The organism is Priestia sp. FSL W8-0524 (genome assembly GCF_038005965.1).
In the GTDB taxonomy this organism is placed as follows: domain Bacteria; phylum Bacillota; class Bacilli; order Bacillales; family Bacillaceae_H; genus Priestia; species Priestia zanthoxyli.
Genome location: NZ_JBBOUG010000001.1, coordinates 4,189,864 through 4,420,549 on the forward strand (window position 1 = coordinate 4,189,864; position 230,686 = coordinate 4,420,549).

General features: G+C 38.9%; 232 protein-coding genes, 1 tRNA gene, 1 other RNA gene, 1 riboswitch and 7 other annotated features (2 of these 242 running past the window's edge). Of the genes, 25 read left to right on the plus strand and 209 right to left on the minus strand.

Annotated features, from left to right (window positions below):
- On the minus strand, positions 1–459 hold the 5' end (the start) of the coding sequence (locus NST66_RS21930; protein WP_013059212.1) for a DEAD/DEAH box helicase. Its footprint begins 861 nt before the window's first position; the window shows 459 of its 1,320 coding nt (coding positions 1–459); it begins with the start codon at positions 457–459; its stop codon lies off the left edge, out of view.
- A 176-nt stretch (positions 460–635) separates the two neighbouring features.
- On the opposite strand from NST66_RS21930, the gene NST66_RS21935 reads away from it, so the two are divergent.
- A complete protein-coding gene (locus tag NST66_RS21935; protein WP_223546251.1) occupies positions 636–1,349 on the plus strand; it encodes a YqfQ family protein in 714 nt (237 codons plus the stop codon).
- A 128-nt stretch (positions 1,350–1,477) separates the two neighbouring features.
- Positions 1,478–2,428, plus strand: coding sequence for a 4-hydroxy-3-methylbut-2-enyl diphosphate reductase (locus NST66_RS21940; RefSeq protein ID WP_028411638.1), 951 nt, complete (start codon positions 1,478–1,480; stop codon positions 2,426–2,428).
- A gap of 43 nt (positions 2,429–2,471) precedes the next feature.
- Here the strand turns inward: NST66_RS21940 and NST66_RS21945 are convergent, their stop codons facing one another.
- The 35 genes from NST66_RS21945 to gpr all read right to left on the minus strand — a co-directional run bounded on the left by NST66_RS21945 (position 2,472) and on the right by gpr (position 36,881).
- Positions 2,472–3,593 (minus strand): Nif3-like dinuclear metal center hexameric protein, encoded by a 1,122-nt coding sequence (locus NST66_RS21945; protein ID WP_048019743.1) that lies wholly within the window; start codon positions 3,591–3,593, stop codon positions 2,472–2,474.
- The gene (locus NST66_RS21950) at positions 3,590–4,294 is read right to left on the minus strand and encodes a tRNA (adenine(22)-N(1))-methyltransferase (RefSeq protein WP_154991833.1); all 705 of its coding nucleotides are present in this window, start codon (positions 4,292–4,294) and stop codon (positions 3,590–3,592) included. Before NST66_RS21950 ends, NST66_RS21945 begins: the two co-directional genes overlap by 4 nt.
- A gap of 169 nt (positions 4,295–4,463) precedes the next feature.
- Entirely contained in the window at positions 4,464–4,823 is a 360-nt protein-coding gene (gene cccA / locus NST66_RS21955) for a cytochrome c550 (protein WP_013059217.1), read from the minus strand.
- 131 nt (positions 4,824–4,954) lie between these two features.
- Positions 4,955–6,094: an acyl-CoA dehydrogenase family protein gene (locus NST66_RS21960; protein WP_340843693.1), complete on the minus strand. Its 1,140-nt coding sequence runs from the start codon at positions 6,092–6,094 to the stop codon at positions 4,955–4,957.
- A gap of 384 nt (positions 6,095–6,478) precedes the next feature.
- Positions 6,479–7,612, minus strand: coding sequence for an RNA polymerase sigma factor RpoD (gene rpoD, locus NST66_RS21965; RefSeq protein ID WP_013059219.1), 1,134 nt, complete (start codon positions 7,610–7,612; stop codon positions 6,479–6,481).
- Between the two features lie 65 nt (positions 7,613–7,677).
- Positions 7,678–9,486, minus strand: coding sequence for a DNA primase (gene dnaG, locus NST66_RS21970; protein WP_016765586.1), 1,809 nt, complete (start codon positions 9,484–9,486; stop codon positions 7,678–7,680).
- Positions 9,487–9,527: 41 nt separating this feature from the next.
- Positions 9,528–9,998: a YaiI/YqxD family protein gene (locus tag NST66_RS21975; protein ID WP_028411643.1), complete on the minus strand. Its 471-nt coding sequence runs from the start codon at positions 9,996–9,998 to the stop codon at positions 9,528–9,530.
- Between the two features lie 311 nt (positions 9,999–10,309).
- Positions 10,310–11,113 (minus strand): pyruvate, water dikinase regulatory protein, encoded by an 804-nt coding sequence (locus NST66_RS21980; protein ID WP_014458195.1) that lies wholly within the window; start codon positions 11,111–11,113, stop codon positions 10,310–10,312.
- A gap of 33 nt (positions 11,114–11,146) precedes the next feature.
- A complete protein-coding gene (locus NST66_RS21985; RefSeq protein WP_025750542.1) occupies positions 11,147–11,785 on the minus strand; it encodes a helix-turn-helix transcriptional regulator in 639 nt (212 codons plus the stop codon).
- Between the two features lie 258 nt (positions 11,786–12,043).
- Positions 12,044–12,808: a DNA repair protein RecO gene (gene recO / locus NST66_RS21990; protein WP_033579683.1), complete on the minus strand. Its 765-nt coding sequence runs from the start codon at positions 12,806–12,808 to the stop codon at positions 12,044–12,046.
- Positions 12,809–12,835: 27 nt separating this feature from the next.
- A complete protein-coding gene (locus NST66_RS21995) occupies positions 12,836–12,979 on the minus strand; it encodes a YqzL family protein (protein WP_014458193.1) in 144 nt (47 codons plus the stop codon).
- A gap of 155 nt (positions 12,980–13,134) precedes the next feature.
- The gene (gene era, locus NST66_RS22000) at positions 13,135–14,040 is read right to left on the minus strand and encodes a GTPase Era (RefSeq protein ID WP_013059225.1); all 906 of its coding nucleotides are present in this window, start codon (positions 14,038–14,040) and stop codon (positions 13,135–13,137) included.
- Positions 14,033–14,431, minus strand: coding sequence for a cytidine deaminase (locus tag NST66_RS22005; protein ID WP_033579682.1), 399 nt, complete (start codon positions 14,429–14,431; stop codon positions 14,033–14,035). Before NST66_RS22005 ends, era begins: the two co-directional genes overlap by 8 nt.
- A gap of 91 nt (positions 14,432–14,522) precedes the next feature.
- Positions 14,523–14,894 (minus strand): diacylglycerol kinase family protein, encoded by a 372-nt coding sequence (locus NST66_RS22010; RefSeq protein WP_016765589.1) that lies wholly within the window; start codon positions 14,892–14,894, stop codon positions 14,523–14,525.
- On the minus strand, positions 14,878–15,348 hold the full coding sequence (gene ybeY / locus NST66_RS22015) for an rRNA maturation RNase YbeY (protein WP_033579681.1): 471 nt from the start codon (positions 15,346–15,348) through the stop codon (positions 14,878–14,880). Before ybeY ends, NST66_RS22010 begins: the two co-directional genes overlap by 17 nt.
- Entirely contained in the window at positions 15,345–17,453 is a 2,109-nt protein-coding gene (locus NST66_RS22020; protein ID WP_340843779.1) for an HD family phosphohydrolase, read from the minus strand. The genes ybeY and NST66_RS22020 overlap by 4 nt, the downstream gene beginning before the upstream one ends.
- 62 nt (positions 17,454–17,515) lie before the next feature.
- Positions 17,516–18,490 (minus strand): PhoH family protein, encoded by a 975-nt coding sequence (locus NST66_RS22025; RefSeq protein WP_033579680.1) that lies wholly within the window; start codon positions 18,488–18,490, stop codon positions 17,516–17,518.
- Positions 18,491–18,493: 3 nt separating this feature from the next.
- Complete coding sequence (gene yqfD, locus NST66_RS22030; protein ID WP_028411649.1) at positions 18,494–19,681, minus strand: sporulation protein YqfD; 1,188 nt, start codon at positions 19,679–19,681, stop codon at positions 18,494–18,496.
- Positions 19,682–19,697: 16 nt separating this feature from the next.
- Positions 19,698–19,982 (minus strand): sporulation protein YqfC, encoded by a 285-nt coding sequence (gene yqfC / locus NST66_RS22035; protein WP_013059232.1) that lies wholly within the window; start codon positions 19,980–19,982, stop codon positions 19,698–19,700.
- A gap of 59 nt (positions 19,983–20,041) precedes the next feature.
- Complete coding sequence (locus tag NST66_RS22040; protein ID WP_033579678.1) at positions 20,042–20,503, minus strand: hypothetical protein; 462 nt, start codon at positions 20,501–20,503, stop codon at positions 20,042–20,044.
- A gap of 31 nt (positions 20,504–20,534) precedes the next feature.
- Positions 20,535–21,518: a flotillin-like protein FloA gene (gene floA, locus NST66_RS22045; protein WP_028411651.1), complete on the minus strand. Its 984-nt coding sequence runs from the start codon at positions 21,516–21,518 to the stop codon at positions 20,535–20,537.
- Positions 21,518–22,849, minus strand: a complete 1,332-nt coding sequence (locus tag NST66_RS22050; RefSeq protein WP_033579677.1) for an NfeD family protein — start codon at positions 22,847–22,849, stop codon at positions 21,518–21,520. The genes floA and NST66_RS22050 overlap by 1 nt, the downstream gene beginning before the upstream one ends.
- A 178-nt stretch (positions 22,850–23,027) precedes the next feature.
- Positions 23,028–23,471, minus strand: coding sequence for a GatB/YqeY domain-containing protein (locus NST66_RS22055; RefSeq protein WP_013059236.1), 444 nt, complete (start codon positions 23,469–23,471; stop codon positions 23,028–23,030).
- 15 nt (positions 23,472–23,486) lie between these two features.
- Complete coding sequence (rpsU, locus tag NST66_RS22060; protein ID WP_013059237.1) at positions 23,487–23,660, minus strand: 30S ribosomal protein S21; 174 nt, start codon at positions 23,658–23,660, stop codon at positions 23,487–23,489.
- Between the two features lie 226 nt (positions 23,661–23,886).
- Positions 23,887–25,245, minus strand: a complete 1,359-nt coding sequence (mtaB, locus tag NST66_RS22065; protein WP_025750549.1) for a tRNA (N(6)-L-threonylcarbamoyladenosine(37)-C(2))-methylthiotransferase MtaB — start codon at positions 25,243–25,245, stop codon at positions 23,887–23,889.
- Between the two features lie 5 nt (positions 25,246–25,250).
- Complete coding sequence (locus NST66_RS22070; protein ID WP_340843694.1) at positions 25,251–26,003, minus strand: 16S rRNA (uracil(1498)-N(3))-methyltransferase; 753 nt, start codon at positions 26,001–26,003, stop codon at positions 25,251–25,253.
- A gap of 19 nt (positions 26,004–26,022) precedes the next feature.
- Positions 26,023–26,964 (minus strand): 50S ribosomal protein L11 methyltransferase, encoded by a 942-nt coding sequence (prmA, locus tag NST66_RS22075; protein ID WP_028411654.1) that lies wholly within the window; start codon positions 26,962–26,964, stop codon positions 26,023–26,025.
- 117 nt (positions 26,965–27,081) lie between these two features.
- Positions 27,082–28,212: a molecular chaperone DnaJ gene (gene dnaJ / locus NST66_RS22080; RefSeq protein WP_013059241.1), complete on the minus strand. Its 1,131-nt coding sequence runs from the start codon at positions 28,210–28,212 to the stop codon at positions 27,082–27,084.
- 235 nt (positions 28,213–28,447) lie between these two features.
- Complete coding sequence (gene dnaK, locus NST66_RS22085; protein ID WP_014458181.1) at positions 28,448–30,265, minus strand: molecular chaperone DnaK; 1,818 nt, start codon at positions 30,263–30,265, stop codon at positions 28,448–28,450.
- A gap of 30 nt (positions 30,266–30,295) precedes the next feature.
- Entirely contained in the window at positions 30,296–30,856 is a 561-nt protein-coding gene (gene grpE, locus NST66_RS22090) for a nucleotide exchange factor GrpE (RefSeq protein ID WP_028411655.1), read from the minus strand.
- 105 nt (positions 30,857–30,961) lie between these two features.
- Positions 30,962–31,990 carry a heat-inducible transcriptional repressor HrcA gene (gene hrcA / locus NST66_RS22095; RefSeq protein WP_013059244.1) on the minus strand — a complete coding sequence of 343 codons (1,029 nt, stop codon included), beginning with the start codon at positions 31,988–31,990 and terminating at the stop codon, positions 30,962–30,964.
- A 91-nt stretch (positions 31,991–32,081) separates the two neighbouring features.
- On the minus strand, positions 32,082–33,221 hold the full coding sequence (gene hemW, locus NST66_RS22100; RefSeq protein WP_047749825.1) for a radical SAM family heme chaperone HemW: 1,140 nt from the start codon (positions 33,219–33,221) through the stop codon (positions 32,082–32,084).
- A 175-nt stretch (positions 33,222–33,396) separates the two neighbouring features.
- The gene (gene lepA, locus NST66_RS22105) at positions 33,397–35,220 is read right to left on the minus strand and encodes a translation elongation factor 4 (protein ID WP_013059246.1); all 1,824 of its coding nucleotides are present in this window, start codon (positions 35,218–35,220) and stop codon (positions 33,397–33,399) included.
- A gap of 128 nt (positions 35,221–35,348) precedes the next feature.
- Positions 35,349–35,684, minus strand: coding sequence for a YqxA family protein (locus NST66_RS22110; RefSeq protein ID WP_028411657.1), 336 nt, complete (start codon positions 35,682–35,684; stop codon positions 35,349–35,351).
- 84 nt (positions 35,685–35,768) lie between these two features.
- Positions 35,769–36,881 carry a GPR endopeptidase gene (gene gpr, locus NST66_RS22115; protein WP_028411658.1) on the minus strand — a complete coding sequence of 371 codons (1,113 nt, stop codon included), beginning with the start codon at positions 36,879–36,881 and terminating at the stop codon, positions 35,769–35,771.
- Positions 36,882–37,137: 256 nt separating this feature from the next.
- Here gpr and rpsT point away from each other — a divergent pair, with 256 nt between their 5' ends.
- A complete protein-coding gene (rpsT, locus tag NST66_RS22120; RefSeq protein ID WP_013085065.1) occupies positions 37,138–37,404 on the plus strand; it encodes a 30S ribosomal protein S20 in 267 nt (88 codons plus the stop codon).
- A gap of 34 nt (positions 37,405–37,438) precedes the next feature.
- Here rpsT and holA read toward each other — a convergent pair whose 3' ends face one another.
- On the minus strand, positions 37,439–38,455 hold the full coding sequence (gene holA / locus NST66_RS22125) for a DNA polymerase III subunit delta (protein ID WP_049166214.1): 1,017 nt from the start codon (positions 38,453–38,455) through the stop codon (positions 37,439–37,441).
- A 327-nt stretch (positions 38,456–38,782) separates the two neighbouring features.
- Here holA and NST66_RS22130 point away from each other — a divergent pair, with 327 nt between their 5' ends.
- Entirely contained in the window at positions 38,783–38,917 is a 135-nt protein-coding gene (locus tag NST66_RS22130) for a YqzM family protein (RefSeq protein WP_013059251.1), read from the plus strand.
- A 57-nt stretch (positions 38,918–38,974) separates the two neighbouring features.
- Here the strand turns inward: NST66_RS22130 and NST66_RS22135 are convergent, their stop codons facing one another.
- The 3 genes from NST66_RS22135 to NST66_RS22145 form a co-directional block, all read right to left on the minus strand.
- A complete protein-coding gene (locus NST66_RS22135) occupies positions 38,975–41,266 on the minus strand; it encodes a DNA internalization-related competence protein ComEC/Rec2 (RefSeq protein ID WP_033579672.1) in 2,292 nt (763 codons plus the stop codon).
- A gap of 69 nt (positions 41,267–41,335) precedes the next feature.
- On the minus strand, positions 41,336–41,902 hold the full coding sequence (locus NST66_RS22140; RefSeq protein ID WP_028411661.1) for a ComE operon protein 2: 567 nt from the start codon (positions 41,900–41,902) through the stop codon (positions 41,336–41,338).
- Positions 41,903–41,992: 90 nt separating this feature from the next.
- Positions 41,993–42,628: a helix-hairpin-helix domain-containing protein gene (locus NST66_RS22145; RefSeq protein ID WP_028411662.1), complete on the minus strand. Its 636-nt coding sequence runs from the start codon at positions 42,626–42,628 to the stop codon at positions 41,993–41,995.
- A gap of 96 nt (positions 42,629–42,724) precedes the next feature.
- On the opposite strand from NST66_RS22145, the gene comER reads away from it, so the two are divergent.
- Positions 42,725–43,555 carry a late competence protein ComER gene (gene comER / locus NST66_RS22150; protein ID WP_025750559.1) on the plus strand — a complete coding sequence of 277 codons (831 nt, stop codon included), beginning with the start codon at positions 42,725–42,727 and terminating at the stop codon, positions 43,553–43,555.
- 39 nt (positions 43,556–43,594) lie between these two features.
- On the opposite strand, the gene NST66_RS22155 is transcribed toward comER, so the two are convergent.
- Genes NST66_RS22155 through NST66_RS22190 form a run of 8 tightly spaced genes read right to left on the minus strand, consistent with a single transcriptional unit; the run spans position 43,595 to position 48,687 of the window.
- Positions 43,595–44,353: a class I SAM-dependent DNA methyltransferase gene (locus NST66_RS22155; RefSeq protein WP_340843695.1), complete on the minus strand. Its 759-nt coding sequence runs from the start codon at positions 44,351–44,353 to the stop codon at positions 43,595–43,597.
- Positions 44,350–44,703, minus strand: coding sequence for a ribosome silencing factor (rsfS, locus tag NST66_RS22160; protein ID WP_013085071.1), 354 nt, complete (start codon positions 44,701–44,703; stop codon positions 44,350–44,352). Before rsfS ends, NST66_RS22155 begins: the two co-directional genes overlap by 4 nt.
- On the minus strand, positions 44,696–45,268 hold the full coding sequence (gene yqeK / locus NST66_RS22165) for a bis(5'-nucleosyl)-tetraphosphatase (symmetrical) YqeK (protein WP_028411664.1): 573 nt from the start codon (positions 45,266–45,268) through the stop codon (positions 44,696–44,698). Before yqeK ends, rsfS begins: the two co-directional genes overlap by 8 nt.
- Positions 45,255–45,827 (minus strand): nicotinate-nucleotide adenylyltransferase, encoded by a 573-nt coding sequence (locus tag NST66_RS22170; protein ID WP_025750563.1) that lies wholly within the window; start codon positions 45,825–45,827, stop codon positions 45,255–45,257. Before NST66_RS22170 ends, yqeK begins: the two co-directional genes overlap by 14 nt.
- 60 nt (positions 45,828–45,887) lie before the next feature.
- Positions 45,888–46,187, minus strand: a complete 300-nt coding sequence (gene yhbY / locus NST66_RS22175; RefSeq protein WP_013059260.1) for a ribosome assembly RNA-binding protein YhbY — start codon at positions 46,185–46,187, stop codon at positions 45,888–45,890.
- Positions 46,188–46,205: 18 nt separating this feature from the next.
- Positions 46,206–47,045 carry a shikimate dehydrogenase gene (aroE, locus tag NST66_RS22180; RefSeq protein WP_028411665.1) on the minus strand — a complete coding sequence of 280 codons (840 nt, stop codon included), beginning with the start codon at positions 47,043–47,045 and terminating at the stop codon, positions 46,206–46,208.
- A gap of 19 nt (positions 47,046–47,064) precedes the next feature.
- Positions 47,065–48,171: a ribosome biogenesis GTPase YqeH gene (gene yqeH / locus NST66_RS22185; RefSeq protein ID WP_028411666.1), complete on the minus strand. Its 1,107-nt coding sequence runs from the start codon at positions 48,169–48,171 to the stop codon at positions 47,065–47,067.
- Between the two features lie 3 nt (positions 48,172–48,174).
- A complete protein-coding gene (locus tag NST66_RS22190) occupies positions 48,175–48,687 on the minus strand; it encodes a YqeG family HAD IIIA-type phosphatase (protein WP_013059263.1) in 513 nt (170 codons plus the stop codon).
- A gap of 549 nt (positions 48,688–49,236) precedes the next feature.
- On the opposite strand from NST66_RS22190, the gene NST66_RS22195 reads away from it, so the two are divergent.
- Positions 49,237–49,377 (plus strand): sporulation histidine kinase inhibitor Sda, encoded by a 141-nt coding sequence (locus tag NST66_RS22195; RefSeq protein ID WP_013059264.1) that lies wholly within the window; start codon positions 49,237–49,239, stop codon positions 49,375–49,377.
- Positions 49,378–49,450: 73 nt separating this feature from the next.
- Here the strand turns inward: NST66_RS22195 and NST66_RS22200 are convergent, their stop codons facing one another.
- Complete coding sequence (locus NST66_RS22200) at positions 49,451–50,233, minus strand: phosphatidylserine decarboxylase (protein ID WP_028411667.1); 783 nt, start codon at positions 50,231–50,233, stop codon at positions 49,451–49,453.
- Between the two features lie 114 nt (positions 50,234–50,347).
- Between NST66_RS22200 and pssA the strand changes: the two genes are divergently transcribed.
- Complete coding sequence (pssA, locus tag NST66_RS22205; RefSeq protein WP_013059266.1) at positions 50,348–50,887, plus strand: CDP-diacylglycerol--serine O-phosphatidyltransferase; 540 nt, start codon at positions 50,348–50,350, stop codon at positions 50,885–50,887.
- A 175-nt stretch (positions 50,888–51,062) separates the two neighbouring features.
- Here the strand turns inward: pssA and NST66_RS22210 are convergent, their stop codons facing one another.
- Positions 51,063–51,212 carry a hypothetical protein gene (locus NST66_RS22210; RefSeq protein WP_014458166.1) on the minus strand — a complete coding sequence of 50 codons (150 nt, stop codon included), beginning with the start codon at positions 51,210–51,212 and terminating at the stop codon, positions 51,063–51,065.
- A 216-nt stretch (positions 51,213–51,428) separates the two neighbouring features.
- Between NST66_RS22210 and sigK the strand changes: the two genes are divergently transcribed.
- The gene (gene sigK, locus NST66_RS22215; protein ID WP_013059268.1) at positions 51,429–52,157 is read left to right on the plus strand and encodes an RNA polymerase sporulation sigma factor SigK; all 729 of its coding nucleotides are present in this window, start codon (positions 51,429–51,431) and stop codon (positions 52,155–52,157) included.
- 170 nt (positions 52,158–52,327) lie between these two features.
- Here sigK and NST66_RS22220 read toward each other — a convergent pair whose 3' ends face one another.
- The 6 genes from NST66_RS22220 to NST66_RS22245 all read right to left on the minus strand — a co-directional run bounded on the left by NST66_RS22220 (position 52,328) and on the right by NST66_RS22245 (position 56,726).
- Positions 52,328–52,468 (minus strand): YrzI family small protein, encoded by a 141-nt coding sequence (locus tag NST66_RS22220; RefSeq protein WP_014458165.1) that lies wholly within the window; start codon positions 52,466–52,468, stop codon positions 52,328–52,330.
- A gap of 389 nt (positions 52,469–52,857) precedes the next feature.
- Complete coding sequence (locus NST66_RS22225; protein WP_028411668.1) at positions 52,858–53,088, minus strand: YrhC family protein; 231 nt, start codon at positions 53,086–53,088, stop codon at positions 52,858–52,860.
- 81 nt (positions 53,089–53,169) lie between these two features.
- Positions 53,170–54,303: a bifunctional cystathionine gamma-lyase/homocysteine desulfhydrase gene (locus NST66_RS22230; RefSeq protein ID WP_028411669.1), complete on the minus strand. Its 1,134-nt coding sequence runs from the start codon at positions 54,301–54,303 to the stop codon at positions 53,170–53,172.
- A 1-nt stretch (position 54,304) separates the two neighbouring features.
- On the minus strand, positions 54,305–55,228 hold the full coding sequence (locus NST66_RS22235; protein ID WP_311264996.1) for a PLP-dependent cysteine synthase family protein: 924 nt from the start codon (positions 55,226–55,228) through the stop codon (positions 54,305–54,307).
- Between the two features lie 143 nt (positions 55,229–55,371).
- The gene (gene mtnN, locus NST66_RS22240) at positions 55,372–56,067 is read right to left on the minus strand and encodes a 5'-methylthioadenosine/S-adenosylhomocysteine nucleosidase (RefSeq protein ID WP_028411671.1); all 696 of its coding nucleotides are present in this window, start codon (positions 56,065–56,067) and stop codon (positions 55,372–55,374) included.
- A 17-nt stretch (positions 56,068–56,084) separates the two neighbouring features.
- The gene (locus NST66_RS22245; protein ID WP_013059274.1) at positions 56,085–56,726 is read right to left on the minus strand and encodes a class I SAM-dependent methyltransferase; all 642 of its coding nucleotides are present in this window, start codon (positions 56,724–56,726) and stop codon (positions 56,085–56,087) included.
- Positions 56,727–56,864: 138 nt separating this feature from the next.
- Between NST66_RS22245 and NST66_RS22250 the strand changes: the two genes are divergently transcribed.
- Complete coding sequence (locus NST66_RS22250) at positions 56,865–57,080, plus strand: YrzA family protein (protein ID WP_033579671.1); 216 nt, start codon at positions 56,865–56,867, stop codon at positions 57,078–57,080.
- A gap of 14 nt (positions 57,081–57,094) precedes the next feature.
- Here the strand turns inward: NST66_RS22250 and NST66_RS22255 are convergent, their stop codons facing one another.
- The 21 genes from NST66_RS22255 to cymR all read right to left on the minus strand — a co-directional run bounded on the left by NST66_RS22255 (position 57,095) and on the right by cymR (position 78,249).
- On the minus strand, positions 57,095–57,745 hold the full coding sequence (locus NST66_RS22255; protein WP_013085083.1) for a YrrS family protein: 651 nt from the start codon (positions 57,743–57,745) through the stop codon (positions 57,095–57,097).
- A 117-nt stretch (positions 57,746–57,862) separates the two neighbouring features.
- Positions 57,863–59,629, minus strand: a complete 1,767-nt coding sequence (locus NST66_RS22260; RefSeq protein WP_049166219.1) for a peptidoglycan D,D-transpeptidase FtsI family protein — start codon at positions 59,627–59,629, stop codon at positions 57,863–57,865.
- Positions 59,630–59,748: 119 nt separating this feature from the next.
- Positions 59,749–60,309, minus strand: coding sequence for an isochorismatase family protein (locus tag NST66_RS22265; RefSeq protein ID WP_445326390.1), 561 nt, complete (start codon positions 60,307–60,309; stop codon positions 59,749–59,751).
- A 119-nt stretch (positions 60,310–60,428) separates the two neighbouring features.
- Positions 60,429–60,905 carry a transcription elongation factor GreA gene (greA, locus tag NST66_RS22270; RefSeq protein WP_013059279.1) on the minus strand — a complete coding sequence of 159 codons (477 nt, stop codon included), beginning with the start codon at positions 60,903–60,905 and terminating at the stop codon, positions 60,429–60,431.
- Positions 60,906–61,123: 218 nt separating this feature from the next.
- Complete coding sequence (gene udk, locus NST66_RS22275; protein WP_028411675.1) at positions 61,124–61,759, minus strand: uridine kinase; 636 nt, start codon at positions 61,757–61,759, stop codon at positions 61,124–61,126.
- Positions 61,760–61,766: 7 nt separating this feature from the next.
- Complete coding sequence (locus tag NST66_RS22280) at positions 61,767–63,029, minus strand: peptidase U32 family protein (RefSeq protein ID WP_028411676.1); 1,263 nt, start codon at positions 63,027–63,029, stop codon at positions 61,767–61,769.
- Between the two features lie 39 nt (positions 63,030–63,068).
- Positions 63,069–63,998: a peptidase U32 family protein gene (locus NST66_RS22285; protein WP_340843696.1), complete on the minus strand. Its 930-nt coding sequence runs from the start codon at positions 63,996–63,998 to the stop codon at positions 63,069–63,071.
- Positions 63,995–64,651 carry an O-methyltransferase gene (locus NST66_RS22290; protein WP_340843697.1) on the minus strand — a complete coding sequence of 219 codons (657 nt, stop codon included), beginning with the start codon at positions 64,649–64,651 and terminating at the stop codon, positions 63,995–63,997. Before NST66_RS22290 ends, NST66_RS22285 begins: the two co-directional genes overlap by 4 nt.
- Positions 64,652–64,832: 181 nt before the next feature.
- Positions 64,833–65,936 (minus strand): endolytic transglycosylase MltG, encoded by a 1,104-nt coding sequence (gene mltG, locus NST66_RS22295; protein ID WP_028411679.1) that lies wholly within the window; start codon positions 65,934–65,936, stop codon positions 64,833–64,835.
- A 412-nt stretch (positions 65,937–66,348) separates the two neighbouring features.
- Entirely contained in the window at positions 66,349–66,633 is a 285-nt protein-coding gene (locus NST66_RS22300) for a DUF1292 domain-containing protein (RefSeq protein ID WP_013059285.1), read from the minus strand.
- A 154-nt stretch (positions 66,634–66,787) separates the two neighbouring features.
- Entirely contained in the window at positions 66,788–67,204 is a 417-nt protein-coding gene (gene ruvX / locus NST66_RS22305) for a Holliday junction resolvase RuvX (RefSeq protein ID WP_013059286.1), read from the minus strand.
- Entirely contained in the window at positions 67,205–67,474 is a 270-nt protein-coding gene (locus NST66_RS22310) for an IreB family regulatory phosphoprotein (protein WP_013059287.1), read from the minus strand.
- 84 nt (positions 67,475–67,558) lie between these two features.
- Entirely contained in the window at positions 67,559–70,192 is a 2,634-nt protein-coding gene (gene alaS, locus NST66_RS22315; RefSeq protein ID WP_033579667.1) for an alanine--tRNA ligase, read from the minus strand.
- A 388-nt stretch (positions 70,193–70,580) separates the two neighbouring features.
- A complete protein-coding gene (locus tag NST66_RS22320; RefSeq protein ID WP_028411681.1) occupies positions 70,581–71,642 on the minus strand; it encodes an AI-2E family transporter in 1,062 nt (353 codons plus the stop codon).
- A 113-nt stretch (positions 71,643–71,755) separates the two neighbouring features.
- Positions 71,756–71,890, minus strand: coding sequence for a YrzQ family protein (locus NST66_RS22325; RefSeq protein ID WP_013059291.1), 135 nt, complete (start codon positions 71,888–71,890; stop codon positions 71,756–71,758).
- A gap of 25 nt (positions 71,891–71,915) precedes the next feature.
- Complete coding sequence (locus NST66_RS22330; protein ID WP_013059292.1) at positions 71,916–72,107, minus strand: hypothetical protein; 192 nt, start codon at positions 72,105–72,107, stop codon at positions 71,916–71,918.
- Positions 72,108–72,248: 141 nt separating this feature from the next.
- Positions 72,249–74,606, minus strand: coding sequence for an SF1B family DNA helicase RecD2 (recD2, locus tag NST66_RS22335; protein WP_033579666.1), 2,358 nt, complete (start codon positions 74,604–74,606; stop codon positions 72,249–72,251).
- A gap of 24 nt (positions 74,607–74,630) precedes the next feature.
- Complete coding sequence (locus tag NST66_RS22340; protein WP_013085089.1) at positions 74,631–75,290, minus strand: tetratricopeptide repeat protein; 660 nt, start codon at positions 75,288–75,290, stop codon at positions 74,631–74,633.
- Between the two features lie 157 nt (positions 75,291–75,447).
- Positions 75,448–76,560, minus strand: coding sequence for a tRNA 2-thiouridine(34) synthase MnmA (mnmA, locus tag NST66_RS22345; protein WP_028411683.1), 1,113 nt, complete (start codon positions 76,558–76,560; stop codon positions 75,448–75,450).
- 106 nt (positions 76,561–76,666) lie between these two features.
- Positions 76,667–77,809: a cysteine desulfurase family protein gene (locus NST66_RS22350; RefSeq protein WP_028411684.1), complete on the minus strand. Its 1,143-nt coding sequence runs from the start codon at positions 77,807–77,809 to the stop codon at positions 76,667–76,669.
- 23 nt (positions 77,810–77,832) lie between these two features.
- The gene (gene cymR, locus NST66_RS22355; protein WP_013059297.1) at positions 77,833–78,249 is read right to left on the minus strand and encodes a cysteine metabolism transcriptional regulator CymR; all 417 of its coding nucleotides are present in this window, start codon (positions 78,247–78,249) and stop codon (positions 77,833–77,835) included.
- Between the two features lie 226 nt (positions 78,250–78,475).
- Between cymR and NST66_RS22360 the strand changes: the two genes are divergently transcribed.
- Positions 78,476–79,753, plus strand: a complete 1,278-nt coding sequence (locus tag NST66_RS22360; RefSeq protein WP_033579665.1) for a replication-associated recombination protein A — start codon at positions 78,476–78,478, stop codon at positions 79,751–79,753.
- Between the two features lie 46 nt (positions 79,754–79,799).
- On the opposite strand, the gene pstA is transcribed toward NST66_RS22360, so the two are convergent.
- The 8 genes from pstA to NST66_RS22400 form a co-directional block, all read right to left on the minus strand.
- Complete coding sequence (gene pstA / locus NST66_RS22365; protein WP_340843698.1) at positions 79,800–80,729, minus strand: phosphate ABC transporter permease PstA; 930 nt, start codon at positions 80,727–80,729, stop codon at positions 79,800–79,802.
- On the minus strand, positions 80,726–81,613 hold the full coding sequence (gene pstC / locus NST66_RS22370; RefSeq protein WP_013059300.1) for a phosphate ABC transporter permease subunit PstC: 888 nt from the start codon (positions 81,611–81,613) through the stop codon (positions 80,726–80,728). Before pstC ends, pstA begins: the two co-directional genes overlap by 4 nt.
- Positions 81,614–81,737: 124 nt before the next feature.
- Positions 81,738–82,622 (minus strand): phosphate ABC transporter substrate-binding protein PstS family protein, encoded by an 885-nt coding sequence (locus NST66_RS22375; protein WP_033579664.1) that lies wholly within the window; start codon positions 82,620–82,622, stop codon positions 81,738–81,740.
- A 422-nt stretch (positions 82,623–83,044) separates the two neighbouring features.
- Positions 83,045–83,809, minus strand: a complete 765-nt coding sequence (locus NST66_RS22380) for a tRNA threonylcarbamoyladenosine dehydratase (protein WP_028411687.1) — start codon at positions 83,807–83,809, stop codon at positions 83,045–83,047.
- 162 nt (positions 83,810–83,971) lie between these two features.
- Positions 83,972–84,153, minus strand: a non-coding RNA gene (gene ssrS / locus NST66_RS22385) — 6S RNA.
- A gap of 119 nt (positions 84,154–84,272) precedes the next feature.
- Positions 84,273–86,051, minus strand: coding sequence for an aspartate--tRNA ligase (gene aspS / locus NST66_RS22390; RefSeq protein ID WP_013059303.1), 1,779 nt, complete (start codon positions 86,049–86,051; stop codon positions 84,273–84,275).
- A 12-nt stretch (positions 86,052–86,063) separates the two neighbouring features.
- Positions 86,064–87,332, minus strand: a complete 1,269-nt coding sequence (gene hisS / locus NST66_RS22395) for a histidine--tRNA ligase (RefSeq protein ID WP_028410586.1) — start codon at positions 87,330–87,332, stop codon at positions 86,064–86,066.
- Positions 87,333–87,400: 68 nt separating this feature from the next.
- Positions 87,401–87,633: a binding site (T-box leader), on the minus strand.
- Between the two features lie 87 nt (positions 87,634–87,720).
- The gene (locus NST66_RS22400; RefSeq protein ID WP_013059305.1) at positions 87,721–87,897 is read right to left on the minus strand and encodes a hypothetical protein; all 177 of its coding nucleotides are present in this window, start codon (positions 87,895–87,897) and stop codon (positions 87,721–87,723) included.
- A 166-nt stretch (positions 87,898–88,063) separates the two neighbouring features.
- Between NST66_RS22400 and NST66_RS22405 the strand changes: the two genes are divergently transcribed.
- Positions 88,064–88,948: an N-acetylmuramoyl-L-alanine amidase gene (locus tag NST66_RS22405; protein WP_223546263.1), complete on the plus strand. Its 885-nt coding sequence runs from the start codon at positions 88,064–88,066 to the stop codon at positions 88,946–88,948.
- Here NST66_RS22405 and dtd read toward each other — a convergent pair.
- From dtd to NST66_RS22435, 6 genes are all read right to left on the minus strand, one after another.
- Positions 88,939–89,400, minus strand: a complete 462-nt coding sequence (gene dtd / locus NST66_RS22410; protein WP_047749812.1) for a D-aminoacyl-tRNA deacylase — start codon at positions 89,398–89,400, stop codon at positions 88,939–88,941. The genes NST66_RS22405 and dtd overlap by 10 nt on opposite strands.
- Positions 89,401–89,415: 15 nt before the next feature.
- Positions 89,416–91,614, minus strand: a complete 2,199-nt coding sequence (locus NST66_RS22415; RefSeq protein ID WP_013059308.1) for a RelA/SpoT family protein — start codon at positions 91,612–91,614, stop codon at positions 89,416–89,418.
- Positions 91,615–91,799: 185 nt separating this feature from the next.
- A complete protein-coding gene (locus NST66_RS22420; protein WP_013059309.1) occupies positions 91,800–92,312 on the minus strand; it encodes an adenine phosphoribosyltransferase in 513 nt (170 codons plus the stop codon).
- A 15-nt stretch (positions 92,313–92,327) separates the two neighbouring features.
- Complete coding sequence (gene recJ, locus NST66_RS22425; RefSeq protein WP_340843699.1) at positions 92,328–94,670, minus strand: single-stranded-DNA-specific exonuclease RecJ; 2,343 nt, start codon at positions 94,668–94,670, stop codon at positions 92,328–92,330.
- Between the two features lie 141 nt (positions 94,671–94,811).
- Positions 94,812–97,049 carry a protein translocase subunit SecDF gene (secDF, locus tag NST66_RS22430; RefSeq protein WP_033579659.1) on the minus strand — a complete coding sequence of 746 codons (2,238 nt, stop codon included), beginning with the start codon at positions 97,047–97,049 and terminating at the stop codon, positions 94,812–94,814.
- 137 nt (positions 97,050–97,186) lie between these two features.
- A complete protein-coding gene (locus tag NST66_RS22435) occupies positions 97,187–97,480 on the minus strand; it encodes a post-transcriptional regulator (protein ID WP_028411692.1) in 294 nt (97 codons plus the stop codon).
- A 64-nt stretch (positions 97,481–97,544) separates the two neighbouring features.
- Between NST66_RS22435 and spoVB the strand changes: the two genes are divergently transcribed.
- Positions 97,545–99,155 (plus strand): stage V sporulation protein B, encoded by a 1,611-nt coding sequence (gene spoVB / locus NST66_RS22440; RefSeq protein WP_028411693.1) that lies wholly within the window; start codon positions 97,545–97,547, stop codon positions 99,153–99,155.
- A gap of 20 nt (positions 99,156–99,175) precedes the next feature.
- Here spoVB and NST66_RS22445 read toward each other — a convergent pair whose 3' ends face one another.
- Entirely contained in the window at positions 99,176–99,829 is a 654-nt protein-coding gene (locus tag NST66_RS22445; RefSeq protein ID WP_028411694.1) for a DUF421 domain-containing protein, read from the minus strand.
- Positions 99,830–99,975: 146 nt separating this feature from the next.
- Between NST66_RS22445 and NST66_RS22450 the strand changes: the two genes are divergently transcribed.
- Positions 99,976–100,359 carry a TIGR04086 family membrane protein gene (locus NST66_RS22450; protein WP_340843700.1) on the plus strand — a complete coding sequence of 128 codons (384 nt, stop codon included), beginning with the start codon at positions 99,976–99,978 and terminating at the stop codon, positions 100,357–100,359.
- Between the two features lie 35 nt (positions 100,360–100,394).
- Here NST66_RS22450 and yajC read toward each other — a convergent pair whose 3' ends face one another.
- The 7 genes from yajC to NST66_RS22485 form a co-directional block, all read right to left on the minus strand.
- Complete coding sequence (gene yajC / locus NST66_RS22455; RefSeq protein ID WP_028411695.1) at positions 100,395–100,658, minus strand: preprotein translocase subunit YajC; 264 nt, start codon at positions 100,656–100,658, stop codon at positions 100,395–100,397.
- A gap of 72 nt (positions 100,659–100,730) precedes the next feature.
- Positions 100,731–101,870 (minus strand): tRNA guanosine(34) transglycosylase Tgt, encoded by a 1,140-nt coding sequence (tgt, locus tag NST66_RS22460; protein ID WP_013059317.1) that lies wholly within the window; start codon positions 101,868–101,870, stop codon positions 100,731–100,733.
- Between the two features lie 23 nt (positions 101,871–101,893).
- Positions 101,894–102,922, minus strand: coding sequence for a tRNA preQ1(34) S-adenosylmethionine ribosyltransferase-isomerase QueA (queA, locus tag NST66_RS22465; protein ID WP_028411696.1), 1,029 nt, complete (start codon positions 102,920–102,922; stop codon positions 101,894–101,896).
- A gap of 23 nt (positions 102,923–102,945) precedes the next feature.
- On the minus strand, positions 102,946–103,128 hold the full coding sequence (locus NST66_RS22470) for a DUF2905 domain-containing protein (RefSeq protein ID WP_445326394.1): 183 nt from the start codon (positions 103,126–103,128) through the stop codon (positions 102,946–102,948).
- 14 nt (positions 103,129–103,142) lie between these two features.
- A complete protein-coding gene (gene ruvB, locus NST66_RS22475) occupies positions 103,143–104,144 on the minus strand; it encodes a Holliday junction branch migration DNA helicase RuvB (protein ID WP_028411698.1) in 1,002 nt (333 codons plus the stop codon).
- 16 nt (positions 104,145–104,160) lie between these two features.
- Complete coding sequence (gene ruvA / locus NST66_RS22480) at positions 104,161–104,772, minus strand: Holliday junction branch migration protein RuvA (RefSeq protein ID WP_028411699.1); 612 nt, start codon at positions 104,770–104,772, stop codon at positions 104,161–104,163.
- A 296-nt stretch (positions 104,773–105,068) separates the two neighbouring features.
- A complete protein-coding gene (locus tag NST66_RS22485) occupies positions 105,069–105,605 on the minus strand; it encodes a BofC C-terminal domain-containing protein (protein ID WP_028411700.1) in 537 nt (178 codons plus the stop codon).
- A 291-nt stretch (positions 105,606–105,896) separates the two neighbouring features.
- Here NST66_RS22485 and NST66_RS22490 point away from each other — a divergent pair, with 291 nt between their 5' ends.
- Positions 105,897–106,976, plus strand: coding sequence for a YsnF/AvaK domain-containing protein (locus NST66_RS22490; RefSeq protein WP_340843702.1), 1,080 nt, complete (start codon positions 105,897–105,899; stop codon positions 106,974–106,976).
- Between the two features lie 103 nt (positions 106,977–107,079).
- Here NST66_RS22490 and NST66_RS22495 read toward each other — a convergent pair whose 3' ends face one another.
- The 6 genes from NST66_RS22495 to nadB all read right to left on the minus strand — a co-directional run bounded on the left by NST66_RS22495 (position 107,080) and on the right by nadB (position 113,814).
- Positions 107,080–107,739 carry a YhcN/YlaJ family sporulation lipoprotein gene (locus NST66_RS22495; RefSeq protein ID WP_033579658.1) on the minus strand — a complete coding sequence of 220 codons (660 nt, stop codon included), beginning with the start codon at positions 107,737–107,739 and terminating at the stop codon, positions 107,080–107,082.
- Positions 107,740–107,833: 94 nt separating this feature from the next.
- Positions 107,834–108,799, minus strand: a complete 966-nt coding sequence (locus tag NST66_RS22500) for a phosphotransferase (protein WP_240962124.1) — start codon at positions 108,797–108,799, stop codon at positions 107,834–107,836.
- Positions 108,789–110,069, minus strand: coding sequence for a SafA/ExsA family spore coat assembly protein (safA, locus tag NST66_RS22505; protein WP_340843703.1), 1,281 nt, complete (start codon positions 110,067–110,069; stop codon positions 108,789–108,791). The genes NST66_RS22500 and safA overlap by 11 nt, the downstream gene beginning before the upstream one ends.
- Before the next feature lie 214 nt (positions 110,070–110,283).
- The gene (gene nadA / locus NST66_RS22510) at positions 110,284–111,384 is read right to left on the minus strand and encodes a quinolinate synthase NadA (protein WP_182028501.1); all 1,101 of its coding nucleotides are present in this window, start codon (positions 111,382–111,384) and stop codon (positions 110,284–110,286) included.
- Positions 111,341–112,234 carry a carboxylating nicotinate-nucleotide diphosphorylase gene (gene nadC, locus NST66_RS22515; RefSeq protein ID WP_034265512.1) on the minus strand — a complete coding sequence of 298 codons (894 nt, stop codon included), beginning with the start codon at positions 112,232–112,234 and terminating at the stop codon, positions 111,341–111,343. The genes nadA and nadC overlap by 44 nt, the downstream gene beginning before the upstream one ends.
- 35 nt (positions 112,235–112,269) lie before the next feature.
- On the minus strand, positions 112,270–113,814 hold the full coding sequence (gene nadB / locus NST66_RS22520; protein WP_340843704.1) for an L-aspartate oxidase: 1,545 nt from the start codon (positions 113,812–113,814) through the stop codon (positions 112,270–112,272).
- A gap of 89 nt (positions 113,815–113,903) precedes the next feature.
- Between nadB and NST66_RS22525 the strand changes: the two genes are divergently transcribed.
- Positions 113,904–115,040: an IscS subfamily cysteine desulfurase gene (locus NST66_RS22525; RefSeq protein ID WP_028411708.1), complete on the plus strand. Its 1,137-nt coding sequence runs from the start codon at positions 113,904–113,906 to the stop codon at positions 115,038–115,040.
- A 15-nt stretch (positions 115,041–115,055) separates the two neighbouring features.
- Positions 115,056–115,601 carry a transcription repressor NadR gene (locus NST66_RS22530; protein WP_028411709.1) on the plus strand — a complete coding sequence of 182 codons (546 nt, stop codon included), beginning with the start codon at positions 115,056–115,058 and terminating at the stop codon, positions 115,599–115,601.
- 29 nt (positions 115,602–115,630) lie between these two features.
- Here NST66_RS22530 and pheA read toward each other — a convergent pair whose 3' ends face one another.
- The 23 genes from pheA to NST66_RS22645 all read right to left on the minus strand — a co-directional run bounded on the left by pheA (position 115,631) and on the right by NST66_RS22645 (position 136,248).
- Positions 115,631–116,503 carry a prephenate dehydratase gene (pheA, locus tag NST66_RS22535; RefSeq protein WP_028411710.1) on the minus strand — a complete coding sequence of 291 codons (873 nt, stop codon included), beginning with the start codon at positions 116,501–116,503 and terminating at the stop codon, positions 115,631–115,633.
- A 28-nt stretch (positions 116,504–116,531) separates the two neighbouring features.
- Positions 116,532–116,981 carry an ACT domain-containing protein gene (locus NST66_RS22540; RefSeq protein ID WP_028411711.1) on the minus strand — a complete coding sequence of 150 codons (450 nt, stop codon included), beginning with the start codon at positions 116,979–116,981 and terminating at the stop codon, positions 116,532–116,534.
- Between the two features lie 33 nt (positions 116,982–117,014).
- The gene (gene obgE, locus NST66_RS22545) at positions 117,015–118,301 is read right to left on the minus strand and encodes a GTPase ObgE (protein WP_028411712.1); all 1,287 of its coding nucleotides are present in this window, start codon (positions 118,299–118,301) and stop codon (positions 117,015–117,017) included.
- A 51-nt stretch (positions 118,302–118,352) separates the two neighbouring features.
- Positions 118,353–118,889, minus strand: a complete 537-nt coding sequence (locus NST66_RS22550; protein WP_013085118.1) for a Spo0B C-terminal domain-containing protein — start codon at positions 118,887–118,889, stop codon at positions 118,353–118,355.
- Between the two features lie 171 nt (positions 118,890–119,060).
- On the minus strand, positions 119,061–119,354 hold the full coding sequence (rpmA, locus tag NST66_RS22555) for a 50S ribosomal protein L27 (RefSeq protein WP_013059335.1): 294 nt from the start codon (positions 119,352–119,354) through the stop codon (positions 119,061–119,063).
- A 16-nt stretch (positions 119,355–119,370) separates the two neighbouring features.
- Positions 119,371–119,703 (minus strand): ribosomal-processing cysteine protease Prp, encoded by a 333-nt coding sequence (locus NST66_RS22560; RefSeq protein ID WP_013059336.1) that lies wholly within the window; start codon positions 119,701–119,703, stop codon positions 119,371–119,373.
- A gap of 9 nt (positions 119,704–119,712) precedes the next feature.
- Positions 119,713–120,021, minus strand: a complete 309-nt coding sequence (gene rplU, locus NST66_RS22565; protein ID WP_013059337.1) for a 50S ribosomal protein L21 — start codon at positions 120,019–120,021, stop codon at positions 119,713–119,715.
- Between the two features lie 14 nt (positions 120,022–120,035).
- Positions 120,036–120,107 (minus strand) — a sequence feature (ribosomal protein L21 leader region).
- Positions 120,108–120,185: 78 nt separating this feature from the next.
- On the minus strand, positions 120,186–121,655 hold the full coding sequence (locus NST66_RS22570) for an Rne/Rng family ribonuclease (RefSeq protein ID WP_340843705.1): 1,470 nt from the start codon (positions 121,653–121,655) through the stop codon (positions 120,186–120,188).
- Positions 121,656–121,738: 83 nt separating this feature from the next.
- Complete coding sequence (locus NST66_RS22575) at positions 121,739–122,605, minus strand: M50 family metallopeptidase (RefSeq protein WP_033579652.1); 867 nt, start codon at positions 122,603–122,605, stop codon at positions 121,739–121,741.
- Complete coding sequence (locus NST66_RS22580; protein WP_028411716.1) at positions 122,598–123,380, minus strand: M23 family metallopeptidase; 783 nt, start codon at positions 123,378–123,380, stop codon at positions 122,598–122,600. Before NST66_RS22580 ends, NST66_RS22575 begins: the two co-directional genes overlap by 8 nt.
- A 120-nt stretch (positions 123,381–123,500) precedes the next feature.
- A complete protein-coding gene (gene minD / locus NST66_RS22585; RefSeq protein WP_013059341.1) occupies positions 123,501–124,301 on the minus strand; it encodes a septum site-determining protein MinD in 801 nt (266 codons plus the stop codon).
- A 2-nt stretch (positions 124,302–124,303) separates the two neighbouring features.
- On the minus strand, positions 124,304–124,987 hold the full coding sequence (minC, locus tag NST66_RS22590; protein ID WP_028411717.1) for a septum site-determining protein MinC: 684 nt from the start codon (positions 124,985–124,987) through the stop codon (positions 124,304–124,306).
- A 116-nt stretch (positions 124,988–125,103) separates the two neighbouring features.
- Positions 125,104–125,622, minus strand: a complete 519-nt coding sequence (mreD, locus tag NST66_RS22595; RefSeq protein WP_340843706.1) for a rod shape-determining protein MreD — start codon at positions 125,620–125,622, stop codon at positions 125,104–125,106.
- Entirely contained in the window at positions 125,622–126,503 is an 882-nt protein-coding gene (gene mreC, locus NST66_RS22600) for a rod shape-determining protein MreC (protein ID WP_013059344.1), read from the minus strand. The genes mreD and mreC overlap by 1 nt, the downstream gene beginning before the upstream one ends.
- Before the next feature lie 19 nt (positions 126,504–126,522).
- Entirely contained in the window at positions 126,523–127,548 is a 1,026-nt protein-coding gene (locus tag NST66_RS22605) for a rod shape-determining protein (protein ID WP_013059345.1), read from the minus strand.
- Positions 127,549–127,777: 229 nt separating this feature from the next.
- Complete coding sequence (gene radC, locus NST66_RS22610) at positions 127,778–128,464, minus strand: RadC family protein (RefSeq protein ID WP_028411718.1); 687 nt, start codon at positions 128,462–128,464, stop codon at positions 127,778–127,780.
- Positions 128,465–128,479: 15 nt separating this feature from the next.
- Complete coding sequence (locus tag NST66_RS22615) at positions 128,480–129,049, minus strand: Maf family protein (RefSeq protein ID WP_033579650.1); 570 nt, start codon at positions 129,047–129,049, stop codon at positions 128,480–128,482.
- Between the two features lie 111 nt (positions 129,050–129,160).
- Positions 129,161–130,243, minus strand: coding sequence for an SPOR domain-containing protein (locus NST66_RS22620; protein ID WP_340843707.1), 1,083 nt, complete (start codon positions 130,241–130,243; stop codon positions 129,161–129,163).
- Positions 130,244–130,361: 118 nt separating this feature from the next.
- Entirely contained in the window at positions 130,362–131,117 is a 756-nt protein-coding gene (locus NST66_RS22625) for a prepilin peptidase (RefSeq protein WP_034265545.1), read from the minus strand.
- Positions 131,114–131,308: a hypothetical protein gene (locus NST66_RS22630; RefSeq protein WP_033579647.1), complete on the minus strand. Its 195-nt coding sequence runs from the start codon at positions 131,306–131,308 to the stop codon at positions 131,114–131,116. The genes NST66_RS22625 and NST66_RS22630 overlap by 4 nt, the downstream gene beginning before the upstream one ends.
- A gap of 185 nt (positions 131,309–131,493) precedes the next feature.
- Positions 131,494–132,051 carry a DUF420 domain-containing protein gene (locus NST66_RS22635; RefSeq protein ID WP_028411723.1) on the minus strand — a complete coding sequence of 186 codons (558 nt, stop codon included), beginning with the start codon at positions 132,049–132,051 and terminating at the stop codon, positions 131,494–131,496.
- Positions 132,052–132,210: 159 nt separating this feature from the next.
- Positions 132,211–133,509 (minus strand): bifunctional folylpolyglutamate synthase/dihydrofolate synthase, encoded by a 1,299-nt coding sequence (locus NST66_RS22640; protein WP_028411724.1) that lies wholly within the window; start codon positions 133,507–133,509, stop codon positions 132,211–132,213.
- Positions 133,510–133,605: 96 nt separating this feature from the next.
- Positions 133,606–136,248 (minus strand): valine--tRNA ligase, encoded by a 2,643-nt coding sequence (locus NST66_RS22645; RefSeq protein WP_340843708.1) that lies wholly within the window; start codon positions 136,246–136,248, stop codon positions 133,606–133,608.
- Between the two features lie 82 nt (positions 136,249–136,330).
- Positions 136,331–136,575, minus strand: a binding site (T-box leader).
- A 230-nt stretch (positions 136,576–136,805) separates the two neighbouring features.
- On the opposite strand from NST66_RS22645, the gene NST66_RS22650 reads away from it, so the two are divergent.
- Entirely contained in the window at positions 136,806–137,003 is a 198-nt protein-coding gene (locus NST66_RS22650) for a hypothetical protein (protein WP_013059354.1), read from the plus strand.
- Between the two features lie 11 nt (positions 137,004–137,014).
- Here the strand turns inward: NST66_RS22650 and ysxE are convergent, their stop codons facing one another.
- From ysxE to hemA, 8 genes are all read right to left on the minus strand, one after another.
- Positions 137,015–138,064 (minus strand): spore coat protein YsxE, encoded by a 1,050-nt coding sequence (ysxE, locus tag NST66_RS22655; protein ID WP_013085128.1) that lies wholly within the window; start codon positions 138,062–138,064, stop codon positions 137,015–137,017.
- A 77-nt stretch (positions 138,065–138,141) separates the two neighbouring features.
- Positions 138,142–139,281 carry a stage VI sporulation protein D gene (gene spoVID, locus NST66_RS22660; protein WP_028411727.1) on the minus strand — a complete coding sequence of 380 codons (1,140 nt, stop codon included), beginning with the start codon at positions 139,279–139,281 and terminating at the stop codon, positions 138,142–138,144.
- Between the two features lie 147 nt (positions 139,282–139,428).
- A complete protein-coding gene (hemL, locus tag NST66_RS22665; protein ID WP_013059357.1) occupies positions 139,429–140,718 on the minus strand; it encodes a glutamate-1-semialdehyde 2,1-aminomutase in 1,290 nt (429 codons plus the stop codon).
- Between the two features lie 16 nt (positions 140,719–140,734).
- Positions 140,735–141,715, minus strand: coding sequence for a porphobilinogen synthase (hemB, locus tag NST66_RS22670; RefSeq protein ID WP_014458109.1), 981 nt, complete (start codon positions 141,713–141,715; stop codon positions 140,735–140,737).
- Positions 141,716–141,732: 17 nt separating this feature from the next.
- Positions 141,733–142,506, minus strand: a complete 774-nt coding sequence (locus NST66_RS22675; protein ID WP_033579645.1) for a uroporphyrinogen-III synthase — start codon at positions 142,504–142,506, stop codon at positions 141,733–141,735.
- Complete coding sequence (hemC, locus tag NST66_RS22680) at positions 142,506–143,438, minus strand: hydroxymethylbilane synthase (protein WP_028411729.1); 933 nt, start codon at positions 143,436–143,438, stop codon at positions 142,506–142,508. The genes NST66_RS22675 and hemC overlap by 1 nt, the downstream gene beginning before the upstream one ends.
- Before the next feature lie 13 nt (positions 143,439–143,451).
- Positions 143,452–144,285: a cytochrome C assembly family protein gene (locus NST66_RS22685; RefSeq protein ID WP_013059361.1), complete on the minus strand. Its 834-nt coding sequence runs from the start codon at positions 144,283–144,285 to the stop codon at positions 143,452–143,454.
- Positions 144,286–144,299: 14 nt separating this feature from the next.
- Complete coding sequence (hemA, locus tag NST66_RS22690) at positions 144,300–145,640, minus strand: glutamyl-tRNA reductase (RefSeq protein ID WP_033579644.1); 1,341 nt, start codon at positions 145,638–145,640, stop codon at positions 144,300–144,302.
- A 329-nt stretch (positions 145,641–145,969) separates the two neighbouring features.
- Between hemA and NST66_RS22695 the strand changes: the two genes are divergently transcribed.
- Positions 145,970–146,455, plus strand: coding sequence for a LiaF transmembrane domain-containing protein (locus NST66_RS22695; RefSeq protein WP_013059363.1), 486 nt, complete (start codon positions 145,970–145,972; stop codon positions 146,453–146,455).
- Between the two features lie 93 nt (positions 146,456–146,548).
- Here the strand turns inward: NST66_RS22695 and yihA are convergent, their stop codons facing one another.
- The 24 genes from yihA to NST66_RS22815 form a co-directional block, all read right to left on the minus strand.
- A complete protein-coding gene (yihA, locus tag NST66_RS22700) occupies positions 146,549–147,136 on the minus strand; it encodes a ribosome biogenesis GTP-binding protein YihA/YsxC (RefSeq protein ID WP_013059364.1) in 588 nt (195 codons plus the stop codon).
- Positions 147,133–149,457, minus strand: coding sequence for an endopeptidase La (lon, locus tag NST66_RS22705; protein WP_033579643.1), 2,325 nt, complete (start codon positions 149,455–149,457; stop codon positions 147,133–147,135). The genes yihA and lon overlap by 4 nt, the downstream gene beginning before the upstream one ends.
- Positions 149,458–149,717: 260 nt before the next feature.
- Positions 149,718–151,385, minus strand: a complete 1,668-nt coding sequence (gene lonB / locus NST66_RS22710) for an ATP-dependent protease LonB (RefSeq protein ID WP_028411731.1) — start codon at positions 151,383–151,385, stop codon at positions 149,718–149,720.
- Positions 151,386–151,537: 152 nt separating this feature from the next.
- Entirely contained in the window at positions 151,538–152,803 is a 1,266-nt protein-coding gene (gene clpX, locus NST66_RS22715; protein WP_013059367.1) for an ATP-dependent protease ATP-binding subunit ClpX, read from the minus strand.
- A gap of 384 nt (positions 152,804–153,187) precedes the next feature.
- Positions 153,188–154,474, minus strand: coding sequence for a trigger factor (gene tig, locus NST66_RS22720; RefSeq protein WP_340843709.1), 1,287 nt, complete (start codon positions 154,472–154,474; stop codon positions 153,188–153,190).
- Positions 154,475–154,695: 221 nt separating this feature from the next.
- Positions 154,696–155,697: a tetratricopeptide repeat protein gene (locus NST66_RS22725; RefSeq protein WP_033579642.1), complete on the minus strand. Its 1,002-nt coding sequence runs from the start codon at positions 155,695–155,697 to the stop codon at positions 154,696–154,698.
- A 101-nt stretch (positions 155,698–155,798) separates the two neighbouring features.
- A complete protein-coding gene (gene leuD, locus NST66_RS22730) occupies positions 155,799–156,389 on the minus strand; it encodes a 3-isopropylmalate dehydratase small subunit (protein ID WP_028411734.1) in 591 nt (196 codons plus the stop codon).
- Between the two features lie 14 nt (positions 156,390–156,403).
- Positions 156,404–157,819 carry a 3-isopropylmalate dehydratase large subunit gene (gene leuC, locus NST66_RS22735; RefSeq protein ID WP_028411735.1) on the minus strand — a complete coding sequence of 472 codons (1,416 nt, stop codon included), beginning with the start codon at positions 157,817–157,819 and terminating at the stop codon, positions 156,404–156,406.
- Positions 157,820–157,877: 58 nt separating this feature from the next.
- Positions 157,878–158,987, minus strand: a complete 1,110-nt coding sequence (leuB, locus tag NST66_RS22740) for a 3-isopropylmalate dehydrogenase (RefSeq protein WP_028411736.1) — start codon at positions 158,985–158,987, stop codon at positions 157,878–157,880.
- A gap of 19 nt (positions 158,988–159,006) precedes the next feature.
- On the minus strand, positions 159,007–160,542 hold the full coding sequence (locus tag NST66_RS22745; RefSeq protein ID WP_025750618.1) for a 2-isopropylmalate synthase: 1,536 nt from the start codon (positions 160,540–160,542) through the stop codon (positions 159,007–159,009).
- Positions 160,529–161,554 carry a ketol-acid reductoisomerase gene (gene ilvC / locus NST66_RS22750; RefSeq protein ID WP_028411737.1) on the minus strand — a complete coding sequence of 342 codons (1,026 nt, stop codon included), beginning with the start codon at positions 161,552–161,554 and terminating at the stop codon, positions 160,529–160,531. The genes NST66_RS22745 and ilvC overlap by 14 nt, the downstream gene beginning before the upstream one ends.
- A 64-nt stretch (positions 161,555–161,618) precedes the next feature.
- Entirely contained in the window at positions 161,619–162,131 is a 513-nt protein-coding gene (gene ilvN, locus NST66_RS22755) for an acetolactate synthase small subunit (protein ID WP_013059375.1), read from the minus strand.
- Positions 162,128–163,855, minus strand: a complete 1,728-nt coding sequence (ilvB, locus tag NST66_RS22760) for an acetolactate synthase large subunit (protein ID WP_205689536.1) — start codon at positions 163,853–163,855, stop codon at positions 162,128–162,130. Before ilvB ends, ilvN begins: the two co-directional genes overlap by 4 nt.
- A 68-nt stretch (positions 163,856–163,923) precedes the next feature.
- Positions 163,924–164,177 (minus strand) — a binding site (T-box leader).
- Positions 164,178–164,506: 329 nt separating this feature from the next.
- Positions 164,507–164,580, minus strand: a tRNA-Arg gene (locus NST66_RS22765).
- Between the two features lie 125 nt (positions 164,581–164,705).
- Positions 164,706–165,218: a metallophosphoesterase gene (locus NST66_RS22770; protein ID WP_028411739.1), complete on the minus strand. Its 513-nt coding sequence runs from the start codon at positions 165,216–165,218 to the stop codon at positions 164,706–164,708.
- 15 nt (positions 165,219–165,233) lie between these two features.
- Entirely contained in the window at positions 165,234–165,827 is a 594-nt protein-coding gene (locus NST66_RS22775; protein WP_028411740.1) for an XTP/dITP diphosphatase, read from the minus strand.
- A gap of 9 nt (positions 165,828–165,836) precedes the next feature.
- On the minus strand, positions 165,837–166,583 hold the full coding sequence (gene rph, locus NST66_RS22780; protein ID WP_033579641.1) for a ribonuclease PH: 747 nt from the start codon (positions 166,581–166,583) through the stop codon (positions 165,837–165,839).
- A 134-nt stretch (positions 166,584–166,717) separates the two neighbouring features.
- Complete coding sequence (locus tag NST66_RS22785) at positions 166,718–167,803, minus strand: GerMN domain-containing protein (protein WP_033579640.1); 1,086 nt, start codon at positions 167,801–167,803, stop codon at positions 166,718–166,720.
- A 113-nt stretch (positions 167,804–167,916) separates the two neighbouring features.
- Complete coding sequence (gene racE / locus NST66_RS22790) at positions 167,917–168,711, minus strand: glutamate racemase (RefSeq protein WP_028411743.1); 795 nt, start codon at positions 168,709–168,711, stop codon at positions 167,917–167,919.
- Positions 168,712–168,721: 10 nt separating this feature from the next.
- The gene (locus NST66_RS22795) at positions 168,722–169,165 is read right to left on the minus strand and encodes a MarR family winged helix-turn-helix transcriptional regulator (protein ID WP_013059382.1); all 444 of its coding nucleotides are present in this window, start codon (positions 169,163–169,165) and stop codon (positions 168,722–168,724) included.
- Positions 169,166–169,351: 186 nt separating this feature from the next.
- Positions 169,352–169,966, minus strand: coding sequence for a PH domain-containing protein (locus tag NST66_RS22800; protein ID WP_013059383.1), 615 nt, complete (start codon positions 169,964–169,966; stop codon positions 169,352–169,354).
- Positions 169,967–170,079: 113 nt separating this feature from the next.
- Entirely contained in the window at positions 170,080–171,078 is a 999-nt protein-coding gene (locus tag NST66_RS22805) for an inorganic phosphate transporter (RefSeq protein WP_028411744.1), read from the minus strand.
- Positions 171,079–171,093: 15 nt separating this feature from the next.
- On the minus strand, positions 171,094–171,726 hold the full coding sequence (locus NST66_RS22810; protein WP_029711160.1) for a DUF47 domain-containing protein: 633 nt from the start codon (positions 171,724–171,726) through the stop codon (positions 171,094–171,096).
- Between the two features lie 442 nt (positions 171,727–172,168).
- A complete protein-coding gene (locus tag NST66_RS22815) occupies positions 172,169–174,187 on the minus strand; it encodes a penicillin-binding transpeptidase domain-containing protein (RefSeq protein WP_049166240.1) in 2,019 nt (672 codons plus the stop codon).
- A 238-nt stretch (positions 174,188–174,425) separates the two neighbouring features.
- Between NST66_RS22815 and NST66_RS22820 the strand changes: the two genes are divergently transcribed.
- Positions 174,426–174,632, plus strand: coding sequence for a hypothetical protein (locus NST66_RS22820; RefSeq protein ID WP_013059387.1), 207 nt, complete (start codon positions 174,426–174,428; stop codon positions 174,630–174,632).
- 66 nt (positions 174,633–174,698) lie between these two features.
- Here NST66_RS22820 and ssuD read toward each other — a convergent pair whose 3' ends face one another.
- The 13 genes from ssuD to NST66_RS22885 form a co-directional block, all read right to left on the minus strand.
- On the minus strand, positions 174,699–175,823 hold the full coding sequence (ssuD, locus tag NST66_RS22825) for an FMNH2-dependent alkanesulfonate monooxygenase (RefSeq protein ID WP_033579638.1): 1,125 nt from the start codon (positions 175,821–175,823) through the stop codon (positions 174,699–174,701).
- Positions 175,820–176,374, minus strand: a complete 555-nt coding sequence (ssuE, locus tag NST66_RS22830) for an NADPH-dependent FMN reductase (RefSeq protein ID WP_028411747.1) — start codon at positions 176,372–176,374, stop codon at positions 175,820–175,822. Before ssuE ends, ssuD begins: the two co-directional genes overlap by 4 nt.
- Before the next feature lie 69 nt (positions 176,375–176,443).
- Positions 176,444–177,298 carry an ABC transporter permease gene (locus NST66_RS22835; RefSeq protein ID WP_033579636.1) on the minus strand — a complete coding sequence of 285 codons (855 nt, stop codon included), beginning with the start codon at positions 177,296–177,298 and terminating at the stop codon, positions 176,444–176,446.
- 10 nt (positions 177,299–177,308) lie between these two features.
- Positions 177,309–178,295 (minus strand): aliphatic sulfonate ABC transporter substrate-binding protein, encoded by a 987-nt coding sequence (locus NST66_RS22840; RefSeq protein ID WP_028411749.1) that lies wholly within the window; start codon positions 178,293–178,295, stop codon positions 177,309–177,311.
- 33 nt (positions 178,296–178,328) lie between these two features.
- Entirely contained in the window at positions 178,329–179,126 is a 798-nt protein-coding gene (locus NST66_RS22845; protein WP_080754460.1) for an ABC transporter ATP-binding protein, read from the minus strand.
- Positions 179,127–179,259: 133 nt separating this feature from the next.
- Positions 179,260–180,474: a cation:proton antiporter gene (locus tag NST66_RS22850; protein WP_340843710.1), complete on the minus strand. Its 1,215-nt coding sequence runs from the start codon at positions 180,472–180,474 to the stop codon at positions 179,260–179,262.
- Positions 180,475–180,975, minus strand: a complete 501-nt coding sequence (locus NST66_RS22855; RefSeq protein WP_013085158.1) for a cation:proton antiporter regulatory subunit — start codon at positions 180,973–180,975, stop codon at positions 180,475–180,477.
- 148 nt (positions 180,976–181,123) lie between these two features.
- On the minus strand, positions 181,124–181,450 hold the full coding sequence (locus tag NST66_RS22860; protein WP_028411752.1) for a hypothetical protein: 327 nt from the start codon (positions 181,448–181,450) through the stop codon (positions 181,124–181,126).
- Between the two features lie 203 nt (positions 181,451–181,653).
- Positions 181,654–181,878, minus strand: coding sequence for a spore germination transcription factor GerE (gene gerE / locus NST66_RS22865; protein ID WP_013059396.1), 225 nt, complete (start codon positions 181,876–181,878; stop codon positions 181,654–181,656).
- Between the two features lie 174 nt (positions 181,879–182,052).
- A complete protein-coding gene (locus tag NST66_RS22870; protein ID WP_028411753.1) occupies positions 182,053–182,502 on the minus strand; it encodes an acyl-CoA thioesterase in 450 nt (149 codons plus the stop codon).
- A gap of 63 nt (positions 182,503–182,565) precedes the next feature.
- Positions 182,566–183,339 (minus strand): succinate dehydrogenase iron-sulfur subunit, encoded by a 774-nt coding sequence (gene sdhB / locus NST66_RS22875; protein ID WP_013059398.1) that lies wholly within the window; start codon positions 183,337–183,339, stop codon positions 182,566–182,568.
- 3 nt (positions 183,340–183,342) lie between these two features.
- Complete coding sequence (gene sdhA / locus NST66_RS22880) at positions 183,343–185,130, minus strand: succinate dehydrogenase flavoprotein subunit (protein ID WP_013059399.1); 1,788 nt, start codon at positions 185,128–185,130, stop codon at positions 183,343–183,345.
- A 29-nt stretch (positions 185,131–185,159) separates the two neighbouring features.
- Entirely contained in the window at positions 185,160–185,768 is a 609-nt protein-coding gene (locus NST66_RS22885) for a succinate dehydrogenase cytochrome b558 subunit (protein ID WP_028411754.1), read from the minus strand.
- Positions 185,769–186,067: 299 nt separating this feature from the next.
- On the opposite strand from NST66_RS22885, the gene NST66_RS22890 reads away from it, so the two are divergent.
- Positions 186,068–187,201 carry an IS4 family transposase gene (locus NST66_RS22890; RefSeq protein ID WP_263046296.1) on the plus strand — a complete coding sequence of 378 codons (1,134 nt, stop codon included), beginning with the start codon at positions 186,068–186,070 and terminating at the stop codon, positions 187,199–187,201.
- Between the two features lie 329 nt (positions 187,202–187,530).
- The gene (locus NST66_RS22895; RefSeq protein WP_028411755.1) at positions 187,531–188,058 is read left to right on the plus strand and encodes a YslB family protein; all 528 of its coding nucleotides are present in this window, start codon (positions 187,531–187,533) and stop codon (positions 188,056–188,058) included.
- 51 nt (positions 188,059–188,109) lie between these two features.
- Here the strand turns inward: NST66_RS22895 and NST66_RS22900 are convergent, their stop codons facing one another.
- From NST66_RS22900 to NST66_RS22935, 8 genes are all read right to left on the minus strand, one after another.
- Positions 188,110–189,342 (minus strand): aspartate kinase, encoded by a 1,233-nt coding sequence (locus tag NST66_RS22900; protein WP_048019702.1) that lies wholly within the window; start codon positions 189,340–189,342, stop codon positions 188,110–188,112.
- Between the two features lie 141 nt (positions 189,343–189,483).
- A riboswitch (Lysine riboswitch) is annotated at positions 189,484–189,661 on the minus strand.
- Between the two features lie 65 nt (positions 189,662–189,726).
- Positions 189,727–191,493: an excinuclease ABC subunit UvrC gene (uvrC, locus tag NST66_RS22905; RefSeq protein WP_028411757.1), complete on the minus strand. Its 1,767-nt coding sequence runs from the start codon at positions 191,491–191,493 to the stop codon at positions 189,727–189,729.
- Positions 191,494–191,716: 223 nt separating this feature from the next.
- Positions 191,717–192,031, minus strand: a complete 315-nt coding sequence (gene trxA / locus NST66_RS22910; protein WP_013059404.1) for a thioredoxin — start codon at positions 192,029–192,031, stop codon at positions 191,717–191,719.
- A gap of 409 nt (positions 192,032–192,440) precedes the next feature.
- Positions 192,441–193,421: an electron transfer flavoprotein subunit alpha/FixB family protein gene (locus NST66_RS22915; RefSeq protein WP_033579632.1), complete on the minus strand. Its 981-nt coding sequence runs from the start codon at positions 193,419–193,421 to the stop codon at positions 192,441–192,443.
- A 33-nt stretch (positions 193,422–193,454) separates the two neighbouring features.
- Positions 193,455–194,228 (minus strand): electron transfer flavoprotein subunit beta/FixA family protein, encoded by a 774-nt coding sequence (locus NST66_RS22920; RefSeq protein ID WP_016765685.1) that lies wholly within the window; start codon positions 194,226–194,228, stop codon positions 193,455–193,457.
- An 18-nt stretch (positions 194,229–194,246) separates the two neighbouring features.
- Positions 194,247–195,020: an enoyl-CoA hydratase gene (locus NST66_RS22925; RefSeq protein WP_028411759.1), complete on the minus strand. Its 774-nt coding sequence runs from the start codon at positions 195,018–195,020 to the stop codon at positions 194,247–194,249.
- Between the two features lie 79 nt (positions 195,021–195,099).
- A complete protein-coding gene (locus NST66_RS22930; protein ID WP_013059408.1) occupies positions 195,100–195,684 on the minus strand; it encodes a TetR/AcrR family transcriptional regulator in 585 nt (194 codons plus the stop codon).
- Between the two features lie 112 nt (positions 195,685–195,796).
- Positions 195,797–197,488 (minus strand): AMP-binding protein, encoded by a 1,692-nt coding sequence (locus NST66_RS22935; RefSeq protein WP_340843711.1) that lies wholly within the window; start codon positions 197,486–197,488, stop codon positions 195,797–195,799.
- Positions 197,489–197,706: 218 nt separating this feature from the next.
- On the opposite strand from NST66_RS22935, the gene NST66_RS22940 reads away from it, so the two are divergent.
- Complete coding sequence (locus NST66_RS22940) at positions 197,707–198,813, plus strand: 5-methyltetrahydropteroyltriglutamate--homocysteine S-methyltransferase (RefSeq protein ID WP_028411761.1); 1,107 nt, start codon at positions 197,707–197,709, stop codon at positions 198,811–198,813.
- A gap of 151 nt (positions 198,814–198,964) precedes the next feature.
- On the opposite strand, the gene NST66_RS22945 is transcribed toward NST66_RS22940, so the two are convergent.
- The 5 genes from NST66_RS22945 to zapA all read right to left on the minus strand — a co-directional run bounded on the left by NST66_RS22945 (position 198,965) and on the right by zapA (position 204,661).
- Positions 198,965–199,372: a DUF350 domain-containing protein gene (locus NST66_RS22945; protein ID WP_013059411.1), complete on the minus strand. Its 408-nt coding sequence runs from the start codon at positions 199,370–199,372 to the stop codon at positions 198,965–198,967.
- A 181-nt stretch (positions 199,373–199,553) separates the two neighbouring features.
- A complete protein-coding gene (locus NST66_RS22950; RefSeq protein ID WP_033579629.1) occupies positions 199,554–201,917 on the minus strand; it encodes an endonuclease MutS2 in 2,364 nt (787 codons plus the stop codon).
- A 19-nt stretch (positions 201,918–201,936) separates the two neighbouring features.
- Positions 201,937–203,649, minus strand: coding sequence for a DNA polymerase/3'-5' exonuclease PolX (polX, locus tag NST66_RS22955; RefSeq protein ID WP_033579628.1), 1,713 nt, complete (start codon positions 203,647–203,649; stop codon positions 201,937–201,939).
- A 197-nt stretch (positions 203,650–203,846) separates the two neighbouring features.
- A complete protein-coding gene (locus NST66_RS22960; RefSeq protein ID WP_014458067.1) occupies positions 203,847–204,404 on the minus strand; it encodes a CvpA family protein in 558 nt (185 codons plus the stop codon).
- Positions 204,401–204,661: a cell division protein ZapA gene (gene zapA / locus NST66_RS22965; protein WP_013059415.1), complete on the minus strand. Its 261-nt coding sequence runs from the start codon at positions 204,659–204,661 to the stop codon at positions 204,401–204,403. Before zapA ends, NST66_RS22960 begins: the two co-directional genes overlap by 4 nt.
- Positions 204,662–204,804: 143 nt before the next feature.
- Between zapA and rnhC the strand changes: the two genes are divergently transcribed.
- On the plus strand, positions 204,805–205,719 hold the full coding sequence (rnhC, locus tag NST66_RS22970) for a ribonuclease HIII (RefSeq protein ID WP_033579627.1): 915 nt from the start codon (positions 204,805–204,807) through the stop codon (positions 205,717–205,719).
- A gap of 33 nt (positions 205,720–205,752) precedes the next feature.
- Here rnhC and pheT read toward each other — a convergent pair whose 3' ends face one another.
- From pheT to NST66_RS22985, 3 genes are all read right to left on the minus strand, one after another.
- On the minus strand, positions 205,753–208,167 hold the full coding sequence (gene pheT, locus NST66_RS22975) for a phenylalanine--tRNA ligase subunit beta (RefSeq protein ID WP_028411765.1): 2,415 nt from the start codon (positions 208,165–208,167) through the stop codon (positions 205,753–205,755).
- A gap of 13 nt (positions 208,168–208,180) precedes the next feature.
- Complete coding sequence (pheS, locus tag NST66_RS22980) at positions 208,181–209,215, minus strand: phenylalanine--tRNA ligase subunit alpha (RefSeq protein ID WP_014458064.1); 1,035 nt, start codon at positions 209,213–209,215, stop codon at positions 208,181–208,183.
- Between the two features lie 54 nt (positions 209,216–209,269).
- Positions 209,270–209,505: a binding site (T-box leader), on the minus strand.
- A gap of 48 nt (positions 209,506–209,553) precedes the next feature.
- A complete protein-coding gene (locus tag NST66_RS22985) occupies positions 209,554–210,318 on the minus strand; it encodes a TrmH family RNA methyltransferase (protein ID WP_176343388.1) in 765 nt (254 codons plus the stop codon).
- Between the two features lie 140 nt (positions 210,319–210,458).
- Between NST66_RS22985 and sspI the strand changes: the two genes are divergently transcribed.
- Positions 210,459–210,665: a small acid-soluble spore protein SspI gene (sspI, locus tag NST66_RS22990; RefSeq protein ID WP_013059420.1), complete on the plus strand. Its 207-nt coding sequence runs from the start codon at positions 210,459–210,461 to the stop codon at positions 210,663–210,665.
- Between the two features lie 56 nt (positions 210,666–210,721).
- On the opposite strand, the gene NST66_RS22995 is transcribed toward sspI, so the two are convergent.
- Together NST66_RS22995 and NST66_RS23000 are read right to left on the minus strand one after the other, a co-directional pair.
- Entirely contained in the window at positions 210,722–211,807 is a 1,086-nt protein-coding gene (locus tag NST66_RS22995) for a M42 family metallopeptidase (RefSeq protein WP_028411767.1), read from the minus strand.
- Between the two features lie 77 nt (positions 211,808–211,884).
- Positions 211,885–212,373: a dUTP diphosphatase gene (locus NST66_RS23000; protein WP_033579626.1), complete on the minus strand. Its 489-nt coding sequence runs from the start codon at positions 212,371–212,373 to the stop codon at positions 211,885–211,887.
- Positions 212,374–212,505: 132 nt separating this feature from the next.
- Between NST66_RS23000 and NST66_RS23005 the strand changes: the two genes are divergently transcribed.
- Entirely contained in the window at positions 212,506–212,883 is a 378-nt protein-coding gene (locus tag NST66_RS23005; RefSeq protein WP_028411769.1) for a hypothetical protein, read from the plus strand.
- A gap of 18 nt (positions 212,884–212,901) precedes the next feature.
- Here the strand turns inward: NST66_RS23005 and NST66_RS23010 are convergent, their stop codons facing one another.
- The 18 genes from NST66_RS23010 to NST66_RS23095 form a co-directional block, all read right to left on the minus strand.
- On the minus strand, positions 212,902–213,162 hold the full coding sequence (locus tag NST66_RS23010; RefSeq protein ID WP_028411770.1) for a DUF1294 domain-containing protein: 261 nt from the start codon (positions 213,160–213,162) through the stop codon (positions 212,902–212,904).
- A gap of 60 nt (positions 213,163–213,222) precedes the next feature.
- Positions 213,223–213,582 carry a 50S ribosomal protein L20 gene (gene rplT, locus NST66_RS23015; protein ID WP_013059425.1) on the minus strand — a complete coding sequence of 120 codons (360 nt, stop codon included), beginning with the start codon at positions 213,580–213,582 and terminating at the stop codon, positions 213,223–213,225.
- 39 nt (positions 213,583–213,621) lie between these two features.
- The gene (rpmI, locus tag NST66_RS23020; protein ID WP_013059426.1) at positions 213,622–213,822 is read right to left on the minus strand and encodes a 50S ribosomal protein L35; all 201 of its coding nucleotides are present in this window, start codon (positions 213,820–213,822) and stop codon (positions 213,622–213,624) included.
- Between the two features lie 21 nt (positions 213,823–213,843).
- The gene (infC, locus tag NST66_RS23025; protein WP_013059427.1) at positions 213,844–214,347 is read right to left on the minus strand and encodes a translation initiation factor IF-3; all 504 of its coding nucleotides are present in this window, start codon (positions 214,345–214,347) and stop codon (positions 213,844–213,846) included.
- Positions 214,348–214,416: 69 nt separating this feature from the next.
- Positions 214,417–214,539: a sequence feature (ribosomal protein L20 leader region), on the minus strand.
- A 171-nt stretch (positions 214,540–214,710) separates the two neighbouring features.
- Positions 214,711–216,669 carry a threonine--tRNA ligase gene (gene thrS, locus NST66_RS23030; protein ID WP_217915987.1) on the minus strand — a complete coding sequence of 653 codons (1,959 nt, stop codon included), beginning with the start codon at positions 216,667–216,669 and terminating at the stop codon, positions 214,711–214,713.
- Positions 216,670–216,712: 43 nt separating this feature from the next.
- Positions 216,713–216,961, minus strand: a binding site (T-box leader).
- A gap of 60 nt (positions 216,962–217,021) precedes the next feature.
- Complete coding sequence (gene ytxC, locus NST66_RS23035; protein ID WP_028411772.1) at positions 217,022–217,882, minus strand: sporulation protein YtxC; 861 nt, start codon at positions 217,880–217,882, stop codon at positions 217,022–217,024.
- A gap of 96 nt (positions 217,883–217,978) precedes the next feature.
- On the minus strand, positions 217,979–218,911 hold the full coding sequence (gene dnaI, locus NST66_RS23040; protein WP_013059430.1) for a primosomal protein DnaI: 933 nt from the start codon (positions 218,909–218,911) through the stop codon (positions 217,979–217,981).
- A gap of 32 nt (positions 218,912–218,943) precedes the next feature.
- Positions 218,944–220,371, minus strand: coding sequence for a replication initiation and membrane attachment family protein (locus NST66_RS23045; RefSeq protein ID WP_033579625.1), 1,428 nt, complete (start codon positions 220,369–220,371; stop codon positions 218,944–218,946).
- A gap of 72 nt (positions 220,372–220,443) precedes the next feature.
- Positions 220,444–220,905: a transcriptional regulator NrdR gene (gene nrdR, locus NST66_RS23050; RefSeq protein WP_013059432.1), complete on the minus strand. Its 462-nt coding sequence runs from the start codon at positions 220,903–220,905 to the stop codon at positions 220,444–220,446.
- Positions 220,906–221,148: 243 nt separating this feature from the next.
- The gene (locus NST66_RS23055; protein WP_028411774.1) at positions 221,149–221,535 is read right to left on the minus strand and encodes a hypothetical protein; all 387 of its coding nucleotides are present in this window, start codon (positions 221,533–221,535) and stop codon (positions 221,149–221,151) included.
- Positions 221,536–221,628: 93 nt separating this feature from the next.
- On the minus strand, positions 221,629–222,009 hold the full coding sequence (speD, locus tag NST66_RS23060) for an adenosylmethionine decarboxylase (RefSeq protein ID WP_013059434.1): 381 nt from the start codon (positions 222,007–222,009) through the stop codon (positions 221,629–221,631).
- Between the two features lie 425 nt (positions 222,010–222,434).
- Positions 222,435–223,466, minus strand: a complete 1,032-nt coding sequence (locus tag NST66_RS23065) for a glyceraldehyde-3-phosphate dehydrogenase (RefSeq protein WP_013059435.1) — start codon at positions 223,464–223,466, stop codon at positions 222,435–222,437.
- Between the two features lie 275 nt (positions 223,467–223,741).
- Entirely contained in the window at positions 223,742–224,338 is a 597-nt protein-coding gene (gene coaE, locus NST66_RS23070) for a dephospho-CoA kinase (protein WP_033579624.1), read from the minus strand.
- 23 nt (positions 224,339–224,361) lie between these two features.
- Positions 224,362–224,991, minus strand: coding sequence for a sporulation membrane protein YtaF (gene ytaF, locus NST66_RS23075; protein ID WP_033579623.1), 630 nt, complete (start codon positions 224,989–224,991; stop codon positions 224,362–224,364).
- Between the two features lie 60 nt (positions 224,992–225,051).
- Positions 225,052–225,885 carry a DNA-formamidopyrimidine glycosylase gene (gene mutM, locus NST66_RS23080; RefSeq protein WP_028411775.1) on the minus strand — a complete coding sequence of 278 codons (834 nt, stop codon included), beginning with the start codon at positions 225,883–225,885 and terminating at the stop codon, positions 225,052–225,054.
- 21 nt (positions 225,886–225,906) lie between these two features.
- Positions 225,907–228,534, minus strand: a complete 2,628-nt coding sequence (polA, locus tag NST66_RS23085; protein ID WP_155007625.1) for a DNA polymerase I — start codon at positions 228,532–228,534, stop codon at positions 225,907–225,909.
- 329 nt (positions 228,535–228,863) lie between these two features.
- Positions 228,864–230,636 (minus strand): two-component system histidine kinase PnpS, encoded by a 1,773-nt coding sequence (pnpS, locus tag NST66_RS23090; protein ID WP_028411777.1) that lies wholly within the window; start codon positions 230,634–230,636, stop codon positions 228,864–228,866.
- Positions 230,629–230,686: the 3' portion of a response regulator transcription factor gene (locus tag NST66_RS23095; RefSeq protein WP_013085192.1), read on the minus strand. Its footprint extends 659 nt past the window's final position; the window shows 58 of its 717 coding nt (coding positions 660–717); its start codon lies beyond the right edge, outside the window — the gene reads right to left on this strand; the stop codon is at positions 230,629–230,631. The genes pnpS and NST66_RS23095 overlap by 8 nt, the downstream gene beginning before the upstream one ends.

The following is a 230,686-nucleotide window of genomic DNA, read 5'->3' on the forward strand; positions in this document are numbered from 1 at the left end:
CGCCTTAGTTGTATACACAACTAACGCTTTTTCATTTACTAAATCAAACAAACGAGCCGGTGTTCCTACAACCACTTGAGGCTGTTTCTTTAATTTGTCGATTGTACGCTGCTTATCTGTACCGCCGATAAAACATTTTGCTGAAATTTCTTCTCCTTCAGCACTGTGTTTTGTTAGCTTTAAGACTTCTTGATAAATTTGAGAAGCAAGCTCACGAGTTGGAGCGGTAATTACAACTTGTACTTCTTCTTTTTTAGGATCTACCTTTTCAAGTAAAGGCAACAAATAAGCGTGTGTTTTGCCCGTCCCTGTTTGTGACTGACCAATTACACTTTCCCCTTTTAAAACGGAAGGAATTAAGCGCTCTTGAATCTCTGTAGGCTGATAAAAACCTAATTGTTTAATTGCTTCTATTAAAAATGGTTGAAACTCAAAACGTTCAAAGTTTGTTTTTTCCATAATAGTCTCCTTTTTTACATTCACGTTCATCTTTTAAGGCACAATATATGATTATAATCGATTTTTCCTTCTGTGACTACTTCTCATTCATATTACTAAAACTTATTACCTGTTTCAAAAACATTTTATCGCGAGTTGCATACGATAGTAAAAGAAAATCTACTTTACTAAAGGAGGTGCGTCCTTTGCTACAGCGAAGACCACCATTTCCACCCGGTATGCAAAGAAGAATGATGCCAGGAATGCCACCGCAAAACGGTTTTGGGCAACAACCTGGTAACTTTGGCCAATTTAATCCATTACAGCAGTTTCGTAACTTTGCCCAGCAAACAAATGCTCAACAATCATTTTACCCGAATCAGCAAGGCCTGAACCGTGGAGGAGGTAACTTCTTAACTCGCCTATTCCGAAGAGGCGGGAATAGAAACATCCCCTTTCAACAAGCAGCAGCTGCTGCTCCTCGAGGTTCTTTGTTTTCAGGCCTTTCAGGAGCCCAAGGTGCTGCAGGAGCGACCAACTCTTCTTCCCTGCTTGGAGGTTTGCAAGGTTTAACGAACCCTGCTAACTTAAGCTCCATGATGGGAAATGTTCAGCGAGTATTAAAAGCTGCGGAAACGATGGGACCTATGATTCAACAATACGGACCTCTTGTCAAAAATGCTCCTTCTCTATGGAAAATCTATCAAGCCCTGCGCTCAAGTGACGATACAGATGAAGTACTCGAAGCAGAAGGAACAGAGGTTGCTGAAACTGATGAAAGCAAAGACAGTAAGGTTTTGTCAACAGGCGCAGAAAGCACGGATTCATCTGATGATGAGCTGGATTTCTTCGAAGAAGAAATTGAACTTTCCTCTAGAGATCGAGTGTCTAAACCAAAACTTTATATTTGATAAATCTGCTAGTTCCGTAAGTAGAGACAGTAAGTAAAAAAAGAATATCTTTGTATTCTTCCTTCCTCTTTTATATAATAGAAGCGAGTTGAATTGCTCGTCAGGATTATGATGAGGAGGAAATTGAAATGAAAGTTATTAAAATCGCACCGCGCGGCTATTGTTATGGTGTAGTAGACGCAATGGTCATTGCACGAAACGCCGCTTTAGATAAATCATTGCCTCGACCAATCTATATCTTAGGAATGATTGTTCATAATAAACACGTTACAGATGCGTTTGAAGAGGACGGCATTATCACACTGGACGGTGCTAATCGCCTAGAAATCTTAGACCAAATAAATGAAGGAACCGTTATTTTTACGGCGCACGGAGTATCTCCAGAAGTAAAAGAACGAGCAAAAGAAAAAGGTTTAACAACAATCGATGCTACATGTCCGGATGTTACAAAAACCCACGACCTTATTCGCCAAAAAGAAAAAGAAGGTTATGACGTTATTTATATCGGAAAAAGAAATCATCCTGAGCCAGAAGGTGCACTTGGCATCGCACCAGATATCGTTCATTTAATTGAAAAAGCAGAAGACGTAGCCCATTTAAATATTCAACGTGAAAAAGTCATTGTAACCAATCAGACAACAATGAGTCAGTGGGACGTTGCAGATGTCATGGAAAAAGTAAAAGAAAAATATCCGCACGCTGAAGTTCACAAGGAAATTTGTTTAGCTACACAAGTTCGCCAAGAAGCTGTAGCTGAGCAAGCAGGTGAAGCAGATGTTACAATCGTAGTAGGAGATCCTAAAAGTAACAATTCAAACCGTCTAGCTCAAGTATCAATGGAGATTGCCGGCACTGAGGCATATCGCATCGGTGACATCTCAGAGCTTCAGATCGAATGGTTGATGAACGCGAAAACCGTAGCTGTTACGGCAGGCGCATCTACCCCTACTCCAATCACAAAAGAGGTCATCAATTTTCTAGATCAGTTCGATCCGGAAGATGAAACAACATGGACACGTGAAAAAAGTGTGCCTCTTTCGAAAATTTTACCAAAAGTTCGAACAAAAAAATCGTCTTAATAGACGCAAAAGAAGGTGTTGACATTCGTCAACACCTTCTTTGTTACATAAACGTAAATGGGTTTGTGTCTACTTTTGAATCAAATACTTCACACTCAAAGTTTTTCGCTTCAAAAAGACTGTTTAATACGCGTGTTACACCTTGTCTCATGACTTTTTCAACATGATGACCAGGATCTACAACGTTTAATCCCATTGCCATTGCATCATGCGCAACGTGGAAATACAAATCACCTGTTACATAGGCATCTGCTCCGCTAAATTTTGCGTTTGTAATATATTTGTTTCCGTCTCCGCCAAGAACAGCTACTTTTTTCACAGTGGCATCCATAGACCCTACTACTCTGACACCATCTACATCCAATGCTTGTTTAACGTGATCGGCAAACTGTTTTAACGTCATCTCTTCTTTTAACTTACCAATTCGTCCAAGTCCAAGCGTTTCGCCCGTTTGTTCCACTGGATAAATGTCATAGGCTACTTCTTCGTAAGGATGAGCACTGAGCATGGCACGAATAATTTTATTTTGTTGACCCGCTTCAAAAATAGTTTCAACTTTTGTTTCATTGACACGTTCTAGCTCTCCTTTTGAGCCAATGTATGGATTGGCTTCTGAAGAAGGTTTAAATGTGCCTTCGCCTTCTGTTGAAAACGTACAGTCGCTGTAAAGGCCAACATGTCCAGCTCCCGCATCACAAATAGCTGTGCGCACTGCTTCAGCGTCATTTGAAGGAACAAATACAGCTAGCTTTTTCAATTGAATCGACGTTGTCGGAACCAGCACTTTTGTCTCTTGTAGCCCCAACGCTTCGGCTAACAAGTCATTTACTCCGCCTTTGGCTATATCTAAGTTTGTATGAGCAGCATATACGGCAATATCATGCTTAATGCATTTCTCTAAAATACGTCCTTCAGGACGATCTGTAACCACTTGTTTTAGAGGTCTAAAAATAGGAGGATGATGAGCAATAATTAAATCCACTTGTTTTTCAATTGCTTCGTCTACGACCGTTTCAAGAACATCTAACGTTACCATTACTTTTTTTACAGGCTTGTTTAACGTTCCAATCTGTAAACCAATTTTATCTCCTTCAACCGCTAAATGCTTGGGAGAAAATGATTCAAATGCCTCAATTACTTGAAATCCGTTAGGGATTTTACTCATTTTAACGCCTCCTCAATTAATGAGATGTCTTGGGTAAGTTTTTGAAGTTTTGCTTTGCTTTCCTCTGACTGAGCCTGTTCCATTTGACTGACAATTTGTTTAAGATGATTTAGTTCATGCGTCCACTTTGTCATAAAAGCAGAAGAGCGCTTTTCTTTTAAAATAGGGCCCATTAACACACCGGCTTCCACTTCCCCGTTATACGGAGCTAAAGGGTTTCCAGGTTCAGCGACGATGACTTCATACATACGACCGTCTTCTTCGATGATTTTTTCATCAATGATTTCCCAGTTGTGTTGAATCAGCCAGCTGCGAATATGATGTGAACCAATATTTGGCTGAAGCACAAGTCTTTTTACTCCTTCTAATTTTGCCTTTCCTTCTTCTAAAATCATCGTAATAAGCGTTCCGCCCATTCCGCAGATTGTAATACAGTCTACTTCATTCGGCGATATTACTTCTAGGCCGTTTCCTTTTCGAACATCAATAACATCCGTTAAGCTTGTTTTTTTCACCTGCTGAATAGCCGATTGCAGGGGACCTTCTGTAATTTCACCTGCTACAGCGCCGCTAATATATCCATTTAAATAAGCAAAACATGGCAAATACGCATGATCTGAGCCAATGTCTGCTATCTTTGCTCCCAAAGGAATCGACTTTACTACTTCTTCAAGTCTTGCTGATAAGTTTAATTCATTCATTTTGTCACCTATTCTCTATGTGATTACTGTTCATTATTTTAACATAGATAGCTGCATGATTCCTATTTCTCTTCATGTTTTCCTTCTAGCTGAATGCGTATAAAAACATCATAAAAAAAAAGCCTGCTTTATAAATGAGCGGCTTTCCAGAAAATCATGTTTCTGAACTCTATTTAATTTCGGATACCCATTTAGCCATTTCCTTCGCTTTTTCCGGAGGAACCAGCCCCGGCGGCATGTTTCCTTTACCGTTTACAACAATATCTGCAATTTCGTCTTGAGAAACTTTTTTCCCAATTCCTTTTAACGAAGGACCTACTCCACCTTGATACTGATCGCCGTGACAACCAATACAAGTTTTTTGATAAATTTCTTCTGGTTTAGCTGAAGCCTGCTGTTCCGCGCCACCGCCTTCTTTTTCAGCCGCGATTTCTTTTGCATTGTTCAATCCGTTGAACGAAAGCGTTAACATTAAAGCAATCCCGATTACCGCAATTAATAAAAATGGTATTAGCGGATTTCGCTTCACTCACTATACCCCCTTTATGTATTCCCATCCCTAGAAATAACAAAATAGTATAAGCACTTTTATTTTACTTGAAAATGCTCATAAGTGAAAGGGTTTTATTTACATAATTAACTAATTTCTTATTGCTTATCTTAACAGCCAATTTGCCTTGCAATAACAGAGCGCTGAATTTCCGAAGTTCCTTCTCCAATTTCTAAAAGCTTGGCATCCCGTAAATACCGCTCCACGTGATACTCTTTCATGTAGCCGTATCCTCCATGAATCTGCACAGCTTGACTGGCTACTTCCATACAAATTTCAGAAGCATACAGTTTACACATAGCTGCTTCTTTCGTAAATGGCTTTCCTTGGTCTTTTAACCACGCTGCTTTATACACCATATTTCTTGCTAACTCAATTTTCATGGCCATATCAGCTAATTTAAACTGAATCGCTTGAAACGATGAAATAGCTTTCCCAAACTGCTTTCTTTCCTGCGCATATGACAGTGCTTTTTCATAAGCCGCTTGAGCGATTCCAACGGCCATTGCCCCAATTCCAATTCTTCCCCCGTCAAGCGTCATTAGAAATTGTTTGAATCCTTCTCCTCTTACACCGAGTAAATTCTCTTCAGGCACTTCAACATCCTCTAAAACGAGTTCAGTTGTATTTGAAGCATGTAGACCCATTTTCTCGTAATTGTCTATTACAGTAAAACCTCGAGCTTCTGTAGGCACGATAATAGCTGAAATTTCTTTTTTACCTTCTGTACGGTTTGTAACAGCTGTTAAAGCTAAAAACTTTGCATAGCTGGCATTCGTAATATAGCATTTACTTCCATTAATCCTAAATGTTCCATCCTTCAACACTGCTTCGGTCTCCGTTCCCCCCGCGTCACTTCCTGCGTTCGGTTCGGTTAAACCAAACGCTCCAAAAGATTCCCCGGAGCATAAAGCAGGTAGGTACTGTTCTTTTTGCTCCTTTGTTCCGAATAAATAAATAGGTGCCCCCCCGAGCGAAACATGAGCTGAGTATGTAATTCCTGTAGAGCCACAAGCTTTACTTAACTCCTCTACGACAATAGCAAAACTAACCGTATCTGCGCCTCCTCCACCATACTCTTCAGGAAAAGGAAGGCCCATTACACCAAGCTCACTTAACTTTTTAAAAACATCAAGCGGAAATTGCTTACTTCGATCGCGCTCTAGTGCATTTGGTGCTACTTCAGCTTCTGAAAATTCTCTCAGCATCCGTTGAATCATCTTTTGTTCATTGGTTAATTCATAATTCATTTTTATTCCCCCTAAAAATGTATACGCTTACATTATCTAATTATAATTCATTTTTGTAAATTTTCTCAACTTTTAAAACGTTTTAATTTTTTCATGTTATAATAGAGGAGTATTCATCAAGGCAAGAATAAAATGAGAGCGATTCCATTTTTTTCGGATGTTTAAATGAAATTTGAACATCTTACGCTTCTATAACAAAAGAATATAAAGGAGCATTTGCAAAACGAAGGACAATTCAGTAAAATATATGAAAGAAGAAAAGTTGGTAAAAAAATCAATATACTTCTTTAAAATGCGTTTTCATGAAATTTATTCCATAAAAAAACAGACAGCCTCTTTCCGCAGGGAAAGAAGCTATCTCATAAGCGCTATTTACGCTTTTATCTATTCTAAGAAATCTTTTAAACGTTTGCTTCGACTAGGGTGACGAAGCTTGCGAAGCGCTTTAGCTTCAATTTGACGAATACGCTCACGCGTTACGCCAAATACTTTTCCTACTTCTTCAAGCGTACGCGTACGCCCATCGTCCAGACCAAAGCGGAGTCTAAGAACATTTTCTTCGCGATCTGTTAACGTATCAAGGACGTCTTCTAACTGCTCTTTTAATAATTCATATGCAGCATGTTCAGAAGGTGATGTTGCATCCTGGTCTTCAATGAAGTCACCTAAATGAGAATCATCTTCCTCACCAATTGGCGTTTCAAGAGAAACCGGCTCTTGGGCAATTTTTAAGATTTCACGAACTTTTTCTGGTGTTAAGTCCATATCTTCTGCAATTTCTTCAGGAGATGGTTCGCGACCTAAATCTTGTAGAAGCTGACGTTGAACACGAATTAGTTTGTTAATCGTTTCAACCATATGAACAGGGATACGAATCGTTCTTGCTTGGTCAGCAATCGCACGAGTAATAGCTTGACGAATCCACCATGTCGCATACGTACTGAATTTATAACCTTTGCGATAATCAAATTTTTCTACCGCTTTAATAAGACCCATGTTTCCTTCTTGAATTAAATCAAGAAACAGCATACCGCGTCCAACATAGCGTTTAGCGATACTTACCACAAGACGTAAGTTTGCTTCAGCAAGACGACGTTTCGCTTCTTCATCGCCTTCTTCAATACGTTTTGCTAAATTGATTTCTTCCTCTGCCGACAATAAGTCAACGCGTCCGATTTCTTTTAAGTACATACGAACTGGATCATTAATTTTCACACCAGGAGGTACACTTAAATCATTTAAATCAAACTCTTCTTCTTTTGACAGTTCTTGAATATCGGGATCGGCATCGTCATCATTTGCTTCAGATTCACTCATTACTTCAACACCTTGTTCTCCAAGGTATTCATAATATTCATCCATTTGATCGGATTCAATTTCGAAGTTCGCCATACGCTCTGCAATTTCTTCGTATGTTAGCACACCACGTTTTTTTCCGATTTCGGTCAATTGATCTTTTACTTGTTCAATTGTTAAATCTGAATCAAGTTGTTTTGATTGAGCTGATTTTTCAGCCATCAGATCCCCTCCTTCCAAAATTTTAAGGAAAACCTTCTAAAAGTGGGACTAATACGCAACATCGTTTATTTTAACGTTTTTTTCAACTGTAAAATTTCCATTGCTATTGTCGCAGCTTTTAAATAATCTTTTTGACGCTCTGCTTCTTGCTTTTCTGCTTCTTTTTTTTCTATCGCTACCCTTTGTGGATAAATCAATATCGTTTGGATATAATCATTCAAAGCTTGCTCCGACAATTCATCATTGATTGACATCATCGCCAATTCTGAAGCTAGACTAGACAACGAAGATTCGGGCAACCGCTCAATAAATCCGCTCGGATTAGGCTCGTGTCCTTCCTCGTAATAGGCATACAAATATAGAACAAGCGCACGATGTTCTTCGACATTGAACTGACCTTGAAGTCGGTCTTGAATTCTAAATGCTACATCCTTATCTTTCAACATATGAGCGATCAAAAAACGTTCTGCATTTTGATAAGCCGGTAATAAGCTTCTCTTTACGACTGGTTGTCTATTTATATTATTTCGATTTGGAGAATCATTATCCTTTTTCTTTTTTTCCGTTCGATACACTTGATACTGCTGTTCTTTAAGCGCATCTAATGAAATGGAAAACTCTTGTGCCAATTGGCGTAAATAATGATCTCGCTCTACAGCTTTTGTAAGGAGGCTTATTTCTTTCAAAACGTCTTCAATGTATTGCATACGTTCAGATTCATTTTGTAGATTTCGCTTTCGGCGGAGATACCTCATTTGAAATGCCATAAAGGTCAAGCTGCTATTAATAACATCATTTTGAAACTTCTCTGCCCCGTATTCTTTAATATAATCATCCGGGTCATAACCATCCGGCATCACAGCAATCTTAACGGTACAACCCACATTTGTTAAGATAGCAGTTGCTTTGTGCGCTGCTTCAATTCCAGCAGAATCTGCATCATAGCAAATGATAACGGACTCTACATTTCGGCGAATAATTTTGGCTTGTTCTTCTGTTAAGGCAGTTCCCATTGTTGCAATTGCGTTTGGGCACCCCGCTTTAACAGCTGAAATAACATCTGCAAATCCTTCAAATAAAATAACCTGCTGATTTTTGCGTATATGTTTTTTAGCGCGGTGAAAGTTGTAGAGTGTGCGACTTTTGTTAAAAATAGAAGTTTCGGGACTGTTTAAATATTTAGGCTGCCCTTTTATCTCTTTTAGCAGGCGCCCTGAAAATGCAATTGTTTTGCCTTGCAAGTCAGCAATAGGAAACATAATTCGATCGCGAAAACGATCAAAGTACGTTTCATCTTGGTTGCGTTTAATGATTAAACCTGCATGTTCCATCTCTTGCGGATTAAACCCACGTTTTGTTAAGAACTTACTTACAAATTCCCACGAATCTAAAGCAAAACCTATCTCAAATTCATCGATAATTTCTCGTGAAAACCCTCGATTTATTAAATAATCATAAGCATCTTGGCCTTCTTTTGTATTTACCAATAAATGATGGTAAAATTTCTTTAAAAGCTCGTGTGCTTCAATCATTTTATTGCTAGGCTTTTGATTATCTTCTTCATGAGGATGTATCTCATGTTCAAAAGGAATGTCTCCTTTTTCAGCAAGCTGCTGAGCTGCTTCCGTGAAGGACAGTCCTTCTAATTCCATTATGAATGAAAATGAATTCCCTCCTGCACCGCATCCAAAGCAATGATAAATTTGTTTATCAGGCGATACTGAAAAAGATGGTGTGCTTTCCCCATGAAACGGACAGAGTCCAAAATAATTGCGCCCTTGTTTTTTTAGTTGTACATAATCGCTTATGACGTCGACAATATCTACTGAATGCCGAATACGGTCGATTACTTCATCAGGAATTCGATTTGCCATAGTAACAGCTCCGTATTTCATATAATATTCTTCACTAAGTGCTAAATTCCTGCAAGTTTCGACAACATTTTTTCAAAAGCTTGAATGAAATGCTGGCGATCTTCTTCACTAAATGCCTTTGGGCCTTTAGTATGACGCCCTGACCGTCGCTCTTTTGCAGAAACATAGCGAAAGAAAAGCACCGTATTCATTTCGTCGTCATTATAGTACTTTCCACGAGGAGACAGTGCGTAAACCCCTCGACTTACTAACATGCTTGCTAAGCCAGTATCTTGAGTTACGACAATATCCTGCTTGGCTGCGTGATTTAAAATATATAAATCTGCGGCTTCCTTTTCTGCATCTACATAGACCCATTTTCCTGGTGTAGGATTTGTTTGCATGTGAGCATAGGAAGCAACAAACACAAGCTCGATGTCATATGTATGTGTAAGTTCAACGATTTCTGCTTTAACAGGGCATGCATCAGCATCGACAAAAACTTTACTTTTTCTTTTGCTATAACTCTGTATTCTACATCCCTCCAGAGATTCCTTCTAACAATTTGTTATTTCCTGTAGATGGCATTTGTCGAATACTTTTTTGGATTTTGACTTGACTTTTATATAAATAGTTTATTCGTTCTTAACAAAGTCTAAACCTAAAACTATTCTTTTTTATCACAATTTTTTATTATAATATAAACAACCTATATTTTCTATACCAAAGTCACTTGTTTTTAAAAGTTCTGTCATATTCATCTTTGGTATATTTTCTTAGGCTTACAGCATACAAACATAAGAAAGCAATCTCCTTTCTGTCACGCACAGAGGAGATTCATCGTTTATTTCTTTTTGATGGTATTGAGAATGATACCAGCTGTTTCTTCTACGGCTCTGTTGGATACATCAACCACTTCACAGCCAATCTTATCTACAATTCCTTGGAAGAATTCAAGTTCTTCTTTAATACGGCCAATATTAGCATAAATTGCTTTATCGTTTAGCCCAAGAGACTTTAAACGCTCTTTACGAATATCGTTTAATTTTTCAGGACTGATAGTAAGCCCTATACACTTCTCAGGTGATACGTGAAACAGCTCTTCTGGCGGATCTACCTCAGGTACAATCGGAACGTTGGCTACTTTCAAACGCTTGTGTGCTAAAAACTGAGAAAGAGGTGTTTTAGATGTTCTTGATACACCGATTAATACGATATCCGCTCTAAGAATGCCTCTTGGATCACGCCCATCATCATATTTCACTGCAAATTCAATCGCTTCTACTTTCTTAAAATAATCTTCGTCTAACTTTCTAGCCATTCCAGGCTCATAGCGAGGAGAAAGTTGATAAGAAGATTGAATTTTATCAATTAAAGGTCCAATAATATCAAATACCTCTACCCCGTTTTTGGACGCTTCTTGAATTAAAAATTCTCTCATTTCGGGCTTTACTAGCGTAAAGCCAATAATAGCGTTGTTCAACTTCGCTACTGAAACCACTTCTGAAAGTGTTGCGATGTCCTCTACGTAAGGTACTCTTTTAATTACAAAGTCCGTCATATTGAACTGACTTGATGCAGCCTTTACAACTAGTTCAGCTGTCTCACCTACAGAATCCGAAATGACATAAAGACATGGGTTGTTCATATTTTGTGCATCCCCTTTTTAATCCTTTTTCACTTATAATACTTCATCATTTGCTAGTGCTACTAGTAATTTTGTAATATTTGTTTTGGTAATGCGTCCCACCACTTCAAAATTGCCGTCTCCCTCTTTAATAACGGGCATAGCATCAATCTGTTTTTCAATTAAGATCTTAGCAATATCAATTAACAAATCTTCGCGATAACAATATGTAATGTTGGGCATTCTTGTCATGATAATATGAACAGGAATAGATGTGAGCTCTTGCTTTCCGATACTGGCGCGCAATAAATCTTTACGCGACAGTACTCCCACTAGCTGTGATTTCTCATCCACTACAAAAAGGGTCCCCACGTCTTCTAGAAACATTGTACAAATAGCATCATATACCGACACATTTTCGTTCACGACTACAGGGATAGACTGATATTCTTGCACCTGTATTTTTTTTATTTTATCTGTAAGAAGCTGTGCTCCTGTTTTACCTGTGTAAAAGTAACCTACGCGCGGTCGCGCTTCTAGATAACCAGCCATTGTTAAAATAGCCAAGTCCGGTCTTAGCGTGGCCCGCGTAAGGCTAAGCTGATCTGCAATATGCTCGCCTGTAATAGGGCCTTCGTCTTTGACAATTTGTAAAATTTGTTCTTGTCGTTTGTTCAGTTCGATTGTACTCACCACCTAATCATTAAATGTGACATACTATTTATAAAACATTATATACTTTTTAAGCAAAAGTAAAAGCTATAACTTATTAATTTTAGCATTTTATCTTTTTAGAATGCCGTTTATTTTACCATGGCTTCTCAAAAAAAGCAGACATTACGCTTACAATAAGCGAAACTATCCCTTCGCTCCACAGTAAAAAGGGTGTCCTCTACACACTACGAGGCACCCTAGCGACAGCAATTCCTTGCATATCACTGATTATCTTTTCTATTTCTTATCAGAGAGCGATTGTTTTAAAGACTCCATCTGATTCAAAAACCGCTTTGTTTTTAAAAACAATCCTGAATATTCTTCATAATATTGATCAATTACAAACTTTAATTGTTTTTTTGTTTCGGGTTTAACAGAAATAGAACCTAACCGCTTTAAATCAATGTAATAAAATAGCCTTAATAGTTTAACCGTCATCGGACTAATTTTCAAATGATAAGGATCTTTTTCTAAGCATCGATGACAAATAAACCCGCCTTCTCGAATGGAAAAATGAAATGTTCCTTCACCTTGATGGCAGACTGCACATTCATTTAATGTAGGATGAAGACCTAGAACGTTTAACATTTTCATTTCATAAATAAATGTTAAGATCTCTGCATCATACTCTTCGTTCATATAATGAATGGTTTGGTGCAGCAGTTCAAATAGAAATGGATTTGGTTTATTGTTCTCAGTAGCTTTATCTGTTAATTCAAGAATATAAGAAGCATACGCTGTTGTGAAGATATCTTCGCGTATGCTTCTCATAGATGAGATAACTTCTCCTTGATGGAGAGTACCCATTCCTGAACCTGCTTGTATAAAAAAGTATCCATACGTAAATAATTGTGTGACGGAAGCTAAGCGACTACTGGGCTTTTTTGCCCCTCTTGCCATAAGACCCACTTTTCCGAGTTCACGTGAATAAATGGTGACAATTTTATTTGATTCACCGTAATCATTCGTTCGAATGACAATTCCTTCGCACTTTTTAAACAATCATCATCACCGCCATCTTACAGAAGGCTAAGACAAGGGAGAATTGAGACTTTCGCTGTTGTCCTCATATGTTTCGGGTCTTTCTTTCACTTCATTTTCAAGTTCCTTAAAAATGAGATAAGTATCAATGCTACCTGTTTGTGAAAAAATGTTCCAAGTAAAATTCAACATAGAACTCCCACCTTTCTAACCATAAAGATCAGATACATATTTCAATTCCTTATGTTTAGAATAGCCTTCCGACGTAAAATCATGTAACACAATTTTTTACAAATTACCTTCTTTTATGAAGGGGTATAAATCGACGCCAACAAGAACTCAAATGATTAATATTCGTCTTCTCTAAATCCAAAGTCACGGAGATGCGACGCTCGGTTTCGCCAATCTTTTTGCACTTTTACCCATAGTTCTAAAAATACTTTTGAACCTAAAAGAGCTTCAATGTCTGCTCTTGCTTTTCTTCCTACCTCTTTTAACATCTTTCCTTGCTTTCCAATTACGATGCCTTTTTGTGAATCTCTTTCGACGATAATTGTAGCGCCGACGTAAACAGCGCCATTATCTCGTCTTTGCATAGAATCCATTACAACGGCAATAGAATGAGGTATTTCTTCCCTCGTTGCATGCAGTACTTTTTCACGAATTAATTCCGTAATAATAAAGCGCTCTGGGTGATCTGTTACCTGATCTGCCGGGTAATACTGCGGACCTTCCGGCAATCGCTGCTTGATTTGATCAAGCAAGCGCTCCACGTTATTTCCTTGTAAAGCTGAAATTGGCACAATTTCAGCGAAAGGATATAAGTCTTTATAATTCGTGATAATTGAAAACAATTCGTCTGGATGAATTTCATCAATTTTATTAATCACAAGGAAAACAGGCGTTTTTGTATCTTTTAAACGCTCGATAATAAATTCATCGCCTCGACCTAAACCCTCTGTTGCGTTAATCATAAATAAAATTAAATCTACTTCTTTAAGCGTATTTTGCGCTACCTTCATCATAAAGTCGCCTAATTTATGCTTTGGTTTGTGAATTCCTGGTGTATCAATAAACACAATTTGCGCCTGATCTTCCGTGTACACACCCTGAATTTTATTTCTAGTTGTTTGCGGTTTGTCACTCATAATCGCAATCTTTTGACCGATTACTCGGTTCAAAAAAGTTGATTTCCCTACGTTTGGTCTTCCAATAATTGAAACAAAACCTGACTTAAATTCATTATTACTCATGTAAATCCTCCGATGAAAATGCTCCTGGAAGTAATTCTTCCACAGTTAGTTCTTGTATGTTATTTTTTAAATTGGTTAATATAACTTTCATTTCTTTTGGACAAAGCTCAGAGATTACTTGTCTGCATGCTCCACACGGAGAAACAGGACGATCAGTATCAGCTACTACAGCAAGTGCTGCATACTCTTTATCTCCTTCTGAATAGGCTTTAAATAAAGCCGTACGCTCAGCACAATTGCACATGCTATAAGCCGCATTTTCAATATTGCAGCCGCGATAAACCTTTCCATCTTTCGTCAATAAAGCTGCACCAACTTTAAATTTTGAATACGGTACATAAGCCATTTCACGAGCTTTTTTCGCCTCATCAATCAGTCCGGTCTTATCCATTTATTCGCTCTCCTTTTGCGCTTCTACATGTCTTTTAACTTGTCCTTTTTTATTATACCACGGGGGTGTAAAGAACCAAAAAGAATCCTTTTTAAAACAAATACTTTAAGAAAATAATTCCTCCTATAAGGACAGCAAAACACGCATAGACCAACACCGCTGCTGCGGCTGCATCTTTTGCGTGTTTTGCTAGTATGTGATATTCAGGAGAAACTAAATCGACAACTTTTTCCACCGCTGTATTCATTAACTCTAAGCTGAACATGCCTGCAATGAGAAGCAGCACAACCGTCCATTCACCAGCTGTAATTGACAGCACGGCTCCTAAGAGAAGGACGATGAAAGAAGCTGCTACGTGAATTTGCATATTTCTCTGTGTTTTACAAACATAGAGAAACCCCTCTATTGCATAACCAAAGCTACTGACAACTTTAGCTATCCCTTTTTTATCGCGAGAGTCCATATTGTTCTAAAATATCTTTTTGACGTGTAAACATCTCTTTTTCATCTTCTGATGTTTCATGGTCATACCCAAGCAAGTGCAAGAAACCGTGAACCGTTAAGAATCCTAGCTCCCTCATAAACGAGTGATTGTATTCTTCTGCTTGCTCATGAGCTTTTGGAATCGAAATGACAATATCCCCCAGGACTCTTGGCATCTCATCTCCGATAATTTGCATTTCATCTTCGCCCATTTCTTCTAGCGCAAACGATATTACATCCGTTGGCTGATTTTTATGGCGGTATTGATGATTGATTTCTTGAATTCGATCATTATCCACAAATGTAACGGATACTTCTGCATCCTCTTGAAGATTTTCATATATAGCAGCGGCTTCAAGCAGCTTCTCAAGCTCTTTTTGCTGCTGTTCACTCACTTCGTTTGTTTCATCAATAAAATCAATAACTAAACTCATACCTTCACCTTCTCTTTTTTTATCTCTGGATATTCGATTCGGGAATGAAAAATCCCATTTAGCGTTTCACATAGTGCTTGGCGAATTAACTCTAATTCTTTGAGCGTTACGTTACACTCGCTAAGCTGCTCATCCTGCAGGCGATCTTTAATAATATTTCGCACCAAGTTTTCAATCTTTTCCGGAGTCGGATTGGACATTGACCTTACGGCTGCTTCTACACTATCAGCTATGCAAATAACCGCTGCTTCTTTCGACTGAGGCTTTGGTCCAGGATAGCGATATTCTTTTTCATCAAGTTTTTCTTCTGTTTGTTCAAGTGCCTTATGATAGAAAAACTTAAGCAGGGTCGTTCCGTGATGCTGCTCTGCAATATCTACAATCTCTTTTGGAAACTTGTGATTTCGCAAAATGGTCGCTCCATCTGTAGCATGTGCGATTATAATATTTTTACTAGTCTTCGGACTTAGTTTATCATGCGGATTGGTAATATTCATTTGATTTTCAATAAAATACTGCGGTCGCTTCGTTTTACCAATATCGTGGTAATAAGCCCCCACTCTCGCTAATAAACCGTTAGCTCCTATCGTTTCGCACGCCGCTTCAGATAAGTTTGCCACCATTACACTGTGATGATACGTTCCCGGTGTTTCGGTTAAGATTTTACGTAATAGCGGATGATTAGGACTCGATAATTCAATCAGCTTCATCGTAGATAAAATGCCAAATCCACTTTCAAAAAACGGAAGCAAACCTATAGTTAAAACGGAAGCAATAACACCAGATGCAATTGACATCATACTGTAATAGCCAAGCTCTACAGTGCCAATTTGGCCATTTTTAATAAAAATAATAGCAAAGCTGATAATTACGTTTACCATAGCCACAAATAGACCTGCCTGCAAAATCCGTGAACGCCTGTGCTGCCTGCTTAAAAATAAAATAGCAGCAATATTGCTAATTAAAAAGTAGATCCCGATGTTCATATTAAACGAGGTTGTCAATTCACCATTAAAAATAATGCTTCCACAAATAGCAAATACAATGCTTGATAAAATAGCAATGCGTTCATCCATTAAAATTCGAATCAGCAAACCTCCCACTGCAACAGGAGCTAAGAAACCTATTTCCGATAAATCAATTTGCTGAAACACGCTTAAGATTTTCATGAGGCCAATCGTAATGGTTGCTACCAATACATACAACAACAAGGGCTGATATGTCTTGGTGTGAAATTCACGCAAATAGTAAATGAGGCCCGCTATCATCATCACAATCAGCAAAGCTAATCCCGCAAAAGGCTGAATAGATCCTTTATTATTCAACAATCCCGCGAGCTGGAGCTGACGATATATATCAGGATTAATAAGCTGATTTTCTTCTACAATAATCTGACCTTGTTTAATTCGAACAGGCTCCACTTTTTCCACAGCTGCTTGACGGTTTTCAGCTGTTTTTTGGGGATCATAAATCACATTTGGAATGATAGCGAATTTAGCAATTGCATTCATTGAATTCTTTAGAGAGTTGCTGACATTGGTGTAAACAAGCTGACCTTCTACCTGGTCTTTTTTCTCTTCTACATCGCTAATCTTCACTTGATCTTTCATCACATGATGAACGGCTGTAACTACAGCGTCTTTCGCAATCGATAAATCACTGTTAGAAGACTGAAGCAGCTGCTTGATGGTATCCTTTGGCAAGTTTTTTTGAATGTCTTCAGGAAGCTTGTCCTCTAACATTTTTTGTTTGGTTTTTAATACGGCATCGATACTGTCATCTTCATGATCTTCTTTTTCATATTCTGTATTAACTTCCATCATCGCATCAAAAATAGATGCAACAAGATCGACTTGGTTCTGTGCGTATTCTGTTTTTTGTGTATACACATCTTCAACGGCTTGTTCTGCCTCTGCCCGTTTTTTCTCTGTGCTCTCTTTATCTTCAATGGTAACGGGTGAGTAAATGGTTTGCGGGGAAATAGACAATAGTCTGAGATCTAATTCCTGCGGCTTTACATTGCTATACATAGACGCAAACATCATTATACCTAACAAGGCATATAACCCAATTTGAATTAACCGTAATCGCTCGATCTGTGCCATTGTTTGCTTGATTATCCGAAACGTTGACACAAACGTACCCCCTTTACAAAAAATAGACCCTATTAAGAAAGGGTCTTTTGGTCAGCTTGTTCGTACGCTTGAATGATGCGTCCCACAAGTGGATGGCGCACAACATCTGACTGTTCTAGATGAACAAACGAAATACCTTTAACATTGGTCAGGATTTTCGAGACAGCCGCTAGACCAGACTGAGCTCCTTTTGGTAAATCAATTTGTGAAATATCTCCTGTAATCACCATTTTAGACCCAAATCCTAGTCGTGTTAAAAACATCTTCATTTGCGCCATCGTGGTGTTTTGTGCTTCGTCTAAGATAACAAACGCATCATCTAGTGTACGACCTCGCATGTAAGCAAGGGGTGCTATTTCAATAACTCCGCGTTCGATTAGGCGTTGCGTATGTTCTGTTCCTAATACATCATGTAATGCATCGTACAGAGGCCGCAAGTACGGATCTACTTTTTCTTTCAAATCTCCTGGCAAGAAGCCAAGACTTTCACCTGCTTCAACAGCAGGACGTGTTAAAATAATACGCTGTACGTGACCATTTTTAAGAGCATTAACGGCCATGACAACGGCTAAATACGTTTTACCGGTACCAGCAGGCCCAATTCCAAATACCAAATCATTTTTCTTAATAGCAGAAATGTAGTGACTTTGTCCTAATGTCTTAACACGAATAGTCTTACCTTTTACGTTTTTACCAATCTCTTCTTCATATACATCTTCAAAAAACTCGAGAGAATTTTTCTTAGCTAATTGAATCGCATACACAACATCTCGTTCAGATATGGAAATATTTTTGCGGATAATGTTCAGTAACTTTTTAAGCATTTCTTCCACTAGCTGAACATTTTCTGTACTTCCGGAGACTACAACAGTCTCACCTCTTGAAATGATCGAGACCTGCATTTCTTCTTCAATTCGCTTTAAATTCGCATCTTGTACGCCAAATAATGAAATGGCTTCGTTTGAATCATCAAGTTGTACGTTAATTGTTACTAGCTGTTCTGACATTCATCAATCTCCTTGAATAATTGGTTGAGTGTTCGCAATATTTTCTATAACTTGGTAATGTATTGATAATCTAACTTTACCATTGTCCTGTTCTTGGTGCAAAACTTTTTCACCTTTTATTTTAGCATCCTCACCTAAAGTTGATAGTAATTTTTTTCGACCGATTTCCAAAGCTTTTTCCACCGCCTCTTGTTTAGAATAGACACGCTGCGAATTCTGTTCTTCTCGTACAGCAACTTTCTCATACGACAGAGGTAATTTCCATTTAAAAAAATAGAGTGGATGCTCCACTTTTTCTGTCACCTTTGAGCCGTATTTCTCTTTGTTAAAAGCCCAAAGAGGCATTTTAAAAGCTTGAAAATCTAAATAGTGCTTCGTATATCCATTACCCGTTAATACTTGAAAATCAGTTTTTAAAGGCACTTCCACCTCAGACTTATACCATGTTTCACCGTAGACTTTTCCTTTAGCAGCTACTACTTTTTTATTTTTTTCGTTTCCAATAATACCGGAAACTAAGACCTCGCCTTCGTTGACAAAATCATTAACCTTGACTAAAGGTTGTCCTTTTTCGACAAACAAATTCGTAATAATAGCTTTCTTTTTAGCAATTAAATGTTGGTAAGGTGTTTTTTGCTGAGGCTTGGGCTCATTTTTTTCAACCACTTGGAAGTGATAAGAAGTGCCGCGCACTTCTACTCCCACCCAGGTAATATTGTTCATATTATCCGTTAAATAGCGCTGAATTTTTTCAGGACTCTCTAACAGAAATTGAAACTCTCCTCTTTTTACACCTATTTTGGCCAGCTGCTTCGTCATTTGATGTTCTGTTTGTGGTTCTGCACCGCTAATTTCCACTTTCCACACCATGTTGGAAAGCAAACCAAGAATAATAAAAAAAGAAAGAAAACCTAAAGCAAATCCACTATTTTTAATCACTCGTTTTGTTAAAAAAGGAAAACCTCGGCCTCTTATAAAATAAATTTTACAGTCTGCGTTGCGAATTAGTATACGAATTTTCTTTACATCTTTCAATAATATCGTTGCTGTCGCTAGCTGACCGTCAACTTTATGGACATTCGAAATCATAATCTGTTGTCTCACACAATTATTTAAAAAACGTTCAATTCCTTTTCCAACAATTCGAATACGTACGGTACCAATAACAAAGTTTGTCCATCCATTCTTCATTTTTTTCCTCCTTGTGTTATTGTTCTAAATAAAGAACTTGATTGATTTTACCTTCTAAAACCAGTTCTTCTGGCAGTATTACTTTAATGACCAGTCCTTCACCTCGAATTAACATTTGTCCCTGTTTTAGTAACACGCGTATTTCAGTATCAGAAAAGGCTAATAAACCTTTATGATTTTCAATATAAATGTGTATTTGTCCAACTAACGTAATACGGGGAAGATCCATTAATACATCAGCGGGTAGTTCCATTGTTTTTGTCATCCATCTTTTCATTTGGTGTCTCCACTTTTTGCTCATAAAAAGAACCCCCTTTCATCTCATGTTTATGAGAAAGGGGGTTAATGTATCACATCTATTTATCGTTTATATTTACGTTGTTTCGATTTTGGCGGCCCTAGAATTTCGGACCATATCACTCCTTGAACAGCTTCTTTACGAGAAATGGGCTTAAAAACGTTTTTCTCATCAGTTATTTTTGGTTTTTCAACTGCGATTTTCTTTTGAATAGAAGGTTCATGATACGAACGGTTTTTTAGCTCTTCCAGTTTTTCTTGCAAAGGATTTGTTTCCGCTGAAGGAACAGTTTCTGGCTCCATACGAGCTGTTTTTGGCTCTTCTTTGACAGGGCGATATCTAGGTCTTTCCCGCCTTGAAGGATTGTTTACAGGAGGCATAGGAGCTCTTTTAGAACGCTGCTGTTCTTCCTCTTTTGACTGAGCCATAAAACGCTGCACAACGTTAAAAATAATCCCTCCAATGATGACAAAAATGAAAGCATTATTAATAATTAGTTTAATAAGCGTTTCAACGATATTCATTAGGAGAAAACCTCCTTGTTAAACTGATTCATTATTTCTCATCGTCTTCTTTAGACATTTTTCCAATTGAATCACGCATATCCGTATCAGCAGTCAAGTTTTGAATATTCATATAATCCATGACGCCAATATTGCCAGAGCGCAGTGCTTCTGCCATCGCTAATGGTACTTCTGCTTCTGCTTCTACTACTTTTGCACGCATTTCTTCTACTTTTGCACGCATTTCTTGTTCTTGAGCAACGGCCATAGCACGACGTTCTTCGGCTTTTGCTTGGGCAATATTTTTATCTGCTTCTGCTTGATCTGTTTGAAGAACTGCCCCAATATTTTTACCAATGTCGATATCAGCAATATCAATGGATAAGATTTCAAACGCTGTTCCGGAATCCAACCCTTTTCCTAAAACCGTTTGAGAGATCATATCAGGGTTTTCCAATACTTTTTTGTGATCTTTTTGTGAACCGATTGTAGAAACAATCCCCTCGCCAACACGGGCAATAATCGTTTCTTCTCCAGCTCCCCCTACTAGTCGATCAATGTTTGCACGAACGGTAATTCGGGCTTTTGCTTTGACTTCGATTCCATCCATAGCCACCCCTGCAATAAAAGGTGTTTCAATAACTTTTGGATTAACGCTCATTTGTACAGCTTCTAGCACATCACGGCCCGCTAAGTCGATAGCTGCTCCGCGCTCAAATGTTAACTCAATATTTGCTCGGTGCGCTGCAATCAACGCATTTACCACGCGGTCCACGTTACCGCCTGCTAAATAGTGGCTTTCTAATTGATTAATGGTAATACCTAAACCGGCTTTACTTGCTTTAATTAACGGGTTCACAACGCGAGATGGTATCACTCGACGAAGTCTCATTCCGACCAGTGTGAAAATACTAATACGAACGCCTGCTGCTAATGCTGAGATCCATAACATAATCGGTACAAAAGTGAAAAAAACAGCTAAAGCAATAATTGCTAGGCCAATAACTACAAAAAACAATACGCTACCTGCTTCCATTAATTAAGGTCCTCCTTTTTCAAAGGTTCTGTGAGCTTCCGCACCACAACCCTTGATCCCTCTACTTTTATAATATTTACTAACACATCTTTGTCTAAATATCCGCCTTCAGTGACTACATCCACATACTCTTCATCGATGAGCACGGTGCCTGAAGGACGCAGCGGTGTTGTTGTTTTACCTTGTTTTCCTATTAATTCATACCGATTTTGATTCGATACATAACCAGATTCGGTATTAAGTGAATCATTAAGCACCATTTTTTTGAAAGGTGTAAGCTTTCTTTTAAAAAATTTCATCATCACAAACGCACCTCCCAGTGCCACCACTATTGCAATTACAAGAGAAATTCCCATTTCGACATTATTATCTGTTGACATAAAAAAACTTAAAATGATAGCTCCAAGCCCTAGCAGCCCTAAAACGCCGCCTGGCACTACAATCTCTAATAGAAGCAGTATAATTCCTGCTATAAATAAAACGAGGGCTTCCATTCCTGCTAATCCTGCTACCATATGACCATAGAAAAATAAAAGAAGTGAAGCTACTCCAATGGAGCCCGCAATACCAAATGAAGGCGTAAACAATTCAATTACAATTCCTAAAGCACCAATAGATAATAAAATGGGAACAACAAGCGGATGGGTAAGAAAACGAGCAATTTGTTCACTTACACTCATTTTTGCATACGTCAGTTTAGCATCTTCATAGCCAAGCACGCTCAGGAGATTATCTAAATTTTTTACAGTTCCTTCTGAATAACCAACTTGCTCGGCTTGCTTCGGAGTTAGCGTCAACAATTCGTTCCCTTTTAAGTTGAGCTCAGGTATGACCATCTTTGTGTTTGCCATCGCTTCTGCATATTTAGGGTTTCGGTTATTTTGTTCTGCTGCGCTCTTCATAGCCGATAACCAGTAGGACTGAGCTTTTTTTCCTGCTGCATTTCCCTGTTGGTCAATCACAGCTGCCGATCCCATTGTAGAACCGGGTGTCATATAAATTTGATCGGCGTTAAGTGCAATATACGCTCCGGCCGATAATGCTTTTTTGTCGACAAAAGCAGCGGTAGGAATAGGTGTTGAGGTTAAGCTTTTAGCTATTTCAGAAGCTGCATCTACAGCTCCTCCAGGAGTATCTATGTCCAATATAATCAAATCTGCACCGTCATTTTCCGCATCTTCAATGGATCTGTTTAAAAAAGAAAGCAGTCCATTTTCTACCGTTTTATTGACAGGAATAATGTGTACACGCTTCACATCAGCGGTGCTAATAGTGGGGAATAACCCAGTGGCTAAAATAAGAAAGCACACGAAAGAAAATAAGGTTTTCACCGAATACACTTCCCTCCTTCCATAGATAGTATGAGTATGTATCTGTATATACGAATAACTTTAACAATAGTTTCAAATTTTTTAAAATTTATCTATTTTATTCTTTGCACTAGAGAAACAAAACATACGTTCGGATATTATCTATATAAAAAACACCTTACACAAGGTAAGGTGTTTTTTATGATAAGTGTTGAAGGACAAGCTTATTAACAAGAGAGCCATCCGCTTTGCCTTTTACTTTCGGCATAAGCGCTCCCATAACTTTCCCCATATCAGCTTTAGAGGAAGACTGCGTTTCTTCAATCGTCGTTTTAATAATTTCAGATAACTCTTCTTCAGTTAGCTGTTTAGGAGCGTAAACTTCTAAAACCGCTAATTCAGAATGAATTTTATCAACAAGATCTTGACGACCTGCTTTCTCAAATTCATGGAGGGAGTCTTTACGTTGTTTGAATTCGCGAGAAATAACCGTCAACTCGTCTGCTTCAGTTAGGTCAGTGCCTAACTTAATGGCTTCGTTTTGAAGAGATGCTTTGACCATACGAATGACCCCAAGCTTCTCTTTCTCTTTGTTTTTCATCGCTTGTTTCATATCACTATTTAAACGCTCGAGAAGACTCATAAATCCACCCTCTTATTAGAACTTGCGTTTTCTAGCAGCTTCAGATTTCTTCTTACGCTTTACGCTAGGCTTTTCATAGAATTCGCGCTTTCTTGCTTCTTGTAACGTACCAGTTTTTGAAACTGAACGTTTGAAGCGACGAAGAGCATCTTCAAGCGATTCGTTTTTACGAACAACTGTTCTTGACATTCTAATTCCCTCCCTCCGAACAAAACCACTAACATCATAATGAAATGACATGTTAGACATGTCTTTTGCAATTATAATATAATGATTCCTTAAGGTCAACCGCTTTACATAAAGTAATGCAGTTATTCCTCCTTTATTTTATGAACTTTCTTGATAAAACATTACTCGCTCAGCTGTTTTATACGTATGAAAAAAGCTGCGCAAACACGCAGCTTTCCAATAAGTGTTATGAGCTCATTTTCACCTGATCTTGAAGATGAACCTCATCTAGCACGCGAACAAACTCACCTTCATTATAAGGATATCCAGCTTTTGAAATTTTCACTTTTACAAGCTTTCCAACCATTTCTTCAGACGCTTTAAACACAACCTTTAAGTAGTTATCAGTATATCCTACATATAAACCACTTTCAGGATCTTCTTTATATTTTTCTTCCGGAATTACTTCCAGTACTTCTCCTTCAAACGTTGAAGCATATTCTTTTGCCAATTGGTTTGAAAGTTCGATTAAACGGTGCACACGTTGATTTTTTACTTCTTCATCAATCTGGTCGGTCATACGAGCTGCTGGCGTACCTGTACGTTTAGAATACGGGAATACGTGAAGCTCTGAAAAACCGTGCTCTTTAATAAAGTTATACGTCTCCATAAACTCTTCTTCTGTCTCACCTGGGAACCCGACAATCACATCTGATGTAATCGCTAATCCAGGAAGAGCTTCTTTCAGACGGTTTAAGCGCTCGCCAAAGAACTCCATTGTATACTTACGACGCATGCGCTTCAATACCGTATTTGAACCTGATTGAAGAGGGATATGCAAATGACGTACAACCATTTCTGACTGATCTAGTACCTCTATCACTTCGTCCGTAATTTGACTTGCTTCAATTGACGAAATACGAATGCGTTTTAATCCTTTTACTTGAGACTCTAAATCACGAAGAAGCTGGGCAAGATTGTAATCTTTCATGTCTTCTCCGTATCCGCCAGTGTGAATACCTGTTAACACGATTTCTTTATAGCCTGCATCCACTAGCTGCTGTGCTTGTGCTACTACTTCTTTAGGATCACGAGATCGCATTAAACCGCGTGCCCATGGAATAATACAGAATGTACAGAAGTTGTTACAGCCTTCTTGAATTTTTAACGAAGCACGCGTACGGTCTGTAAATGCCGGTACATCTAGCTCTTCATATACGCGTGTTTTCATAATGTTTCCTACACCGTTAATCGGCTGACGCTCTTTTTTAAATTGTTCAATATAATCAAGCATCTTAACACGATCTTGTGTACCTACTACGATATCAACACCAGGAATGGCCATAATTTCAGCTGGCGAAGTTTGAGCATAACATCCAGTTACACAAATAACCGCATCTGGATTTTTTCGCACAGCTCTGCGAATAACTTGACGGCTCTTTTTATCTCCTGTATTTGTTACCGTACATGTATTAATTACATATACATCGGCAGTTTGTTCATATTCAACACGCTCATAGCCTTGGCCTTTGAACAATTGCCAAATTGCTTCTGTTTCATAGTGATTTACTTTACACCCTAGCGTGTGAAAAGCAACTGTTGACATAATCGTCACCTCATTAACTCAGTTTGATAAGATATAGCAGACAGCGCATATAATGGAGCTGTTTCTGCTCGTAAAATCCGCGGACCAAATCCGCTTATTGTAAATTCATTTTCTTCTAATACTTCTACTTCCTGCTCGGTCAAACCACCCTCGGGGCCTACAACCACAAGCACGGAATTGCCGGGTTTTAAAGCTGAAAGAACAGCATGCAGATGAGATGTTTCTCCTTGCTTTGCTCTTTCTTCATAGGCTACAACTTTATGAGTATAGTCACCGCTAATTTCTACTAGTTTCTTAAAAGAAATTGGGGCTTCTACTGCTGGTACAATCGTACGATGAGATTGTTCTGCAGCCTCTTTAGCAATCTTGTTCCAGCGATCTACTTTTTTTTGACTCTTTTTATCATCCCATTTAACAACTGAACGAGCCGCAATAAAAGGGATAAACCTATACGCTCCAAGTTCTGTCCCTTTTTGGATAATAAGCTCGAGCTTATCCCCTTTAGGCAGACCGTTCACAATTGTAACATGGACTGGAAGCTCTTTTTCTTCGCTTATCCATTCTATAATAGATGCTTTCACTTCGTTAGCGGAAATATTTTCAATTTCACACAAAGCAGCTTGCCCCTGTGCATTACAGGCAATAAACTGTGATCCTTCATTCATTCTCATGACGCGTGAGATATGATGGGCATCATCTTGTATCACTGTGACACTTTGCTCTTGAAATTGATCATTTGGCAGAAAATAACGTTGCATCTTGACACCTTCTCACTTGTTAAGCTTGTTTTTGCGCAATAATTGCTACCCAGTCTTCCATAAGCGTTACTTCTTGAATAACAAAGCCCGCTCCCGTTAACGCTTTTTTGACATCTTCTTTTTTCGCACTAATAATACCTGATGTAATGAACATGCCTCCTGGCTTTAATACCTTTGCAGCATCGTCTACAAAACGAACGATTACCTCAGCTAGAATATTCGCCACAACAATGTCAACCGGCCCTTCTATGCCTTGCAATAAGTTGTTTTGACCTACTGTTACGATATTTCCAACTTGATTCAGTTCAATATTTTCGCGGGCAGAACGTACGGCTACTTCATCAAGATCTAGAGCTTGTACATTACTTGCTCCTAACAGGGCTGCGCCAATACTTAGCACTCCTGAGCCTGTACCCACGTCAATAACGGTATCTCCTGCTTTCACTGTTCTTTCCAATGCTTGAAGAGACATAACCGTCGTTGGATGCGTACCTGTACCAAAAGCCATTCCGGGATCAAGCTCGATAATCAATTCATCTGTGCTTACTTTTTCATAGTTTTCCCAAGTTGGTACAATCGTAAAACGCTCTGAAATTTTCACAGGGTGGTAATATTTTTTCCAAGCAGTGGCCCACTCTTCCTCGTTCACTTCACTGATCGTAACTTTGTTAGCTCCCAAATCAAAGTCGTAAACAAGCAGTCCATTAATTTCTTTTTTGATACCATCCACAGTTTCTGCTAAAAAGCTGTTAACTGGAAGGTATGCTTTAATCACTACACCTTCCTCTGGGTAGTCTTCTACGTTTAAATCATAGATTTCACCAAAAGTTGTATCTCTGTCCTTCACTAAATCAGCAGGATCTTCAATGACTACCCCGCTAGCTCCTGATTCATGTAAAATATGAGAGATGGGTTCAATTGCTTCTTGCGCTGTATGAATACAAATTTCAGACCATTTCATTGCTACCAACTTCATCCTTTCTGCCTTCAGTAATATAGGATTTTAAATATGAACATGACAGATGACAGGTTGGCAAAGTACCTTTACCAACCTGTCTCTGTTTATTATGAAAGACAATTATTCTCCTTTAATTGCTCGTTTTACTTTTGCAAAAAAGGAATCATGCTGCTCATCAACGGCTTCTTGACCGCTCAGTTCAGCGAACTCACGCAATAATTGTTTTTGTTTTTCTGATATTTTTGTTGGCGTTACAACGCGAACGTGAATATGCTGATCTCCTTGACCATACCCTCGTACGTTTGCCACACCTTTTCCTTTTAAACGGAATTTCGTCCCCGTTTGTGTACCAGCAGGAATCTTAAGCTTCACCTTGCCGTGTAGAGTTGGTACTTCTACTTCATCACCTAGTGCTGCCTGAGCAAACGTTAAAGGCATTTCGCAGTAGATATCGTCTCCATCACGTTCAAAGAATTCATGAGTGCGCACGTGGAACACTACGTATAAATCTCCCGGAGGACCACCATTTACCCCTGGTTCTCCTTGAGCACTAACGCGCAGCTGTTGACCATCATCTACACCAGCTGGAATTTTAACATTAATTTTACGTCGTTTTGTTACTTTACCGTCACCGTGGCACGTTGCACATTTGTCTTTAATGATTTTCCCCGTACCATTACAATGATGACACGCACGTCGATTTACCACGCGACCAAACGGCGTGTTTTGTTCAACGTTTAACTGACCTGAACCATTACAGTGCGAACATGTATCAACTTTTGTTCCAGGTTTTGCACCTGAACCGTGACATGTTTCACACGTTTCTTCACGTGGAATTTCAATTGTTGTTTCTTTTCCGAAAACAGCTTCTTCAAAAGAAAGTGTCATCGTGTATTGTAAATCGGCACCTTGTCTCGGAGCATTAGGGTCACGTCTGCGACCACCACCACCAAAGATCGAGCTGAAAATATCTTCAAAGCCGAAGCCGCCAAAGTCTGAGCCGCCTCCACCAAAGCCGCCAAAGCCTTGATTTGGATCAGTATGACCAAATTGATCGTATTGTGCTTTTTTTTGGTCATCACTCAATACTTCATATGCTTCTTTTACTTCTTTAAATTTGTCAGCAGCATCTTCCGCTTTATTAATATCTGGATGATATTGTTTAGAAAGCTTGCGGTATGCTTTTTTTATTTCATCTTTTGTAGCGCTCTTACTGATACCGAGTACTTCATAGTAATCTCGCTTACTCATCAATACTCACTCCCGAATCGTTTCACATAAACGTAATTGTATCATTATTAATAATTCCATAGCAACATAAAAGTTACTTTCTATTGCTCACGTGCACGCAGAGAGCCAAGAGAAAAACTTCCCCTTTCGCTTTTCCACGTTAAAAAAGTCAAAGCCAAGAAATAAGCTTGACTTTGACTTTTTAAAAAGATGTGAATCGCACCATGGCGTCATTCACGTTAGTCGTCAAGATGCATTATTTTTTGTCGTCGTTTACTTCTTCAAACTCTGCATCTACAACATCATCATTTTGAGCGCCTTGTTCACCTGCTTGCTGAGCTTGTTGAGCTTGCTCATACAATTTTACAGTTAACGCTTGAACGATTTCTTGAAGTTCATCTTTTTTCGCTTTGATTTCTTCAAGGTCATTCTTTTCAATCGCAGCTTTTAAAGCATCTTTTGCTTCGTTAGCTTTTGTTACTTCAGCTTCTTCTACTTTTCCTTCAAGATCTTTTAATGTTTTTTCAGTTGTAAACACTAGTTGATCTGCTTCGTTGCGTAGTTCCACTTCTTCTTTACGTTGCTTATCAGCATCTGCGTTTTCTTCCGCCTCTTTTACCATGCGTTCGATTTCGTCATCTGATAAACCAGTTGAAGATTTAATTGTAATCGCCTGCTCTTTGTTTGTACCTAAATCTTTTGCACGAACGTTTACGATACCGTTCTTATCAATATCGAATGATACTTCGATTTGAGGTACTCCGCGTGGTGCAGGAGGAATGTCTGTTAATTGGAAACGTCCTAGCGTTTTATTGTCTGCAGACATTGGACGCTCACCTTGAAGAACGTGAATATCTACAGCCGTTTGGCTATCTGCAGCCGTTGAGAATACTTGTGATTTACTTGTTGGAATTGTCGTATTACGCTCAATTAGCTTTGTAAATACGCCACCCATTGTTTCGATACCTAGTGATAAAGGCGTTACGTCTAGTAATACAACGTCTTTTACATCACCAGTTAATACGCCACCTTGAATTGCTGCACCAAGTGCAACTACTTCATCAGGGTTTACACCTTTATGAGGATCTTGACCAGTTTCTTTTTTGATTGCATCTTGTACCGCTGGGATACGAGTTGAACCACCAACTAAGATTACTTTATCAAGTTCGCTTGCAGAAAGACCTGCATCTTTTAAAGCTTGACGCACAGGGGCCATTGTACGTTCAACAAGACCTGCTGATAACTCGTCAAATTTAGCACGTGATAAAGATACTTCTAAGTGAAGAGGACCAGCTTCTCCAGCAGTGATAAATGGTAAAGAAATTTGTGTAGATGTTACGCCTGATAAATCTTTTTTCGCTTTTTCAGCCGCATCTTTTAAACGTTGAAGCGCCATTTTATCTTTGCTTAAATCAACGCCGTTTTCTTTTTTGAATTCAGCTACTAAATAGTCGATGATTACTTGGTCAAAGTCGTCACCACCAAGGCGATTGTCACCTGCAGTTGCGCGAACTTCAAACACGCCGTCGCCAAGTTCTAGAATAGATACGTCAAACGTACCGCCACCAAGGTCATAAACTAAAACTGTTTGATCTTCATCTGTTTTTTCTAATCCGTATGCAAGCGCTGCTGCAGTAGGCTCGTTAATAATACGCTCTACTTCTAAACCAGCAATTTTACCAGCATCTTTTGTTGCTTGACGCTCAGCATCATTAAAGTAAGCAGGAACTGTGATAACAGCTTTTGTTACAGGCTCACCTAAATACTCTTCAGCATAACCTTTTAAATGTTGAAGAATGATAGCTGACATTTCTTGAGGCGTGTATTGCTTGCCTTCAGCTTCCACCTTATGGTCTGTACCCATATGACGTTTAACTGAAATAATTGTGTTAGGGTTTGTGATAGCTTGACGTTTCGCTACTTCCCCAACTTGACGCTCACCGTTTTTGAATGCCACAACTGATGGCGTTGTACGGTTTCCTTCTGGGTTTGGAATTACTTTTGGTTCGCCGCCTTCTAATACAGCGACACAAGAGTTAGTTGTACCTAAATCGATACCAATGATCTTACTCATTGACAATGACCTCCTTCATAATATGTAGTGTTATTGATTCACTTTAACCATCGCAGGGCGGATGATTTTATCTTTTAATTTGTAACCTTTTTGAAGCTCTTCTACTACCGTGTTCGGTTCGTATTCATCGTCTTCTACTTGCATCACTGCTTGATGCTCGTATGGATCAAATGTTTTCCCAACTGACTCAATTGCTTCAACACCTTCTTTTTGAAGTGCCTCCACCAATTGACGGTATACCATTTCTACACCTTGTAGCACAGATTTAGTTTGTTCGTCCGCTGTGTTAACTTGTAATGCACGTTCAAAGTTATCAAGTGCTGGTAAAATATCCGCAACCAATGATTGAGCACGGTATTTTTGAGCAGCTTCTGCATCGAGACGTGAACGACGACGGAAATTATCGAAATCAGCTTGTAGACGTAAGTAGCGATTCTCTTCTTCTTCAAGCTGTTGCTTTAATTGATCATTTTCTTGTTGAAGAGGGTTTACTTCCTCAGACGCTTCAGCTTCAGTTGCTTCAGCAGCTTCTGTTTGAACTTCTTCAACCACTTCTTCGTTTTGTTCTTCTACTTGCTTTTCGTTTGACAATTCATTCACCTCCCTTAAATGTTTACACACATTTTCACATTTTAAACAACGATTTTTATTTTATCACAGGGAAAGGATGGAAGTAATATATTCCACCCGATTCCTTTATTCTTTATACAAGTTTGTTAACACTTGAGACATATCTGATGATAGCAGTGTAAGCAAACTAATCACACGCGCATATTCCATGCGGGTCGGTCCCAGTATAGCAATTGTGCCGAGCTGTTCGTGACCAAAAGAATAACTAGCTGTAATTAAGCTGCAGCCTACCATTTCATTCAACTTATTTTCATGACCAATTTTCACGTGTATGCCAGCCTCATTTGGGCTTAGCAGCTTATAAAACTGCTGTTCATGTTCAATAATGTTGAACAGCCCGCGAATTTTATTAAGATCATGAAATTCCGGCTGAGCAAACATATTCGTTTTGCCGCCAACTACTAATTTGCCATTCATGTTGAGCTTTAATGCATCATTGAGTATATCCATCGTCTGCTCATACCCTTGAATGTGGCTTTTTAAGAGCGTCGCTACTTCTTTGTACATTTTATCATGTAAATCAGTAATGCGAACGCCGATGAGCTTTTCGTTCAAAATGTTAACCATCTTTTCAATATCGGAAGGTTGAATACTGCTCGGTAACGTAATCGTCCGACTTTCAACGTGTCCTGTATCAGTCACAATAATGGCAACAGCTGACTGAGCCGTTAAAGGTAAAATCTGCAGCTGTTTTAACTTATGGCTGACCGCTTTTGGCCCTAGCACAATGGACGTTAAACTCGTTAAATCAGATAAAATTTGCGCTGATTTTTGAACGAGCTGCTCCAGTTCTACAATGCGCTCAGCAAATACCGAACGTACTGTAGAAACATCGCTTGCTTTCAAGTGCTGCGGGGACACTAGGTGATCAACATAATAACGATAGCCTTTCTCAGACGGAACGCGCCCTGAAGAAGTATGAGTTTTTTCAATAAATCCAAGTTCTTCTAGGTCTGACATCTCATTACGAATCGTAGCCGAACTAAAATTAAACTCTTCTTTCTTAGATAATGTTCGAGAGCCTACCGGCTGCGCAGATCGAATGAAATCATCAATAATGACTTGTAAAATTAATAACTGTCGATCAGTAAGCACGCTTCATCACCTCTGTTAGCACTCTAAAACTCTGAGTGCTAAATCTAATAATAAATTACCAAATCACTATAGCGATGTCAACGATTTGGTATTAGATTATCCCAATAAAGGCTTGAAAAACTTCATTCCCCAAAAATCGACCATTGTGTGTTAAAAAGACGGAGCTATTGTCTTCACCCAAAAGTCCTTTCTCTTTGTATTCTTGAATAGGTTCTCCAAATACATCTTTTAATTCTCGATTGAATTTTTGCTTAAACTCCTCTTTTGAGACTCCTTTCGTTTTACGAAGACCCAAAAACATTTCTTCTTCCATTTTTTCAGCCTCGGTCACGCTCACTTCATTAAGATATGCATTTCCTTTTTGCTCGACTGAATCAATGTACTTTTTTAATGGTCCAATATTTGCTCGTCTTATTCCGTCAATATAGCTATGTGCGCCTGCACCAATTCCGTAATAATCGTCGTTGTTCCAATATGTTAGATTATGAATACTCTCGTAGCCTGACTTTGCGAAATTACTGATTTCATATTGATGAAAACCTTGTTTGTCCATTTCTTTCATAAGCAGCTCATACATAGCTGCTTCTTCTTCTTGAGCAGGCAGCGGCAGCTTCCCTTTATTCATTAAATTATAAAATACCGTTTTAGGTTCAATAATTAACGAATAGGCAGACATATGCTCTACCTCTAATGAAAAAGCGGTTTGAAGCGTAGAAGAAAAATCAGCTACCGTTTGTTCCGGCAAGCTATAAATTAAGTCTAAGCTTATATTCGACATTCCAATCTTTCTCGCTTGCTCAATACAATCAAATACCTGCCTATTTGAATGCACACGTCCAATTTTCTCCAATAACCTTTCATTAAACGTTTGTACACCAATACTTAAACGATTCACGCCATAGTCATGGAGAAGCTGAAGCTTTTCTTTTGTCAATTCATTCGGATTCGCTTCAAATGTAAACTCACCTTTCTCATCATAAGGAAGATACATACGAATGGATTCTAAAAAATACTCCAGCTGCTGTTCATCTAAGGCTGTGGGCGTTCCACCCCCAACGAATATCGTGTTCAAATTGGTCGTTGGATAACGTTCGACTGTTTGTTTCATTTCTTCTCGCATGCTTTCCAAATACGGCATAACGGGCTGATTTTTGAAAAACACTTTATTAAAGTCACAATAGTGACAAATATGATGACAAAACGGGATATGCAGATATGCTGCCTTCACCATGGACTTTCACCTCAATCACATTTATAAATGATAAAAATACCGCAGAGTCTCTCTGCGGTATTTTTATCTATGTTCGTTCACACTTATTTACAGCGCTCAAAACTCTTTACCATCGTATCAGATTCGCTTCATTTTCAAAACTAATTTGACATGTTAAATAATAGAATTTCAGCTATTAATCTTCGTCCATGCGAAGCACAGCCATGAATGCTTCCTGCGGTACTTCAACAGAACCGACCTGCTTCATACGTTTTTTACCTTCTTTTTGTTTTTCAAGAAGTTTACGTTTACGAGAGATATCTCCTCCGTAACATTTTGCTAAAACGTTTTTGCGAATGGCTTTAATTGTTGAACGCGCCACAATTTTTTGACCGATTGCCGCTTGAATCGGCACTTCGAACTGTTGACGTGGAATAAGCTCTTTAAGCTTTTCTACAATGACTTTACCACGATCATAAGCTGAATCTCTGTGAACGATAAAGGACAGCGCATCGACCGTTTCACCGTTTAAGAGAATATCCATCTTCACAAGCTTCGAAGGCTGATATCCGATAAGCTCGTAGTCAAACGACGCGTAGCCTTTTGTATTTGATTTTAGTTGATCAAAGAAATCATATACAATTTCAGCCAGCGGAATTTCGTATACAATACTCACGCGATTAGCATCCAAGTACTGCATATCAATAAAGTTGCCTCGCTTCTTCTGACAAAGCTCCATCACAGCACCAACATAATCGTTTGGTACCATCATTGTGGCCTTCACATACGGTTCTTCCACGCGTTCAATCTTTTGTGGGTCCGGCATATTAGAAGGGTTATCTACAGACAGATGAGTCTCGTCTGTTAAATATACGTCATAAATAACGCTTGGAGCTGTTGTAATTAAATCAATTTTAAATTCACGCTCAATACGCTCTTGGATAATCTCCATGTGAAGCAGTCCTAAGAATCCACATCGGAAACCAAACCCTAAGGCCTGAGACGTCTCTGGCTCAAACTGAAGTGCAGAGTCATTTAGCTCTAACTTTTCTAGTGCTTCACGAAGATCGTTATACTTCGCTGTATCAATCGGATACAGTCCGCAGTATACCATTGGATTCAGACGACGATAGCCAGGAAGAGGTTCACTTGCTCCGTTTTTGGCAAGAGTAATCGTGTCCCCTACTCGCGTATCTCCAACATTTTTAATAGCTGCTGTTAAAAACCCTACGTCGCCAACAGAAAGTTCATCTTTAGCAACGGCTTTTGGCGTTAACACACCTAGCTCCGTTACCTCAAACTCTTTTCCTGTTGCCATCATTTTAATTTTGTCGCCTACTTTTACTCGTCCCTGTACGATACGAATAGATGCAACTACACCTCGGTATGCATCATAAAATGAATCAAAGATTAGCGCTTGAAGCGGTGCATCTGGATCCCCTTCAGGAGCAGGAACTTTTTCAACAATTTGTTCTAAAATTTCTTCGATTCCAATTCCTGCTTTAGCTGAAGCTAATACAGCTTCCGACGCATCTAATCCAATTACGTCTTCAACCTCTTGGCGCACTCGCTCTGGCTCTGCGCTCGGCAGGTCAATCTTATTAATGACAGGTAAAATTTCAAGGTTGTTATCAAGCGCTAAATATACGTTTGCTAGTGTTTGAGCTTCAATACCTTGAGCTGCATCTACTACTAGAATAGCACCTTCACACGCGGCTAAACTTCGCGACACTTCATATGTAAAATCGACGTGTCCCGGTGTGTCAATTAGATGAAAAGTATACTCTTCTCCATCTTTTGCTTTGTATTGAAGCTGCACAGCATTTAATTTAATGGTAATTCCACGTTCACGTTCTAAATCCATCGAATCTAAAAGCTGAGCTTTCATTTCTCGCTGTGTTAACGCATTTGTTTTTTCTAAAATACGGTCTGCTAATGTTGACTTACCGTGGTCTATATGAGCAATAATCGAAAAGTTTCTGATTTTCGATTGTCGTTTCAATCTTGCTTCTCTATCCATATTTTTTTCACTCCTACTGAAAATCGGCAAAATACACTAAACTAAATTATAACAACACATTCGTCAACATTCAATAAGCATTCCATTGGGGATTTTTCCATACAAAAAAGCAGAAAGAGATTCTGCTTTTAATTAAGAAGATGATGGATAGCCTTAAAAGCTTTTCCTATTGTACTTTTCACGCCTTCCGCTAGACTTTGACCTAGCGAGGAGAAAAAGTTAAAAGCCTTTCGTTTTTCTAAAAGCTGCTGTTTTTCATCAATGTTCACAACTTTTTTTGAACCTAAAACAGCAGCTTCCACCTGACCATCTGACGTTTTAGACACATTAATAACATGTTCAATCGAAGGATCATTATATCCCTTCATTTTAATCAGCCCTTGCTGAGCCGTCTGCATTCCTAAAAATACGACGAACAGTAAAAAAATAGTTAGCACTACTGATTTTAAAGTAAATTTAATCATATTATTAGGCCCCTTACTTCTTTATCTTCTGTAGTACTAACCATTATGACTATATTCTGAAGAACTCATTCATCTAAAAGCGTATTAATGAGTATATGCCCCAAAGTTCTCTTGGTCCACTTCATGATGCAAAGCAGCGTTAAGTCCTCCTGCAACTACATTAGCCATATCTTCAATAAACATATCCACTTCTTTTGGTGTAACCATCAAATTATGACCTAAAGGTGCAAGCACTTCATGAATAAGACGTCTTTTTTCTTCATCGGGAAGAGTGCCAATCATACCGAGGTACGTTTGACGCTGCTCTTCATTGGGTAAATCATCCTCCGTGAGCTTCTTTTTTTCTCCAAACGTCATACCGGACGGAAGCAGCGACTTAGACGGCTTTCCCTGCTCTTTCATTTCTCGGCCGAAATGTTTTAAGATAAAGTCAATTGTATCGCTTGTAATGGACACAGCATCCACCACCGTTGGAATACCTATTGCAATAACTGGAATGCCAAGTGTTTCATAACTGATTTCTTTGCGCTTGTTTCCAACCCCAGACCCAGGATGAATACCTGAATCTGAAATTTGAATGGTAGCATTTACCCGTTCAATCGAACGAGCGGCCAGCGCATCGATTGCAATAATAAAATCCGGATTCACTTTCTTTACAACGCCAAAGATAATATCACTTGTCTCAATACCCGTCATTCCCATTACTCCCGGAACAATGGCGCTAACGGGTCTAAAGCCATCTTGCACGCTTTCAGGCTGTAACTCAAACAAATGTCTTGTAATCAACAAATTATCTACTGCCTTTGGTCCAAGCGCATCTGGTGTCACACTTAAGTTTCCAAGACCCACTACAAGACAGCTAGCATCATCTGGAATGTTGAGGCTTTTAATAAAAAAATTCAGCTCTTTAGCAAATACTTCTTCCATAGCCTCTTGCTTTTCAGTATCCTGCTCGCGAATGCCTACCGATTCAAGGGTTACATATCGGCCTTTTTTCTTACCGATTGCTTCTGCGCCCTCTTCCGTAATTTCTACCATTGAAATTTTGACACCTTGTTCTTCTTTTTCTTTTACAATTACGCCGTTGATTTCTGACTGGTTATTCGGTTTAGGCTGATTTTCTAACGCTATGTCTTTTGCTTCGACAGCTAGATCCGTGCGCACGCTATATTGACTTAAATCAAGTTCTTTTTCCATTTCTTAACCTCCTAGACAATCTTTGTTGAAATTATTGTCACCGAGGACTGGCAGATTCATGCATTTAAGAAACGAAAAGTAGAAGGAAGGGCGCAATATCAGCTACAAGCTTTTAAAGAGAGGTCTGTCATATAAAATTCCTTGTCAAGGCTATTGCATTCTGTCCTTGTGTTTGATAAAATATCTTTTGTTCTTATTGTGAAGAATGTCGAGTTCTATATAATCTCGATTGTTATCATTTCGGGAGGTGAAACGGATGCCAAACATTAAATCAGCTATCAAACGTGTAAAAACTACTGAAGCTCGCCGTGCTCATAACATTCAAGCTAAATCAGCTATGCGTACTGCAATCAAAAACTTTGAAGCTTTAGTTGAAAACAACGATGTAGATAACGCAAAAGCAGCATTTGCTGTTGCTTCTAAAAAATTAGACAAAGCCGCACAATCTGGTCTTATCCACAAAAATGCTGCAGCTCGTCAAAAATCTCGCTTAGCAGTAAAACTTAACGGTTTATCTGCATAATTGAGACAAAAACGATCCCATTAGGATCGTTTTTTTATTGCGCTCTTTTTAATAAAAACAGCTGTAAAATAAGCGCTTTATCCATTTTTCCCGTCTTCATTTCATAATCTGCCTCTGCTAAATCCTTTAAAATTCCTTTAAGCTGCTGTTCCTCAAAACTTCTGCTCTGCTGCAAAGCGATTTTCACACGAAACGGATGAACCTTAATCGTTTGAGCAATTTGCTGCTGACCGTACCCTTGACTAGACAGCTGCTTCGCATGATAAATTAAACGAAACTGCGTCGCTAACAAAGATAAAATTTTAATAGGCTCTTCGTTGTTACGCAGCAAATCCTGATACATATTTAAAGCGATAGAAACCTTTCGCTGAATAACAGCATCAATAAGCGTAAATACGTTTTGTTCAAGCGTTTTTGCCACAAGCTTAAGCACCACTTCTTTTGTAATGACTCCTCCTTGTCCAACGTATAACACCATTTTTTCAATTTCATTTGTCACGAGCGTTACATTAAGCCCCACAAGCTGAATAAGCAGCGTTTCAGCATCTTCATCCATATTCACTCCATCTTTTGAAAGCAAATTATGAATCCACTGCTTCATTTCTTTTTCACCAAATTCGTTCGCTTCGATGTAAGCTGCTTGTTTTTTTAATAATTTTGTTATTTTTTTTCTTTCATCCAGCTTTTCATAAGGGGCTAGAAGAATTAACGTTGAAAAAGACGGGGGCTGTTCGACATATTGCTGAAGTTTTGCCAGATCATGCTCAACTTTATCTTTTGATTTTTCAGCCGTTAAAAATGCTGCATTTTTCGCAACCACTACACGCTTGTCTCCTAAAAAAGGAAGCGTTTCAGCATCTTCTAGAACTTGATCAATCGATGTCTCTTCTAAATCGTATAGGGACAAGTTAAATTCTTTATCTTCTTCATTCAACGTATAGTAGACGATTTTATCTCTAATCTTTTTACTCATAAATGCATTAACCCCGTGTATTAAATAAACGGGGGCGATATTATTTTTGGTAATACTTTTTAAGCTATCAACTGCCAACGTATATACGCTCCTCTTTTTTTATTCATCTATATTGATTATGTATAGTTACTGATAAACAAAATACAATTTCTATCGTAAAGGTGTTATGAGTTTTTGGCAACAATACAAAAGGAATTGTCTTAAAACGACAATTCCTCAGTTTATGATAAACATCAACAATATAAGCCCTAGGTTACTTATTTGTTAATGATTAAACCCTTATCTCTATTTTCTCCTCATGCTCATAAAGTATAGTTGTTAACTGTTGTCAGTTTGTGAAAACGCTTTTAAATTGTCTAGATTTTTAAAAAAAGTTAGATTATACTGTAAACAGGAGGGGTGTTAATGAACCAATTTGAAGAAAGTGTCCAAAGTAAACGCAACGACGCTGTCGATTCTGCCGTAGGATTTGGTGTTTCATTTGGCTTTTTCACTGCCTTATTTGTTATTGCAACTGTGATTCACTACTTGGGTTCGTAAAATTGCTTCAAGGCTGCTTCTTAGCAGTCTTTTTCAGTTCGTTTTTCTTACTATAGACTATGGAAGTTGCTGCGAAAACGTTCCTGACTTTTTTGTAAATTCATACATTACCCCACCATCTTCATCCGTTCGGTAAATATACACCCCGTAGCTTTTCAGAAGCTCTAATATTTCTTGATGAGGATGACCATAACGATTTTTTTGCCCCGCTGAAACAAGCGCTACTTTAGGGTTTAAATGTTGAACAAACTCTTCTGAAGTTGATGTTTTACTGCCATGATGACCCACTTTTAATACATCTGCTTTAAGGTTGGGAAAGTCTTTCAATATTCTTTGTTCTCCTTCCTTTTCTAAATCTCCGGTGAATAGCCATCTTAAATTTCCTAACTTAGCGTCTATTACAATTGAGCCGTTGTTGCTCGTTTCTTCGAAACCTGTCGGAGAAATAACCTGAAATAAGACACCTCCTTCTTGCCAGCTATCTCCTTGTTGAACAATTTGAACAGGCACGCTTTGTTTTTGAGCAGCGATCACCAAGCCAGTCTCTACGTCATTTAATTCGGCTTTTTTCCCAAGCACCAGCTCTCCGACAGCCACTTGTGAAAATAAATGCTGTGCCGCCCCTGCGTGATCATAATCGCCGTGTGTAATAATCATTTTATCTACCTTTGTCATTCCTTTTGAATGCAAAAAGGGAACAAGTACGTCTTCTCCCACGTCAAAAGAAGAACGGCGTTTTTGCCATGGTTCTTTTGGAAATGAAACGGTTCCTCCGGTATCGATCATATACACGCCTTTTCGATAAGGAAGCTCAATGATAAAGCAGTCTCCTTGTCCTACATCGACCATTGTGACCGTTCCTTTTGGATTCAAATAAGGATACATACATTGTGCGGCTAACAATGCCGCGAGAAGAAACATATAGCGAACGAAAAATTTCCCTTCTTCGACCGCCACAAATAAAGCATAAATGCATAGGTACATGCCCAAAAACAGCAAAATATGGGGTTTTCCCGTTACGAAATCAGCGGGAATCCACTCAAAAAAATCAAGCAATTTTTCACAAGCAAGTAAAAGAACATGAAGAATTTGCTCCAGCAATTCACTCACTCCCGGCAAGATGATACGAACAAAAAGAATGAGCAAACAAAGAGGTAATACAACAAGAGAAAACAACGGTACAAAAACCATATTTAATGGCAAACTGAGGAGAGATACTCCATAAAAATAGTACAACAATAAAGGAAGTGAACTGACTTGTGCAATCGCTGAAACAGCCATGAGCTGGCTGAAAGAAGAATGAAAACGAGGTAAAATTGTCTGACTCGATAAAATCAAGGCAAAACTAACGGCAAAAGAAAGCTGAAATCCTACATCAAATAAATAGTACGGTTTGAAAAGCAGCATGCTCATAAAAGCAAGGCTGATGCTATCAACCAAAAGAATTTTTCTTTGTATTTTTATCGATATAAGCATCACCATACTCATAAAAACAGCTCGGACAACTGAAGCGCTGCCACCGGCCAAAACCATGTATACAGGAAGAAGCAAAAGTAAAAGCGTAATGGCTCGCTCGCGCGTTATTCCAATCCGAATGAGCAAATAAAAACACATCGCTGTCAGCAGGCCAACATGAAGACCTGATATGGCAAGCAAGTGTATTAAACCAAATTGCTGATAGCGCTTGATACTCTCTTCTTCGATCCCAGTACGCTCGCCGTAAATTAGTGCCTGCATAAATCCAGCGCCTGGATCCGACATGTTTTGTTGAATATAATTAATTCCTTTTTGACGAATAAAGGTAAGGTACGTAAGTGGAGTTAAGGTGGGGAGCTGGCATTTTGCCAAATCAAGTCTCTTGACGTTAAGCTGCCAATGAATAGACTGATGGTATAAATATTGCTGATAATCAAATGCATGAAGGTTGCGAGCAGATGAAGGAGAAGTTAATTGCCCTGCTAGTTGACAAACTTGATGAATCGTTAGCTTTTCGAGCTGCTGTTTCTCTTCCAGCGTTTTTAGTTTATAAAAAGCCATGACTTCTTCATTTTGAACCGTAAACTTAAAAGTAAGCTTGTCGCCGTCACTATGCGGAACAGATGAAATTTCGCCTGTAAAAGTAGAAGATTCAGCTAAAAGAACCGTTTTGTTATGGTTATTTGCCTCAGCTAATAGGTAGACGCACAAAACGCTCAACAGTGCAGAAGCAATAACCACTTTCCTGGGACATTGTAGCCATTGAAAAATGAAAAGCACGATTAGCAAAAACAGGCTTACAGCGGAATGATTATCATATACATATAAGGCTAGCATCATGCTAAAAGCACAGTAAATATAATATCCTTTCACTTTTAGCTCCTTTCTTCCTTAAAAGAAAGAGGCTTCTTACTGTTACCAAGTAAAAAACCTCTTTTACCTTTAATTTGCCGTAAACAAAGCGAGAGCTTCACGCTGTAAATTCATCACTTCTGCTTCGTCAGCTCCGCTTTTTTCTAAACGAGCGAGAACATCCGTTACAAATTGAAGCTTCTCTTTACTTTTTAAGTCAATGATTGCTTCATCAAGTTCAACTTTTGCTGTTTTCACTCCCGCCTGTTCAAATAACTCAACAGCATACGGATGATTTTTGTAATCATTAGCATAATATACTGTTTTAATTCCCGCTTGAATAAGAGCTTTACAGCAGTTTAAACAAGGAAAATGCGTGACGTATACTTCCGCATCTTCTGTCTTTACACCAAACTTAGCACACTGCAAGAGTGCATTCACTTCTGCATGGACAGTTCTTACGCAGTGGCCATCAATTACATAGCAGCCTTCGTCAGCACAATGCACGCCTCCGCTGATCGAACCGTTGTATCCTCCAGCTATAATACGTTTATCACGCACCACTGTAGCTCCAACAGCCAGACGTTCACAAGTGCTTCTTAAAGCTAGCAAATGGCTTTGTGCCATAAAATATTGATCCCATGAAATCCGGTTCATCTCATTCCCTGCCTTTTTATTTAAAACTGAATAATGATACTTTTCTCTTTCATAGTGTAGCGTTTTTTTTCCTTTTTCGTCAATAAGTCTCTACTGTACCGTAATTTGAGCTTTGATTTTTTCTAGCGACTTCTCGCCAATACCTGATACTTTTCCCAAATCCTCTACTGTTTGAAACAAGCCATTTTCCTCTCGATATGAAACGATGGCACTGGCTTTTGAAGGTCCAATGCCATTTAACGTTTGCAGTTCATCAGTGTTCGCTGTATTGATATTAACAAGGGGCTGATCATTTGAAGTTCCTGAGGAAGAAATTGAAGAAACTGGAGATGAAGGGGGGATTTCTTCTCCAGCAGCTGGAATATACACAGCCATTTCATCTTGTAGCTTGCTAGCTAAATTGAGCTGTCTTAAGTCCGCTTCTTTCGTAGCGCCTCCGGCTTGTGCTAGAGCATCTTTTACCCTTGCATCTTTCGGAAGCTGGTATACACCAGGCTTCTGAACAGCTCCTTTAATATCCACCATCACAAACGGGGAATCTTGGCTTGAAATTACTTGATTAGACGACTCTCCTTCTTTTTTTGTACCAGAAGATTCTGCCTTGATTATATCTGAGGTTTGAAGAGAACTTTCCGGTTTCTCTCCGCCTGTTCGATAGATATAAAAAGCCAACCCAACTGCTAAGCAAATACACCCAATTAGCCATTGTTTTTTTGAAAAAGTCAACTTGTACACTCCTTTGAATTTTGAAGTAACGTCATAAATTCCATTACGTCTTCATAGTGTTTAGAAGAAAAGGCTTTTGAAGGAGGGAATGAATCAGTGAACATAGGGTTTATCGGAACAGGAAACATGGGGAAAATATTAATTGATGCGTTTATTGAATCAAAAGCCGTACGTCCTTCTAAAATTACTATTATGAATCGTACAAAAAAAAGGGCCAAAGAGATTCAACAGCAGCATAAAAAAATTCATGTTGCTGATACAGCTGAAGAAGTTGTTCACGCATCCAAAGTCATTTTTATTTGTGTTAAGCCATTGGATATTCACCCCCTTTTAATAAAATTAGAACCACTGCTGACGAAAGATCACTGCATTGTATCCATTACCAGTCCAATTAGCGTAGAACAAATCGAACGCCTCATTCCGAGTCAAGCAGCTAGAATTATCCCTAGCATTACGAATCGGGCATTAGCAGGTGTTTCTCTTTTCACGTTTGGAGAAAGATGTACGCCTTTTTACCAAAATTATTTACATGAATTATTTTCATCTATGTCAAAGCCTGTGGCTATTGATCAAACGATTACCCGCGTATCATCCGATATCGTAAGCTGCGGTCCTGCATTCTTCAGCTTTTTGCTTCAACGCTTTATTGATGCAGCAGTTCAAGAAACAAATATTTCTGAAGAAGAAGCTACCGTCATGGCCAGCGATATGATTATTGGAATGGGAAAACTGTTGGAAAAAGAAATATTTACGCTTCCTACCTTGCAGGATAAAGTATGCGTAAAAGGCGGTGTAACCGGAGAAGGTATTAAAGTTTTAGAAGCTGAACTCGGAGAGATGTTTGTGCACGTATTTCAAAAAACACACGAAAAATTTGACGAAGACATTGAGCTTGTTCACAATCAGTTTGATAGTCTTATTCCATAATTTCTGTAGAAATCCTGCTTTGAAACAAAAAAGAAGCCTCTACTCGGCTTCTTTTTTTTGCGCAGAGAAAAAGATGCGCTCACTGTTTGAAGTAGGCTTACTCATTTTGAAATCTGCACTTACTTCTATATTTATAAAACCAGCTTGGCTCAACCATGATTGATAATGGTCAATCGACCAAGTGCGCTGAGCATGCACCTCATCAAAGCGATGATATGCATCGATTTCTTCATCATAAGCAAAAAACGTAATATCATGCTCTACACGCATGTCTGTATCGTCATAGGTGCAGTTCCAAATATATGACACGTCTTCATCTACATAAGAAAAAGATTGATTTCCAAATACGTCCTTCATCTTGTGCACTGAATGAACATCAAATATAAAGAGCCCACCTGGTTTTAAGTGTTTATATACACGTTGAATGGTTTCTTGAACTTCTTCATCACTTTGCAAATAGTTCAAAGAATCACAAAAGATTACTACACAATCAAACTCTTTCAATAACTCAAGTTCCGCCATGTTTTGCTGAAAAAGAGATAGCGTTACCCCTGCTTCTGCTGCCTTCTCTTGAGCTACCATAAGCATATCATCAGACAAATCAACGCCGACTACGGAGAAACCTTCTTTTGCAAATCGAACGGAGAGTTCTCCCGTGCCGCAGGCAAGGTCTAATATACTGTTAGGCTTTGTTTTTGCTTTTGCCACCTGCTGATTAAAAAATTCAGCCCAATCGTCATACGGAACGTCTGCCATTAGCTGATCATATACGTAGGCAAATTCTCCGTACCTGCTCATAGCTGTAGCTCTTCTGAACTTACAAATGGTGCATCTCCCCATAAGCGTTCTAAGTTATAATATCCGCGCTCATCTTTATGGAAAATGTGAACCACAACATCCCCAAGATCAACAAGCACCCACTTAGCCTGCTCAAACCCTTCTAAACGCTTCACAGAAATGCCTTGTTCGTGTGCTTTTTCTTTAATTTCACGAGCAATTGCCTGCACTTGTTTATCTGAGTTACCGTGACAAATAACAAAATAATCTGCCACAAGTGAGATTCCTTCCATATTTAACGCTACGATATCGATTGCTTTTTTATCATCGGCTGCTTCTACAACAAGAGATAGCAATTCACGTTCAGTCATGTGTTTGACCTCCTAAGATTAAATCATTATATGTCATCATCGTATCGGGATAAACGGCCTGATGTTTGGTCATTAAAAAAGAAATAGTATTCTTTAATGATTGAATAAGTGCTGCATTTAAGTCGGTTTTAGCTAACTCCCGCACTTCATCAACACCTGGAAATCTCCTTCCAGGTTCAATATAATCAGCAACGTACACAATTTTTTCAAGTAACGTCATGCCAGGTCTTCCGGATGTATGGTAAGCAATTGCATCCAATACTTCCTTATCCGTAATCCCTACTTCATTTCTCACTAAAAACGCGCCTACTGGAGCATGCCATAATTCGGTATTGTATTCCAATAAAGAAGGGTTCATGTTTTGATCAATAATAATTTGCTTCATCTCTTCCTTTGGACGAAACTTGGCATAGTCATGAAAAATAGCAGCCAGTTCTGCTTTTTTTTCGTCTGCTTCAAAACGTTTAGCTAATTCAATTGCTGTTTCCATTACCCCGACAGTATGAATATAACGACGTTCTGTTAACTGTTTCTTTACGATTTCTAATGCCTCAGTTCGATTCATATAATTGATTCTCCTCGATATATTGTTTAACACCAGCAGGTATAAAATAACGAATGGTTTCTTTCTTTACTACTCGTTCGCGAATAAAGGAAGAGGAGACATCAAACTGCGGAACTTCTACTTCTTTTATCGGGTAAGGGGACGTAATGGTATACCCCGGGCGCTTTACACCTACAAATGTAACCAAATTGACTAATTCATCAATTTCATACCACTTCGGCAAATATTCTACCATATCAGCACCAATGATGAAATGAAACTGATACGTTGGATATTTCTCTGTTAGTATTCTCATCGTATCATATGTATATGAAGGCTCTTTGCGCTCAAATTCAATCGGCTGCAGGGTGAATTGATCATGTTCTTCAATAGCTAGCTTTAGCATTTGTAAACGATGATATGGCTCAATAGGCTCTTTGATTGTTTTATGAGGTGGAATATATGACGGCATGAACCATATCTCATCTAATTTCAAGGCATGCAAAACCTCATTTGCCATCATTAAATGCCCCAAATGAGGCGGATTGAACGTTCCACCTAAAATTCCAATACTCTTCAACAATCCCCGACTCCTTTAATTTACTTCATTTTTAAATAGAGCGGGTTTCCCCGCTCTATTTCATTTCACTTTTGGAAGCATTAACTGCTTATTTTCACGTGATTCTTTATATAACACAATTGTATTTCCAATCACTTGTACAAGCTCTGCTTTTGTTCCTTTTGTTAATCGAGCAGCAACCGTGTCACGATCTTCGTCACAGTTTTGCAGAATGCTTACTTTTAATAATTCTCTTGCTTCTAATGCATCAGCAATTTGACCAATCATATTTTCATTGACTCCACCTTTTCCTACTTGGAAAATTGGATTTAAATGATGTGCTTTTGAACGTAAAAAACGTTTTTGTTTACCTGTTAACATAAAAACCTCCGTTGTATCTTATCTCTTAGTTAGTGTTGAAAGAACAATGTGTTCCATTGCCTCTTCGTCAGGACGGACCTTCGTCCATTTTTCAAATGCAAGTGCACCTTGCAGTACAAACATACCGACACCGTTATGAGTGCCTGCCCCTTTTGCTTCAGCCTCTTTCAAAAGCTTTGTTTTTAAAGGGTTGTAAATAATATCGCTGACTACCGCTTCTTTTTGCAATAAAGTAAGTGCTAAAGGCAGCTCATCAACGTTAGGATACATCCCCACCGAAGTGGTATTAATAATAATATCGAATGTATCTAGTTGTTTTTCCGCATCAGAAATAGACATCGCCGCCGTTTTCGTCGAAAAAGGCAGCTCGTTAGCTAGTAAAGCTGCTTTTTCGACGGTACGATTGCATATCGCAATTACATCGGGAGCGTGCTGAGCTGCAATTGTATAAAAAATAGCTTTTGCAGCACCTCCAGCTCCAATAATTAAAATTCTTTTTTGGGATAAGCCGCCTTCTACTGCTTTGAGTAAAGAAGTCACATACCCCTCTCCGTCGGTATTGTATCCAATATAACGGCCATCTTGATTAACAACTGTATTTACAGCGCCAATTGCCTTTGCTAATGAATCGACTTCATCCAAATGATTCATAATATCAACTTTATACGGAATCGTGACATTAAATCCTTGAATGTTTTTATCTTTTAGCTCTCCAATAGCTGACTCAAAATGAACAGGTTCAATTGGAAAAGCCTCATAATGCGCATCCATGTTCAGACGTTTAAAGGCATCATTTTGCATCAATGGCGATAGTGAATGCCCAAGCGGATAACCAACTAGCCCATATAATGTACTCAAGATTTTTTCCCCTTTTTGTTTAAATTAAAGAATCGCGCACAAATACGCCGACTCCTTTTGGTGCATGCGCCACAACTTTTGAACCTGACTCATTAACCGTCACCCAGCCAAGCCCTGAAAAAACAATATCCGTCTTTTCATTTTTGATTGTAAATTCATGTGCAACAAGTTCAGGAAACTCACTCATTTGCTCTGGGCGCGGCGGCTGAAGCAGTTCACCTGCTTGCTTTTCATACAACTCATCTGCTTTTTCAAGCTTTGTACGATGGATATGCAAATCATTCGATACATAACATGTTAACGACTTGCGGCCTCCCTGTACATAATCTAAGCGCGCCAGTCCTCCAAAGTATAACGTTTGCCCTTCGTTTAGCTGATAAACCTTCGGCTTTATTTCTTTTTTAGGAGAAATTAACTTTAAGTCTCGTTTATCTACATAGTGAGCCATTTGATGATGATTAATAATGCCAGGCGTATCATATAAAGACGCGCCGTTATCAAGCGGGATATCAATCATATCAAGCGTTGTGCCCGGATATTGAGACGTAGTAATAATATCTTTTTCTCCCGTTACTTCTTTAATAATGGCATTAATAAATGTCGATTTACCAACGTTTGTACATCCAACAACATATACATCTTTACCTTCGCGATAATGTTCAATGGCTTCGGCAATTTCTCGAATTCCTTGTCCTTTTTGCGCGCTCATGAGGAACACATCCACTGATTTTAGGCCAAGCTCTTTCGCTTCTCGCTTCATCCAATGAATTAGTTTATTTTTCTTTATAGACTTCGGCAGTAAATCTGCTTTATTTCCCACTAAAAGAACCTTATTATTTCCAACAAATCGATGCAAACCAGGTAACCAGCTGCCATTAAAGTCAAAGATATCTACAACTTTTACAACCAAACCGTCCGTTTGACCAATTCCATTTAAGATTTTTAAAAAATCATCGTCTGTTAAGGAAACATCTTGTACTTCATTATAATGCTTCAAGCGAAAGCATCGCTGGCAAATAATAGCTTCTTTTTCTAATGCTGATTTTGGAGCGTAGCCAAGTTCATTCGGTCGTTCTGTTTGAATCTCCACTCCGCATCCTACGCACTGTATTTTTTCTTCACTCACGTTTTAATCCTCCCAGTTAATCATACCTTTTCGTTTCATCCAACCTAAAATTCTTCGTTCCATTTTACGGTTAAATTTCGTTACAAATCCATCTGTTTGCGCAACTGGTACAACCAAAACCGTATATACGCCTAGGCGATTTCCTCCTAATACATCCGTTAAAAGCTGGTCGCCAATGACCACAACCTCATCTTTTTGCAGCTCCATATCACGAAGAGCTCTTCTAAATGCTTTACGCATCGGTTTGCGTGCTTTATATACAAATGGAAGTCCAACTGGATCTGAAAACAGCTTGACTCGTTTCTCCACATTATTCGATACAATCGTAATTTTAATTCCACTATCTTTCATTAACTGAAACCACTCAATTAATTCCGGAGTGGCATCAGGGCGATCCCATTCCACCAACGTGTTATCTAAGTCGGTAATAATTCCTTTTATCCCGCGCTCTTTCAAATCGTCTGGCTTAATTTGAAACACGTTTTTCACATGTTCATTTGGTAAAAAAAGTTTCAACACGTATCATGCACCTCGAATATATAGTTACATACTAAAATTAACGCCGTCTATCATTATAACGACTTCTTGTTATTTTCCAACCTAAAATTTTATTCTCTTCAAAAACAGGTCTTTTCTTAGTATAAAGGATATGCCTTGTGAATGCTTTAACTTTATACAGAAAGTTATTGACAAAAGGCAGTAAATCTCCATTTGTTCGTGAGCTTACGATATATTTACCCACTGCAAACTTAAAATAAAAAATAGTGCAGAAAACGTTTATTACTTATCAAATAGGGTAAGTGGTAAACAAATTCTGTTAAAAGTTTTCGACAAAAAATGATAACCCCAACTATGTGGATAAGGTTATACACATTATCCTCTGTTATAGTTCAGCAATTAATGGTAATTATAAACAACATACCCACATTTTATCCACCGAAAGCTGTGGATAACAGAACGATTGTTCCTTTATTTGATTCATGTTAGATTATAAATAAGGAATTTATTAGCATTTAAATATAACTTTTTAGGATATTTATTTTAGTAGGAGGTGGCGGCAATCTTATGAGAAAATTATCAGATGAGCTGCTTATTGAGTCATACAGCAAAGCAACCGAACTGCAATTAAGCCCTGATTTTATAAAATTAATTGAAGAGGAAATTGAAAGAAGATCATTAAAGATTAGCATACAAATTCCTTCTTAACGAATAAAAGAGCCTTCTTAATAAAAGAAAGCTGCATCTTCATTTATCTATCTACTCTTTTATTATATAGGCTCTATTTTTTCAAATGAGCAATTGGTTCTCCACATTTTACGTAAGAACCTGAGTGGACGTTAGAATCAAAAGTGATTGAGTTCTTCTCAAATAATAAAATGACAGTCGAGCCAAACGTGAAGTAAGCCATTTCTTCCCCTTTTTCGACTACTTCTTTTTTAGAAACCGCTTCAATGCTGTTTATAAACATGGCTCCTACTTTTACCATCAGCATGTGACCATTTTCAAATGTTAACTCCGTGAGCTTCCGGAAATTTTTCACAAGCGGTTCTTTCCCATACTTGATTCCTAATGAATTTACTGGATAAGACTTTTGTCCAACGGTCCACGTATTCCCTACTTGTGCTTTAAGAGGACTGTGAATGCGATGATAGTCTTTTGGACTAAGATAGAGGATGATAAACTGTCCTTCTATATATTTTTCAAGAATGAGATCATTTGAAACCATTTCCTGTATAGAATAAGGTTTGTTTTTTACAATCATTTCTTTTTGAGGCGTAATGACTCCATATGCTTCTATCTTTGCATCTACAGGACTGACAACGCTGTCTTTCTGCTGATCGACCGGACGGGCAGAGGGCTTCAAACGACGAATAAATAGCTCGTGTAAGTTTTGATAATGATGCAGAGGCTTGTCCATTTCTTCTTTATTTACTTTAAAAACTTTTGTATAGGAGGGTATAATAAACCGACTCCATTTAGAGAAAGTGAATTTTCGAATGAGCTTCGATGATCCCTGGTGATTCGTAAGCTCAATAAACGTTCGATACAGGTGCTGCAACAATAATTTTACCTCCACATACTGAATAGTTCTTTACTAGAATAAGGTTTGCGTCTACAATGAAATTACCATTATTTTTACCTTTAGTTCATTCCATCCTTTAAAGGAGTGAGGAAATTGTTTTTATTAGACTATCTAGATCATACAATTAAAAAGCTGAGATCCCAAGCGGCAAACTCCTTAACGATTGTTAATTTAAGTTTAGGAAGCTTTGCTATTTTATTTGTCATGAAAAATGAATTGAACTTAAGTTTATTACTAATTTTTTTAGCAGCGTTAGCAGACCGATTCGACGGCATGGTAGCCAGAAAGCTGCAAATTGAATCTGAACTTGGAAAACAACTGGACTCCATGTGCGATATTATATCATTTGGCATCGCTCCAGCTCTACTACTTTATCAAAGTATTTTATCTCACTTTGGTGCTGCAGGTTCAATTGTTACCATCTGTTACATTGCTTGCGGAGCACTTCGTCTTGCCCGCTTTAACATCACAGAAAATACTGGGTATTTTACAGGGCTCCCTATTACCGCAGCAGGTTGTTTATTAACTCTTAGCTACTTGGGCGTCCCTTATTTGCCTTCACACTTTTATATGTTTTTAATTATCGTACTCGCTTGCTTGATGATTAGTACGTTCAAGCTAAAAAAAGTATAGAGCTCCATTTACTTTTACAAAGGAATATTATCATCTTGCTTCTTTTCTTAATTATAGAATAAATCATCTTCTTTAAGAAACAAAGCGAAAATTCCTTAAGAATTCTTAAAAATGAATGGTTCTATTCGGTAGGATATGTCATCTAAAAAAACTCATGCACATGCATGAGTTTTTTTTAACACCAGCAGCTAAAAAACCAATAGAAGCTTCCGAAAATTAATAACAGAACAAATAGAACAATCAACAATCCAAGTCCCCAGCCGAACCCTCCTCCGCATGGGTAAGCTGGATAATTAGGATAACAGCAGCCTCCGTAACCGTACATACTCTCCCTCCTTACACTATGAACTACTACTAGCGTATGTACATACTTTTTCTCTGTATAGGCTGGTAACTATCTCTAAAGAAAAATCTGTGGACTTTTTCAAACTCTCTTGTCCCTGGGGGGAATTTTAAACGTACAGGCAAAGACATCCTTCTTTTTACATATAGTGTAATGTTAGTCTCTCACAGGTTGATATCCCCTTATGGAGGTGAAGAGATGTCTGCATTATTTACCGCACTAGGCTATTTCTTTAAAGAATTGGTTTTCCTTGTTTCCTACGTAAAAAACAATGCGTTTCCTCAACCCTTGTCTGCTGCTGAAGAAAAGAGATATTTATCTTTAATGGAACAAGGAGATCAAGAAGCGCGAAACCTTCTTATTGAACACAATCTCCGACTCGTTGCGCATATTGTTAAAAAGTTTGAAAACACGGGAGAGGATGCGGAAGATTTAATTTCAATTGGGACAATCGGTTTAATTAAAGCAATCGAAAGTTATTCGCAAGGAAAAGGAACAAAATTAGCTACTTATGCCGCACGCTGTATTGAAAATGAAATATTGATGCACTTGCGAGCGCTCAAAAAAACAAAAAAAGATGTGTCGCTGCATGATCCAATTGGCCAGGATAAAGAAGGAAATGAAATCAGTTTGATTGATGTATTAAAATCAGAATCAGACGATGTAATTGATATGATTCAACTAAATATGGAATTAGAAAAAATAAAAGAATACATCGATATCCTCGATGATCGAGAAAAAGAAGTAATTGTTGGCCGCTTCGGTTTGGATTTGCAGGATGAAAAAACCCAGCGAGAAATTGCAAAGGAGTTAAATATTTCAAGAAGTTATGTTTCGCGAATTGAAAAGCGAGCGCTGATGAAAATGTTTCACGAATTTTACAGAGCCGAAAAAGAGAAAAAAAAGAGCGGAAAGAAGGAGAATTAATCCTTCTTTCCGCTCTTTTTTTAAAATAATTTCCAAATGATAATCCGCAGCAAACACATCATTACTCCCCCTACTAGTCATTTAGGTGGAATCTTTCTCCACAAGCAGCCATACAACGATATATCCTTTTTGATTAATCATCATTCATCCACTCCTTTCCACTATTCAAATTAGAAATGACGATAAAATTCATACTTGCGGTCTTTTATTTCTTCTTCTAATTGTCTTACATACTGTTCATGCTTAATTTCTTCCTCTGAGTATTGACGGGACTTTATGGTAATAGTTAAAAAGAAAATATTCAGTGTCATTCCAATCACCTCCTTATACAAAAAAAACCACAGTTATGCATAAGCATCCTGTGGCTGAAAAACAATAAAAACCACAGGGCTACTATTCGCACCTGTGGTGAATTAACGTGTTTTAACGATCAAGGTAAGAAAGTTACTTGATACAGGAACACGGCCGAATAGTATACATATATAGACGATTTTTGAACATAGCCCAAACTGAATGATCCATACCTGATAAACGTCTTAACATATGACTCGACCTCCTTTTAATAAAGTATTTTCCTTACAATGGTAATTATATCCACGAACTTATAAAAAGTAAACTGTTTTTTTGAAAAATAGGGAATTTTTTTATTTTTTTAACCCTCATAAAAAAAAGACGATGGATCATCGCCTTTTTGTATCTATTATTCTTTTTCTTTCATTAATTCTTTTTTTAGTTTTTTAGTTTGATAACTAAAATAAAAAGCAAGGGCGGTAAAAAGAATAACGATCGCTTCCATTATTCCAAGTTGCATATCACTTTTTTCACCTTGGCCAATCATAACACCAATATACAAGAATGTACTTACGGCTAGAAGGACGTAAATAAAGCGGCTGTAATCTTCAATTTTTGCTTTGATGTGTTGAGCTTTCATACAATCACCTTCTCAGTAGAATGTTATAACTCTACTCTATCATAGATCTATAGGTCTATAAAAATCCTATTTTTACCACCTTTATTCCAATGCTCTTTCTAAGTCTTCAATTAAATCTTCTACATCTTCAAGACCTACAGAAATACGAATTAATCCATCTGTAATTCCTAGCTCTTTACGTCGGTCGCTCGGTATAGAAGCATGAGTCATTTTAGAAGGAATGGAAATGAGGCTTTCGATGGCTCCTAAACTTTCTGCTAATGTAAAATACTTCACTTTGCTCAGTACTTCTTCCGCTTTCTCTTCGCTTCCCACATCAAACGAAACCATTCCCCCAAAACCTCTTGCTTGCTTTTTAGCAATGAGGTGGTTTGGGTGGGTTTTTAATCCTGGATAATATACTTTTGCCACAGCAGGATGGGCAAGTAAAAATTCTACTATTTTCCCTGTGTTGAATTCATGTTCTTCCATTCGTATTCCTAATGTTTTAATCCCTCTCATTAAAAGCCAAGAATCCTGAGGTCCTAAAATGCCTCCAGTCGCATTTTGAATAAAATGAAGGTCTTCAGCTAATTTAGGCGAATTCACCACTGCTAGCCCTGCTACAACGTCACTGTGTCCCCCTAAATACTTAGTTGCACTGTGCAGAACAATATCTGCGCCTTTTTCGATAGGATTTTGCCAATACGGCGTACTGAATGTGTTGTCAACGATGGTAAGTAAATGGTGTTGTTTAGCTACTGAAGAAGCATGCTGCAAGTCAGTAATTTTTAGAAGAGGATTCGTTGGAGTTTCAATAAAAATGGCTTTTGTGTTAGGGCGAATTTCTTTCTCGATATTTTGGATATCGCTTGTATCAATAAAAGTAGCCTCAATGCCGATACGGCTTAGTACCTTTGTGATCACTCGATACGTTCCTCCGTATACGTCATCTGTAATTAACACATGATCTCCGCTGTTAAACAGCATGAACACGGCAGTAGTAGCGGCCATACCAGATCCAAACGCAAACCCAGCATACCCTCCTTCAATTTCTTTGATAAGTTCTTCTAGGGCATGACGTGTAGGGTTACCGGTTCTCGAATACTCATATCCCGTATGTTTTCCCGCTCCCTCTTGTTTATAAGTACTCACTTGATAAATAGGAACAGAGACAGCACCCGTCTGTTCATCGCCAACAATTCCACCATGAATCAACTGTGTTTTACGTTTCATCTTATCTTCCTCCACTGTAAATATTTTTACTTAAGTACCGTTCACTGCTATCCGGAAAAATCGTGACGATATGAGCCCCTTTTTCTGCATTTTTTGCTTCGATCAGGGCTGCTTCAAAGGCTGCTCCTGAAGAGCTACCTACTAGTAACCCCTCTTTTAAAGCCAGCTCTTTCACTCTTTGAAAAGCATAAACATCTTCAACAGTATGAATAGCATTAAAATAAGATCGCTCCATATAATCAGGGATGAACTCCATTCCAATTCCTTCAGTTAAGTGAGGACCGAATTTCCCCCCGTTTAAAATTGAACCTTCTGGCTCCACGATGACTGTTTTTAGAGAAGGATTTTTTTCTTTCAAAAATTTCGCTGTACCCATAAATGTCCCCCCTGTACCTGCTCCAGCTACAAACACGTCAACTTTTCCATCAAGCTGTTCATATATTTCTGGCCCTAAGGTTTTATAATAAGTCATAGGGTTGGCCGGATTAGCAAACTGTTGAGGACAATAAGAACCAGGGATTTCACGCAGCAGCTCTTGAGCTTTGTTTATAGCACCTTTCATACCAGCTTCAGTAGGCGTTTGAACCACCGTTGCCCCCAAAGCCTTCATAAGCTGCTGTTTTTCAATACTGAATTTTTCTGGAACACATAGTATGACGTTTATTTCGTACTGAAGAGCAGCTAAAGCCAGCCCGATCCCCGTATTCCCAGCAGTAGGCTCAACCAGCGTTCCGCCTCGCTTCAGTCTTCCAGAGCCAAGAGCTTCTTGCAGCAGTTCTTTTCCTAAACGATCTTTTACACTTCCTCCTGGATTAACATATTCCAGCTTGGCAAATATCCTGATTTCCCTAGGTAAATCAAATTGTGTAATCTCAATCATAGGTGTGTTTCCAATCAATTCATGAACGTTTTTGACTACCTTCATAATCTTGAACACCTCGCTGTCGAAATAATATAACTTAACCTATAAATAAAGTAGGAATTAAGATAAAAATATAGTCTACACCCCATGTTATGACAAACGATGCAGAGTGTAGACGAAAACAAACTCTATATTTTATGAACAGCTTATTTTAATTTTGTAATAAAATTCAATACTAATTTCGTTGAATTAACAGCTGCTTTTTCTAAAAATTGCTCAAAAGAAACATTTGATTCTTTGCCGGCGATGTCAGAAAGAGCACGAAGAATAACAAACGGTACGCCAAATTGATAGCATACTTGAGCAACAGCCGCTGCTTCCATTTCAGCTGCATAAAGGTCTGGAAACTTAGAGCGAACAAACTCTACGCGCACAGGATCGTTCATGAACGAATCTCCTGTAGCAATTAATCCTTTTACAATTTTCATATCCGTTACTTCAAGAGCGCTTTCTTCAGCAAGGCGAACTAGTTTTTCATCTGCTTTAAAAGCTGCAGGCAAGTTTGGCACTTGACCGTATTCATAGTTGAATACCGTTACATCTACATCATGATGACGAACTTCTGTTGAAATAACCGCGTCCCCTACGTTTAACTCTGGATGGAAACCGCCTGCTGATCCTGTGTTAATAACGTAATCAGGTTTGAACTTCTCTAGTAAGATGGCTGTAGATAACGCCGCATTTACTTTTCCAATACCTGATTTTAATAATACAACCTCCACGCCGCTGATTGTTCCTGTTGAGTATTCACATCCTGCGATTACTGTTTCTTGACGATTCTCAATTTTATCGCGTAAAATCGTCACTTCTTCTTCCATTGCTCCAATGATTGCTACTTTCATTTTAAAACCTCTTTCTACTATTGTTTCGTTGCCTCCAATACCCACACAAAGTGATTAAATTGTGTAAAGGTTATGTGAAAACCATTGCTTTCAAAGATTTGCTTTAAGACAGGGATCGTTGTATAGTATTCCCTCTCTAGATCTTCTGCTAGTTGCGTATACCCTTTTTGTTTTGCCTGAACAATGGTATCAGCAAATGAATCCGCTGTTTCAAACATTGTATCGGCAAACACTATTTTACCACCGGTTTGAAGTAACTTTCCATAGTTTATCACAGCTTCTTCTTTTTCTTTATCTGTTAAATGATGAAATGCATACGTACTAACTAAGCTCTCTGCTGGAAACAACGATGTATCAAACTGTAAAAAGTCTCCCGGTGTGACTAAAACATCTGCTCCTAATTTCTGGTGTGCCAATTGTCTCATGGGCACTGACGGCTCAATTCCTACTACCGTAAGTTCTTTTTCTAAAAGTTTTTTTGTTAAGTTTCCAGTGCCTGTTCCAAATTCTATCACATGCCCTATTGAACGGTCTGCTACATATTCTAAGATTTCATTATAATTGCGAAACACTTCTCTATACTGTTCATCTTTCCCGCTTACCGATGCATCATACTCATTCGCCCACTTTTCAAAGATATCTAAAAACTCTAGCCCCATAAAAAACGCCTCCTCATAACTAATAATTCTTATGGATATAGTATGTTTTTAGTCATCGTTTGTTCTTCATTTACAAATATTTTAAGCTTTTAACTTTCTATTTGCTATACTATAGTAATGAGGTAAGGAGGCCGTAAAATGAATTTTGAATTTGAAATGATTGAAGATAAAATAGAATTTTTTGAAGCGCCTGATGTTAAAATGCTTGAAAAACAAATTGCTGAAAAAATTGATCAAAATAAGGCGATTTTACTTGAGGTACATAGTGTATCTCATCAAATGTCTGTGGACTATGAACAAGGTAAAAAACTGTACTCTGCAGTTGTTCATTTCAAAATAAAAAAGCAGCGCTAGCGCGCTGCTTTTTTTTATTGAAGCTTATCCACTACTGCGGGCTTCCAGCCTTCTCCATCTACCCATTCAATTTGAACGCGGTATTTTGTTGATGAGTTGCCTTTAGGGCTAACCGTAGCTACAGCTTTACCTACGCCACCGTTATTACCTAGACGCCATACGGTCATATTGCTTGGGCTAATGCCTGACCCTTCGCCTACAGCTTTTAGCATTTCGTTCCAATCCGTTGATCCTTTTTTATATGTTGCTGCAGGAGCATCTTGTGATGTACCTACTGAATCCCATGAAGGATCTACCTTGCGTTCTGCCACGCCAGGCTCTGGATTTTTCTCTACTTCAGCCTGTGAATCTGAGTCGTTTGATTCTTCATCTGTTGCTTGATCATCTTCAGAGCTTTGGTCATCTTCAGAGCTTTGATCGTCCGTTGCTTGATCATCTTTCGAAGAATCATCGTCTTTTTTAGCCGTCTTGTCCGTTTTTTGGTCATTTGTTTGCGGATTGTTTTGAGTTGTTTCCGCTTGGTTATCCGATTTATCCTTGTTTCCAAGAATCATCGTACCACCGACAAATACAATTAAAACCGCTACGACAGCAATTAACAGATTATATAATCGGTTTACTTTTTTTTCTTTGTTTTCGTGTCTTGAAGAACGATTGTTATTCATTGCTACAATTTCCTCCAACTTTTATAATGCTTTATTCTAACATGTGTTTTCTTATACATGAAGCATCAAAATTTATTTGAAGTATATTTGTAATATTTTTTACAAATTCTTCTTGTTTTAACGTGTATTTAAGTCATACATCCCTTTAACAATATCATAAAATACGCTGTTTGTGGGAGATATCGCACTTTTTGTATTTAAATCCACTACTACCATTGCGTATTTTGGATCATCTGCCGGAAAGTAACCCGCAAACCATTTATTGACGATATCGGCCTTCACATTGATTTCAGCAGTTCCTGACTTTCCTGCCACTTCATAAAGAAGCGTTTGAAATCTTCTTCCTGTTCCTTTTTCGCTCTGTACGACGCCTTTTAAAAGCTGCTGCATAGAAGCAGCTGTGGCTTCATTAATCGTATCTCCTTTTAGCTCATGCTCTTTAAACGTATACAGTGACGTATTGTTTTTATAGTCCAGCGCATCTACCGCTTTTACCTGCTTCTTTTCTCCTCCCCGTGCAATTGTCGCCATCATATTTGCTACTGCAAGCGGAGTCACTTTTACGTCAAGCTGTCCAATTGCTGTTTGCGCTACAGCATTTGGTACTTTTTTTTCTCTATCATTTGTCCAAACTCTTCCCGATTTTTCTCCTAAAAACTGCTTAAAATGTTCAAAGTGAAACACATCACCCGTCCATCCTACAGGCTGAAGAAGCCCTAACTTATCAGCATATTGTTCAATGATATCCGGATTAGATATTATCATTTCTTTTGCTAGCTGGGCAAACGTTGCATTACAACTTTGCGCAAAGCTTTCTTCAAACGTCAGCTGCCCTTTTTGATGATCTTCTTCTACATTATTGCCATAAATACTTTTATCGCAGTTATAGGTAAAAGAAGGCTGAATTTTATTTTGTTCAAGCGCTGCAGCTGCTGTTACGGTTTTAAATATAGATCCAGGAGTTTGCGGCGTCAGCAAACGATTTTCTACGCTGTCTGAACCGTTTTGCTTTTTAAATGGATCTTTCTTATTAATTGAAGGCCTGCTGGCCATCGCAATTACTTTATTGTTTTTTATATCAATTAAGACGGCTCCTCCGTCTTTTAACTTATAATGATTCAATGTATTCTCCACTAGCTCCTGAGCAGACAAATCAAGCGTCGTACGCACACTGACTGGATAATAAGGGTTAGCTGTGCCCGTATATTTTACATCGATGCCAAACATAGGCCCACCTAGTCGATCAACATGATAAAGGAGCTTAGACTCTTGTTCAGGCAGCAAAAACTCGTCAAAAGCCCTCTGCATCCCTGAGATACCTACAGGCGTAGTTGATTTAATAGCTCCATTTTTCAATTTATCACTGTACTTCTCTTCAATTATTTGTTTGCTTTGTGCTTCTAGTCCGATTAAATGTTCAGCAAGAGGAACTGGACGCTCATCTTTTAGAGGAATTCCAAACACGCCAGGTACCTTTAATGCATTTATTTTTTCGACTTGTGCATGGGATAATTCTTTTGTAATAACAACCGGTGTTTTAGCATTCGCTAGTCTGTTCGTTAATTCCTGTGGTTGCATTCCCACAATTTCGCTTACTTGCTGAACGGGCCACTTCATTTTTTCTAAAAATGGAAACAGGACTAAGCGATTATGCGTGATAGATGTTAAAGACTGTCCATTTTTATCTTCGAATTTCCCTCGTCCGTCGTCTACCACCATTTCCTGCGTACGCTGTTTTACGCTTCCTTCAATTAAGTTAATATTTTTATCAGTAAAAGATTCTGTGCTGACAAGCTGGAGTTGAACAAGCCGTGCTCCCAGTCCACTAATTAATAATAAAATAAAAATAAGAGTAATATAAATTCGCTTGTGAATTATTTTCATGACTACACCTCACTCTTTACAAGTGTCGACGTTGCCATTACTTTTAAAACCATTATCTTAAGAAATATTCATTCTTTTTTTCATTCCATAAAAAAACTTGCTGATTCAGCAAGTTTTTATTATTCATTTTCCGTTAAAAATTGTTGAGTTGTTCGTAGCTTTCCTATTTTCGGAAAGATGTAAGAAAGAGTGGCTTCATGCTCTTCTTTTGTAAATGTCGCCATGGCATCCGTGATAAAAATTTGGTTATATCCATACTGAAATGCTTCACGAGCTGTGCTTTCCACACCAATATTTGTTGCAATTCCGCAAAGGACAATTGTATCAATTTCTCTTCGGCGAAGCTGAAGGTCTAAATCTGTCCCAAAAAAGGCTCCCCACTGACGTTTTGTCACAATGTAATCAGTCTCTTGAACATTAAGTCTTGGATCGAATTCTGCCCAGTCTGCAGGTCTTTCTTGAGGAGCAGATGGCTTTTGATCCGTTTCTGGCGTCAACGCATCTTTTCCATCTTGAAAATCTACTCGTACAAAGCTAATAAATCCATTTTGTTCGCGGAAACGATTCACAAGCTGAACAGATTTTTCTACAATTTCGTCTCCTCCAATTGGAACAATCCCTTTTTGTAAATCAATTAAAACAAGCGCTGTTTTAGTAAAATCGATATCTTTCATCTTCATCTTTCCTTTCCTACATATCTTTTCTATTCTCTCCGTTTTTTTAAATCATATAAAAAAAGCTGACGCGTGTCAGCTTTTTTACTTACGAGCATTCAGTAGAACGCTTCCAACCATATGTTTTACTTAACAGATACAATTTTCACTGACATATCTCCACCAGGAGTTTGAACAGTTACTTGATCTCCAATTTGTTTGCCCATTAGACTTTTAGCAATTGGCGAATCATTTGAAATTTTCCCTTCAAATGGATCTGCTTCTGCACTACCTACAATTGTATACGTTTCTTCGTCACCATCTGGCAACTCTACAAATGTTACAGATTTACCTAATGATACGATAGAAGAATTTTCTACATCTTCTTCAATAATTTTCGCATTGCGAATCATATTCTCAAGCGTTGTAATACGTCCTTCCACGAAAGCCTGCTCGTCTTTTGCAGAATCGTACTCAGAGTTCTCCGATAAATCTCCAAAACTGCGGGCGATCTTGATACGCTCTACAACTTCTTTACGTTTTACTGTTTTTAAATATTCTAGCTCTTGCTCTAGCTTTAGCTTTCCTTCTTCTGTCATTGGAAATACTTTTTCTTGTGCCATAATCCCTTCACTCCTTCTTGAACTCAAAATCTCTAGTGTATACAGTCGATTTCTGTATGTACAAAAAATTTTCCACTCTGTGGAAAAATCAGTTAATAGAGAAATGACAGCTTCAAAATAGAAGCTGCTCGTTTCTCTATTCTTTATAATGTTTGTGTTTAGTTAGCAGAATATGTCTGCATTGTCTTCAAAAAAATTCCTGCATCTATGCTATGTTATTATAAAATGGCATTTTGTTCAAGAATTGTTTGAATTTTAGTGACCATCAAGTCAATCGCTACGTGGTTTTGACCGCCTTCAGGAATGATAATATCTGCATAGCGTTTTGTTGGTTCAACAAACTGATTATGCATCGGGCGAACGACAGATACGTATTGATCAACAACTGACTCAAGCGTACGCTCTCGTTCTTTAATATCACGAAGCATACGACGAATGATACGAAGATCCGCATCTGTATCTACGTATAGCTTGATATCCATTAAATTACGCAAGCGCTGATCTTCTAGTACAAGAATACCTTCTAAGATAATAACATCTTTTGGTTCTTCTTTAATTACCTTCTCAGAGCGCGTATGAATTGCGTAATCATATACCGGTTTGTCAATGCTCTCATAATTTAATAAGTTTTGCAAGTGTTCAATCAGCAAATCATTATCAAATGCTAGAGGATGATCGTAATTTGTTTGCAAACGCTGTTCAAACGGTACATCGCTTTGATCTTTATAATAATAGTCTTGCTCAAGAAGCATAATAGAATGCCCTTTAAAATACTCATAAATAGCTTTGGTTACAGTTGTTTTACCAGAACCGGATCCACCAGCGATACCGATTACAACGGGCTTTTTCCCCATTTTATATTTAAATCCCCTTTCGCATCATGTTATATGAAAATAGAGGTTGGTCCACTTTAAATTTCACAATTTGCAGCGGATGACGTGCAGCATCTAGTTCATTGCCATCTTCGTCCCAAATTTTATCTATTTTTTGCGTAAAGTTTTTAATTTCCGGACCAAAAAATTCCACTTCTTCTCCCGGTTTAAAATAGTTACGCTGTTGCAATGTCACGATGCTTGTTTCTTCATCATAATTCAATACTAAACCAGCAAAATCAAATTTTGTTTTCTTGCCGTGTACGCCAAACATTTGTTCATCCACTCCAGGAACCCCTTCAAAAAAGGCGGGAGCCGTATCGCGGTTCGCACATTTGTCTAGCTCATCAAGCCATTCTTTTTGAATCACAAAATTCTCAGGATCTGCACAGTATGCGTCAATCACTTTGCGATATACGCTCACCACTGTTGCAATATAGTGGATCGACTTCATACGTCCTTCAATTTTCAAGCTATCAATACCCAGCTCAATCATTTGAGGGATAGATTGAATTAAATTTAGATCTTTTGGACTCATTGCAAACGGATCGTCTTGCTCATCAAATAAAGGCGTTTCCGTTTTACCGTCTTCTACTTTAAATAAATCATAGTCCCAACGGCATGATTGACAGCAGCCTCCACGGTTTGAATCACGCGCTGTCATGTGGTTACTTAGCACGCAGCGGCCTGAATAAGCAATACACATCGCTCCGTGAATAAAAGCTTCAATTTCAATATCCACTTTTTCTTTCATTTCGCGCATTTCTTCAGCACCCGTTTCACGAGCAAGTACAACACGTTCTAATCCTTCTTCTTTCCAGAATTGAACGGCTTTCCAGTTTGAAAGTGATTGCTGGGTACTTAAGTGTACTTCAAGCTTAGGTGCAACGCGTCGACAGGTTTCGATAATTAACGGATCAGCTACGATGATTCCAGAAACGCCAGCGCGCTCTAATCCCATTAAATAATCTTCAAGTCCGTCCATATTTTCATTGTGAGCAAAAATGTTTGTTGTAACATAAATACGTGCGCCGTATTTGTTTGCAAACTGAACACCTTCTGCCATTTCTTCAAATGTAAAGTTATCTGCATTTGAACGAAGGCCAAACTCTTTTCCTCCGATAAACACAGCATCTGCTCCATAGTGTACGGCAACTTTTAATTTTTCAAGGTTACCGGCTGGAGCTAACAACTCAGGCTTTTTCGTAATAACTCGTTTACCTTCTACTACAGTATCGATTTGAACAGCCATCGTTTGTACCTCCTTTGTTTATCTTTCTTTGCATGCTTTTTAATATACCGTTTCTTTAAAGAAAAACCCTGTGTCTAACGGGCGGTTAATTGGCTGCAAGCTTTCAATTTCTTCTAACAAATCGTCTTTAACGTTTTCGTATTCTTCACGGTCATCTACACATAAATCAATCGCTTGACGATATTTTTTTGTTACTTCTAAAATATATTGCGGTGACTTTAATACGCCGTCAATTTTAAATACATCTACTTCAGCGTCAATCATTTCGGAAAGCTCATCGATGATGCACATATCATTTGGACTCATAATATGCGTTCCATTTTCATCTTCGAAAATTGGATACTTATTGTTTCGCTCATTATCAAGTAAAAACATATCTTTTTCTACTTTACGATTTTCAATTTCCATGACTTTTCCTTGATACTCAAAGTAGTTGCCAAGAAGTGAACGTTTCGATTGGAACATACACGTCATGCCATGCACCTGAACTTCAATTTCTACTTCGGCTTTTTCTTTGATATCAATGATGCTATCCATGCTTAGCTCACGAGCAAGAACTGCACGCTTAGCTCCTTTGCGGCCCCAGTAGTTACATGAATACCAGTTTGTTCCCGTTGTTTCAGTACTCCAGTGCATCTTCATTTCTGGAGCTGTTTCACGCACTGCCATTAATACAGCCGGATCTCCAAATACAATCGCATCCACGCTTGCTTCTTTTAAGAATAAAATATATTCATTTAATTCGGCGATTTTATCATTGTGAAATAATCCGTTCATCGCTACGTAGACTTTTGCATCATGCTGATGAGCAATACTTACAGCTTCTACGATATCTTCACGTTTGAATTCACCTGCTAAACGCAAACCGTAGCGCTGTTCACCAACCATAATAGCTGTTGCTCCAGCTTGTAGTAATGATTCGATTTCCGAAACTGCAGTTGGTGTCACTAATAGTTCTGGTTTTTTCATTCTTGGTCACCTCTTTTAATACTAATCGCGATTCCGTCTCCAATAGGGAGAATAGTTGTATAATAATCGGGATGATTCATCAGCCACGTATTGTATGCTTGAATTTTTTTAATTAAGCTGCGGCGTCGACGTGTTTCTACTTCCGCCAAATCGGTCGCTACGTGACCTTTAAATAGTACGTTATCCGAAATAATCATTCCTTTAGAAGATAGCATCGGCTCATAATGTTCGAAAAAACGCTGATACTGACCTTTAGCTGCATCGATAAAGACTGCATCATAAGGACCATGACGTTCAATTTTATCTCTAAGCTCAAGTGCATCTCCAAACAACGACACAATTTTATCTTGTTTTCCCGCCCGTTCAATAAACTCTTGCGCTTTTTGGTAACGCTCTTCATTTCGTTCTACCGTAACCACTCGTGCCTCTGGAAGCGCATGGGTGATTCGAATAGACGAATATGCAATCGCTGTTCCAATTTCTAATATATGTTTTGGCTGATGAAGACGAAGAATTTGCAATAGCGTTTCAACACCAATCAATTCCATAATCGGAACGTGATGTTCTTCTGCATAAGCTTCCATTTCTTCAATAAGCTCCTGGCGCTTAGGAATAAGCTTTTCCACATACTGCTCTACGTTTTGTAAAAGCAAAACACTTCCTCCGTTCTCAGAAGTACATTTTACATTATGTTTTCATAACGTTTCATTACTGCAAAATAGTAAGACAACTAGTCTATTATAAGTTTTTTTCGTTTTTACGTAAACCCGATATATTTTAACATAAAAGATGGGGAATGCGAAGTATCGCGATTCCCCAATTTTAAATTTCCAATTATTTTTCGGTATTTTGCTTTTCTTTACCTGTAATATGCTTGGCTTTTTCTTTGTTATGTTCTTCTAACGTTTTGGTAAAAATAACTTTTCCTTCAGGTGTAGCCAAGAAGTATAAATAATCTGTATTGGCTGGATGTAACGCAGCTTTGATTGACATCAATCCAGAGCTGGCAATTGGTCCTGGAGGCAACCCCTTTACTTTATACGTATTGTAAGGAGAGTCCACTTCTAAATGCTTATAGAACACCCGGTCTTTATGCTCTCCTAAGGCATATAATACGGTTGGATCCGTTTGAAGAGGCATGTTTTTTTCAAGGCGATTATAAAAGACGCTGGCAATTTTTTCTCGGTCGACTTTCGCAGTCGCTTCCTCTTCAATTAGAGAAGACATGGTTAACAATTTATGTGCACTAAATTTTTTCTTTTCCATTTGCCCACTGTACTGACCTAATACATTATTTGTTTTCCCTACCATTTTATCCAATATTTCATCTAACGACACATTTTTATCATAAAAATCATACGTAACGGGATATAAATAACCTTCTAGCGGATGTTTAATATCTTTTTGCATCACTTCATCCGTTACTAAATCTGGATACTTTTCTTTCATTTTATTGATGAATGCCTTATCGTCTAGCTTTTTCATGACTTCGTCTTTTGTAAACTTTGTATTTTTAGCAATGATATCAGCAATTTCGACAAGCTGGCGTCCTTCTGGAATGGTGACACGAATATCAGGTTGTTTTGAAACCTCGCCTTTTTCCATTTTTTCAACCATTTCCCCTAAGCTCATGGAAGGAGAAAATAAATACGTTCCAGCTTGAAATCCAGATACATGGGTTAATTTTACGTAATAGCGAAAGGCACTTTTACTTTTAATTAAATCTTCTTTTTTCAATACCGTACCAATCGATTGAACGGAAGAACCTTGTGGAATGGTCACATTTACTTTTTTATTGCTGTTTCGATCCACGGGTGTTAAGCGGGATTGAGCATAGAAAAATGCACCGCCAACAAGTAAAAGAAGTACGATAATTGTAATAAAAATAACTCGTTTTTTCCTTGAACGATTAGGTGGTAAAAATGTTTGTTGCGACAAGCAGCTTCCTGGTTAAATCTACTTCTGTAAAAGAAGATACAACCAGTTTCACCTCTTTTCTTCTTGATTTTTTGTAAGTATGAACAGAGAGGATACATGAGATTGCGATTCATTCGTATCTCCTATAGGTGTGAGATGGTATCGCTTCCTTAAACTATCGCCTCTCCTAAATTTTTTCCATGATTTATGTTATTGTCTGCCCAAAGTCTAGTTTCATCCGTTCAAACAATGAATTCTTTTATTAAAATGCACTCTCACACGCAGGAATTATTATACTACAATTTATCTCATTTTTCGTCATTATCATACAATCTCCCCTAAGAATGCAAGGAAAAACCTTTTTATATCTAAAAAGAACGGCCGCTATGTAAAAAAAAGCTGATAACGATTGTCATCAGCTTTTTCACTATAATTATTCGCCTTCTTCGTCAAGGAATGTGTTAACCATTTCCTCAACCATGTCCCACTCTTCTTCTGTTTCAATCGGTTGAAGCTCGCCGTCTTGACCGTCTTCACTTGGTGTGAAAGCAGATGCATGAATTTCAATTTCTTCTTCATCATCTTGGTCTGCTCCGATTGGATAGTAAATTACATATGATTTGTTATATTGATCAGAATCAAATGTGAATAAAATTTCGCATAGTTGCTCATTTCCATTCTCATCGACGATTGTAATTTTATTTTCTTCTACGCTCATGTTTGCACCTCATTTTATATTGTAAGCTCTTAGCTTAACTTTTTCTTCAGCGAAAAGCAAGCTGTTCAGTTATTTCACTTCCCTTTTACGTACAAAAGAATATGTAAAAGGGAAAGTCATAACTTGTCAGCTTAAGCAAAGCCTGCTGCTTTTCTTATTGCTTGCTGTCTAAGTATCCTTGAAGAATCATAACAGCTGCCATTTTATCGATTACTTTTTTGCGTTTCTTGCGGCTTACGTCGGCAGACAGCAGTACTCGCTCTGCTGCCATCGTTGACAAGCGCTCGTCCCACATCATCGTTTCAATGTTAAGTTTTTCTTTGACGTTGTCAGCAAACTCGATGCACGCTTCGCCTCGAGGGCCAATCGTACCATTCATATTTTTAGGAAGACCCACTACGATTTTCTCTACGGAATATTCGTCAATTAACTGCTGTAAACGAGGATATGATTGCTCCATCTGCTCATCTGCAATTTTAATTGTTTCAATTCCTTGCGCTGTCCATCCCATTTCATCACTAACTGCCACACCAATTGTTTTGGTTCCTACATCTAATCCTAATACGCGCATTTATGAATCCTTTCGATGCTGTTGTAAATAAGATTTAACAAGTTCTTCAATGAGCTCGTCTCGCTCTAACTGGCGAATTGTGTTTCTCGCATCGTTATGACGAGGAATGTAAGCAGGGTCTCCTGATAACAAATACCCAACGATTTGGTTAATCGGGTTGTAGCCTTTTTCTTGCAGTGCGTCATAAACCGTAAACAATACTTCATGTACGTTTGTTTCAGCTGGCTCATCTTGAAAATTAAATTGCATGGTTTTATCAAATGAACTCACGGTCCCACCTCACTCTCTTAATTTGTGAACACATTGTGCACTATGCTAAGTCTTATTTATATTGTACACCAAGAAAGAGGAGAATTAAACGGATTTAACCCATTCTTCTACAGTGCCAAGTGCTTTTTCAATTTGGCTAGCGTCTTTTCCTCCAGCTTGCGCCATGTCAGGGCGTCCGCCTCCGCCTCCGCCGCAAATCGTTGCTACTTCTTTAACAAGTTTGCCAGCATGATGGCCTTTAGCAATTAAATCTTTTGTTACACCTGCAATAATATTTACCTTTTCACCTTGTGGAGAAGCTAATACGATCACAGCAGATTCTAATTTTTGTTTTAAATCATCAACCATTGCACGAAGGTTATTCATATCCGTTGCATTCACTTTTGCTGCTAGGACATTTACACCATTAATGTTTTGTACGCGGTCAACAAGATTGCCAGCTTCAATATTGCCAAGCTTTGTAGATAGTGAATCATTTTCACGCTGAAGATTACGAATTTCTTCTAGTAATCCTTCAACGCGCCCTACTAAATCGCGCGGGTTGGATTTTACTTTTGCCGCAGCTTCTTTTAGTAAACCTACTTGATCATTCATTAACTGATAGGCAGCTTTTCCAGTTACAGCTTCAATACGTCGAGTACCTGCACCGATTCCAGATTCTGATACAATTTTAAATAAACCGATAACAGATGTATTTGGTACGTGACATCCACCACATAATTCTAAGCTGTAGTCGCCTACTTGTACTACGCGCACGATATCTCCGTATTTCTCACCAAATAGTGCCATTGCACCCATCGCTTTTGCTTCGTCAATTGCTTTGTTTTCAATTTGTACAGAGATGCTGTCCCAAATCTTTTCATTAACGATTTGTTCAATTTTCTCAATCTCTTCTTGTGTCACTTGACCAAAGTGAGAGAAGTCAAAGCGCAAGCGATCCGCTGTTACTAAAGAACCCGCTTGATTAACATGCGTTCCTAACGTATCTTTTAATGCTTGATGCAATAAATGCGTTGCCGTATGGTTTTTCACAATCGCACTGCGGTTTTCTTCATCAAGCGTTGCCATGTATGTTTCACCTTTTACAAGCTCGCCGCTTGTTACAGATACCGTTTGGACATTTTGACCATTTGGCGCTTTTTGAACGTCTTTTACTTCCGCTTTTCCTGAAGCACTTTGGATCGTACCTTGGTCCGCAATTTGACCGCCGCTTTCTGCGTAGAATGGCGTGTGGCTTAAAATAACTTGCGCTTCTGTTCCAGCTTCAGCACGGTCAACAAGCTCACCGTCTACAATAATTGCTTCAACAACTGTTTCTACTTCATTTTTATCATAGCCCACAAACTCACTTGCAACCGTTACTTCACCAAGTACGCCGCCTTGAACTTGCATAGAACTAGAATCTTGACGAGCAGCACGCGCACGCTCACGCTGTGCTTCCATTTCACGTTCAAAACCTGCATGATCGATTTTCATGTTCTCATCTTCTGCGTATTCTTCCGTTAATTCAACAGGGAAGCCATACGTATCATATAGACGGAAAACATCTTCGCCTTGTACCGTATCACTGTTTTGCGCTTTTTCTTTTTTAATAACAGTTGCCAAGATAGCTAGTCCGTCATTTAACGTTTCGTGAAAACGCTCTTCTTCATTTTTGACTACGCGCTGGATAAAATCCGTTTTTTCCTTTACTTCCGGATAGAAATCAACCATGATTTCACCTACTACCGGCACTAGGTCGTACATGAACGGACGATTAATGTTTAACTTTTTAGCATAGCGAACTGCTCGGCGTAACAAACGACGCAGCACATACCCGCGGCCTTCATTTGAAGGAAGAGCACCATCACCTACAGCAAATGTTACCGTACGAATGTGGTCAGCAATGACTTTAAATGCCGTATCTTGCTCATCATTTGTACGATATTTAGCGCCTGAAATATTTTCTGTTGCTTCAATAATTGGCATAAACAAATCTGTATCAAAGTTTGTTTGCACATCTTGAATAACAGAAACCATACGCTCTAAGCCCATTCCTGTATCAATATTTTTCTTTGGAAGCGGCGTGTACGTATTATCAGGATTATGATTAAACTGAGAAAATACAAGGTTCCAAATTTCTAAATAACGCTCATTTTCTCCACCTGGATATAATTCGGGATCAGTTAGGTCATTTCCATATGCTTCTCCGCGATCATAAAAGATCTCTGTATTTGGACCACTCGGACCTTCTCCAATATCCCAGAAGTTACCTTCTAAACGAATGATACGCTCTTTAGGCACGCCCATTTTTTCATTCCAGATCTTAAATGCTTCTTCATCTTCAGGGTGAACTGTTACAGATAGCTTATCTGCGTCGAATCCAATCCATTTATCGCTCGTTAAGAATTCCCATGCCCATTGGATTGCTTCTTCTTTGAAATAATCACCGATAGAGAAGTTACCAAGCATTTCAAAAAACGTATGATGGCGAGCCGTTTTACCTACGTTTTCGATATCGTTTGTACGAATAGATTTTTGTGCGTTACAAATACGCGGATTTTGAGGAATAACACGACCATCAAAATATTTTTTTAATGTAGCTACTCCACTGTTAATCCATAATAAAGATGGATCTTCATGCGGAACTAAAGATGCGCTTGGTTCTACATCATGGCCTTTTTCTTTAAAGAAATCTAAATACATTTGACGAACTTGTGCTGACGTCAGTTTTTTCATGATTGGTCCTCCTTTAATACTCTTCTTATTTATAGACAAAAAAATGATGACATAAAAGCATCTATTTTCCCTGTGTCCAAAAGTAATTGCTAGTTATTTGCACACAAAAAAACTCTCATCCCTGTAGCAGGGACGAGAGTTGAACTCGCGGTACCACCCTGATTATAAATGCCAAAAGCATTTATCACCTTCATAGCGTTAACGTTGCTGACACGGCAGGTTTTAGCCTGCACTCTGGACTAGCGTTCAGCTGCTCTTTGTTTAGCGCTTCTTTCAGCCAAGGAAGCCCTTCTCTAAAAACCAGTGTGCAACGTACTCGATCCATCATTGTGTTCAAAATATGTAGCGTTTTCTTATGGCGATATTATGACAAATTAACCGCTCTTTGTCAATGTTTGAGCGTATAAGAGCGAATATGCAAAATAGATATTTTAACGACTGCTAAAATTGGCACAGCCAAAATGAGACCCAATACTCCTCCAAACTCTCCTCCTAAAAGGAGCGCAAGCATGATAAACAAAGGATGAATATGAAGGCTCTTTCCTACGATAAGCGGAGACAGCACATTTCCTTCTAGAAACTGCAGCACAAAGATAATAATGACAATGGTAATAACCAACTTTATCGAGATAGTTGCTGCAATAATAGCTGCTGGAACCGCACCAATAATCGGGCCAAAATACGGAATGATATTCGTTACGCCAATAATAAAGCCTAAAAGAAGTGCATAAGGTACATGAAAGAACCAAAGTGCTGCTGTGGCAATCACACCAATAATGAGACAAACAAAAAATTGTCCTCTAATATAATTGCCAAGCGATTCATTCACATCCGATAAAAAACGTTCGCCTGGTTTGTGCCACTTTTTAGGTGTGACATAAGCTGTTGCTTTCTTAATAGAGGAAAAATCCTTCAGCATATAAAAAACAATAAATGGAATAATGATTAAAATCAAAAAAGAGGTAATCAATGATTTTAATCCTTCCGCCACTTTTGTAAGCCACACGTTGAGCGTAGCCTCTACATCATCAATGCTGCCTTCAATTTTCTCATGTACACCGTTTGGAAGTGAAGTTGTACGATCATGAATCGATTCTACCCAATGTCTATATGTATTCGTAAAATGAGGCAGCTGTTCATTTAAATCTTTTACTTGTTCCACAAAAATAGGATACGACTTATAGGCTCCGAACCCGATTCCTCCAAAAAAGATAATGTAGATCAGTAAAATAGCTAGAGGACGAGGCACGCCTTTATCATGCGTTTTTTCAATAAGCGGATGAAGTAAATATGTAATGAATGCTGCAATAAAAAAAGGCAGCAGTGCTTTTAAAAACATGTAAATAACAGGCAGCCATAAAAACTGGACTTTAAAAAAGACTAATACGCACAGCAGTGCTAATAACAGCAGTCCGAATCTATAGAACCATTTGAATGAACTATCTTTCAACGTAAACTCCTCCTCCCTTCTATTTTTTGATAAAGAAAGGAGTTTATACATGCAGTTGTATCTTCTGCCTGCAAAAAAGCACTATTGCAGCTCAGTGCAATAGTGCTTTTTTATTAGTGAATAGCTTTCATCATACGTTTACGCATTTTTTTCATATTTCTTTTTGTAAACATCTCTCGATCATCTGCCATTTTAAATGCATAAGCTCCAAGACCGAAAGCGACTACTGACGGAATGATTCTGCCCATTGCTCTTCCTCCCGGTAAAAAAGAATTAGAAATTGATTGTGCGCTCGTCATCTGAGAACAAATCATCAAGCGAGCTCAATGTTCCATCTTCTTCTACTTGGTGAGTATTAATTTGTCCTTTTGAAATAGTCATTTCAATAAAACAATTCCAGCAGTAATACTGATTTACACCAATTTTGCCAACGTCAATACTTTTACAGTTTGGACATTTAAACAAAGTCGACACCTCTTTATACGTTCTACTTATATAAACGCATTATGTCCACTTTTTTTCACGCCCATACTTTATTTTCTGACAATTAGCAAAGAAGGATGGCAACAAAGGAGTTTATTTAACTCTTTGTTAGCATGCGAAAGGTTACATGAAATCATACGGCGTAACGTTTTCCATCCCAATATTTGCATCTTTCATAAATGGAATTTCGGGATCTTCTATGTCGTTATCCAAGCTTTCTCGAAGCAGGGGCTGTAAATTCGTTTGTCGAACGCTGTCTTCATTCCGGCTGACTCCAAGCTGAAACGCTTCGTCTTCGCCGCATAAAATTAAAAACTGTTTACTTCGCGTAACGGCCGTATAAAGTAAATTGCGTCGCAGCATTCGGTAATAGCTTTTGACAATTGGAAGCACAACAATGGGAAATTCACTTCCCTGCGATTTATGAATGGAACAGCAGTATGCATGAGTTATTTGATTAAAGTCTTGCTTTGTATAAGTTACTTCGTTTCCTTCATATGAAATAACCAGCATATCCTGTTTTTCCGTATTTTCTTTGGCAAAGAAAACTGAGACGATTTCTCCCATATCTCCGTTAAATACGTTGCTATCCGGCTGATTTACAAGCTGCAGCACTTTATCTCCGACTCGGTACGTAATATCTCCGTGCTTAAGCTCTCTTCTTTGCTCAGAAGCCGGGTTAAATAATTCCTGAAGAACTTCATTCAGTTTATCAATCCCTGCAGGACCTTTATACATAGGAGCTAGAACTTGAATATCTTTAGCCGTATAGCCTTTTTTTAACGCATTCCCGCAAACTTGTTGCACGACATTCGTGATGTGCTGTCCTTGACAGCGAATAAAGGAACGATCTCCTTGCTGCCTCGATAAGTCTTCCGGAAGCTTTCCTTTTTTTATTTCATGAGCCAAATCAATAATCGACGACCCTTCCGCTTGCCGGTATACATCTGTCAGACGGACGGTAGGAACTACTTCTGAACTCAGTAAATCTTTTAACACCTGTCCCGGACCTACTGAAGGAAGCTGGTCTTCGTCTCCAACTAAAATAACCTGTAAATTAGCAGGAAGAGACTTAAACAGCTGATGAGCAAGCCACAAATCTACCATCGATACTTCATCCACAATCAATAATTTTCCGTCAATTGGATTCTCCTCATTATGGTCAAATCCTTCTTGTCCGTTCCATTTTAATAATCTGTGAATCGTAACTGCCGGAAGTCCGGTCGCTTCGCTCATTCGTTTAGCAGCGCGTCCAGTAGGTGCCACAAGTAAAACAGGAAAAGCTTCATCTTTTTTATAATCCCCTGGATTTAACGAACATCCGTGAAGTTCTGCATAGAGTTCGACTATTCCTTTAATAACCGTTGTTTTCCCTGTACCTGGTCCACCTGTTAAAAGAAGCATTGGAGACATTAAAGCAGTTTGTATGCCCTTGCGCTGAGACGGTGCATATTGCACGTCTAATCGCTCTTCTAGTTCACCTAAAGCTAGTAAAAATTCTGATTCTGGAAACTGCTCTTCGTATTGCGTTTGGGCCATAATTTTTTGAATAGCTTTAACCAGCCCTTTTTCAGCATAGAAAAGGGGAGGAAAATAAATTTTTTCGTCTTGAATGATAAGCTTTTTGTCTGCTTTTAATGCGTCCACTTCTCTTGTAAGATCCATTTCAGACAGATTCTCATGCCTGCTTTTTCGAAGAAGCTCTGCTGTTTTTCCATACAGCTGATCTGCCGTGACGTATACATGTCCCATTTGATTACATTCTTGCTCAATGACGTATAAAATACCTGCACGCAAACGATCAGGATGGTTGGTTGCCATACCAAGCCTCTTTCCAAGTTCATCGGCCCTGCTAAAACCAATACCTTGAATATCTTCTACGAGCTGATAAGGATTATTTTGAACAATTTCAAGCGCTTCTTGTTTGTACGCTTGGAAAATCTTCATCGAAAGCTGCGGTCCAAACCCGAGGTCTGTCAGCTTTACCATTACTTCTTCTAACCCTTGATGTTCACGAAGCTGCGTTACTAAAGCCTCTGCCTTGTCGGCTGAAAGCCTCGGAACCTCTTTTAGCACGGACTCATTTTGCAAAATACGAAAAATAGCGCGTTCTCCTAGGGCGTCCACAATATTTTCAGCGGTTTTTTTACCGATTCCGTGAAATAAATCGCTTGATAGGTACTGAACAACCCCTTGCCTTGATTGCGGAAGTTCTTTTTTAAACTGCTCAACATGAAATTGCAGACCAAACTTTGGATGCTCTTTGAAGTCCCCGTAAAATGTGTATACTTCATCTTCATTAAGCTTAGGAAAATAGCCTGTAACGACCGTTTCTTTATCTTCAATCTCTAAATTTGTTTTTTTGATCCGTATCCGCGTAACGTTATATAAGTTTTCTTCGTTATGAAAAACCGTTACAATTGACGTGCCGCTTATATAATGACGTTCTGGCTGTGAAGGGTTCACTAGTTCTTCGTTCATGTTATCCTTCCTTTACCCGCTTTCTTAATGTTCTAATGTAGACAGAACTTGTTTAGCATTTGCTGCCATTACGTGATCTGGCTGCACGTTTAAAGCTTCATCTAACATCTCAATTGCTTTGTCCTTATCATCTTTCATGGCATACGCTACGCCCAAATTATAGAAAGCATCGGCATGTTCTGGCTCTTGATTTACTACCTTAAGAAATTCAGCAATCGCTTCATCTACCATTTCGAGCTGTGCTAAACAAAGACCGTACTGAAATTTTGCTTCTACATCATGTTCGTTTAGTTCTACCGCTCGCTGCAGATAAGGCATCGCAAAACGAATTTCTTCCATATGAAACAGCGTTAAACCAAGCATAAAGTAGGCATCGGATGAATCTAAGCCTTTTTTGATTGCTAAATCAAAGTAGTGCTTTGCCTGCTCAAGCTGCTCTGCATTAAAATAAATATTTCCTGCTCCGTAATACGCTGTTGCCGTTTCTTCATCTAATTCAATCGCACGTTCATAAAATTTCAAAGCACGATCCATCTCACTAACAGCCGCTAACAAATTGCCAAAATTCACATACACAATTGGATCTTTTGGATTATCTTCAATTGCTTCTGAAAATGTTTTAGCAGCCTCTTCAAATTTCCCTTCCTGCATATACTGAATTCCTAGCTGATTTTTATCTGTCATTTTTTCGTTCACTCCACTGTTTTAGTTATGATTTAAAAGATTTTCACATCATGAAAATCTAGAATATGTAAGTTATTAGTTTACCCAATAAGTAAAGTATATCATAGAAAAACCTCAGCTATATACAGCTGAGGTTTTTCGTTCTTGCTTATATAAATTATACGTACCAAATTTGCTCTTCTTCTTGAAATACTTTGTCAATAGTTGCTCCGCCAAGACATTCGTCATCTTTGTAAAACACAACTGCTTGACCTGGCGTAATTGCCCGCACGGGTTCAGCAAAAATAACTTTAATTGTATCATCATCGACTTTCTCAACGGTTACTGCTGAATCGGTTTGACGATAGCGGAATTTTGCTGTGCACGTCATTGGTGACGACCAGTCACGGTCGCTTACCCAGCTGACATTTGTTGCTGTAAGAGATGTAGAATAAAGCAGCTCATTGTGAAAGCCTTGATCGACGTATAAAACGTTTTTTTCTAAATCTTTTCCAACTACAAACCAAGGTTCGCCGCTGCCTCCGATACCCAAACCATGGCGTTGACCAATCGTGTAGTACATAAGGCCGTCATGCTTGCCTTTCACTTCGCCGTCAAGCGTTTGCATCACACCTGGCTGAGCAGGAAGATACTGACTTAAAAATTCCTTGAAGTTGCGTTCGCCAATAAAGCAAATACCTGTGCTGTCTTTTTTCGTTGCTGTAGCAAGGCCTGCTTCTTTTGCAATTTCACGCACTTTTGATTTCTCAATTTCTCCAATTGGGAACATTACTTTTGAAAGCTGATCTTGTCCTAATTGATTTAAGAAATACGTTTGATCTTTATTTCCATCTACGCCTCGAAGCATTTTATACTCCCCGTCACGATACGCAACGCGTGCATAATGTCCTGTCGCTAGATAGTCTGCTCCTAGCGTCATTGCATGCTCCAAAAAGGCTTTGAATTTAATTTCTTTATTACACATTACATCAGGATTCGGTGTACGACCTGCTTTATATTCATCTAAAAAGTAGGTAAATACTTTATCCCAATATTGTTTCTCAAAGTTGACTGCATAGTAGGGAATACCAATTTGATTACATACGCGAATAACATCGTTATAATCTTCAGTCGCAGTACAAACGCCGTTTTCATCCGTATCGTCCCAGTTTTTCATAAAGATTCCGATCACATCGTATCCTTGTTGTTTTAATAAAAGAGCTGCTACAGATGAATCAACGCCTCCGCTCATTCCGACTACTACACGTGTATCTTTAGGTGATTTTGTCAACTTCGCCACCTCCGTTTTCTTCATTTTAATTAAATTGTTCGCTAAAAAGCGAAAGAAACGACACAAACCATCAGTGAGGGATGAAGACCCTACTGATGGCTGCTATTTACATCGTTAGTCGCTTAACGATGTTTGCTGTTTGACGTGCGGTTTTTTCAATTTGCTCAGCAGAGTTTCCTAGGCCAAAGCTAAATCGAATAGAAGTTGTTAAACGCTCAGACCCTTTTCCAAACATAGCAACAAGCACATGAGAAGGATCGATTGCTCCCGCTGTGCAAGCTGAACCGCTCGATGCCGCAATTCCTGCTAAGTCTAAATTTACGAGCATCGATTCAACATTTGTTTTTGGAAATGATAAATTTAACACATGTGGCAGAGCATTTTCAAGATGTCCGTTAATTTCAAATGAAATACCTTCTTCTTTCAACACAGCTACCATTATTTCTTTGTATCTTCTATATTCATCTGCACGTGTTTGCAGCGTTTGTTGCGAAATTTTCACAGCTTCTTCAAACCCGACGATACTTGTCATGTTCTCAGTTCCAGCTCGTCGTTTGCGCTCTTGTTCTCCTCCAAATAGCAAAGGAGACAGTGAAACGTGAGCAGCTGCATATAAAAAGCCCATCCCTTTTGGTCCGTTAATTTTATGAGCCGAAACGGATAAAAGATCGACACCTAATTGTTGCACATTTAACGGAATTAATCCATAAGCTTGCACTGCATCCGTGTGGAAATATGCTCCATGCTCTTTTAATAGAACTCCAATTTCTCCAATTGGCTGAATAGCACCTACTTCATTATTTCCAAACATCACCGACACAAGAATTGTTTGATCCGTTAGGGCTGATTTTATTTCATCCACAGATACTTGTCCGTACTCATTAACTGGTAGGTAAGTCACTTCAAAGCCCTGTGTTTCTAAATATTCACACGTATGAAGCACAGCGTGGTGTTCAATTTGCGTGGTAATAATATGATTTCCTTTATGGCGGTTTGCAAGAGCGACTCCGATCAGTGCCATATTATCTGCTTCTGTCCCACCACTTGTAAAAATCAGTTCATTTTCGTGTGCTCCAATACTTGCTGCAATCGTTTGGCGAGCTTCGTCTAAATAGCGTCGACTTTCCCGCCCGTAGTGATGAATACTAGACGGATTTCCAAAGTACTCATGCATAAAAGTCGTCATTTTCTCAACGACTGCTGGATGTATTGGAGACGTTGCTGCATGATCAACATAAATACGTTCCAAAATAAACGCCTCCTAGCTCATTATTAAATATAAAACATATAAGACGCTTGATCATCATCAGAATGATTTGCTAAATCTTCAAGCGTTGTACTATCTAGCACTTCTTTAACTGCATCTCGAATACGAATCCACAGCTCGCGTTTTGCAGGCTCTTCATCTTCAATTCCTTCTACAGGACTAATAGGACCTTCTAAAACGGAAATAATATCGCCAGAAGTAATGTTAGCAGGTTCATGTGCCAAGATGTAACCTCCATAAGCTCCGCGCACGCTTTTTACAAGCCCAGCGTTACGCAGCGGTGAAATAAGCTGTTCTAAATAATGTTCAGATAAATCATGCGTTTGAGCAATAGTTTTAAGCGAGATAGGACCTTCTCCAAAGCGCTTCGCAAGCTCAATCATAATCGTTAAACCGTAGCGTCCTTTTGTTGAAATTTTCATACGATACACTCCTTCAATACACTTTTTTTATTTATGAAAAAAATAAGACCCTCACGTTGTCACTGAATGCTGTGATGAGTCGTTTTTTACTAAGCTATATGAACTTCTCTATACGCGTTTCTTGCAAATGTAACTGTTGATATTATAACATACTATGCCTATAAGATAAATTTCCACCACCTATTCACCTCTTGTGATACAGTGAAAGAAAAGAAAGGAGAAAAACATGTCTACAAAACCTCTCGCATTTCGAATGCGTCCGACTCATTTAGATGACGTTATCGGGCAGCAGCATTTAGTTGGCAAAGATAAAATGATTTATCGAATGGTAAAAGCAAATCACTTAAGCTCGATGATTTTATATGGGCCTCCAGGCGTCGGGAAAACAACAATTGCCACAGCTATTGCAAAAACAACCAACACGGCGTTTCGTCAGTTAAATGCCGTTGTAAACAATAAAAAAGATATGGAAATTGTCGCCGAAGAGGCCAAAATGTCAGGCAAAGTAATTCTTCTGCTAGATGAAGTTCATCGCCTTGACAAAGCCAAGCAAGACTTTTTGCTTCCTTATTTAGAAAACGGCATGATCATTCTAATCGGAGCGACAACAAGCAATCCTTATCACGCGATTAATCCTGCTATTCGAAGCAGATGCCAAATCTTCGAATTAAAATCTCTTACGCCAGATGATATCAAAATGGCGCTAACAAGAGCACTCAACGACTCATCCAATGGATTTGGGGATAGAAAAATTGTCGTAGAAGATGACGCCATGAACCACTTTGCCAACAGCTGTAACGGTGACGTGCGCTCGGCTTTGAATGCTCTGGAACTAGCTGTTTTATCAACAAGTGAAAGCGATGGTAAAATCGTTATTACCTTACAAACGGCAGAAGAATGTCTGCAGCAAAAGTATTTTTCACATGATAAAAATGGTGACGCTCACTATGATGTATTATCGGCTTTTCAAAAATCGATTCGCGGGAGCGACGTAAATGCCGCTCTTCATTATTTGGGACGGCTAATTGAAGCAGGAGACTTGATCAGCATCAATCGTCGCCTTTTAGTCATTGCCTATGAAGACATTGGACTAGCTGATCCGGATGCCGGCATGAGGACACTAGCAGCTATTCAAGCAACTGAGCGATTAGGACTTCCAGAAGCACGCATCCCGCTTGCAAACGCCGTTATTGAGCTTTGCCTATCACCGAAGTCCAACGCTGCTTACAAAGCATTAGATGAAGCGATAAGTGATATTAAAAAAGGGTTGTCCGGCGACGTTCCCATTCATTTGAAGGATGCTCATTACAAAGGAGCAGAGAACCTTGGACGAGGCGTTGAATATCAATACCCGCATGATTTTGATAACGGATGGGTCCTTCAACAGTATTTACCGGATCGCATCAAAAACAAACAATATTTTCATCCTAAACAAAATGGACAAGAAAAATACTTTTCAAAAGTTTTCAATCGTTTAGAGACATTAAAAAAAGAAAATGGCTGAAACTGTTGCTCAGTTTCAAAGCCATTTTCTTTTTTGTCTTTATCTATTAAGCTGCACTTTTAACGTCTTTTCGTTTTTTCGTTTTTGTTGAACCTTTAAAGTAGCTGTCTAAAAGTTTTGCTACTAAACGAGCGATGATATTAAACAACAGAACCATAATGATTAGAATAGCAGCTGACTTTGTTGCAATCAATCTCGCATCAGGTACAATTCCTTCAGAGTTTAATTTCCAAATGTGGACGGCAAGCGTCTCCACTGGTCGAAAAATATTAAACGGGTTTACAGGACTCGTTAAGTCGGCATTTGAATTTAACATCGGCGTCGTTAAGCCAGCTGTATAAATCAGCGCAGCTGCCTCTCCAAAGATTCGTCCCGCTGTTAAAATAACGCCCGTGATAATTTGTTGAATCGCTGATGGAATCACTACTTTGACAATTGTTTGCCATTTAGTCGCACCCAAGCCTAAACTCGCTTCTTTTACACTCGCAGGAACAGATGCAATCGCACTTTCACATACGCGCGTTAAACCCGGTAAATTTAAAATTGTAATCACAAGTGCTCCGCCGATAAGCGTATAGCCCCAGCCTGAAAATGTGACGAAAATTAATAATCCAAATAAACCAACTACAATGGACGGTAATGACGCCATTGTCTCAATACATAAGCGGACGAAATTTAGGAAACGACCTTGCTTCGCGTACTCCGCTAAGTAAATTCCGGCTCCTAAACCAAGAGGAATAGAAATGATCAGCGTTAAAACAAGCATGTAAAACGAGTTAAACAGCTGCGGTCCAATACCGCCACCTGCCATCGTATTGCTTGGCTTTCCAAATAAAAAGTTCGGATCCCAAAATCCCCAGCCCTTGGCGATAATTTCAACAACTAAATACACTAATAGCGCCACAACTAGAGCGGCAATGCCATAAAAAATACCTGTCCATATATTATTTACTGTGCGTGCATTTTTGTTTCTCATTGATGAGCACCTCGTTTCCCAATTGCTCGGATAATTAAAATGAACACGAAAGAAATAAGCAGTAAAATCATGGCTAACGTCCACAATGCGTTATTCCATGCCGTTCCGTTTAACGTATTAGACATATCCATTGTTAAAATACCTGTTAATGTTGCCGTTGGGCTGTATAAGCTTTCAGGAAGCTTAACCGTATTTCCGATAACCATTTGCACAGCTAGCGCTTCTCCGAATGCACGGGCAAGCCCTAACACGATACCTGTTAAAATACCTGTTTTAGCAGATGGAATAATAACTCGGCTAATTGCCTGCCATCTTGTTGAACCTAGTCCATAAGAAGCTTCTAAATATTCAGGTGCTACGCTTCGAATTGCATCGTCAGCAATACTTGCAATTGTCGGAAGAATCATGACGCTTAAGACAATAATTCCGGCAATCAAACTAAAGCCCACTCCGCCGAAGTTATCGCGAAGAAGCGGCACTAAAATGGTAACCCCTAAAAGGCCGTATACCACTGAAGGAACTCCGACTAAAAGCTCTAAAACCGGTCGTAAAACCGTTGACCCAAATTTAGGCGAAATATAGTTGTTAAAAATGGCAATAGCAATTCCAATTGGAGCACTTATAATAACGGCTCCGATTGATACAAGCATTGAACCCAGAATAAACACAAGTGCCCCGTATTCTTTATTGTTTGGGCTCCATTTTGTTGAAGTCAACATTTCACCGATTGATATATTGCTTTGTAAAAATGACTGTATGCCTTTTTCACAAATAAATACGATAATAGCTAACGTAACAAGTACAATTAAAATACCGCAAAATGTAGAAAGCGTACGGCCAATGTATTCGCTTTTTACATAATTAATGGATTTTTTCCCCTTCATCGCTCTGTCTCCTTACATATTCAGTATATATTCGCTTTTCTTTTTATTTGCTATATACTTTATTAACATTCAAATAGAATAAGACTGACTGTGTTAGTCAGCCCTATTCTTTTTAAAAACACTTTTATTTTTTGAATTCAGTCATTGGGATATAGCCCATATCTTCTACTTGCTTAGCAAAGTCTTTACCAGATACATAATCAATGTACTCTTTTGCACCATCTTTTGGCTCACCGTTTGTAATCATGTACTCATAAGACCAGAACGGATATTTTTTAGAAACAATATTTTCTGTTGTTGGCTCCACACCATCAATATTAAGCATTTTTAAACTTTCTTTTTTATCGCCAATTAAATACGACATAGCAAGGTAACTTACTGCTCCTGGAGTTGAGTTTACTGATTGCTCAACCGCTCCGTTTGAATCTTGAGCTGTACCAACGCTGTCATTTACTTTTGCGTCACCCATTAATGTTTTCTCAAATGTAGCACGTGTACCAGATGATGCTGGACGGTTGATTACGTTAATTTTTTCGTCGTTTCCGCCAACTTCTTTCCAGTTTTTAATTTCACCAGAGAAAATCTTTTGAATTTGCTCTTTTGTTAACGATTCTACTTTTACATCTTTATTTACAACAAGTGCGAACCCAATGCCCGCTACTTTCGTATCGACAAGTTTATCTGCTTTTGATTTATCTTCGATTTTATCGGCTGCTGGAACGTCAGAGTTTCCAATGTCAACTGCTCCTGATGCTACTTGGTTAACACCAGTTCCACTACCTCCACCTTGTACCGTTACTGAAAGGTTTGGATATTTTTCCGTAATTCCATTCGCTGCTTCTTCTGCAAGTGGTTGTAAAGCTGTAGATCCCGCCGCTGTTAACGTACCTGACACTTCTTCTTTGCTGCCCGAACCACTGTCGTTGCTTGCTCCGTCTTTACCACATGCTGCTAGTGCTCCTACCATTAAAAAAGCTGCTAATGTTACTTTAAAACCCTTCGTTTTCATTACATTACCCTCCAATAAATATATGTGTAATTAGTACTAGTCCTTTGTACTCGAACAACAGGTACAAGACACATTATACGAGTAGATTGTTGTCTTTATATGAAGTGAATTTTAAGTTACTGTAAACTTACTTATTTGGGGTTTATTTTTTCTTATTTCTATCAAAACCCTTGATATATAAGACTTTCTGAATATTACTGTAGAAGATACAACAGAAAGAAAGCCAAAACGTAAATTTTATGTAAATAAAGCGTTAAATAAATTTACATAAATCTCTTTTTTTACTACAGTGTAAATTCACCATCAAGCCATATTTTTCAATTTATTAGTACTTTTTATACATATCAAACAGAAGATTCCATCCAAAGCATAAATAGAACAGATATTTCCATAAAAAAAAGAAGGCTGCGATAGCCTTCTTTTTATTGATCACCTACGCGGCGAATCTTAATATTACTTAATAATTCATTGATAACATGACCGCCCATAATTAATCCCGCTACAGATGGAACAAAAGCATTAGAAGATGGGGGCATTTTCGCTTTTCGAATTTGCGCTTGATCGTTTCCTACTTCTTTGCGAACTTCTTCGCGAATAACGATTGGACGTTCATCAGAAAAAACGACGTTAATTCCTTTGCGAATTCCTTCTTTACGCAGACGAGTACGAACCACTTTTGCAATCGGATCTGTATGCGTCTTTGAAATGTCTGCAATTTTAAAACGTGTTGGATCCATTTTATTCGCAGCACCCATACTTGAAATAATCGGAATATCACGTTTTAAACATTCTTTCATTAAATGAATTTTATACGAAATCGTATCGGATGCATCCACTACAAAGTCCGGTTTGTAACTAAAGAACTCTTCATACGTTTCTTCCGTATAAAACATTTGAAGAGAAACGACGTCACAGTCTGGGTTAATATCCAAAATACGCTGTTTCATTAATTCTGTCTTGGGCTGACCTACCGTCGAAAGCAGCGCATGAATTTGACGATTTACGTTTGTAATATCAACATCGTCTTTATCTACAAGAATTAAACGACCTACTCCTGACCGAGCCAAAGCCTCAGCAGAAAACGACCCTACTCCTCCTATCCCTAAAATAGCAACCGTGCTGCCTTTTAAAGTAGCTAACCCTTCTTTTCCTATCGCCAGTTCATTACGCGAAAACTGATGCAACATGTTAAAACACTCCTCTATTAAATACACCAACGTGTATGATTAATTCAAATAAACAACGAAATTGACTATACCATATTTTTAGCAAAACGAACATGAGCATTCGTTATTTCTCCATAAAAAAACTCTATGCAAATCATTACATAGAGGATTTCTTATATGTATGCTAGTCCCGATCGTGCTGTCTCGAGTGCCTTCGTTTTGAACCCGCTCTCGGCAGGTGGGTGCTCTGCTTTAACCATTGTAAGTCCTCAAGATGAGGCATGTACGCTCGTTAAAAACTCCGAGCTCCCAAGCAAAAAATTGTTCGGTCAAAACTGGATTAAGGACGAACACATCAGGACTATTTAGTTCTTGAAAGTATCTTATCACAGAAAAAATCACTTTGCAATTAATAAGTAAAACAAAAAAAATCGAGCCTGTCGTGCTCCAGTGACAGGCTCGATTTAACAGATGGTTTAATCGATTACGCTTCTGTTTTTTGCTTTTTTACCTGCAAATGCAGCTCGTCTAATTGCGCTTCACTTACTTCACCAGGTGCGTTTGTTAATAGACAGCTTGCACTTGCTGTTTTAGGGAAGGCAATTGTATCGCGCAAGTTTGTACGTCCTGCTAAAAGCATAACCAAACGGTCAAGACCTAACGCAATTCCGCCGTGAGGAGGAGTACCGTATTCAAATGCTTCAAGTAAGAAACCGAACTGCTCATATGCTTCTTCTAATGTAAATCCAAGCGTTTTAAACATTTTTTCTTGAATATCACGCTCATAAATACGTAAAGATCCTCCGCCAAGTTCGTAACCATTCAACACTAAGTCATATGCTTGTGCACGGACTTGTCCAGGATCGCTTTCTAACATTGGTAAATCTTCACGAACTGGCATTGTGAATGGATGATGAGCCGCGTAGTAACGGTTGTCTTCTTCGTCATGCTCAAGAAGAGGCCAATCTGTTACCCATAGGAAGTTAAATTTCGTTTCATCAATAATCCCTTGTTCTTTTGCAAGCTTTAGACGAAGAGCGCCAAGTGCATCTGCTACAACTGACTTTTTATCAGCTACAAATAAAAGTAAATCTCCTTCTTCCGTTTGAAGAGCTTCAGCAAATTGCTTTTGCTCATCTTCGTTGAAGAATTTTGCAATAGGTCCTTTTAAGCCGTCTGCTTCAACTTTCAGCCATGCTAACCCTTTAGCACCGTAAATTTTCACGAACTCTGTTAAAGCATCGATATCTTTACGTGAATAGCTAGAAGCGGCACCTTTTACGTTAATCGCTTTTACTTCTCCGCCGTTTTCAACTGCTGCGCTAAATACTTTAAACCCGCAGTCTTTCACAAGCTCTGATAAGTTGACTAGCTCCATTTCAAAACGTGTATCCGGCTTATCTGAACCATAGCGGCTCATCGCTTCATCATATGACATGCGCGGGAAAGGCGTCGTTACATCTAAATCTTTTACGCGCTTCATTACTTTAGACATCATTTCTTCCGTCATTGTCATGATGTCCTCTTGAGATAAAAATGATGTTTCAATATCGATTTGAGTAAATTCAGGCTGACGATCTGCACGCAAGTCCTCATCGCGGAAGCAGCGAGCAATTTGATAATAACGCTCAACTCCGCTTACCATTAACAGCTGCTTAAAGATTTGCGGTGATTGAGGAAGAGCATAAAACTCACCTTCGTGTACGCGGCTCGGCACAAGATAATCACGTGCACCTTCTGGCGTGCTTTTTGTTAAAATAGGTGTTTCAACATCTAAAAAGTCATTTTGATCTAAGAAGTCGCGAATTGTTTTTGTAATGTCATTGCGCATTTTAAGCGTGTTAAACATTTCAGAACGTCGAAGATCTAAATAACGATATTTTAATCGAACATCTTCTGATACTTCCGTTTGATCCGCAATGGCAAAAGGAGGTGTTTTGGCTTTATTCAACACCGTAATTTGCTCAGCGTGAACTTCAATTTTACCTGTTTTTAAGTTCGGGTTAACGGTTCCCTCTTCACGAGCTACAACAGTTCCCTGCACTTCCAGTACGAATTCATTACGTACATCTTCAGCAATTTTTAGCGCTTCAGCAGATTTTTCAGGATTAAATACAACTTGCACAACTCCGCCGCGGTCGCGTAAATCAATAAAAATTAATCCGCCTAAATCACGGCGCTTTTGAACCCATCCTTTTAATAGAACTGTTTCGCCAGTTGCTTGTTCTGTTACATCTCCACAGTAGTATGAACGTTTTGTCATCATGGTTCCCCCTTATACTTGTTCCTGCAAATAGCTAACCAATTGATCAATTGATACTTCTTGCTGTTCGCCAGATTCCATATTCTTTACGTTTACAACTTGTTTTGCTAGCTCATCTTCACCTAGAACAACAACAAATTTTGCTTGTACACGATCGGCTGCTTTGAACTGAGCTTTCATTTTTTTATCTTGATAATCTTTATCTGCTACAAAACCTGCACGTCGAAGCGTATTTACAATTGAAACAGATTTTTCTTTCGCCTCATCGCCCATTGTCACTACATAGCAATCTACGCCAGTTTCTACCGGAAGCTCAATTCCTTCTGCTTCCAATGCAGATAATAAGCGTTCAATGCTTAAAGCGAATCCGATACCTGGTGTTTCAGGTCCGCCGATTTCTTGAATCAGCCCATTATAACGGCCTCCGCCGCAAAGAGTTGTAATGGCGCCAAATCCTTCTGCTTCACTCATTAGTTCAAATGCTGTGTGATTATAATAATCTAACCCGCGTACTAGCGTCGGATCTACAACATAGTCAATGTCTAAATCGGTTAAGTACTGCTGTACTTTTTCAAAATATTCTTTTGAATAGTCGTTTAAATAATCAAGAATAGACGGCGCTGTAGCCATCAGTTCATGGTCACGATCTTTTTTACAATCTAAAATACGAAGAGGATTTTTCTCCAATCGGCTTTGACAGTCGCTGCAAAACTCTCCGATGCGAGGTGCAAAGTGATCGATAAGTGCTTGACGGTGAGCTTGACGACTTTCTGTATCTCCTAAACTGTTAACAACCAGCTTTAATTTTTTTAATCCAAGCGATTGGTAAAAGCTCATTAACAGGGCAAGAACTTCAGCGTCGATAGCTGGATCATTTACCCCTAATGCTTCTACGCCAAACTGAACGAATTGACGGAAACGTCCCGCTTGAGGGCGTTCATAACGAAACATAGGACCGATATAAAACAGCTTTGTTGGCTGCGTTGGATTTCCAAACATTTTATTTGAAACAAATGATCGTCCAACTGCAGCTGTTCCTTCTGGACGAAGTGTTAAGCTGCGGTCGCCTCGATCCTTAAATGTGTACATTTCTTTTTGCACGATATCCGTTGTTTCTCCCACTCCGCGCAAAAATAATTCAGTGTGTTCAAACATTGGTGTACGAATTTCTTGGTAGTTGAACGCACGGCAGATTTCTCTTGCTCGCTGTTCAACAAACTGCCAATATTCTACTTTGCCCGGTAAAATATCTTGTGTGCCTCTAGGTATTTGAACTGACATAACGTGATATGCCTCCTATATTTAAAATTTACAATACAAAAAAACTCTCGCCTCTACTATTTTTCCATAGTAGGGACGAGAGTTAATCTCACGTGGTACCACCCTAATTGAAACATATGACATGTTTCCACTCATTTCGTTAACGCACGAACACGTTCATCTCCTACTAAGTTTCCCTTTTCAGAGTGAAGCCTCCTGAGTGTTCTTTCATAAAGTCATCATGTAGAAATGCTTTCAGCCTAAGACATTTCCTCTCTAGCCATGTGTCATCTTTACTACTTTTCTCGATCTTTGGCTTATCAATATAAAAATGTTATACATTCATTTTAATTTAGCAATTGCTTTCTATATTACGAATGAAATGAGCAGTTGTCAAGCACCTTTCATGTTAAGAGCGGTCTAATTGTTTTCTTAGTTTCTGAATATCTCGAAGCGTTAAACCAAATTCAGAAGCCAATTCAAGGGATGAAGCTTCACTTTCTCTATCAATAAAATCATGAAAATGAATGCCAAATACCGGATTTACCTGCTGAAATGATTGTTCACCTTTTTCACTAAACTTCATCGTTTCTTCCTCCCTGCCTACACTTACTTATCCTTTTATTAGCATTGCCCAAAAAAGATGTTTTTACATAAGAGAAAGGATTTTTTTTCTTTTCATCGAATACTCTATTTTGTTATAAAAAGGAGGTCTATCTATTCGCCATCTTAACATGAAGTCTGTATCTGTTTTGGCTGCAAGTATCCTTTTGTTACTGTGCTCTTCCTCATTTGAGCGCCCAAATGTACCGGTGCATCAACCCATTGTTGTAACAGCTGACTCTCTTCATGTACGCAGCGGTCCAGGACGTTCATTTTCAATTACAAATAAATTGACGAAGAATACAAGACTATCCGTTTCAGACCGTCAAGGAGATTGGTATTATGTAGAAAGCTCGGGTATTCAAGGCTGGGTGTTTAAAAAATTCACGAAAACCGTAGCGCTCCGCAGCGTTCAGCCTAGCATGCAAGTAGCGCAGCGCCAGCCTGTTTATACGCTGAGTAAAAGCTTGCAGCACCTAAAGGGCAAAACCATTATTATTGATGCAGGCCATGGAGGAAAAGACAAAGGAGCCATCGGCACACAGGGCACATATGAAAAAGATCTCACTCTCCGAACAGCGCTGATTTTACAAAACAAACTTCAAAAAGAAGGCGCACACGTCATTTTAACCCGCACCCGTGATGAGTACGTTCTGCTTTCACAGCGCACGCTGCAATCGACTAAAGCAGATGCTTTTATAAGCGTTCACTACAACAGTACGAACAGCTCACAGCTAACTGGCCTTATGACGTATTATTATCATCAGCATCAGGACAGTCCACTCACACATTCTATTCATCAGTCACTCATTGAACATGCAAAATTGAAAGACAAAGGAGAACGATTTGGAAACTATTATGTTCTTCGCGAAAATACACGTCCGAGTACATTAATTGAACTGGGCTTTTTAAGCAACGAACGGGAAGAAACGTATATTAATTCCATCAGTTATCAGCAAATGATTACATCCGCTATCGCTGAAGGATTAAATCACTACTTTCAAAACAAAGAAAAAACGCAGACTCATCTGTGAGCCTGCGTTTTTTCTTTGCTTTCTACAATAAGTGTGACCGGTCCGTCATTCGTAAATGATACGTCCATCATTTCGCCAAATGCGCCGGTTTCTACTCGAATATTTTTTCCTGATAATACTTTATTAAAATAGTTGTAAATCGTTACAGCATGATCTGGCCTAGCAGCTTCCATAAAGTTTGGTCTTCTGCCTTTTCGGCAATCTCCGTAAAGCGTAAATTGAGATACCGATAAAATTTCTCCTTCTACATCTAGAAGCGACAAATTCATTTTGCCAGACTCATCTTCAAACACTCGCAAATTTACAATTTTGTCTGCTACATACTCTGCATCGGCTTCAGTATCCTCGTGGGTAATACCGACTAAAAGCATATATCCGTGCTCAATCTCGCCGACCGTCTCGCCTGCAACAGTTACTTTTGCACTCTTTGCTCTTTGTACGACTACTCTCATGTATAACGACCTTTCTTAATGCATAATTCGGCGAACTGAATAAATGTCTCGAAGCTGCTTAATGCGCTCGACCACTTTATGAAGATGACTGATGTTATGAATAGAAATTGACATATGAATCGTAGCCATTTTGTTTCGGTCCGATTTTCCTGAAACGGCTGAAATATTCGTTTTAGTCTCGTTTACAACCTGCAGAACTTCATTTAGTAAGCCTCGACGGTCGTAGCCCGAAATTTCAATTTCCACATTAAACTCTTTGCCTTCTTTAATATGTGTTTCCCACTCTACAGGAATAAGACGGCTTTCAGCATCATCTGTGTGAACGTTTAAACAATCTGCTCTATGAACAGATACTCCCCGCCCCTTTGTAATAAAACCAACAATCTCATCTCCGGGAACTGGATTACAGCATTTAGACAAGCGAATCAGCATGTTCTCTACACCCGGTACGATAACACCGGAATCTTTTCGTTTATGCTGGCGAACACGTTTAGCCGCAGTGTCGCGTGCAATGTCATCAATTTGGATCTCTTGTTCTTGATCGCGCTGCTTTCTCCACTTCTCGGTTAAACGATTAGCTACTTGAGCCGCAGTTAATCCGTTATATCCAATAGCTGCATACATATCATCTTCATTTGAGAAATTAAACTTCTCCGCTACTCGTTTGATATTATCAGCTGTTAATACTTCTTTTAAGTCAAACTCCATTTGACGAATTTCTTTTTCAACCAGCTCTTTGCCTTTTTCAATATTTTCATCGCGGCTTTGCTTTTTAAAGAATTGGCGAATTTTATTTTTGGCTTGAGACGTTTGAGCAAGCTTTAACCAGTCCTTGCTTGGACCATATGAATGCTTAGACGTCAAAATTTCGATAATGTCCCCCGTTTTCAAACGGTAATCAAGCGTAACCATCTTGCCGTTGACTTTTGCTCCAATGGTTTTGTTTCCGATTTCAGAATGAATACGATAGGAAAAATCAATTGGAACAGAACCCGAAGGAAGCTCAATGACGTCGCCTTTTGGCGTAAAAATATAAACCATGTCAGAAAACAAATCAACTTTTAGAGATTCCATAAACTCTTCTGCATCGTTTGCATCATTTTGAAATTCTAAAATTTCTCTAAACCACGTTAACTTTTCTTCAAATGAAGCATGCTCAGCTGTTTTTCCCTCTTTGTAAGCCCAGTGAGCAGCAATTCCATACTCAGCAATTTGGTGCATGTCAAATGTTCGAATTTGAACTTCTAACGGATCACCTTTTGGTCCGATAACCGTCGTATGAAGAGACTGGTACATATTTTGTTTTGGCATCGCAATATAATCTTTGAAACGTCCTGGCATTGGTTTCCAGCACGTGTGAATAATCCCTAACACCGCATAGCAGTCTTTAATACTATTTACAATAATGCGCACAGCTAGTAAATCGTAAATTTCATTAAACTGCTTGTTTTGCAGTGCCATTTTACGATAAATGGAATAAATATGTTTTGGACGTCCTGAAATTTCAACTTTAATCGACACTTCATCTACTTGCTCACGAACTTCATCAATAACTTCAGCCAAATATTGCTCGCGTTCCGCACGCTTTTTCTTCATCAAATTGACAATGCGATAATATTGCTGAGGATTTAAGTAACGTAAAGCTGTATCTTCAAGCTCCCACTTAATTTTTGAAATACCAAGACGATGAGCAAGAGGAGCAAAAATTTCAAGCGTTTCATTTGAAATGCGTCGCTGCTTTTCCTGCGGTAAATGCTTCAGCGTACGCATGTTATGAAGACGATCCGCAAGTTTGATCAGTATGACTCGAATATCTTGAGCCATTGCCACAAACATCTTGCGGTGATTTTCAGCCTGCTGCTCTTCTTTAGACTTATATTTAATTTTTCCAAGTTTCGTTACGCCGTCTACTAGCATTGCTACTTCTTCGTTAAAAGCTTTTTCTAAATCCTTTAGTGTTATCTCTGTATCTTCGACCACATCATGTAGAAATCCAGCTGCAATTGTTGCTGGATCCATATCTAGATCAACTAAAATTCCTGCGACTTGAATCGGGTGGATAATATATGGTTCACCCGACTTGCGATATTGTTCTTTGTGAGCTTCTTTTGCAAAATCATATGCTTTTTGTACAAAAGCCACGTCTTCTTCATTTAAATATCGCTTCGTATTGTCAATGACCTGTTCCGCTGTTAGGACTTGCTCATTTGCCATGAAATCACCTTTTATCAACTAGCATTTTTAATTCATATTGTAACTATTATCTTGAAAAAATCCAAGGATGTAAAGCCTTTGCGTCTAATTTATGAAATTTACATCATTTCCATTTTACGTATTCACGTTTTTTAACGAAAAAAGAGCACCTGTATCAGGTACTCTTTTTTATGTGATCGTTCTTCTTAATACGTCATTAATGTGAATACATCGTAACCGTCTAGTTTGTCACGGCCGTCAAGGTAAGAAAGTTCAATTAAGAACGCAGCTCCAACAACAATTCCGCCTAATTCTTCAACAAGCTTAATTGTCGCTTCAATTGTACCGCCTGTTGCTAATAAATCATCTGTAATCAACACGCGCTGACCTGGCTTAATTGCATCTTTGTGAATCGTTAATACGTCTTTACCGTATTCTAAACCGTAATCTACTTTAATTACTTCACGCGGTAATTTTCCTTCTTTACGAACAGGTGCAAAGCCGATACCTAACGCATATGCTACTGGACAACCAACGATAAATCCGCGAGCTTCCGGTCCTACGATAATATCAACTTGTTTATCATTGGCATATTTTACAATCTCATCCGTTGCGGCACGGTATGCGTCACCGTTATCCATTAATGTTGAGATATCTTTAAATGTAATACCTGGTTTTGGCCAGTCAGGTACAATTGTAATATAATCTTTAAAATTCATTCTAATGTTGCCTCCTCATTCAATCGAACGCTTAAAAATATCTTGAAATTGATTTTTAAGCTGTACATATGACGTATAAATAAAGTTTTTTTCTATTTCAATCTGCTGCTGCTTTTGGCGATAAGTCGCAGATTCTATTAAATCACGTTTCGTAGAATTTTTCACTAACGAAATTAAGCCATTGTTTATTGTAACAAATTCTAACTCAAAAAACACCTTTGCCATAAAATCAATCGTTTCTTTCGACCAGCCCTTATGAATTGCTAAATCTTCTTTGTAGCGTTTTAAATCAAAAGGACCCTTTTTCGCTAAAAAGCCGTAGAACCATTTAAAGTGATCGCGAGTTGGGATTGTATCAAAATAATGGTCTTCTTCCGTTAAGAAAATAGCGTATATCCTAGAAGGAATACCTTGGACAAACAAAGCTTCAAGCCACTTCTGTGACGGAGGCAAATCTAATAAAACGATCTGTTCTCCTGCAAACATGCATGCTTTTGCCTGTTCTTCATTTTGAATAAGAACAACATGTTCCATCGGCAGCATCGACTTGTATTTATCAATTGTTGAATCGTGAAAAGCAACAACTTTCATTTGATCTGTGAATACCTGTTCAAAGAAACGTTTGACATCAACCGCGCTGCGATAATCAAACATCTGCCACTCATCTACAGAGATATCTTCTACCATCAGCTGCGGTTTGCGCATATTGTTCCACTCATTAATAGATAGTTCACCTACTAATGATACCTTAGCTATAGGAGATACTTCATCTAATATATAGCCTAACCCAAATCCTACTGCATCAACCGATACACCGCTGTCTTCAAATACGAGTTTTAAATGATTTTTATTCGCGCCAATTTTCCGCATAGATGTTGTATGAACATCTTTAATGAGAACTTTTGGCTTCGGATTATGCATACCAAATGGAGCAAGCGCACTCATTTGTTCAATGTTTTCCAGCGTAATTTCCTCTGTTTTGCATACTGTATCAACTGATGTAATTGGAATAAAGTCCTGTTGAGTTAACACGTTGCTTGCTTGTTCATTAAGGCGTCTGCGCAGTTCTTCTACATCCTCGCTGTTTAACGTCATGCCAGCTGCCATTGGATGCCCTCCAAAATGCGGCAAAATGTCACGGCATTTAGATAAGTTCGCGAATAAGTCAAAGCCTTGGATACTTCTTGCTGAACCTTTAGCAATATGGTTTTCAGAGTCAACACTTAATACAATTGTTGGTCTGTAGAACTTTTCTACGAGCCTAGAAGCAACAATTCCAACAACGCCTGCATTCCATCCTTCTCCCTCTACAATAAGAACGCTATTTTCATCCGGAGGATACATACTTTCAACAAATTCAACGGCTTCTTCCGTAATATCATTTACGATTTGCTGCCTTTCCTTGTTTAACGCATCAATTTCTTTAGATAAACCTTTTGCTTCTTCAGCATTTGTTGTCATAAGCAAATGAACAGCTGGATCAGCATCTTGAAGACGTCCTACTGCATTAATGCGAGGAGCCATGGCAAATCCAATTGTATCTTCAGTAATTTCTTCGCGTTTTACTCCACATACGCTCAGCAGCGCTTCAATTCCAGTACGCTTCGTGAGCTTGAGATAGTCAAGACCTTTGCGAGCAATTAAGCGGTTTTCGTCGACTAAAGGAACTAAGTCAGCAATCGTCCCAATCACTGCTAGTTCTAACAAATGTTCCGGAAGCTCTCCTAACAGCGCATGAGCGAGTTTAAAAGCCACTCCTACACCTGCCAGTTCTTTAAATGGATATGTACTTCCCGGAAGCTTTGGATGAATAATTGCATACGCATCGGGTAAAACCGGACCCGGCTCGTGGTGATCAGTAATAATTAAATCAAAATCTAATTCACGTGCATACGCCGTTTCTTCGACTGCCGAAATACCTGTGTCTACCGTAATCACCAGCTGATAGCCGCCTGCGTTTATTTTATCAAATGCTGCCTTATTCGGCCCATAACCTTCTGTAAAGCGATTAGGAATATAAAAATCAGTATCAGCGCCGAGCTGCTGTAAAGCAGATAACATAACTGAAGTACTGCTGACGCCGTCCGCATCGTAATCTCCATAAATCATAATTTTTTCATTATGATCAATTGCTTGCTGAATACGAGCTACTGCTTTGTCCATATCGTGCAATAAAAACGGATCGTGGAACGTTTGTGCATCAACGTGTAAAAACTCACGTGCCGCTTCTACTGTTGTCATGCCTCTATTAAGTAATAACGAAGCTACTAGAGGTGTAATATTGAGGTTTTCTACAAATTCATTAACAAGTTGTTCATCACATTCTTGAACATTCCAACGTTTTTTTGACTGTAACATGTCTCTTCACCCCTTAACCCACATTATTATACTAGAGTGGATGAAATGGAGCAACGAAAGAAAATAAGCATATTTTTCTGACAGTGCGCCTTAAATTTTCACGTACAAAAAAAACGTGCGAACACTTCGCACGTTTTTGAATTACTTGCTTTCTACTTCTTTTTGTTCCTCACGCTTCAACTGTTTACCTTTCCACACAAGCCATAGCTGCGCAGCAATAAACACAGATGAATATGCACCAAGAATTAAACCTACTAACAGGGCAATTGAGAAGTTTTGAATGGACTCACTTCCGAATACAAGAAGTGCTACAACTGCAATCACAACTGTTAACACGGTATTCATCGAACGAGTAAACGTTTCGCGTAAACTTAGATTTACGATAAATGCCAAATCGTCGAACGTTTTGGATTTGAATTTCTGCATGTTTTCACGAATGCGGTCAAACGTAACGATTGTATCGTTAATTGAGTAACCAACAATCGTCAAGACAGCGGCGATAAACGTTAAATCTACCTCTAACTTTGTTAAGCTAAAGACCGTAACGATAAAGAACGCATCATGCAACAGAGCAAGCACGGCTGCAAGCGCCATGTAAAACTCGAATCGAATCGTTACATAGATGATAATTCCAATTGAAGCAATCACGATCGCCATCATTGCATTTTTCGCCAGTTCTTTTCCAACTGTCGGCGAAACGGTGCTTACGTTTGGTTCAGAACCGTATTTGTCTTTAAAGTGGTCTTTTAAATTGGCAATTTCTTTTTTATTCAAGACCCCAACTACACGTACGACACCCGTATCATTACTTTTTCCTGTAATAACTATGTCATCCGTTTTGATATCAAGAGACTTCATTTCACGCTGTATCTCAGCCTGCGTAACGGTATGATTTGCTGGAATCTCTATACGAGTTCCGCTCGTAAAGTCAATACCGAGGTTCAGCCTAAACACAGCAACCGAGATAATACCGATAATCACGAGCACGCTTGAGAATGTGAAGAACGCTTTACGGTATTTAACAAAGTCAATTTTATCCCACGCTGTAGGTAAAACGGTTGTGCCGTCATCTTTGCTTAAATCGTGAATTTGCTCTTTCTTTACGCCAAAGTATCCTGGTTTTTTATCAAACCAGCGGCTGTTTACTAAAAGGCTCATTAATAAACGCGTACCGTATACGGCCGTAATAAAACTTAGCACAATCCCGATCATTAATGTTGTTGCAAATCCCTTTACTGAACTTTGACCATAAAAGAACAGTACAAGAGCCGCTAACATTGTTGTAATATTGGCATCAAAAATGGTCGCAAGTGAGCGACGATTTCCTGCCCGGTAAGCCGATATAACAGACCTTCCTGTTTTCAGTTCATCTTTAATCCGCTCGTAGGTAATAATATTCGCATCTACTGCCATACCTACGCCGAGAATAAGAGCCGCAATCCCTGGAAGCGTCATAACCACGTGCATCCAGTCAAATACAACTAAGTTTAAGTAGATATAAAAACTGAGTGTAATAACGGCAATAAGCCCCGGTAAACGGTAGAAAAACAGCATGTAAAGGAAAATAATTCCGATGCCGATAATACCCGCTAGTATAGTCGTATGAAGAGCTTCTTCTCCAAACTGCGCTCCAACGGATGTAGAGTATAGCTCATCTAATTTAACTGGCAGCGACCCGGCGTTTAGTAATTCCGCCAGCTGCGTTGCACTTTTCACTGTGAAGTTTCCACCTGAAATTTCAACATCTGGCTGTGTTAACACGCTGCTAACAGAAGCTGCAGACAGGTACTTCGGATTTTGTTTTGCTGATTCTTTTTGGTACGAGTCTTTTCCTTCTTCATAATCCAGCCAAATGACAATTAAATTGTTAGGTGCTGGTTTTTGAGAAAGCTCTCGCGTAATCTTTTCAAATTTTTTCGCATTTTTTAACTTTAGTGAGACGCTAGGCTGATTGCTTTGGTCAAACGATTGCTTTGCCCCGCCTTGCGCTAAGTCTGTACCATCCATCAGCACCTTATCGTTCACGTCACGGAACGTTAAGTTTGCTTGAGTTGATAACAGATCCCTGGCTTGCTTTTGATTCGTGACACCAGCTAGCTGAACACGGATGCGGTCGTTTCCTTCAATTTGAATGCTGGGCTCACTAACTCCCAGTACATCGACACGTTGACGCAGCGCTTCAACCGTGCTGTTAAGTGCCTTTTTGTCAATGACATCGCCTTTTTTAGCTGGACTGACTTTATATAAAATTTCAAATCCACCTTGAAGGTCGAGGCCAAGTTTAATATCTTTTGTAATTCCAGTCATCGTTGTTCCGATTGTACTAAACACAAGCAGTACTAAGAGGAAAAAGGCAACGATACGTCCTCTTTTAACCATCGACAGAAAATCCTCCTTCTTATGTAAAAAACATGAAATGATAACAATAGATAAATGACCAATCTAATTATCATTCATAACCTAATGTCTGTCAAATAAAGACCTTATCAAATTTTAATACATGTATTTTACAAACTCTACTTTAATAATTCTTTCCAGTCTTCTCCATTATTAACACTTGAGAACATATCAGATTTATAAGATTCAATGGTTACATAGCTCATCACCTGCGTGATCTTAACAGATAAAATATCATTTACAACTTGATGGAGAGATAGCTCCTTTTCTTTTTTCCATTTTTTCATTTCCAAATAACTCAATAAATCGTTCTCCGTTACTTCTTCATATCCGAGCATATGAAATTCTTCCATTTTGCTGGATACGACAGGCTGTATAAGTTCTTTCGAAGCTGAAATAAATGGATGTGTCATATTGATCCTCCTTTCCGTTTGACATTTTGCGTAAAATTTCTTTCTCGTATGAGGAATACTTGTCATGCTTGGACACCGACGGCGCATATATTCACTGTATAAACCTCAAGAAAGCAGTGAGTATATGTCTAAATTTTTACAGGGAACTATTATTTTAATAATTGCTGGCTTAATTACACGTGTACTCGGGTTTGTCAATCGAATTGTGGTGGCTCGAATGATTGGAGACGAAGGTGTGGGACTTTATATGATGGCGGTCCCCACGCTGGTATTAGTAATCACCTTAACACAGCTTGGGCTACCGGTTGCCATTTCAAAGTTAGTGGCAGAAGCAGAAGCTTTAGGTGACAGGCATAAAATAAAAAAAATACTTGTCGTCTCTTTAAGTATTACGTGTACGCTGAGCGTTTTATTTACGCTCGGACTAATATTATTCGCTCCCGTTGTAGCAAAAACCTTCTTTACAGATTCACGTACGATCTATCCGCTGCTTGCGATTATTCCTGTTATTCCGATCATCGCCGTGTCGTCTGTCATTCGCGGATATTTTCAAGGAAAGCAGCAAATGAAGCCCGCTGCTTATTCTCAAATTATTGAACAAGTGGTGCGAATTACGTTAATTGCTGTCTGTACAAAAGCATTTTTACCTTATGGAATTGAGTACGCCGCGGCTGGCGCTATGCTCTCTTCGGTATTTGGAGAGCTCGCTTCCCTGTTTTACATGGTGTTTATGTTCAAGCGAAAGAAGAAAATAACGGTAAGACGAAAATTTTTTGCTTCTTTACATGCGGGCAAAGATACGTTCCTTGACTTAATGCGAATCGCTCTTCCCACGACAGGAAGCCGCATGATTGGGTCAATTTCTTGGTTTTTAGAACCTATTGTAGTAGCTCAAAGTTTAGCAATTGCAGGAGTAGCGACAGCGGTAGCAACGAAGCAGTACGGAGAATTAACAGGCTTTGCACTCCCTCTCCTGATGCTGCCTTCTTTTGTAACGGTGTCTCTATCCACTTCTTTGGTTCCCGCAATCAGTGAATCTCTTGCACAGAATCAAATGAAACAAATCGAATATCGGCTTCATCAAGCTCTCCGCTTGTCGTTTGTAACAGGCGGACTGGCCGTTGTTGTTCTTTATGTATTTGCTAATCCGGTAATGGAATTGATGTATGGTTCTGACAAAGCTGCTATTTTTGTCAAAGTCATGGCGCCTTTTTTTATCTTTTATTACTTTCAAGGGCCGCTTCAAGCTGTTCTGCAGGCGCTAGACCTTGCAAAAGCCGCCATGATTAACAGTTTTATAGGAGCAGCGGTCAAAACGTCTCTTATCTTCTTACTCGCAACTCAGCCCAATCTAGGCATTATGGGAGCTGGCCTTGCAATTGTTGTGGGAATGATGCTTGTCACTCTTTTACATCTGTCTACGGTCATGAAAAAAATCACATATAAGCTTCATGTGTTTGAGTATCTTCGCAGCTTTGCTGTAATGGGCATATCAGGCTTTATTGGACACTTTGCTTATATGAACCTTTTCACTTCCATCCCGTTAAGCTTACGAACCATTTTATCAATTGCACTGACAAGCTTTGTATATGTACTGTTTTTGCTGCTTTTTAGACTGATAACAAAAGAAGAATTAAATCGCTTTTCTGTTTTACGTTATTTTAAACGAAAATAAAACGCGGAGCACTCCGCGTTTTATTGTTTCACATCTATTAAATCTATAAAAAATTTTCCGTTGTCGTAGCTGCAATATGAAATCTTGTCTAAGTTTGAATGCCCCAGTTTCTCTAACTCCTGCCTTAACCATTCCGTTGTTTTATGTTCATGCAACAGATGCTCTTCTTGAATAACGCCGTCAATGATAAAAGGCAAATTCAAATTGCCTTTTTTACCTGATTGCTGATCTTTTTCAAACACGGATAGCCTTCCTGAAGATTCTAAAATAGCAAATTCAACATCAGCTACATTTTTTATATTTTTATCTCGCAGCTGCACAAGCAAATCATTGAAGTTATATCGCTGCCTTTTCATTTCATGTTCATTTATTTTTCCATTTTCAATGATAATACTAGGTTTACCATCAATAAAATTTCGCATTCGATTGCTTTTAAGAGACCATATAGCTAAACCAATTTGAATAATAAGAAGCGTTAACATCGGAAGAATTGAATACAGCAAAGGATCTTTTGGGTTTTCAATAGCCATTACTGCCATTTCAGCAATCATAATAAAGACAACTAAATCCAAAATGCTCAGCTCTCCTATTTCCCTTTTGCCCATAACGCGAAAAATAATTAAAACTACTACATACAAAAGCACGGTTCGCGCAACCATGATTAATAGTTCCACTGCAAAGACCTCCTTTATGTATTCCCTTGTAGTTTGTACCATTTATTTTAAAATAGCCTTACTTTTATGCGTCTATTTTGAAGTCATCCCGAATATGCTCGTACTAAGGGTTCACCTATCTTTTTATTTCATGAGGGGGAAACAAGTTGGGTGCAAAACGAATGAGCAACGCTGTATTTGCAGGGGTAGCAACAATCTTAGTGATGGCTTTAGCGATTAGCATTGTCTTTTCGCTTATTTTAAAATTCACATCGCTTGAAGAACAGTCCGTACGTTTATTTTTACTTATTCTCTCATTTATTACACTGTTTATCGGAGGATTTATAGCGGGAGGACGAAACGGTTCAAAGGGACTGCTTGTTGGAGGAGCCACTGGTATTTCTTATTCTTTTTTAATGTTTTTGCTCCAATTCCTCGGCTATAGTCACCTGTTTTCTGCACAGCAGCTTTTATTTCACGCTGGGTTTATTGGAGTCGCTATTCTCGGGGGAATTGTTGGCGTAAACATTGCCGGTTCACGAGAAGCATAAAAAAACGTCACGTACATGTACGTGACGTTTTTTTATTAATCTACGCTTCTTACTTCACGAATAGCATTGCGGTCAAATGTTAATTTTGAACCGTCAGTGCTGCGAACCACAACTTGTGACTCATCGATTGCTTCTACCAAACCGTGCATACCGCCAATTGTAACAATCTTATCACCTTTTTTAAGTGCTGATTGCATTTGCTGTACGTTTTTTTGACGTTTTTGCTGTGGACGGATTAACAAGAAATAGAAAATGACAAACATTAAAAGTAATGGCCAAATATTTTGTAAAACACCCATGAAAACTCCTCCTTTTATTTATATTATCAACAGGTACTCATTCATAAATTTGATGAAAATTCCTGTAGTGACCTAGAAATTCTTTGCGTCTGGGCCGTTAAACCCATATTTTTCAAAGAACTCATCGCGGAAATCGCCAAGTCGGTCTTCGCGAATGGCTTCACGGACTTGCTCCATTAAGTTTAGCAGAAAATATAAGTTATGGTAAGATGTTAAACGAATTCCAAACGTTTCATTACAGCGAATTAAGTGGCGAATATACGCTCTTGAATAATTTTGACATGTGTAGCAGTCACAGTTTGGATCAATCGGACCGAAGTCTTCTGCATATTTGGCATTTTTAACAACAAGACGACCTTCACTTGTCATAAGCGTTCCGTTACGTGCAATACGCGTTGGTAATACGCAGTCAAACATGTCAATCCCGCGAATTGCCCCATCAATTAACGAGTCAGGTGATCCTACTCCCATTAAATAACGAGGTTTGTCAGTTGGCAAGTATGGCGTCGTAAACTCTAGCACACGATTCATCACATCTTTTGGTTCTCCAACTGACAGGCCTCCCACAGCATAACCTGGGAAGTCCATTGATACTAAATCAGCTGCACTTTGACGGCGTAAATCTTCAAACTCTCCGCCTTGAACAATTCCAAAAAGACCTTGGTCTTGAGGGCGGCTGTGAGCCTCAAGGCATCGCTCTGCCCATCGGCTAGTACGCTCTACTGAACGTTTTAAGTAGTCATACTCTGCTGGATAAGGAGGGCATTCATCAAATGCCATCATAATATCAGACCCAAGCGCATTTTGAATGTCCATCGCTTTTTCTGGAGATAGGAAAAGCTTGTCTCCATTCAAATGGTTGCGGAAATGAACGCCTTCTTCTTCAATACGGCGCAAATCGCTTAAACTAAAAACTTGGAAGCCGCCTGAATCTGTTAAGATAGGACGATCCCAGTTCATAAATTTATGCAGACCACCTGCTTTTTTAACAATTTCATGACCTGGACGAAGCCATAAATGGTACGTATTACTTAAAATAATGCCTGCCCCCATTGCTTTTAAATCTTCCGGAGACATTGTTTTTACTGTAGCTAATGTGCCTACTGGCATAAAAATAGGCGTTTCAAATGAACCATGAGGCGTGTGGACAATACCTAAACGCGCTCCTGTTTGTTTACAAGTTTTTATATGTTCGTAACGAATTGCTGTCATTGATGTATTCCTTTCATGTTAAATTACACGATTAGCATCGCGTCGCCGAAGCTGAAAAAGCGATACTTCTCTGCTACAGCTTGTTCATAGGCAGAAATGACGTTTTCTCTTCCTGCTAAGGCACTTACAAGCATAATGAGCGTAGATTTTGGAAGATGGAAGTTTGTAATCATTCCATCAATTGCTTTAAATTCATACCCTGGGAAAATAAAAATATTGGTCCAGCCTGAAGAAGCAACAAATTTTCCGTTATGCTCAGTTGCAATTGTTTCAAGAGTACGGGTAGAAGTTGTACCTACTGAAATAATGCGTCCGCCTTTTTCGCGTACGCTGTTTAGTAAAGCCGCGGTTCCTTCACTCACTTGATAAAACTCTGCGTGCATATCGTGCTCTTCTAAGTCGTCAACGCTGACTGGACGGAACGTACCTAATCCGACATGAAGCGTTAAAAATGCAATATGCACACCTTTTGTTTTTAACTGTTCAAGCATCTCTTCTGTAAAGTGAAGACCTGCTGTTGGCGCTGCTGCAGAACCTTGCTCACGGGCAAAAACCGTTTGATAGCGCTCTTGATCATCCAAACGTTCTTTAATATAAGGCGGCAGCGGCATTTCTCCTAACTGTTCAAGCACCTCATAAAAGATGCCTTCATAGTTGAATTCTAGCAAACGTCCGCCTTGATCGCTCGTTTCTTTGCATACAGCAGTCAGACGTCCGTCACCAAACGAAATAACCGTTCCTTCTTTTACTCTCTTAGCCGGTTTTACAAGCGTCTCCCACGTATCGCCTTGTGTTTGCTTTAAAAGCAATACTTCAATATTAGCACCTGTATCTTCTTTTGTGCCAAATAAACGTGCAGGAAGAACACGCGTATCGTTTAACACTAAACAATCTCCTTCTTGCACATAATCAAGAAGGTCATGAAACATATGATGTTTCACATTTCCTGTTTCTTTGTTTAATACCATGAGTCTTGATGCATCTCGCTGCTCAAGTGGTGTTTGCGCAATCAATTCTTCTGGTAAATGAAAATCAAATAAATCTACTTTCAAAATGTTCACCTGTTTCTACTTAATTATTTAAACCTGCCAATTACATAAAAAATAAGTGATAACACAACGCTTACTAGGATACATGTCACAATCGGGAAATAAAAGGTTGTATTTCCTTTTTTAATAAAAATATCGCCAGGAAGCTTGCCAACGAACTGCCATAACAGCCCAATGACTACTAAAATGCCTCCTAATGTGATCAGCATCTTAGGAATATCATTCACTGATCAGGCACCTCCAGCTGAAAATGATCATAAACCAAAGGAGTCACAATTCGTCCTCGAGGCGTTCGCTGCAAAAAGCCAATTTGTAGTAAATAAGGCTCGTATACATCTTCAATCGTGTGAGATTCTTCACCAATAGTAGCTGATATTGTATCTAAGCCTACAGGCCCGCCTCTAAATTTTTCAATAATCCCTCTTAATAATTTATGGTCAATATGATCAAGACCTAAACGGTCCACCTGTAACATTTCTAATGCTTCAGTAGCAAGGGTTTCAGTTATAGCTCCGTCTCCTTTTACCTGGGCAAAATCTCTGACTCTTCGAAGCAAGCGATTCGCAATACGTGGAGTTCCCCTAGCACGCCTAGCCATCTCAAACGTCGCTTTCTGATCAATCTCTACATCTAAAATAGCTGCTGTTCTTTCTACTATCGAAGCAAGATCTTCTTCTTGATAGTATTCCAAACGGCTTAAAACGCCGAAGCGATCACGTAAAGGAGAAGATAAAAGCCCTGCTCTTGTTGTTGCACCTACTAGCGTAAACGGAGGCAAATCAAGACGGACAGAACGTGCACTCGGCCCTTTTCCAATCACAATGTCCAAACAGAAGTCTTCCATTGCTGGGTACAGTACTTCTTCAACAGAACGATTTAATCGATGAATTTCATCAATAAAAAGCACATCTCCAGGCTCTAAGCTGGTTAAAACCGCGGCTAAGTCGCCTGGACGCTCAATGGCTGGCCCTGAGGTCGTTCGGATTTGCACGCCCATTTCATTAGCGATAATAGTGGCAAGGGTTGTTTTACCTAATCCTGGAGGACCATATAAGAGCACGTGATCTAACGTTTCGCTTCGCATTTTGGCAGCTTTAATAAAAATGTCAAGATGGGATTTTACTTTATGCTGACCAATATACTGCTGTAAGGTTTGCGGCCGCAAACTTTGCTCGATGATTTCTTCTTCACCAAGAACATCTCCCGTTACAATACGATCGTCCATTTTACTCCTCCCTTACTTATTGTTTCAATAATCGTTTTAGCGCTTCTTTAATATACTGATCTGTTGTCATCGTTTCCTTCATTAAAGCTGGAACAATTTTTTTGATTTCTCTTTCTGCGTAACCTAATACTTTAAGTGCTTCAATGGCTTCATCGAGTGCTTCTGAACTTTGAGATTTGACTTCTTGTGCGTCCAAATCTGCAAATAAAGAAGGAACGGCATCTGGTACAATATCATGCAGCTTTCCTTTTAAATCTAGAATCATCTGTCGAGCTGTTTTTTTACCTACTCCTGGAAACTTAACTAAAAACTTCTCGTCTTCCTCCTCCACAGCTTGGACAACCTGCGCTGGATTACCTGACGCTAAAATAGCTAAACCGCCTTTTGGGCCGATTCCTGACACGCTAATTAACTTCATAAATAAATCCTTTTGTTCTCGCGAAGCAAACCCGTAAAGTGCAATTACGTCTTCTCTTACATATTGATAGGTGTAAACCGTTTTTGGTTGTTCATCAATTGAAAACACGTATGGATTCGGCGTAAAGACCTGATAGCCTATTCCGTTGTTTTCAATTACTATATACTCAGGATTTATATATGTAACCGTGCCTTTGATATAATCAAACAATAAGCTCTCTCCTTACTCACGTACGCGCGGGCAGTGACCTTCCATCTTACCTATGAAGAGTCCTGCCCGCATCGTTCTCTATTTTCCTTTACAGTTCCTTTTAAAAAGACGTTCAAGAGAACGTTCGCCTCTTTTCATCTTTCTCAACCCACTTTTACAATAGCTGTAAAAAATAGAACCGCCCACTTTTATTGATGAATGACCTTTTAAGTTATATACAATACTAGACTGCTGAATACCATTTTAACATATCGCCAAAAGCAAATAGAAGCAATTTAGAATGTTGAATTCAATAATTATTTTACCATACTAAAAAACGGCTGCTTGATCGAAAGCGGCCGCTGCTGGAGCTGATAGATTTTATAGAAATTAATGAGGGAAAGATATTCATCTTTTGATTGAACGCGAATACCTTTCTTTAATTGTTCATGCTGATAGCTTTCAAGCCTTTTGATGTCAATTTGAAAAAACGACTGTATAATGTGCTGCGACGAAGCTGGCTTGCCTTCAAATGCTGAGAGAATACCGTTAACAGAAAGCCCTACGTAGCCGTTGTCTTTTAAAATAGGTGAAATATCGTCTATGCTTGTTCTAAAAACTAGCTCTCGATCGGTTTCTTTAAGCAGTCGCCAATTTTTATATTTTTTCATTAATTGTTTTTTTGTCATAGAAGGGCTTTTGATCATCTCTTGACTTACGACTCCATCCACATACACGCGCTCAAGAAATAATGTCATCGGCTCCTTTTCATTCGCATCTGCACGGTATGGCATTATACAAAGCACAATACTTACTAGCATTAAAAAAGCTGCTTGATGAATGACTTTCTTCACTCACCTTCACCTCACACGTTAATCATACTCTTTTTAGTATTATCTAAAAAGGTTTTGTGAAAATCTACACTAATAGTTTGACCTACTTATTTTCTTTTATCCTCTTATTTTATGAAGCGAATCCTTTTCACGATATTATGTTAAGAAAACATGGAGTATTTGTTACATTTGCACACTATTTGTAAAATTTTCTCTTAAACGTTTTAATTAAATTTTCGCAGGGTATGTACATAGTGGAAGTAATTGTAAGGACTTCTATTATCTATTTTCATAAAAAAGGGAGCTGAAGTAATGAGAATGAATAAACGTGTAGTCGGAACTTTTTTTTCAGAAAAAGAAGCTTTAGATGTTATCCATAATTTAAAACGTCAAGGTTATCGAGAAACAGACATCATGGTCATTTCTAATAGTAAAAGCAATACATTTCAAATAGGTCATGATACAAATGTAATTATTGAAGCTGGTTCGCCTGCCGTAAGTTCATTAGCTGGCGTCATGATGGATAACTTTTTTACCATGATGACAGGCGGCATGGGGCTCAAACAAGGAAGCGGCTTGAAATCAAAATTAATCCGCATGGGCATCCCAGACATCTCAGCCGTGCAGTGCGAGACAGATGTAGCTGCTGGTAAAATTCTAATTTTGATAGATGCCGTAAGCTCTGAACAAACTCCAGCGTACGGAACCTATACGGAACACAACGAGCATAGAGCTGTCCAACTGCGTGAAGAAAAATTAGATGTCTTAAAAGAACGCGTTCAAGTAGGTGAAGTAAAACTCCACAAAAAAGTAATAGAGGAAGAAAGAACTGTACACGTTCCTGTTACAAGAGAAGAGTTTTATATTGAACGCCGCCCTGTAATTGACGGAGACTATAACGCTGGCCCACTTACAGAAGATGAAATTATTCGTGTTCCAATCATGGAAGAACGAGTAGAAATAACCAAAAGACCAGTTATTGTTGAAGAAGTAATTATAGGAAAAAAACTTATTCAAGAAACAAAAGAATGGACTGAAACGATTAAGAAAGAAGAAGCAAGCGTAGAACCTGATGGACTCGCGAGCCCTGAAGTATACGAAAATATGATGAACTATACAGACCATACTTACGCTCAAGTTTCTGCAGCTCTAGCAAGCGACGTGGAAGCTGAATACGAAAATAGTCAGACAACTAACAACGAGAAGCCAAACACACAAGCTAATAAGACAAGCTCTTCTGCAAAAAATGTTAAAAATACAAAGAGTGTCGCTACGGCACCAGCAGATACGAAAAAAAGAGAAGGTCGCCTCAAACAAAACGAAACTAACGCTCAAAATGAAGAAGCGGAATCTACAACAACAAACAAATCTGCTTCTAACAAGAAAAATTAATAGTTACATGTTCGAGGAATAGCTGCCTGGCTTCAATGGCAGCTTTTTTATATGTATTCTCATCAAAAAAACAGCCGCCCTTCACAGACAGCTGCTTCTTCATTTAACGATGTTTATGATTGACATTCTCATCGACTGATTCAAATAGACCATTGAAATTAGTTTGAATCGTATTTCGGTCTTTTCCATTTCGAATATCGTCATCAAGAGAACGAGCATTCATAAATACATCGTGATCTACTTTTACTTGAACATTGTAGTCCTTCGCAATAGGCTTTACTTTATCGAGCACATTTTGTCTTAAACGGCCGTTATTTATGTCTTTGGCAGGATCCACAGCAACTAATAGCTGATCTCCACGGACAACGGCGCGACTATTTTCTACACCTTTAACGCTTGCAGCTCGATCAGCCACTTTTTCCGTAAAGTCTCTTGGATAATCTTCACCGTAATACATATTAGCCACGCCATTTGTACGATCATTTGTATTATTGATGTTTCCATAAGGGTTTGTCGGATTGTCAAAACGTCCATCACTTACGTTTAACGGATAATTAGGTGTTCCATTCCCATCTAAAACTTCAGTCATTGGACCTTTCGGATTATCTACGCGATGTTCATTCGCTTTTTCATTTGTATGATACCCAACAGGCTGTGTCGTATCTGTATAGCGTTGTTCCATACCTTGGTCTTTGTTATTGCAAGCGCCAAGTCCCATCATACATGCAAAAGCTAAAGAAGTTGCTACATACCTATTCAACATAATCGCCCCCTAATTTAAGCTCTATTTACTCTGAGCTTACTATTAGGATTAAAAGACAAGCCGTTTCTTATTCGATGAAGTGTTTATAAACTCTTTACATGTCATGTAGGTTTTGTAAGTGCTGGTAAATCACTCGATAAAACCGTGTGCGCTGTGACCATTCTTCAACTGATTGCTGCATTAACCTTTGACGGTTTGCCCATGATAAAGCAGAGGGGTTTATATTCCAGTTTCTCATCAGCATCGATGGAAATAGCAAAGAAGCAAGAAAAAAACGCTGCTTGCTTAATTCTTTTATTTTCGAGTGTTGAAGTAGTTCTTTCATCGACCACTGGACGTAAGGCAAAAAGCGCTGGGCCAGCTGAACATAGTCATAAAGAGCAGGAGCTTTAGCCGCTAAGTCAAAATCAATCATAACAATACCCAAGTGGTTTGTTTTCAAGAAATTATGTGAAGCAACATCACCATGAATAATGGAATAGTTCAGCCCTCTATCTTTGAAGCGCTCCATTAAGACTAAAGCTTTTTCTCCCCAAGTCACAATATCTTTATATACATGAAATTGATTAAATTCTCTAAATATGTGTGATGCTTCTTGAAAAGAAGAAAGCCGCTTTTTCCATTTTAAAATAAGATCATACTCAGAAAGCTTTGTATACGCGGCTATTTTCTTTTTATGAACTTCTCCATGATAGCGGCTCAATGCTTGTAATACTTCTTCTCGATCCTGAAAACTTTCATACGTTACCTCTTTTACTTGCTTAACAAAGGGCATCATCGCCCAATACAAATGACGGTCCTTTATATAAAGTTCACCTTGTGGGTAAGCTTCGAAATTAACAGCGTACCCTTGTTGAATCTGAGATAAAAAATGATAAACATGTTCAATTTTACCTTTATCTCTGTAAGCTTTTATTACTTTTTTTCCTTTATTCGTATCCGCTATGATGACATGAGGCTTTTTCATACGGTAGGCCTCAACTTGAATATCTCTTTTTTTCAAATAGAGAAAGAGACGATTTAAATTAAAATCGTCTCGTGTATAATAATCAATCCTCATCTTCGTCGTACTCATCATATTCTGGAATACTAAATGCATTTGGGTCAAACGCAGGATACGGAGGTACACCAATCATGCCATATGGGGCTGGATAGAGTGCCCTTGGGTCCTGAAAGCCATAAGGTACCTGCTGCTGGTACTGTGGATAAGGCTGCTGTGGTGCATAGTCGTCAGGTCGTGGTTCACCGCAGCCGCAGTCTCCTTGCTGCTGTGGCGCATAGTGCTGCCCATAATGGTAAGGCGCGTTTCCAAAACCTTCGGAAGAACTTTCATAATGGCCACCTGTCATAGCTCCTTGCACTTGTGGATACATCGGTGCTTGATGATAGGCCGGATAAACGGGCTGCTGATATCCCCATGGAGGCGGACAAGGAGAACATTGTACCGGTCCATAGCAGCTGTGTGGCATCATTGGATACATTGGCATCGGTGCCATGTGAGCGCCCATTGCATGTTCTTCAAACGATTCGTTTTCATAACCGTGATGATACATTGGAGCCTGTTGATACATTGGCATTGGATATGGCTGCGGTGCATACATTGGCGGATGACACGGCATATAATTAAATCCGCAGCCTGGCATCACAGGCGATATTGGCATGATTGGGTAACATGGCATTTGAGGAGGCATTTCTATACTCTCCATCTCAGGACTTTCTGGCGATTCATGCTTGGGTAGTTCTTTTGGTGCTTCTTTTTTTGGAGCCTGCATCGCCATATTAACTGTGTAATAATTGTTAATATCAATCTCAGGTGCAATTGGCTTTAATTTAGGAAGCTTTGGCGCAACTGGCATTTCTTTTTTAGGCTGAACAATTGGTGCTTCTTTTTTAGGCTGGGCGACCGGCGCTTCTTTCTTTGGCTGCGCAATCGGCGCTTCCTTTTTCGGCTGAGCAATCGGTGCTTCTTTTTTAGGCTGGGCAATTGGTGCTTCTTTTATCGGTTGCATAAACGGTGTCTGAGCAGGCTGATTAGCTGACTTTTTCTCATCTGGACTTTCATCAATTTCCGTTACTGGATAAGCTTTTGTGGATTGGTCACTATAAGGGTGTTGAACTTTAGGCATTTCTTTTATCCCAGGTGAAGGAGCTCCTTCTTTTTGAACAGGCACTCCGCTTGTCGGCACTTTAATTTTCATTCCAGGCATGATCATATCTGGATTGCTTAATTGAGAATTCGCTTTTTTTAACTCTTCAAAATTAACCCCATACTTTTCAGCGATTTTCCAAAGGGTATCCCCTTTTTGAACGATATGGATTTTCAACGTCATTCCCCTCCCGAGTAGAGTCTCTGCCATCTATATGTGCAAAATCAAAGTAAGTTCTGTTTGTTCATCACAAGATATGCCTTGAACCATTTTTTTATTCATTTTGCCCACAGTTTGGTTCAAGTTTTTATGATAAAGAAAAAAAGACTTATCAACACAAACAATATGTCAATAAGTCTTCTTTTAGACCTTCTTTGTTTAATTGTCTTAAAAATCTTTATGCTCGTTCTAACATATTCGTTAGGGCTTTGATAGCACCTTCTGCTGTATGTTTATCCACCTTGATTTGATTTACTTCTTTTCCTTCTTCGATGCTTTCTAAAGCCCACAGCAAGTGAGGCAAATCAATTCGGTTCATCGTCAAACAAGGACACATATAGGGATTAAGTGAAACAATTTCTTTATCCGGATGACTATTGATAATCCGTTTCACTAAGTTCATTTCCGTGCCAATGGCCCATTTAGAGCCTGAAGGAGCTTGTTCAATTGTATCGATAATATATTTTGTAGAACCTGCATAATCTGATTTTTGCACCACTTCATGGGAACACTCTGGATGAACAATAATATTCATCCTAGGCTGCTTCTCGCGTAAATAATCAATATTTTTAACCGTGAAATTTTCGTGCACAGAACAGTGACCTTTCCATAGAATCACCTTGATGTTGTTTATATCGCCTTCATATTCAAGCATTTCTTCAATAGGATTCCAAATGGCCATTTCATCTAGTCCAACACCTAAATCATAAGCTGTGTTTCTGCCCAAATGCTGATCTGGTAAAAAGAGAATGCGCTCTTTTTTAGAAAATGCCCACTCCACCATATTTTTTGCATTTGAAGATGTTACTGTTGCACCATCATGTTCGCCTACAAAAGATTTAATTGCAGCTGTAGAATTTACATACGTAAGCGGAATAATCGTATCTCCGAAAAGAGCCTGCAAGACAGGCCATGCCTTTTCTGTTTGCTGAATAGTAGCCATATCAGCCATTGAACAGCCAGCTCGCATATCGGGTAAAATGACTTTTTGGTTTTCATCTGTTAAAATATCAGCTGTTTCTGCCATGAAGTGAACGCCGCAAAACACAATATGCTCAGCTTCTCTATTTTCAGCCGCTATTTGAGCCAGCTGTAAGGAGTCTCCTACCGCATCTGCAAACTCGTACACTTCGTCTTTTTGATAATGGTGGCCGAGCAGAAACAATTTGCTTCCGAGTTTTTTCTTGATTTCTAATACTCTTCTTTTCATTTCATTTTCTGTGAGCTCCGTATATTTAGCGGGCAGCGTTTGCTGCTGAAGCGTTTGTAATAAACTCATCATTTTCTGTTCCCCTTTCTGTTAATAAGTCCAAGCTGATATCGATAGACCCTGCTGAATGCGTTAAAGCTCCAAGTGAAATATAGTCCACTCCGCTGTCTCTAAAAGAATGGAGCGTGCCAAGCGTAATTCCACCGGATGCTTCTGTGACAATATGAGCGGGAACCAGCGGTATCCAATCTTTAATGACTTCTGGAGAACAGTTATCGAACATAATGACATCTGCTCCTGCCTCTATTGCTTCTAGCAATTGACTTTTATTTTCAATTTCTACTTCCACCTTAACCATATGTCCAAGCTGCTCTCTTACTCTCACAACAGCGTCTAGAATAGATCCTGCATGTGCAATATGGTTATCTTTTAACATGACGCCATCGTACAAGCCAAAACGATGATTATAACCTCCTCCAGCACGAACGGCATACTTCTCTAACATTCGCAGACCAGGCGTTGTTTTTCGGGTGTCACATATGCGGGTATGTGAGCTGCCAAGCATCGCTACGGCTTTGTGCGTCATCGTGGCAATGCCGCTCATTCTTTGAAGTAAGTTTAAAATTACCCGTTCACCGGTCAAAATAGATCGCACGGATCCTGAAACGGCAGCTATTTTATCTCCAGGCTTAAGAACATCTCCATCTTTTTTTTCGAAATCCACTTTCACATTAGGGTCTATTAAATGAAATCCTTCTTTAATCAATTCCACTCCTGCGATAATACCTGATTGCTTTGCCGTAAACACAGCCTTCCCTTGGTCAGACGGAGAAAAAATAGCTTCACAAGTTAGATCTCCATCTCCAATGTCTTCTATAAAAAAAGAATGCAACAGTGTTTGTAATTTCAACGTGTTCATTATGCTACCTCACCTTTCTTTTTAGATTTCCTTGCTTATAAAATCAATGATTGTTTTGTTGAAGCGGCAGACTGCTTAATAATTCGCTTATGCTCCCACTCTTGCTTTTCATGCGGAAAGTCACTTCGGTAATGACCTCCTCTACTTTCTTTTCTTGCAAGAGAGGACTCGGCAATAAGCAGACCTGCAGTTAGCATATTGCAGATGGTTGCAGCTTCCCTCGAATATATAACTTCTTGATCAAGAGGTATTCCATCCAAATAATTTGTGAATTCATGCACAATGGTAGCCAATTCGTTTTCATGACGAATGATTCCTACACAATCCATCATTTTATGCTGAATTTGTCTTGTGGCAGGCAGTATTTTAGGCATGCCTTTATAGACGTAACGAACGGGAGTATAACGAGATACCGTTCTCGCTTTATGTAAAATATGACGCCCTGCCCGTTTTCCGAATACAAGACACTCTAACAATGAATTGCTTGCTAGACGATTTGCTCCATGAACGCCTGTAGAAGAAACTTCCCCCACGGCATACAATCCTTCAACACTTGTTTGTCCGTAAGCATCTACTTCAATTCCACCCATTAAAAAATGTGCGCCCGGAGTAACAGGTATTCGTTTTTTGTCCAATTGAATTTTATACTTTCGACACAGTGCCGTAATCGTAGGAAATTTTTGTTCAAAATGAGCCACTTTTTCAATGTCTAAAAATACGGATCTTCCTTTTTTCATTTCATTAAAAATCGTCCTTGCTACAACATCTCGCGGTGCTAAATCCTTAAAGAGATGAACGCCTTCCATTATGCGTTCATTCCATTCATTTACCAGTACACCACCTTCACCTCGAACCGCTTCGGATACTAGACCTTTCGCTTCCTTTTGATACAAAAGGGTCGGATGAAACTGAACAAATTCTAAGTCCGCTAATTTTGCTCCAGCCCTGTACGCAAGCGCTAGCCCATCTCCTGTCGCAAGCGGCTGGTTAGATGTATGCTTGTACAAAGCGCCGATTCCTCCGGTAGCAATAATGGTTTGGCGAGCATAATATATAGTAATTTTGTTGTTTTCACCTTGTCCGATAGCACCTCTACACGTTCCATCTACAGTTACTAAATGCTGAATCATTTCGTTTTCAATCACTGTAATATATGGCAGTACTTCTTTTTTCAAAAAAGCGAACAGCGCTTGTCCTGTTGCATCCCCACCTGCATGCAGAATACGATTGACACGATGGGCTCCTTCTTTTCCAAAATGCAGCGTACCATCTGGATTTTTATCAAACTTCATTCCTTTATGAATCAATTCATTTACTACAGCCACACCTTCTTCCACTAAAGTGCGTACCGCTTGTTCATTGCAATGCTTATTGCCCGCAATCAACGTATCATAGAGATGTTCACTCCAGTGATCGCTGCTTCCAATAGCAGCTGCTACTCCGCCTTGAGCAAGAACTGAGTTATTGCGGTCAATTTTCCCTTTCGTTACCATTACAACTCTGTTATGACGACACAGTTCATAAGCTGCAGAAAACGCTGCTAATCCGCTTCCAATAATTAAAACATCCGTCTCTAACATTTTACACCTCTTTATTTACACGTGTCTTGACACCTATATTTACATATTATTAAATGAAAGACAAGAAGTTTTTTTATCGGGGGGAGAAAATGATTTATCTGGACTATGCAGCAACAACGCCAATGAGACAAGAAGCAATTGAGGTATATACTGAAGCGGCAACGAGCTATTATGGAAATTCCAGCAGTCTTCACACACTTGGAACACAAGCAGAGAATCTGCTTACACTATGCAGAAAAAAATTAAGTCTGTTAGTAAATTGCCGAGAGGATGATCTTTTTTTTACAAGCGGGGGAACAGAAGCTAATTACTTAGCTATCCACTCTCTTTTAAAAGGAAACACTAGCAAACGAAAACATTTGGTTACAACGAAGCTTGAACATTCTTCAGTTCTTCATACGTTGCAGCAGCTTGAAAAAGAAGGCTTTTCCTTATCTTACGTACCTGTAGATCAAAACGGCGTTGTGTCTGTAGACGACTTAAAGAAGACGATTCGACCTGACACTGTGCTAGTAGCCATTCAGCATATCAATCATGAGCTCGGTACAATTCAGCCAGTTGAGGATATTGGCCATTTTTTATCTAAAAAAGAAATTCTCTTTCACTGTGATTGTGTTCAATCTTTCGGTAAGCTTCCTATTGATGTTAAAAAGCTGAAAGCTGATAGCATCTCAGTTTCTAGTCATAAAATTTACGGACCAAAAGGTGTAGGAATGGTATACATGAATTCAAGTTCTTCTTGGAAGCCTATTTATCATAAAGCAACTCATGAAAAAGGCTTTCGCCCTGGGACTGTAAATACCACAGGCATTGCTGCCTTTACTGCAGCAGCTGAATGCGCATATGCAGAAATGAAGACCGCCAGAAGCCATTATGAGCGCTTAAAATCGTACTTACTGGAAAAACTAGAATCTCTTGCTCCTTTTATAGAGGTAGAAGGCCTTGGGAACTCTCATTTTCCTGGAATTATTGGACTGACATTTTCAAACATACAGGGTCAATATGTTATGTTACAATGTAATCGTCACGGAATTGCTATATCTACGGGAAGTGCCTGCCATGTAAATCAGCAGGAACCATTAGCTTCTTTACTTGCGATTGGCAAATCGACTGCGAATGCTAAGAACTTTGTACGTCTTTCATTTAGTCAACATTCAACGTTTAAGCATATTGATCGACTCATATCCGTTTTTCATTTATTACAGCAAGAATTTATGACAGTGTAAAAGGAGGGATTAAAGGTGCCAGGAACTCAAAAAAAAATTCTTGGAGAAGAAAGAAGAGAACTTATTCTACAATGGTTACAAACAGAGAATAAACCAATGACGGGCAGTGAGCTTTCGAAAAGAACAAACGTTAGCCGCCAAGTCATTGTACAAGATATTTCGCTGCTTAAAGCTAAAAATGAGCCCATTATCGCAACAAGCCAAGGATATATTTATATTCAAAATCCATCTCAAACTACCGTGCATCAGCGAATTATTGCCTGTCAGCATACGCCAGAAGATGCTGAAAAGGAGCTTCTCCTGCTTGTTGACCACGGCGTTCTTGTAAAAAATGTAACCGTTGAACACCCTGTGTATGGTGAATTAACGGCTTCCGTTATGATTCAAACCCGAAAAGAAGTAGAAACGTTCATAAAAAAAATTCAAGAAACAAACGCAACTTATTTATCTCAGTTAACAGAGGGGATTCACCTTCATACGATTGAAGCAGATACAATTGAAAAACTGAATGCTGCCTGCTTAGCTCTTGAAGCGGAAGGTTATTTAGTTTCGAATGAGTAAAAAGGTGTTATAACAAAAAAAATCCCGCTTTAAAGCGGGATTTCTGTTTCAAGTAGTGTATGAGGATAGCTTCCTAACAGCTCTACGCTACAGCCCAGTGCCTCAAGTTCAGCCATAGCCCCAGGGATTAATACTTCATCCATTTTTTGTTCAATATCAACGATAAAGAAATAGTTTCCAAGCCCTGTTTTCATGGGACGGGATTCAATTTTAGACAGATTTAGCTTACGCCAGGAGAAAGCTGAAAGCACTTGATGAAGCGCTCCTGCCTGATCAGATGGAAGTGTAATCATTAACGTTGTCTTGCACCCGTTTCCAGCTAAAAATGGCACCTCTTGCCCTCCATCTTTATGCAAAATAACAAACCTTGTTGTATTATGATCATAATCATGAATATTCGGGCAAGCAATATGTAATCCATATTCACGGGCTGCTAATCCATTCGCAATAGCTCCAATATTAAGCTCAGGGTGTTCGCTTACATATTTAGCAGCAAACGCCGTTGATGTCATCTCTTCTACTGCAGTTGACGTACATTCTCCGTGTAAAAATTTATGACACTGCGCAATTGCATGAGGATGAGAATAAATCGTTTCAATGTTTTTCCACTGTTCTGCATGAGATGGATGAACCATTAAATGCTGACGAATTGGAAGCACAATTTCTCCAACAATCGGCAGACGACGTTCGTGAATAAGATAATCAAGTGTTAAATTTACAGATCCTTCAAGTGCATTTTCTAACGGTACAATTCCATACTCAATCTCTCCTTTATCCACTGCATCAATGCATGCTGGAATTGTTTTGTATGGAATATGGTCGTGCTGTTTAAATACGCCTTGGACGGCCACATGTGTAAATGTTGCCTTTGGTCCTAAATATCCTACTTTCCCCACAATCATGCCTCTCCTTATCTATATCTGTTTACCATTATGCCCCTGAACCAAGCACGTCCACTTTATCTACAAACTCTAAGCTTTTCAGTCTTCGCAGCATTTCATTTAACTCAACACTCATACTTGCTGTATCTAATGAAAGAGTTACGTTGGCACGCCCTTGTAAAGGGATGGTTTGGTGAATTGTTAGCACATTGCATCCTGATGATGCAACGGTGCTCAATAAATGTGATAAAGTTCCTGATCGATCTTCAATATGAAAAAATAGTGAAATAATGCGCTGTTTGACAACCGTCTGAAACGGAAAGACCGTGTCGCGGTACTTATAAAAAGCACTGCGACTCAAGTCTACGGCTTGTACAGCATCTGCTACCGACTCAGCTTTTCCCCGTTCAATTAACAGCTTCGCATCCAATGTTTTTTTCATCGCTTCTGGTAATACATCTTCGCGAACTAAATAAAACTGCTTATCGCTCTTATGCAAGTAAAGCCCCTCCCCTTATCCTATGAACAACAATTAGTCGATAAATTCAAATTCATATTCAAACAGCTTTACAATGTCGCCATCTTTTGCTCCTCGTTCACGAAGGGCTTCATCGACGCCCATGCCTCGAAGCTGGCGCGCGAATCGACGAACTGATTCTTCACGTGAGAAGTCAGTCATCTTGAATAATTTTTCGATTTTTTCACCGCTTAATACGTATGAGCCATCGCTATCACGCGTAATAACAAATTCCACTTCTTTCTTTTCATGCTTGTACAGTACGCGGTGCATAGATAGATCTTCCTCTTCTTGCATTGGGAATTCCGGCGTCGTTTCTACAAGATCAGCTACTGTAAATAACAGTTCGCGTATTCCATCACGCGTTGCCGCAGAAATTGGAAATATTTTCACTTCGTCCCCTACTTTTTCTTTGAATGCAGCTAAATTCTCTTCGGCTTGCGGGATATCCATTTTATTTGCTACCACTACTTGCGGACGTTCCGTTAAACGCATATTATACTGACGCAGCTCTTCATTAATAGTTAAGTAATCTTCATATGGATCACGGCCTTCTAAACCTGACATATCGATTACATGGACAATCACGCGGGTACGTTCAATGTGACGTAAAAACTGATGACCTAATCCTACACCTTCATGTGCACCTTCGATTAGCCCTGGTAAATCTGCCATCACAAAACTGCGATTATCTTCTGTTTCAACTACTCCCAAATTCGGATTAATTGTTGTAAAATGATATTCAGCAATTTTTGGCTTTGCAGCAGACGTTACGGATAATAACGTTGACTTTCCAACACTTGGGAAACCAACTAATCCTACATCGGCTAATACTTTTAATTCAAGAATGACATTTCTCTCTTTACCTGGCTCTCCATTTTCTGAAAGCTCCGGTGCTGGATTTGCAGGTGTAGCAAAACGCGTATTCCCACGCCCTCCGCGTCCACCTTTAGCAATCACTGCACGCTGGCCGTGCTCAACTAAATCAGCAATCGTTTCGTTCGTATCTTCATCCAACACAACGGTACCTGGTGGAACTTTTACAATCATCGGCTCAGCGTTACGTCCGTGCTGTCCTTTTGACATTCCATGTTCACCACGGCTTGCTTTAAAGTGACGCTTATAACGGAAATCCATCAGCGTACGTAATCCTTCTTCTACTTCAAAAATGACATCTGCACCGTGACCACCGTCACCACCTGCAGGACCTCCTTTTGGTACGTACTTTTCGCGACGGAAGGCAACCATTCCATTTCCTCCGTCGCCACCTTTTACATATACCTTGACCTGATCTACAAACATTTCTTTTTCACTCCGTTCTATATCTTAGCTCTTGCCATAGCAAAAGCGCTTTTAACTTATTGTGAGCATAAGGCTAAATTCATCTTCAGACATATGCTGTTCAACCAATGCAACTCCTTGAGCGCACTCATAACATTGTAGCTTGTTTTGTAGCTTCTGTATATCTGTTAGTATTCCACTAAAGTCAAAAAAGAAACGAATTCCCTGTTCTTCAATGCATACTGAAATACTCAAATAGTTTTCTGCATGATAATCAACATATTTTTCGAGTGCTTCTGTCAAATAGCAACACCAGTTGTATACGAACTCATCGTATTGTGATAAATCCTTCAATTCTCCAAGCACTTCCACATCTAAGCGAACAGCATGGTTATTCCAATGATAGGTCATAACAAAGCCCGCAAACAGTCGCATATTGATGTTTGTTAACTTGGATTCATGTTTGGATTCATTTACAATTTCTTCAATGATTTCATTCGCTCGATCAAGCCGATTCAACGCTAGATTGCCTTTGATTAATTGCAGCTTATTTAACCAATCATGCCGCGCGTATCTTAATACCTCTACGACATCCCATTCTTTTTCCATCTTAGCACTCCTAACTTTGACTCGAGCATAAGTATTTCACAACGCTGACAAACATCTCGTATCAATCTTCTTAGATATGTTCGATTATAACAAATTCCAATGGGTAATAGGTGAAATATTCTACAAAAAGAAAACTCTAACCTACTTGGGTTAGAGTTTTCTTTTTGTATCTTATGCTTCTTGAGCAACAGGGTATACAGATACTTTTTTACGGTCACGACCGAAACGTTCAAATTTAACGATACCGTCGATTTGAGCGAATAAAGTATCATCTCCACCACGACCTACGTTTGCACCTGGGTAAATTTTAGTACCGCGTTGACGGTATAAAATTGAACCACCAGATACGAATTGGCCATCAGCACGTTTAGCACCAAGACGTTTCGAGATTGAATCACGACCGTTTTTAGTACTACCTACTCCTTTTTTAGAAGCGAAGAATTGAAGGTCTAATCTTACTAACATGACATCCACCTCCTGTTTAGTTGTCGTTAATTTTTATATAATTACTGTAATCTAATTCGATCGTTTTCAGTGAAACAACCATACCTTCTAATAGCAATTGAATCTGTTCCAATGTGAACGAATCCACATCTTTCGGAATCTCACAACGGAGATAGCCACCATCTCCACCTTGCTCTAAGTGCGGTTCAACCCCACTTATTGAAAAGATAGCATTAATTGTTCCAAATGAAACTGCAGATGCTCCCGCACAAACAAGATCTTTTCCGTGTTCGGAAAAGTCAGCATGTCCACTCATCGTGAACCCGTCAACTTTCTTATTTGCATCACGAGAAATCGTCACCTTAATCATTTGTTATAATTACGCGTTGATAGCGTCGATTACAACTTTTGTGTAAGGTTGACGGTGACCTTGCTTACGACGATAGTTTTTCTTTGCTTTGTATTTAAATACAGTGATCTTTTTAGCGCGACCTTGTTTTTCAACTTTAGCCGTAACTGTTGCACCTTCTACGAAAGGAACACCAACTTTCACGCTGTCGCCACCTACAAATAATACTTTGTCAAAAGTAACTGTTTCGCCTTGTTCACCAGCAAGTTTTTCAACGTAGATTGCTTGACCAGCCTCTACTTTAATTTGCTTACCACCAGTTTCAATAATTGCGTACATTCTCTGCACCTCCTCTAAAAACTAAGACTCGCCATCACAGGTGTTCAAGTGAACTTAAAACCTGTTCTGAGCGGTTGTAGCACGGGTGCTACAAACCAACATATTAAATCTTACTACAAATCAAAGGTTAGTGTCAATTGGAATTCATGTTTTCTTCTAAAAATTTATATAGAAGCAGAGACCCTTTTTTGAATCTGCTCTTTCAACCCCAATTGACGCAAAACAAATGCGTTTGTATAATCATCGCTTGGCGTAAGATATACGGTTTTTTTAACCATTTTCTCTAGAGCTTTGAGAAACCCTTGAGCTTTCATTTCATTTATAACATCACTTCGCGTCTCAATCCAAATAGCCTCTTCTTCCGCGCCGCGATGTTCCCAAATTACACGTTCAATTTGAAAAGCAACCGTTTTGGAATCAATCATTTTACCGGTTCCTTCACATACTTCACAAGGCATAGTTAATGTTGACCCAATGCTATTGCGCACTTTCTTCCGCGTTAATTGCAATATGCCGAGCTCTGTAAAGCCAACTACATTCGTCCGCACTTCATCTTGTTCACATAGCTTTTTCATGTACCTTTCTACTTCTGTCCGATCTTCTTTATGAGACATATTTATAAAATCAATTAAGATCATGCCGCCTAAGTGACGTAATTGCATCTGTTTGGACAGTTCATACGCAGCTTCCATATTTGTTTGAAGCATCGTCTTTCGAATATTATCTTTTCCTGAAAACTTCCCCGTGTTCACGTCTACGACCGTCATCGCTTCCGTTTCGTCAATAACGATATAACCTCCACTTTTGAGCCACACGATTCGCTTTAAAAGCTTCTCTATTTGCCGTTCCACATCATAAAAGGAGAAAATATTTTCATTTCCTTTATAGTACTCTATTGACGAGTTAGGGTAGGCAGCTTGAAGATGTTGATATAGGTCAAAGTCATCTACTACTATCCCGTCAATTCCTTGTTGAAGTGCAGCTTGCACTCTTGTTTCGAGAAAATCTTGTCCTTTGCTGACTAGGGCAGGAGCTTTCATTCCCTGTGCCTGTCGTTCAAGGCGCTCATATTTCTTCTGTAGCTCTTTTATTTTGTGTTGGACCGCAGCTTCTGATTTTTCCTCAATCGCTGTTCGAAATAAAAAGCCTTCCATCCCCTGTTTTAACCGCTCGCCAAGCTGTTTCCACTGTTGGCGTTTTGGCTCATCTATTTTTTTGGATACAGCGACATAGTTTCCGTGCGGTAAATATACAAGCTCATCAGAAGAAAATTCAATAATACCCGTCAGCTTCGGCCCTTTTGTTCCAATGCCTTCTTTTACAACTTGAACCAATACTTTTTCTCCTTCACGAATAAAAGCAGACATCGGCTGCTGATCCTTGTGAGGATTATCTGACTGCTGATAGGATACAAGTTCATTTCGATGAATAAATCCGTTCATTGATAAACCAATATCGATAAAGGCTGCTTGCATATGCGGCAGGACTTTTACGACTTTACCCCAATATATATCACCAATAATTTGATTCTCGCTTTGTTCTTCTAAATATATTTTTTCTAGTGTTTTATCGTTTATCACGGCTATACGTTTGGAAGAAGTAGCCGCGTTAATGATACATGCCTTCACATACATTGCCTCACTTTAATCTAAATTCATAGGAAAAAGTTCGGTCAGTGCAACCGAACTTTTTTCATTCTATTCTATGTTACTAGAAATCAGTAAACTGTTACAAGTTCATCTAGTGGGCTATTTGTTCTTTTTTCTACAAAGTAAGCGTGTAAAAGTTCATTTTCATCAATTTGTACATGCTCGCCTGTTTGAGATGTAGCAATAATCATATGCTTACAACCTCTTTGGAATTTTTGCAGGACTTGATGGAGCGTCTCACTGGTTGATACACTTAGCGTTTTTAAAGCTCCAATTGGATGCTCTTTTCCATGATACCTCTCCAACAAAAAGCGCATGTAGACAAATTGCCTGCTCTTCCATTCCAAATATCCGGATATAATTAAAAATGAAATAACAATCCATAAGTGCAGCTGAAAAGGATGCATAATGACGGCGTAGATAATACCGATAGCTAAAAAAAACGTTGATAACCGGAGTGCAAGCTTATGCGCTTCTAAAAATGGTAAAGAACGACTGCACATTAAAAAAAGCAGCTTCCCTCCGTCCAATGGCCAAATGGGCAAAAGGTTAAACAGTAAAATTACTGTGCATTGAAACATAAATTGCTCATACGTTTCCAAAGACAACACATTTATTTTCATTAATAAGAAAGCAGCTCCAAACATCCAAAGATGCTGAAGAGGTCCACTTATTGTCACAATAAACTCTTCTCGAAATGGACGATTACCATGTTCATCTACTTCTGCTACTCCTCCAAAAGGTAAGAGCATAATTCTACGAATTCGCCAAGAAAAACACTGAGCCGCTACGGCGTGGCCCAGTTCATGAATAATTACAATAATAAATAACAAAAAAAGCTGCTTTACCGTAGCCGTTAAGATACCAATTACGAAAATCCCCCAAAACAATGGATGAATGTGAATTTTCATTAATAACGAAAAAGCACTATTCAAATTGAATCACCTGACTAGGATCCACAAACTTATCGCCTTTTTTAATAGCAAAATAGAACGTTCCAGCATCGCCTTTTTTACTGTTTTCCACAATTCCTACTTCTTTGCCTTTATTCACAAAATCATACATGCTAACATTGATTTTTTTGAGCTGTCCATACCAAGTTTCAGTTCCATCGGCATGTTGAATAATAACGGTATTCCCAGTATCATCACGTTTTCCTACATACCTTACAATACCTTCACTCATTGCTTCTACAACAGAATCCACTCCTGTTTGAACCGTCACGCCTTGCTTACTTTGAGCAAATGTTTCCGTTACTTTCCCTGAAGCTGGAGTAGCGTATTCTCCGCTTACACTTTGCTCCGTTTTGCTAGACTCCTTATTCGGCAGTAGCGTTAACGGCTTCCCAAACTTATCTTCATACCAAGAGGAAACAGCCGCAAACTGAAATTCTTTATCCATTGTTTGTTGAACCACCACTCTGGCCTGTTCAAAAGCAGGAGAAGCGTTCTTGAACATAATCCCTACAATTAACACTAAGCAGGCCGAAGCTAAAATTTTAAATAAAAAGCGTTCTTTTCGAAATAACGGGTGATATTCCTTTGCTGATGGTGTGTATTCAACCGCAGAATAATCCATCGATCCATATTTTTCTTCTTCACTCATTAAGGACGTATGAAGAGGTTCTTGAGGAAGACGCTTCGTTGTATTTAATTGTTTTCGCTTGCGCTCAGCAATTCGTTTACGGATTTCATCAGCACGTCGATTCATGATTCATCATTCTCCTTGTTCTTATCGTATAATCAACTATATGACTTGTCCGTGGAGCTTATGACAGCTTGACTCTACAAAATCACACAAATAAAAAAAGCTTCCTCTATCGGAAGCTTTTTAAGAACGAACACCAAAGAATCGTTTAATACGTGCAAACATTCCCTTATCTTCTTCATCTAACGATTGAAGAGGAACCGTTTCACCTAGAATACGTCTTGCAATATTACGATATGCAATTGATGCTTTGCTTGATGGATCCATGACAATTGGTTCACCGTTGTTAGAAGCACGAATAACATTTTCATCGTCAGCAACGATTCCAATTAAATCAACAGCCAGAAGCTGAGAAATTTCTTCCACGTCCAGCATGTCTCCATTTTTCATCATATGACTACGGATTCGGTTAATAACCAGTTTTGGAGATTCGATATCCTCTTGCTCCAATAATCCAATAATACGGTCAGCATCACGAACAGCTGAAACTTCCGGTGTTGTCACAACGAGTGCCTTATCAGCGCCAGCTACGGCATTCTTATAGCCTTGTTCAATACCAGCTGGGCAATCAATAACCACATAGTCATAGTCTTGCTTTAACTGAAGAACTAACTCTCGCATTTGTTCTGGTTGAACAGCTGTTTTGTCACTCGTTTGAGCAGCAGGAAGTAAGTACAAACATTCAAAACGCTTGTCCTTAATCAAGGCTTTTTGCGGTTGGCATCGACCTTCTACCACGTCTACAAGATCATAAATAATACGATTTTCAAGCCCCATTACAACATCCAAGTTGCGTAAGCCGATATCAGTGTCTACTAGACACACGCGCTTTCCAGCTAATGCTAGAGCAGTACCTAAATTGGCTGATGTCGTTGTTTTTCCAACTCCACCTTTACCAGACGTAACAACAATAGCCTCTCCCACTGTCAAATTCTCCTTTCTACCCTGGTCAAATTCGGTCTTAGATGCGGTAAAGCTTGCACGCGATCTATCACCATTTGATCATTATCATCTAAGTATGCACATTCCATTATATTCTCTTCCTTCTCACTGCGCTCTTCTTCTGATCGGGTAATGATATCAGCAATGCGCAGCTGTGAAGGTTTCATTAACGATGCAGCAATAACGGCGTTTTTATTGCCGCGATATCCTGCATGAGCAATCCCTTTTAAAGCACCTAATACAAATAAATTTCCTCCAGCTACAACGGTTCCTCCGGGATTTACGTCTCCGACTAGAAGCAAATCGCCTTCTACATGGAGAACCTGTCCTGAACGAACTACCTTTGTAACAGATACTAATTCACTTTCTTCTCTTACTCGGACTGCATCTTGCTTTAAAATAACGTTACTATCAATTTGTTTAACTACTAAATACTGATTTTCTTCTATGAGCGCCTTCAATTCGGTTTCCTGCTCTGTAGTTAAATAACGATTTCCGATTTTGACATACACTGTGACGATTTGATCGGCATCGCCATGCTTATTTGTCAAAAGCTTCGTCTTAAGTTCCGTCAAAAGCTCTGCAAATGAACATGTATCATTGAGATGCAACGTTAATCCATCTTTTGTTCCTTTAATTGTCACATTTTGTTGCTTTTGTTTATTCAAGACGCTCACCTCAACGAATATATAATTTCGACAGAGACTTACTCAATTCCTTTTTTTCGTTTCTTCAATCAGCATTTTTATCACATCACGAACGAGAAGCGTAATATATTTTCGGATCAGCGTTCATCGATAAATTTAGCGAAATATTGAAAACATCTTTGAAGCGGAAATGCAAAAATGAGTGCAAATATGGCATTTAAAATGATGGTTGCGTAAAATCGCTCTTGCAAGAAGCGACCAATGGTCATATCGGATATATTAATAATGCTATTAATTCCATATACATAAAACTCAATAATGGCTACAGCTAATAGCGACATGCAGATTACGATAAGCGTATTTTGCTGAAAAACCTTCATTAGTTTTGATACGATATAGCATACGGCCGGCAATCCAAGCGCGTATACTCCTAAGACATCCGTAAAGGCAATATCGTACATGAATCCAAGGATTACCCCATATAGCATCGCTTGCTTTGGGTGATAATACACTGCCATAAAAGCCAGTACCACTACAACAAAGTGAGGCGATAGAATCCAGTCTCGCCATGGTGATGCCATGGCGACAAAATTAACAAAGATACTTTCAAACATAAAAACGACAAGCACGAGAATAGGAAGGACAAACCGCTTCATCAGTTAGCCTCCTCCGCCCCTAAATCGTCTTCAGCAGCGGGCGCACTTCTTTTAGCTACAACTACGTTATCTAAGTCATACAAGTCAGCAGCAGGTTTGATATAAGCTTTTTTCGTTAATCCATATTCATCAGGCTCAATTTTTGTGATAACGCCAATTGGAAGATTGCTAGGAAAAATGCCGTCTTCTTGTCCTAGACCGGACGTTACTACTTTTTGCTTTTCTTTAATATCAGCATCAAAAGGAATACGACGCATAACAAGCGCCTGTTCTTTATCATCATAGCCTTCAATTAAACCAAACACTTCTTTTTTAGCCTGAATTTTAGCAGATACACGGTTTGTACGATCTGATGAACTAATTAACTGCACAGTAGATGTGAACTTAGATGCATGCTTCACTTTACCAATCAGCCCTTCAGGAGTCATAACAGCCATATTTTCCTGTACATTATGAACCGTCCCTTTATCAATGGCAATTACCTCATGCCAACGGTCTGGATTACGAGCAATAACTGTTGCTTCGATTGGATTGTATTGACTTAAATCCGTTTTTTTGTCGAGCTGTGCTCTTAATTTTTTATTTTCTTGCTGCAAAGCGTTGGCTTTCGTTTCTAATTGCATGCGTTCGTCTAAACGGGCTTTTAATACCTCGTTTTCTTCGTATGTACGCTTTAAGTCACCTACATTCTGAAAGAAACCCGCTACAAATTGTGCGGGTTCATTAAAGGTAGCCTGAACAAGACCAACCGTATCTTTGACAAACTGTTCAGGCCACGTTACATTTTTACGACCATTTAACGAAAAACCAATCAATGCCACTAATACAATAATACTGACCAATAAAATAACTAAACGTTTATTTAAGAAAAATTGTGGCACGATCTACACCTCTTAATATTTAGCGATATGAATCGCTTGTACGATTTTTAAATAAATCAATGTGTTCTAACGCTTTACCAGTTCCAATTGCAACACAGTCAAGCGGATCTTCTGCGATGACAACCGGCATATTTGTTTCTTCACTAATAACTTTATCTAAATTACGTAGCAATGCGCCACCGCCTGTTAATACAATACCGCGATCCATAATATCTGCCGCAAGTTCAGGTGGTGTTTTTTCTAATGTACTTTTTACTGAATCGACAATAGAAGCCACTGTATCTTTTAGCGCTTCTGCAATTTCTTCTGCTGAAATTTCGATTGTTTTCGGTAGACCTGTTAGTAAGTCACGTCCGCGAATTTCCATGTTTTCAATACCTTCTGGAATTCCGGCAGAACCGACTTCTACTTTTAATGCTTCTGACGTACGCTCACCGATCATTAAATTGTAATTCTTGCGAATATATTGAATAATCGCTTCATCCATCTCGTCCCCAGCGATACGGATTGACTGACATGTTACGATTCCGCCTAAAGAAATAATCGCAACTTCTGTTGTTCCTCCACCAATATCTACTACCATACTTCCCGTTGGCTCCCAAACCGGTAGATTGGCGCCGATTGCTGCAGCAAACGGTTCTTCAATTGTATACGCATCACGCGCGCCAGCCTGACGAGTCGCATCAATAACGGCACGCTTCTCAACAGCTGTAATGCCAGAAGGTACACAAACCATTACATACGGCTTACCCGCAAACAAACTTTTTGTTTTTTGAGCTTGATTGATGTAATATTTCATCATCGTCGCAGTTGTTTCGTAATCTGCAATAACTCCATCTTTCATTGGACGAAGGGCTACTACGTTCCCAGGTGTACGACCAATCATATTTTTTGCATCGTTACCTACCGCAACGATTTGTTTTGTATCAGTTTGCAAAGCCACAACAGACGGCTCACGCACAACAATTCCTTTTCCTTTTACATAAACGAGCGTATTTGCAGTACCCAAATCTATTCCAAGGTCTCTAGTACCGATTCCAAACATGTGTCTCTTCCTTTCTCTTACCAAAATGCAAAGGTAAAAATTCCATAATTCAATTTCTTCATTTCATAAGTAACATTTTTTATTTTCTATACTTTTTTCATAGATGTCAACGCCAAATATTGTATGATAAAAAGTCATACTTTGTCTATTAATAACGAATGATTGTAAAGAACTTGTCATTTAAAATCATGACTACTATTATAACCCAAGGATTTTAAAAAGCATAGCCTTACATGTATCCTTTTTCTTTTAAACTAATATATTTTCGATCTCCGATAATTAAATGATCTAACAATTCAATTCCTATGATAAATCCGCACTCTTTTAAGCGCTTCGTTACCTCTATATCTTCTCTGCTGGGAGTAGGGTCGCCGGAGGGATGATTATGAATACAAATAAGAGATGCAGCTGAACGACGAAAGGCTTCTTTAAATACTTCTCTTGGATGGACAATAGATGAATTGAGGCTTCCGATAAAAATGGTTTGCTTGTGGAGAACTTGATTTTTCGTGTTGAGGTATAAACAGACGAAATGCTCTTGGGACAGCACGCGCATTTCTTCCATCACATAATTAGCTCCGTCTTCAGGGCCATGAATGGTATATCGCTCACTAGATTTCCGCTGTACAATCCTCTTACCTATTTCAATAGCCGCTATAATTTGAATCGCTTTTGCAGGTCCGATACCTTTAATATTCATCATTTCATCAAGCGATGCATGCTGTAAAAGTTGAAGACCTTCAAAATGCGTTAATATGCGATTGGACAGCTGAAGAACAGATTCATCTTTGGTTCCGGTGCGCAGCAAAATAGCAATAAGCTCGTGGTTAGAAAGACTAGAAGCGCCCATTGCCACAAGGCGCTCTCGAGGTCTTTCATCTTGAGGAAAATCTTTAATTAGCAATGATTGATCCAATTTCGTCACTCCTTTTTAGTAGACGAAACCGTATTGTTTTAGCTCACGTATTGTTCGGGAGAGCGGCAAGCCCACCACGGAGAAATAGTCTCCTTCAATTTTTTTAACTAGCGCAGCACCGAGACCTTGAATTCCATAAGAACCAGCCTTGTCCATAGGCTCTCCTGACTCTACGTACTGTACGATTTCATCTTGTTCAATCGGCCAAAACTCTACATCAGTTTGTTCATAAAACGTATGAACTTTTGCATTTGATACGAACGCTACTCCAGTTAACACCTGATGTTTTTGACCTGACAGCATCGTAAGTGTTTCAATCGCTTCTTGTTTCGTTTTTGGCTTTCCTAAAATACGATTGCCATATACGACAACTGTATCGGCGCCTAGGACCATATCCTCTTTATAATGCGAAGCGACGTCCACTGCTTTTTGCCTAGCTAAATCCATTACTACCTCGGACGGAGTGTATGATGGATTGACGATTTCTTCAATTGTACTAACGTGAACGGTAAAGGGAATGTGAAGCTGCTGAAGTAATTCTTTTCGACGAGGAGAGCCTGAGGCTAAAATTAATGTTTGTTTCATACATCTCACCTTTGCATTTTGGTTTTAAAAAAGAAGGACACACCGTTATTTTAGCAATTTCATCTCTAAATGACAATAAACAAGTGAGGCAGCATTACACTACCTCACCTGTTAAGACGTTACAAGGCTTTCATACTGCTGAAGAGCTTTTAACACGTATCGCTGAGCAAGCCAAGCGTCTTTACTGCTTTTATTGTCTTCATATGAAGATAGAGAAGCCGCAGCCTTTTGAAGGGTGCTCACCATGGTTTTAATGTCTTCATTTGACGCTTCTTTCTGAACTTTTGTCAGCTCTTTTTTCAAAGATTTGATATCAGCTACCCGCTCTCCCTCAATCGCTTTAACAGATTGATCTAAGAGATTAGCCATAAACGGCTGCGCTGTTGTTATAACCGTTTGATCTTTTTTCCCTAATTCGCTGGTGGGCTTAATTTCATAAGACTTTACATATACATCTTTACCTTGTTGTTTATACGTTTTACTAAGTGCCTTTGCTTTTTCTTCTCCAGTGGCAGCACCAACGACAAGAGAATAGGTTTTAGGTGAAAAAATCTCGCCTGCTTCGTTCTCTTCTTTCCATTTATCCATTGCTTTATTTGCAGCAGTTTTTGATGAAAAAGCACCTGCTTGCACAATGTAAAAGGAAAAAGGGTCTAAAGTAGAAGCAGCAGCTGACGTATCCTTCGATTCCTGTTCGCTTTTCTTTTCAGCTTTACCAACACTTTCAGTGGCAGACGCTGTTTGAGCAGCTTTTTCTTCTTTCGCTCGCTCACTTGTTTGTGCTTTGCTTACAGGCTGTTCGCTTCCTGTCATCATTTTCACACCAACCATACCAATGCCGCTGCCTATTCCGACTGCTAGCAATACAATCACAGCCGTTCGTTTGATCACACCGCCGTTTACTGTTTTAATCGAAACATTTTTAGGATGTAATCGCGGCTTTTTCTTCTTTTCATTTCTTACATCTTCAATAAACACCACTTTATTTTCTTCCACATGAGAATCTTTGGATGCCGGTTCCGGAAGAACCCACGTAAATTCGTCTTTTTCCGGCGCTTGTTCTTCCTTCTCATCCTTAGATTGACCATTGATTTTAATTGAAATTTTTCGTTCCTGCTTGTCCACTGCCCCACCGCCTTTAGTTAACGTAGTCTTAGTACCGGTTGTAAGCTGAGGTAAACCGACATAAAACATACACTTTTTTCCATGCTATCATAGAAGAAAAAAAAAATAACAAGACATTTGTCGTCTTGTTACAAAAGGTTTTCGCTATTTAGTTACAGAAATTTTAACTTTGTCGAAGACTTGAAGCTCAATAAAAATAGTTGCTAACATACCAATCTATCAATTCGTTTCCATGAAAATAAGCAGCTATTGTCCCTATAAAAATAAAAGGAACGAAAGGAATTGGTACACCTACCTTTGCCTTTTTCATTAACAATGCTCCTATACTAACGGTTCCGCCTATTAATATAGCTAAAAAAAGTGATAGCAAAACAAGCTTTACTCCAAGCACAATACCAATCAAACCATACAATTTAATATCTCCTTCTCCAAGGCCTCCTCTGCTGAGAAATGCGATTAGAAAGAGGAGAAAAAATGCGATTCCTCCTCCCATTAAAGAATCACTCCACGAAGTTAATGGAATGAAAAGACGCTCAAGAAGAAAGATAGGCAAAAAGAAAAGCAGCACCTTATTTGGGACAATCATATAGGCTATATCTGAGACAACGATAATTGTTAAAAAAGAAACAAAAGTTAATATGACAATCAGTTCTAACGTCATATTCAATTTTAAAAAAGCATATACAAATAAACTTCCTGTCGAAAATTCTACGAACGGGTAGATGAAGGAGATTTTTTTGCGACACATACTACATTTTCCTGCATTTTTAATGTAGGAGACTACGGGGATTAACTGTTGTGGAGAAAGAACGTATAAACAGTGTGGACAATGAGATCTTGGAGATAAAATAGATTTTCCCTGAGGAATTCTAAGGCCTGCTACGTTGTAAAATGAACCTAGAGTGATACCTGAAACGAATAGATAAAGGTAAATTATACTCATACGACTCCTTCCATTTCAGGGGTATAGAATACTAACTGTAGATTTTCTTTTGAATGGGGCAATGTATCTTTTCCTTTTAAATAGCTGCCAATAAACGGTATGAGAAAAGCTGCTAGAAGACCTATTACGATAACCAGTATGATCACTTGCGTGAGAGAAAGTCCTTTATTCTCTTTTGACAGTTTATCCATTTCCACACCTCTCTTTTATTGATTAGTATCAAACAGCTCCTTCATTAATAAACTGAATCTTAATACCCATAAAAGTCATATTCTGTATGCCTCCTTCCTTAAAACACACCTTTTATAGGTAATAAGGATTATACCACTAAAAAACAAAAACAGCATAAAAAAACGTCTGCAAAAGCAGACGTTTTTTAATAGTAAGGAGCCATAAATAAGTAGACAATTACACCTGTAAGGCTTACATAAAGCCAGATTGGCATTGTCCATCGCACAATTTTTTTATGTTTTTCAACTTGCATTGTCCAGCCCCACACAAGTGCAAACAGTGCCAGAGGAACGATAATCGCTGCTAAGAAACTGTGTGTGATCAAAATAAAGAAGTAAATGGGACGAACAATTCCTTCTCCACCAAACGTAGCTGTTTCGGTTGAGATATAGTGGAACGTTAAATATGAAACTAAAAAGAGCAGTGTAGAAGTGAATGCCGCTAAGATAAACCCTCTATGAGCATTGATGTTTTTTCTAAAGATTGAAATCAACGCTGCAACTAAAAAAATAAACGTAAAACTATTCAAAATAGCATTTAACCGTGGAAAGATAGTCAAATCAAAACTTACTTTTCCTTGATAGCCAATATTCGAAAAGAATAGCAGTAAGATAATAACATTCGCTATCACTGAAAAGGTAAGAATAATACCGGTAAAGTTTTTATTACTTTTCGGTACAATTTTTTCATTATTCTTACTCATGTTAACAATCTCCTTATTTAGTGATGTACATGTTTATTATATATCACTTACCTAGGGGGTGAAAGTGACAATACTTTGAACTTAGTGCTTCCTTATTATTTGTATCCCTTTCATACATTATGTTAAAAGCAGCAAGATTTCACTTGCTGCTTCTGCTGCTCATTTGAGAAGAAAGGCCCGCACTTCTGATATAAAATACAGAGACCCTGTAATCACGACCATGTCTTGTTCACCTGTCGCCTTTTCCTTTACGTAAGCAATTGCTTTTTTCCACTCCTCGTCCATATGCTTATTACGATGAGTACTCATCTCATAAAGCTCCCCAGCTGCGCGAGCACGAGGAAAGTCAAACGACGTAAATGTAATACTTGCAGCGATTGTTTCAAGTTCTTGGACCATTCGATCAGCGCTTTTATCATTTAAGCAGCTGAAGATTAAATGAATGTTTCGATCTTCATAATGAAGGCGTAAAGTAGATAACAAGCTATCAATGCCTTCTGCATTATGAGCCCCGTCAATAATCGTTAAAGGATGCTCATTTACTATCTCAAAGCGGCCGTTCCACTTTGTATGCTGAATCCCTTTTATCATTTGCTCATTGGAGATAGAAAGCTTTTTCTTTTCTTTTAAATAACAAACGGCCATCACAGCCAAAGCTGCATTTTTAACTTGATGATAGCCAAGCATATTTAATTGCAAGTGTTCAAATGTACCATACGGCGTTTTTAACGTAAAGCCTTCTCCATTTGCTAAGGGCTCATAGTTTTCAATTTTAAATTCTTTTCCTAACACAAATAACGAAGCCTGCTTCAAATTTGCCTCTTCTGTAATGACGTCAAGCGCCTTTACTTGCTCTGCACCAGTAATAATAGGGACTTCTTTTTTAATAATCCCCGCTTTTTCTGCTGCAATTTCTTCTACCGTATCACCTAGTATCGCCATGTGATCAAATCCAATGTTTGTAATAATACTCACCATAGGATTCACAACGTTTGTTGAATCATATCGTCCCCCAAGACCTGTTTCAAACACAACATAGTCAACTGAATCATGATAGCCGAAATAAAGAAAAGCCATGATTGTAATCACTTCAAATTCCGTTGCTGACCCTAAGTCCGTATGTTCTAGTCGCTCCACTACAGGCTTTACTTCCTGAACAAGAGCGGTCATTGCTTCATTTGAAATAGGCTGTCCATTCACGCTAATCCGCTCATTAAATGTTTCGATATAAGGGGAAGTAAACGTTCCAACTTTATACCCTGCTTCTTCTAACATATTTCGCAAATACGAAACAGTAGAACCTTTACCATTCGTCCCAGCAACGTGAATAGCATTTATATTTTGCTGCGGAAAATCAAGCTGCTCTAGCATCCATTCCATTCGTTCTAACCCCGGCTTGATTCCAAAGCGAAGTCTGTTATGAATCCAATCAAGCGCTTCTTCATATGTCGTTATCATCTTTTATTCACCTTTCTTTTCCATCGCTATTATTATGTAAAGAAAAAGCGTCGCTATACAAGCCACGCTTTTTCTGTTAGTTTATTAACCCATTGATTATCCGCGTAATTCAGCAATACGAGACTGAACAGCTTCACGTTTTTCAACGTAATCTTGCTCTTTTGCACGCTCTTCTTCTACTACTTTAGCAGGCGCTTTTGCAATAAAGCCTTGGTTGTTTAATTTCTTTTGTACACGTTCTACTTCTTTGTTTAACTTATCGTATTCTTTTTCTAAACGGGCGATTTCTTCTTCGATATTAATTAAACCTTCAAGAGGTAAAATTAATTCTGCGCCTGTTACAACAGCAGTCATCGCTTTTTCATCTAATGAAACATCGGTTGAAATCACAAGCTCACTTGGATTACAGAAACGTTCTACATACGCACGATTCTTTTCAAGCTGACTTTGAATATTTTCATCTTTAGCTTTAATAAATAATTTTACTTGTTTGCTCATCGGCGTGTTCACTTCAGCACGAATGTTACGAACAGCACGGATAATATCTACAAGTAAACGCATATCGTTAGCAGCTTCTTTATCCGAAAGCTCAGCGCGTACTTCCGGCCATTTAGCTACTGTAATTGATTCACCTTCATGCGGCAAGCTTTGCCAAATTTCTTCAGTAATAAACGGCATGAATGGATGTAAAAGTCGCATTGTGTTATCAAGTACATAAGCTAAAATTGAGCGAGTGGTCTTTTTAGCTGCTTCATCTTCTCCGTAAAGAGGAAGTTTAGCCATTTCAATGTACCAATCGCAGAAGTCATCCCAAATAAAGTTATAAAGAATGCGTCCAACTTCACCAAATTCATATTTGTCAGCTAATTTTGTTACGTACTCAATCGTTTCATTTAAGCGCGTTAAAATCCATTTATCCGCAACTGACTTTTCTCCTGATAAATCAAGCTCTTCAAATGTGATGCCGTCCATGTTCATTAATGCAAAACGAGAAGCATTCCAAATTTTATTTGCAAAGTTCCACGTCGCTTCGACTTTTTCAAAGCTGAAGCGTAAATCTTGTCCCGGTGAGCTTCCTGTAGATAAGAAATAGCGAAGAGAATCTGCACCGTATTTCTCGATTACTTCCATTGGATCTACGCCGTTACCAAGTGATTTACTCATCTTACGACCTTCAGCATCTCGTACAAGACCGTGAATAAGTACATCGTCAAACGGACGTTTACCCGTAAATTCAAGACCTTGGAAAATCATACGAGATACCCAGAAGAAAATAATGTCGTAGCCCGTTACAAGAACATTTGTTGGGTAGTAGCGTTTGAAATCAGCTGCATCCACATCCGGCCAGCCCATTGTTGAGAACGGCCATAGCGCTGAACTGAACCATGTGTCTAATACATCTGAATCCTGTTCCCAGTTTTCGATATCTGCTGGAGCCTCATGATCTACGTATACTTCTCCAGTTTCTTTATGATACCAAGCTGGAATGCGATGTCCCCACCAAAGCTGACGCGAAATACACCAGTCGCGAATATTTTCCATCCAGTGTAAGTATGTCTTTTCAAAACGATCAGGCACAAAGTTTACTTTTTCTTCTTGTTTTTGAAGATCTACTGCTTTATCTGCTAACGGCTGCATTTTTACAAACCACTGAGTTGATAAATAAGGTTCAACAACGGCACCGCTTCGTTCACTGTGACCTACTGAATGCATGTGGTCTTCAATGTTGAACAATACGCCGTCTTCTTGAAGGTCTTTAACAATTTGCTTACGGCAAGCAAAACGATCCATTCCTTCATATTTACCTGCTTTGTCATTCATCGTGCCGTCTTGATTCATCACTAAAATACGCTCTAAATTATGACGGTTTCCAATTTCAAAATCGTTCGGGTCATGAGCAGGCGTAATTTTTACCGCACCAGAACCGAATTCCATATCTACATAATCATCGCCTACGATTGGAATTTCACGACCTACAATCGGAAGGACAACCTTTTTGCCGATTAAGTGCTTATAGCGATCATCTTCAGGGTGAACAGCTACAGCCGTATCTCCTAGCATTGTTTCAGGACGAGTTGTTGCGATTTCAATATGTCCAGAACCATCTGCCAACGGATAGCGCATATGATAAAACGCACCTTGTACATCTTTGTAAATAACCTCGATGTCTGAAAGAGCTGTTTTTGTAGCTGGATCCCAGTTAATAATATATTCTCCGCGATAGATTAACCCTTTTTTGTAAAGCGTTACGAATACTTCGCGCACTGCTTTAGAAAGGCCTTCATCAAGCGTGAAGCGCTCGCGTGAATAGTCTAAGCCAAGTCCTAGCTTCGACCACTGCTGGCGAATAAAGCTTGCATATTCTTCTTTCCATTTCCACGTTTCGGCTACAAAATTTTCGCGGCCTAGATCGTAGCGGCTTTTCCCTTCGCTGCGAAGCTTTTCTTCTACTTTTGCCTGCGTTGCAATCCCCGCATGGTCCATGCCAGGAAGCCATAAAACGTCATAGCCTTGCATGCGCTTCATACGCGTTAAGATGTCTTGTAACGTTGTATCCCAAGCGTGGCCTAAATGCAGCTTGCCCGTTACGTTTGGGGGTGGAATTACAATTGTATATGGCTCTTTTTCAGGGTCATTTGTTGCTTCAAAAAACTTCCCGTCTAACCAATACTGATAACGATTTTCTTCAACGGCTTTTGGATCATACTTCGTTGGAAGAGTCACTTCTTTTTCAGACATAATGTATACCTCCATAATATAAAGTTTCAGTCTTTAGAAACTGTGTAAAGCTTTTATAAACATAAAAAAACTCCTTTCCTAATAAAAGGACGAAAGGAGTTGATTTCGCGGTACCACCTTTTTTTATAGACGTATCCCGTTTGATAAGCCTATACACTTCATTTCATAACGGTTGATTAACCGGCTTTTTCTACTGAGCTATGCAGCTGTTCAAAAAAGCTACTCATAGGCGACATTCCGAGTGCACATTCTTAAGAAATCTCACAGCAGCTGATTTCTCTCTCTGAAAGACGAACATCCCGTACTCTTCCTATTCACTGTATTTATGTATGAATTTCTCTTAATTATACTATATGAAAAAATGTTGAATCGTCAATAATCTTCTCCATTTTTTTATGATTATATTCATAATTTTTTTGTTCTGCTCTTTATTTTTTCATTCACTCGCTAATTTTGGAAATAAAATGAAAAGTCCGCTCAAAAAAATGGCACCATTTCTTTCTTTTTTCATATACTTACTTTAACCTGGGCACGTGGATTGAAAGGGGCATGTACAAATGAAGAAACGAATAAATGTAAATTCGTATCAGCTGCAGCGGTGGCTCAAAACAGCAGGAGCGGCTTGTGGACAGTTTATTGTTCCTTTAACAATTTTTCAAGGTATACGTACACTATTCTTCCCCACAACCTTTGATGTACTGTTGTTGGCACTTCTTGCCATACTAGCGGTTGCTTTATATTCGGACTGGATTTAAAAACCCAAGCGCTATTCGTTCGCTTGGGCTTGTGCAGCTGCTTCCGCTGCCATTTTTTTTTGCTGATCTACTTCAAATATTTTAATATTGAGCTGTTCAATGTTTTTCGTCAGCCAGTATGCTCGAATAAATGACTGCATATGTTCAAGCTCCGTTTTACTTTCTTTATGCTGCCTATATTGAACGATACACTGATACAAGGGTTCTGGAAACGCTAAATAACTGTGCAAAAGCAGTCTTTCCTCTTCTCTGAGAGCAAAATGTTTTTCATACGTACTAAACCACTCATAGCTGTCATAGGTAGTTACTGGGTACGTGCGAAGAGTACGGAAATAAAATGAGACCAAATCATAAATCGGTGAAGCATCTTTTGCATGTTCAAAGTTAATAAAAAAACCATTTCCCCGTTCGTCATAGATAAAATGTTTAGCCGATAGCTTTCCATGAGACGTAACCAGCCGGATCTTTTCCTTTTCTTCCATTTCATCGTTCCACTGATCGAGCTTTCCAAAACCAAACTCAAGCGCTCTTGTCATTTCATAATAAAATGTACAGTAATGCAACTCAAACGGGGACATATACACTTTCTTCTCGCATTCTACTACGTACTGCTTCAGCTCTTCCTGACGTTTTTCCCACGTTTCTTTCATCGATGTATAATGATTTTCTATATCTTCTTTTTTTACTTCTACTTCCTGCGCCGAAGCACCGTGAAGCTTAGCAAGCTCTTGAAATAATTTATGATATCGAATATCACGCTCTTCGGTTGGGTTATTTGGGAGCCACGGCATTAAGTAATACGAGCCGCTTTCATCTGAAACAATGGGCTGAGAACGCTTCGTTTGATAAATAGGGACAAAGCCCATCCACCCTTTTTGATACACGTTCTGCAACTTTTGAATGAAGTTCTGATTTCGCTCTTGATGATTCGCCATTTCTTTAAGCGCAAATACGCCAGTTTTTGTATAGACTTTTTTTACTTTTCCGTAGTCTTCGATAAAGTCAACATCTAAGTCATATTCTTTTAACAATACTTTGTAGTCTGCTACTGTCCGCTGCATCTATATTCTCCTTCCTCGTAAAAAATAAAGAAAACAGTTAAGACATTATATGCGTCAAAACTGTTTTCTTTCCGACTTTAACGAACGGGAATATTTAAGATGCTTCCTTCTTCCAGCTCATATTCATCTCCTAAATTATTCACTCGTAAAATGTTTTGTACATTCGTATTATAGCGGTTTGCTATCGTATCAAGCGAATCTCCGTCTTGAACAATACAAAGCTTCCACGTTGAAAAAGCTTCTTCTTCCCGCGAAAAGAGCTTTGTTAAATAAAGGGCGTTTTCATTTCGGCCGCTTTCATTTTCTTCTTTCCGAAATTCAACAATAATCTTTTCCTTTTCTTGCTCAGCCTCTTGTTGAACGTCAGCATACGTATTTAATTCACTAGCTTGCGATTCTTCGAAGCTTTCTTGCTCTTGACGAAGCTGAAAGAGCTCAATCACGTTGTCTTCTCTTTCTTCCTCGATTGGTGCCTCTTTTTTCACTTCGACTTCAAATGGTTCATATGCTTCCTCTTCATATTCCACGACCGGCTCAGCACGAGATTCTTTTTTAAATACAGATGAAAAATAACTAGGAGGCTTTTCTGAATGATCTTCTTCAATAGCCTCTGCCTCTAAAAGTGCGGGAGCTTCACGATAGCTTACGTCAAACTCTTGCTCCTCTTGTTTCTCTTCTTCTTGAGCAAAGTTTTCAGTATATACCTCTTCAGCATCGTCTGCTTCTTCATAGGAGACGATGTGCTGTTCTTCCGCAAACTCTTCCTCTTCTTCTCGTTCTTGTTCTTCATGCTGTTCCCCGTACAATCCTGTGATGGACAAGTCAGCCATTAGCTGCAGCTGATTTGTGCCTGGTAATTCATAATCAAATAAATCAATAGATACATATACATCTTCAATACTTTGAATACGATTTTTAGGAATGGTAATATCAACAGGAAATTGATGTGATAATTCAGCCGTTCCGTCTTCACGGACAGAGATAGATTGCACTTGATTCTCATTTGTATATTCGCGTAACGAGTGCTCTCCCTCGTACGTTTCGTATTCACCTGTTAATTGTAATGCTCCTCGAATAGACACATATTGGTCATATTCTTGAATAGATACTTGAGGCTCTAAGGAGATAGACAAAAGTTGTGAGACTTCCTGTCCTTTTTGAAACCATACTGATTCTTCTACGGAAAAACGCAGACATGATAAATTATCCTGCGACAAATTGTTCTCCCCCTTCCAACACCCGCCAGGTAATAGCGCGGTCATTAAAGATGTATGAACAAATAAATTAAAATATGTCTTGAAAACTAAAAAAGCTTACGGAATCCTCCGTAAGCTTCTTTATAAAAGTTATTTCTATTTAGCTGTTTATCCACGCAACTTTGAAAAAGCTTTTTCAGCTGCTGCAATTGTATGTTCAATGTCTGCATCTGTATGAGAAGTTGATAAAAACATTCCTTCGAATTGAGAAGGAGGTAAAAACACGCCTTCATTAGCCATTTCACGATAGTAAGCTGCAAAATAATCTAAATTCGATGTTTTCGCTGTTTCGTAATTTATGACCTGTTCGTTTGTGAAGAAGAAACCGATCATTGAACCAGCTCGGTTTACGGTAAACGGCACATCATATTTTTCAGCTGCTGCCATCAATCCTTCTTCTAAGCGATCTGCTTTACGAATGAACTCATCGTAGGATTGAGGTGTCAGCTGTGTTAATGTCTCGTATCCAGCTGTCATCGCAAGCGGATTACCTGATAATGTACCTGCTTGATAAATCGGGCCGCTTGGTGCAACTCGCTCCATAATTTCAGCTTTACCACCGTAAGCACCTACTGGTAAACCACCACCGATTACTTTTCCTAAGCAAGTTAAGTCAGGCGTAATGTTGTAGTAGCCCTGTGCACAGTTGTACGCTACGCGGAACCCTGTCATTACTTCATCAAAAATGAGCAGTGAGCCATATTCTGATGTGATATCACGAAGCCCTTGTAAGAAACCGGGCTGAGGTGGTACCACACCCATATTTCCTGCTACCGGTTCAACGATTACTCCGGCAATGTCATCTCCGAATTCTTTAAAAGCATATTGTACGCTTTCTAAATCATTGTACGGCACTGTAATCGTGTTTTTAGCGATTCCTTCAGGCACTCCCGGGCTATCTGGTAGGCCTAACGTTGCAACGCCTGAGCCAGCTTTAATGAGAAGAGAGTCACCGTGTCCATGGTAACAGCCTTCAAATTTTAAAATTTTGTTGCGGCCCGTATAGCCACGCGCTAAACGCAGTGCGCTCATCGTTGCTTCCGTACCTGAACTCACCATACGGACGATTTCGATTGAAGGAACGCGCTCAATCACAACTTTAGCGAGCTCATTTTCAATTAATGTTGGTGCACCAAAGCTTGTACCAGATTCCGTTACTTTTTTTACTGCTTCAACTACTTGATCGTTGGAATGTCCGTGAATTAAAGGTCCCCATGATAAGACGTAGTCAATATATTTGTTGCCGTCAATATCGTAAATCGTAGCGCCTTTTCCTCGTTCCATAAAAATAGGATCCATATCTACTGATTTAAATGCACGAACAGGACTGTTTACTCCACCCGGCATTAGTTGCTGCGCTTCTAAAAAAGCTGCTTTTGACTTTTCATAACTTCTCATGTGTAAGCCTCCTTAATTACTTGTCAGATAACCAGCGTGCTGCGTCTTTAGCATGATACGTTACAATTAAATCCGCTCCTGCACGCTTCATGCTAATTAATTTTTCAAGAACAATCTCTTTTTCATTTACCCAGCCGTTTTGAGCTGCCGCTTTAATCATTGAATATTCACCGCTCACATTATAAGCCACTACAGGTAAATTAAACGTATTTTTCACATCGCGCATAATATCTAAATATGATAGAGCTGGTTTTACAATTAAGAAATCTGCTCCTTCTTCGACATCAGATTCCGCTTCTCGAAGTGCCTCTAAGCGATTAGCTGGGTCCATTTGATATGTTTTACGGTCTCCAAATTGAGGAGAAGAATGCGCTGCATCACGGAATGGTCCGTAAAAAGCAGATGCATATTTAACAGCATAAGACATCACCGGCACATCTTCAAATCCAGCTTCGTCTAGACCGTGGCGAATAGCTGCCACGAAACCGTCCATCATGTTTGAAGGCGCAATAATATCCGCTCCTGCTTTAGCTTGACTAACCGCTGTACGCGCTAATAAGTCAAGGCTAGGATCGTTTAAGATTTTTCCGTCTTCAATTACACCACAGTGGCCATGATCTGTGTATTGACACAAGCATGTATCTGCGATAACAACAAAATCTGGAAAATTTTCTTTAATTTGACGAATACCTTTTTGGACAATTCCGTGGTCATGGTATGCCTGTGAGCCGACCGCATCTTTTTCAGCGGGAACACCAAATACCATAGCTGACTTGATTCCTAAATCGACTAACTCTTGGATTTCATCATTCAAGTAGTCTAAAGAAATTTGATCCACACCTGGCATTGATTTTACAGCATTTCTTTTTTGTTCACCTTCTACAATAAAAATAGGATATATAAAGTCTTCCGGATGTAAATGTGTTTCACGTACAAGCGCACGCATATTTACAGAATTACGAAGACGACGATGACGTGTAAATTGTAAATCTTTCATGTTAAAATCCTCCTTTATTATTCAAAACAACTAACCAACATATCTATCATACCATTTATTGTGTATGTGTTAGGAACAAGATGCTTAATTCCATATTCGCTCGCTGTCTGACTCGTAATAGGACCGATGCAAACAACTTTGGTTTCATTTATAAGCTCAAGCCAATTCGGAATATCTTTTACTGACTCGACAAAAAATCTCACTGTAGAAGAACTTGTAAAAGTAATGGCATCAATTCCTGTTTCTAAATGTTGCTTAACCAAGCGTTCAGAGCCTTGATTTCGAATGGTCTGATATACAACTAAATCCGTTACCTCACACTCTTTTAACCCATCTTTTAAAACAGAGCGGGCTAATTGTCCTCGTACAAGGAGAACTCGCTCGTGATGTAACACATTTGCTTTTAACGACTCAAGAAGTGATTCGGCAACGTATTCTTTTGGAACAAGTTGCACGTTAACATCGTATTTTTCCAGCAATTTTGCGGTTTTTTCTCCAACCGCAGCCACTTTTAATCTTTTTAAAGCACTCCGACTGATATTTAACTCTTTTAGCCATTCAAAGAAAAAAGAAATGCCGTTTTGACTTGTAAAAACAATCCAATCAAAACAGTCAATCGACAGCAGGACATCTTCCACTTCTTTTTCATTGTTAGAACGTGCAAACGTGAGGACTGGTAAGCTTAAAGGTATGCCTCCAAGCTTTTTAATCTGTGTTGCAAATGAATGAGCCTGCTTCGCTTCTCTTGTAATCAAAACTTTTTTCAAAAAAAGAGGAGCCTCATGACTCATTATTTGTCCAGCTCCTCTTTTACGCGGTCAATTAAAAGCTTAGCTCCTTGAGATGTTAAGCGACTAGCAGCTTCTGAACCGATAGCAACGGGGTCTTTTCCCGTAATGTGCTCTTTATAAATCGTTTTGCCATCAGGAGATGCGACTAGCGACGTTAGCTCAATATTTCCACCGTCTACTATACGCCCATATCCCGCAATCGGCACTTGGCATCCGCCTTCCATCTCTTTTAAAAATACGCGTTCAGCTCTAACAGCACGAGCCGTTTCATCATGATTTAGAGTTTGAAGAAGCGATAATAATTCATCGTCATTTTCTCGGCATTCGATAGCTAAAGCTCCTTGTCCTACAGCAGGAACACTTATTTCCGGCTCTAGGTACTGAGTGACCGTATCTCTCGACCAGCCCATACGAGATAGTCCTGCAGCGGCCAAGATAATCGCATCGTAATCTTCATTTTTTAATTTCTCTAGGCGTGTATCGATATTTCCTCGAATCCATTTAATTTCGATATCTGAACGCATAGATAGAAGCTGTGCCCCTCGACGCAAGCTGCTTGTCCCAATCACAGCACCGCTTGGCAGCTCCTCAAATCGCTCACCATTTTTTGAAATAAGCGCATCACGGTGATCTTCTCGTAAAGGAATACATCCAATCGTTAATCCTTCTGGCAAAACAGCCGGCATATCTTTCATACTATGAACGGCCATATCAATTTCTTTATCTAACATGGCTTGTTCAATTTCTTTTACAAAAAGACCTTTACCGCCTACTTTGGACAGCGTTACATTTAAAATTTTGTCCCCTTTTGTCACCATTTCTTTAATTTCAAACTCAAAAGGAAGACCTTGTTTTTTTAACTGTTCAATGACCCACTTGGTCTGTGTTAACGCAAGTTTGCTTCGACGAGAGCCGACAATAATTTTTCGCATGTTGTCCTCCTAATTACGAACCCCAAAAGTGAAAATTCGATAAACTGCCAAATAAAAAGAAATTAATAAGTAAGACTAAGAACAATCCAATATTCCACATCGCGATTGCCTTTCCTTGAATACCTCTACGCAGTCTAGCATACAAGTAAGCGCTGTATGCAACAAACATTAAAAATGAACCTAACACTTTTGTATCGTACCAATGAAAATCTACGTATTTAATATAAGCCCATATGATTCCTAAGATTAACGAAAGCAATAACAGCGGTACACCAATTAAAATTAATACATAGGACATGTAATCTAGCTTTGTTAAATCTTCAATTCTTAGCAAGCGCTTGCCCCATTTCTTCTTTTTCAATAAATTATACTGAACAAGATACAGAGCAGAAAAAACAAAAGAAACTGAAAAAGCGCCGTAAGATAAAATAGCCATAGTAATATGGATGATTAATAATTCTGACACAAGGCGCTCCGACTGGACAGCCGTGTATGTTTCAAGTGGAGCAAACGTATGAATAGCCATAATTAAGAAACCAATCACATTTGTAAAAAACACCATAAAATCAACGCGGAACAGGCGATTAATCACAAGTGAAAGAGTAATTAACACCCACGCGTAAAAATACAGCCCTTCAGAAACAGTAAGAATAGGAAACCTTCCCGTCTCAAACATTCGTAAAATTAAAAAGGCTGTTTGCAAAACCCATACAATAGAAAGTAACCAGAAGGCTATCGAGTTTGCCTTCCGGTTATTTTGTACAAAATCAATAAAATATAATAAAACGCTCACCGCGTATAAAATCACAATCAATTCATAGATTCTGGTTAATTCCATATCAACCATTATTCAATCCTCACTTAAGACTGATAAGCTACTGAATGAGACGTAATCGATGTATGAAGCTGCTCTTCTTTTTCTTTTTGCAAAGCAACTTCCTGTTCAATATTAAAAATCTTCATGAACAGCTCTAAAGACTCTTCAGCATGTTTCTCTCCAGCCAATTCTTTCGCGTGTAAAATTGGATCGCGAAGAAGTTGATTAATTATACTTTTTGTATGTTTATTTAACACTTTGCGCTCACGCTCAGATAAATCTGGGAGCTTTCGATCAATGCTTTTCATCGTTTCAGCTTGAATGGTAAGTGCTTTTTGACGAAGTGCAGAAATAACAGGTACAACGCCTAATGTACCAAGCCAAGACTTGAAAGCAACAATTTCAGCTTCAAGCATAATTTCAATTTCATCCGCAGCTTTTTGACGCTCTTGCAAATTAGATTCTACAATCCCGTTTAAATCGTCGATATCGTATAAAAAGACCGTCTCTAGCTCATCTAGTTCTGGATCTAAGTCACGCGGAACGGCGATGTCTACCATAAACAATGGACGACCTTTACGCGTACGCTCTGCTTCACTCATCATTCGTTTCGTTACTACATAGTCATTAGCTCCTGTTGAACTAATTAAAATATCTGCTTCGCTTAAAGCATGTTGAAGATCAGCAAATGGTTTGGCTTCTCCAGAAAAACGGTTTGCTAGCTCCTGTGCCTTTTCAAATGTTCGATTCACTACCGTTACTTTTTTAGCTCCGCTGCCATATAAATTCTGCACGGCCAGCTGACCCATTTTTCCCGCACCAAGAATCAATACGTGTTTAGATGATAAGTCTCCAAAAATCTTTTTAGCAAGCTCTACGGCTGCGTAGCTGACAGAAACTGCATTCGCACCAATTTCTGTTTCATGATGAGCTTTTTTGGCTAATGTCACAGCTTGTTTAAACAGCTGATTAAAAACCGTTCCAATTGTTTCTTCTTCTTGAGCAAGCAAAAAGCTTGAACGCACTTGTCCAAGAATTTGTGTTTCACCAATCACCATTGAATCTAATCCACATGCTACTCGGTATAAGTGTTCGATGGCTCCATCATTTTCATAGATGGTTAAATAAGGCGAAAACTCTTCTTTATCTATTCCGAACCATTCAGCTAAAAATGCTTTTACATAATAACGGCCCGTGTGTAATTGATCAACAACAGCATAAATTTCCGTACGATTGCATGTTGAAACAATGATGTTCTCCAAAATGCTTTTTTGGCCGCTTAACGTTTTCATGGCAGATGCTAGTTCTTGCTCATTAAAACTAAGCTTTTCTCTTATTTCAACAGGGGCTGTTCGAAAGTTTAAGCCGACTGCTATAATATGCATTTGTACATACCCCCTATAATTGAAATGTGCTTATTTATCCGAATTTGACGGGCAGTAACCCCTAAATTTCCAAAGAGCTACAGTGAGATAACTGCCCGTAAAATCCGGCGTTCTTCATTCTACTATTCGTAAAAACCGGCGGACATTACACAGATGTAATCTTCGCCTTATCTCTAACTATTATAACATGTTCTATAAGTCATTCGAAAAAAAAATGTGAACAGTCTTTGAAAACATGTGTTAAGATATTAACTGTTATTCCGTAATAAATTGTATCAAAAAAGCAGCGTTTTATCACGTTTTCTGTTTTGAAACACCTGGAGGTTACTATGAAAAAGCAATCAATGTTTTTTGGTGTCTTACTAGTTGGATTTGGAATCTTTTTCTTACTGAATGAACTACATATGAGCATTGCAGCAAAGGTATACACGTGGCCTGTACTGTTAATTTTAATAGGAGCGGCACTGTTAACTGAGTCTGCTTTATCTCAAGATCATTCAAACTTGCTTGCAAGTTACATATTAATCACTTTAGGTATTCATTTCTATGTAAGTGAACAAATTCCCTTTTGGCCTACGAATATTAGCATGGTCGTTTTTATGGTGGCCATTAGCTTTTTACTCAGTGCTAGAAAAGCCAAATCGGGCTTTTTCCAAGGCGGCACCCTTTTAATTATTGCCATTTTAATGATGTTTTCAGACCGTCTTAAACTATTTTTGCCAAAAGTTGAAGACGGCGTAAATTATTTAACAACCTTCTGGCCTATTTTATTGTTACTAGTTGGGCTATATTTATTATTTTTCAAACGAAAGTAATCTATGTAAACAAGTTAAAAAAATGGAACGTTTGACTCACTTCCTGGTAGAGTGATGATAAACGTTCCATTTTTTTAGCTTCTATTCCTTTGTTTAGTGAGTCATGCGATACTGCAAAGATTTCCACGCTTTATCTTTTCCTTCACCTGTTTCAGATGAGAAATGAATTAATTCATCATTTGGATCTAAATCCAGCGTTTCTCTCACTACTTTTAAGTGCTTCTGCCATTTTCCTTTAGGAATTTTATCGGCTTTCGTCGCAATAACCATAACGGGAAGGTCATGGTGCTTCAAAAACTCATACATCATAACGTCATCCTTTGAAGGAGCATGGCGTAGATCAACAATCATTAACACAGCTTTAAGCTGCTCACGATTTGTTAAATACGTTTCAATCATTTTCCCCCATGCTTCACGCTCTTTTTTAGACACTTTTGCAAATCCGTAGCCAGGTACGTCTACAAAGTGAAGGATTTCATTAATTAAAAAGAAGTTAAGCGTTTGAGTTTTTCCAGGCTTAGACGACGTACGCGCTAAGCTTTTGCGATTGAGCATCTTATTAATAAAAGATGATTTTCCTACATTTGAACGGCCTGCTAACGCAAATTCTGGCAGGTTTTCTTTAGGATATTGTTCAGGGCGTACGGCACTGATAACAATATCGGCTTGAGTTACTTTCATTTTACCTCTCCTACTAGCGCATGTTCCAATACTTGGTCCACATGTGACACAAGAACGATGTCTAATTCCTCTTGTACACTGTCAGGGATATCTTCAATATCACGTTCATTATCGTGAGGGATTAATATTTTAGTTAATCCGGCACGGTGTGCACTAAGTGACTTTTCTTTTAAACCACCGATTGGTAATACGCGACCTCTTAGTGTAATTTCTCCTGTCATTCCTACTTCTCTACGCACTGGTTTACCCGTTAGTGCTGATACTAGAGCAGTGGCAATGGTAATTCCTGCAGAAGGTCCATCCTTTGGTACAGCTCCTTCTGGAACATGGATATGAATATCATGTTTTTCATAAAACTTCTCATCAATTCCTAGTTTCTCTGCATTTGAACGCACGTAGCTAAATGCCGCCTGAGCTGATTCTTTCATCACGTCTCCAAGCTTTCCGGTTAGCACTAGTCTTCCTTTACCAGGGGATAAGCTTACTTCAATGGCCAGCGTGTCTCCTCCTACAGTTGTGTAAGCAAGACCTGTAGCAACGCCAACTTGATCTTCCGTCTCAGCCTGTCCGTAGCGGAACCTAGGCTTACCAAGGAATTCTTCAAGCGTTTTGGCCGTCACCACCACGCGCTTTTTCTCACCAGAGACTACGATACGAGCTGCTTTTCGACAAATGGAAGCAATTTCGCGTTCAAGGTTACGAACACCAGCTTCTCTCGTATATAAACGTATGATTGCTGTTAAGGCGTCATCGCGAATCTGCAAATTGCCCTTTTGCAATCCGTGATTTTCTAGCTGGCGCAGCAATAGGTGACGCTTCGCGATTTCAAGCTTTTCCAGCTCCGTGTAACCAGCAATTTGAATAATTTCCATTCGATCGCGCAGCGGCCCCGGAATCGTAGCTAAGTTATTAGCTGTAGCCACGAACATCACTTTTGATAAATCATACGTTTCTTCTATATAGTGATCGCTGAAATTATGATTTTGTTCAGGATCCAATACTTCTAACAAAGCAGAAGACGGGTCTCCTCGGAAATCATTTGACATTTTATCGATTTCATCAAGCAGAAATACAGGGTTAATCGTTCCTGCTTTTTTCATTCCTTGAATAATGCGTCCAGGCATAGCTCCCACGTACGTGCGACGATGACCGCGGATTTCTGACTCATCTCTCACACCGCCTAGAGATACTCGTACAAAATGACGATCTAGAGACGTAGCAATTGAGCGGGCTAGGGATGTTTTCCCTACGCCAGGAGGTCCTGCTAAACATAAAATAGGGCCTTTAAGAGATTTTGTCAACTGCTGCACGGCTAGATATTCTAATACGCGTTCCTTCACTTTTTCAAGGCCATAGTGCTCATCGTTCAGCACTTGTTCAGCATTATGAATATTGAGCGTATCTTCCGTTTCGTTTGTCCAAGGTAGCGCAATCAACCACTCGATATAATTTCGAATGACTGAGCTTTCAGCGGAGGTAGCAGGAATTTTTTCATAGCGATCCAATTCTTTAAACGCCACTTGTTTGACATGGTCCGTCATCCCACTTGCTTCAATTTTTTCGCGAAGCGTTGCTACTTCTCCTGTCTTTCCTTCTTTGTCTCCAAGCTCTTTTTGAATCGCCTTCATTTGCTCACGAAGATAATACTCTTTCTGAGTGCGTTCCATTGATTTCTTTACACGCTGTCCAATTTTTTTCTCCAGCTGCAAAACTTCTTGCTCATCTTGAATATGAGAAATGATCGTATTTAATCTTTCTTTCACATCAGTTGTTTCTAAAATTTCTTGTTTAAGCTGAATTTTTATTGGTAAATGAGAGGCTACAATATCTGCTAATCTTCCTGGTTCTTCAATGTCACTTACGGTTGAAAGAGTTTCAACGGACACCTTTTTGGAAAGTTTTATGTATTGTTCGAAATAGTCTAAAAGCGTGCGCATCAGCGCTTTATCTTCTACATCAACCTGATGTTCTTCACTTTGCTTTTCCACGTGTACAACAAAATATTCTTCGCTGTCTTCAAATTCTGTAACGGTTACGCGATTTAGTCCTTCTACTAAGACGCGCATCGTTCCATTCGGCAGCTTTAGCATTTGTTTAATTTTTGCCAACGTACCGGTTCTATATAAATCCTCTTTTGTTGGTTCATCGATACCCATATCTTTTTGTGATACTAAACAAACTAAGTGATCATCCATCATTGCTTTTTCTAATGCTTGCACAGATTTGTCTCGCCCAACATCTAAATGAAGCACCATTGTCGGATAGACGATCAAACCTCGTAAAGGCAGTAGCGGCATTGTCAATTTTTCTTTTTCTGCCATGCAATGAACACCTCCAATGCTCGTCAATTAAAGTATGTAAAGTGTGAATTCTTTTAACAATTTTATCTCATTTGTATACACATTGTCTAACAATAGTAATTACTAATTGTATCATGAGAAAGAATTAAAAGGCAAAATATATCTTTTTAAGCTCTTTTCATAAAAAAACGCCTTTTTCGTTGGCTGTGTATAAAGGTTTTATACGCGAAAAAGGCGATGAATATTCATCTGACCATTAATTTTTAATTATCATGATAGAATTAGCTAGATTCTCTATTTGGAATAGCTGGATCTACCGACAAATGTGCAACATGCTCATGTACAGACAATAGTGCTTGTTCAAACACCTCTGTTAAATGATGGACAGGAATAATATCGATACCTTTTACCTTTTCTACCATTGCATTCATATTTTCTTTTGGCACAATCACCGTCTGAACGCCTGCTTGTTTTGCTGCCTTGATTTTTGGAATTACGCCGCCAATTGGCTTTACGTTGCCGTGCAGACCAATTTCTCCTGTCATTGCTACCGTGTGTTTGATTGGGACTTCATAAATTGCTGAGTAGATCCCTGTTGCCATAGCAATACCAGCAGAAGGTCCATCGATTGGCACACCTCCCGGAAAATTCACGTGGATATCATACTCATCGGCTGGCACATCCATTGAGCGAAGAACCGTTATGACATTTTCAATTGAGCTTTTAGCCATACTTTTACGACGAATAGACTTCCCTTGAGTCCCTATACTTTCCTCTTCAACGATACCCGTAATAATAATGTTCCCTTTCTCTTTTGCAGGAATCGCTTTGACCTCAATTTCTAAAAGTGCTCCAGAGTTGGGCCCGTACACGGCTAATCCATTAATAAGCCCCACTTTTTCCTCATCTGCAATTTTCGGATCGTGTCTTGGAGATAGTTGACTAGAATGAACAATCCATTCAATATCTTCATTTTTAATGTCCGTTCGTTCCTCTGATATCGCTAGTCCAGCCGCAATTTGCATCATATTAACCGTTTCACGTCCATTGCGTGCATATGTAGAAAACAGAGATAAACCTTCTTCTGATATATCCATTCTGACTTTATTTGCTGCTTTTTTTGCAACTGTAATAATTTCGTCGCGATCAAGCTCACGGAAAAATACCTCTACGCATCTGGAACGAATGGCAGGCGGAATTTCATTAGGCGTTCTAGTCGTCGCACCAATCAAGCGAAAGTCGGCTGGTAAACCATTTTGAAAAATATCGTGAATATGTGTTGGAATTTGTGTATTTTCTTCGCTGTAATAGGCGCTTTCCATAAACACTTTTCGATCTTCTAGAACCTTTAACAGCTTATTCATCTGAATAGGATGGAGTTCTCCAATTTCATCAATAAATAAAATTCCCCCGTGTGCATCTGTAACTGCTCCTTGTTTTGGCTGCGGAATTCCAGCTTGGCCCATAGCGCCTGCGCCTTGGTAAATGGGGTCATGCACTGATCCAATTAAAGGATCTGCAATGCCTCGCTCATCAAAACGCGCCGTAGTTGCATCTAACTCTACAAATACAGCTGCTTGTTTAAAAGGTGATTTTTTATTTTTCTTTGCTTCTTCTAACACTAAACGTGCTGCTGCTGTTTTTCCTACTCCAGGCGGCCCGTATACAATAACGTGCTGTGGATTAGGACCGCAAAGGGCAGCCTTTAGTGACCGAATTCCATCTTCTTGTCCGACAATATCGGAGAAGCTAGACGGCCTCACACGTTCGGCAAGCGGCTCAGTTAAAGAGATGGCTCTCATCTTCTGCAGTTGCTCCATTTCTTTCTTTGAATCCCGGTCAATTGAGACTTTTTGCGTACGCTGATTGCGTAATAAATTCCAAAAATATAAGCCAATGATGATACCAAAAAAGAGTTGGACCATTAAGGCAATATTCGTCCAGTTCATAGATAAACCTCCTGCGCAGTTTAGTAAGATAATTATCAGTTATTATCTCCCTGCAGCAGTAGGAATAAACAAGATTCTAGTAAAAAGTAAAATTTAGTTGTCCTTCATCAACAGAAAAAAGCCGGGTACTCAAACTGAGTACCCGGCTTTTTTTATGCTGATGTTTTGCTGCCTTCTTGAATAGTAGATCCGTCTTCTAATACGAACTTAGGAGCCGCTTGATCACGAACTGTTTCACCTGTGATAATACATTTTGTAATATCATCACGTGAAGGAAGATCAAACATTACATCTAACATAATACCTTCAATGATTGAACGTAGACCACGAGCACCTGTTTTACGCTCGATTGCTTTTTTAGAAATTTCTACTAAAGCCTCGTCTTCGAACTCAAGTTCAACGTCATCAAGTTCAAGCATTTTTTGATATTGTTTCACTAGTGCATTTTTCGGTTTTGTTAAAATCTCAACTAGCGCTTCTTCATCAAGAGGGACTAAGCTAGCAGTAACCGGTAAACGACCAATAAACTCTGGAATTAAACCAAATTTTAATAAATCTTCCGGTAATACTTTTGCTAGTAACTCTTTTTCTGTAAAGTCTTGTTGTTTTGTTTCTGAACCGAAACCAATTACTTTTTTACCTAGACGGCGCTTAATAATAGGTTCGATTCCGTCAAACGCACCACCGCAAATAAATAAGATATTTGTTGTATCAATTTGAATAAATTCTTGATGAGGGTGTTTGCGTCCACCTTGAGGAGGAACACTTGCTACAGTACCTTCTAAGATTTTAAGAAGAGCCTGCTGCACACCTTCACCTGATACATCACGTGTAATAGATGGGTTTTCAGACTTACGCGCTACTTTATCAATTTCATCAATGTAGATGATACCTTTTTCAGCTTTCTCCACATCGTAATCAGCTGATTGAATTAATTTTAATAAGATGTTTTCAACATCTTCTCCTACATAACCCGCTTCTGTTAGAGATGTTGCATCTGCAATCGCAAACGGTACGTTTAAAATACGAGCCAATGTTTGAGCTAGTAAAGTTTTACCGCTTCCTGTAGGTCCAATTAATGCAATATTACTTTTTGATAACTCAACGTCATCAATTTTACTGTTTGAATTGATTCGTTTGTAATGGTTGTATACTGCAACAGATAACGATTTTTTGGCATCCTCTTGACCAATTACATACTCATCTAAAATGTCACGAATTTCTTTTGGTTTTGGTACATCTTTAAATTCTACTTCTTCTTCTGTACCTAACTCTTCTTCTACGATTTCCGTGCAAAGTTCAATACATTCATCGCATATGTAAACACCTGGACCCGCAACTAACTTGCGTACTTGTTCTTGTGTTTTACCACAAAATGAGCATTTTAACTGCCCTTTTTCATCGTTAAATTTAAACATAATTTTCACCCCTTGTAGTATTTACTAAAGTGCTCGAAGCTGATTTCTATCCGCGCTATAGCCCAACAACATGAACAACTCATCTATTTGTAGGTAAATGCCCCTCTTTATCACATAGTAAAAGCGCTATGAAAAGATTTGTATTGCATTTTACCATACATTTTCTTGAATAGATACTAAAACGTTTTATGTATATGTTGTTGATGAGCATAACAGAATGAAGATCTGCTATTATATAGTGTCCTCTTATTGGGCCTATTTCATAACCACGGATTTCAAACAATGGGTTAAAGCTGCTTCTACGGTGTTGGTTATGATATAAAAAAACTATTGAAGTTTATAAAACAAGGCACGATCAAGTCGCGCCTTGTTTCTTACTTACTATTATGCAACAGCTTTGCTGTTTTCTACAAGAAATTCAACTGCTTTACGTACTTTCATGTCTTCTTTAATGCTATCAAGACTGCCAAGCACTTTCTTAATTTCTTCGACAGGCATGTTGTACATTCCTGCCATGTTTTCTAATTCTTTTTCTACTTCTTCTTCGCTTACTTCAAGATTTTCAGCTTTTGAAATAGCTTCTAGCGTTAAGTTGATTTTCACACGCTTTTCAGCATCCGGACGCATTTGGTCGCGAAGAGCTTTTTCATCTTGACCTGAGAATTGGAAGTAAAGTTCAAGGTTAAGACCTTGCATTTGTAAACGTTGTTCAAACTCTTGCATCATACGATCCATTTCAGTGTTGAACATTGCTTCTGGAATTTCTACTTCAGCATTTTCAGCAGCTTTTTCTACTAAAGTGTCGCGAAGAGCTGATTCTGCTTGGTTTTCTTTATCGCTTTGTAATTTTTCTTTTGTTTTTGCTTTTAACGCTTCTAAAGTTTCTACTTCTTCATCTACGTCTTTTGCAAACTCATCGTCTAAAGCTGGAAGCTCTTTAGATTTGATTTCGTGTAATTTCACTTGGAATTTAGCAGCTTTACCAGCTAGCTCTTCAGCGTGATACTCTTCAGGGAATGTTACTTCCACTTCTTTTTCAGCGCCTACTTCAAGACCAACTAGTTGCTCTTCAAAGCCAGGGATGAATGTGTTAGAACCGATTTCTAAAGAATAGTTTTCGCCTTTTCCGCCTTCAAATGCTTCGCCATCAACGAAACCTTCAAAGTCGATTACAGCTGTATCGCCTTCAGCTACTGTTCCTTCTTCTTTAACAACTAGTTCAGCGTGACGCTCTTGAAGTGTTTTTAATTCAGCTTCAACGTCTTCGTCTGTTACAGTTGTATCTACTTTTTCTACTTCTAAGTTTTTGTATTCGCCTAATTTAACTTCAGGCTTAACAGTTACTTTAGCAGTGAAAACTAGAGGTTGTCCTTTTTCGATTGTTTCAACATCGATTTCTGGACGATCAACCGGCTCGATACCAGCTTCAACAATTGCATTGCTGTAAGCTTCAGGTAATAAGATGTCTAGTGCATCTTGGTATAAAGATTCTACGCCAAAACGTTTTTCGAAAAGTGGACGAGGCATTTTACCTTTACGGAACCCTGGTACGTTTACTTGTTTTACAACTTTTGTGAATGCTTTATCTAAGGCTTTATCAAACTCAGCAGCTTCAACTTCTACTGTTAAAACGCCTTGATTTCCTTCTTGTTTTTTCCATTTTGCAGACATGAATGTTTCCCTCCAAAATCATTTTAAGTAGTGATTTCTAAATTAGATAATGCAGATAGCCTATCAGTTCAAACCTCAATCATTATCTATTTAACTCCCTACTACTTTAAAGTAAGTAGGAATGTAATGTAAAGATGAAATTCTACTATACGTATTTAAGTGCATTTTACAACCATTATATTATAACATACAACAATGACGTTTCAACTAAACACCACATTTTATATAAAAGAAATTTCTTCAATTTCTTTTAGCTCTTTAATTGCCTTTCGTAATTCAGCTGCAGAGAAACTTCCGTCTTCCTCTGCTACAGCTGCATCTGACTCTTCTCCTTGCATCATCAGACTAACAGCATACACCGCTTCTGTCCAAAGTTTTACATTATCACCCGGTAAAAACGGAAATGTTATAAATAAATGACGCTGCCATATTTCAACGGCAACCTGCAGCAATGTAGGATTTTCATGCTCCAGCTTTTCCGTCAGCTGCGCTTCTACTTGCTCGGCAAACAAATACGGTGTTGTTCGTTGAAGCTGAAGCGCATTTACTTTTTTCGTCTCTCCAAACTTACTAATCATAAAATCAATGTCTACTTCTTCTTCCATGACTGTTTTTAAAGCGACTGTTTTTACGATAGGGTGAATAGCTTCAGATGAAAATAGCTGTTCCAGAAAGAAGCGCTGCTTTTCAATTCTCTTTGTTTTTAATGAATGAACCCATTCAAGCTGATCTTGAATATTGTCTAGAGCTGTGAATGATTTAAACTGCTCTATCTGTTCTTCTTCTGTTTGTTCTTCTATGACTTGTTCTTGATTCATTCTATTTTTGCAGAACTCCAATAGCTGATAAAGCTGTTCAGCATGTTCAGAAGGGAGTTTGTGTTCTTGAATAACTGCTTGTAGAGTGACATATCCTTCATGATAATGACCAAGCTGAATTAACACCATGAGGTACATTTGCAAATTATGATAATAATCGCCAATATCTTCTTTCAGCATTTGCTCACATAATTCCTTAGCTATGCCTGCATCACCGAGCTCCACGTGACAAATAACAAGGCCAAGCAAAATTTCATGATGCTTATTATCAAGTTCGTAGGCCTGCTCAAATAAAGGAAGTGCTTCTTGAAATTGCTTGTGCTGCATATGTTCTGTAGCTTTTTCAACCAACCGTTCTTTTAATAGAGGAAAAGCTACAATTTTGTTTTGTTGTTCATTCGACATGTTTTCTCCCCACTTCGCGGTCCATTTGCTTTACAGTTTAGCAATTGAATTAACGGAACGCAAAAAAATCGAGCAAAATCATCATTTTGCTCGATTTTTGGTTAATATCTTACCGTTTTTGCTTCATAAGCAGAAATGTCGTCTTCAAAAGAAAGCGTATAGCCAATTTCATCATATCCGTTAACAAGCATATATTTCCAATGGCCATTAATCTCAAACGTACGTTCAAAACCTGCTTCATCGGTAATTTTTTGCTGATGAAGATCGATTGTACAGGCGTAAGAAGCACTTTGAGACTCTTTCATTAAATAGGAAACATCTTCTTTTGGTAAAACAATAGGTAAAATACCATTTTTTAGACAGTTTTGTTTAAAAATATCCGCAAATGACGGTGCGATAATGGCACGGAACCCATAGTCTAAAAGCGCCCATGGAGCGTGTTCACGTGACGAACCACACCCGAAGTTCTCGTCAGCTACAAGAATTGTTGCTCCTTGATTTTGAGGCTGATTTAGTTCAAACGTTTCATTTAACGTTTCATCTTCATTATATCGCCAATCAAAAAAGAGAAATTGGCCAAAGCCAGTACGCTCAATTCTTTTCAAAAATTGCTTTGGGATAATTTGATCAGTATCTACGTTTGCTCGGTCGAGACCTGCTACTTTTCCTGTATGGATTGTAAAAGCATTCATCTGTGTTCTCCTCCTTATCGCACCGCTTGTTCTTGTAGTTTGCGTACATCAACAAAATGTCCATATACCGCTGCCGCTGCTGCCATTACCGGGCTTACTAAATGCGTTCTGGCACCTTTTCCTTGACGTCCTTCAAAGTTTCGATTAGAAGTGGACGCACAGTGTTCGCCTTGTGGAACTAAGTCAGAGTTCATGCCTAGACACATGCTGCAGCCCGAGTCTCTCCATTCAAAGCCTGCTTCAATAAAAATAGCAGATAACCCTTCTTCTTCAGCCACTCGCTTTACTTTTTGAGAACCTGGTACAATCATCGCTCGCACATCTGGTGACACTTTCTTTCCTTTAATAAAGGCTGCCACGTCACGAAGATCAGACAAACGAGCATTTGTACATGAACCGATAAATACATGCTGAACTGGGATCTCTTCTATTGCCATGCCGGGCTGTAAGCCCATATACTCAAGTGCTCGTGACAAAGACTTTTTCTCAGCTTCTGTTGTACACTCTTCTAATGTAGGAACTTGCTTGCTAACATAAGAACTCATCGCCGGGTTTGTTCCCCATGTTACAACAGGCTCAATTGTATCTGCATCAATTTCTAGCGTTTCATCGTATGTTGCACCTTCATCTGTTGCTAAAGCTGCCCAAGCTTCCACTGCTTTTTCAAACTGTTCTCCTTTAGGAGCATACTGACGCCCTTTAATATAAGAGAAAGTAACATCATCTGGACTGATTAAACCAGCTTTTGCACCGGCTTCAATAGACATATTACAAATAGTCATGCGCTCTTCCATTGAAAGGTCGCGAATACATTCGCCCGTAAATTCTACGATTGAACCCGTTCCAAAATTCACGCCGAATTTTTGAATAATTGCTAACACAATGTCCTTAGCATAAACACCAGGCTGTTTTTTGCCATTTACTTTCACTTGTAGCGTTTTTGGTTTCGCTTGCCATAGCGTTTGCGTTGCTAAAACATGTTCTACCTCACTCGTTCCTATACCAAAAGCAAGCGCTCCAAATGCACCGTGAGTAGATGTATGGCTATCTCCGCACACAATGGTTTTTCCAGGCTGCGTCAATCCTAATTCCGGTCCAATGATATGCACAATTCCTTGCTCTTCGCTTGTTAAATCTAAAAGCTTCACGCCAAACTCATGACAGTTTTCAGATAGTTTGTCTACTTGTTTCTTTGCAATCGGATCTTTAATATTAAAACGGTCAACCGTTGGAATATTGTGATCCATTGTAGCAAACGTTAAGTCCGGACGCTTCACTTGACGATTTGCCACGCGAAGACCTTCGAATGCTTGAGGAGACGTTACTTCATGAATAAGATGAAGATCGATATATAATAAGTCCGGCTTCCCCTCTTCTCGACGTACAACATGTTGTTCCCAAAGCTTATCAATAATTGTTTTTGGTTTCATACTGCTCCTCCTTTCTGATTATGAAAAACGTTTCTCACAAAACGTGAGAAACGCATGATTAACTGTAAGCTGTCATAATGCTTGAAATGGCAGAATCGTTGGCAATAACCGCAGTTATTGCATCCACCATTTTATCGGTACCTAAATAATGATTACCGTCTGCTAAGTCAGCTGTTCGATGACCTGCATGTAATACACTTTCAACCGCTTGTTCAATCACCGCTGCTTCTGTTTCTAATCCAAATGAATGTCTAAGCAACATTGCTGCAGATAAAATAGCAGCAATCGGATTAGCTTTGTTTTGTCCAGCAATGTCTGGTGCAGAACCGTGAACCGGTTCGTATAAAGATGGACCATCAACCGTTAAACTCGCAGATGGAAGCATCCCTAACGATCCTGTCAGCATAGAAGCCTCATCACTCAAAATATCACCAAACATATTTTCAGTTACCACTACATCAAAATATTTCGGATTACGAATTAACTGCATAGCAGCTGAATCTACAAGCATATGCTCAAGCTCTACATCCGGGTAGTCTTTTGCTACTTCTTCAGCTACTTCACGCCACACTCGACTAGACTCAAGCACATTCGCTTTATCAACCGACGTTACCTTTTTACGTCGATTTACAGCCGTTTCAAACGCTTGGCGAATAATCCTTTCTATTTCTGTACGCTTATAAAATAACGTGTCGACAACTGTCTCTTCATTTCCTTCTGTTCGACGCTCGCTAGGCTGACCAAAATATAAGCCCCCTGTTAGCTCACGAACGATAATGAAGTCAACACCTTCAATGTATTCTTTTTTCAAAGGAGAGGCATCTGCTAAGCTATCATAAAACGTCACTGGACGAAGGTTAGCATATAAATCCAATTCTTTTCGAATAGCTAGCAAACCTTTTTCTGGTCGCAAATGTGAAGGGTTACGATCCCATTTTGGCCCTCCAACGGATCCAAGTAAGACGGCATCCGCCTGCTTACAAATCTCAATTGTACTTTCTGGAAGAGGTGTGCCAGCCTCATCAATTGCAGCTCCGCCAATTAATCCATACGTAAACTCGAATTGATGATCAAAGCGCTCTCCAATTGCTTTTAAAACGGCAACAGCGCCTTTGGTTACTTCTGTTCCTACGCCGTCACCTGGTAATACAGCGACTTTTTTTGTCATGGTGGTCTCTCCCTTCAGTTCACATTACTTCTTGCTTTGTACGATGCTGCTGAATAGCGATTAATCGATTAATGGCATTTAAATAGGCTTTCGCTGACGATTCTAATACGTCAAATGCTACTCCGCGTCCGCTTGCTTCAGTTCCTTCGCTTTCAACCTTCACAAATACTTCAGCCAGTGCATCCGGACCGCCGTTAATAGACTGAATACGATAGTCTAATAGTTTGACATCTTGCTCAACACAGCGCTGCAGCGTATTATAGATAGCTTCCACGCTTCCAGATCCCGTAGCTGCTTCTTGAATCTCTTCGCCGTTTTCTTTGCGAAGCGTAATCGTAGCCGTAGGAATATTGTTCGTACCATACTGAACTTGCAGACTTTCAAGCTTATATTCACTGTCTTTGCTAACTTGCTTTTGAATGACTAATGCCAATAAATCATCGTCGGTAATGTCTTTTTTCTTATCTGCTAAGTCTTTAAACTTCTCAAAAAGCACGTTTGCTTCTGTATCTTCCAATGTGAACCCAAGCTCTACTAAGCGTGTACGGAACGCATGACGGCCTGAGTGTTTACCCAGCACAATCGGATTTTGTTTAACACCCACAAGTTCTGGGGAAATAATCTCATATGTTAACGGATTTTTTAAGACGCCATCTTGGTGAATACCTGATTCATGAGCAAAAGCATTTTTTCCGACAATTGCTTTATTTGGCGCAATATTCATTCCGGTAAGCTTACTGATAATGTCACTCGTACGCTTGATTTCGGGCAAGATCAAACCTGTGCTCGCTTGATAGAAGTCTTGACGGACATGAAGCGCAAGTGCTACTTCTTCAAGAGCAGCGTTACCGGCACGTTCTCCGATTCCGTTAATCGTTCCTTCAATTTGAGTAGCTCCTGCTTCAATAGCAGCCATTGAATTAGCAACAGCTAGCCCTAAGTCATCGTGGCAGTGAGCTGACAAATCGACCTTATGAATATTTGATACATGTTCTTTTAAGTAATTAAATACGGATTGATAGTCACCAGGCGTGATAAATCCTACCGTATCTGGAATATTAACGACTTTTGCACCAGCATCGATAACAGCTTCTACAATTCTAGCTAAAAACGGTAAATCTGTGCGACATGCATCTTCAGCAGACCATTGAACAACCGGGAATTTTTTACTTGCGTATTTCACCATTTCCACTGCTGTTTCAAGTACTTCATCAGGTGTTTTTTTCAATTTATGCTGCATATGAATTTCGGAAGTAGCGATAAAAACATGCAGTCTTGGTTCTGCACTTTCTTTTAACGCTTCCCATGCAATGTCAATATCTTTTGTAACAGACCTTGCAAGGCCTGTTACAGAAGAATTTTTGACAATAGACGCAATTTCTTTTACGGATTGAAAATCACCTTTTGAAGAAGCTGGAAATCCGGCTTCAATAATGTCGATACCTAATCGCTCTAACTGCTTAGCAATTTCAAGCTTTTCTTGTAGGTTCAAATTGACTCCAGGTGACTGTTCACCATCGCGTAGCGTCGTGTCAAATAGTTTAATTTTTTGCACTAGCGATCACCGCTTCTTTCTTTTGTTTTTTAACAAATGGCATCATTTCACGTAATTGAGCGCCAACTTTTTCAATTAAATGTTCGTTTTCACGGTTATTGATAGCTGTAAATTCTGGACGATTTGCTTGGTTTTCTAGGATCCAGCCTTTTGCAAATTTACCTGTTTGGATATCTTCAAGCACTTTTTTCATTTGTTCTTTTGAACGCTCATCTACAACGCGTGGTCCTGAAACGAAGTCACCCCATTGAGCTGTATCAGAGATTGAATAACGCATGCCTTCCATTCCGCCTTCATACATAAGGTCAACAATTAATTTTAATTCGTGTAAACACTCAAAATATGCAACTTCCGGTTGGTAGCCAGCTTCTACAAGCGTTTCAAAACCAGCTTTAACTAATGAAGTTAAACCGCCGCAAAGTACTGCTTGCTCACCGAAAAGATCTGTTTCTGTTTCTTCTTTAAACGTTGTTTCTAATACACCCGCACGAGCTGAGCCAATTGCTTTAGCATAAGCTAATGCTACGTCTTTTGCTTCGCCAGTTACGTCTTGGAATACTGCGAATAACGCCGGTACGCCAGCTCCTTCTTCATACGTTCTTCTTACAAGGTGACCAGGACCTTTTGGAGCTACTAAGAATACGTCAACGAATTCAGGTGCTACGATTTGATTAAAGTGAATGTTAAAACCGTGAGCAAATACTAAAGATTTTCCTGGTTTTAATCCTGGAAGAATTTCTTCGTTATAAACTTTTGGCTGATGCTCATCTGGAAGTAATACCATTACTACTTCTGCTTGTTGAACTGCTTCTTTTACAGATAATACAGTGAAGCCGTCTTGTTCTGCTTGATCCCATGATTTACCTTTACGTAATCCTACTACCACGTTTACTCCGCTGTCGCGTAAGTTTTGTGCGTGAGCGTGACCTTGTGAACCATAACCTACGATTGCTACTGTTTTACCTTGTAATAATTGATCCTTTGCATCTCCGTTGTAATATACCTTTGTCATAATAAATCTCTCCTCTTAGTTTATATAGTTTTATATAGTTTACTTTTTTAGTAACTAGCTAGAATTAAATGATTGATGAAAGTTTGGCTGCTGCTTTTTGCGTACCGCGCGGAACAGCTACTGTCCCTGTGCGCGTTACTTCTTTTAATCCATAAGGCTGAAGTAAATCAATCATCGCTTCAATCTTGCTGGATTCACCTGTTACTTGAATAATTAAGCTGTCGCGGCTTACATCAATGATGGTTGCACGGAAAGGCTCAATTACTGCATAAAGTTCGTTACGGCTCGCAGGTGTAGATGCTACTTTCATTAAAGCAAGCTCTCTTGACACCACGGCTTGATCCGTAATATCTTGAACTTTCAACACGTCAATCTGCTTGTTTAACTGCTTAATCACTTGTTCAGCAGCATTGTCATGCTCTACGTTTACGACAAACGTCATGCGTGATACATCTTCAGATTCAGTGTGTCCTACCGAAATACTCTCAATATTGAAATTTCTTTTTGTAAATAACCCCGTTACGCGATTTAAAACGCCCGCACGGTTTAATACAGTTGCTGTAATGATTCGCTTCATGGTTTCACCCCTACCATTTCATGTAATCCTTTTCCAGGTGCAACCATTGGATATACGTTTTCTTTAGGTGCGACAAAGAAGTTTAGTAAAACAGGTCCATCTGTTTCCATTGCTTCTTTCAGAGCCGCATGCGCTTCTTCTTCAGTAGAAGCTTGTAAACCTTTGATATCATAGGCTTCTGCAAGCTTCATTAAATTAGGCTGATTCGGAATTAAAGAGTGCGAGTAGCGTTCTTCATAGAAGATTTCCTGCCACTGACGAACCATTCCAAGCGACTGATTGTTAAGCACAACCACTTTAACAGGTAAGTTTAATTCTCTAATAACCCCTAATTCTTGAAGCGTCATTTGAAATCCACCGTCACCAACGACTGCTACAACTGTTTTATCTTTATTTGCCAGCTGAGCGCCGATTGCAGAAGGTAATCCAAAGCCCATGGTGCCAAGGCCACCTGAAGTTACCCATCGATCTGGATTATTAAATGTGTAGTATTGAGCTACCCACATCTGATGTTGCCCAACGTCCGTTGTAACAACGGCATCTCCATTTGTATATTTGTGAAGCAACTCAACTACTTTTTGTGGTTTCAACACGTCCGCTGAGTTCTGATACCATAATGGATATTCTTGTTTCCACGCCGCTAATTTCTCATGCCATTTCGTATAATCTCCAACTTCTCCTTCTTGCAGAAGCAATTGCTTTAATACTTCTTTTGCATCTCCAACAATTGGAATCTTGGTTGGAACATTCTTTCCAATTTCCGCTGGGTCGATGTCAATGTGAGCAATTTTTGCATTTGGTGCAAAATGCTTTAAGTTACCTGTTACTCGGTCATCAAAGCGCGCCCCGATACTAATGAGAAGATCACTCTCATAAATTGCCATGTTTGCTGTGTACGTTCCGTGCATGCCAGCCATTCCTAAATGAAGCGGATGATCTGCAGGAAAGCAACCTAACCCTAAAAGCGTATTAATAACCGGAATATTTTGACGCTCAGCATAATTTTTTAATTCTTCTGAACCTTTACTCAATAATACTCCCGCACCTGCTAGAATAACAGGTTTCTTTGCAGCTGCTACTGCGTCTGTTAACTTTTTAACCTGCAGCTGATTTGGAAAATAAGTTGGCTGATAGCCAGGTAAATCAATTTCTCCTTCGTAATTAAATGTTCCATCACCCTGTGCCATATCTTTTGGAATGTCGATTAAGACTGGACCAGGTCTTCCTGTTGTCGCAATATGAAATGCCTCTTTGATGATTCTCGGCATGTCGCTGATATTGCGTACTTGATAGCTATGTTTTGTAATTGGCATTGTGATTCCTAATACATCTGCTTCTTGGAACGCGTCAGAACCAATTACACTTGAAGCTACTTGACCAGTAAAAACAACTAAAGGAAGTGAGTCAATCATCGCATCTGCCAAACCTGTTACGATATTTGTTGCACCAGGACCACTTGTTGCGATAACTACACCGGGTTTACCTGAAATTCTTGCGTACCCTTCTGCTGCGTGAATTCCACCTTGTTCGTGACGAGCAAGTACGTGAAACATTCCTGAACCGTATAGCTTATCGTAAATCGGTAAAACGGCTCCCCCTGGGTAACCGAAGATGACGTCAACGTTTTCTCTTCTTAGAGATTCAATCAACATGTCAGCTCCATTCATTTGTGCCCCAGCGCTTACAGGTTCTTTCGTTTGCATATTGGCTCCCACTTTTCTCATCCTTTCGTTTTCTAGATAAAAGAAAAAAGACTTCTCACCCCTAAATAGACCCTATCAAATGATATAGGTCAAGGGGCGAAAAGTCTTTTGTACTTTACGCGGTACCACCCTCGTTTGTAATCGTAATGATTACCTTATGAATGTATACTGTACATTCTTTTTGATAACGAGTGCTTTGGAAGTACACTCGGTCGCCCTTACTGAATTTCAGGGTGACACTCTGAGGTGAGTTCATTTTGACTTGGTAACGCCGGCTTCCAGCAACCCGACTCTCTGTTGATACCTAAACATCAAAACTACTTATCCTCTTCAACGTTTTAAAACGCTATATGCTTTTTGAACAATGCTTTACACATCATATTTTAAATTAATTACAATTAATTAAAATTTTTAGAAAACTTATATTTGAGGACTATCTTACGCCCATTTCTATGCATAGTCAACCACTTTTCAAGTTTTTTTTAGACAATTTAGACTAAACAGAATATTTGAATGCGTTTTCATTATTGATGCAATAAGGGTTTATAGCCACTCAAAAAGTTTTTCTGAAACGTTCATTTGTACACACTGAATGAACAAACATTCACTTTTAAGATAAATAAAAAAATCCCGGCTTTTACTAAAAAGTAAAAGCCGGGATTTTTTTCTAGACGTCCCAGGAGAGATTCGAACTCCCGACCGACGGCTTAGAAGGCCGTTGCTCTATCCTGCTGAGCTACTGGGACATAATGTTAAACTGTATCAAAGACAATACTTATTATATTCAAATATAATTTAAAAGTCAACGTTTTTTTGAAATTTTATGAGAAGAGAGGTAAAAAACCTTCTCTTCTCCCTATATTTGGCTATATTATGCTGAAAGTGTACAGGTTAACTGCATGCTAGGAATATGTTTACCGCTTATATCGTAAAACTGCACGGTAGCTTCTGTACCATCCATTACTAGTATAGCATACGTACGTTCTTTTCTCATACGAGGAAGTAACATACTTCCTGGATTGATAAATAAAACTCCGTCCATGAGCTCAGCTCCCGCTATGTGAGAATGCCCAAAACAAACAACGTTTGCCCCCACTTCTCTCGCTTTGTAATGCAGATTCATCATAGACATTTTAACATTATATAAGTGACCGTGTGTAACCAGACACGTGGCTTCTCCAAGTGACTCTACTCGATCATTGACGTAAGATGCATCATAATCACAATTTCCTCGAACGCCTAAAAACGAAGACATTTCTTTGCTGTCTTGTGGCAGCTCAGAGTCACCACAATGAATCATCTTATCTACATCAGCATGTCTTTCTCTGATAGTGAGCAGTTCTTCTTGTAACCCGTGGCTATCGCTTACAATTAATAGTTTCACACGTCATCACTCCTTCTAAAATTGCGCATCAATTAGCGGTGCTAGTTTTTCTAACGCATTTGCTCGGTGACTAATTTGATTTTTTTGTTCTTTAGACAATTCTGCCATGGAGCAGTTCCATTTTTCTACAAAGAAAATAGGATCGTATCCAAAGCCGTTCTCGCCTCTTTTTTCTTCCAAGATGCGCCCTTCACACGTGCCTTCTACAAGCTCTGTTCTCTTTCCAGGCACTGCAATAGCAAGCGTACAATGAAAACGTGCCGTGCGTTTTTCAAACGGCACGTCATGTAATTTTTGAAGTACCTTCTCTATATTAGCATTATCATCTTTATTTTCACCAGCATAACGCGCGGAATAAACGCCTGGCTCTCCATTTAAGGCATCAATAGCAAGCCCAGAATCATCGGCAATAACCGGCTTATTTAATGCTGATGAAATGGTTTCTGCCTTTAGCGTGGCGTTCTCTGCAAATGTAACGCCCGTTTCTTCCACGTCCTCAATTTCAGGAAAATCAAGAAGCGATGTTACTTTAAATCCCTTCGGTGAGAATAGTGTTTCAAAATCCTTTACTTTGCCTGCATTTTTAGTTGCAATAATGATTTCACGCACGTTAATCCCTTACCTTTCTTTAACCGGAATGTAAGCAGCCAGATGATCAAGAACTTCCTTTTGCTGTTCAATCAATTGATAAACACCCTTTTCCCCTAAATCCAGAAGATGGTTTAACTGTTCTCTCGAAAACGTCGATTCCTCTCCCGTTCCCTGTAATTCTACAAACTGTCCGCTTCCTGTCATCACAATATTCATGTCAACTTCCGCTGTCGAATCTTCTTCATAATTTAAATCTAAAATCGAATTTTCTCCATGGATACCTACTGAAGTCGCAGCTAAATAGTCACGAATAGGAATTTCTGTCAGCTTGTTCTCTTCAACCAGCTTTCCAAACGCTAAAACCATAGCCACAAATGCACCTGTAATCGATGCTGTTCTTGTTCCGCCATCTGCTTGAATAACATCACAATCAATCCAAATGGTTTTTTCTCCGACCTTTTCCAGGTCGACTACAGAACGAAGAGCTCGTCCGATCAGACGCTGAATTTCCATTGTTCGTCCTGTGACTTTACCTTTTGTTGATTCGCGTATATTTCTTTGTGCCGTAGCTCGAGGCAGCATAGAATATTCAGCTGTAATCCATCCTTTTCCTTGTCCACGCATAAAAGGAGGCACTCTGTCGTCTATGCTTGCTGTACAAATAACCTTTGTGTCTCCCACCGAGATTAATACAGATCCTTCTGGATGCTTTAAGTATGAAGTATGAAGAGATACAGGTCTCAATTCATTAAATTCCCTACCGTCCAAACGCATTAAGCATGTCCTCCTATTAATTCATTTATATGTAATAGCTTCTTCCATTTTAACTATAAAACAGCGGAAAGAGGTCGCTATTTCAGCAGACCTCTTTCTACTTAGTCCTTTACTAGTATAACAAAAATTTGTTTTTAAAAACTACCTGTGTTCACATTTTTAGGTCTTGAAACTGGCTCCGTTAGCTTTTTCCCTTTTTCATCTTTTAGCGTTTTTTTGCCATTCACCTTAATGGCAACGCTGTCTACGGCTTTTTGTTCCGTCAGCGATAACACCAAGGAGTCGAGAACATACTGAGAAATTTCCGTTCCTTTTAAATTTCCAAAGATGTTTTTATTAAAGTTCAGCGTTAACTGACCGTCCGCATACTTTGGAGCTGCTACGAGCTTCGCATCAGGATTAAAATCTGTCACTAAACCTGATGCAGGCGCAGGTCCTTCTACAAGCTCGTTCACAATTGCAGTGTACATATCTTTGTCATCAGAAGCAATTCGTTTTGTAACAGGAACATAGTAAGTTTGTTTGCCCTCTTGAGCTAAGTAATAGATCGTAACTGGCTTCGTTTGGGTTACGTCAACTACTCCAGTATTATCAAAGTTAATGCCATCTGCTCTGCTCAACCCTTTACTGATTGGTGTATGATTTACAGGCATCTCATCTTTATCATAGCCGTTAATGCGAATTTTAACTTTATTTACGCCTTCAAACTGCGTCAGCGTCCACGTTACGGCCTGCAGGATACGGAGTTCATCTTCTTTTTTATATTCAGCAAATTCAGGTGAAAAATCTGCTACCATCGTGCCGTCACTTTCCAGCTTTGTCCCTAAAACTCTTGTATCAGCAGGAAGAACCGCTCGGAAATTATTTGGCAATAAGTTTGTGACTGGTCCACCCTCTACTAAATATTCAAGAGACTGTTTAGCGACACCTTTTGATTTAGGAATTTCAAGCGTCTGGGGAACAACGTACCCGTTTTTATCAATTAAGTAAATTTCTCTTTTGGTAGGCGCAGATGTTTCTGCCGCTTTACTTTGTTTTTTATTAGCTTCCGTTACTTTCGCTTCAGTCGCTAATGATTTTTCATCTTTCACATAGGTGACATCCTTTGGCGGATCAATTTCCTTTGCTGCGTTATCCCCTCCGAAAAGTCCACAGCCGGATAACAACACAGATGTGGTCACCACGGCGGATATGAGAACAAATTTGGTCTTTTTGGACATTCCTTTCCCTCCTCAGACTGTTTGTACTACTATGTATACGAGCTTATTTGCATTTTAGACCAGCTCAAACAAGTTTTTGGCCACAAAAAAAACCGAGCTTAATATGCTCGGTTTTAAAGCTTGATATGCTCAACATTATATACAGGGTGCTCAAACCATTTAGATGCAATAGATTGAAACAGTTCTGTTGAGCCTGTTGTATAGAAGTAGTGTTCGGGCTCCATGCTTCTAGGAGCTAGTAAATTGCTATAAGAAAGAATGGCACTTACCTCTATTGCCGTTTCTTCACCAGAACTGATTAACTGAACTCGAGGCCCAATTGCTTCTTGAATAACTGGCTTTAATAACGGATAATGCGTACATCCTAAAATAAGGGTATCCATATCTGTATGATAAAAAGGTTTTAATGTTTCTTTTACAATTCGCTGCGCTTCCGGTCCTTCATAATTACCGCTCTCTACAAGAGGTACAAACAAAGGGCATGCTAAATTTTCCACTTCCACTCTCGTATGAAGAGCGCGGAGTGCATGTGTATAGGCTTGGCTTTTAACGGTTCCGTTTGTGCCGATTACGCCTATTTTATGATTTTTAGTTACTTTAAGCGCAGCTCGTGATCCTGGTTCAATGACGCCTATAACCGGAATATCGAGCTGTTCTTGAATTTCATCTAGTACAACTGCCGTAGCCGTGTTGCACGCAATAACAAGCATTTTAATATCTTTATCTACTAAATAATTAGTCATCTCCCATGTGAAAGCTCGTACTTCTTCACTGGGACGAGGACCGTATGGGCAGCGGGCTGTATCTCCAATGTACATAATTTGTTCTTTCGGAAGCTGTCTCATAATTTCCTTTGCTACCGTTAATCCGCCCACACCTGAATCTATAACACCAATTGGTCTACTCAAAACAATCGCCTCATTTTTCTTTCATTTCATCATGTAATTTTCGTAACGTTACTCGTAAAACTTCTGTTTCACTAGGAGAGAAGTTTGCCAGTACGCCATTTAAATACGTTTGTCGCTTTTCAATTACTTCTTCGATAACACGTGCTCCTTCAGGAAGCAAATGAATACGCACTACGCGGCGGTCTTTCGGATCTTTGACCCTAACCACCAACTTATTTTTTTCCATACGATCTACTAAATCTGTCGTTGTACTACAAGCGAGAAAAATCCGATTTGATAAATCGCCAATCGTCATATCTCCACGTTCAAACAGCCACTGCAAAGCAATAAACTGAGGTGGCGTAATCGTATAGTCTTCTAAAATTTCTCTTCCTTTTTGCTTCACAATAGCTGCAATATGTCGAAGTGACTTTTCTAATTCTGCCACTGTATCCTCATTATTTTTTGCTGTCATACCGTAATCCTTTCCACCTATAAGTCTTATTTTCTATTATTTCTTTCAGTTAAACCCGTCTCTATTGTTTCTCTTTTCTATTTTATATTGTGCTCTTTTTTCGGTGATTTTTCAAGGTTAACATGAGGATTCTACAACGTTCAGCATTAAAAAACAGCTGCTCCATAAAAGGAGCAGCTGTTTCTATTAATTATTGATATACAGCTCGAAAACTGAGCTGAAATCTTTTGTTGTGTAGGCTGTTTTTTTATCTAATAACCAAGAAAACGCGGCTTCGTTAATTTCTTTAAATTCACCAGCAACACTTCCACTTGTATTTCTTGTACTGCTTAGCGTAGAAGAAGCTAGCTGAATGCTTTGTTTAGCAAAATCGAGCGCAATTTCATTTTCACGCGTTATTTCAGACATTTTAAACAGCGCTTTATATAAATCTTTTACCTCTTCTATATGCTTTTTGTGTACATCGATAGAAAAAGTTTCCGAGCCAATTTTAAATTTAATTTCCACATCTAAATCGACAGTTCCAGCCGTTTCTAGCATTACGTTTGAAATGTGATTTGTGCTGTAGTTATAGCGGCGAAGCATTCGCTTTTTACTTGTAGCACTTGTTCCATCAAGGTGAATGAGCGCTTTATTGGTAAAGCAATATTCATCTGACTTTGATTTGATTAGAAAATAAATTTTTTCTTGTTCTTCATGCATAACGTAATCGTCTGCATCTACCTTGTCATAATCAACTGGCTTAATAACAGAACCAATATCACTTAGCCCCAATACATCAGCAGCTACTTTTCCAAACATTTCCCCATCTCCCTTTTAAAAACGATTGTGTTATTTTCATGTTTTAAGTGTACTGTGCAAATGAGGGGATGTAAATAAAAAAAGGAGCTTCTTTAAAAGAAGCTCCCCATTTATTAAAAGAACAAATTTAAAATCATATAGATAAGTGCAGCTAATGAAGCTGAAATTGGCAATGTGATAACCCATGTAATCACCATGCGCTGTGCAGTTCCCCATTTTACACCTTTCACTCGGTGAGCAGAACCTACACCTAAGATAGAAGATGAAATAACATGAGTAGTACTGACAGGTAGATGAATAAACGTTGCTCCAAAGATAATGGCAGCACCCGTTAAGTCCGCAGCTACTCCATTAACAGGACGAATTTTCATAATTTTACCGCCAACGGTTTTAATGATTTTCCATCCACCAATTGACGTTCCAAGCCCCATTGCGACCGCACAAGCCAGCTGTACCCACCACTGAATCTCAGTACCGCTTTGCATATTGTTAGCAATAAGCGCTAGCGTAATGATACCCATTGCTTTTTGCGCATCATTCGTACCGTGTGTGTAAGATTGTAGAGCTGCAGTCAGGATTTGAACGCGGCGAAAACGCTTATTCGTTTTCGTCAAGTTATGGTTTTTAAACGTTAGCTTGATAATCGTATAGACAATATAACCTACTACAAAGGCTAGAACTGGTGAAATTAGAAGGGCTTCGATGATTTTGATGAAACCTTTGTAATTTAAAGCACCAAATCCAGCAGCTGCAATAGCTGCTCCTGCAATCGATCCAATAATTGCATGAGAAGAACTACTCGGGATACCGAAATACCATGTGATTAGGTTCCACGCGATAGCAGAAATTAATGCTGCTAAAATAACGACAGAACCATTTTGAAGCGTATAAGGATCAACGATATCCTTTGTAATCGTTTTGGCTACGCCCGTAAACGTCATAGCCCCGACAAAGTTCATGGTTGCGGCTAAAAGAATTGCATGTCGCGGTTTTAAAGCTTTGGTTGAAACAGAAGTCGCAATGGCATTAGCTGTATCGTGAAATCCGTTGATAAAGTCAAAACCAAGTGCACCAACTACAATTAGAATGGTTAATATTAGCATTGAATCCATTATACTATAGCCCCGTTACGCATTCTTCATAATAACTGATTCTAAGTTGTTCGCAACCGTTTGACAATAATCCGCGATTTCTTCTAGCGTTTCATAAATTTCTTTATATTGAATAACTTTAATTGGATCTTTACATGTTGCAAATAATTGTTTTAGTGCACGACGATATAATGTATCACAATGTGACTCATACTCTTTAATTTTAATTGCATGCTCACTAATTTGAAGAAGCTTTTTCTCAGACAACAAATTAATAGTAATTAAAATTTCTTCAGCACAGCCTTGAATATTTTTAACAAATTCAGCTACATATTCATCAAATGTCGTAATTGAATGAATTTCCATTAAAGCAGCAAAGCTGTCGATGCCATCAAGTACATCATCCATGCTCATCGCTAGCTGTAAAATATCTTCCCGCTCAATTGGAGTAATAAATGCTTTGTTCAACTCAGTAATCACTGTATGCACGTATTTATCACCTTTTGATTCATACGCTTTTAAAACGTTGGCAAATTCCTTTAGGTCAGATACATTTTGAAGTTCAAAGCTGCCTAAAAACTCCGCTGAGTCCTTAATATTTTGGGCAATGTCCATTAACATTTCAGAAAACTTGTCTTTTTTTCTTTTGATCACGTTGCAATCCTCCATCCAATTTATCGAAACTTTACCACTCGTTTTTTCTCTCTATCTTTTTATATGTGTTCTAGTTTCTTTTTTCATTTAAAGTAATGGATAAAACCTAGCTGTTCATTACTATAACGAGAGAAACCACCTCTCTTGTGTATCAAAAAATTCTAAAAAAACAAACGTTTACCAGAGCAAAAGTCCCAAAATGTGGTTCTTTTACCTATAGGTTATGCGATTCATTTTTTTACGCCAAGTCAAAAATTACTCCTATTATTGTTAATTGTCAATAACTTTTCAAACACATTTTTTTAGGCTTCTTTACAATACATTAACAATAATACGTTGATTCCTTTTAAAATAAGGGTTTTCAGAGTTTGTATAAAATTGGGATTTACAAAAACTTAACATTACTCCCCTTGTGTAAATAATAAAAGCCAGCTCTTTTAGAACTGGCTTTTATTATTTACTTATTATATTGCTGAAATACATTTTTTACTTTCGGCACGACGTAATGACTTCCGCCTTTATCCTCTACCCCTTCAACCATCATTGAAACGAGTAAGTTTTTCTGTTTTGTGTCCACAGCTACAAACCATCCGTTTTCCTGCCCTTTTTCACCTTGAGTTTTCTTTAGCTCTGCTGTTCCCGTTTTTCCAGCCAAGGTTAACCCATCTATCTTTGCTGCATGACCCGTACCGTTTTTATCTTCAATGACATCAACTAAATCATTTTGAATTAATTGCGCCGTTTCTTTAGATATTACTTGTTTTTTCCATATTCCACTCTCATCACCGTTCATAAGAATAGGCTTTACTATATTTCCATCGTTTACAATCGATGTATACATCAATGCCAAGTGGAGAGGATTCACTTGCAGTTTCCCCTGGCCATAGCCAGAGTTTGCTAATACTCCCTCATCTTTAATATCTTGATCACCTGCAATTTTAGACGTTTCAAAAGGATAATTAACAGGCAATTTTTGATTAAACCCAAACTGTTTTAAACCACTGTTAAATTTGTCTAAACCTAGCTTCAAAGCAGTCTGCGCAAAATAAATATTATCAGATGTAACATAAGCATCACGTAAATTAACATTCGGTTTGCTGCCCACTCGTGTTACGTAGAAATTTCCCCAGCTTTTATCTTTCTGCCATTTCTTCCCGCTGATTGATATACTTTCATTTGGATTTAGCACGTCTTCATCAACCGCTAAAGCTCCGGTGACTAACTTAAATGTAGATCCCGGAGAATACGTTTTGGTAAAACGATTCATTAACGGCTTATTAGGATTCGTTGAAAGGGATTGATACGTATTAGCATCGATTCCAAAAGAAAAAGAATTCGGATCAAAAGCTGGCGTGCTTACAAGACCTAATATTTCTCCCGTTTTAGGTTGAAGAGCAGTAGCTACTCCTTTTTCATCTTTTAACTGTTCATAAAGGGATTTTTGAACATTCGTGTCTACCGTAACCTGAATGCTTTCCCCGTCTTTTGGATTCACTTTTGCAATTTCATTCTTTTTATTACCATCTTTATCTACAGTATAAATCGTGACGCCGTCTCGAGCACGAAGCTTATCTTCATACAAAGATTCTAAGCCAATCATTCCAGCTTTAGACTGAGCATTATAACCTTCATCTTTATGCTCTTTTAAATATTCAGCTGTGACAGGCGCAACGTATCCAACTAAATGAGCACACGCTTCTTCACAAGGATATACGCGCGCATTCACCTTTTTTTGTTGAATGCCTTCTACTTTTTTCAAAGAATTCTCTAAATTAGAGGCGTCTTTTTGACTAACTGTTTTAATAGGAACAAATTGATTCTCTTTCACCCAAGAAGCGCTCAGTGCTTGATTAATACTTTTTTCTGAAAGAGCAAGAGTCTTGCTTAATTGTCGTATCGCTTGCTCGCCGCCTTTAGAAAACTGCTGGGGAACAACTCCAACTTGAATCGCTTCTCCGTTTTGAGCTAAATATTTCCCTGAACGATCCATAATTTCTCCACGCACAGCTGACTGAGTAGCTACTCTTACTTGCTCTCCTTGCTTAAGTCCTTTAAAAAGCATATTAGGCTTCCAATTAATATACCAATTCTCTGTATCCCCTTGTTTTTCTTGAACCACAGCAGCATTTTCTTTAAATGAGATTTCACCGGCTACAGAGTTCATGTTTACTTCAAAAGGTAAAACAGCTTTATGGTCTTTTATTTCTAAGTCTTCTATTTTACTTGCCTTCACTTTAAGCTTGTCCGCTTCAATTGCATCATAGATATTTTTATATCGATTTACAAAGTCTTTTTCTGAAATCGTCTTTTTAGCATCTTTAGACAAGTATCCATACATACCTTCAAAATCTTCTTTATTCCACATGGCTACATATTTATCAAATCGATCCTGTGCTTTCTGTTGATCATTTGAGCAACCGGCAGTTATGAGTAAGAGAATTGCCATAGTAAAAAATAGCCACCCAATTCGTCTCATGATGATTTTCCCCCTTTTTTCAATACCATTTCTATCATATAAAATTTTACATAAACTTTCCATCAGAAAGTTACACCCAGGAATTAATTGGTATTACAACCCACTTAATTTACATATCGACAAAAAAATCAATAGGTAAATAAGAAAAAAATTGAACATTTTGTGAATATTTTGTGTCTTTTTTGGAAAGTATTTGATATAATAAGTGTAAGAAGAAAAAGAATAGGAGGCGACTAAAATGAGAAGATTCTTACAGTTTTACTTTATGTTTAGTTCTCTGTTCTGTTTTGGAAGCGTTTTCGTCCTACTTATGTCTCAAGAATATTATTTTGCACCGTTATTCCTCACACTGGGCTGTTTAAATATTTTTCTCTTTAAAGTATATATTCAAGAAAGTCGAAAAGATAAACAAGCTGCACCTGAAAAACCAAAACCAACAATTTAACGGACTCGTCTCTCGGCTGAGATGAATGTAAAAGAAGAACCGGTGAAAAATTCACCGGTTCTTCTTTTACGAGGTTGAAGCTTTTGGAAACCTATCGTTTGCAATAATCTCACCGATGCTTTCACTCTTTCCTTCACCCTCATCAATATTTAAAAGCGGGAACAATAACTCTCCTACGTGATAAGCTTCTTCTAAATGCGGATAGCCTGATAAAATAAAAGATTCAATTCCTAAAGCTTCATATTCTTTTATTCGTTTCGCTATATTTTCAGCACTGCCTACCAGGGCAGTTCCTGCACCTCCCCGGACGAGCCCCACACCTGCCCATAAGTTAGGGCTAATCGTAAGTTCCTCTCGGGTTCCTCTATGAAGGCTCGCCATTCGCTGCTGCCCAACTGAGTCATACCTTGCAAAAGTACGCTGTGCAGCTTGAATTGTGTCGTCGTCCAAATGCTGAATTAATCGATCGGCTGCTTCCCAAGCTTCTTCTTCCGTTTCCCGTACAATAATATGCAAACGAATCCCAAACTTAACGGTTCTGCCTTCTGCTTCTGCTTGCTTTCTCACAGCCGTTATTTTTTCTCTTACTTGTTCAGGAGGCTCTCCCCACGTTAAATACACGTCAGAATGTTTTGCTGCAACTTTTTGTCCTGCGGGTGAAGATCCGCCAAAATAAATAGGTGGAGAAGGTTTTTGAACAGGTGGATACAACAGCTCACTGTTCTCTACATGAATATGTTTTCCTTCATAATTAACCGTATCTCCAGCCAATAACCCTTTCCACACATCTAAAAATTCATCCGCAGCTTCATAACGTTCATCATGTGATAAGAAAAGGCCGTCTCCGGCTAATTCTGCTGGATCTCCTCCTGCTACTACGTTAACTAGTAAACGACCGTTTGAAATTCGATCAAGAGTCGAAGTCATGCGCGCTGCCACGGAAGGAGCCATAATGCCCGGACGTACAGCTACTAAAAATTTCAAACGCTCTGTTTCAGGTATAAGTGAAGCAGCCAATAGCCACGGGTCTTCGCATGATTTCCCCGTTGGAATCAGAACTCCTTCAAATCCTAACCGGTCAGCTGCTTGAGCAACTTGTCGAAAATATGAATAGTCTGCTGAACGACCTCCTCGATTTGTCCCTAGATATCTTCCATCTCCATGGGAAGGAATAAACCATAACATTTTCATGATTCAACACTCCTTTTCGTTTGTTCTAGATGATATTCAAGCTCTTTTAATGAACGTTTAATTCTCGCTTCTGCTTCTTCCGCAATAAACTCAATTTCATTTTCTTTCGTATAGGCCACCTCAGAATCAACAATATAAACTCCATGAATAAGAGCAGTAGCTCCTAAAACGGATAATGTCGGCTTAAATACATAATCAAGAGCCAGTAGATGAGCAATGGTTCCCCCTGTAGCTATCGGCAGCACGGTTTTATTGTGCAAACCTTTTTCAGGTATTAAATCTAAAAATGTTTTTAAGATTCCTGTGTAGCTAGCTTTATAGATTGGGCTGACAATAATAACGGCATCAGCATCTGCCACTTTCTTTTGAGCTTCTTGAATCGCAGGGCTAGAAAAGTTAGCATATAGTAAGTCTTCAGCTGGTAGATCGCGGACATGCACGGTTTTTACTTCATGTTTTTCATTTTGCAGATATGCTGCAATATACTCACTTAAAGCAGCTGACCTTGATTGTTTTGAAGGGCTTCCCGTAATAATTGTAAACTGACTCATTATCATCTCTCCTTTTAACTTATAAAACTGATAGATTTACAAGGATTAATAAGTATATAAATCCTTCTTTTATTTTTCACCTGCGTAGCTGTCTCTCCATTTAAGAAGACGCTTTTCTAATACTCGGACAAATGAATCAGTTAATTTGCCTACAACAGCAAAAATGATAATTCCGACAAAAACTACATCTGTTTGAGAAAACTGCCTAGCATCCATAATCATATATCCTACACCTTCACTTGCTCCCATTAATTCAGCTACTACCAGTCCGAGCCATGCAATACCTAAAGACAATCGGACACCAAGTAAAATATTAGGAAGAGCGGCTGGTAAAATGAGTTTCGTGATTTGTTTCCATTTACTAAATTGCAGAACACGCGCAACATCAAACAATTTCGAATCAACGCCGCGAATGCCTAAATACGTATTAACATAGATTGGGAAAAACGCACCGTTTGCAATTAGCAATATCTTTGAAATTTCCCCAAAACCAAACCATAAGATAAATAAAGGAGCCAAGGCAAGGTGAGGAACAGTTCTAAGCATTTGAATGGATGGATCCATATAGTGCTCCGTTTTCTTTGAGAAACCGACAATAATACCAAATAGTAAACCTAGACCAGCTCCAACGGCAAAACCTATGGCAGCACGTAAAATACTGATTTGAAGATTAGCTCCGAGTTCTCCCGATACGATGAGCTGTTTGAAAGAAAGTACAATATCAACAGGTGTAGGAAGAACGGTTTTAGATACATAGCCCGCAGAACCAATGATTTGCCACACGACGATAAGCAAAATTGGCACGACGAGAGAACGAAGGAAAATTCCCTGTTTATTTTTCGCTTCTTCCTTTCTTTTTTTCACTTGTTGCAAGTGAGCTGCTGAAGACTGGACATGTCCTGAAACCACGGATGTTTTACTCATTTTCATCACCTCATTTTTCTTTTAATGCTTTTTCAATAAATGAATTATCAACGACATCTCCCGTATCAATTTTCTTTTTAATAACGCCTAAAGATTGTTGAAAATCAGCTGTTCGCTGTTGTTCTGCAATAATTTCTTTAGAGGTTGGGCGATTATAGGCAGGATTATTTTTTAACACTTGTCTTACTACGTCTTTATCTAGATTTTTTTGTTTTGCTAGAATATCCACAGATTCTTCAAAATGTTCGTTTTGCCATTCAAGTGCTTTTTGATAAACTTGTAAAAACTTAACGACTAACTCTGGATGATCTTTTGCAAAGCCTTCTCTTACAATAGTAAAGCCTGGTGAAGCAACCTTTAACGAATCGCCGTCTGCTAAAATACGAGCTTCATTTTTTAAGTTTTGCAGGGAGATAAACGGTTCCCAAATTGACCATGCATCCACTGACCCATTTTCAAATGCTGGCTGAGCTTCGTCTGGCTGAAGCTGAATAATCTTTACGTCACTTGGCTTTAACCCATTTTGATCAAGAGCTCTGTACAATAAGTTAAAACCGCTGCTGCCTTTGGCAACCGCAATCTTTTTACCTTTTAAATCTTTTACGCTTTTAATCTTGCTGTTTTTTCCTACTAAAATAGCATTTCCTTTTAATCCGTCGCTCGAATTAGCAATTTCTAAAAATGGAATATCTGCCCCTTGACCAGAAATAACCGGTGAGTTTCCAACTTGGCCGAAATCCAAGTGTCCAGATGCTAACCCTTCAAATTGCGGAGGACCGCTTTGAAACTCTGTCCATTTAACGTTTACACCTATTTTTTTAAATTCTTTTTCAAACCATTTTTGGTTTTGTGCCAGCATTAAAGGTCCTAGGCTTTGTTGAATGCCAATATTGATCGTAACGTTTTTCGAATCTTCGCCGCTCGCTTTTTCTTTCGTCCCGCACCCAGCCAATGCGAGAACAAGTACAATAGCTGCAGTTAAAAGTAGCTTTTTCATCTGTTCTGTCTCCTTCTCTGTCTGATTGAATCTTTAATGTTCTCCTGCTTCTTCAAATTCTTTCAGCACTTGCTGCCTTAGCTGCTGAAAAGGTAGTTCTGTCTTTTTTCGCGGATGACTAATTTCTACTGGAACAACCCGACTAATTTCTCCTGGTCTGGCACTCATAATCACAATTTTAGTTCCTAAGTAAATGGATTCATCTAAATCGTGGGTAACAAAAATCATGGTTGTTTTTTCTTTTTTCCATATGTCTAACAGCACATCTTGCAGATGAGTGCGAGTAAAAGCATCCAACGCACCAAACGGTTCATCTAACAATAAAACCTCGGGATTTCTTAAAAGAGCACGCGCAATCGCAACTCGTTGAGACATCCCCCCAGATAGTTCTCGAGGATAAGCTTTTTCAAATCCTTTCAGCCTGACAATATCAATTAGCTCATCTACGCGGCGCCGAACGTTCGAATCTTTCAGCGATAAGTCAGCCGCTATATTTTGCTCCACATTAAGCCACGGGAACAAGCGGTGTTCTTGAAAGATCATTCCTTGTTTAATGCTAGGTCCGGCTATGTGCTTCCCGTTGATTTCAATGCGCCCTTCATAATCTATATCAAGTCCAGCGATCATTTTAAGCAGCGTACTTTTTCCGCATCCGCTCGGACCAATAATGGTAATAAATTCACCTTTATTAATCGTAAGATTTACATTTCGCAATGCTTGAGTTACTTGTTCTCCTTTTTGAAATGAGCGGTTAACCGATTGAATCACGACACTCACAGCAATTCCTCCTCCTTGAATTTTTAAATCAAAAGCTATTTCACCTAAAAACATAAAAGCTCCTACCTAAAAAAGGTAGGAGCTTTCGGTTGACCGATCAGCCCGTTGCTATAGTTAACTGATTTGTTATTGGATTATTTTGAATTTTATCATATTAATCCGATTTGTCAACTGTGTTTTATATATTTTATCCATTAGATTCTTGAGGATTTGGTTTTTTCCATTTAAATATTGAGTTTAAAAATCCGTATATATGCTTAGACTCCTTCGTTAACAAAGGACCAATAATAGCTAAAATCAATACATAAAGCGCAGCGAATGGCTGAAGGATGGCCGATAATCCTCCTTCAATTCCGATGTTAGCCATAATGATTGAAAACTCACCTCGTGACATGATTGTTAATCCAATATTGGTCGAAGCCTTGTGTGACAGCCCGCTTTTTCTTCCTGAAATCATACCGGCTGTAAAGTTACCAATAATCGTAAGCGCAACTGCTCCAAGGGCAAGCCAGCCTGCATCCCAGAGCGTGAGAGGATCAATACTTAATCCGAAGCTGAAGAAAAAGATGGCTCCAAAGAAATCACGAAACGGTACGACAAGATGTTCAATCCGATCGCGATGTTCTGTTTCAGAAAATACAAGCCCAAGCAATAATGCTCCAATTGCTTCTGCCACGTGAATTGTTTCTGAGAAGCCTGCCACAAAAAACAATACCGCAAAAACGACGATTATAAAGATTTCATTCGATGAAATATTTAAAAGTTTATTTAGTAGAGGCGTAGCTTTTCGAGCAATGATAAAGAACAGCATCATATAGCCAAACGCAATTAAAATAGATGTTAAAGATTCAGCAAGCGATCCGTGGTCTCCAAGCACCAACCCTGAAACGACAGAAAGATAAACCGCTAAGAAAATATCTTCAAACATGATGATCCCTAATATCAATTCCGTTTCTGGATTTGCCGTTCGTTTTAAATCAACCAATACTTTTGCGACAATTGCGCTGGACGAAATCGTAATAATTCCAGCGATAATCAGCACTTCAAGAAGAGGATTTCCTGTCAGGTATCCATACAATAATCCTAAGGTAAAGTTAATTAAAATATAAATAGATCCTCCCACCGCGATGGACTTACCTGATTTAATTAACTTTCCAACTGAAAATTCTAACCCTAAATAAAAGAGTAAAAAGAGAACTCCAATTCTCCCCATAAATTCAATAATCTCTTGGCTTTCAATAAACTTTAAACTGAATGAGCCAAACTCAGGAGCATGGGGACCAACCGCCATGCCCAGCAGAATGAGGAATGGAATAATCGTAAATTTAAATTTATGTGCTAGTATAGCCGCTAAAGCGACTAGTAACAAAGCTGTCCCAACTTCAAATACTAAATGATCCAATTATGAACTACCTCCTTGTGAAAGCAATTCTTTAATGAGCGTTTTTAAATTTCCTCTTTCACCAGAGATGACAAGCGTATCTCCTTCTTCAATTAACGTATCTGGTCCTGGGGTGGATAATTTTTTTTGCGTGTTTTTAATGACAGCGATGATTGTGACATCATAGTTGCTGCGAACGTCAATTTCGCCAATTGTTTTACTGTGAGCTTTCGCCTGTTTTTCAACTTTGTACCATTCAATCACTAAGTCATTGAATGCCACTTCAATGGTTTCCATTGCTTTTGGCTTGTAAATCATGCCGCCTAAAATTGCAGCTAGCTGTCTTGATTCCGTATCTGTTAACGTAATGTCAAAAATGCTTTCTTCTAAATCTTTTTGATCGAAGTGGTAGATTTCACGTCGTCCATCATCATGAATAATAACGACCACACGGTTTCCTCCGCTTGTCTCAATTTCAAATTTACGGCCGATTCCTGGTAATTCCGTTTCTTTAATCATCATTGAATGATCACTCCTATAAAGTTTTTAAGAAGAATATTAAATTTTCATTGCATTATTTGTATAGAAAATCCCCATGACAAATAAGCCTAAGAATAGTAGGTAATTTTAGGTTTGAAGAAAAGGCTGCTGAAATTTCAACCTTTTTTATTTAATTGAGGTAACTTGATTGAAAGATTTTTGGATAAAAAAGTGTTTTCTTGAGGAAAAAATACGCAATTTGATGCGTCGGAATGATGAGCTTGGTACTCACCCATACTAAAGCAAAAGTTACTATCACACTTTGTATTAGAGATCCTATTTGTTTGACGCTGTGCTTAGCTCCTGGAGACATGTGCACGATATCCGTGTAATGCTGTACCGAACTTTTTGTGACCTTTACTTTTTCAAAGTCATTATCAATAAATTTATCTGGCAAACTCGCAAAAGGCAAGCAGAATATCATGCATAATAATACCCCTAACCATACATTTTTCATCATCTCACCTCTCTTTCTTTTGAAGTAGTATCTCCTTACTTAAAAGTATACGTACTCTGAAATTCAATTTCAAGCAATAAGTTTCTTTTATAAAGATTTACCTTTTTTATAATATTTTCTTAATGATATTCTTTTTAGATACATATGCGATACTTAAAAAAATATACAAAAAGCTGGCTTTCTAAAAAGAAAGCCAGCTCATGTTATAGTTCAAGTTCTCCCATTCGAAGGAGTTCTACGACTGCTTGAGAACGCCCCTTGACTCCAAGCTTTTGCATCGCATTAGAAATATGATTTCGAACTGTTTTTTCGCTAATGAATAGTTCACTCGCGATTTCTTTTGTTGTTTTGTCCTGTACTAAAAGCTCGAATACTTCTCGTTCACGCTTTGTAAGTAGCGGTTTAGGTTGAAACTCTTTTTCTTTCAATGTAACCCTCCTTGCCTGATCCTGAGTTGAACTATCGGATGGGTGTAAATTTAGTCAACATATCTTATGTGCGGTATGCCTACGCGGTTACTAGTTTTAGAAAAAATATGCAAAAAACTCTTTTTTACCTTTGAAAAAGAAAAAAAGCCTGAAGAAAGAGCCTTCAAGCCATTTTTATATAGTCGATAAACACCTTTTCATCTCTTCATTCCAAGGCACGCTTTTTCCTGTTTCTTTAGAAATTTGCACCATTGTTCCTCTCCCCGTGAGTACAACCTCTCCTTGCTCATTTTGAATCATATAGTGTAAATCAACCGAAGAACGTCCGATTTTATGGGCCTTTACAAAAACAGCTAGCACGTTACCAAAATACACTTGTTTGACATAGTCGCACTGCAAATCAGCCACCACCGGTATCGTTCCCTCATACTCACTCGTCCACTTTTGCATAAAGCCAATATGGTGAAAGAATTCCGTACGTATTTGTTCAAAATAAACAAAAGGAACCGTATTATTTAAGTGCCCAAACATATCTGTTTCCGAAAATCTTACCTTGATTTTCTGCTTAAACGAAAATGACTCTTTCCAGTGATCCATGTCTTCAATATACGAAATATTATTCATCTGTATTTCCTCCGTTCGTCATAGACAAAATAAAACCTCTCCACGTGGAGAGGTTTGGAGTGGTTATACTTGATCGCTACCAAAGAAACTTCTGAATGCTTGAATTGTTGTGTCGCGGTTCAAAGCTGCGATTGAAGTAGTCAATGGAATTCCTTTTGGACATGATTGAACGCAGTTTTGAGAGTTCCCGCAGTTCGCTAGCCCTCCATCACCCATAATCGTCTCTAAACGTTCTCCTTTATTTAACGCACCGGTTGGATGGGCATTAAACAAGCGAACTTGAGAAAGCGGTGCTGGACCGATGAAGTTTGACTTGTCGTTTACGTTTGGACAAGCTTCTAAGCAAACGCCGCATGTCATACACTTGGATAACTCATACGCCCACTGACGTTTCTTTTCAGGCATACGCGGTCCTGGTCCTAAATCGTATGTGCCATCGATCGGAACCCAGGCTTTTACTTTTTTCAGTGAATCAAACATACGGCTGCGGTCTACCTGCAAGTCACGAACAACAGGGAATGTTTTCATTGGCTGCAAGCGAATCGGCTGTTCTAGTTTATCAACAAGAGCTGTACATGACTGACGAGGTTTACCGTTGATAACCATTGAACAGGCTCCGCATACTTCCTCTAAACAGTTCATTTCCCAGTTTATCGGAGCAACCTCTTTACCTGAAGCATCAACAGGGTTACGTCTGATTTCCATCAGTGCTGAAATAACGTTCATATTCGGACGATACGGAATTTCAAACTCCTGATTGTAAGGAGCAGATTCAGCTGAATCTTGACGTGTAATAATGAAGCGCACTGTCTTTTGGACTGTTTGTTGTTCACTCATTGATTAACGAACCCCCTCTTGTTGTTTTTTTGGTTTTTCATCTTTTTTCTTTGTGTAGTCGCGCTTACGCGGTTTGATTAACGATACGTCTACCTCTTCATAATGGAAAGAAGGAGCCGTTTTCTTATCAACGAAAGATGCCATTGTTGTTTTTAAGAATTCTTCATCGTTACGATCTGGGAAATCCGGCTTATAATGAGCACCGCGACTTTCGTTACGGTTGTAAGCTCCAAGCGTTACAACACGTGAAAGTTGGAGCATGTTTTGAAGCTGACGAGTAAATGTTGCCGCTTGATTACTCCATTTAGCCGTGTCATTAATGTTAATACGATCATAGCGTTCAATTAATTCTTGAATCTTTTCATCTGTTTTTAACAGTTTGTCATTGTATCGTACGACTGTCACGTTGTCAGTCATCCATTCCCCTAGCTCTTTATGAAGAACGTATGCATTTTCTGTACCTTGAAGATTCATGATATTGTTCCATTTCTCTTCTTCTTCTTTCACATGACGATCATATACGCTTGAAGAAATAGCATCTGCGCTCTTTTCTAAACCATTGATGTATTCAACGGCTTTAGGACCAGCAACCATACCGCCATAAATAGCTGACAATAATGAGTTTGCTCCTAAACGGTTCGCTCCGTGCTGCGAATAATCACACTCACCAGCTGCGAACAAGCCAGGGATATTTGTCATTTGATCGTAATCCACCCATAAACCGCCCATTGAATAGTGTACGGCTGGGAAAATCTTCATTGGTACTTTGCGCGGATCATCGCCCATGAATTTTTCATAGATTTCGATGATACCTCCAAGTTTAATGTCTAGCTCTTTTGGATCTTTATGTGAAAGGTCCAGATAAACCATGTTCTCTCCGTTAATTCCTAACTTCTGCGCTACGCAGACGTCAAAAATTTCACGAGTTGCAATATCACGAGGTACTAAGTTACCGTATGCCGGATATTTTTCCTCTAAGAAATACCAAGGTTTACCGTCTTTATATGTCCAAACGCGTCCGCCTTCTCCACGAGCAGATTCACTCATAAGACGAAGCTTATCATCTCCCGGGATAGCAGTTGGATGAATTTGAATAAACTCTCCGTTTGAATAGTATGCACCTTGCTGATACACGATAGATGCCGCTGAACCTGTATTAATAACTGAGTTCGTCGATTTTCCAAAGACAATACCAGGTCCACCTGTAGCCATAATAACCGCATCAGCTGGGAACGTTTTAATTTCCATTGATTTTAAATTCTGTGCAGAAATTCCGCGACAGCTGCGCTCATCATCAAGAACAGCACCTAAGAATTCCCATCCTTCGTACTTTGTCACAAGTCCGGCAACTTCATAGCGACGAACCTGCTCATCTAATGCGTACAATAACTGTTGACCCGTTGTTGCTCCGGCAAAAGCCGTACGGTGATGCTGCGTTCCGCCAAATCGTCTGAAGTCTAACAAACCCTCAGGAGTACGGTTAAACATAACACCCATACGGTCAAGTAAGTGAATAATACCAGGAGCTGCTTCACACATTGCTTTTACAGGTGGCTGGTTGGCTAAAAAGTCTCCGCCATACACTGTGTCATCAAAGTGTTCCCATGGTGAATCTCCTTCACCTTTCGTATTTACGGCTCCGTTGATTCCACCTTGCGCGCAAACTGAGTGAGATCTTTTTACCGGAACTAGTGAAAATAAATCTACTTGCTTGCCAGACTCAGCAATTTTTATTGTTGCCATCAAGCCAGCTAAACCGCCACCGACTACGATGATTTTTCCGTTACTCATCGGAACCCCACTCCTTCAAAACCTTAATTTTATGCAAATGCGAATAATGTACGAACACCTACGAATGTAAGTGCTAAGAAGATTGCTAATGTCACATAAGTTGAAATTCTTTGAGAACGTGGTGTTACAGTTAACCCCCAGCTAACTCCAAATGACCATAGACCGTTTGCAAAGTGGAAGATCGTAGATACAACACCAACTATGTAGAATGCAAACATTGCTGGGTTGCTTAAAATTCGTTCCATCATTTGAAAATCTACTTCTTTTCCAAGCGCAGCTTGTATTCTGGTTTCCCATACGTGCCATGTGATGAAGATAAGTGTGATTACACCTGAAACACGCTGAAGGATAAACATCCAGTTACGGAAAAATCCATAGTTGTTAACGTTTGTTTTAGCAGTGAATGCGATGTAAAGACCGTATATTGCGTGAAAAACGATTGGTAAGAAAATAATGAAAATTTCTAGAGCATAGCGGAAAGGTAAGCTCTCCATGAAGTGAGCTGCTTGATTAAATGATTCTTCTCCCTTTGTCGCGAAATGATTCACAACTAAATGCTGTGTTAAGAAAATCCCGATTGGTATTACTCCAAGTAGTGAATGGATTCTCCGATATTGAAACTCTCTGTTTGCCGCCATCTGCGTAGACCCCCCTTAGTTAAATGAACATAGTTTGTGAAGAACTTTCTTACTCCCACTAGACAAATAGATTAATCGTGAATACAGGAAATGAAAACCTTTGCATTTCCTAATAAAGTATGTGACAGGTTAATTTTACTCCCATCGATTAAGAGCGTCAAGGCAAGATGTTTAAATCTTCTATAAAATATCACGCCTGTTGATTATCTAATTTATTCCAATAAAACCAAATAAAAAAGAGAGATTCTCATGTAAAATGTAAGTTACCACACCAACATTTACGAAAAGAGGAATCTCTCATGAATAAGAATACCACGTCTCCACATCTCATTCAAAACTTTCTTTCTGAAGCTGAACTTCAAGCGATTCTAGCCGAGTTTGGTTTTGTTGACACAGCCCGAAAATGTACCGTGTCAACGCTTATTTCTTATTTAATTGGTGCAGCGACAAACGAATGGAAAAGCTTACGTCACGCAGCCGATGTTGGGCCAAGTGTTGGACTCGTTTCCATTGACCATTCTTCGCTTTCCAAGCACATGAAGGCTCTTAATTACGCCATTATGAAACGTATTTTTGAAGTCATTGTCGGGAAGCTCAACCGAGCTACTCGTCGCACCCTCAAGATGAAAAAAATACCGATGGCAGTGGATTCGACAACGGTAACAGTCGGGAAGACACGCCTACCATGGGCAGTTTATCACGGCGAACGCGCGGGCATTAAACTGCATGTTAGCTTCACCAACGAAACTGCGATGCCTCTTCAAGTTGTCGAAACAACCGGATTAAAACATGACGGACCCGTTGGTACATGCCTTGAGGATAAACGCTTTATCTTCATAGGCGACCGTGCCTATTTTTCCATTGAAAAAGTCGATCGCTACGTGACAGAGAAAGAAAAACAACATTTTGTCATTCGCTTAAAAGAGAATATCCAGTTAAATCGCAAAAAAGCGCTGAAAGGTACACGTAAAAAGGATTCGAATGTGACCGGCGATTTTACGTGTATCCTTGGTACCCCACAAAAACAGACAAAGACACGCCAGCGTGTCGTGCAATTTACCGATCATGACGGTAAGGAGATACGCGTTGTGACAAGCTTGATGAACGTCACGGCAGAAGAAATTGCCGACATGTATAAAGCACGCTGGGCCATTGAATCGTTCTTTCGCTGGATCAAACAAAACTTAAATGTACCGATTTTATTCGGTACAACACCAAACGCCGTGTTCAATCAGTTGTTCACCGCACTCATCGCCTACGTTTTACTAAAGTTTTTACATATACAAGGTAGCAAGAAAAACACACGAAAACCCTTATCATTTGCAGGGTTCACACGTCTGTTTCTTTGCGCTACCCTGCCTTTAGAATGGCGAATAGCCATCTATGAAACACTTGAATTCTATCAAAAACTATACGAAGGAGTTTCTGGATGATTTTGGTTAATCAACACGTGTGATAAAATATAAATTTATAAAATTTTATATTTGTTAACGCTTACTACATTGATGTTAAAGATTTTTTCTTTCTATTATAATATCGCTTGCCACAGTTAAGTAAGCGTTTACTTTATACTTTTATTGTAAACAAGTTCACAAAACATTTACACAGGTAAAAGTACCCTTTTAAAAGTAATTTTATGGATTTTTTATCTTTACATCTAACTCTTTTTACCATAATAAAGATCCTCTTACATTTTATTAAAAAAATGCGTGAGAGGTTTTTTAGATTTGTATATAATAGTAGTAAAGAAAGAGGGGAAAGCATGAGCAATTTACAAACAGAATCACAGCAAGAACTTGAAGAGACGATGGAAACATTAGAACCTAATGCCGCAGCTGAAACAGAGAGAGCTCTTGATCACGTTCCATATTTTGGATACAGTCTTTTGCGTGACGTGTTGATTCCAGAGCTTCTTGGAGACGAAACGAATACCATCTCATACTGGGCAGGAAAACACCTTGCGCGTAAATATCCATTAAATACAATGGATGAAATCGTCGCTTTTTTTAAAGCAGCTTCCTGGGGAACACTGACGCTTGCCAAAAAAGATAAATATTCACTAGAGCTTGAGTTATCAGGTGATGTGGTCAGCAAAAGATTTCAGCAGGAAACTTGTTCATTTCATCTTGAGTCAGGATTTGTGGCTGAACAGATTCAGCGTCAAAACAACTGCCTAACAGAAGCCTACTTAACACCTAAAGAAAAGAACGGAAAAGTGCTGATTTCCGTGCAGTGGGACCGAAAAGATATCTTACCTACCGAAACCCGTGCGGAGCGTTATAAAAAGTAAGAAATACGTATATATAAAAGACGTGGAGATACCACGTCTTTTTTCTCTTCTTTATACTTGCACTGCCTGCTGCTCTTCTAATTCAAATGCTACGTGAAGCGTCTCAACAGCTTTTACCATATCAGCATGCGGTACAACTGTAGATACTTTAATTTCAGACGTGCTGACCATCTTCACTTCAATTTTCTCTCCTGCCAGCACTTCAAACATTTCGGCTGCAACACCTGGATTAGATATCATGCCAGATCCCACAATCGATACTTTAGCCAGACTGCTTTCATGTTCAATACGCGTATACCCCAAGGTAGATTTATACTCTTTTAAGACGGCAAGAGCAGCTTCTACGTCTACAGTTTTAATAGAAAATGAGATAGAGAGGCGATTATTAGCCGTTACGTTTTGAATAATAATATCCACGTTTAACTGTTCTTTTGCTAATGCTGTAAAAATAGTAGAAAGAGTTTGTAACTCGTTGTTTAACCCTTCAATTGTCACCCGTGAAATATTATCTTCAAACGCAATTCCTCTTACGACTAAGTTTTGTTCCATTGAAACTTCCTCCTCAACAATCGTTCCATTCTCGTTTTCTAAGCTTGAACGCACTTCTAGCGGTACCTGATAATTTTTTGCAAACTCAACAGCGCGCGGATGCAGCACCCCTGCTCCTAAATTGGCTAATTCTAACATTTCGTCATATGAAATAGAATGAAGTTTACGAGCATCTTCTACGTAGCGCGGATCCGTCGTAAACACTCCTGTTACGTCTGTATAAATATCACATTTTGCAGCTTTTAGTGCCGCGGCAAGAGCTACTGCCGTCGTGTCAGAGCCGCCTCGACCTAATGTTGTAATGCTTCCATCTTCTGAACAGCCTTGGAATCCAGCTACTACTACGATTCGACCTCTATCTAATTGGCTTTGAATACGAGTCGTGTCAATGTGCTGGATTCGTGCATTGCTGTGAACTGCTTCCGTCTGGATACCAGCTTGCCAACCTGTTAGCGAAGTGGCTTCATGACCTTTGAATTGAAGAGCCATTGTTAACAGGGAAATCGTTACTTGTTCTCCAGTTGTAAGAAGCATATCCATTTCGCGTTTACTTGGACTGTCCGTAATATCACTTGCTAATTTCACCAGTGCATCTGTGGTTTTGCCCATTGCCGATACAACAACTACTACTTGGTTACCGCGCTCTGCTTCTTGAATAACACGGTTTGCTACATGTTGAATACGTTCAACAGAACCAACAGATGTTCCACCAAATTTTTGAACGATTAATGCCATAATTTTGTTCATTCCTTTTCAATAAATTTGCATATGCAGGATGATGAGAAGCTAAATTTTTTTACTCAGACAATAAAAAAAGCAATGAGATGAGCTCTCATTGCTTAACGAACGAAAATTATAAAACATAACCGTCCACTGCCGTGAGATAGCTCTCCAAGAATCTACATCTTGACAATCCTACGTTTATTCAACGCAGAACCAGCAATCATTACTATGAGGTAATGTTCACTTCGGCAAATTTCCCTTTCCGCATCGTTCATAAGGGCTCATACCCTTCCTGATGCGTACTGATTAAATTTGCACCTCTATCTTCACTTCATTTGATGAAGTGTCGTATGAAATTAGTTAATAGCTTATCAAATATTTTCTATTATTTCAAGACTATTTTTGCAATGTTTCATAAATTTTTTCAGCAATGTTCTGAGGAACACCTGAATTTCGAATATCTTCAATCGTTGCTTCTTTCAATTTTTTCACCGAACCAAAATGCTTTAACAAAGCTTTTTTACGCTTTTCTCCCACTCCCGGAATGTCGTCCAGAACTGACTGAAAAGCGGACTTAGAGCGCACTTGACGGTGGAAGGTAATCGCAAAGCGGTGAACTTCATCTTGAATTCGCTGAAGCAAATAAAATTCTTGACTATTGCGTTCAAGCGGTATGATTTGAGGAGGCTCACCAATCATCAGATTGGAGGTTCTGTGCTTATCATCTTTGACAAGACCTGCTGTAGGCACTAAAAGTCCCAATTCATTTTCGAGAACGTCCTGGACTGCAGCTAAATGCCCTTTGCCTCCATCTACAACAATTAAATCCGGAAGCGGAAGGCCTTCTTTTAACGCTCTGGAATACCGTCTGCGAACGACTTCCCTCATGGAACTGTAATCATCTGGTCCCTTTACGGTCTTAATTTTATATTTGCGATATTCTTTCTTTTCCGGTTTCCCATCAACAAAAACAATCATCGCAGAAACTGGGTCTGTTCCTTGAATATTTGAGTTATCAAATGCTTCAATCCGATAAGGAGCGGCAATTCCAAGCTCTTCTCCTAACCGTTCAACTGCGCCAACTGTACGCTCTTCATCTCGTTCAATTAAATAGAATTTTTCACCGAGCGCAATCTTTGCATTTTTACACGCAAGTTCTACTAATTCTTTCTTTTTGCCTCGCTTTGGATGCTGAACCTCTACTTCTACTAACTTCTCAGCTAACTCTGCATCAATCGTTGCTGGAACCATCACTTCTTTTGGCTTAATATTTTTGGCATAAAACTGACCGATAAAAGTTAAGAAATCTTCTTCTGGCTCTTTATAAAAAGGAAACATAGAAACTTCTCGCTCAATTAATTTCCCTTGGCGAATAAAGAAAACTTGAACACACATCCAGCCTTTATCGTAAGAATAGCCAAACACATCTCGATTAACAAAATCATTAAACGTTACTTTTTGCTTTTCCATTGTCGCTTCGATATGAGCAATTTGATCTCGGTATTCTTTAGCCCGTTCAAAGTCAAGTTCTTCTGAAGCTTTTAACATTTTTTCAGTTAACTCTGTTTTGACATGCTCATATCCACCATTTAAAAACCGCGTGATATTTTCAATAATTTGTTTGTTTTGCTCTTCTTTTACCTCTTTTACGCAAGGAGCTAGACATTGCCCGATATGGTAATACAAACAAGGCCTATCTGGCATAGTGGAGCACTTTCTTAACGGATAAATGCGATCAAGAAGCCGCTTTGTTTCATTTGCTGCTTGAACATTAGGATAAGGACCGAAGTATTTCCCTTTATCTTTTTTTATTTTTCTTGTAATAACAAGTCGGGGCTGTTTTTCAGCTGTAATCTTAATAAACGGATAGCCCTTATCGTCTTTAAGCATAATATTGTATTTTGGGTCATGCTTTTTAATTAAATTCATTTCTAAAATAAGCGCTTCTAAATTAGAAGATGTGACGATATATTCAAAGTCGACAATGTCGTTTACAAGTCGAAGCGTCTTTCCGTCATGAGATCCGGTAAAGTAGGAACGTACTCGATTTTTTAATACTTTTGCTTTTCCTACGTAAATGACCGTTCCATATTTATCTTTCATCAAGTAACAGCCGGGCTGATCCGGTAAAATAGCCAGCTTTTCTTTTAAATAATCGTTCATACTTTTCTCCTTCCTCTTCTCTTACTCTGTCCATCTATACAATCGCTTATGAAGCGTAACCTACATTCTTGCCTGTCTTAATACATGTACATAAGCTGGATTTATGGCGGTGTTCCTTACATCTAGTATAAAACAAACGAACGCATATTCGCTAAATAAAAGTATTCCCAAAAGAGAAAAAGTGGAGAAAAAGAAAAAAACCTAGCCTGAGCTAGGTTTTGACTTACGCGTGTTTATTAATTAATTCTGTTAATGCTTCTTTTGGTTGGAAACCAACTACTTGATCAACTTTCTCTCCATCTTTGAATAATACTAAAGTTGGGATACTCATAACACCAAATTTTCCAGCTGTTTCTTGATTTTCATCAACGTCTACTTTTACGATTTTAACTTTATCGTTAAGTTCGCCATCAATTTCTTCAAGAACTGGAGCAATCATTTTACATGGGCCACACCATGGTGCCCAAAAGTCAACAAGCACTAGGCCTGATTTAATTTCATCTGTAAAGTTTTTATCTGTAGCATGTGCAATAGCCATTTTAATTCCTCCTAAATATATGCAATATCCAAATTCTACTCACAGTATATCACCTTCAAATAAGGTTTGCTAACTTTTTGCTTACATTTATACTGTTTATTCTCCGCTCTAGTTTGTACAATTTGCCTAAAAATATGCGTAGAAAATTTCGTTTCCCATGAGGCTGAGACCTGACTAAATGAATCCAAAGACGAACAAATAGTATACATGGGTTGAACCGCTTGCGACACCGCAGTTGATTTCCATGCAAGACTTCGCTTTTCTAGCAGGAGTCTTCGCCTTGCCCTCCAATCACCTGCTAGAAAGACCTACCCTGCGTTTACCCTAACAAAAAAAACGAACCACTAATCAAAAATCTTGATCAACGGTTCGTTCTTCACTTCGTCTCAAATACTTTTGTCCGAGAATCTTACGCAGACTGTACTTTCAGCTTTTTAAATTCTTCCGTTAGCAGAGGCACTACTTCAAATAAATCTCCAACGATTCCGTAGTCAGCTACTTTAAAAATATTCGCTTCAGGATCTTTATTGATTGCAACAATAATTTTTGAATTTGACATACCTGCCAAATGCTGAATAGCACCTGAAATTCCGCAGGCAATGTATAAATCTGGTGTGACTACTTTGCCCGTCTGACCGATTTGAAGAGAATAGTCGCAGTAATCTGCATCGCACGCTCCGCGAGACGCTCCAACAGCTCCATTTAACACGTCCGCTAGTTCTTGGAGAGGTCCAAAACCTTCCGTGCTTTTTACACCTCGACCACCTGCAATCACGACTTTTGCTTCGGACAAATCAACCCCTTGCGTTGCTTTGCGTACGACTTCTTTTACAACAGTACGCAGGTTTTTGATTTCAACATTTAAATCCTCTACATCACCTGTACGCCCCTCATCTTTTGCAAGCGGTGAAATATTATTTGGACGAATCGTGACAAACGTAAAAGCATCGGTCATGATTTTCTTCTCAAATGCTTTACCAGAATAAATTGGGCGAGTGAAGACTACTTGATCCCCTCCCACTTCTACATCCGTCACATCCGAGATAAGTCCTTTATCTAAGCGAGCTGCCAGTTTTGGCGCTAGATCTTTGCCAAGAGCCGTATGCCCAAATACGATAGCTTCAGGCTGTTCACTTTCAATGATGGCTAATAATGCCTGAGCGTAACCATCCGATGTGTAAGCAGCTAAATCTTCATGCTCCGTCACAACAACTTTATCTGCTCCGTATGCAATAAGTTCTTCACTTAAAGATTTTACGTCCTTTCCTACTAACGCTGCAATAATTTCTCCCCCGTCAGCTACAGTAGACGCTGCGGAAATCGCTTCAAACGATACGTTTCGTAATCCCCCATCACGTGCTTCTCCAAGAACTAACACTTTGCGTCCCATTACAATACCCCCATTGTTTTGACTTTTGACTTATTAAATGACTTTTGCTTCCTTATGCAGTAAATTGACCAGCTCTGTTACTTGATCTTTTATATCTCCTTGTAATACGCGCCCCGCGTCTTTTTTCGGAGGTAAATAAATTTCAATTGTCTTTGTTTTTGCTTCTACATCATCTTCATCTAAATCTAAATCGTCTAATTCCACTTCAACCAACGGTTTCTTCTTTGCTTTCATAATCCCTGGAAGAGATGGATAGCGAGGCTCATTAAGTCCCTGCTGAGCTGTTACTAAAAGAGGAAGCGACGTTTCAATAACTTCCGAATCTCCTTCCACATCGCGTACAACCGTCACTTTTTCACCTTCAATATCCAGCTTTGTAATCGTTGTAATATAAGGGATTTCTAACTGTTCTGCTACGCGCGGTCCCACCTGGCCTGAACCTCCGTCAATCGCTACGTTTCCTGCTAAGATTAAATCAGGAGATTGCTCTTTTAAGTACTGTGCCAGCAGCCTAGAAGTCGTGTACTGATCGCCATCTTCTATGTCATCTTCCGTATTGATTAAAACCGCTTTATCTGCTCCCATAGCCAAAGCTGTTCGGAGTTCTTTTTCTGATTCTTCCCCTCCTACACTCACGACCGTAATCTCTCCGCCATGCTTTTCCTTTAGCTGAATAGCCTCTTCAACTGCATACTCATCGTAAGGATTAATAATAAATTCAGCTCCATCTTCAACAATTTGACCATTTTTTAGTGAAAGTTTCTCCTCTGTATCGAACGTTCTTTTTACTAACACATAAATATTCATTCAATTCCCCTCCTAAGCTTATTTTCCTAAAAATTTAGGCTGGCGCTTTTCAATAAAAGCGGCTACGCCTTCTTGAGCATCACGGCTTTTGAATACGCTTCCAAAAAACTGTGCTTCTTTTTTGATGCCGCTGTAATAAGCATCTGTTTTTACATGTTGAAGCAGCTGCAAGGTAGCTTTAACAGAGATTGGGCTTTTTTTGGCAATTTTTCTAGCAAGTAAAAATGTTTCATTGATAAGCTGACTTTCTTCAAAAGCTGCGTTTGCCAATCCTAACTCCACTGCCTCGCTGCCCGATATTGGATCACTTGTCAGCATCATCTCACAAGCCTTATGAACCCCTACATAACGAGGCAATCGCTGAGTTCCTCCAAACCCTGGTATAATTCCTAACTGAAGTTCAGGCAAGCCCAGCTTAGCATTTTCTGTTACCAAACGGATATGGCAGCTCATAGCAAGCTCTAATCCTCCGCCTAAAGCAGCTCCATGAATAGCTGCAATAACTGGTTTTGGGTAATTTTCAATATACTCAAAGAGCTCTTGGCCGTTAACAGCAAGTTTCTCGTAATCTTTTTCCTGCTGCAGTGATGTAAACTCTTTTATATCAGCTCCAGCACAAAAGAATTTCCCTTCGCCTTTAATGACGATAACCCTTGTCTCTTTGCTATCTTCTAAATGTTTTAAAACACTTGAAAGATCTTTTAATAAATCTTGAGACAAAGCGTTAGCAGGTTGTCTATTCAACGTAATGAAGCTTATTGCATCAACAGTTTCAACCTGGATAATCTCCATTTGTTTCCCCCACCCTTTCTTTCTATTTTCATTACCTTGCGCTTCTCCCCTCGCAAGGGAGCAGCAGGCTCACTTACGATTATGAGCCGCTGCAGCCGTTTAACAGCAGGGAATGGACTTTATCTACCGATTCTATTAGACCATATCGATGATCGTTCATTACCCATGTTGTGACAGTTTCATCAATCGTTCCAAAAATCATCTGTCGCGCAAGACGAATATCTATATTTTCAGAAAACTCACCCGTTTCGATTCCTGTCTGTAAAATAGAATCAATGAGAGTCAGATAATCTTTTAATACATCGTTAATTTTCAATCTTAAATCTTTGTTCGATTGACGCAGTTCAAGCTGTGTCACTGTAGCTAAATGATGATCCTCCGCTAGAAACGAAAAATGCTTGTCAATTAATACGTGAAGTTTTTCTGCCGCAGTTTCAATTCCCGCCAGTTCTTCATAAATTTTTTCTACAAACTGTCCCATCTTCTCTTGAAATAAGGAAATCAAGACATCTTCTTTGTTTTTAAAATATAAATATATCGTACCGTCTGCAACTCCAGCCTGCTTAGCAATTTTAGAAACCTGAGCATTGTGGTATCCGTTTTCTGCTATTACTACTACAGCTGCATCGATAATCTGCTTATACTTTGGCTTATTTCTTCTCAATCTTATACGCTCCTTTAAAATATGAATGATTATTCATTCATATCTTTATAATAAAGAAACCGCAAGTATCTGTCAATTATGTTTCAGCAAAAAAATCAAAGGCGACGATCGATTACGTCGCCTTTTTATGCTTTTCATTTTCTTCTTCAATCAGTGCTCGTCGCAGAATCTTCCCGACCGCTGTTTTTGGAAGCTCATTTCGAAATTCATAAAGGCGCGGAACTTTATAAGCAGCTAAATACTTTCTAGAAAACTCATTTAACTCTTCTTCAGTACATCTTACACCATTTTTTAATACAATGTAAGCCTTCACTGTTTCTCCTCTATATGGGTCAGGAACACCTACCACTACAGCTTCTTGAATTTTTTCATGCTCATATAATACTTCTTCAACTTCTCGAGGATAGATATTATATCCCCCGGCAATAATAATATCTTTCTTTCGATCTACTACATAAAAATAACCTTTATTATCCATATAGCCAACATCACCTGTTAGCAACCACCCGTCTCGCATAACAGCCTCCGTTTCTTCAGGCTGCTTCCAATATCCTTTCATGACCTGAGGACCTTTAACCGCAATTTCTCCTACTTCGCTTACAGCAGCTTCTTTACCTGTTTCAAACGAGAGAATTTTGGCATCTGTGTCTGGCCAAGGCACTCCAATGCTTCCTGGTATTCTCTCTTTCCAAAGAAAATTAGCATGAGTAACAGGAGAGGTTTCCGTCAATCCATATCCTTCCACTAGTTTACCTCCAGTGAGCTTTTCAAACTGCTCCTGCACTTCCACAGGAAGAGGAGCCGAACCGCTCATACATGAATCAATAGAAGATAGGTTGTATTTTGCTAAATCAGGATGGTTTAATAATGCGATGTAAATTGTCGGAGCACCTGGAAATAAAGTAGGCTGCTGCTTATGAATGGTTTTGAGCGTCGTTTTTGCATCAAATTTAGGCAGAAGCACCATCTCGTAGTTTTGCAAAACCGATAGAACAAGAACCGTTGTTAAACCATACACATGAAAAAACGGGATAATTCCAAGCACTTTTTCTTCTCCATGCTTGCAGCGGTATAACCAATGTGAACACATCGTTGCATTGGCTACCAAGTTTTTATGAGTAAGCATGACTCCTTTTGGAAAACCTGTTGTTCCCCCGGTGTATTGTAAAATCGCGATATCTTCGTCTGAAATTCCCTCAGCATTACATACTGCTGGAGAGGATTCACTTATAATGCGTTTAAATAAATGAGTAGTCTCCGTATGACTCACATCCACGCTTATCTTCTGCTGTTTGCGCTGAATAAATGGATAGATTATGTTTTTGGGAAATGGGAGATAGTCTTGAATAGAGGTGATGACTACGTGTTTTACACTTGTTAACGCTTTCATTTTTACTACACGCGGATATAGCAAATCGAGTGCAATAATCATGGTCGCTTCTGAATCATTCAGCTGATACTCTAACTCCCTTTCCGTATACAAAGGGTTTGTTTGAACGACTACTCCTCCGGCAAGAAGAACAGCATAAAAGGAAATGACAGCTTGAGGGCAATTTGGAAGCATAATGGCTACTCTATCCCCTTTTTTTAATCCCAGTTCAATAAGGTAAGATGACAGTTTCAAAGAATCTTGATGCAGTTGGGAAAACGTCATTTTTTTCCCTAGAAAATAGATTGCGTTTTTTTTAGGGGCTTTTTGAACTGCTTCTTCAAAAAGCTGTGCTAAATTTTTTTGCTCATAATGAAGCGTAGCAGATATTTCCTCTGGGTATTGAGAAAGCCATATCTTTTCGGTGGATTCCACACGTATCCTCTCCCTCAAAAAAATAAAAAATTAGAATTTTCTAATTAAAATTATAGTTCATTCTTTTTTTAGATGCAATCGTTATTGAATGTTCTCTTTCCTGTCTAATCACTCTTTCATCCTGCAGCGTAATAAATAAAAATTGGATTTATCCCTGTACATTATCCGAATTTTTTGTATATAATAAAAATTAGATTTTTTTTAAGGAGCTGTATGAATTGATAACAACATTGACTAAAGGACCGTTCAAAGCAGATCACGTTGGAAGCTTTTTGCGTCCTGAGCGTATCAAGCAAGCACGATTACAGGTAGAAAACGGGGAAATGACAAAGAAACAGCTTCGAGCAATTGAAGATGAAGAAATTAGTAAGCTCGTAGAAAAGCAAAAACAAATTGGATTAAAAGCCATAACAGACGGTGAGTTTCGCCGTGCGTGGTGGCACTTTGATTTTCTATCAGAACTTGTGGGCGTAGAACTTTACGAAGCAGAGTCGGGAATTCAGTTTCACGGGGTCCAAACAAAAGCTCACGGTATAAAAGTTACTGGAAAACTAGATTTTAATCACCACCCTATGATTGAAGATTATAAATTTCTTCATCAAGCGGCCGGAAAAGAACACGTGGCTAAGTTCACCATTCCAAGTCCCAATATGCTGTTTTTCAGAGGTCATATTGAAGAGTCTGCTTACTCGGATACGGATGTATTTTTTGCTGATTTAGTTAAAACATACCAAAAAGCCATTCAAGCATTTTATGATGCTGGATGCCGCTATTTACAGTTAGATGATACTGCGTGGGCGGTCTTTTTCTCAGAAAAAGGACAAGAACAAATCGCGTCAAAAGGATTTACGCCCCAAGAATTACTGAAACGTTTTACAGATGCGATCAATGAATCCATTGCGCATAAGCCAGATGATATGGTTATTACAATGCATATTTGCAGAGGGAATTTCCAGTCTACTTATACAGCAAGCGGCGGATATGAAAATGCTTCAAAAGCTATTTTCAGTCAGTTAAACGTAGATGGACTATTTTTAGAATTTGATGATGAACGCTCAGGAGGATTTGAACCTCTTCGACATGTAAAGCGAAATGACCTTCAGATTGTCCTTGGTCTTATCACATCAAAATTTGGAGATTTAGAAGATCCTGAAGCAGTGAAAAAACGAATTGCTGAAGCGGCAGAATTTGTTTCTCTTGATCAAATTTGTTTGAGTCCCCAGTGCGGATTTGCTTCTACAGAAGAAGGAAATTTACTAACTGAAGAACAGCAGTGGGATAAAGTAAAGCACGTGATTTCAATTGCTGAAGATGTATGGAAGTAATCATTAAAAAAGCTGACCTGCTTTAAGGCCAGCTTTTTTGCTGTCATCACAATGTTAGGAAAAGCTATATAGATAAATAGATAAGACCAATAAGCATAAACACTCCGCATAAAATGAGTAAAATTTTCGCTAACTTCTCCATGACTCTCTCCTATCCTATCCCTGCTCCTATTACATAGGACATACCGATTGAAATAACAAGTGAAATAAACCCAACGGCTCTGTTATCTTGTTCAATTTCATCATCGATTCGAAATTTCGGCGTCAAAAATTCGAAAATAAAATAGCTGACTAGTAAAAGAACAAACCCATATATTCCCCATCCAAGCATTCTTAACAAATTGTCGTTATGCTCAATTGAATAGCGAAAAATATTAGCTAATCCAAATATTTTCCCACCTGTTGCCATCGCAACAGCCATATTTCCTTTTTGAATCTCTTCCCAATTCTTATATTTAGTAACGAGCTCAAACACAACAAGAAAGACGACAATGCTCAAGACAACCACGCTGTAATAAGCGGCGGATTCAATATACGGGTCTTTCCAAAAATCCCTCATTTTTGCATCACTCCTAATTTATATTACACTCCACCTAATGAACTGACAGGTCTCTTTCCTTTACTTGCATCGTTCTTAAAAGAGATAGAAAACCCAACATAGTTCATGAGCCATGTCGGATTTTCCATCTTCATATATGCTTGTTCAGCGCATCGACTGACACCTTTATCTCAGCATTCTTTTACTTAAATTCCACAACCGTAACGCCAGAACCTCCTTCAGAAGCTTCTCCGAAACGAATATTTTTAACAGAACGATGATTTTTCAAATATTCCTGTACACCTTTACGAAGAGCTCCAGTTCCTTTACCGTGGATAATCGAAACGCGCGGATAGTTGGCTAACAAAGCATCATCAATATATTTTTCAACTCGAATCAGCGCATTTTCATAGCGCTCTCCTCTTAAATCCAGTTCTAGATTTACATGATAATCTTTTCCTTTTACCGTAGCAAGCGGCTTTGTTTCTACAGGTTTTGGGGAACTAATATATTCGAGATCTTTTTCTTTCACCTTCATTTTCATGATTCCCATTTGCACTTGCCATTCATTATTACTTACTCGTTCCACAAGCGTTCCTTTTTGTCCCCAGCTTAAGACTTTCACTTCATCTCCAGCTTGAAGAGTGCGCTCTTGTTTTTTCGGCACAGCCGGTTTCTTTTTACTTTTTTCAAGAGTTGGAACTGCATCTTCTAGACGCTTACGTGCTTCAATCAATTCATGCTCTTTTACAAGCGCATGATTTTTTTGACTCATTTTACGCAAATCGCTAATGATTTTCTCTGCTTCTTCAGATGCTGCTTGAACTGTGGCTTGAGCTTTTTCTTCAGCTTTTTCGTACAGCTTATCTCGTTTTTCATTAAACTCAATAATCTGACTCTGTAATTCTTTATGAAGCTTCTGAGCCTCTTTTCTTAGCTGTTCAGCTTCTTCTAGCTCATGTTCAGATTGACGGCGGCTATCTTCAAGAGAAGCGATCATATTTTCTACTTTATTTGTTTCTGAGCCAATATAGCCTTTGGCACGTTCAATTACTTCTGCACTTAAACCTAAACGTTTTGAAATTTCAAAAGCATTGCTTCGACCCGGTACACCAATCAGCAGCTTGTAAGTAGGGCTCAATGTTTCAATATCGAACTCTACGCTAGCATTGACCACTCCTTCACGGTTATAGCCGTACGCTTTTAATTCAGGATAGTGAGTAGTCGCAACTACGCGAGCGCCTCTTTCATATACTTGATCTAAAATCGAAATCGCAAGCGCTGCACCTTCTTGGGGATCTGTTCCGGCTCCCAATTCATCGAACAAGACCAGACTTTCATGATCTACTTTTTGTAAAATATCTACAATGTTGACCATATGAGATGAAAAGGTACTCAGACTTTGTTCAATGGACTGCTCATCTCCAATATCAGCAAATACGTGTTTAAACACAGCCATTTCCGATCCATCCAGCGCAGGAATCTGCAAACCTGCTTGAGCCATTAATGTGAATAACCCAAGTGTTTTTAACGTTACGGTTTTACCGCCGGTATTTGGTCCTGTAATAACGATAGACGTATATTGATCACCTAGCTCAATATCATTTGCAACGACATCTTCCTGTGCAATAAGAGGATGTTTTGCCTTCACTAACTTAATATAGCCTCGATCGTTCATTTTAGGTTTTGAAGCTTTTAGCTCATGGCTATAGCGCCCTTTAGCAAACATGAAGTCCAGCTCACCCAACAAATAAACGTTTTGACGGAGTTCATTTGCCACTTCCGCTACCTGAACGGTTAGAGCAATAAGAATACGCTCAATTTCTTGTTTTTCTTTTACTTTTGCTTCTTGAAGCTCATTATTTAACGTCACAATCGCCTGTGGCTCAATAAATAACGTTGCTCCAGATGAAGACTGATCGTGCACAATGCCTCCATACGCACTGCGATATTCTTGCTTAACAGGAATAACGAAACGTTCGTTTCGAATGGTAACAATCGCATCTGACAACATTTTCTGAGCAGACGAGGAGCGAATAAGACTTTCTAGCTTTTCGCGAATACGAGACTCCGTCGAGCGAAGTTTTTGACGAATGCCTCTTAGCTGGTCGCTTGCACCGTCTAGTACTGTGCCATTCTCATCAATGCTCATTTTAATTGTTTGTTCTACCTCAGGAAGAGGCATTAGTTTTTCGATATGTTCAATTATAATTGGAAGCTGTAAATCTTCGTCTTCTACTACTTGCTCGATAAATTGCTTGACTTGTCTTGCAGCATAAATAGTACTTGCTACATCAAGAAGTTCATTAGAGCTTAGCGTTCCTCCAATTTCAGCGCGCTTTACGCTAGGTCGAACGTCAAAGATGCCTCCTAGCGGTACGTTGCCACGCAATCGCAGCACGGTTGTAGCTTCATCTGTTGCTTCCTGCCATTTGACTACTTCTTCATACTGAGTCGAGGGAATCAAATTCGCTACTTTTTCTCGGCCTAAAGAAGAAGCTACTTTTTTCTGAAGCTGTTCCTTAACTTTATTAAACTCTAGTACATGGAAAATACGTGATTGCAAAACTGATTCCTCCTGTTGCTTATTTATGTCGATTTAAAAAGGCGGTTAATTCTTTGAGGCTATACGTATTTAATACCGTTTCTGGTTTAAGCCAGCCTTTAATTCCCGTAGATATTCCAATTTCCATATGCTCTAGCATGTCTAGATTGTGAGCATCTGTATTAATTGCAATTTTAACTCCTGCCTCTTGTGCTTTTTTTATGTGCTCAGCGGCTAAATCTAAACGGTTTGGATTCGCGTTTAGTTCAAGAGCCGTTTTTGTTTCCTTAGCTAATTCAATTAGCACATCAATATCTACATCATATCCGTTGCGGCGACCAATCAAACGACCGGTCGGATGAGCGATTAAATCTACATGAACATTATTTAACGCTTGCTTTAAACGATTCATAATTTCTTCGCGTGATTGTGAAAAACTAGAGTGAATGGACGCAATAACAAAATCTAGCTCAGCTAGCATTTCATCATCATAATCAAGTGTTGCATCGGGCAAAATATCCATTTCAATTCCTGCTAGTATTGTAAAATCATCGAACTGTGCGTTTAAACGATTAATTTCTTCACGCTGTTTGCGAATGCGTTCAGGCGTTAAACCGTTAGCTACTTTTAAATACTGAGAGTGGTCTGTAATCGCCATGTATTCATAGCCTCGCGCGCGACATGCTTCCGCCATTTCTTCAATTGAATACGCTCCGTCGCTCCACGTGGAGTGCATATGCAAATCACCTTTTACCGCACCGTAGGTCACAAGCGTTTGAGGTTTTATAAATGCATCTACTTCCGTTCCATCTTCACGAAGTTCCGGCGGAATAAAAGACAGCCCAAAATGTTCATAGAATGCTTGTTCAGACTCAAATGTCATAACTTCGCCTGTCTCCGCATTTTCAACGCCATACTCGCTAATTTTTTCACCGCGTTCTTTTGCTAATTGACGCATGCGCACATTATGATCTTTTGATCCTGTAAAATGATGAAGCGTCGTGGCAAACGCTTTATCTTCTACAAGACGAAAATCCACGGACACATCGTACTCATAGGCTAACGTTACCGATACTTTTGTATCTCCATTTGCAATGACATCCTTCACATTTGGCAGCGATACTAGCTGTTCACGGACAGCATGAGGCTCAGCTGTTGAAATAATAAAATCAAGATCTTTTACAGTTTCTCTCATGCGGCGAATGCTCCCTGCTTGAGAAAAACGCTCAATACTATGCATATGTTTAAGGGCTTCTAAAATTTCTTCCGCTATTGGAAGCATAAAAGCAAGAGGCAAACGATCAGGACGTTTCCCAAACTCTTCAATAGCAGCGATAATTTTCTCTTCCGTCTTTTTACCAAAACCGCTTAGTCCCTGCACTCGATTTTCCATACAGGCCTGATGCAGTGATTCCATGTCTTTAATATCTAGCTCTTTATATAATTTAGCGATTTTTTTACCTCCAAGCCCCGGCAGCTTAAGCAGAGGAATAAGTCCTTCAGGAACTTCTTGCTTTAGTTCTTCTAGTACGCTTGACTCATTTGTTTCCATATACTCTGTAATAACTGCGGCCGTTCCTTTACCAATCCCTTGGAGCTTGGTAAAATCCTCAATCTCTGTCAGCGTTCTCTCGTCCGTTTCTAGCGCTGCAGCTGCTTTTCGAAAAGCAGAAATTTTAAAAGGGTTATCTCCTTTTAATTCCATATATGTAGCAATTGTTTCTAACAATTTAATAATATCCTTTTTATTCATCTCTTTTCACCAGCCTATTATCATAATAACGAAACTTTCAACACATGATGAGTGACATATGTACTCTCTCAAATTTTTATCTAGACATACTTTTATCTCCGTGAAAACCGCAGAACAGACTGCGATAAAAAAAGAGGGTATCTCAAAAGTATTATGACACTTTCGACACACCCTCTCAACAAGCTATTGTAATTTCATTACATTACACCATACTGAGTCCACAAATCTTGAATGGCAGACGATAAGTATGGAGTATTTTGTACGATATTGATTGCAATTGAAGACTGTTGAATTGGCGTTTGAATTTCACTTACAGGAATCACGGCTCCAATGTATAACAAAATAAAAACGATGATATACACTTCAACGAATCCAAGTGCACCTCCGCCCCATTTATTTAACTGGCGCAGAATTGGCAGTTCGGTTAAAGCCGTTAAAACAGAGCCTGCAAGGCGAAGTACAATGTGAGTAGCAAAAAATAAAATCGCAAATGCAATCATTCGATAAAAAGCGTCTTCTATCGTTCCAGAATCAAATACAAACGATGCGACACTTTGCTGCTGAATATTGTCTGGAAACGGAATCAACAAGCGAAGTCGGCTTGCCAAATCTCCACTAAACATATAAGCGACGATAAACGAAACCGCAAAACTGACAATATGAATGAGCTGCAAAATAAATCCCCTTTTAAGACCTGTTACAAAGCCTAAAAGAAGCAATATAATTAAAATGATATTAAGCATTGACTCAGTCATTCCTCTTTTCCATAAAGTTTTTGTTCAAGTCTCTCATAGTCTTCTTTCAGTTTTATATATTCGTGTACAGCATTCACAGCTGTTAATACTGCTAATTTATTGATATCTAAAGAAGGGTTTTTAGTACTGATTTCACGCATTTTTTCATCCACTATAGAGGCGACAAGTCGAATATGGCTTGTACTTTCGCTACCGACGATGCTGTACTGCTGACCAAAGATGTCAACTGTCGCACGTGTTTTATCTTGTCTTGACACGAGAAAATCCTCCGTTCCACGAAAAATCCTAATCCCTATCATACCACGAAGAAGACTTCAATGGAAACATATCTATATTTAAGCTATCATAAGGGATAGTGCTTATAAAGTAAACTAAAATACCCCGAAAGGAGTGAAGCATTATGTCACATGCTGTTATTAAGGTATCAGCTGATCAGATAGCTAAAATGAAGCTTCATTACACATCCTATTTGCAGCCTAAATTGCCGCAGGGAAGTATTTTTTCGGCTAAAACTCCCGGCTGTTCTATCACTGCATACCGCTCTGGAAAAGTACTTTTTCAAGGAAAAGAAGCTGAAACAGAAGCAGCTAAGTGGGGAGGTCCTTTAGATGCTGCTAAAAAGGCTCCCGTCTCACACCTCCCATCAAACTTCAGTTCACTATCGGTCATTGGTTCTGATGAAGTAGGAACGGGAGATTATTTTGGTCCCATGACCGTAGTTGCTGCCTATGTTCAAAAAGAGCAGCTTCCTTTGTTAAAAGAATTAGGAGTACGAGATTCAAAAGAGTTAACGGATGCTAAAATCATTGAAATTGCCAAGCAGCTTGTTTCGTTTATTCCTTACAGTTTGCTTGTCTTACATAACGAAAAGTATAATGCATTTCAAGAAAAAGGCATGTCACAAGGTAAAATGAAAGCTCTGTTGCACAACAAAGCTTTATCCAACGTGTTAAAAAAATTGGATCCTGAAAAACCTGATGCGATTTTAATTGACCAGTTTGTTGAAAAAAACACCTATTATAAACACATCGTAAAGGAAAAAGAGATTATCAAAGAAAATGTCTTTTTCAGTACAAAAGGAGAAAGCGTTCATTTATCTGTAGCCGCTGCTTCCATTATTGCCAGATACGCATTTTTAAAACAAATGGATTTACTAACGGAAAAGACGGGGATGGTCATTCCTCGCGGAGCTGGAGCACAAGTTGATATAGCCGCTGCTAAAATTATTAAAAAACATGGCGTCAATGCGCTGAACTCTTTAGCTAAAATCCATTTTGCTAATACAGAAAAAGCTTTAAAATTAGCTAAAAAATAAGAGATGTGGAAATCCACATCTCTTTTTTTATTCTTATGAACGAAGCGTTGCACCAAATTCTTTTTCAACAGCTTCTAAAACTGCACCATGTGCTTTTGCTACTTCTTCATCTGTTAATGTACGTTCAGGATCTAAGTAACGTAAAGAGAAAGCTACAGATTTCTTGCCTTCTTCCATACGCTCGCCTTCATATAGATCAAATACTGTCACGTCTTTTAAAAGTTCTCCGCCCGTCGTATAGATGACGCGCTGAACTTCTCCTGCAAGAACGTTTTTATCTACAACAAGTGCAATATCACGTGTAATAGATGGGAATCTTGGAATAGCTGAATAACGAACTTCTTCGACATCTGCAGCTAATAGCTCTTGAAGGTGTAATTCAAACACGTATGTTTCACGAAGGCCATACTGTTTCTGAGCAACAGGATGAACTTGACCCACGTATCCAATTTCTTTTTCATCTAACCATACAGCCGCTGTACGTCCAGGGTGCATACCGTCTTTTTTAACGGGAGCATATGAGATTCGTTTCTCTAAACCAAGCTGTGCAAATAACCCTTCTAGTACACCTTTAATCACATAGAAATCAACGACTTTCTTTTCACCTTGCCAGCCGTGAGCATGCCATAGACCCGTGATTGCACCAGCTACGCGCTCCTGCTCATCCGGTAATTCCCCTTCACCTTTAGATAAGAACACTGAGCCTGTTTCGTATAGCGCAATAGAATCCGATTGACGAGCATTATTGTGCTTCACTGCTTCAAGTAAATGAGGCACTAAGCTTTGACGAAGGATGCTGCGATCTTCACTCATCGGCATTGCTAAACCAATCGTACTTGTTGCATTGAGTGCAAACTGAGTAGCTTTTTCAGCGCTCGTTAACGAATAGGTTGTTGTTTGCGCTAGCCCTGCTCCCTCTAAGAAACGGCGAACTTTACGGCGTCCAAGCTGATACTCTGTTAATTTTCCTGGAGTTGCCACTGTTACAGGAAGCGTTGTAGGAAGGTTGTCATAACCATACATGCGCGCTACTTCCTCCACGATATCTTCTTCAATTGTAATATCGCCTCGACGAGTCGGTACCGTTACAACGATGGTTTCATCTTCGACTTTGCTTTCAAATTGAAGACGGTTCATAATATCTTGTACTTCTTCCATCGACAGTTCTGTACCGAGCACATTGTTAATACGTCCAAGTGACACAGCTACAACAGCAGGTTCCACAGTTAGTGTATCTACTTCTACAGTACCGCTTACCACTTCACCTGAAGCGTATTCAGCCATTAATTCTGCTGCGCGGTCAGCAGCTACACGCGTACGGTTAGGATCAATTCCTTTTTCAAAACGAGCACTTGCCTCACTGCGAAGACCGTGGTCTTTGGAAGCTTGACGAACTGTTAAACCTTTGAAGTAAGCTGATTCAATAAGAACATTTACCGTATCGTCTTTTACTTCAGAGTTTGCTCCCCCCATTACACCTGCAAGGGCTACCGGTTCACTGCCGTTTGTAATAACAAGCTGATTGCCTTTTAATACGCGCTCTTGATCGTCAAGCGTTACAAATTTCTCGCCTTCTGACGCGTGACGTACAACAATTTCTTTTGAACCAAGACGATCATAGTCAAAAGCATGCAGCGGCTGGCCGTATTCAAGCAAAATATAGTTGGTAATATCAACAACGTTGTTATGAGGTCGAATACCAGCTGCCATTAAACGCGTTTGCATCCATAATGGTGACGGAGCAATTTTTACGTTTTTCACAACGCGCGCTACGTAAAGGGGATTGTCTTCTTTTGCCTCTACTTTAACGGAAATATAATCAGCTGCTTGCTCATCAGACGTTTGCACGTTTACTGACGGATACTTCACTTCACGACGTAAAATAGCAGCCACCTCATGTGCTACACCTAACATACTTAAGCAGTCTGAACGATTTGGTGTTAGCCCTAGTTCTAATACTTCATCGTTTAAGTTTAATGCATCTAGCGCATCCGCTCCTACTTCAGCATCACTTGGGAAGACGAAGATGCCTTCTTGATAATCTTTTGCCACAAGCTTGCTTTCAATGCCAAGCTCTTGAAGAGAACAAATCATACCGTTCGATTCTTCACCGCGAAGCTTAGCACGCTTGATTTTAAAGTTACCTGGAAGTACAGCTCCCACTTTTGCAACCGCTACTTTTTGACCTTGTGCCACGTTAGGTGCTCCGCACACGATTTGAACGATTTCTCCTCCGCCAAGATCTACTTGACAGCGGCTTAATTTATCCGCATTTGGATGCTGTTCACGTTCTACAACGTGACCAATTACCACTCCGCTGATGCCTTTATTTAAGTTTTCTACACCTTCAACTTCAATTCCACTTTTTGTGATTTTATCAGCTAACTCTTCTGCCGTTACGCCTGATAAGTCAACATACTCTTGTAACCAACGATAAGATACAAACATCGTAGTCCCTCCTTTATACTTGTTTAAATTGATCTAAGAAACGAACATCATTTGTATAGAAATGACGAATATCATCCACGCCGTGTTTTAACATAGCAATACGCTCTACACCGATTCCAAAAGCAAAACCACGATATTTAGTTGAATCGTATCCAGCCATTTCAAGAACATTTGGATGAACCATACCGGCTCCTAAAATTTCAATCCAGCCTGTTTGTTTACATACATTACAGCCTTTACCTCCACATTTTGCACACGATACGTCTACTTCTACAGACGGCTCAGTGAATGGGAAGAAACTTGGACGAAGACGAATTTCACGGTCTGCACCGAACATCTTTTTCACAAATACTTCAAGCGTGCCTTTTAAATCGCTCATACGAATGTTTTCGTCTACTACAAGACCTTCAATTTGCATAAATTGATGTGAATGCGTAGCATCATCGTCATCGCGGCGGTACACTTTACCTGGGCAAATAATTTTAACAGGTCCTTTGCCTTCATTCTTGTTCATAACACGAGCTTGAACAGTTGATGTATGCGTACGAAGAAGCGTTTCTTCCGTAATATAGAACGTATCTTGCATATCACGTGCTGGGTGACCTTTTGGCAAGTTCAGCGCTTCGAAATTATAGTAGTCCTGCTCTACTTCTGGTCCTTCTGCTACTTCATAGCCCATTCCTAAGAATAAATCTTCTACTTCTTCAACCACGCTTGTGAGCGGGTGATGCGTACCTGCTTTAACCGGGCGTCCCGGCAGCGTTACGTCAATTGTTTCTGAAGCAAGTTTACGCTCTACCTCGGCTGCTTCTAACGCCGTTTGTTTTTCTTCAATTTTAGATGCAATCGCTTCACGTACTTCATTTGCAAGTGCTCCCATTACAGGACGCTCTTCAGCTGAAAGTTTTCCCATACCGCGAAGTACTTCTGTGATAGGGCCTTTCTTTCCTAAATAAGCTACGCGTACGTCGTTTAATTCTTTTAAAGCACTTGCTGCTTCGACTTTTGCAATTGCTTCTTGTTGAAGTTCTTGTAAACGTTCTTTCATCACTTATTCCTCCTTTTAACGTAAAAAATGACAAATAAAAAAACCTCCTCCCAAAAAAGGGACGAGGATTAGTCGCGTTACCACCCTTGTTAACTATATACACAGACGTATACAGTTCACTTCATTCAAGTTAACGGAATCTCCGGAACACCTTTACATCTATGTAAGATGGTCTAAGTGTCAACTCAAGAGGTGAATTCACTTATTACATTTATAAAAATGCTTTCAGTCATGGCATTTTCTCCCTGCATAAACGGACATAAGCTACTGCTCTCTTTCATCGTTTTTTACATATGTAACTATTGTATTATTATAGTGAAAACACGTTCTCGATGCAACTACATTCCGCGTAAATAATAAAGTAAGATTCCAGAAGCGATGGCAACATTTAACGACTCGCTCTTTCCATAGATGGGAATGTACAGATTCTGATCCGTTTGTTCCAACACTTTCTCGCTTACGCCATTTCCTTCATTTCCCACAATCAGCGCAAATTCGTTTGAAGGTTTTACGTGTGTGTAGACTTTTCCATTTTGTAACGACGTGCCGTAAACTGCTATTCCTCTTTCTTTTAACAATGAAATTATTTCGAGTAAATCGCCTTTTACAATTGGAAGGTGAAAAATAGCTCCTTGCGTTGAACGAACGACTTTTGGGTTGTACACATCCACGCTGCCCTCTCCAATGATAATAGCCTCCACTCCCGCAGCATCAGCGGTTCGGATAATGGTACCTAGGTTACCTGGATCTTGCACGGCATCTAAAAGCAATACTTTCTGTGCTGTATGAATAATTTCCGCATGCTTTGTTTGAAAACACACGGCAATAATTCCTTGAGGTGTTTCTGTGTCAGATAATAACTTACTAATTGCTTCGTTTACAACGATTATTTCGATACCGTCTATATCCCACTGTGCAGGCACTTCGGTCGATTCGCGTATAATTAGTTCCTTTACGCAATCCTTATTTTTGATAGCCTCTTCGACTAAATGAAAGCCTTCTACCATAAAAAGGCCCTGCTTATCACGGTCTTTTTTATTATGCAGTTTTTTCCACGCTTTTACCTGCGGATTTTTAACTGAATCAATTTGTTTCACAAACATAACTCCTTTATCTATACAAAAATAAATAGTTCGATTACATTTTGTTCAATAATCATTAGATAAGTTTCACTTTATTGTACATAGAAATCGCAAAGAAAACAAAAACTATTGGTAACTTTACGATAGCTGAGGTGAAAATGATGGATCTTAATTTACGAAATGCTGTTATTGCAAACGTTTCAGGAAACTCAAAAGAAGAGCTTGAGGCTACAATTTCTGACGCTATTCAAAGCGGTGAAGAAAAAATGCTCCCTGGACTTGGTGTTTTATTTGAAGTGCTTTGGGAAAAGTCTCCGGAATCAGAAAAAGAAGAAATTCTGACAACGCTTGAAAACGGTTTAAAATAAATAACCTTTTCCTATGTACAACAAAAAGCTCATTCTCCTAGGAGAATGAGCTTTTTTCAATTATACGTAATGGCGTTAACCGTATCTCGGTCTAAGCGCTTAATGACTTCCGCAATTAATTTAACTGCGTTTTCATAATCATCACGATGAAGCATTGCTGCATGAGAATGGATATAACGAGTTGCAATTGTAATCGAAAGTGCTGGCACCCCGTTAGCTGAAATATGGATAGAACCCGAGTCCGTACCGCCTCCAGCAATTGCATCAAATTGATACGGAATATTTAATTCATCTGCCACATCTACCACTGTATCTCGAAGTCCTTTATGAGAGACCATGGAAGCATCATATAAAATGATTTGCGGGCCCTGCCCCATTTTAGAAGAGGCTTCTTTATCAGAAACACCAGGTGTATCTCCAGCGATACCGACATCAACAGCAAATGCAATATCCGGTTCAATAAAGTTAGCAGATGTTTTTGCACCTCGGAGTCCAACTTCTTCTTGCACCGTTCCTACACCATACACAACATTTTCATGTTTTTCATTTTTTAAAGCTTTTAATACATCGATAGCGATTGCACAACCAATACGGTTATCCCAGGCTTTCGCTAGCAGCATCTTTTCATTGTTCATAACCGTAAATTCGAAATAAGGTACAACCTGATCACCAGGTTTTACTCCCCACTCCGCTACTTCTTCTCTGCTAGAAGCACCAATATCGATGAACATATCTTTAATGTCAACTGGCTTTTTGCGAACTTCTGGAGGCAAGATATGAGGTGGCTTTGAGCCAATAATCCCCGTTACCTCTCCTTTAGATGTCACGATGGTTACGCGTTGAGCAAGCATAACTTGAGACCACCATCCGCCTACCGTTTGAAAACGAATAAAGCCGCGTTCATCAATTTGAGTCACCATAAAACCAACTTCATCCAAGTGACCGGCTACCATAATTTTAGGCCCTTGTTCGTTGCCTACTTTTTTTGCAATCAAACTGCCTAGCCCATCCGTCGTTACTTCATCTGCATAAGGTGCAATATATTTCTTCATAACCTCACGCGGTTCACGCTCATTTCCAGGAATTCCTTTTGCATCTGTTAGTGCTTTAAGCATCGTCAATGTTTCATCTAACTTTGTCATATGGATTACCCCTTTCATATGTATACCTCTATTATAGCTAAAAAGAGGTTGAAGTAAAATTTCCCATCCCTTTATTTCTAGTATCCTTGTTCTTGGCGTTTAAAATTCACTTCATTTTTTGACATGTACGCCTCTTCAATATGTTCAGCAGAAAAACCAAACATATCGCCAAGCTTCATGTAAGATGCAAACATGTTCACATAGTTTTCTTTTGACAGGTCCTGCTCGAAAGCAGAAACTTGTGCAAATACCTGTAAAAATTGTGTTGTTTTTGAATCAGCTGCTTTTACTTTTGGCAGCTCAGTTAAATCATCGTATCCTTTTTCAATACCTAAAGAAAGAATGAAATGTACGCCGTCCACAAATTCTTCTAAAATAACAGCATCTTCAGCCGGAGGTTTAACGCTCCAAAATTTGAAGCAGCGCGTTTCGTTTGCCAGCTCTCCCATTTCAACAAGCAGAGCTAAAAGTTTTCTTGGAACCAAGTCTTCCTTATGAAGCTGATGCTTGTCCTCTATATGCTGATCCAGCTGGCGCTGCATGGTAAATAGCTGTTGTAAATTCAATGTAATCACTCCTGTAATTATGTGTATCTTCTTCTTTTTAAACCAATAAAGAAATTATATCAAAAATCGTGAAACTTTTTAGAGACTGAAACGTAAAGTAAGAAAACTGTGCCTTGTAAAGGAGGGAGCGTTATGTTTGTTATTGTTATCGTTCGCGTGTTCATTTTCGCGCTTGTTGCTTACACACTATTAAAGCTGGTTCAGCATTTTCGCAGTCCAAAGCGGAAGCTTGTAGCAGCTCAGGAACATCAGCAATTTTTTGTCGTTGACGAAAAAACGAATATCCGCAAAAATTTTCTACTAACGTATAAAGGTATTTTATTTGAAGGAGAAAAATACAGCAATCCCAATGAACCAGAGTCTTTGTCGATTACAATGGTGTTAACAGATCCATCTCGATTGCATGAACTGCAAAAACAAGATTTCAAGCTGCTGGAAAATCACGTACACAACATGTATCCAAATGCTCCTATTCGCTGGAAAAGCCCCGTTCGAGAATTTTTACACTGAGCACAAAATCATTTGTGCTCAGCTGATAACAAAAAAGAAAAGTAAATCAAGAGCGGCAAGAATAGGAAAACCTACTGTAAACGATGTGTGCTTCGTTTTATGACGATAGCAATACATACCAATCAGTCCTCCAATGGCTCCTCCGATAGCAGCTACCGTCCACAGTGTGCTTTCGGCAATTCTCCACTCATGTCTTTTCGCTTTTTGTTTATCTCTATACATCATTCCTATCCCTATTATATTAATAACAATAAAATAGGTAAGCAGCAGTTCATTCATGATATGTCCTCCGATAGCAAAAAAGCCTCATCATCTAAAGATGACGAGACTTTATATTCATTACTTATCTAAGCCTTTTTTAGCAGCAGTTGCTAATTCAGCAAATGCTTTTTCATCAGCTACAGCTAAGTCAGCAAGCATTTTGCGGTTAACTTCAATACCTGCTAATTTTAAACCGTGCATTAAACGGCTGTAAGAAAGACCGTTCATACGAGCAGCTGCATTAATACGTGTGATCCATAATTTACGGAAGTCACGTTTTTTCTGACGACGGTCACGATAAGCATACATGTGAGATTTCATAACTTGCTGATTAGCAACTTTATATAATCTATGCTTCGAACCGAAGAAACCTTTAGCTAATTTTAAAACTTTTTTACGACGTTTGCGTGTTACTGTACCGCCTTTTACGCGTGGCATAATTGTTTACCTCCTGTATTGTTTCTATCTCAACCCAAATTACTTAATGTTATCTAATAAGTGACGGATACGTTTGAAGTCACCTTTGCTTACTAAAGAACCTTTACGTAATTTACGCTTTTGTTTTGTAGATTTGTTAGCGAATAAATGGCTTGTGTAAGCACGAGCACGTTTTAATTTACCGCTTCCAGTCTTTTTGAAACGCTTTGCAGCGCCACGATGTGTTTTCATTTTTGGCATGGGGTGTTCCTCCTCGTTCTATTACTTTTCGTTTTTAGGTGCCAAGACTAAGAACATGCTGCGGCCTTCCATTTTAGGAGCCGATTCAACTGAACTTACATCTTCGCAAGCTTGTGAAAAACGTTCAAGTACTTTTTGGCCAATCCCTTTATGAGTAATGGCACGACCTTTAAAGCGAATAGACGCTTTCACTTTGTCACCTTTTTCAAGGAACTTGCGTGCGTTACGAAGTTTAGTGTTAAAATCATGTTCATCAATTGTTGGACTTAAACGAACTTCTTTTAAGTTTACAACTTTTTGGTTTTTACGAGCTTCTCTTTCTTTACGTTGTTGCTCATAGCGGAATTTACCGTAGTCCATAATACGACATACCGGCGGTTTCGCATTTGCAGCAACCATTACTAAGTCAAGATTTACTCGTGAAGCAATTTCTAATGCTTCATTTTTTGATTTAATTCCTAATTGTTCACCATTTTGATCAATTAGACGAACTTCGCGAGCTCGAATGCCCTCGTTTACCATCATGTCCTTGCTAATAAGTAGCCACCTCCAAGGTTTAATGAGCGAATACGCTTGCTTAGACCGATTATTAACTCACACAAAAAAGTGTGAGTACATACTGCACCCACACTTCTATCGTTTTAATTAAGATACGATGTACCTGCTAACTGCTTTATGCGTCACTCAGGTGAGAAGCGGGTGCTTCTTCTTCTGTATAAACAAGTATTCAATTACTTAAGCTATTATAGTATCAACAAAGACAAAAGTCAATGATTTCGTTCTTTTTTCACAACAAAAGTTATTGTATCAAAGGAAAACCATTTATGCAACAGTTTTTTATAAATGTTAGATAAAAAAGCAGAGAATTTCAATTCTCTGCTTTTTTCATTAACGAGATGCTTCTGCTTTTACATTTTGTAAAAAGGCTTGGAAATCCACTGTTTCTGAATTCTGCTCACCATATTTACGTACGTTTACTGCTTTATCTTCTACTTCTTTATCCCCTACAACAAGCATGTAAGGAATTTTTTGCATTTGAGCCTCACGGATTTTATAGCCAATTTTCTCATCGCGAGAATCAAGTTCCACGCGAATACCCGCAAGCTGAAGCTGTTCTTGCACTTCTTTTGCATACTCAAGGTGAACCGTAGGTGATACCGGAATCACTTGAACTTGTACAGGTGCTAACCACGTTGGGAAAGCTCCTTTGTATTCTTCGATTAAGAAAGCTACAAAACGTTCCATTGTTGACACCACGCCGCGGTGAATAACAACAGGTCGATGCTGTTTTCCGTCTTCCCCTACATACGTTAAATCAAAGCGTTCAGGAAGTAAGAAATCCAATTGAACCGTAGATAGCGTCTCTTCTTTACCAAGAGCTGTTTTAACTTGAACATCTAGTTTTGGACCGTAGAATGCCGCTTCGCCTTCAGCTTCATAATAATCAAGGTCAAGCTCATCCATTGCATCTTTTAACATGCTTTGTGCTTTTTCCCACATTGCATCATCATCGAAGTATTTTTCTGTATCTTCAGGATCACGATAAGATAGACGGAATGAATAATTTTCAAATCCAAAATCTTTATAAACCGCTTCAACTAAGCGAACCACACGAATAAATTCTTCTTTGATTTGATCCGGACGTACAAAGATATGTGCATCATTTAACGTCATGCCTCGAACGCGCTGAAGTCCTGATAATGCTCCTGACATTTCGTAGCGGTGCATTGTTCCAAGTTCAGCAATACGGATTGGAAGCTCACGATAGCTATGAATACCTTGTTTGTACACCATCATGTGATGAGGACAGTTCATTGGACGAAGAACCAGGTCTTCGTTATCCATTTCCATTGCAGGGAACATGTCATCTTGATAGTGCTCCCAGTGACCAGACGTTTTGTAAAGTTCTACACTTCCAAGCACCGGCGTGTAAACGTGCTGATAACCAAGGCTTACTTCTTTATCTACGATATAACGCTCGATAATACGGCGGATCGTCGCACCTTTTGGAAGCCATAAAGGCAGACCTTGTCCTACTTTTTGAGAATTTGTAAATAAGTTTAACTCTTTACCAAGTTTACGGTGGTCACGTTCTTTTGCTTCTTCAAGAAGACGAAGATGCTCGTCTAAATCTGCTTTTGTAAAGAATGCTGTACCGTAAATACGCTGCAGCATTTGATTGTCGCTGTCTCCGCGCCAATAAGCACCTGCTACGCTTAATAGTTTAAACTCTTTAATTTTGCCTGTTGACGGCACGTGCACACCTCGGCAAAGATCAAAGAATTCGCCTTGTTGGTAAATCGTCACCTTTTCACCTGCTGGAATCGCATCGATCAATTCAAGCTTTAGTTCATCGCCAACTTCTTTAAAAAGTTGAATGGCTTCTTCACGAGAAACTTCTTTTCGTTCAATTTCAATATTTGAATTAACGATTTTTTTCATTTCTTTTTCAATTCTACCTAAATCTTCAGGAGTAATTGATTCTTCCATATCGATGTCATAGTAAAACCCATTTTCGATAACCGGGCCTACACCTAGCTGTACTTTTACATCTTTGTATAAACGTTTGATTGCTTGAGCCATTAAATGCGCTGTACTATGGCGCATAATTTCAAGCGCTTCAGGAGCATCTTGCGTAATGATTTCAAGACTGCCATCTTGTTCGATTGGCGTACGTAAATCCAGCAGCTCGCCGTTTACTTTACCTGCTAATGCTTTTTTCTTTAATCCCGGGCTAATAGAAGCCGCAATATCTTCTGTTGATGATCCTTTTGGATACTCTTTAACAGCTCCATCAGGAAATGTCATTTTGATTACTTCTGACACAACTTTCCACTCCTTTAACATAACTAATAAACTTTTTGTAAAAACAAAAAACTCGTCCCTTATAAAAAGGGACGAGTTGTGTATACACGCGGTACCACCCTTGTTTCCTCTTCGTATCTTGGATAACCCAAATAACCCGAAGCGGCTCGAGGTTTTATAACGGAAATTCCGTCAGTAATTACTAGAGACGCTGCTCGTTTACTACTGAAGTTTAGAGGTGGTAAGAATATATTCCGTGTTAGGAGATTTTCAGCCTAGATCTCCCTCTCTATAAACCGTAAATATACACTCATGTCCTCATCATAACTTGTGACATATAGCTGTTTTTCAATATGCATTTATTATATTCATTTTCAAAATAGAAATCAACCTTTCACGTTATATTTTGCTTTTGATCAAACGGAAATTCATTTTTTTCGTATAACATCACTTTTTCTTGAAAAATATTTTGAATGGTATAAACAAAATCATGATCATGCTGGTCGCTATACAGATGAATAGCAGCTGGAGATAAACTCAGCAAAGGCGCGATGATAGTTGAGTCTATGTATACTGATTCTTGTTCAGATAGAAAGGCCTCTGCTAGGGCTGCACATTCACGCTCCGGAACATATCTACTGCTTTGGTCGTACAATACAAACTTGTTTTTATTCAAATGCATTACATACACATCGCCTGTAGATGACTGTCTTTCATTAGCTGCTTGACGCAGCTGATGAATAAGAATTTGATAGTCTTGTTCAAGCTTATATTCATCAATCGCCAGCTCAGCATAATAGCGCAGCCGCTCTTGATATTCTTTTAAACGGAATTGGAGAAAAGACTCAAAGGTGAATGTTACATTATGAATGAAGAAGTCTTGAAGAGCCTGGCGGATAAGTAATTCTCTTGGAAGGGAAAATGTTTTTTGCGGAATTTCGCCTCTCTCTCCTTCCATAATCCCCCCCATAATTTGAAGCAGCAAATCTTGTTCTTCCTCTTCTGAATAGAAAAATTGTTCTTTTAATATGTTTACCATCATCTTTTTTTCTTTCTTTTTTAAAATCACGTGCGTTAATACCGGTATCACCATGTCTTGTAAAATGGCCTCTCGATTGTATGTCTCATCAATAACTAAAAGCTGATTATTCACCAACTTCAAGCACTGTGAACCATATGATAAAGCGCTTCGCTTCGCGCATAAAGACTCATATACAATGACTGCGTCTTCTACATATTTAAAGAATATTTTCATTCCTCATAGCCCCCCTTTGGACACGCTTTATTAATGTATATGGGGCAACATGCAAAAAAATGAGCAAGTCGTTACAAGAAATGTAAAACGACCTGCTCATCTATTTCGTTTATTCTCTCCATTCATTTCAACGGGAATGGCTAGAGACTTAATTCGTTCCATGACACGAGCGGCTTTGAGCTCTTCCTGCTCGCCTCGTTGGGTATAAGTCAAATGATGTTGAAGCTCTTTAAAATTTAAATTCGAGCTGAAAAATGTCGGCAAATTTTCGAGCATGCGGAATTGTAAAATGGTTCCGAGCACATCGTCTCGCATCCAGCTCGTTACAGATTCTGCTCCGAGATCATCAAGCATAAGAACCGGTACTTTTTTGACATACTCTATTTTCTCATTGAAGCTTTGATCTTGAAACGAACCTTTTAACTCACGCAAAAACTCCGGGACATACAGAATCGTAGATTTCACTTTCTTTTCGGCTAACGCATTGGCAATTGCTCCAAGAAAATACGTCTTCCCCACACCAAACGAACCATGTAAATATAAAGCTTTCATTTTCTTATTTGGCTCATATTCTCGCACAAAATCTCTTACTAATTTAATGGCTTCAAATCTTCCCTGCTCAATTTCAATATCAGACATCGTTGCCTGTAAAATTTCTTTGGGCACGTACATACACTGAATAAAAGATTCTTGTTCTTTTCGCTCATCTTCTTGTACTTTTCTAGGACAGCGTTCATACTGTAAATCAATATTACGGCCTTTTACAACCAGCTGAGGGTGATACCCCTTCACCATATTGACACAGCTTTGCAGAGAAGGGCATTTGTCACAGCATTTGCTCTGGTCGATAAATTCATGCATCTTCATCAAGCCTCGGTCGACCATTTGCTCATCTAACTCATGGCGATGCTCTTGCAGAAACGTTTTAACTTCGGGATTAGACAGAATACTGTTTCTTAATGCTTCTAAACGTGCTTTAAAATCCTTTTTGTTCACTAACTGATTTAGTGAATCATTGATAGGCTTCATCTTTTTCACCTCATCTCTATCATACCTGCTTTTTATTCTTTATGCTTTTGTTTTAGCTCTTGATCTAACTGCTTGAGCTCTTCTTGTAGCTTTCGTTTTTCTTCTTCAAATCCATCCACTTCTTTTGAAGGCTGCTTTTTCTCTTCTTTTTCTTCATCGCTCAACCACTCTGGCACCATTTCTTTACGCACAATTTTTCGTCCGGCCGTTTTTTTATTTTGCTTTGCCTCGGTCCAGTTCTGATATTCTTTCTGTTCATTTTTAGCTAAATTCATGGCATCTTGAACAGTTTGTACCTTTTTGCGCGCCCAGTGTCCAGCAATTTTCTCTACATAGCTCTTAGATAATTTCATATCGGACCTTAGCATAACATAGTAAATCAGAACATTTACTACCCCTGGTGAAAGCTTTTGATTAAACATCACTTCTTCAATCATTTGCAAATCTGCTTTTGATGGCTCTGCCCCCCCTGAAAACTCGATCAATAGCTGTCGAGGAGAGGTGACTTCTAGCTGTTGAATGAGCTGCTCTTCCTTAGTCTGAGGCTGCTTTTCCTGCATGGTACGAAGCATAGGAGGCTGAATTTGTTCGCTTAGATTGGGAAGTGCTTCTCCATTTTCAAATTGGTAAAAGGACTGTGCTGCTTTTCTAAGCAATTCAATATCAACTTGATCATTCTCATTTAGCGAATCGAGCACTACATTTTTCATTTGAAGAGGATCAATGCCATATAAAAAAGCTAACTTTTCAATCGCTTGTTTTACTTTAGATGTAATGGACCTTTTCGAAATCATTGAATCTGTTAGGCCTGCTAAAAATAAATCAAAATCAAAGGAATCCGGGCTCATCTCAATAGAAGCACGGTTTGAAGAATCTATAAAGTCCGTTTGAGCATCAGGAGAAAATACATCCTTGCTTTCAGACTGAAAACTTGGAGCCAGCTCCGTTGCTTTAACTGATTTAAATACATCGTTAAATGAATGCGTCACATCTTTGAACGATTGATCATCCACGAGTGAATCCGAAAAATAATTTTTTATTTTTTGAAAGATGGATTTTCCTAGTCGGTTATATAAATATACATTTAACACGCCATCGTTAAAGAACTGATGGGGCGTAAGAGGAGGAATGAGCTCATAAATGAACACACGAACATCATCTTCTTCCTTAATATATGTTTTTAACAAACCAATACCTTCTAATTTTAACCGCTCATGGTAAATAGCTTTCAAATTAATTTGCATCATTGACATTAGGTGATGATGCGTAGACTCTTTTCCCCATAAACGATCTTGTTCCAGCTCGCTCCATAGCGTCATATACAAACCAAAACACGTCGTACCCACCAACGGCTGATAGAGCATTGTTAAAATCTTTCGGTCGTATTCCTGCAGTATGCCGCTCGAACGAACAACATAACGATCGACCGGTATCATTTCTTTCCAATGTTGTTCTTTCATGTCGTTCCCTACCTACTTTTAAAGTAATAGAAATGACAAAAAAAGAGCCTAAAGAATACTTCAATAGCTCTTTTACAGTCGTTCCTTCTTAATTAAATCTTTTAATTCATCAATAAATACATTGATGTCTTTAAATTGTCGGTATACCGAAGCAAATCGAACATAAGAGACTTCATCGATAGCAGCTAATCGCTCCATCACCATTTCTCCTACCACATCTGACTGCACCTCTGATGTACCCTGACTGCGCAGCTCTGTTTCAATATCGTGTACGGTATCTTCCAGTTGTTTTAAGCTTACTTGGCGTTTTTCACACGCCTTAATTAACCCTCGAAGGATTTTGTCTTTGCTGAACTCTTCTCTCGCTCCATCTTTTTTTACAACAATTAACGGAAGTTCTTCTACTTTCTCAAAAGTTGTAAAACGATAGTGACACTCTTCGCATTCACGTCTTCTACGAATAGAGCGGCCTTCTTCTACAGGGCGCGAGTCCAGCACTCTCGTTCCATTGTAATGACAGGATGGGCACTTCATATTCTCAGCTCCAATAATAAACCTTGTTTTTCTTTTTATTTTCTCTCATATAAGTTAATTTTCATCTATGTTAGCCGGCTATTCGCCATTTATTATGATTGTCATCATCATTTCCTTTATCAAACACGATGCTATATTAAAGGATTTACTTTATTCCATCTTATAGAAAACAAGGCTTGAATACAAGTAAAGGAAAAGGAATTTCCCCATTTTATTTCCTGAAATTCAAAAATGATAAGGAACTTACGAAGAAAGAGGAATAAGTTTTTGATCAAAGCTCTTATAAAGCGTACGTACAAGTTCTTTGCTAAAACCAAAATCAACTGGCACCACTTTTGACTCTGTTGTAGCAGAAAAATCGATAGCGGTTTCAAGAGGACGTACGCTAATAATGGTAATCACAACAAAAGCTTTTCTTCCTTTTACAACGTTTAAGCTAATTTCTCCTCGCTCTTCATACGCAGCAAGTATCTCTATCCCTTGCATATGCTTCAACATTTCATGAACTTGCTTAAATGCATTCCCAGCCGTTGTTTTGTAATAATGCGTTTTTAGAGTCGGATCTGAATGACGATCGCTTGTTTCTACATGATTAGAAAATAAAGATTTAACTACTTGTACTACCCCCATGTTGTTATCCCCTTTGTTTTTGCATATTAAAAATTTATATACTAAAAAGAGGTGTGTAATACACCTCTTAACTTACGTAATCAATCGACACTATTAAAGTGCATTCGCTTTAGTTTGTTTTACCTGAACAGGACCCATTCCACGTGGTAATTCAATTGTTTCACGTGTCTGTGCACTTAGAGCATCTGCAATATAATCTGCTGCGATTGTAGGATCTAAATGACCACAAGTATAAACATCGATACTTGCATAACCATGCTCTGGGAAGCTGTGAATCGTTAAATGTGATTCTGAAATAATAACAACGCCACTTACACCTTGAGGTGCAAATTTATGGAACGCTACTTCGCGAACTTCCGCACCAGATTTTAAAGCTGCATCAACAAACGTTTTTTCAATATAATCAATATCATTTAACTTATCGAAATCGCATCCCCATAATTCTGAGATGACATGACGACCCATTGTTTCCATAATGATATTTCCCCCTTTAACAATTTTTAATCGTTAAACATGAAGTTCTTTCGCCATATAGCATGTTAACTACCACGGGGGAAAGTTAGTCCAAAGAGGTCCTAACCCTTTAAGTAGCCACATCACCGAAAGGTACACAAGAAGTTCACGAAACATAGTATACTTTGTTTACATTTATTTTGCAATACGTGTTTTGATTTTATTAAAGATTGTTCCCGCAGATAGACCTATACAAATTACCCCTGTATTCTCGTGAGACAGTGTGTAAAAGCTGCTAAACGACTATTCATTTTTTTATTAAAATTGAGGAAAAGAAACACTCCTTTGCATGATTATCTTATTGCTTTTCCCTATTCTTTTGAATAAAAACAAAAAAAACAGGGCGATAGCTCCCTGTTTTTTTTAAAAAGCAATCTATAGCTTTCTTAGCTTACTCTTATCTTTGATCCATTACGCATTTCTGCAGCAATATATCTTACCAAATCGACTACGCGCTGAGAGTAGCCCCACTCGTTATCGTACCAAGCTAACACTTTAATTTTATGATCTTCCATTACGATAGTCGATAGTCCATCTACAATCGCTGAATGAGGATTTGTATTAAAGTCAATTGATACGAGTGGTTCCATTGTTAAATTTAAAATATTCTTTAATGGTCCTTCAGCAGCTTTAATGAACGCTAGATTAACATCTTCCATCGTCACAGGTTTCCTTACATCCACAACTAAATCGACAAGCGATACGTTCGGCGTAGGAACGCGCAGCGCCATTCCATGAAGCTTTCCTTTTAAATGAGGAAGAACTAATGAAAGCGCCTTGGCTGCTCCAGTTGTTGTAGGAATAATTGATTGAGCACACGCACGGGCTCTTCGCAAGTCTTTATGCGGGTTATCAATATTCTTTTGATCATTTGTATATGCGTGAACGGTCGTCATTAAACCGTTTTCAATTGTGAACGCTTCGTCTAACACCTTGACAACTGGAGCTAGACAATTTGTCGTACAAGAGGCATTAGAGATAATGTTATGCTGATTCACATCAAACTCTCGTTCGTTTACGCCCATCACAATAGTAATATCTTCTTGTTTACCCGGTGCCGTTAAGACAACTTTTTTAGCACCTGCTTCAATATGTAACTGCGCTTTTTCTCTTGAATTAAATTTCCCTGTCGCTTCAACAACTAAATCAATCCCAAGCTCTTTCCAAGGCAAATTCAGCGGATCGCGTGAATTTAATAGCTGGATTCTTTTACCGTTAACAATTAGCGCATCATCATCACATTTAACATCTCCATTAAATGGTCCGTGTATAGAGTCATATTTGATTAAATGTGCTAATGTTTCTGCTGGATAAGATGCATTTATAGCAATAATATCTAAATTCTCCTCTATAATCGCTGTGCGAAAAACCATTCTTCCTATTCTCCCAAAACCATTAATGGCAATACGTGCTTTCATGGCTATACCCCTCTCTATATGTGTTATACTATTTAACTTTTTATATTGAATAGTATAACATAAATATTTAAAAAGTGAATAATATTAATTTTTTTTAATAAATTATTTTAATTAAGTTTTACTATATGTATATAGCGAGAACAGATATTTAACACATTCTTTTTTAGAAGCTCGTAAATATTCTCAATAAAAAAATCCGAACGAGCTTGATTCTACCTCAAGAATCAAGCTCGTTCGGATTTCCCTTCAGCTAACATACGTTTATCTCAGCCTCTTTAATCTAGCCATAGGGCTAATATACTTAAAAGCTGTTGTTTTGTTTCCTCTACAGGTCCGTTGTTATTGATCACCGCATCGGCTAAGGCTACTTTTTGAATCAAAGGCAGCTGTGCGTGGATACGTGCATAGGCATCTTTCGTCGAGAGATCATTACGAGATTTTAACCTTTCTAGCTGCACAGGCTCATCGACATATACAACCACTACTTTATCGACTAAATGCGTCAAATCACTTTCAAACAGCAGCGGAATATCTAATACCACAGCATCATATCCTTCCTCGATATACCTTTCCTTTTGAGAAAGCATTTCTTTTCTTACCGCAGGGTGTACAATTGCATTCAACTTTTTACGTTCTTCCTCTTGAGAAAACACAATTCCCCCTAAAGCCGCTCGATTGATCTCCGCATTTTCGTGAAGAATGGCACGGCCGAACGTCTCTACGATTTGGTTATATGCTTCTTTTCCTGGTTCGACGACTTCTTTTGCAATGTGGTCAGCATCGATTACTGGAATATTAATATCTCTCAGCATTCCGGTTACCGTACTTTTTCCACTAGCAATTCCGCCCGTTAATCCAATTACAATTGACATTGGCCTCTCCTTTATCGCTTTATTTAAAATCTAAAAATACCTAAAATAATAAGCAGAACTCCCGGTAAAAAGGAAAACATTTTCATCCATGATAAACGTGAAAAAACTTTGCCAAACTGTATGCCAGCACTTAAAAAAAGTGAACTCATAAGAGCTACAGCAATTGCTAAAGCATACGGCGAATAACCTAATAAAGCTGCTCCAAACCCTGCTCCAAATGCATCAAGAGATAATGCAATTCCAAGTATAAATGCTTCAATCCCAGTGATGGAACCTGAATTATCTAAATCTGCTGCCGTTGGTTTTTTCAATACGTTAATGACTAAGCCAATTGACTTAATTTCAATTTTCACTAATGTTTTTTCTTCTTTCACTCGAGATGAATCTGCCGGACAAAAAAACTGGTATAAAATCCACATTCCAAGTAGAACAAGAATACCTCCGCCTACTTTATTTAGTACATCCACTGAAAATAGATGCGTAAGTACCTTTCCTAAAAACATAGAAAACATTAAAGAAAATGCTGAGCAACATGAAATAATAAAAATGGATTTCAGCGGGATTTTCACCTTTCGAAGTCCGTATGTCAGGCCAACGCTAAAGCTGTCAAGACTTACGGCAAAAGCAAGAATAAGTAAAGAAAATGTTATCATGATGAGAGGACTCCTTTCCTTTCTGTCTATACGTAGTATATGAAAGGAGCCCATCCATTGTTATTTTTTAGCCGGCTGACAATTTGGGCAGATATGTGTTCCTCTACCGCCTACAACAAATTTTTCAATTGGGGTACCGCAAATTTTACAGGATTCGCCTTTTCTTCCGTACACGTAAAGCTGCTGCTGAAACATGCCTATTTGCCCCTGTGTGTTTACATACGTGCGAATTGTGCTTCCCCCTTGTTTCACCGCTTCTTGAAGGGTCGCTACAATTTCTTCGTACAATTTTTCATACTCTTCGTCTGTTAATTGGCTGGCCACTCGTTCAGGGTGAATCCCTGCGCGAAATAGTGCTTCATCTACATAAATATTCCCTAGCCCAACCACGACATTTTGATCGAGTAAAACCGGCTTGATTTTTCGAGAGGTTTTGCCGATTCGCATTTTTAACTGACTTGGATTAAATGTTTCGTCAAACGGTTCAGGTCCAAGGCCAATAAGAGGAGGAAACAGATCTTCCTCTCCCTTTTTAAATAAGTGCATGGTACCAAATTTCCTTACATCCCGGTATCGTAATTCTGTTCCGTCGGTGAAGTGAAAAAAGACGTGTACATGCTTATCTGGTTCGTCTGCATTTTCATGGAGAGCATATTTTCCTTCCATACGCAGATGAGAAACCATCGTATAATCATCGAGTACAATTTTCAAAAACTTACCTCTGCGTTCAACATCTCGAATGGTTTGTCCAACAAGCGCGTCACAAAACTGCTCAACTTGCTCAGGACGTTTGATAATATTAGGCCATTTAACGGTTACACGCTCAATGGTCTTACCACTGGCTAATTCAATCAACGTACGTCTGACGGTCTCAACTTCTGGTAATTCTGGCACGTTTGTCACATCCTTTTTCCACTACTTTGCTTCGTACCAAGTCTTTCCGTAAGAATAATCTACTTTCAACGGAACTTCTAGCTCTAAAGCATGCTCCATTACTTCTGGTACGATTTTCTCTAAAATTTTAATTTCTTCTTCTGGGGCTTCAAAAATCAGCTCATCGTGTACTTGAAGCAGCAGCTTAGCCTGAAGATTTTCATCTTTTAAGCGCTTATCCATTTCGATCATTGCTTTTTTAATAATGTCAGCTGCTGTCCCTTGAATAGGCGTATTCATAGCTGTACGCTCAGCAAAGCTGCGGAGGTTAAAGTTTCGGCTCGTGATTTCAGGCAAGTAACGGCGGCGGTGCAAGAGCGTTGTTACGTATCCCTTTTCTTTTGCATCGCGCACAATCGTATCCATATACTCCTGTACACCCGGGAAGCTTTTTAAATAGCGTTCAATAAAAGTAGCCGCTGCTTTTCTTGTAATTCCTAAACTTTGCGATAAACCGTAATCACTGATGCCATAGACGATTCCAAAATTAACTGCTTTAGCCTGACGGCGCATATTCGACGTTACTTCTTCTCTTTCGACGTGGAACACATCCATCGCTGTTTTCGTATGAATATCTAAGTCATGCTTAAACGCATCAATTAGCTTTTCATCATTTGCAATATGAGCCAGTACGCGCAGCTCAATTTGTGAATAATCCGCCGCAAATATTAACCAATCAGGCTGTGAAGGCACGAACGCACCTCTTATTTTTTTACCTTCTTCAAGACGAATCGGGATGTTTTGCAAGTTAGGATCTACTGAGCTTAACCTTCCCGTTTGAGTTAACGTTTGATTAAAGCGGGTATGAACTTTTCCATCGCTTTCATGAATAACCTTTTTTAACCCTTCGATATACGTAGACTGTAATTTTCCTAGCTGACGGTATTGTAAAATCTCTGGGATAATATCATGGGCGCTAGCTAATTGCTCTAATACATCAGCTGATGTGGAATAGCCTGTTTTTGTTTTCTTTATGACTGGAAGCTGCATTTTTTCAAAAAGAACAACTCCTAGCTGCTTTGGTGAATTAATATTGAATTCTTGTCCAGCGTATTCGTAGATTTTCGCTTCAATTTTTTCAAGCTGTTCTCGAAGATCTTCGCCCATTTCATCCAAACGCGCCCGATCAATTTTCACCCCTTGATATTCCATATCGGCAAGGACAATGGCAAGAGGCATTTCAAGCTTTTCAAACAGCTCAAACTGTTCATTTTCAACCAATTCTTTTTCCAACACTTCTTTTAAATAAGCTACGGCGGCTGCTTTTCTTATAACATGCTCAGCTAGCTGAGCAGCTTCCGCAATGCTTCGCTTAGCTCCTTTTCCATACACAGCTTCATCTGATTGCACTTGATGATATCCTTTTAATTTTGCAATTGTCGCTAGGTCATCATTTGCTTCAGCGGGATTTAAGATGTAAGAAGCAACCATTACATCATGTTCAATTCCTTTAATTTCATGCCCCGCCCATTTTAACGATACAATCGTACGTTTTCCATTAAATACCGTCTTTTTTACATCTTCATCTTCTAGCCATGCTGTAAACTTGGAAGATGAAAGAGCTGTGTCTTTATCAATAAAATAGTGGCCGTTTTTGTTGCTGATTCCAAAACCGAGCAGCTGATTGTGATGATAGTTTTCTTCATAACCTTCTACGATCAGAGCTGCTTCGCTTGTTAACATATCATCGTGAACTTCCTGCACTATTTCAAACGTCAGTTCTTCAAAATCTGCTTCCTCTTCTGCTGATTCACCAAATTTAGCAAGCAGAGAATTAAACCCAAGCTCTTTAAATAAAGAGATGACCTTTGAAGATTCAAACCCGTCATATTTCGCATCTTCTACAGATACTTCAAGAGGCGCTTCGCAATAAATAGTTGCAAGCTTTTTACTCATGATGGCTGATTCACGATTATCTTCTAGCTTTTCTTTTAATTTTTTACCGCTGACTTGATCGATAGATTGCAATACATTTTCAACGGTTTCAAACTCTTTTAATAGCTTTAAGGCTGTTTTTTCTCCAACTCCAGGCACACCTGGGATATTATCTGAGCTGTCTCCCATAAGACCCTTCATATCAATGATTTGCGCAGCCGTGATTCCATATTTTTCATCAATGGCTGCAGGCGTATAGGAATCCACATCCGTAATTCCTTTTCTCGTAATATCTACGGTTACATGCTCTGACACAAGCTGAAGTAAATCTTTATCACCGGAAATGACTTTCACGGCCATTCCTTTTTGTTCTGCTTGTTTTGAAAGTGTACCGATAATATCATCTGCTTCGTACTCAGGCAGTTCATAGCGCTTAATTCCATATGCATCTAATAACTCACGAATAAAGGGAAACTGCTCTGAAAGTTCAGGAGGCGTCTTTTGTCTGCCTCCTTTATATTCTGTAAATGTTTTGTGACGAAACGTTGTTTTCCCTGCATCAAAAGCCACCAGTAAATGCGTTGGCTTCTCTTCCTCTAAAATACGTGTCAGCATTGTAGTAAAGCCGTATATGGCATTTGTATGTATTCCTTTATCATTGTTTAAAAGCGGCAAAGCAAAAAATGCACGGTAGGCAATACTATTCCCGTCAATTAATACTAGTTTTTGTGTCATTCATGTTCCTCCATTTCGCTCTCTTCTTATCTTACCTTTATTTTAGCAAACAATAAGCTTTAAGAACAAAAAGTACTCTTGAATTCAACGTTTTATTTTCATATGGTGATAAGATCTATACATCATAAAATAAAAAACACCGCCTGGTTATTTTAGGCGGTGTAGCATGTGAATGGATAGAAATTGTCAAAAAGAATCGGCGAAAATAGCACGGTTAAAGCTATTTTCGCCTTACATATTGGCTCCTTGCATGAAGGGGTTTCCATGAAAAATTGTATCAATTAATTATTAAGCTACATTAAATAAATTGTAAAAGGAACGTAAACATTTTACATCTGCGGCAAATACTTGTGCAGCTTCACCGAAAAAGTTGTCCCTTTATTGACTTCACTTTTCACTTCAATTTCCCCTTTATGAGCTTCAACAAGATGTTTAACAATTGCTAATCCAAGACCTGTTCCTCCGGAATTGCGGCTTCTTGCTTTATCTACTCTGTAAAAACGCTCAAAAATACGTGAAATTTCATCAGAATCAATACCGATACCTGTATCTTGAACATGAACCGTAATCGTTTCTTCTTCCTCTTCAAGCGAAACGTGAACGGTTCCTCCAGGCATTGTATACATGAGCGCATTGCCAATTAAGTTAACGAACACTTGCATAAGGCGCTGACTGTCACCATCAATCCACGCTTCTTCAGGAAGCGTATCTAACGTTAGAGTGATTTCTTTTTCATTCGCTCGGTTCGATAGCACTGTTATGACCTCATAGAGAAGGGTATTCAAATCTACTGAATGAATGCTTAGTTTAAAACCTTGCTGTTCAACTTTAGATAAATCCAAAAGATCTTGAATCAGGCTCTCCATGCGCTGGCTTTCCGTTAGAATAATAGATAGAAACTGCTCTCGCAGCTTTGGATCTTCCATGGCACCGTCTAACAATGTCTCACTAAACCCTTTAATGGACGTAATAGGTGTTTTTAGTTCATGAGACACATTCGCTACAAAGTCACGGCGCACTTGTTCTAGTTTTTTCAGCTCGGTAATATCATGGAAAACAAGCACAATGCCTTTCCATTCATCGTTTAAGCCAATAATCGGCGCTCCGTAAACATCAAAATATCTTCGTTCAATATTTAAAGGCAAAACGACTTGTTTTCGAACCTTTACTTCGGTCATAAATATTTTTTCCACAAGTTTAATGATTTCTTTGTGCTCAAATACCTCATAATACAAGTGATAAAGGAAGTCGTCCGGATGTATATGAAACTGCTCTTTATAAGCTCGGTTCACTAAGTTTATATAGCCTCGACTATCGATAAGAAGCATACCGCTTCCCATATTTTCAATTAGCGTGCGCAGCCTGTCCTGCTGCATTTCTTGATTAGTGATAGACTCTTGCAGATTACGAGCAAGTGCGTTAATAGACTGACTCAGCATCCCTGTTTCATCTACATAATCTTCATATGTACGAGCTTTATAATTCCCTTTTGCAAGTTCCATAGCCACCTTGGTTGCCGATTCAATAGGACGGGTATAGCGCCCCATAATCTTTACACCTAAGAGTAAAATCACAATCAAAGCTAGACCTAAGCTTCCAATAAGAAGCCCCCAGATTTGCTGATTTACTTGTTTTAATGAATCAAACGATGTACTCAAAACAACAAATCCCTCTTGCTTACCTTCTATAATAAGCGGGATACCATAGTAATATAAGTCGTAATCTTCTTTAATTTGATCAAAGCTTTTTTTGCTGTTTAACTGCTTTTTTAATACTTGTTGGATTACAATACTTTTTTCGATTCTTTGCTGCTTGCTACCTGGATTTGAGTCAACTAATATTTTTCCATCTTTTTGAACGACAGTCGTTCGTACACTTAGCGAATGACTGATTTGATCAACTTTAGATTTTAAAGCAGGACTTGTGATGCCTTCTTCACTAATGTACATTTCCACAAGCTTTGCTTCTTTTTCCATTCGCTCTTGAAACGTTTGAAAATAAAAGTTTTTAAACAACTGCCCCAGCAGCAGGCCAAGACCTACTAATACAATAATAATAAGTACTAATAGAGCCAAAAGTAGCCTTGAACGAAATTTATTCATCTACCTTTGGTTCCTCCAGCTTATATCCTAATCCTCTAATCGTTTTTATA

What these genes read in the sequence shown, in the direction of transcription:
- NST66_RS21940 (WP_028411638.1), top strand. Translation starts at nt 1,478, where the DNA reads ATGAAAGTTATTAAAATCGCACCGCGCGGCTATTGTTATGGTGTAGTA.
- NST66_RS21945 (WP_048019743.1), bottom strand. Translation starts at nt 3,593, where the DNA reads ATGAGTAAAATCCCTAACGGATTTCAAGTAATTGAGGCATTTGAATCA.
- NST66_RS21950 (WP_154991833.1), bottom strand. Translation starts at nt 4,294, where the DNA reads ATGAATGAATTAAACTTATCAGCAAGACTTGAAGAAGTAGTAAAGTCG.
- NST66_RS21960 (WP_340843693.1), bottom strand. Translation starts at nt 6,094, where the DNA reads ATGAATTATGAATTAACCAATGAACAAAAGATGATTCAACGGATGCTG.
- rpoD (WP_013059219.1), bottom strand. Translation starts at nt 7,612, where the DNA reads ATGGCTGAAAAATCAGCTCAATCAAAACAACTTGATTCAGATTTAACA.
- dnaG (WP_016765586.1), bottom strand. Translation starts at nt 9,486, where the DNA reads ATGGCAAATCGAATTCCTGATGAAGTAATCGACCGTATTCGGCATTCA.
- NST66_RS21980 (WP_014458195.1), bottom strand. Translation starts at nt 11,113, where the DNA reads ATGAACAACCCATGTCTTTATGTCATTTCGGATTCTGTAGGTGAGACA.
- NST66_RS21995 (WP_014458193.1), bottom strand. Translation starts at nt 12,979, where the DNA reads ATGTTGAATTTTACTTGGAACATTTTTTCACAAACAGGTAGCATTGAT.
- era (WP_013059225.1), bottom strand. Translation starts at nt 14,040, where the DNA reads ATGAGTAATAATGAATTTAAGTCAGGTTTTGTTTCAATTATTGGAAGA.
- NST66_RS22005 (WP_033579682.1), bottom strand. Translation starts at nt 14,431, where the DNA reads ATGGATAAGACCGGACTGATTGATGAGGCGAAAAAAGCTCGTGAAATG.
- NST66_RS22010 (WP_016765589.1), bottom strand. Translation starts at nt 14,894, where the DNA reads ATGGACTCTCGCGATAAAAAAGGGATAGCTAAAGTTGTCAGTAGCTTT.
- ybeY (WP_033579681.1), bottom strand. Translation starts at nt 15,348, where the DNA reads ATGAGTTTAGTTATTGATTTTATTGATGAAACAAACGAAGTGAGTGAA.
- NST66_RS22020 (WP_340843779.1), bottom strand. Translation starts at nt 17,453, where the DNA reads ATGGCACAGATCGAGCGATTACGGTTAATTCAAATTGGGTTATATGCC.
- NST66_RS22025 (WP_033579680.1), bottom strand. Translation starts at nt 18,490, where the DNA reads ATGTCAGAACAGCTAGTAACAATTAACGTACAACTTGATGATTCAAAC.
- yqfD (WP_028411649.1), bottom strand. Translation starts at nt 19,681, where the DNA reads ATGAAGAATGGATGGACAAACTTTGTTATTGGTACCGTACGTATTCGA.
- yqfC (WP_013059232.1), bottom strand. Translation starts at nt 19,982, where the DNA reads ATGAGCAAAAAGTGGAGACACCAAATGAAAAGATGGATGACAAAAACA.
- NST66_RS22040 (WP_033579678.1), bottom strand. Translation starts at nt 20,503, where the DNA reads ATGAATATCGTTGAAACGCTTATTAAACTAATTATTAATAATGCTTTC.
- floA (WP_028411651.1), bottom strand. Translation starts at nt 21,518, where the DNA reads ATGGAAGCAGGTAGCGTATTGTTTTTTGTAGTTATTGGCCTAGCAATT.
- NST66_RS22055 (WP_013059236.1), bottom strand. Translation starts at nt 23,471, where the DNA reads ATGAGTCTTCTCGAGCGTTTAAATAGTGATATGAAACAAGCGATGAAA.
- rpsU (WP_013059237.1), bottom strand. Translation starts at nt 23,660, where the DNA reads ATGTCAAGAACAGTTGTTCGTAAAAACGAATCGCTTGAAGATGCTCTT.
- mtaB (WP_025750549.1), bottom strand. Translation starts at nt 25,245, where the DNA reads ATGTCAACAGTTGCTTTTCACACGCTAGGGTGTAAAGTAAATCACTAT.
- NST66_RS22070 (WP_340843694.1), bottom strand. Translation starts at nt 26,003, where the DNA reads ATGCAACGTTATTTTCTGCCAAATGATCAATTTCAAGAGCAAAGTGTC.
- prmA (WP_028411654.1), bottom strand. Translation starts at nt 26,964, where the DNA reads ATGAAATGGTCTGAAATTTGTATTCATACAGCGCAAGAAGCAATTGAA.
- dnaJ (WP_013059241.1), bottom strand. Translation starts at nt 28,212, where the DNA reads ATGAGTAAGCGAGATTACTATGAAGTACTCGGTATCAGTAAGAGCGCT.
- dnaK (WP_014458181.1), bottom strand. Translation starts at nt 30,265, where the DNA reads ATGAGTAAGATCATTGGTATCGATTTAGGTACAACTAACTCTTGTGTC.
- hemW (WP_047749825.1), bottom strand. Translation starts at nt 33,221, where the DNA reads ATGGTGAAGGCAGCATATCTGCATATCCCGTTTTGTCATCATATTTGT.
- lepA (WP_013059246.1), bottom strand. Translation starts at nt 35,220, where the DNA reads ATGGATAGAGAAGCAAGATTGAAACGACAATCGAAAATCAGAAACTTT.
- NST66_RS22110 (WP_028411657.1), bottom strand. Translation starts at nt 35,684, where the DNA reads ATGATTAAATTTACTTTAAAATCAGTAGTGCTAACTATTTTTTTACTG.
- gpr (WP_028411658.1), bottom strand. Translation starts at nt 36,881, where the DNA reads ATGGAAAAAGAACTTGATTTAAGTCAATATAGCGTGCGCACGGATCTA.
- rpsT (WP_013085065.1), top strand. Translation starts at nt 37,138, where the DNA reads ATGCCAAACATTAAATCAGCTATCAAACGTGTAAAAACTACTGAAGCT.
- NST66_RS22130 (WP_013059251.1), top strand. Translation starts at nt 38,783, where the DNA reads ATGAACCAATTTGAAGAAAGTGTCCAAAGTAAACGCAACGACGCTGTC.
- NST66_RS22140 (WP_028411661.1), bottom strand. Translation starts at nt 41,902, where the DNA reads ATGAACCGGATTTCATGGGATCAATATTTTATGGCACAAAGCCATTTG.
- NST66_RS22155 (WP_340843695.1), bottom strand. Translation starts at nt 44,353, where the DNA reads ATGAGCAGGTACGGAGAATTTGCCTACGTATATGATCAGCTAATGGCA.
- rsfS (WP_013085071.1), bottom strand. Translation starts at nt 44,703, where the DNA reads ATGACTGAACGTGAATTGCTATCTCTTGTTGTAGAAGCAGCCGATGAT.
- yqeK (WP_028411664.1), bottom strand. Translation starts at nt 45,268, where the DNA reads ATGAATCGAACTGAGGCATTAGAAATCGTAAAGAAACAGTTAACAGAA.
- yhbY (WP_013059260.1), bottom strand. Translation starts at nt 46,187, where the DNA reads ATGTTAACAGGTAAACAAAAACGTTTTTTACGTTCAAAAGCACATCAT.
- NST66_RS22195 (WP_013059264.1), top strand. Translation starts at nt 49,237, where the DNA reads ATGAGAAAATTATCAGATGAGCTGCTTATTGAGTCATACAGCAAAGCA.
- NST66_RS22210 (WP_014458166.1), bottom strand. Translation starts at nt 51,212, where the DNA reads ATGTACGGTTACGGAGGCTGCTGTTATCCTAATTATCCAGCTTACCCA.
- sigK (WP_013059268.1), top strand. Translation starts at nt 51,429, where the DNA reads ATGTCTGCATTATTTACCGCACTAGGCTATTTCTTTAAAGAATTGGTT.
- NST66_RS22220 (WP_014458165.1), bottom strand. Translation starts at nt 52,468, where the DNA reads ATGACACTGAATATTTTCTTTTTAACTATTACCATAAAGTCCCGTCAA.
- NST66_RS22225 (WP_028411668.1), bottom strand. Translation starts at nt 53,088, where the DNA reads ATGAAAGCTCAACACATCAAAGCAAAAATTGAAGATTACAGCCGCTTT.
- NST66_RS22230 (WP_028411669.1), bottom strand. Translation starts at nt 54,303, where the DNA reads ATGAAACGTAAAACACAGTTGATTCATGGTGGAATTGTTGGCGATGAA.
- NST66_RS22235 (WP_311264996.1), bottom strand. Translation starts at nt 55,228, where the DNA reads ATGAAGGTAGTCAAAAACGTTCATGAATTGATTGGAAACACACCTATG.
- mtnN (WP_028411671.1), bottom strand. Translation starts at nt 56,067, where the DNA reads ATGAAAGTAGCAATCATTGGAGCAATGGAAGAAGAAGTGACGATTTTA.
- NST66_RS22245 (WP_013059274.1), bottom strand. Translation starts at nt 56,726, where the DNA reads ATGGGGCTAGAGTTTTTAGATATCTTTGAAAAGTGGGCGAATGAGTAT.
- NST66_RS22250 (WP_033579671.1), top strand. Translation starts at nt 56,865, where the DNA reads ATGAATTTTGAATTTGAAATGATTGAAGATAAAATAGAATTTTTTGAA.
- NST66_RS22255 (WP_013085083.1), bottom strand. Translation starts at nt 57,745, where the DNA reads ATGAATAACAATCGTTCTTCAAGACACGAAAACAAAGAAAAAAAAGTA.
- NST66_RS22260 (WP_049166219.1), bottom strand. Translation starts at nt 59,629, where the DNA reads ATGAAAATAATTCACAAGCGAATTTATATTACTCTTATTTTTATTTTA.
- NST66_RS22265 (WP_445326390.1), bottom strand. Translation starts at nt 60,309, where the DNA reads ATGAAGATGAAAGATATCGATTTTACTAAAACAGCGCTTGTTTTAATT.
- greA (WP_013059279.1), bottom strand. Translation starts at nt 60,905, where the DNA reads ATGGCACAAGAAAAAGTATTTCCAATGACAGAAGAAGGAAAGCTAAAG.
- udk (WP_028411675.1), bottom strand. Translation starts at nt 61,759, where the DNA reads ATGGGGAAAAAGCCCGTTGTAATCGGTATCGCTGGTGGATCCGGTTCT.
- NST66_RS22280 (WP_028411676.1), bottom strand. Translation starts at nt 63,029, where the DNA reads ATGGCTGTTCAAATCGATACTGTAGTAGAAGGTAAACGAGTTATTACG.
- NST66_RS22285 (WP_340843696.1), bottom strand. Translation starts at nt 63,998, where the DNA reads ATGAAAAAACCAGAACTATTAGTGACACCAACTGCAGTTTCGGAAATC.
- NST66_RS22300 (WP_013059285.1), bottom strand. Translation starts at nt 66,633, where the DNA reads ATGAGCGTAGAAGAAAATAAAATTACAATCGTCGATGAGAATGGAAAT.
- ruvX (WP_013059286.1), bottom strand. Translation starts at nt 67,204, where the DNA reads ATGCGCGTATTAGGATTAGATGTAGGAACCAAAACAATTGGTGTGGCA.
- alaS (WP_033579667.1), bottom strand. Translation starts at nt 70,192, where the DNA reads ATGAAAAAACTGACGTCAGCACAAGTTCGTCAAATGTATTTAGATTTC.
- NST66_RS22325 (WP_013059291.1), bottom strand. Translation starts at nt 71,890, where the DNA reads ATGGGCAGAATCATTCCGTCAGTAGTCGCTTTCGGTCTTGGAGCTTAT.
- recD2 (WP_033579666.1), bottom strand. Translation starts at nt 74,606, where the DNA reads ATGAACGAAGAACTAGTGAACCCTTCACAGCCAGAACGTCATTATATA.
- NST66_RS22340 (WP_013085089.1), bottom strand. Translation starts at nt 75,290, where the DNA reads ATGACAGATAAAAATCAGCTAGGAATTCAGTATATGCAGGAAGGGAAA.
- cymR (WP_013059297.1), bottom strand. Translation starts at nt 78,249, where the DNA reads ATGAAAATTTCAACAAAAGGACGCTACGGTTTAACGATTATGATTGAG.
- NST66_RS22360 (WP_033579665.1), top strand. Translation starts at nt 78,476, where the DNA reads ATGTCTACAAAACCTCTCGCATTTCGAATGCGTCCGACTCATTTAGAT.
- pstA (WP_340843698.1), bottom strand. Translation starts at nt 80,729, where the DNA reads ATGAGAAACAAAAATGCACGCACAGTAAATAATATATGGACAGGTATT.
- pstC (WP_013059300.1), bottom strand. Translation starts at nt 81,613, where the DNA reads ATGAAGGGGAAAAAATCCATTAATTATGTAAAAAGCGAATACATTGGC.
- NST66_RS22375 (WP_033579664.1), bottom strand. Translation starts at nt 82,622, where the DNA reads ATGAAAACGAAGGGTTTTAAAGTAACATTAGCAGCTTTTTTAATGGTA.
- NST66_RS22380 (WP_028411687.1), bottom strand. Translation starts at nt 83,809, where the DNA reads ATGTTGCATCAGTTTTCGCGTAATGAACTGGCGATAGGAAAAGAAGGG.
- aspS (WP_013059303.1), bottom strand. Translation starts at nt 86,051, where the DNA reads ATGACAAAACGTTCATACTACTGTGGAGATGTAACAGAACAAGCAACT.
- hisS (WP_028410586.1), bottom strand. Translation starts at nt 87,332, where the DNA reads ATGTCAGTTCAAATACCTAGAGGCACACAAGATATTTTACCGGGCAAA.
- NST66_RS22400 (WP_013059305.1), bottom strand. Translation starts at nt 87,897, where the DNA reads ATGAAGTTTAGTGAAAAAGGTGAACAATCATTTCAGCAGGTAAATCCG.
- dtd (WP_047749812.1), bottom strand. Translation starts at nt 89,400, where the DNA reads ATGAGAGTAGTCGTACAAAGAGCAAAGAGTGCAAAAGTAACTGTTGCA.
- NST66_RS22415 (WP_013059308.1), bottom strand. Translation starts at nt 91,614, where the DNA reads ATGGCAAATGAGCAAGTCCTAACAGCGGAACAGGTCATTGACAATACG.
- NST66_RS22420 (WP_013059309.1), bottom strand. Translation starts at nt 92,312, where the DNA reads ATGAATTTTAAAGATTATATTACAATTGTACCTGACTGGCCAAAACCA.
- recJ (WP_340843699.1), bottom strand. Translation starts at nt 94,670, where the DNA reads ATGTTACAGTCAAAAAAACGTTGGAATGTTCAAGAATGTGATGAACAA.
- secDF (WP_033579659.1), bottom strand. Translation starts at nt 97,049, where the DNA reads ATGGTTAAAAGAGGACGTATCGTTGCCTTTTTCCTCTTAGTACTGCTT.
- NST66_RS22435 (WP_028411692.1), bottom strand. Translation starts at nt 97,480, where the DNA reads ATGACACATCCATTTATTTCAGCTTCGAAAGAACTTATACAGCCTGTC.
- spoVB (WP_028411693.1), top strand. Translation starts at nt 97,545, where the DNA reads ATGCTTGGACACCGACGGCGCATATATTCACTGTATAAACCTCAAGAA.
- yajC (WP_028411695.1), bottom strand. Translation starts at nt 100,658, where the DNA reads ATGGGTGTTTTACAAAATATTTGGCCATTACTTTTAATGTTTGTCATT.
- tgt (WP_013059317.1), bottom strand. Translation starts at nt 101,870, where the DNA reads ATGACAGCAATTCGTTACGAACATATAAAAACTTGTAAACAAACAGGA.
- NST66_RS22470 (WP_445326394.1), bottom strand. Translation starts at nt 103,128, where the DNA reads ATGCTGATCACATTAGGAGGCATTTTAGTAGTCATTGGGCTGTTATGG.
- ruvB (WP_028411698.1), bottom strand. Translation starts at nt 104,144, where the DNA reads ATGGACGATCGTATTGTAACGGGAGATGTTCTTGGTGAAGAAGAAATC.
- NST66_RS22490 (WP_340843702.1), top strand. Translation starts at nt 105,897, where the DNA reads ATGAGAATGAATAAACGTGTAGTCGGAACTTTTTTTTCAGAAAAAGAA.
- NST66_RS22495 (WP_033579658.1), bottom strand. Translation starts at nt 107,739, where the DNA reads ATGTTGAATAGGTATGTAGCAACTTCTTTAGCTTTTGCATGTATGATG.
- NST66_RS22500 (WP_240962124.1), bottom strand. Translation starts at nt 108,799, where the DNA reads ATGAGGATTGATTATTATACACGAGACGATTTTAATTTAAATCGTCTC.
- safA (WP_340843703.1), bottom strand. Translation starts at nt 110,069, where the DNA reads ATGACGTTGAAAATCCATATCGTTCAAAAAGGGGATACCCTTTGGAAA.
- nadA (WP_182028501.1), bottom strand. Translation starts at nt 111,384, where the DNA reads ATGAGTTTATTACAAACGCTTCAGCAGCAAACGCTGCCCGCTAAATAT.
- nadC (WP_034265512.1), bottom strand. Translation starts at nt 112,234, where the DNA reads ATGAACACGTTGAAATTACAAACACTGTTGCATTCTTTTTTTATAGAA.
- nadB (WP_340843704.1), bottom strand. Translation starts at nt 113,814, where the DNA reads ATGTTAGAGACGGATGTTTTAATTATTGGAAGCGGATTAGCAGCGTTT.
- NST66_RS22525 (WP_028411708.1), top strand. Translation starts at nt 113,904, where the DNA reads ATGATTTATCTGGACTATGCAGCAACAACGCCAATGAGACAAGAAGCA.
- pheA (WP_028411710.1), bottom strand. Translation starts at nt 116,503, where the DNA reads ATGATTGTGGGGAAAGTAGGATATTTAGGACCAAAGGCAACATTTACA.
- obgE (WP_028411712.1), bottom strand. Translation starts at nt 118,301, where the DNA reads ATGTTTGTAGATCAGGTCAAGGTATATGTAAAAGGTGGCGACGGAGGA.
- NST66_RS22550 (WP_013085118.1), bottom strand. Translation starts at nt 118,889, where the DNA reads ATGGAAAAAGAATGGGATGTCGTAGAGGTATTAAGATACGCGCGGCAT.
- rpmA (WP_013059335.1), bottom strand. Translation starts at nt 119,354, where the DNA reads ATGTTAGTAAGATTAGACCTTCAATTCTTCGCTTCTAAAAAAGGAGTA.
- NST66_RS22560 (WP_013059336.1), bottom strand. Translation starts at nt 119,703, where the DNA reads ATGATTAAGGTGACGATTTCTCGTGATGCAAATAAGAAAGTTGACGGG.
- rplU (WP_013059337.1), bottom strand. Translation starts at nt 120,021, where the DNA reads ATGTACGCAATTATTGAAACTGGTGGTAAGCAAATTAAAGTAGAGGCT.
- NST66_RS22570 (WP_340843705.1), bottom strand. Translation starts at nt 121,655, where the DNA reads ATGTATGTGAAGGCATGTATCATTAACGCGGCTACTTCTTCCAAACGT.
- NST66_RS22580 (WP_028411716.1), bottom strand. Translation starts at nt 123,380, where the DNA reads ATGAATCGACGTGCTGATGAAATCCGTAAACGAATTGCTGAGCGCAAG.
- mreD (WP_340843706.1), bottom strand. Translation starts at nt 125,622, where the DNA reads ATGAAGCGGTTTGTCCTTCCTATTCTCGTGCTTGTCGTTTTTATGTTT.
- NST66_RS22605 (WP_013059345.1), bottom strand. Translation starts at nt 127,548, where the DNA reads ATGTTTGGAATCGGTACTAGAGACCTTGGAATAGATTTGGGTACTGCA.
- NST66_RS22615 (WP_033579650.1), bottom strand. Translation starts at nt 129,049, where the DNA reads ATGAAACAAACATTAATTTTAGCCTCAGGCTCTCCTCGTCGAAAAGAA.
- NST66_RS22620 (WP_340843707.1), bottom strand. Translation starts at nt 130,243, where the DNA reads ATGTTTTATGTCGGTTTACCTCAGCTTACAACCGGTACTAAGACTACG.
- NST66_RS22625 (WP_034265545.1), bottom strand. Translation starts at nt 131,117, where the DNA reads ATGAGTATAATTTACCTTTATCTATTCGTTTCAGGTATCACTCTAGGT.
- NST66_RS22630 (WP_033579647.1), bottom strand. Translation starts at nt 131,308, where the DNA reads ATGGATAAACTGTCAAAAGAGAATAAAGGACTTTCTCTCACGCAAGTG.
- NST66_RS22635 (WP_028411723.1), bottom strand. Translation starts at nt 132,051, where the DNA reads ATGAGTAAGAATAATGAAAAAATTGTACCGAAAAGTAATAAAAACTTT.
- NST66_RS22640 (WP_028411724.1), bottom strand. Translation starts at nt 133,509, where the DNA reads ATGATAACGACATATGAAGAAGCGCTTGATTGGATTCATAACAGACTT.
- NST66_RS22645 (WP_340843708.1), bottom strand. Translation starts at nt 136,248, where the DNA reads ATGTCTGAAAAAGAAGTGACTCTTCCAACGAAGTATGATCCAAAAGCC.
- NST66_RS22650 (WP_013059354.1), top strand. Translation starts at nt 136,806, where the DNA reads ATGAAGAAACGAATAAATGTAAATTCGTATCAGCTGCAGCGGTGGCTC.
- ysxE (WP_013085128.1), bottom strand. Translation starts at nt 138,064, where the DNA reads ATGCAGCGGACAGTAGCAGACTACAAAGTATTGTTAAAAGAATATGAC.
- hemL (WP_013059357.1), bottom strand. Translation starts at nt 140,718, where the DNA reads ATGAGAAGTTATGAAAAGTCAAAAGCAGCTTTTTTAGAAGCGCAGCAA.
- hemB (WP_014458109.1), bottom strand. Translation starts at nt 141,715, where the DNA reads ATGAAAGATTTACAATTTACACGTCATCGTCGTCTTCGTAATTCTGTA.
- NST66_RS22675 (WP_033579645.1), bottom strand. Translation starts at nt 142,506, where the DNA reads ATGAGTCATGAGGCTCCTCTTTTTTTGAAAAAAGTTTTGATTACAAGA.
- hemC (WP_028411729.1), bottom strand. Translation starts at nt 143,438, where the DNA reads ATGCGAAAAATTATTGTCGGCTCTCGTCGAAGCAAACTTGCGTTAACA.
- NST66_RS22685 (WP_013059361.1), bottom strand. Translation starts at nt 144,285, where the DNA reads ATGGTTGATATGGAATTAACCAGAATCTATGAATTGATTGTGATTTTA.
- hemA (WP_033579644.1), bottom strand. Translation starts at nt 145,640, where the DNA reads ATGCATATTATAGCAGTCGGCTTAAACTTTCGAACAGCCCCTGTTGAA.
- NST66_RS22695 (WP_013059363.1), top strand. Translation starts at nt 145,970, where the DNA reads ATGAAAAAGCAATCAATGTTTTTTGGTGTCTTACTAGTTGGATTTGGA.
- yihA (WP_013059364.1), bottom strand. Translation starts at nt 147,136, where the DNA reads ATGAAAGTAACTCAAGCCGATATTGTTATCAGTGCCGTACGCCCTGAA.
- lon (WP_033579643.1), bottom strand. Translation starts at nt 149,457, where the DNA reads ATGGCAGAAAAAGAAAAATTGACAATGCCGCTACTGCCTTTACGAGGT.
- lonB (WP_028411731.1), bottom strand. Translation starts at nt 151,385, where the DNA reads ATGAACTGGACGAATATTGCCTTAATGGTCCAACTCTTTTTTGGTATC.
- clpX (WP_013059367.1), bottom strand. Translation starts at nt 152,803, where the DNA reads ATGTTTAAATTTAACGATGAAAAAGGGCAGTTAAAATGCTCATTTTGT.
- tig (WP_340843709.1), bottom strand. Translation starts at nt 154,474, where the DNA reads ATGTCTGCAAAATGGAAAAAACAAGAAGGAAATCAAGGCGTTTTAACA.
- NST66_RS22725 (WP_033579642.1), bottom strand. Translation starts at nt 155,697, where the DNA reads ATGTCGAATGAACAACAAAACAAAATTGTAGCTTTTCCTCTATTAAAA.
- leuD (WP_028411734.1), bottom strand. Translation starts at nt 156,389, where the DNA reads ATGAATGCTTTTACAATCCATACAGGAAAAGTAGCAGGTCTCGACCGA.
- leuC (WP_028411735.1), bottom strand. Translation starts at nt 157,819, where the DNA reads ATGAAACCAAAAACAATTATTGATAAGCTTTGGGAACAACATGTTGTA.
- leuB (WP_028411736.1), bottom strand. Translation starts at nt 158,987, where the DNA reads ATGACAAAAAAAGTCGCTGTATTACCAGGTGACGGCGTAGGAACAGAA.
- ilvC (WP_028411737.1), bottom strand. Translation starts at nt 161,554, where the DNA reads ATGACAAAGGTATATTACAACGGAGATGCAAAGGATCAATTATTACAA.
- ilvN (WP_013059375.1), bottom strand. Translation starts at nt 162,131, where the DNA reads ATGAAGCGAATCATTACAGCAACTGTATTAAACCGTGCGGGCGTTTTA.
- ilvB (WP_205689536.1), bottom strand. Translation starts at nt 163,855, where the DNA reads ATGAGAAAAGTGGGAGCCAATATGCAAACGAAAGAACCTGTAAGCGCT.
- rph (WP_033579641.1), bottom strand. Translation starts at nt 166,583, where the DNA reads ATGCGTTTGGACGGTAGGGAATTTAATGAATTGAGACCTGTATCTCTT.
- NST66_RS22785 (WP_033579640.1), bottom strand. Translation starts at nt 167,803, where the DNA reads ATGTCCAAAAAGACCAAATTTGTTCTCATATCCGCCGTGGTGACCACA.
- NST66_RS22795 (WP_013059382.1), bottom strand. Translation starts at nt 169,165, where the DNA reads ATGACAGCAAAAAATAATGAGGATACAGTGGCAGAATTAGAAAAGTCA.
- NST66_RS22800 (WP_013059383.1), bottom strand. Translation starts at nt 169,966, where the DNA reads ATGTTTGGAAAAGTAGCTGCTGATGTATTGGGGCTAAGTGATATTGGT.
- NST66_RS22805 (WP_028411744.1), bottom strand. Translation starts at nt 171,078, where the DNA reads ATGGATTCAATGCTAATATTAACCATTCTAATTGTAGTTGGTGCACTT.
- NST66_RS22810 (WP_029711160.1), bottom strand. Translation starts at nt 171,726, where the DNA reads ATGGAGGATTGCAACGTGATCAAAAGAAAAAAAGACAAGTTTTCTGAA.
- NST66_RS22815 (WP_049166240.1), bottom strand. Translation starts at nt 174,187, where the DNA reads ATGAGACGAATTGGGTGGCTATTTTTTACTATGGCAATTCTCTTACTC.
- NST66_RS22820 (WP_013059387.1), top strand. Translation starts at nt 174,426, where the DNA reads ATGAGAAGATTCTTACAGTTTTACTTTATGTTTAGTTCTCTGTTCTGT.
- ssuD (WP_033579638.1), bottom strand. Translation starts at nt 175,823, where the DNA reads ATGAAAATGTTATGGTTTATTCCTTCCCATGGAGATGGAAGATATCTA.
- ssuE (WP_028411747.1), bottom strand. Translation starts at nt 176,374, where the DNA reads ATGAGTCAGTTTACAATTATTACGGGAAGCCCTTCAAAACAATCAAGG.
- NST66_RS22835 (WP_033579636.1), bottom strand. Translation starts at nt 177,298, where the DNA reads ATGAGTAAAACATCCGTGGTTTCAGGACATGTCCAGTCTTCAGCAGCT.
- NST66_RS22840 (WP_028411749.1), bottom strand. Translation starts at nt 178,295, where the DNA reads ATGAAAAAGCTACTTTTAACTGCAGCTATTGTACTTGTTCTCGCATTG.
- NST66_RS22845 (WP_080754460.1), bottom strand. Translation starts at nt 179,126, where the DNA reads ATGTTTTTAGGTGAAATAGCTTTTGATTTAAAAATTCAAGGAGGAGGA.
- NST66_RS22855 (WP_013085158.1), bottom strand. Translation starts at nt 180,975, where the DNA reads ATGATGATTAAAGAAACGGAATTACCAGGAATCGGCCGTAAATTTGAA.
- NST66_RS22860 (WP_028411752.1), bottom strand. Translation starts at nt 181,450, where the DNA reads ATGAAAAATGTATGGTTAGGGGTATTATTATGCATGATATTCTGCTTG.
- NST66_RS22870 (WP_028411753.1), bottom strand. Translation starts at nt 182,502, where the DNA reads ATGAATAATATTTCGTATATTGAAGACATGGATCACTGGAAAGAGTCA.
- sdhB (WP_013059398.1), bottom strand. Translation starts at nt 183,339, where the DNA reads ATGAGTGAACAACAAACAGTCCAAAAGACAGTGCGCTTCATTATTACA.
- sdhA (WP_013059399.1), bottom strand. Translation starts at nt 185,130, where the DNA reads ATGAGTAACGGAAAAATCATCGTAGTCGGTGGCGGTTTAGCTGGCTTG.
- NST66_RS22885 (WP_028411754.1), bottom strand. Translation starts at nt 185,768, where the DNA reads ATGGCGGCAAACAGAGAGTTTCAATATCGGAGAATCCATTCACTACTT.
- NST66_RS22890 (WP_263046296.1), top strand. Translation starts at nt 186,068, where the DNA reads ATGAATAAGAATACCACGTCTCCACATCTCATTCAAAACTTTCTTTCT.
- NST66_RS22895 (WP_028411755.1), top strand. Translation starts at nt 187,531, where the DNA reads ATGAGCAATTTACAAACAGAATCACAGCAAGAACTTGAAGAGACGATG.
- NST66_RS22900 (WP_048019702.1), bottom strand. Translation starts at nt 189,342, where the DNA reads ATGGCATTAATCGTTCAAAAATTTGGTGGAACATCTGTTGGTTCTGTT.
- uvrC (WP_028411757.1), bottom strand. Translation starts at nt 191,493, where the DNA reads ATGAACGATTATTTAAAAGAAAAGCTGGCTATTTTACCGGATCAGCCC.
- trxA (WP_013059404.1), bottom strand. Translation starts at nt 192,031, where the DNA reads ATGGCTATTGCACATGCTACAGATAAAAACTTTACAGATGAAATTAAA.
- NST66_RS22915 (WP_033579632.1), bottom strand. Translation starts at nt 193,421, where the DNA reads ATGGGACGCAAAGTGTTAGTTCTTGGAGAAGCACGTGATGGGGGATTA.
- NST66_RS22920 (WP_016765685.1), bottom strand. Translation starts at nt 194,228, where the DNA reads ATGAATATTTATGTGTTAGTAAAAAGAACGTTCGATACAGAGGAGAAA.
- NST66_RS22925 (WP_028411759.1), bottom strand. Translation starts at nt 195,020, where the DNA reads ATGGAGATTATCCAGGTTGAAACTGTTGATGCAATAAGCTTCATTACG.
- NST66_RS22945 (WP_013059411.1), bottom strand. Translation starts at nt 199,372, where the DNA reads ATGAGGGATTTTTGGAAAGACCCGTATATTGAATCCGCCGCTTATTAC.
- polX (WP_033579628.1), bottom strand. Translation starts at nt 203,649, where the DNA reads ATGAATAAAAAGGATATTATTAAATTGTTAGAAACAATTGCTACATAT.
- NST66_RS22960 (WP_014458067.1), bottom strand. Translation starts at nt 204,404, where the DNA reads ATGACTGAGTCAATGCTTAATATCATTTTAATTATATTGCTTCTTTTA.
- rnhC (WP_033579627.1), top strand. Translation starts at nt 204,805, where the DNA reads ATGTCACATGCTGTTATTAAGGTATCAGCTGATCAGATAGCTAAAATG.
- pheT (WP_028411765.1), bottom strand. Translation starts at nt 208,167, where the DNA reads ATGTTTGTATCTTATCGTTGGTTACAAGAGTATGTTGACTTATCAGGC.
- pheS (WP_014458064.1), bottom strand. Translation starts at nt 209,215, where the DNA reads ATGAAAGAACGTTTACAAGAACTTCAACAAGAAGCAATTGCAAAAGTC.
- NST66_RS22985 (WP_176343388.1), bottom strand. Translation starts at nt 210,318, where the DNA reads ATGTTTGTGAAACAAATTGATTCAGTTAAAAATCCGCAGGTAAAAGCG.
- sspI (WP_013059420.1), top strand. Translation starts at nt 210,459, where the DNA reads ATGGATCTTAATTTACGAAATGCTGTTATTGCAAACGTTTCAGGAAAC.
- NST66_RS22995 (WP_028411767.1), bottom strand. Translation starts at nt 211,807, where the DNA reads ATGACAAAGTTAGATGAAACATTGACGATGCTTAAAGCACTAACAGAT.
- NST66_RS23005 (WP_028411769.1), top strand. Translation starts at nt 212,506, where the DNA reads ATGTTTGTTATTGTTATCGTTCGCGTGTTCATTTTCGCGCTTGTTGCT.
- NST66_RS23010 (WP_028411770.1), bottom strand. Translation starts at nt 213,162, where the DNA reads ATGAATGAACTGCTGCTTACCTATTTTATTGTTATTAATATAATAGGG.
- rplT (WP_013059425.1), bottom strand. Translation starts at nt 213,582, where the DNA reads ATGCCACGCGTAAAAGGCGGTACAGTAACACGCAAACGTCGTAAAAAA.
- rpmI (WP_013059426.1), bottom strand. Translation starts at nt 213,822, where the DNA reads ATGCCAAAAATGAAAACACATCGTGGCGCTGCAAAGCGTTTCAAAAAG.
- infC (WP_013059427.1), bottom strand. Translation starts at nt 214,347, where the DNA reads ATGATGGTAAACGAGGGCATTCGAGCTCGCGAAGTTCGTCTAATTGAT.
- thrS (WP_217915987.1), bottom strand. Translation starts at nt 216,669, where the DNA reads ATGTTAAAGGAGTGGAAAGTTGTGTCAGAAGTAATCAAAATGACATTT.
- ytxC (WP_028411772.1), bottom strand. Translation starts at nt 217,882, where the DNA reads ATGAAAATATTCTTTAAATATGTAGAAGACGCAGTCATTGTATATGAG.
- dnaI (WP_013059430.1), bottom strand. Translation starts at nt 218,911, where the DNA reads ATGAAGCCTATCAATGATTCACTAAATCAGTTAGTGAACAAAAAGGAT.
- NST66_RS23045 (WP_033579625.1), bottom strand. Translation starts at nt 220,371, where the DNA reads ATGAAAGAACAACATTGGAAAGAAATGATACCGGTCGATCGTTATGTT.
- nrdR (WP_013059432.1), bottom strand. Translation starts at nt 220,905, where the DNA reads ATGAAGTGCCCATCCTGTCATTACAATGGAACGAGAGTGCTGGACTCG.
- NST66_RS23055 (WP_028411774.1), bottom strand. Translation starts at nt 221,535, where the DNA reads ATGGGGGTAGTACAAGTAGTTAAATCTTTATTTTCTAATCATGTAGAA.
- speD (WP_013059434.1), bottom strand. Translation starts at nt 222,009, where the DNA reads ATGGAAACAATGGGTCGTCATGTCATCTCAGAATTATGGGGATGCGAT.
- NST66_RS23065 (WP_013059435.1), bottom strand. Translation starts at nt 223,466, where the DNA reads ATGAAAGCACGTATTGCCATTAATGGTTTTGGGAGAATAGGAAGAATG.
- coaE (WP_033579624.1), bottom strand. Translation starts at nt 224,338, where the DNA reads ATGTCAATTGTAATTGGATTAACGGGCGGAATTGCTAGTGGAAAAAGT.
- ytaF (WP_033579623.1), bottom strand. Translation starts at nt 224,991, where the DNA reads ATGATAACATTTTCTTTACTTATTCTTGCTTTTGCCGTAAGTCTTGAC.
- polA (WP_155007625.1), bottom strand. Translation starts at nt 228,534, where the DNA reads ATGACACAAAAACTAGTATTAATTGACGGGAATAGTATTGCCTACCGT.
- pnpS (WP_028411777.1), bottom strand. Translation starts at nt 230,636, where the DNA reads ATGAATAAATTTCGTTCAAGGCTACTTTTGGCTCTATTAGTACTTATT.